174 protein-coding genes, 2 tRNA genes, 1 other RNA gene and 1 pseudogene (3 of these 178 only partly in view) are annotated in these 186,917 nt (G+C 67.0%); 99 read left to right on the top strand and 79 right to left on the bottom strand.

The features are described from left to right. On the top strand, window positions 1-490 hold the 3' portion of the coding sequence (gene dps, locus ACOEQ2_RS14365) for a DNA starvation/stationary phase protection protein Dps (protein ID WP_419728651.1). The gene continues 47 nt to the left of window position 1, outside the view; the window shows 490 of its 537 coding nt (coding positions 48-537); the start codon falls outside the window, past its left edge; its stop codon occupies window positions 488-490. An 82-nt stretch (window positions 491-572) separates the two neighbouring features. On the opposite strand, the gene ACOEQ2_RS14360 is transcribed toward dps, so the two are convergent. Genes ACOEQ2_RS14360 through ACOEQ2_RS14350 form a run of 3 tightly spaced genes read right to left on the bottom strand, consistent with a single transcriptional unit; the run spans window position 573 to window position 2,935 of the window. Next, the gene (locus ACOEQ2_RS14360; RefSeq protein WP_419728650.1) at window positions 573-1,085 is read right to left on the bottom strand and encodes a DUF192 domain-containing protein; all 513 of its coding nucleotides are present in this window, start codon (window positions 1,083-1,085) and stop codon (window positions 573-575) included. Between the two features lie 5 nt (window positions 1,086-1,090). Continuing rightward, entirely contained in the window at window positions 1,091-2,227 is a 1,137-nt protein-coding gene (locus tag ACOEQ2_RS14355) for an acetoin utilization protein AcuC (RefSeq protein ID WP_419728649.1), read from the bottom strand. A 45-nt stretch (window positions 2,228-2,272) separates the two neighbouring features. Continuing rightward, complete coding sequence (locus tag ACOEQ2_RS14350; protein ID WP_419728648.1) at window positions 2,273-2,935, bottom strand: MBL fold metallo-hydrolase; 663 nt, start codon at window positions 2,933-2,935, stop codon at window positions 2,273-2,275. Between the two features lie 97 nt (window positions 2,936-3,032). Here ACOEQ2_RS14350 and ACOEQ2_RS14345 point away from each other — a divergent pair, with 97 nt between their 5' ends. The 6 genes from ACOEQ2_RS14345 to ACOEQ2_RS14320 all read left to right on the top strand — a co-directional run bounded on the left by ACOEQ2_RS14345 (window position 3,033) and on the right by ACOEQ2_RS14320 (window position 7,180). Beyond that, window positions 3,033-3,413, top strand: coding sequence for an XdhC family protein (locus tag ACOEQ2_RS14345; protein WP_419728647.1), 381 nt, complete (start codon window positions 3,033-3,035; stop codon window positions 3,411-3,413). After that, window positions 3,410-4,150, top strand: coding sequence for an XdhC family protein (locus ACOEQ2_RS14340; RefSeq protein ID WP_419728646.1), 741 nt, complete (start codon window positions 3,410-3,412; stop codon window positions 4,148-4,150). The genes ACOEQ2_RS14345 and ACOEQ2_RS14340 overlap by 4 nt, the downstream gene beginning before the upstream one ends. A gap of 48 nt (window positions 4,151-4,198) precedes the next feature. Beyond that, window positions 4,199-4,822 (top strand): nucleotidyltransferase family protein, encoded by a 624-nt coding sequence (locus ACOEQ2_RS14335; protein ID WP_419728645.1) that lies wholly within the window; start codon window positions 4,199-4,201, stop codon window positions 4,820-4,822. Window positions 4,823-4,868: 46 nt separating this feature from the next. After that, window positions 4,869-5,219, top strand: a complete 351-nt coding sequence (locus tag ACOEQ2_RS14330; RefSeq protein ID WP_419728644.1) for a RidA family protein — start codon at window positions 4,869-4,871, stop codon at window positions 5,217-5,219. 282 nt (window positions 5,220-5,501) lie between these two features. Further along, window positions 5,502-6,203, top strand: coding sequence for a CHAP domain-containing protein (locus ACOEQ2_RS14325; RefSeq protein ID WP_419728643.1), 702 nt, complete (start codon window positions 5,502-5,504; stop codon window positions 6,201-6,203). 92 nt (window positions 6,204-6,295) lie between these two features. Continuing rightward, a complete protein-coding gene (locus ACOEQ2_RS14320) occupies window positions 6,296-7,180 on the top strand; it encodes an SH3 domain-containing protein (RefSeq protein WP_419728642.1) in 885 nt (294 codons plus the stop codon). 104 nt (window positions 7,181-7,284) lie between these two features. Here the strand turns inward: ACOEQ2_RS14320 and ACOEQ2_RS14315 are convergent, their stop codons facing one another. Both ACOEQ2_RS14315 and ACOEQ2_RS14310 read right to left on the bottom strand, forming a co-directional pair. Further along, window positions 7,285-10,254 (bottom strand): hypothetical protein, encoded by a 2,970-nt coding sequence (locus ACOEQ2_RS14315; RefSeq protein WP_419728641.1) that lies wholly within the window; start codon window positions 10,252-10,254, stop codon window positions 7,285-7,287. Window positions 10,255-10,362: 108 nt separating this feature from the next. Beyond that, the gene (locus tag ACOEQ2_RS14310) at window positions 10,363-11,352 is read right to left on the bottom strand and encodes a 3TM-type holin (protein ID WP_419728640.1); all 990 of its coding nucleotides are present in this window, start codon (window positions 11,350-11,352) and stop codon (window positions 10,363-10,365) included. Window positions 11,353-11,605: 253 nt separating this feature from the next. Here ACOEQ2_RS14310 and ACOEQ2_RS14305 point away from each other — a divergent pair, with 253 nt between their 5' ends. Together ACOEQ2_RS14305 and ACOEQ2_RS14300 are read left to right on the top strand one after the other, a co-directional pair. Further along, window positions 11,606-13,999 (top strand): hypothetical protein, encoded by a 2,394-nt coding sequence (locus ACOEQ2_RS14305; protein WP_419728639.1) that lies wholly within the window; start codon window positions 11,606-11,608, stop codon window positions 13,997-13,999. Between the two features lie 97 nt (window positions 14,000-14,096). Further along, window positions 14,097-14,669: a hypothetical protein gene (locus ACOEQ2_RS14300; protein WP_419728638.1), complete on the top strand. Its 573-nt coding sequence runs from the start codon at window positions 14,097-14,099 to the stop codon at window positions 14,667-14,669. Window positions 14,670-14,726: 57 nt separating this feature from the next. Here the strand turns inward: ACOEQ2_RS14300 and ACOEQ2_RS14295 are convergent, their stop codons facing one another. Further along, entirely contained in the window at window positions 14,727-15,089 is a 363-nt protein-coding gene (locus ACOEQ2_RS14295; protein ID WP_419728637.1) for a DUF4440 domain-containing protein, read from the bottom strand. Between the two features lie 90 nt (window positions 15,090-15,179). Between ACOEQ2_RS14295 and ACOEQ2_RS14290 the strand changes: the two genes are divergently transcribed. After that, entirely contained in the window at window positions 15,180-15,509 is a 330-nt protein-coding gene (locus ACOEQ2_RS14290; RefSeq protein ID WP_419728636.1) for a hypothetical protein, read from the top strand. A 15-nt stretch (window positions 15,510-15,524) separates the two neighbouring features. Here ACOEQ2_RS14290 and ACOEQ2_RS14285 read toward each other — a convergent pair whose 3' ends face one another. The 6 genes from ACOEQ2_RS14285 to ACOEQ2_RS14260 form a co-directional block, all read right to left on the bottom strand. Beyond that, entirely contained in the window at window positions 15,525-15,980 is a 456-nt protein-coding gene (locus tag ACOEQ2_RS14285) for a 23S rRNA (pseudouridine(1915)-N(3))-methyltransferase RlmH (protein ID WP_419728635.1), read from the bottom strand. Window positions 15,981-15,992: 12 nt separating this feature from the next. Next, window positions 15,993-16,451: a ribosome silencing factor gene (rsfS, locus tag ACOEQ2_RS14280; RefSeq protein ID WP_419731234.1), complete on the bottom strand. Its 459-nt coding sequence runs from the start codon at window positions 16,449-16,451 to the stop codon at window positions 15,993-15,995. A 134-nt stretch (window positions 16,452-16,585) separates the two neighbouring features. Continuing rightward, window positions 16,586-17,197, bottom strand: a complete 612-nt coding sequence (locus ACOEQ2_RS14275; RefSeq protein WP_419731233.1) for a nicotinate-nucleotide adenylyltransferase — start codon at window positions 17,195-17,197, stop codon at window positions 16,586-16,588. A gap of 47 nt (window positions 17,198-17,244) precedes the next feature. Next, on the bottom strand, window positions 17,245-18,489 hold the full coding sequence (locus ACOEQ2_RS14270; RefSeq protein WP_419728634.1) for a glutamate-5-semialdehyde dehydrogenase: 1,245 nt from the start codon (window positions 18,487-18,489) through the stop codon (window positions 17,245-17,247). 53 nt (window positions 18,490-18,542) lie between these two features. Beyond that, window positions 18,543-18,788, bottom strand: coding sequence for an acyl carrier protein (locus ACOEQ2_RS14265; RefSeq protein ID WP_419728633.1), 246 nt, complete (start codon window positions 18,786-18,788; stop codon window positions 18,543-18,545). A gap of 40 nt (window positions 18,789-18,828) precedes the next feature. Next, window positions 18,829-20,730, bottom strand: a complete 1,902-nt coding sequence (locus ACOEQ2_RS14260) for an HAD-IIIC family phosphatase (RefSeq protein ID WP_419728632.1) — start codon at window positions 20,728-20,730, stop codon at window positions 18,829-18,831. A 95-nt stretch (window positions 20,731-20,825) separates the two neighbouring features. Here ACOEQ2_RS14260 and ACOEQ2_RS14255 point away from each other — a divergent pair, with 95 nt between their 5' ends. Continuing rightward, window positions 20,826-21,893 carry a potassium channel family protein gene (locus ACOEQ2_RS14255; protein WP_419728631.1) on the top strand — a complete coding sequence of 356 codons (1,068 nt, stop codon included), beginning with the start codon at window positions 20,826-20,828 and terminating at the stop codon, window positions 21,891-21,893. 18 nt (window positions 21,894-21,911) lie between these two features. On the opposite strand, the gene ychF is transcribed toward ACOEQ2_RS14255, so the two are convergent. From ychF to ACOEQ2_RS14235, 4 genes are all read right to left on the bottom strand, one after another. Continuing rightward, window positions 21,912-23,006 (bottom strand): redox-regulated ATPase YchF, encoded by a 1,095-nt coding sequence (ychF, locus tag ACOEQ2_RS14250; RefSeq protein ID WP_419728630.1) that lies wholly within the window; start codon window positions 23,004-23,006, stop codon window positions 21,912-21,914. Beyond that, a complete protein-coding gene (gene pth / locus ACOEQ2_RS14245; RefSeq protein ID WP_419728629.1) occupies window positions 23,006-23,611 on the bottom strand; it encodes an aminoacyl-tRNA hydrolase in 606 nt (201 codons plus the stop codon). The genes ychF and pth overlap by 1 nt, the downstream gene beginning before the upstream one ends. Before the next feature lie 21 nt (window positions 23,612-23,632). Beyond that, complete coding sequence (locus ACOEQ2_RS14240; RefSeq protein WP_419728628.1) at window positions 23,633-24,310, bottom strand: 50S ribosomal protein L25/general stress protein Ctc; 678 nt, start codon at window positions 24,308-24,310, stop codon at window positions 23,633-23,635. Window positions 24,311-24,551: 241 nt separating this feature from the next. Continuing rightward, window positions 24,552-24,998 (bottom strand): hypothetical protein, encoded by a 447-nt coding sequence (locus ACOEQ2_RS14235; RefSeq protein WP_419728627.1) that lies wholly within the window; start codon window positions 24,996-24,998, stop codon window positions 24,552-24,554. 242 nt (window positions 24,999-25,240) lie between these two features. Here ACOEQ2_RS14235 and ACOEQ2_RS14230 point away from each other — a divergent pair, with 242 nt between their 5' ends. From ACOEQ2_RS14230 to ACOEQ2_RS14215, 4 genes are all read left to right on the top strand, one after another. Next, complete coding sequence (locus ACOEQ2_RS14230; protein ID WP_419728626.1) at window positions 25,241-25,810, top strand: TetR/AcrR family transcriptional regulator; 570 nt, start codon at window positions 25,241-25,243, stop codon at window positions 25,808-25,810. After that, window positions 25,807-26,787, top strand: a complete 981-nt coding sequence (locus ACOEQ2_RS14225) for an NAD-dependent epimerase/dehydratase family protein (RefSeq protein WP_419728625.1) — start codon at window positions 25,807-25,809, stop codon at window positions 26,785-26,787. Before ACOEQ2_RS14230 ends, ACOEQ2_RS14225 begins: the two co-directional genes overlap by 4 nt. Before the next feature lie 405 nt (window positions 26,788-27,192). After that, complete coding sequence (locus ACOEQ2_RS14220) at window positions 27,193-28,152, top strand: class I SAM-dependent methyltransferase (protein WP_419728624.1); 960 nt, start codon at window positions 27,193-27,195, stop codon at window positions 28,150-28,152. A 5-nt stretch (window positions 28,153-28,157) separates the two neighbouring features. Then, window positions 28,158-29,216: an ROK family protein gene (locus tag ACOEQ2_RS14215; protein WP_419728623.1), complete on the top strand. Its 1,059-nt coding sequence runs from the start codon at window positions 28,158-28,160 to the stop codon at window positions 29,214-29,216. A 332-nt stretch (window positions 29,217-29,548) separates the two neighbouring features. On the opposite strand, the gene ACOEQ2_RS14210 is transcribed toward ACOEQ2_RS14215, so the two are convergent. The 8 genes from ACOEQ2_RS14210 to rfaD form a co-directional block, all read right to left on the bottom strand. Continuing rightward, the gene (locus ACOEQ2_RS14210; RefSeq protein WP_419728622.1) at window positions 29,549-31,093 is read right to left on the bottom strand and encodes an alpha/beta hydrolase domain-containing protein; all 1,545 of its coding nucleotides are present in this window, start codon (window positions 31,091-31,093) and stop codon (window positions 29,549-29,551) included. A 226-nt stretch (window positions 31,094-31,319) separates the two neighbouring features. Then, window positions 31,320-31,928, bottom strand: coding sequence for a histidine phosphatase family protein (locus tag ACOEQ2_RS14205; protein WP_419728621.1), 609 nt, complete (start codon window positions 31,926-31,928; stop codon window positions 31,320-31,322). A gap of 20 nt (window positions 31,929-31,948) precedes the next feature. Further along, a complete protein-coding gene (locus tag ACOEQ2_RS14200; RefSeq protein ID WP_419728620.1) occupies window positions 31,949-32,881 on the bottom strand; it encodes a ribose-phosphate pyrophosphokinase in 933 nt (310 codons plus the stop codon). 213 nt (window positions 32,882-33,094) lie between these two features. Continuing rightward, entirely contained in the window at window positions 33,095-34,009 is a 915-nt protein-coding gene (locus ACOEQ2_RS14195; protein WP_419728619.1) for a hypothetical protein, read from the bottom strand. After that, complete coding sequence (pgeF, locus tag ACOEQ2_RS14190; protein ID WP_419728618.1) at window positions 34,006-34,818, bottom strand: peptidoglycan editing factor PgeF; 813 nt, start codon at window positions 34,816-34,818, stop codon at window positions 34,006-34,008. The genes ACOEQ2_RS14195 and pgeF overlap by 4 nt, the downstream gene beginning before the upstream one ends. Continuing rightward, window positions 34,815-35,834, bottom strand: coding sequence for a class I SAM-dependent methyltransferase (locus ACOEQ2_RS14185; protein WP_419731232.1), 1,020 nt, complete (start codon window positions 35,832-35,834; stop codon window positions 34,815-34,817). The genes pgeF and ACOEQ2_RS14185 overlap by 4 nt, the downstream gene beginning before the upstream one ends. 38 nt (window positions 35,835-35,872) lie before the next feature. Then, window positions 35,873-36,712, bottom strand: a complete 840-nt coding sequence (lgt, locus tag ACOEQ2_RS14180) for a prolipoprotein diacylglyceryl transferase (RefSeq protein ID WP_419728617.1) — start codon at window positions 36,710-36,712, stop codon at window positions 35,873-35,875. Between the two features lie 90 nt (window positions 36,713-36,802). After that, window positions 36,803-37,783 carry an ADP-glyceromanno-heptose 6-epimerase gene (rfaD, locus tag ACOEQ2_RS14175; protein ID WP_419728616.1) on the bottom strand — a complete coding sequence of 327 codons (981 nt, stop codon included), beginning with the start codon at window positions 37,781-37,783 and terminating at the stop codon, window positions 36,803-36,805. Window positions 37,784-37,915: 132 nt separating this feature from the next. Between rfaD and ACOEQ2_RS14170 the strand changes: the two genes are divergently transcribed. The 11 genes from ACOEQ2_RS14170 (at window position 37,916) to ACOEQ2_RS14120 (ending at window position 48,335) form a co-directional block, all read left to right on the top strand. Further along, window positions 37,916-38,305: an accessory factor UbiK family protein gene (locus tag ACOEQ2_RS14170; RefSeq protein WP_419728615.1), complete on the top strand. Its 390-nt coding sequence runs from the start codon at window positions 37,916-37,918 to the stop codon at window positions 38,303-38,305. Window positions 38,306-38,520: 215 nt separating this feature from the next. After that, on the top strand, window positions 38,521-39,024 hold the full coding sequence (locus ACOEQ2_RS14165) for a YbjN domain-containing protein (RefSeq protein WP_419728614.1): 504 nt from the start codon (window positions 38,521-38,523) through the stop codon (window positions 39,022-39,024). A gap of 6 nt (window positions 39,025-39,030) precedes the next feature. Continuing rightward, on the top strand, window positions 39,031-39,879 hold the full coding sequence (gene proC / locus ACOEQ2_RS14160; protein WP_419728613.1) for a pyrroline-5-carboxylate reductase: 849 nt from the start codon (window positions 39,031-39,033) through the stop codon (window positions 39,877-39,879). Window positions 39,880-39,906: 27 nt separating this feature from the next. Next, a complete protein-coding gene (locus ACOEQ2_RS14155) occupies window positions 39,907-40,662 on the top strand; it encodes a TetR family transcriptional regulator (protein WP_419728612.1) in 756 nt (251 codons plus the stop codon). A gap of 63 nt (window positions 40,663-40,725) precedes the next feature. Further along, window positions 40,726-40,800, top strand: a tRNA-Gln gene (locus tag ACOEQ2_RS14150). 459 nt (window positions 40,801-41,259) lie between these two features. Beyond that, a complete protein-coding gene (locus ACOEQ2_RS14145; protein WP_419728611.1) occupies window positions 41,260-42,795 on the top strand; it encodes a sensor histidine kinase in 1,536 nt (511 codons plus the stop codon). Further along, a complete protein-coding gene (locus ACOEQ2_RS14140) occupies window positions 42,744-43,310 on the top strand; it encodes a sigma-54-dependent transcriptional regulator (protein ID WP_419728610.1) in 567 nt (188 codons plus the stop codon). Before ACOEQ2_RS14145 ends, ACOEQ2_RS14140 begins: the two co-directional genes overlap by 52 nt. Further along, window positions 43,307-45,544 carry an efflux RND transporter permease subunit gene (locus ACOEQ2_RS14135; protein ID WP_419728609.1) on the top strand — a complete coding sequence of 746 codons (2,238 nt, stop codon included), beginning with the start codon at window positions 43,307-43,309 and terminating at the stop codon, window positions 45,542-45,544. Before ACOEQ2_RS14140 ends, ACOEQ2_RS14135 begins: the two co-directional genes overlap by 4 nt. 438 nt (window positions 45,545-45,982) lie before the next feature. Further along, a complete protein-coding gene (locus ACOEQ2_RS14130; RefSeq protein WP_419728608.1) occupies window positions 45,983-46,201 on the top strand; it encodes a hypothetical protein in 219 nt (72 codons plus the stop codon). Between the two features lie 434 nt (window positions 46,202-46,635). Next, entirely contained in the window at window positions 46,636-47,142 is a 507-nt protein-coding gene (locus tag ACOEQ2_RS14125; protein WP_419728607.1) for a DUF4864 domain-containing protein, read from the top strand. Between the two features lie 320 nt (window positions 47,143-47,462). Beyond that, window positions 47,463-48,335: a hypothetical protein gene (locus ACOEQ2_RS14120; protein ID WP_419728606.1), complete on the top strand. Its 873-nt coding sequence runs from the start codon at window positions 47,463-47,465 to the stop codon at window positions 48,333-48,335. Between the two features lie 193 nt (window positions 48,336-48,528). Here ACOEQ2_RS14120 and ACOEQ2_RS14115 read toward each other — a convergent pair whose 3' ends face one another. Beyond that, window positions 48,529-48,798, bottom strand: a complete 270-nt coding sequence (locus tag ACOEQ2_RS14115; RefSeq protein WP_419728605.1) for an HU family DNA-binding protein — start codon at window positions 48,796-48,798, stop codon at window positions 48,529-48,531. Window positions 48,799-49,144: 346 nt separating this feature from the next. Here ACOEQ2_RS14115 and ACOEQ2_RS14110 point away from each other — a divergent pair, with 346 nt between their 5' ends. Continuing rightward, a complete protein-coding gene (locus ACOEQ2_RS14110; RefSeq protein ID WP_419728604.1) occupies window positions 49,145-49,972 on the top strand; it encodes a rhamnan synthesis F family protein in 828 nt (275 codons plus the stop codon). Here the strand turns inward: ACOEQ2_RS14110 and ACOEQ2_RS14105 are convergent. Next, window positions 49,905-52,772 carry a glycosyltransferase gene (locus ACOEQ2_RS14105; RefSeq protein ID WP_419728603.1) on the bottom strand — a complete coding sequence of 956 codons (2,868 nt, stop codon included), beginning with the start codon at window positions 52,770-52,772 and terminating at the stop codon, window positions 49,905-49,907. The two genes, ACOEQ2_RS14110 and ACOEQ2_RS14105, sit on opposite strands and share 68 nt — an antisense overlap. A 199-nt stretch (window positions 52,773-52,971) precedes the next feature. Beyond that, complete coding sequence (locus tag ACOEQ2_RS14100; protein ID WP_419728602.1) at window positions 52,972-54,342, bottom strand: beta strand repeat-containing protein; 1,371 nt, start codon at window positions 54,340-54,342, stop codon at window positions 52,972-52,974. A 412-nt stretch (window positions 54,343-54,754) separates the two neighbouring features. Here ACOEQ2_RS14100 and ACOEQ2_RS14095 point away from each other — a divergent pair, with 412 nt between their 5' ends. The 4 genes from ACOEQ2_RS14095 (at window position 54,755) to ACOEQ2_RS14080 (ending at window position 60,491) form a co-directional block, all read left to right on the top strand. After that, window positions 54,755-58,240: a glycosyltransferase gene (locus ACOEQ2_RS14095; RefSeq protein ID WP_419728601.1), complete on the top strand. Its 3,486-nt coding sequence runs from the start codon at window positions 54,755-54,757 to the stop codon at window positions 58,238-58,240. An 8-nt stretch (window positions 58,241-58,248) separates the two neighbouring features. Continuing rightward, a complete protein-coding gene (locus ACOEQ2_RS14090) occupies window positions 58,249-59,196 on the top strand; it encodes an NAD-dependent epimerase/dehydratase family protein (RefSeq protein ID WP_419728600.1) in 948 nt (315 codons plus the stop codon). A gap of 79 nt (window positions 59,197-59,275) precedes the next feature. Continuing rightward, window positions 59,276-59,611, top strand: a complete 336-nt coding sequence (locus tag ACOEQ2_RS14085; RefSeq protein ID WP_419728599.1) for a SemiSWEET family sugar transporter — start codon at window positions 59,276-59,278, stop codon at window positions 59,609-59,611. 70 nt (window positions 59,612-59,681) lie between these two features. After that, a complete protein-coding gene (locus tag ACOEQ2_RS14080) occupies window positions 59,682-60,491 on the top strand; it encodes an AraC family transcriptional regulator (protein ID WP_419728598.1) in 810 nt (269 codons plus the stop codon). On the opposite strand, the gene ACOEQ2_RS14075 is transcribed toward ACOEQ2_RS14080, so the two are convergent. Together ACOEQ2_RS14075 and ACOEQ2_RS14070 are read right to left on the bottom strand one after the other, a co-directional pair. Then, window positions 60,460-61,119 (bottom strand): FMN-binding negative transcriptional regulator, encoded by a 660-nt coding sequence (locus ACOEQ2_RS14075; RefSeq protein ID WP_419728597.1) that lies wholly within the window; start codon window positions 61,117-61,119, stop codon window positions 60,460-60,462. The genes ACOEQ2_RS14080 and ACOEQ2_RS14075 overlap by 32 nt on opposite strands. A gap of 9 nt (window positions 61,120-61,128) precedes the next feature. Further along, window positions 61,129-62,139, bottom strand: a complete 1,011-nt coding sequence (locus ACOEQ2_RS14070) for an alpha/beta hydrolase fold domain-containing protein (protein WP_419728596.1) — start codon at window positions 62,137-62,139, stop codon at window positions 61,129-61,131. Between the two features lie 242 nt (window positions 62,140-62,381). On the opposite strand from ACOEQ2_RS14070, the gene ACOEQ2_RS14065 reads away from it, so the two are divergent. The 6 genes from ACOEQ2_RS14065 (at window position 62,382) to ACOEQ2_RS14040 (ending at window position 73,704) form a co-directional block, all read left to right on the top strand. Then, window positions 62,382-63,941, top strand: coding sequence for an amino acid permease (locus ACOEQ2_RS14065; protein ID WP_419728595.1), 1,560 nt, complete (start codon window positions 62,382-62,384; stop codon window positions 63,939-63,941). A gap of 108 nt (window positions 63,942-64,049) precedes the next feature. After that, on the top strand, window positions 64,050-66,362 hold the full coding sequence (locus tag ACOEQ2_RS14060) for a TonB-dependent receptor (protein WP_419728594.1): 2,313 nt from the start codon (window positions 64,050-64,052) through the stop codon (window positions 66,360-66,362). Window positions 66,363-66,376: 14 nt separating this feature from the next. Further along, complete coding sequence (locus tag ACOEQ2_RS14055) at window positions 66,377-67,969, top strand: M20/M25/M40 family metallo-hydrolase (protein ID WP_419728593.1); 1,593 nt, start codon at window positions 66,377-66,379, stop codon at window positions 67,967-67,969. Between the two features lie 11 nt (window positions 67,970-67,980). Next, window positions 67,981-70,182, top strand: a complete 2,202-nt coding sequence (locus ACOEQ2_RS14050) for a S9 family peptidase (RefSeq protein WP_419728592.1) — start codon at window positions 67,981-67,983, stop codon at window positions 70,180-70,182. 15 nt (window positions 70,183-70,197) lie between these two features. After that, the gene (locus tag ACOEQ2_RS14045) at window positions 70,198-71,367 is read left to right on the top strand and encodes a PepSY-associated TM helix domain-containing protein (RefSeq protein ID WP_419728591.1); all 1,170 of its coding nucleotides are present in this window, start codon (window positions 70,198-70,200) and stop codon (window positions 71,365-71,367) included. A gap of 36 nt (window positions 71,368-71,403) precedes the next feature. Further along, window positions 71,404-73,704, top strand: a complete 2,301-nt coding sequence (locus ACOEQ2_RS14040) for a TonB-dependent siderophore receptor (protein WP_419728590.1) — start codon at window positions 71,404-71,406, stop codon at window positions 73,702-73,704. A 214-nt stretch (window positions 73,705-73,918) separates the two neighbouring features. On the opposite strand, the gene ACOEQ2_RS14035 is transcribed toward ACOEQ2_RS14040, so the two are convergent. Beyond that, entirely contained in the window at window positions 73,919-75,331 is a 1,413-nt protein-coding gene (locus ACOEQ2_RS14035) for a DUF2252 domain-containing protein (protein ID WP_419731231.1), read from the bottom strand. Window positions 75,332-75,619: 288 nt separating this feature from the next. Between ACOEQ2_RS14035 and ACOEQ2_RS14030 the strand changes: the two genes are divergently transcribed. The 6 genes from ACOEQ2_RS14030 to ACOEQ2_RS14005 are packed head-to-tail and all read left to right on the top strand — an operon-like array spanning window position 75,620 to window position 82,791. Continuing rightward, on the top strand, window positions 75,620-76,552 hold the full coding sequence (locus ACOEQ2_RS14030) for an AraC family transcriptional regulator (RefSeq protein ID WP_419728589.1): 933 nt from the start codon (window positions 75,620-75,622) through the stop codon (window positions 76,550-76,552). Window positions 76,553-76,575: 23 nt separating this feature from the next. Next, a complete protein-coding gene (locus ACOEQ2_RS14025) occupies window positions 76,576-77,490 on the top strand; it encodes a substrate-binding domain-containing protein (protein ID WP_419728588.1) in 915 nt (304 codons plus the stop codon). A 29-nt stretch (window positions 77,491-77,519) separates the two neighbouring features. Next, entirely contained in the window at window positions 77,520-79,028 is a 1,509-nt protein-coding gene (locus ACOEQ2_RS14020; protein ID WP_419728587.1) for a sugar ABC transporter ATP-binding protein, read from the top strand. Further along, complete coding sequence (locus ACOEQ2_RS14015; RefSeq protein ID WP_419728586.1) at window positions 79,015-80,004, top strand: ABC transporter permease; 990 nt, start codon at window positions 79,015-79,017, stop codon at window positions 80,002-80,004. The genes ACOEQ2_RS14020 and ACOEQ2_RS14015 overlap by 14 nt, the downstream gene beginning before the upstream one ends. Before the next feature lie 55 nt (window positions 80,005-80,059). After that, a complete protein-coding gene (locus ACOEQ2_RS14010) occupies window positions 80,060-81,127 on the top strand; it encodes a zinc-binding dehydrogenase (protein ID WP_419728585.1) in 1,068 nt (355 codons plus the stop codon). 11 nt (window positions 81,128-81,138) lie between these two features. Then, window positions 81,139-82,791, top strand: coding sequence for an FGGY-family carbohydrate kinase (locus tag ACOEQ2_RS14005; protein ID WP_419728584.1), 1,653 nt, complete (start codon window positions 81,139-81,141; stop codon window positions 82,789-82,791). 11 nt (window positions 82,792-82,802) lie between these two features. Here the strand turns inward: ACOEQ2_RS14005 and ACOEQ2_RS14000 are convergent, their stop codons facing one another. Both ACOEQ2_RS14000 and ACOEQ2_RS13995 read right to left on the bottom strand, forming a co-directional pair. Continuing rightward, window positions 82,803-83,534, bottom strand: coding sequence for an SDR family oxidoreductase (locus tag ACOEQ2_RS14000; protein ID WP_419728583.1), 732 nt, complete (start codon window positions 83,532-83,534; stop codon window positions 82,803-82,805). A gap of 65 nt (window positions 83,535-83,599) precedes the next feature. Continuing rightward, window positions 83,600-84,115, bottom strand: coding sequence for a YybH family protein (locus ACOEQ2_RS13995; protein WP_419728582.1), 516 nt, complete (start codon window positions 84,113-84,115; stop codon window positions 83,600-83,602). Window positions 84,116-84,370: 255 nt separating this feature from the next. Between ACOEQ2_RS13995 and ACOEQ2_RS13990 the strand changes: the two genes are divergently transcribed. Further along, complete coding sequence (locus ACOEQ2_RS13990; protein WP_419728581.1) at window positions 84,371-84,832, top strand: nuclear transport factor 2 family protein; 462 nt, start codon at window positions 84,371-84,373, stop codon at window positions 84,830-84,832. Between the two features lie 24 nt (window positions 84,833-84,856). Here the strand turns inward: ACOEQ2_RS13990 and ACOEQ2_RS13985 are convergent, their stop codons facing one another. Further along, window positions 84,857-86,638 (bottom strand): Hint domain-containing protein, encoded by a 1,782-nt coding sequence (locus ACOEQ2_RS13985; protein WP_419728580.1) that lies wholly within the window; start codon window positions 86,636-86,638, stop codon window positions 84,857-84,859. A gap of 643 nt (window positions 86,639-87,281) precedes the next feature. On the opposite strand from ACOEQ2_RS13985, the pseudogene ACOEQ2_RS13980 reads away from it, so the two are divergent. After that, window positions 87,282-87,353 (top strand): annotated as a pseudogene (locus tag ACOEQ2_RS13980) (hypothetical protein); the annotation flags it as partial. Between the two features lie 473 nt (window positions 87,354-87,826). Here ACOEQ2_RS13980 and ACOEQ2_RS13975 read toward each other — a convergent pair. Beyond that, window positions 87,827-88,252: a DoxX family protein gene (locus ACOEQ2_RS13975; RefSeq protein ID WP_419728579.1), complete on the bottom strand. Its 426-nt coding sequence runs from the start codon at window positions 88,250-88,252 to the stop codon at window positions 87,827-87,829. Between the two features lie 817 nt (window positions 88,253-89,069). On the opposite strand from ACOEQ2_RS13975, the gene ACOEQ2_RS13970 reads away from it, so the two are divergent. After that, window positions 89,070-89,573 carry a sigma factor gene (locus tag ACOEQ2_RS13970; RefSeq protein WP_419728578.1) on the top strand — a complete coding sequence of 168 codons (504 nt, stop codon included), beginning with the start codon at window positions 89,070-89,072 and terminating at the stop codon, window positions 89,571-89,573. After that, entirely contained in the window at window positions 89,563-90,204 is a 642-nt protein-coding gene (locus tag ACOEQ2_RS13965; protein ID WP_419728577.1) for an NrsF family protein, read from the top strand. The genes ACOEQ2_RS13970 and ACOEQ2_RS13965 overlap by 11 nt, the downstream gene beginning before the upstream one ends. On the opposite strand, the gene ACOEQ2_RS13960 is transcribed toward ACOEQ2_RS13965, so the two are convergent. From ACOEQ2_RS13960 to ACOEQ2_RS13930, 7 genes are all read right to left on the bottom strand, one after another. Then, a complete protein-coding gene (locus ACOEQ2_RS13960; protein WP_419731230.1) occupies window positions 90,120-90,518 on the bottom strand; it encodes an NAD(P)H-dependent oxidoreductase in 399 nt (132 codons plus the stop codon). The two genes, ACOEQ2_RS13965 and ACOEQ2_RS13960, sit on opposite strands and share 85 nt — an antisense overlap. A gap of 33 nt (window positions 90,519-90,551) precedes the next feature. Beyond that, entirely contained in the window at window positions 90,552-90,728 is a 177-nt protein-coding gene (locus tag ACOEQ2_RS13955) for a hypothetical protein (RefSeq protein ID WP_419728576.1), read from the bottom strand. Between the two features lie 45 nt (window positions 90,729-90,773). Then, window positions 90,774-91,436, bottom strand: coding sequence for a hypothetical protein (locus ACOEQ2_RS13950; RefSeq protein ID WP_419728575.1), 663 nt, complete (start codon window positions 91,434-91,436; stop codon window positions 90,774-90,776). A gap of 84 nt (window positions 91,437-91,520) precedes the next feature. Further along, window positions 91,521-91,976: a hypothetical protein gene (locus ACOEQ2_RS13945; RefSeq protein ID WP_419728574.1), complete on the bottom strand. Its 456-nt coding sequence runs from the start codon at window positions 91,974-91,976 to the stop codon at window positions 91,521-91,523. 12 nt (window positions 91,977-91,988) lie between these two features. After that, window positions 91,989-92,762 (bottom strand): molybdopterin-dependent oxidoreductase, encoded by a 774-nt coding sequence (locus ACOEQ2_RS13940; protein ID WP_419728573.1) that lies wholly within the window; start codon window positions 92,760-92,762, stop codon window positions 91,989-91,991. Continuing rightward, window positions 92,759-93,358: a cytochrome b/b6 domain-containing protein gene (locus ACOEQ2_RS13935; RefSeq protein WP_419728572.1), complete on the bottom strand. Its 600-nt coding sequence runs from the start codon at window positions 93,356-93,358 to the stop codon at window positions 92,759-92,761. Before ACOEQ2_RS13935 ends, ACOEQ2_RS13940 begins: the two co-directional genes overlap by 4 nt. A 654-nt stretch (window positions 93,359-94,012) precedes the next feature. Continuing rightward, window positions 94,013-94,684 carry a LysR substrate-binding domain-containing protein gene (locus tag ACOEQ2_RS13930; RefSeq protein ID WP_419728571.1) on the bottom strand — a complete coding sequence of 224 codons (672 nt, stop codon included), beginning with the start codon at window positions 94,682-94,684 and terminating at the stop codon, window positions 94,013-94,015. Between the two features lie 611 nt (window positions 94,685-95,295). On the opposite strand from ACOEQ2_RS13930, the gene ACOEQ2_RS13925 reads away from it, so the two are divergent. The 19 genes from ACOEQ2_RS13925 (at window position 95,296) to ACOEQ2_RS13835 (ending at window position 116,056) form a co-directional block, all read left to right on the top strand. Further along, entirely contained in the window at window positions 95,296-96,216 is a 921-nt protein-coding gene (locus tag ACOEQ2_RS13925; RefSeq protein ID WP_419728570.1) for a helix-turn-helix domain-containing protein, read from the top strand. Between the two features lie 145 nt (window positions 96,217-96,361). Further along, a complete protein-coding gene (locus ACOEQ2_RS13920; RefSeq protein WP_419728569.1) occupies window positions 96,362-97,135 on the top strand; it encodes a TIGR04282 family arsenosugar biosynthesis glycosyltransferase in 774 nt (257 codons plus the stop codon). After that, window positions 97,132-98,523, top strand: a complete 1,392-nt coding sequence (locus ACOEQ2_RS13915) for a glycosyltransferase 87 family protein (RefSeq protein WP_419728568.1) — start codon at window positions 97,132-97,134, stop codon at window positions 98,521-98,523. The genes ACOEQ2_RS13920 and ACOEQ2_RS13915 overlap by 4 nt, the downstream gene beginning before the upstream one ends. Next, window positions 98,523-99,578, top strand: coding sequence for a radical SAM/SPASM domain-containing protein (locus tag ACOEQ2_RS13910; protein ID WP_419728567.1), 1,056 nt, complete (start codon window positions 98,523-98,525; stop codon window positions 99,576-99,578). The genes ACOEQ2_RS13915 and ACOEQ2_RS13910 overlap by 1 nt, the downstream gene beginning before the upstream one ends. After that, a complete protein-coding gene (locus ACOEQ2_RS13905) occupies window positions 99,566-100,264 on the top strand; it encodes a glycosyltransferase family 2 protein (RefSeq protein ID WP_419728566.1) in 699 nt (232 codons plus the stop codon). The genes ACOEQ2_RS13910 and ACOEQ2_RS13905 overlap by 13 nt, the downstream gene beginning before the upstream one ends. Further along, entirely contained in the window at window positions 100,261-101,427 is a 1,167-nt protein-coding gene (locus tag ACOEQ2_RS13900; protein ID WP_419728565.1) for a pyridoxal phosphate-dependent aminotransferase, read from the top strand. The genes ACOEQ2_RS13905 and ACOEQ2_RS13900 overlap by 4 nt, the downstream gene beginning before the upstream one ends. A 116-nt stretch (window positions 101,428-101,543) precedes the next feature. Further along, window positions 101,544-101,711, top strand: a complete 168-nt coding sequence (locus ACOEQ2_RS13895) for a hypothetical protein (RefSeq protein WP_419728564.1) — start codon at window positions 101,544-101,546, stop codon at window positions 101,709-101,711. 718 nt (window positions 101,712-102,429) lie between these two features. After that, a complete protein-coding gene (locus ACOEQ2_RS13890) occupies window positions 102,430-103,734 on the top strand; it encodes a hypothetical protein (RefSeq protein ID WP_419728563.1) in 1,305 nt (434 codons plus the stop codon). Window positions 103,735-104,040: 306 nt separating this feature from the next. Beyond that, window positions 104,041-105,267, top strand: a complete 1,227-nt coding sequence (locus ACOEQ2_RS13885; RefSeq protein ID WP_419728562.1) for a methyl-accepting chemotaxis protein — start codon at window positions 104,041-104,043, stop codon at window positions 105,265-105,267. A gap of 113 nt (window positions 105,268-105,380) precedes the next feature. Then, on the top strand, window positions 105,381-105,716 hold the full coding sequence (locus tag ACOEQ2_RS13880) for an STAS domain-containing protein (protein ID WP_419728561.1): 336 nt from the start codon (window positions 105,381-105,383) through the stop codon (window positions 105,714-105,716). Then, window positions 105,713-106,081, top strand: coding sequence for a response regulator (locus ACOEQ2_RS13875; protein WP_419728560.1), 369 nt, complete (start codon window positions 105,713-105,715; stop codon window positions 106,079-106,081). The genes ACOEQ2_RS13880 and ACOEQ2_RS13875 overlap by 4 nt, the downstream gene beginning before the upstream one ends. Continuing rightward, the gene (locus tag ACOEQ2_RS13870) at window positions 106,078-108,093 is read left to right on the top strand and encodes a chemotaxis protein CheA (RefSeq protein WP_419728559.1); all 2,016 of its coding nucleotides are present in this window, start codon (window positions 106,078-106,080) and stop codon (window positions 108,091-108,093) included. The genes ACOEQ2_RS13875 and ACOEQ2_RS13870 overlap by 4 nt, the downstream gene beginning before the upstream one ends. A gap of 10 nt (window positions 108,094-108,103) precedes the next feature. Further along, window positions 108,104-108,565 carry a chemotaxis protein CheW gene (locus tag ACOEQ2_RS13865; RefSeq protein ID WP_419728558.1) on the top strand — a complete coding sequence of 154 codons (462 nt, stop codon included), beginning with the start codon at window positions 108,104-108,106 and terminating at the stop codon, window positions 108,563-108,565. A 132-nt stretch (window positions 108,566-108,697) separates the two neighbouring features. Beyond that, window positions 108,698-110,890 (top strand): HAMP domain-containing methyl-accepting chemotaxis protein, encoded by a 2,193-nt coding sequence (locus ACOEQ2_RS13860; protein WP_419728557.1) that lies wholly within the window; start codon window positions 108,698-108,700, stop codon window positions 110,888-110,890. A 2-nt stretch (window positions 110,891-110,892) separates the two neighbouring features. Beyond that, window positions 110,893-111,375 (top strand): chemotaxis protein CheW, encoded by a 483-nt coding sequence (locus tag ACOEQ2_RS13855; RefSeq protein ID WP_419728556.1) that lies wholly within the window; start codon window positions 110,893-110,895, stop codon window positions 111,373-111,375. A 102-nt stretch (window positions 111,376-111,477) separates the two neighbouring features. Continuing rightward, window positions 111,478-113,595, top strand: a complete 2,118-nt coding sequence (locus ACOEQ2_RS13850) for a HAMP domain-containing methyl-accepting chemotaxis protein (protein ID WP_419728555.1) — start codon at window positions 111,478-111,480, stop codon at window positions 113,593-113,595. 55 nt (window positions 113,596-113,650) lie between these two features. Continuing rightward, entirely contained in the window at window positions 113,651-114,505 is an 855-nt protein-coding gene (locus tag ACOEQ2_RS13845) for a CheR family methyltransferase (RefSeq protein ID WP_419728554.1), read from the top strand. 1 nt (window position 114,506) lies between these two features. Beyond that, window positions 114,507-115,598 carry a protein-glutamate methylesterase/protein-glutamine glutaminase gene (locus tag ACOEQ2_RS13840; protein ID WP_419728553.1) on the top strand — a complete coding sequence of 364 codons (1,092 nt, stop codon included), beginning with the start codon at window positions 114,507-114,509 and terminating at the stop codon, window positions 115,596-115,598. Continuing rightward, on the top strand, window positions 115,595-116,056 hold the full coding sequence (locus tag ACOEQ2_RS13835; protein ID WP_419728552.1) for a chemotaxis protein CheD: 462 nt from the start codon (window positions 115,595-115,597) through the stop codon (window positions 116,054-116,056). The genes ACOEQ2_RS13840 and ACOEQ2_RS13835 overlap by 4 nt, the downstream gene beginning before the upstream one ends. 702 nt (window positions 116,057-116,758) lie before the next feature. Here ACOEQ2_RS13835 and ACOEQ2_RS13830 read toward each other — a convergent pair. From ACOEQ2_RS13830 to ACOEQ2_RS13820, 3 genes are read right to left on the bottom strand one after another with little or no spacing between them, the layout of a single operon-like run. Then, on the bottom strand, window positions 116,759-117,166 hold the full coding sequence (locus ACOEQ2_RS13830) for a cupin domain-containing protein (protein ID WP_419728551.1): 408 nt from the start codon (window positions 117,164-117,166) through the stop codon (window positions 116,759-116,761). 11 nt (window positions 117,167-117,177) lie between these two features. Beyond that, complete coding sequence (locus ACOEQ2_RS13825) at window positions 117,178-118,023, bottom strand: phosphoenolpyruvate hydrolase family protein (protein ID WP_419731229.1); 846 nt, start codon at window positions 118,021-118,023, stop codon at window positions 117,178-117,180. Between the two features lie 7 nt (window positions 118,024-118,030). Continuing rightward, window positions 118,031-119,227, bottom strand: a complete 1,197-nt coding sequence (locus ACOEQ2_RS13820) for a Tm-1-like ATP-binding domain-containing protein (RefSeq protein ID WP_419728550.1) — start codon at window positions 119,225-119,227, stop codon at window positions 118,031-118,033. Between the two features lie 161 nt (window positions 119,228-119,388). Here ACOEQ2_RS13820 and ACOEQ2_RS13815 point away from each other — a divergent pair, with 161 nt between their 5' ends. From ACOEQ2_RS13815 to ACOEQ2_RS13800, 4 genes are all read left to right on the top strand, one after another. Continuing rightward, window positions 119,389-119,967, top strand: coding sequence for a TetR/AcrR family transcriptional regulator (locus tag ACOEQ2_RS13815; protein ID WP_419728549.1), 579 nt, complete (start codon window positions 119,389-119,391; stop codon window positions 119,965-119,967). A gap of 199 nt (window positions 119,968-120,166) precedes the next feature. Continuing rightward, window positions 120,167-121,741, top strand: coding sequence for a sugar ABC transporter ATP-binding protein (locus ACOEQ2_RS13810; RefSeq protein WP_419728548.1), 1,575 nt, complete (start codon window positions 120,167-120,169; stop codon window positions 121,739-121,741). Continuing rightward, complete coding sequence (locus tag ACOEQ2_RS13805) at window positions 121,738-122,754, top strand: ABC transporter permease (RefSeq protein WP_419728547.1); 1,017 nt, start codon at window positions 121,738-121,740, stop codon at window positions 122,752-122,754. The genes ACOEQ2_RS13810 and ACOEQ2_RS13805 overlap by 4 nt, the downstream gene beginning before the upstream one ends. Before the next feature lie 155 nt (window positions 122,755-122,909). Beyond that, window positions 122,910-123,770, top strand: coding sequence for a substrate-binding domain-containing protein (locus tag ACOEQ2_RS13800; RefSeq protein ID WP_419728546.1), 861 nt, complete (start codon window positions 122,910-122,912; stop codon window positions 123,768-123,770). 714 nt (window positions 123,771-124,484) lie between these two features. On the opposite strand, the gene ACOEQ2_RS13795 is transcribed toward ACOEQ2_RS13800, so the two are convergent. Next, a tRNA-Ser gene (locus ACOEQ2_RS13795) sits at window positions 124,485-124,574 on the bottom strand. A 229-nt stretch (window positions 124,575-124,803) separates the two neighbouring features. Between ACOEQ2_RS13795 and rplU the strand changes: the two genes are divergently transcribed. From rplU to proB, 4 genes are all read left to right on the top strand, one after another. Continuing rightward, window positions 124,804-125,121, top strand: coding sequence for a 50S ribosomal protein L21 (gene rplU / locus ACOEQ2_RS13790; protein ID WP_419728545.1), 318 nt, complete (start codon window positions 124,804-124,806; stop codon window positions 125,119-125,121). A gap of 75 nt (window positions 125,122-125,196) precedes the next feature. Beyond that, on the top strand, window positions 125,197-125,466 hold the full coding sequence (rpmA, locus tag ACOEQ2_RS13785; RefSeq protein ID WP_419728544.1) for a 50S ribosomal protein L27: 270 nt from the start codon (window positions 125,197-125,199) through the stop codon (window positions 125,464-125,466). A gap of 111 nt (window positions 125,467-125,577) precedes the next feature. Continuing rightward, window positions 125,578-126,666, top strand: coding sequence for a GTPase ObgE (gene obgE, locus ACOEQ2_RS13780; protein ID WP_419728543.1), 1,089 nt, complete (start codon window positions 125,578-125,580; stop codon window positions 126,664-126,666). Between the two features lie 13 nt (window positions 126,667-126,679). Then, on the top strand, window positions 126,680-127,837 hold the full coding sequence (gene proB / locus ACOEQ2_RS13775; RefSeq protein WP_419728542.1) for a glutamate 5-kinase: 1,158 nt from the start codon (window positions 126,680-126,682) through the stop codon (window positions 127,835-127,837). Window positions 127,838-127,846: 9 nt separating this feature from the next. Here proB and ACOEQ2_RS13770 read toward each other — a convergent pair whose 3' ends face one another. Together ACOEQ2_RS13770 and ACOEQ2_RS13765 are read right to left on the bottom strand one after the other, a co-directional pair. Continuing rightward, complete coding sequence (locus ACOEQ2_RS13770) at window positions 127,847-128,377, bottom strand: hypothetical protein (RefSeq protein WP_419728541.1); 531 nt, start codon at window positions 128,375-128,377, stop codon at window positions 127,847-127,849. Window positions 128,378-128,437: 60 nt separating this feature from the next. Next, window positions 128,438-128,737, bottom strand: a complete 300-nt coding sequence (locus tag ACOEQ2_RS13765) for a DUF2312 domain-containing protein (RefSeq protein WP_419731228.1) — start codon at window positions 128,735-128,737, stop codon at window positions 128,438-128,440. 161 nt (window positions 128,738-128,898) lie between these two features. Here ACOEQ2_RS13765 and zwf point away from each other — a divergent pair, with 161 nt between their 5' ends. Together zwf and ACOEQ2_RS13755 are read left to right on the top strand one after the other, a co-directional pair. Beyond that, on the top strand, window positions 128,899-130,374 hold the full coding sequence (gene zwf, locus ACOEQ2_RS13760) for a glucose-6-phosphate dehydrogenase (RefSeq protein ID WP_419728540.1): 1,476 nt from the start codon (window positions 128,899-128,901) through the stop codon (window positions 130,372-130,374). Between the two features lie 58 nt (window positions 130,375-130,432). Beyond that, window positions 130,433-131,152 (top strand): NUDIX hydrolase, encoded by a 720-nt coding sequence (locus ACOEQ2_RS13755; RefSeq protein ID WP_419728539.1) that lies wholly within the window; start codon window positions 130,433-130,435, stop codon window positions 131,150-131,152. Between the two features lie 7 nt (window positions 131,153-131,159). On the opposite strand, the gene ACOEQ2_RS13750 is transcribed toward ACOEQ2_RS13755, so the two are convergent. Both ACOEQ2_RS13750 and ACOEQ2_RS13745 read right to left on the bottom strand, forming a co-directional pair. Continuing rightward, on the bottom strand, window positions 131,160-131,705 hold the full coding sequence (locus ACOEQ2_RS13750; protein WP_419728538.1) for a type 1 glutamine amidotransferase domain-containing protein: 546 nt from the start codon (window positions 131,703-131,705) through the stop codon (window positions 131,160-131,162). A gap of 102 nt (window positions 131,706-131,807) precedes the next feature. Beyond that, window positions 131,808-133,691, bottom strand: a complete 1,884-nt coding sequence (locus tag ACOEQ2_RS13745) for a beta strand repeat-containing protein (RefSeq protein ID WP_419728537.1) — start codon at window positions 133,689-133,691, stop codon at window positions 131,808-131,810. A 308-nt stretch (window positions 133,692-133,999) separates the two neighbouring features. Here ACOEQ2_RS13745 and ACOEQ2_RS13740 point away from each other — a divergent pair, with 308 nt between their 5' ends. Next, window positions 134,000-134,656 (top strand): DUF1796 family putative cysteine peptidase, encoded by a 657-nt coding sequence (locus ACOEQ2_RS13740; protein ID WP_419728536.1) that lies wholly within the window; start codon window positions 134,000-134,002, stop codon window positions 134,654-134,656. A gap of 32 nt (window positions 134,657-134,688) precedes the next feature. Here the strand turns inward: ACOEQ2_RS13740 and ACOEQ2_RS13735 are convergent, their stop codons facing one another. From ACOEQ2_RS13735 to alkB, 13 genes are all read right to left on the bottom strand, one after another. Then, a complete protein-coding gene (locus tag ACOEQ2_RS13735) occupies window positions 134,689-136,227 on the bottom strand; it encodes a peptide chain release factor 3 (protein ID WP_419731227.1) in 1,539 nt (512 codons plus the stop codon). A gap of 126 nt (window positions 136,228-136,353) precedes the next feature. Further along, window positions 136,354-136,971 carry a 30S ribosomal protein S4 gene (gene rpsD / locus ACOEQ2_RS13730; RefSeq protein ID WP_419728535.1) on the bottom strand — a complete coding sequence of 206 codons (618 nt, stop codon included), beginning with the start codon at window positions 136,969-136,971 and terminating at the stop codon, window positions 136,354-136,356. 231 nt (window positions 136,972-137,202) lie between these two features. Next, entirely contained in the window at window positions 137,203-138,009 is an 807-nt protein-coding gene (locus ACOEQ2_RS13725; RefSeq protein WP_419728534.1) for an RNA methyltransferase, read from the bottom strand. Further along, window positions 138,006-139,379, bottom strand: coding sequence for a cysteine--tRNA ligase (gene cysS / locus ACOEQ2_RS13720; RefSeq protein WP_419728533.1), 1,374 nt, complete (start codon window positions 139,377-139,379; stop codon window positions 138,006-138,008). Before cysS ends, ACOEQ2_RS13725 begins: the two co-directional genes overlap by 4 nt. Before the next feature lie 122 nt (window positions 139,380-139,501). Then, window positions 139,502-139,933: a cytochrome o ubiquinol oxidase subunit IV gene (gene cyoD / locus ACOEQ2_RS13715; protein ID WP_419728532.1), complete on the bottom strand. Its 432-nt coding sequence runs from the start codon at window positions 139,931-139,933 to the stop codon at window positions 139,502-139,504. Further along, window positions 139,933-140,547 carry a cytochrome o ubiquinol oxidase subunit III gene (gene cyoC / locus ACOEQ2_RS13710; protein ID WP_419728531.1) on the bottom strand — a complete coding sequence of 205 codons (615 nt, stop codon included), beginning with the start codon at window positions 140,545-140,547 and terminating at the stop codon, window positions 139,933-139,935. The genes cyoD and cyoC overlap by 1 nt, the downstream gene beginning before the upstream one ends. Then, window positions 140,537-142,528, bottom strand: a complete 1,992-nt coding sequence (gene cyoB, locus ACOEQ2_RS13705) for a cytochrome o ubiquinol oxidase subunit I (RefSeq protein WP_419728530.1) — start codon at window positions 142,526-142,528, stop codon at window positions 140,537-140,539. The genes cyoC and cyoB overlap by 11 nt, the downstream gene beginning before the upstream one ends. A 3-nt stretch (window positions 142,529-142,531) precedes the next feature. Further along, a complete protein-coding gene (cyoA, locus tag ACOEQ2_RS13700) occupies window positions 142,532-143,404 on the bottom strand; it encodes a ubiquinol oxidase subunit II (protein ID WP_419728529.1) in 873 nt (290 codons plus the stop codon). Window positions 143,405-143,573: 169 nt separating this feature from the next. Then, the gene (gene gltX, locus ACOEQ2_RS13695) at window positions 143,574-144,917 is read right to left on the bottom strand and encodes a glutamate--tRNA ligase (protein ID WP_419728528.1); all 1,344 of its coding nucleotides are present in this window, start codon (window positions 144,915-144,917) and stop codon (window positions 143,574-143,576) included. Next, the gene (locus ACOEQ2_RS13690) at window positions 144,914-145,450 is read right to left on the bottom strand and encodes a hypothetical protein (protein ID WP_419728527.1); all 537 of its coding nucleotides are present in this window, start codon (window positions 145,448-145,450) and stop codon (window positions 144,914-144,916) included. The genes gltX and ACOEQ2_RS13690 overlap by 4 nt, the downstream gene beginning before the upstream one ends. After that, window positions 145,447-146,601 carry a nicotinate phosphoribosyltransferase gene (locus tag ACOEQ2_RS13685; protein WP_419728526.1) on the bottom strand — a complete coding sequence of 385 codons (1,155 nt, stop codon included), beginning with the start codon at window positions 146,599-146,601 and terminating at the stop codon, window positions 145,447-145,449. Before ACOEQ2_RS13685 ends, ACOEQ2_RS13690 begins: the two co-directional genes overlap by 4 nt. After that, entirely contained in the window at window positions 146,598-147,989 is a 1,392-nt protein-coding gene (locus tag ACOEQ2_RS13680; RefSeq protein WP_419728525.1) for a class II 3-deoxy-7-phosphoheptulonate synthase, read from the bottom strand. Before ACOEQ2_RS13680 ends, ACOEQ2_RS13685 begins: the two co-directional genes overlap by 4 nt. A 114-nt stretch (window positions 147,990-148,103) precedes the next feature. Further along, on the bottom strand, window positions 148,104-148,757 hold the full coding sequence (gene alkB, locus ACOEQ2_RS13675; RefSeq protein WP_419728524.1) for a DNA oxidative demethylase AlkB: 654 nt from the start codon (window positions 148,755-148,757) through the stop codon (window positions 148,104-148,106). A gap of 113 nt (window positions 148,758-148,870) precedes the next feature. On the opposite strand from alkB, the gene ACOEQ2_RS13670 reads away from it, so the two are divergent. Genes ACOEQ2_RS13670 through ACOEQ2_RS13655 form a run of 4 tightly spaced genes read left to right on the top strand, consistent with a single transcriptional unit; the run spans window position 148,871 to window position 152,469 of the window. Further along, window positions 148,871-150,118 (top strand): MlaE family ABC transporter permease, encoded by a 1,248-nt coding sequence (locus tag ACOEQ2_RS13670; RefSeq protein ID WP_419728523.1) that lies wholly within the window; start codon window positions 148,871-148,873, stop codon window positions 150,116-150,118. Between the two features lie 8 nt (window positions 150,119-150,126). Continuing rightward, window positions 150,127-150,930 (top strand): ABC transporter ATP-binding protein, encoded by an 804-nt coding sequence (locus ACOEQ2_RS13665; protein WP_419728522.1) that lies wholly within the window; start codon window positions 150,127-150,129, stop codon window positions 150,928-150,930. Next, entirely contained in the window at window positions 150,920-151,909 is a 990-nt protein-coding gene (locus tag ACOEQ2_RS13660) for an MlaD family protein (protein WP_419728521.1), read from the top strand. Before ACOEQ2_RS13665 ends, ACOEQ2_RS13660 begins: the two co-directional genes overlap by 11 nt. Then, complete coding sequence (locus ACOEQ2_RS13655; protein ID WP_419728520.1) at window positions 151,906-152,469, top strand: PqiC family protein; 564 nt, start codon at window positions 151,906-151,908, stop codon at window positions 152,467-152,469. The genes ACOEQ2_RS13660 and ACOEQ2_RS13655 overlap by 4 nt, the downstream gene beginning before the upstream one ends. Before the next feature lie 4 nt (window positions 152,470-152,473). On the opposite strand, the gene ACOEQ2_RS13650 is transcribed toward ACOEQ2_RS13655, so the two are convergent. From ACOEQ2_RS13650 to ACOEQ2_RS13620, 7 genes are all read right to left on the bottom strand, one after another. After that, on the bottom strand, window positions 152,474-153,352 hold the full coding sequence (locus ACOEQ2_RS13650) for an alpha/beta fold hydrolase (RefSeq protein ID WP_419728519.1): 879 nt from the start codon (window positions 153,350-153,352) through the stop codon (window positions 152,474-152,476). 275 nt (window positions 153,353-153,627) lie between these two features. Beyond that, complete coding sequence (locus ACOEQ2_RS13645) at window positions 153,628-155,850, bottom strand: DPP IV N-terminal domain-containing protein (RefSeq protein ID WP_419728518.1); 2,223 nt, start codon at window positions 155,848-155,850, stop codon at window positions 153,628-153,630. Between the two features lie 111 nt (window positions 155,851-155,961). Further along, on the bottom strand, window positions 155,962-157,554 hold the full coding sequence (gene groL, locus ACOEQ2_RS13640; RefSeq protein WP_419728517.1) for a chaperonin GroEL: 1,593 nt from the start codon (window positions 157,552-157,554) through the stop codon (window positions 155,962-155,964). Window positions 157,555-157,736: 182 nt separating this feature from the next. Next, window positions 157,737-157,874, bottom strand: coding sequence for a hypothetical protein (locus tag ACOEQ2_RS13635; protein ID WP_419728516.1), 138 nt, complete (start codon window positions 157,872-157,874; stop codon window positions 157,737-157,739). Window positions 157,875-157,921: 47 nt separating this feature from the next. Further along, window positions 157,922-158,236 (bottom strand): DUF1488 family protein, encoded by a 315-nt coding sequence (locus ACOEQ2_RS13630; RefSeq protein ID WP_419728515.1) that lies wholly within the window; start codon window positions 158,234-158,236, stop codon window positions 157,922-157,924. 166 nt (window positions 158,237-158,402) lie between these two features. Further along, on the bottom strand, window positions 158,403-159,809 hold the full coding sequence (gorA, locus tag ACOEQ2_RS13625) for a glutathione-disulfide reductase (protein WP_419728514.1): 1,407 nt from the start codon (window positions 159,807-159,809) through the stop codon (window positions 158,403-158,405). Window positions 159,810-159,841: 32 nt separating this feature from the next. After that, window positions 159,842-160,672: a ferredoxin--NADP reductase gene (locus ACOEQ2_RS13620; RefSeq protein ID WP_419728513.1), complete on the bottom strand. Its 831-nt coding sequence runs from the start codon at window positions 160,670-160,672 to the stop codon at window positions 159,842-159,844. A 137-nt stretch (window positions 160,673-160,809) separates the two neighbouring features. Between ACOEQ2_RS13620 and cobA the strand changes: the two genes are divergently transcribed. Beyond that, on the top strand, window positions 160,810-161,676 hold the full coding sequence (gene cobA, locus ACOEQ2_RS13615; RefSeq protein ID WP_419728512.1) for a uroporphyrinogen-III C-methyltransferase: 867 nt from the start codon (window positions 160,810-160,812) through the stop codon (window positions 161,674-161,676). A gap of 260 nt (window positions 161,677-161,936) precedes the next feature. Here the strand turns inward: cobA and ACOEQ2_RS13610 are convergent, their stop codons facing one another. Then, the gene (locus ACOEQ2_RS13610; protein WP_419728511.1) at window positions 161,937-163,682 is read right to left on the bottom strand and encodes a Hint domain-containing protein; all 1,746 of its coding nucleotides are present in this window, start codon (window positions 163,680-163,682) and stop codon (window positions 161,937-161,939) included. A gap of 375 nt (window positions 163,683-164,057) precedes the next feature. Between ACOEQ2_RS13610 and ACOEQ2_RS13605 the strand changes: the two genes are divergently transcribed. Continuing rightward, window positions 164,058-164,366 carry a hypothetical protein gene (locus tag ACOEQ2_RS13605; protein WP_419728510.1) on the top strand — a complete coding sequence of 103 codons (309 nt, stop codon included), beginning with the start codon at window positions 164,058-164,060 and terminating at the stop codon, window positions 164,364-164,366. A 297-nt stretch (window positions 164,367-164,663) separates the two neighbouring features. Here ACOEQ2_RS13605 and ACOEQ2_RS13600 read toward each other — a convergent pair whose 3' ends face one another. The 4 genes from ACOEQ2_RS13600 to pip form a co-directional block, all read right to left on the bottom strand. After that, entirely contained in the window at window positions 164,664-165,221 is a 558-nt protein-coding gene (locus ACOEQ2_RS13600; protein WP_419728509.1) for a cob(I)yrinic acid a,c-diamide adenosyltransferase, read from the bottom strand. A gap of 32 nt (window positions 165,222-165,253) precedes the next feature. After that, window positions 165,254-165,592 carry an antibiotic biosynthesis monooxygenase family protein gene (locus tag ACOEQ2_RS13595; RefSeq protein WP_419728508.1) on the bottom strand — a complete coding sequence of 113 codons (339 nt, stop codon included), beginning with the start codon at window positions 165,590-165,592 and terminating at the stop codon, window positions 165,254-165,256. An 89-nt stretch (window positions 165,593-165,681) separates the two neighbouring features. Beyond that, a complete protein-coding gene (locus tag ACOEQ2_RS13590) occupies window positions 165,682-166,254 on the bottom strand; it encodes a DUF4142 domain-containing protein (protein WP_419728507.1) in 573 nt (190 codons plus the stop codon). 137 nt (window positions 166,255-166,391) lie between these two features. After that, window positions 166,392-167,411: a prolyl aminopeptidase gene (pip, locus tag ACOEQ2_RS13585; RefSeq protein WP_419728506.1), complete on the bottom strand. Its 1,020-nt coding sequence runs from the start codon at window positions 167,409-167,411 to the stop codon at window positions 166,392-166,394. A 45-nt stretch (window positions 167,412-167,456) separates the two neighbouring features. Here pip and ACOEQ2_RS13580 point away from each other — a divergent pair, with 45 nt between their 5' ends. From ACOEQ2_RS13580 to ACOEQ2_RS13555, 6 genes are all read left to right on the top strand, one after another. Next, complete coding sequence (locus ACOEQ2_RS13580; protein ID WP_419728505.1) at window positions 167,457-167,900, top strand: DUF423 domain-containing protein; 444 nt, start codon at window positions 167,457-167,459, stop codon at window positions 167,898-167,900. An 11-nt stretch (window positions 167,901-167,911) separates the two neighbouring features. Continuing rightward, window positions 167,912-168,859 carry an SAM-dependent methyltransferase gene (locus ACOEQ2_RS13575; protein WP_419728504.1) on the top strand — a complete coding sequence of 316 codons (948 nt, stop codon included), beginning with the start codon at window positions 167,912-167,914 and terminating at the stop codon, window positions 168,857-168,859. Between the two features lie 87 nt (window positions 168,860-168,946). Further along, complete coding sequence (locus tag ACOEQ2_RS13570; protein WP_419728503.1) at window positions 168,947-170,629, top strand: M3 family oligoendopeptidase; 1,683 nt, start codon at window positions 168,947-168,949, stop codon at window positions 170,627-170,629. Then, a complete protein-coding gene (locus ACOEQ2_RS13565) occupies window positions 170,626-170,976 on the top strand; it encodes a winged helix-turn-helix domain-containing protein (protein ID WP_419728502.1) in 351 nt (116 codons plus the stop codon). The genes ACOEQ2_RS13570 and ACOEQ2_RS13565 overlap by 4 nt, the downstream gene beginning before the upstream one ends. Window positions 170,977-171,033: 57 nt before the next feature. Next, window positions 171,034-173,274, top strand: coding sequence for a TonB-dependent receptor (locus ACOEQ2_RS13560; protein ID WP_419728501.1), 2,241 nt, complete (start codon window positions 171,034-171,036; stop codon window positions 173,272-173,274). A gap of 104 nt (window positions 173,275-173,378) precedes the next feature. Further along, on the top strand, window positions 173,379-173,894 hold the full coding sequence (locus tag ACOEQ2_RS13555; protein ID WP_419728500.1) for a DUF3455 domain-containing protein: 516 nt from the start codon (window positions 173,379-173,381) through the stop codon (window positions 173,892-173,894). 31 nt (window positions 173,895-173,925) lie between these two features. Here ACOEQ2_RS13555 and ACOEQ2_RS13550 read toward each other — a convergent pair whose 3' ends face one another. After that, window positions 173,926-174,957, bottom strand: coding sequence for an AraC family transcriptional regulator (locus ACOEQ2_RS13550; RefSeq protein WP_419728499.1), 1,032 nt, complete (start codon window positions 174,955-174,957; stop codon window positions 173,926-173,928). Window positions 174,958-175,002: 45 nt separating this feature from the next. Here ACOEQ2_RS13550 and ACOEQ2_RS13545 point away from each other — a divergent pair, with 45 nt between their 5' ends. After that, window positions 175,003-176,241: an MFS transporter gene (locus tag ACOEQ2_RS13545; protein ID WP_419728498.1), complete on the top strand. Its 1,239-nt coding sequence runs from the start codon at window positions 175,003-175,005 to the stop codon at window positions 176,239-176,241. A 188-nt stretch (window positions 176,242-176,429) separates the two neighbouring features. On the opposite strand, the gene ACOEQ2_RS13540 is transcribed toward ACOEQ2_RS13545, so the two are convergent. The 4 genes from ACOEQ2_RS13540 to ACOEQ2_RS13525 all read right to left on the bottom strand — a co-directional run bounded on the left by ACOEQ2_RS13540 (window position 176,430) and on the right by ACOEQ2_RS13525 (window position 181,265). Then, window positions 176,430-178,772, bottom strand: coding sequence for a methyl-accepting chemotaxis protein (locus ACOEQ2_RS13540; RefSeq protein ID WP_419728497.1), 2,343 nt, complete (start codon window positions 178,770-178,772; stop codon window positions 176,430-176,432). A gap of 293 nt (window positions 178,773-179,065) precedes the next feature. Continuing rightward, window positions 179,066-179,581: a thioredoxin family protein gene (locus ACOEQ2_RS13535; protein WP_419728496.1), complete on the bottom strand. Its 516-nt coding sequence runs from the start codon at window positions 179,579-179,581 to the stop codon at window positions 179,066-179,068. A gap of 2 nt (window positions 179,582-179,583) precedes the next feature. Next, window positions 179,584-180,912, bottom strand: coding sequence for an LLM class flavin-dependent oxidoreductase (locus ACOEQ2_RS13530; protein WP_419728495.1), 1,329 nt, complete (start codon window positions 180,910-180,912; stop codon window positions 179,584-179,586). After that, complete coding sequence (locus ACOEQ2_RS13525) at window positions 180,909-181,265, bottom strand: ArsR/SmtB family transcription factor (protein ID WP_419728494.1); 357 nt, start codon at window positions 181,263-181,265, stop codon at window positions 180,909-180,911. The genes ACOEQ2_RS13530 and ACOEQ2_RS13525 overlap by 4 nt, the downstream gene beginning before the upstream one ends. A gap of 79 nt (window positions 181,266-181,344) precedes the next feature. Here ACOEQ2_RS13525 and ACOEQ2_RS13520 point away from each other — a divergent pair, with 79 nt between their 5' ends. Then, the gene (locus ACOEQ2_RS13520; RefSeq protein WP_419728493.1) at window positions 181,345-182,034 is read left to right on the top strand and encodes a glutathione S-transferase N-terminal domain-containing protein; all 690 of its coding nucleotides are present in this window, start codon (window positions 181,345-181,347) and stop codon (window positions 182,032-182,034) included. 2 nt (window positions 182,035-182,036) lie between these two features. After that, window positions 182,037-182,741, top strand: coding sequence for an SDR family NAD(P)-dependent oxidoreductase (locus ACOEQ2_RS13515; protein ID WP_419728492.1), 705 nt, complete (start codon window positions 182,037-182,039; stop codon window positions 182,739-182,741). Between the two features lie 115 nt (window positions 182,742-182,856). Next, complete coding sequence (locus tag ACOEQ2_RS13510; RefSeq protein ID WP_419728491.1) at window positions 182,857-183,246, top strand: tautomerase family protein; 390 nt, start codon at window positions 182,857-182,859, stop codon at window positions 183,244-183,246. An 80-nt stretch (window positions 183,247-183,326) separates the two neighbouring features. Then, window positions 183,327-183,791, top strand: coding sequence for a hypothetical protein (locus tag ACOEQ2_RS13505; RefSeq protein ID WP_419728490.1), 465 nt, complete (start codon window positions 183,327-183,329; stop codon window positions 183,789-183,791). A gap of 26 nt (window positions 183,792-183,817) precedes the next feature. Beyond that, a complete protein-coding gene (gene petA / locus ACOEQ2_RS13500) occupies window positions 183,818-184,486 on the top strand; it encodes a ubiquinol-cytochrome c reductase iron-sulfur subunit (RefSeq protein ID WP_419728489.1) in 669 nt (222 codons plus the stop codon). A gap of 71 nt (window positions 184,487-184,557) precedes the next feature. Beyond that, window positions 184,558-184,982: RNase P RNA component class A (rnpB, locus tag ACOEQ2_RS13495), an RNA gene on the top strand. Window positions 184,983-185,394: 412 nt separating this feature from the next. After that, window positions 185,395-185,904 carry a division/cell wall cluster transcriptional repressor MraZ gene (mraZ, locus tag ACOEQ2_RS13490; RefSeq protein ID WP_419728488.1) on the top strand — a complete coding sequence of 170 codons (510 nt, stop codon included), beginning with the start codon at window positions 185,395-185,397 and terminating at the stop codon, window positions 185,902-185,904. Window positions 185,905-185,951: 47 nt separating this feature from the next. Continuing rightward, window positions 185,952-186,917, top strand: partial view of a 16S rRNA (cytosine(1402)-N(4))-methyltransferase RsmH gene (rsmH, locus tag ACOEQ2_RS13485; RefSeq protein ID WP_419731226.1) — the 5' portion only. Its footprint extends 3 nt past the window's final position; 966 of the gene's 969 nt are visible here — the first part of the coding sequence; it begins with the start codon at window positions 185,952-185,954; its stop codon lies beyond the right edge, outside the window. Continuing rightward, a protein-coding gene (gene ftsL, locus ACOEQ2_RS13480) for a cell division protein FtsL (RefSeq protein WP_419728487.1) crosses the window boundary here: on the top strand, window position 186,917 shows a 1-nt sliver of it. Its footprint extends 896 nt past the window's final position; just 1 of its 897 coding nucleotides falls inside the window; its start codon straddles the right edge of the window (only 1 of its three bases is visible, at window position 186,917); its stop codon lies beyond the right edge, outside the window. Before rsmH ends, ftsL begins: the two co-directional genes overlap by 4 nt.

The following is a 186,917-nucleotide window of genomic DNA, read 5'->3' as shown; positions in this document are numbered from 1 at the left end:
CAACGCCCGCAGCGTCGCCATCGACGTGCTCAACAAGCGCCTTGCCGACGGCCTGGACCTGGCGCTGATCACCAAGCAGGCGCACTGGAACCTCAAGGGTCCGCAGTTCATCGGCGTCCACATGATGCTGGACGGCTTCCGCGACGAGCAGGACGACCTCACCGACAAGATGGCCGAGCGCATCACGGCCCTCGGCGGCACGGCGTTCGGCACCACCCAGGACATCACCCGCGACAGCCAGCTCGAGCCCTATCCGACCGACATCTACAAGATCGCCGACCACCTGGCGGCGCTGATCGACCGCTTCTCGGTGTATGGCAACGCCGTGCGCCAGAACATCGACGAGACCGACGAGGCGGGCGATCCCGACACGGCGGACCTGCTCACCGAGGTCAGCCGCGCGATCGACAAGCAGCTCTGGTTCCTCGAGGCGCACGTCCAGGAGCCGACCGGCGAGATCCGTGACGGCGACGGCAAGGGCGCCCGCTGACGACCTGACCGCCGCACCACGACACCGACCGGACGACAAGGCCGGGGCAGCACGCGCTGCCCCGGCCTTCCTTTTGCGCGCGTCAGGACTTCGAGCTGAGCGCCGGGCTCGTCACGGTGTCGCCGACACTGATCCCGAGCTTGGCGGTGAGACCACCCTGCAGTTCGAGCGTCGCAGCCACGGTGCCGTGGCTCTCGATGTTGGCCAGGCTGTACGGCACGGTGTTCTCGGCAATATGGCCGATCTTCCCGTCCACGCCGATGAACACCATGTCCTCAGGTACCGGGCAGTTCTTCATCCACATGGCACTCGGCTGCGGCTCCGGCCACGGGAACAGCATGCCACTATCGGCCGGGATCGAGGTGCGGAACATCAGCCCGACCTCCTGCTGGCGCGGCGTCTTTGCCACCTCGACGTTGAATTCATGCCGCTTGCCGTCCTGTCCAGTGATCACGAGCTGCTGCCGGGGCAGGGCTGGCTGGGCGGCTGTCGGCTCGGCATCCTGCGCCAGCGCCTGGCCGATCCCGCCCGCCGGCAGCAGCATCGCCAGCGCCAGTGCCGCCGGCCGCAGCCACCGTCCAATCCGTGTATCCATCACCCTCATTCCTCCAGAACGATCTCGACCAGCCGCCTGATCTCCGGCCGCACAGGACCCTCTCGCGGCGCATCTGCCAAGGAGGTGAACCAGTGCGCCGGAGGATTGCGGCCATTCCCCCGTCGGAAGGTCAGTGCCCGCAGCACCGCCTCCGCCTCCGATGTCACCCCGGGCGGCACCGGGATCCGGTTCAGCGCCGCCCAGAGCAGCGCCCAGCAGCGCCCGGTCGAGAAAGGGTTGTAGCCGCCGCCACCGGTGACGATCAGCGGCACCCCCAGCTCGGCCGCCAGGTCGCGCAGACCCGCCACGGCATCGACGAGCGCGTTGTTCGACAGCGCCAGCCGGGACAGCGGATCCTCCTCCAGCGCATCGGCGCCCGCCTGCACGAACACCGCCTGCGGCCGATGCGCGCGCACCAGCGGCAGCATGGCGTCCTGCACCAGCACCCGCATCTCGCTGTCGTTGAGGCCGCGCGGCACCGGCATGTTGCGCGCCGCCCCGCCGGCGCGGTCGCTCGCCAGGCCGGTGAATGGCCAGCGACGCTCCTCGTGCACGCTCAGCGTGAGCACCCGGTCATCCTCGGCGAAGGCATCCTGCACCGCGTCGCCGTGATGCGCGTCGAGATCGACATAGGCGATGCGCTCGAGACCGAGCTCCTGCCAGACCAGCAGCGCCAGCACGACGTCGTTCAGGTAGCAGAAGCCGGAGGGTCGATCCGGCCTGCCGTGATGGGTGCCGCCGCCGAGGCAATGCACGATGCCCCGACCGCCGGCCGTCAGCCGTGCCGCCAGCATCAGACCGCCGGCGCCGATCATCGGTCGCCGATACATCTCGGGGTAGATCGGGTTGGAGCCGACGCCGATGCCGTAGCGCTCGCGGACGTCCTCGCTGACCTGCTGCGTCGCCTCCGCGTCCTGCAGCGCCGCGACGTAGCCGGCATCGTGGAACCGCCACACCTCCGCCGGCTCGGCCATCGGCGCATCGAGATAGCGCTCCGGGTCGATCCAGCCCATCGCCCGGATCAGGTCAAGCGCCACGGTCACGCGCGGTATCGACAAGGGGTGCCAGGCGCCGAACGAGGAGTGTCGGGTGATCTCGCTGCCGATCAGCACCGGCAACCCGGCTGGATCAGGCAGCTGCATCCCGGCCACCGCCGTCCGACCCGCTCCGAACCGGACCGCCAGCCGCTACTGCAGCATGAACGGGTTGGTCCGGCGCTCGCTGCCGATGCTGGAACCGGGCCCGTGGCCACTCACGATCACCAGGTCGTCGCCCAGTGTCAGCAGCTTCGACTTCACGTTGGCGATCAGCTCCGGCCCATTGCCATACGGGAAATCTGTCCGCCCGACCGAGCCGCGGAACAGCGTGTCGCCGACCAGCCCGAAGCGCTGCGCCTCCTCGATGAACACGATATGGCCCGGCGTGTGGCCCGGCACGTGCAGCACCTTCAGCCGGCAGCCGGCGAAGTCCAGCACCTCGCCCTCCGTCAGGTAGCGATCCGGCTCGACATCGTGCATCCCGCTGATGCCCATCCCGGCCGACTGCTTGTCGATGCCGGCGAGCAGGAAGGCATCGCGCACATCCGGGCCGATCACCGGCACGCGGGTGCCGTCGGCAAGGGGCGGCAGCGCGTCGCGGAGTTCGGCCGCACCGCCGGCGTGGTCGAGATGCCCGTGCGTCAGCAGGATCGCGTCGATGGTGACGTCGTTGGCGCGCACCCGGTCCAGGATCGCCGGCACGTCGCCGCCCGGATCGACCACCACGCCGCGCCGGCTCTCCGCGTCCCACAGGATCTGGCAGTTCTGCTGGAACGGCGTGACGACAACGATCTCGATCTTTGGCGATGGCACGTTCGCGTGCTCCTCTTCGGCTCGACCGACGTTATGGCCTCTGCAGGGCCGCCAATCCAGATCGGCTCGCCCGACTCCAGCGACAAACCGGATCACCATGAACGACACCCTCTCCGCGGAGCCGAGCCCGCTGCCGGCATTCCCTCCCGAGGATCCGCTGATCCTGGCCGGTCGCTGGCATGCCGAGGGCGAGCGGGTGGCCCTGGCCACCGTCACCGAGACCTGGGGCAGTTCGCCCAGGCCCGCCGGCAGCCGTATGGCGATCACCGGATCCGGCCGCATCGCCGGCTCGGTCAGCGGCGGGTGCGTCGAATCCTCGGTGGTGGAGGCCGCCCTGGAGACGATCGCCGACCGGCAGCCACGACTGCTCTCCTTCGGGGTGAGCGACAGCAGCGCCTGGTCGGTGGGGCTCGCATGCGGCGGCACGATCCGGGTGTTCGTCGAGATGCTGGCGGCCGCGGCACCCGGCGCGGCATGACCCCCGACACCATCCAGCGCCTGTCCGATGCCAGGCGCGACCGGCAGCTGGCCGTGCTCGCCACCCGGCTTCCGGATGGCGCACAGCTGCTGTTGCTCGATGAGGATGGTCGCTACCGACCGACCACACAGCCGCCGGACCTGCCGACGGACCTGCTGATCGAAGCCGCGGCCCGGATCGCCACGTCCGATCGCAGCCGCGTCGTCGGGATCGACGGCCAGGACTGGTTCCTGCACGTGCATGCGCCGCCGCCGCGACTGCTGCTGGTGGGTGCCGTGCATATCGCCCAGGTGCTGGCGCCGCTGGCGGTCGCGGCCGGGATCGCCGTCAGCGTGATCGATCCACGCACCAGCTTTGCCACCGCCGAGCGCTTCCCCGGCATCGATCTGGTGACCGAGTGGCCGGACGACGCCCTGCGCGGGCTGCGGGTGGACCGCCACAGCGCCATCGTGACCCTGACCCACGACCCCAAGCTCGACGATCCGGCGCTCGACGTCGCCCTGGGTGGCCCCTCCTTCTATATAGGTGCGCTCGGCTCGCGGAAGACGCAGCAGGCGAGGCGGCAGCGGCTGCGCGAGGCCGGTTTCGACGATGCGGCGATCGGGCGGATCCGCGGGCCGGTCGGGCTGGCGATCGGGGCGATCGGCGCACCCGAGATCGCGCTCTCGATCCTGGCCGAGATCGTCGCGGTCCGCCGCGGCGGCGCGCTCGCCGACCGGAGCGGCTGGCAATCGTGAGCAGCCGGCAATCCTGGAGCAGGTGGCAATCGTGAGCAGGCGGCCCTCGTGAGCGCGCCGCTCCTGATCGGCGGCATCGTGCTGGCCGCGGGCGCCGGCCGGCGTGCAGCCCCATTCGACAAGCTGCTCGCCACCGACCCGGGAGGCCGGACCATGCTCGCGCGCACGCTGGCAGAGGTGTGCGGCAGCACTCTCGACGACGTGGTGCTGGTGGTCGGCCATGACCAGGACAGGATCCGCCGCGCCATCGGACCGGCGGCGGGGCCGACCCTGCTCGAGGCACCGGATCATGCGGAGGGCATCGCCGGCAGTCTGAGGGCCGGGATCGCCCATGCGACCAGGCTCGGTTGGGACGCCGCCCTCGTGTGCCTTGCCGACATGCCGCTGGTCGGCTCGGTGCTGATCAACCGTCTGCTCGAAGCCTGCCGCGATGCCACCGTCCAAGCCGATGCGCTGGTCCCGCTGGCCAGTGGGCGCCGCGGCAATCCGGTCTTGTGGAACCGGTCGATGTTCGCCGAGCTTCTGGCGCTGCGGGGCGACACCGGTGCGCGCGCGCTGCTGGAACTGTCCTCGACGCATGTGCTGTCGATCGAGACCGGCGATGCCGCGGTGCTCGAGGATTTCGACACTCCGGAGCGACTGGCCCTATTCTCCCGCGGCGCTAGACGCTGACCGGGCGGTCAGCACGCAGGACACAACCCCCTTCGAGGAGCCGAGCATGGCCAAGATCATCCGCACCGAACCGAACGCCATCATGTCAAAGGTGGTCGAGTATCACGGCTTCGTCTTCACCCAGGGCATGGTGGCCCGCGACCTGGAGCGCGATCTCAAGGGCCAGACCCGCGACATCCTGGAGCAGCTCGACAGCGTGCTGGAGGAGCATGGCACCGACAGCTCGCGCCTGCTGCAGGCGCAGATCTGGCTGAAGGACATGAACGACCGGGCCGAGTTCAACACGCTTTGGCAGGAGTGGCTGCCGGAAGGCGAGGCGCCGGCGCGTGCCTGTGTCCAGGCCGTCCTCGCCGATCCCCGCATGCTCGTCGAGGTGATGCTGATCACGACGAAATGACCCGAAGCCGGGCCGGCTGGATGCGTGATTCATGTCACGGTGATGCACGAACTGTGACAATCGTGCAACGTGATCATATCATTTCGCATCCGTGCCGGCACGGAATCGACGACGCCCCCGGACTGAGCCGCCTGATAGGACCCCTGTCCTAGAACTCGGGATGCAAGGTGTGGTTTTTCGTCGAATGACATCGTTACCGGCCGAGAGGCGACACTAGCGATTGCCAGGGTTGCATTTTCGTTGTTACCAGCTGTTCACGAGATGGTGAGGCTGGAGGACCGGATGCAGTTGACCTCGATCAAGAAGCTGGTTCAGGGAGTGGTCCTGGCGGCGTCCTGCGTGGTCCTGCTTCCCACGATTCAAGCCGATGCCCGCAGCCACCACCATGCGGGCATCCGCCACGCGGGCTACCAGCATGCGCGCCGGGCCGGCCTTCCGGTCCTCCAGTGCGTCGCGTTCGCCCGCGCCGACACCGACATCGCCCTGTCCGGCAATGCCGCCAACTGGTGGCAGAACGCCGAAGGCGTGTATGCCCGCGGCGCCGCCCCCGAGATCGGCAGCGTTCTCAACTTCCGCGCCAATGCCCGCATGCGCCTGGGCCACGTCGCGGTGGTGACCAGCGTCGTCGACAGCCGCACCATCCAGATCGACCAGTCGCACTGGAACTCGCGCGGCATCACCCGCAACGTGTCGGTGGTGGATGTGTCGGAGAACAACGATTGGACCGCGGTGCGCGTCGGCATGGGCCGCGACGACAATTACGGCAGCATCTACCCGACCTACGGCTTCATCTACGCGCGCCCGGACACCACCGGCCGGATCATCACCGCCCGCAGCGACGTCATCGTGCCGCGCCTCGGCAACCGGGCGCCGTCGGACCTGCGCGCCGGCACCGAGGTCGCCGAGATGCCGGTGATGGCGGACGGCACCAGCCTGTCCTCGTCCAGCCTGTCCGACGATGCCCCGAACCGCGACCTGCGCTGAGCGCCGGATCGTCGATAACACCACGCGCCGGTCGTATTGCCGCCGCAATGGCCGCCGATCCTGCCTATCCTGACGAGCCTCGGGAGATCGGCATGACCATCAGCACATTCACCAGGAGCGCCGCTGCCGCCCTGGTTGCCGTTTCGGTGGTGGCAGGCTCCGCCGCAGCCGCCCCCGGATATATCAGCCAACCGATCAACCTGCGCGCCGGACCGGGCGTCGATTACCCGTGGATCGCCTCGCTGCCGCAAGGCACGCCGGCCGAGGTCTTCGGCTGCCTCGACGGCTGGAGCTGGTGCGATGTCGCCGTGGCAGGTGCGACCGGCGGTCTGCGCGGCTGGGTGGCCGGCCCCGGCGTCGAGATCGCGTACCAGAACCGGGAGGTGCCGCTCGAGGGCTACGGCCAGGAGATCGGCGTCCCCTTCATCGGGTTCGATTTCAACACCTACTGGGGCCGCTACTATCGCGGTCGGTCCTGGTACTCCCCCGTCGATCGCTGGCACGGCGGTGGCGGGCCTGGCTTCGACCACGGTCATGGCTTCGATGGTGGCCGCGGCGGTGGCGGCCCGGGAGATCGCGGACCAGGCGATCGGGGACCAGGCGATCGGGGTCCGGGCGATCGGGGTCCGGGCGGCGGTGGTCCGGACTTCAACCGCGGCGGCCACGGCGGCGGCGAACCCGGTCGTCCGCAGGGAGGCCAGGCTGCAGGGTTCCAGGGCCGACCCGAGGGCCGGCCCGCGGAGGGACCTGCGGGGGGACAACGTGGCCCGCAGCCGGCGCAGGGTGAGCGGCCGCAACAATTCCGACCGGGGGCCGGTCCGGAGCGCGGACCCGGGGGGCCAGGCGGCGGTCCGGAGCGTGGACCCGGTGGGCCGGGTGCCGGGCCAGGCGGCGGACACGGTCCGGCCGGTCCCGGACCCGAAGCCCATGGTCCGCCGGATCGTGGCCAGGGCAGACCGGACCAGCCGCCGCGCTAGAGCTTTTTCCGGTCGAACGGGATCGGAAAAACACTCCAGGTCGTTGTCGTGACGAGCATCCTTGTCCGATCGGTTAGCAAGGCCCGTCGGATGATGGTCCAGCCCTATCGGGCGAGCACCCGCAGCCGATCGAACAGCTCTTCCAGCGTGCCGCCCGCATCCGGCAGGACGCCCTTCAGGATCTGGTCGACCAGGTAGTCGCCGAGCCGGCGGTAGCTCTCGAAATCGCTCTCGGTGAAGAACTGGTCGGCGGTGCTGGCGTGCGGGAAGCTCTGCTTCAGGGCGGCGAATGCGTGCAGCTCCGCCGGTGCCTCCGGCGGCAGCCACGGCTTGATATAGACCAGCTGGCCGGACGCCGGATCCCGGCCATCCCGCGCCGGATAGGTGATCTCGGCAAAGGCGCCATGATTATGCAGCGTCGGCTCGCCGGTCCGGATCGGGCTGATGAAGTCGACCGTCACGCCGAGATCGAGGAGTGCGTGCTGCAGGGTGCGGCCGAGGTCGGTATAGACATACTTGCCGTCCTGGCCGGCATCGATCACCAGGATCCGACGGCATCGCCGATGCAGCATCTCGTAGAGACCGAGATTGTCGAAATGGCCGCCATCCGACAGATAGACGTAGCGGCTGTCCATGCGCGTCGTGCCGAGCAGTTCCTGCAGCATCGGCCAGAGCGCGTCGTGCGGGCTGGCCTGCTGCATCCAGTGCTGTCGCTGCCTCGGGCCGTCCAGATCCGGTGGGATGCCGGTCGCGATGCCGGCGACACGCTTCAGCGAGCCGGAATTGATCCATGTCGCGAACCGGCTGATCCAGGGCTGCCGCGTCGGCAGGCTCATCCCCGGGTTGGGCATCCAGGCGCCGAGCCGTACGTTGAACAGCGTCATGACGAACGCGGTCAGCGCCGAGGAGTGATATCCCATGTTGGGACTGACCGCCGCACCCGACAGCGTCATCGCGGTGCCGAGCGAGAGTCCGCGGCTCTTATCCTCGGGTCCGGTTTCGCGCCCTTCCCCGCCGGCATAGCAGGCCGTCGGGACATAGGCGCCGGTTCCGCCACGCAGGAACCGCGATCCGCAATGCAGCGGCGTGATGGTGAACGGCACCGCCTTGCGCTCCGCCCGCGCAGTATCGGTGGTCTGGGTGACGTTCAGGGTCGCGTTGATGACCGGAAACAGCCGTGCCGGCCGGCCGCGTTCGCGGTCCTCGAACATGTCCGCGACGCGCGTGTTGTCGGCAGGATCGAAATCCGTGAACGGGTCCGGCGCCCGCGTGTGCAGCCGGCGCGCTGAGCCCAGGAACGCGCGGATCAGCCGGTTGGCATAGACCGCATGCAGCGAGAAGCGGTTGATCTTCACGATCCGGCCCATCGACAGCGACGCCGCCAGGCAGGCGAGCAGAAGCAGGAGTGCCGCGACGAACGCCTCGCCGATGTCGGGCGCCGATCCCCACACATCCTCCGCGATGCGGAAGGTGAGCAGCGCCGCAAGCCGACCGAACAGCATCAGCAGTGACGTGATGAACAGCAGGGCGGCGAGCGGCAGCCACACCGTGGAGCGCAGCAGCAGCGGCCGCTTGGTCTCGGTGCTGTCTCCGGGCTGGAACGCCGCCTTCGCGCTGCTGCCGATCCAGGCCGCGGTAGGCCCGCTCAGGAAGCCCGCCACCGCCACGATGGTCTTCCAGAGCTGGGCACGGCCATCCAGGATCAGCGGCGGCAGCAGCAGTGTCGCCGCGGCCAGGACATCGTATCCGAGCACCAGGCGCAGCTTGTCGGCGTTCAGCCGTGCCAGCCACTCCCGGTCGAGCGCGGTGCGCAATCCCTCGCGTCGCAGCGCCACATAGACGGTCGAGCGCAGCACGTCGGACCCCATCACCCAGGGCGGCCCGGCGACGGCGATCCAGACCGCCGCCACGTCCTGCGCCAGGATCACGCCCACCCCCAGCATGAAGGCGGAGCAGGCACAGGAGCACAGCCAGGCGAGCCGGTTCCTGCGGAAGGCCTCGTCGTGCCGCACCCAGTACAGCGGCCACCGGCGCCGTTTCGGCTGCCCGTCGTGGTAGCTGCGGGCGACATGGATCCAGCCGAGCAGGTAGGCCAGCAGACCCGCGAGCAGACTCCCGAACGGCAGGATCCAGATCGGCCACTGCCAGGGCCGGCAGGGTGGATCCGCGCGAACCAGCAGGTCCGGCACCAACTCGGGCGGGATCTGGCTGGCACAGAGCCCGGCCGTGTGCGGGTCGGCGATCCAGAACAGTCGCCACACCGGCTCGACACCATGGCCGGCGGCCAGCAGCGGGAACACCGCGATCGGGGCGAGAAACGCCCATGCGAGGCCGGGCCAGACGATCGCGCGCATGACCGTCGCGGCATCCGGGCCGGCGGGCCTGGTGGGATCGGCGACGTCGGGTTGCTCATGGCTCGGCAGCAGGATGATCGCCTGCCGGATCGACACGCACAGCCCGCACAGCCCGGCCACACCCGCCGCCCGCGACAGCCAGATGCCGAACACGCCGGTCTCCAGGGTCCCCAACAGGAGCAGATAGAGCATCATCGCGGCGGCCAGGCCGAGCAGCACCGGCAGCAGGATCGCCCAGTTGATCAGCGTGTTGCGGATCCAGAGCAGGATGCCCGCCCAGGTGTCGAGGGACGCGAGCCCTGGCACCGGTGTCAGGTAGTTGGTGTAGCGGCGCAGCGCCTGCAGGGTGGCGGGGTCATCGAGCAGGGTGTCCGGCGGCATCGCGTGGTCGGCGATCCAGCGCGTCAGCCAGCTGCCCGTGAAGCCGCCGCCGGACACCGTCGACAGGTAGTGGAACTGGTCGAGCAGCCCGTCGCGGAGCAGCGGGCGGATGGCGCCGAGACAGAAGGCGGCACTGCGGATCCCACCACCGGACAGGCAGATCGCGGCAAGCTCGTCATCGGCGGAAGGCGCCAGCCTGGAGGCCTCCCGCCGCAGCGCAGGGCCGCTCTCCAGGATCTCGAACGTGTCCGGTGGGGCGGTCTGGCTCCGCTCCCAACGCGCCTCGACCCAGCGCCGGAACGCCCGCCCACCGCCGGACAGCGAACTGCGCCGCCACACCCTGCGGGCCCGGATCCGCAAACGCGCGATCGATCCGAGCGGCAAACCCTGAAGACGTTGCCGGAAGCCCTGCACTGCGGCTGCTCCCGCTGAAGTTGCCTGGACGCCCTATGTCTCGAGGCGAAAGAAGGTGTGACGCCCGATCATCGCGGTCTGCCTGGCCACGTTCGCCCAGATCGGGTGCGCCGAGCTCAGGTCCGCATAGCTGTCCGCCGAGTTGGTCCGATCGACCAGCGTCTGCGCGATCGCTCTCTCGGCGATGTCGAGTGCCGTCGCGAACGCGGCATCGGTGGCGTCGACCGCCTGCAGCTTCGGCCGGTTCGGGTCGCCCGGCAGCCAGCACGAGAACTGCGACGGCGCCAGGCAGACCGACCGGATATCGTTGCCCCACCAGCGCGGGAACGCCGCCCGGCGGCAGATCACGTTGGCGACGGCCTCCATTCCAGCCTGGCCCTCGCCGCGCGCCTCCCCCCATAGGGTCCGGGCGAAGGTGTCGCGGGTTGCCGCATGGGTGTCGGCGGCGGGTGCGGGTGTGGCTGCGACGGACGGTGCCGGCCGGGTTGCCACCGCCGGCCGCGACAACAGGGTCGTCAGCGCCGCCTGCTTCATGCCGACGCTGAGGCCGGCCTGTGGAGCCGGGGCCACGGCAGCGGGCTTTGTCGTCCCCATCAGAGGTCCGGCGACACGCTGGATCTTTTCCACGCTGCGCATCGCGCCGAGGCCGAGGAGCGGCACCAGGATCGCCGTCATCCAGTCCGGGTTCAGTTCGGGCAGCGCCGGATGGTAGCCGAACACGGCGCAGTTGAACGCGACGAACGGAGCCAGCAGGATCTGCCAGAGCAGGGCGGCGCCGCAGCACCAGCCGATGAAAGGTCGCCAGCCGGAAACGAAGAGGTTCTCGCTCTTCGCCTCCTCGAGATTGATGTCGTTCTGCTGCTTGAGCAGAGACTCGTCGGCTGCGAGAAGCGCCGTCGCTGCCGAGGCGGCCTCCTCCGCGCGTTTTTCCGGATCGGGAATGAAGTCGAGCAGCCGACCGACCACCGGTGTCGCCAAACTCGCGACAGCCTCGCTCGCGAGCAGCCCCGTAAACCCAGACATCATGGACTCCCACGATTGCGGCGTGTCGCCCGTGACCGGCACGATCCGCATGGGCACATCTGATTTCATGATGTTATTGAAACGATGTCTCCTGGGTCAAGCAAAATACCAGGAAAGAGACGGGTTCGGCGCAGTCTGGGACGTTCGCTACGCAGCCGATGCTGCACACGCTGCGGCGACGATCGGGCATGGACAGCAGGTGCCGGATCGCGTCCCATCGCGGCCACGAAGCTGAATATGAGGCCGACCGAGGATGCCGTTCGATCCGCTGCACCAGCCTGACGCCACCATGCAGGTCGACGGCGTCGTGATGGTCAGGGACCAGGATCGACTGCGCACCCTCCGGCTCGGCGGCCAGGCAGTGCGTCATTTCGCTCCCGGCTGGCGGGCCGGCGCCTTGTCTCGCCTGCTGCAGCCGCTGCTGCTGCTCGAGTTCCACGCAGCCACCGGTGAGAGCGGCCTGTGGATGCTCGACGAGGCGTTCGAGCATCTGCGTCCGAACCTGGACAGCCTGCCTCCGGAGCAGCTGCACATCGTGTTGGACACCATCCGCCCGGTGCTGGATTGGCTGCGGGACGGGCGGCTCGGCGATGGCCAGCCCGAGCCGGTCAGTGCCTTCCTGTCGCTGCAGCCGAGCCTGCGTCGGACGCTCGAGCAGATGTGCCTGGCCGCGCCCGACGCCCCGGATCCCGCCCGGTTGCCGCTCGAGCAGCGCCTGGCCGACACCGCGCCCGCGCCGCCTCCGGACGACCACACACTGCCGGTGCACGCCCGGGACGGCCGCTTCATGATCGGCGCCACCGGCCTCATCGTGCTGCAGGGCGGTGCGCCGGCGGTGCTGCATCCGGGCTGGCAGCCGCTCCGCATCTGCACCCTCGCCTTCCCGGTGCTGATCCTGGAGCTGAGCCACGAGAGCGGCGCGGCTGCGGTCTGGTATCTCGACCATCGCGGCGAGTTCATCGGCCACCAGGCGACGACCCTGCATCCGGCAGCGCGCACCCAGCTTGCACGGGTGATCAGGCCGCTCTTCGCCCAGCTCTGGCGATCGCTGCTGCTGCATCCGGACGAGCCTGTCGATGCCCGGCTGATCCGCTTCCTGGCGCTGCACGAGGTCATCAAGCTCGACCTGATGGCGCTGATGCTGGAGAGCCGCACCGAGGCCGGCATCCCGCACCCGACCCAGGTCTGGACGCTGACCGAGCCGCTGCCCCGCAACCTCGGCTACGTGATCCCGACCGGCACCGGGCAAGTCGCGATCGATCCGGAACATGCCCGCGCCGCCTGCCTGCAGCCGCTGCAGGAGAACTTCATCGAGATGCTGCTGCAGGGTGAAACGAGCTGGCCCTCACCGGTCGACGGACAGAAGGTGCGGACGATCCTGCGGCCGTTGTACTACGACAATCTCTGTTTTGCGTACCAGCTGCACGATGCCCGGCACGACCTGACATTCCACATCGTGGCGCTGGAATGGCATTTCCGCACCTTCGGGATCTATTTCCCGTCGATCGACCTGCTGGTCGCCGCCGACGCGGCAAGCGCCACCCGCACCCGGCATTACTGCCTGGATTTCGTCGCCATGATGCAACGCCACCTGCTGGTGTACGGGCAGAGCATCGCCATCGGCAACGCGCGCATCAAGGCCCACGCGCCCTCCCCCGCCGGTCCGCTGGTGCAGGCCTTCCGCGGCGAGCCGACACTGCATATCGGGCATTATCTCTGGCAGGACCTGACCGGCCTGGACGCGCTGGTCGCCAGGGTGCCGGCCGGGAAGCTGCCGCCCTGCCTGGTGTTCGACAGCCATCTGGCGGCCGAGATGTACGGCCCGATCGACCGCATCCATCCCGAGCTCGAAGGCCGGGTGATCCGCCGGCCGAGCCCGTTCGAGCACAGCATCCGCACCTTCTACGAGACCGGCACGCGGGTCATGAAGATCACCGGCATGGTGGTGACCCGCAGCGTCGGCGCGCACGTGATGGCGGCGATCGACACCGACCCGCGCTGGGACGGCGAGCGTGCCGAGATGGCCGCGATCGCCCCAGGGACGCCGGTGATCCTGCTGGGCTTGCGGGTCGGCAACCGCACGCTCGAGGACCAGGCCGGGGTATTCGGCCGGCTGGTCGAGGATCTGGTGACGGCATTCGCGCCGAAGCTGCCGGTGATCGTGCTGGACGGGCACAACTCCTCCGCAGAAGGCGCCACCTACCGCAGCGTTGCCGACGACCGTCCCGGCGCCACCCCGTTCATTGATGCCGAGCGCGCCATTGCGGCGGCACTGGCAGAGACCTGTGCGGCACGCGGCGTGCGGCTGGTCGACACGATCGGCCGGCCGGTGCCGGTCAGCCTGATCTGGTGCCGCCGGGCGGGCTTCTTCGTCGCACCCTGGGGCGCGGCGCTCGCGAAATACCGCTGGATCTGCAACACGCCCGGCCTGGTGATGACCGGGCACTGGAACCTGGTGCAGCGCGGCGATCTCGACCTGTACCACAACCCGGCCGTGCTCGAGGCGCCGTCCGAGCTGGTGTTCCTGCCCGCCGACCATGTGCAGGACATCATGGTCCCCGGCGAGGCTCCCGACCGTGCCAATTTCCGCGTGGACGAGGCAGCCCTGTTCGGTCTGGTGCGCCGGTTTGCCCTCAATCACGCGTAGCCGTTCACCATCGCATCAGGAGCTGGTGGCGTTTACCTCCTGGTAAGGAATATGGCCGACAAGGTGCGCCTGGTCCTCCGGATCGAGGAGATCAGGTGTGAGCGTTTCTCCGGCATCCCTTTCGACGACTGCGGCGACAGCATCCGCCGGGTCTGACGGACTGTACTCCCTGAGCGCCGTCGTTCCGGCGTCGGTGCTGGACGTTCCGCCTGTCACCCAGGCCGGCAAGGATCCCCTTGTCGCCGCGGTGCTCGAAGACATCACGGTCTATAACAAGCTGGCCTGGATGCAGCAGAACACCGACTGGACGGGATACGAGTCCCAATTCGGTGCGGCCATGACGGCGAAGGCCAAAGCCGAACAGATCGCCGGGCTGGCCCGGTTTGCCAACCTCATCAGCTTTGAGTCGTCCGCGTCCGGCGTACCCGTCGCAGCAGGCTCCGCTACCAAGTCGGGCCTCACCGTGGCCCGCACGCCGATCCCCGGCAGTACGGCACCCATTACCGTCAGGACCGAGCAAGATGGGAGCCTGAGCGCGTTCAGGAACGGCCAGTTCTGGAAAACCTTCACCGGCCGATCGCTGGTCGGGCTGGACCCGAAGCTCGGAGCCGGAGACATCGCGCTGCAGCTTCTGGATACGAAGCAGGACAGGACGGTGCGGTTCGCCTGAACGTCCCCCACCCGCCGGACGGGAGGTGACGCACGGGCGCCCCCGGCTGCGGCCGACCTACGGGCTCGAGATCAGCGGCGGGGTCTGCTGGTGCTGCACGACCCGCCATTCGCCCTGGGTCAGCCGGCGATACGTGGTGGTGCAGTGCGCCTCGTATGGGCTTACGCCTTCTCGCTCCGCCACTGCCTTGTAGGCGATCACGATCAGGCCTTCCTGGGGTCGCGACACCTGGCGCTCGGACAGCTCGACCGTGCTCCAGCGCGGCGTGCTCGCGACCGCTTCGACCGCCTGCGCGCCGCTCATCACGAATGGCGGCGCCGGCAGCACCATCAGGCATTCCTCGTCGATCGTGGCGCGGTAGTTCTCCGCATCACCTGTCCAGAGACCTTCCTCGGAACCCCAGATCCGTGCGTCATCCATCGTGCTATCCCTCATCGTGCGACGAGGCTGTATCGCCGGACAGGCCGGATCGTTCGCCAGGAGAGGGCCTTCAACGCCCTGCGCAAAACGATGCGGACATTCTTTGCGGGCACGCTGCTCTGCTGTCTCGCCGGATGCGGCTTCGACAGCGCCGTCGTGGCAGTCGGCCCCGACACCTATACGCTGTCGGTGGAGCGTGCACCCGCACTCGGAGGCGGCCGCGAGGCGAACCGTCTGGTCCTGGCCGAGGCCAGCCGCTTCTGCCTGCAACAGGCGAGGGTCAGCACGATCCTGGACCTGCGTCCGGATGGCGACCCATTCACCCCATACTACCCGACCGCCTTCGACATCATCTTCCGGTGCGCGACGCCCGCTGCCGGCAATGCTCGAACCTCTGGACCTGCGGCCACGCCCGGCTGAGCAGGTGCGATGCCATCAGGGTCGTCCGGCACGGTGATACGGATGTCCGGTGCTGATCGCTCGTGCACGATAGAGCTGTTCCGCCAGCAGCCCGCGCACCAGCATGTGCGGCCAGGTCATCGCCCCCAGCGACAGGCTGGCATCGGCACGCGCCATGACGCTGGCATCGAGCCCCTCGGCGCCGCCGATCACGAAGCAGAGCGGCCGGCCGGCAACGAGCCACGCCTCGAGCCGGGCTGCAAAGCCGAGACTGTCGGGCCGCTCGCCGCCCTCGTCCAACGCCACGACCAGCGCCGCCGGCGGCAGAACAGCGAGCAGCGCCTGGGCCTCACGGCGCTTGATCTCGATCGGGGCGCCGCGGCCCTCGGGCACCTCGACCAGCTCGAGCCTCGGCGCCAGGCGCTGCTGGTAGCGCTCCAGCAGATCGCGCTCCGGCCCGTCCTTCATCCGCCCCACGGCGATCAGCCGCACGGCGGGCGAGGCTCAGGTCGGACCCTCGTCCGCGGGCTCGTCGAGATCCGCGCCCCACATCCGCTCCAGCGCATACAGCGCACGCGCGTCCGGCTTGAACAGATGCACGACGATGTCGCCGGCATCGATCAGCACCCAGTCCGACCCGCCGGCGCCCTCGATCAGCACCCGCTTGAGCCCGACCTCCTTGAGTTTGGTCTCCAGGTGCGTGGCCATCGCACTGATCTGGCGGTCGGCGAGGCCGGTGGCGATCACCATGCGATCGGCGAACGAGGCGCGGCCGGTCAGGTCCAGGGTGACGATGTCCTCGCCCTTGTCGTCGGCCAGGCTCTCGGTGATCACGCCGAGATACTTCTCCAGCACCGACGGCTCCAGCGTCGCCCGGGGTGCGGCCTTGCCACGCGGGCCCTGCGGTCCGGCGGCGGCGGCCTTCTTGCGTGGGGTGCCGGGCGCGCGCACCGCCTCGGCCAGTGCCGCTGAGGGCCTGGACGCACCGGCTCGGGTGGATTTGCCGGGTTCGGCGATGGGCTTCCTGGCGATGATCGGTCTCCTGCCGGAACGTGTCTGACGGATGGCACTCCGTCTCTCTGGTGTCGAGAGGCGCTTTATCGGCCTGTCGCGCGTCCCGGCCAAGGCTTGCGTTTGCCACGCCCGGTTTCGCGCTCGCGCCGGAGGGCGGTGGCCGAGATGTCGGTTTGCGGCGCGGTCAGGAAGATCCAGGCAGGTGCTGCCTGGTTCGCAAGGATCGTCGCCTCCCGCGCCGGGTGCCGCGCGTGCCGCAGCCGCAGCGCCGCCCGGCCGGCGAGAGCCCGATGATTGTAGGACGGCCGTGGCAGCACGGCGACCGGCACCGTCCGCACCAGTTCGCGCCAGCGACGCCAGCGTGGCAGCTCGGCCAGCCCGTCGGCGCCCATCAGCCAGACGAAGCGCACCTCGGGGAACCGCCGCCGCAGGTGGCGGACGGTGTCGATCGTGTAGCGGGTGTTCAGGCTCCGCTCGATGTCGGTCGCCACGATCCGGCGCCCATCGGCGATCGCCCCCGCTCCTGCCAGGCGCACATCGAGCGGGGCCATGCCGGCACGCGGCTTGAGCGGGTTGCCGGGGGAGACCAGCAGCCACACCTGGTCGAGCTGCAACTGCACCAGCGCCTGCCGGGCGACCTGCAGGTGCCCGTCATGCGCCGGATTGAACGAGCCGCCGAGCAGCCCGATGCGCATCCGCCGCCGATCGCCGCGGTGCGGCACGCCAGCTCGTGAGCCGTGGGTCACGGCCGCGTCTGGCCGGTCCCGATCACCTCGTAGCGGAACGTCGTGAGCTGCTCGAGCCCGACCGGACCGCGCGCATGCACCCGCCCGGTGGCGATCCCGATCTCCGCGCCGAAGCCGAACTCGCCGCCATCGCAGAACTGCGTCGACGCGTTCCACAGCACCACCGCGCTATCGGTGCCGGCCAGGAACCGGCGCGCGGCCGCCTCGTCCTCCGCCACGATCGCCTCGGTATGGCCGCTGCCATGGGCTGCGATATGCGCCAGCGCCGCGTCGAGATCGGCCACCACGGCGACCGACAGCGTTGCATCCAGCCACTCGGTGTCGAAATCATCCGCGGCCGCCGGTGTCAGCCCCGGCACGATGGCGCGGGCGGCTGCGTCGGCCCGGAAGTCGCAACCGAGTGCGCCCAAGTCGGCAATGATCGGCGGCAGCAGCGCACCGGCGACCGCCGCGTCGATCAGCAGCGTCTCGGTGGCGCCGCAGATGCCGGTGCGGCGCATCTTGGCGTTGGCGACCAGGCGCCGCGCCATGTCGGCATCGGCCGAACGATGGACGTAGGTGTGGCAGAGGCCTTCCGCGTGGGCCAGCACCGGCATCCGCGCCTCGCGCTGCACCCGCTCGACCAGCGACCGGCCGCCGCGCGGGATGATCAGGTCGACCAGCCCCGCCGCTCCCAGCATCGCCCCGACATGCGCGCGATCGGCGTCCGGCGGTATCTGCACGCACGCCTCGGGCAGCCCGGCCGCGATCAGCCCCTCGACCATCGCAGCGTGGATCGCGCGCGCGCTGTGCAGGCTCTCGGAGCCACCACGCAGGATCACCACGTTGCCGGACTTGAGACACAGCCCTGCCGCGTCGGCACCGACATTCGGTCGGCTCTCATAGATCATGCCGATCACGCCGATCGGCGTCGCCACGCGCCGGAACTGCAGCCCGTTGGGCCGGGTCCAGGCCGCAAGTTCACGCCCGAGCGGATCCGGCAACGCGGCGATCTCATCCAGCCCGTGCGCCATCGCGTCGATGCGAGCCGGCGTCAGGGTGAGCCGGTCGCGGAACGCATCCGTGGCGGTCGAGACGTCGAGATCCCGCGCGTTCGCGGCCAGGATCTGCACGCAGCGATCGCGGATCGCCGTCGCCGCGGCCTGCAGCGCCCGGTTGCGCGTGGCCTCGACCGATCCGGCCAGGATGCGCGTCGAATTCCGCGCCGCCGCCGCCGCGTCGGCGATCCACGATCCGGGCACCGCTCCCGGCGCGTTGCCGCCCTGGCCCAAAGAACCCAGCCCAGGTCAGGAGATCAGGCGGCTTTCGCCTGGATCAGCGTCGCCAGGTCGCCGACATTCTTCAGCTGGTCGACCTCGCGCGAGCGCAGCTTGATGCCGAAATGCTGCTCGACGCTGATGATGATGGTCACCATCTTGATCGAGTCCCAGCCGGGCACCTGGTCCGCCGAGGTGGTGGGCGTGATCTTCAGGGTGTCGTCGCCGAACACCTCGTGGAACACCTCGGTGAGGCCCGCATAGACTTCCGCTTCCGTCGCCACGTCGTGTGTCTCCTCAGTTATTGGACGATGAGGCGCCGGTTCAGGCGCCTTCGCTGATCGCCATGTAGCTCTCTGCCGGCACGAAGTCATGCAGCGACAGCCGGGCCACGTGGCCGCCATGCGCCTGCTCGACGTGATCGGAGAAGCCGAGCTTGCCGTAATGGCCGGACACCATGCCGTTCTTGGCGGTCGGGATGTACTCGCCGACCAGCGTCTCGGCGCCGAGCTCGCCTGCCGCCTGTGCGATCAGCGCCAATGTCGCCTCCTCGACGCCACGGCCGAGCACCCGGCACGACATCAGCCAGGTGTCGATGTGGCAGACCTTCGCCTCGTCGACATGCCCGATCACGATGGCGATGATGCCGTTATCGCCGAACCGGTCGAGCAGCCGCAGCTGCAGCCCGAAGGAGTTCGGATCCGCCATCAGCGCGCTCACCTGCTCCTCGGTCTTGCGACGCGTGGTCAGGTTGAACTGGTTGGTCTTGTTGATCAGCTGGACGATACGGCTCAGCCCGATGCGGTCGAACCGACGCCAGACCAGCTGCATCTCCAGGCTGCGCAGATACGCCGGCAGGTCGGTCGCCGAGCTTTCCAGGGCGGCGCGCTCGCGGTTCGCCTGATACTGCACGGTGCGCGCGCGGTCCTCGTCGGTGATCGACAGGCCCTCGAAATAACCCGCATCGGCCAGCACCTTGGCCATCAGCGCCGGATCGTCGTCGGGGATCTCGGGCACCGCCACCTCGGGCAACTCGCCGCGGACCAGGTTGCGCTCGAACGGGTTGTCATCGAGGAACACCAGGCTGTCGAGGCCGATATTCAGGTCCTTGGCGATGCGCCGCAGGTTGGTCGCCTTGTCGTCCCAGTTGGCGAAGAACGACGAGATGTCGGAGCGCTTCAGCAGCATGTCGGGGTGCTTCTCGAACGCCGACAAGGCGTTGACCTCGTCGTTCTTCGAACACACCGCCAGGATCACGCCGCGCTTGGCCAGCGACTTCGCGTACTCCTGCACCGACAGGAACGCCTCGCCGAGTGCGGATCCCTGGCCGATGGCGATGCCTTCCAGCCCGTCATCGCCGATCACCCCGCCCCACAGCGTGTTGTCGAGATCGAGCACCAGGCATTTCGAGCTGCGGCCCTGCAACGCCGCGACCAGCCGCCCCACCAGGTCGCCATACACGGGAGCTGCGACGGGGGTGACCTCCTGCTTGGCGCGATGCCACAGCACCGGGTCGTGCCACTCGTTGATGCCGTCCTGCGCCGCCGCATCGTCGAGTGCGAGCAGCTGCACGCCGGCCGCATCGGCCTCGCTGCGCAGCGCCTGGTTGATCCGCGCGATCAGCCGCACCGGCGACCCGGGCAGGCGCTGTTCGTTGCTGCCCATCAGCGTCGGCAGGGTCGGCATCACCGTCTGCTGGATCACCGCCGCACCCAGCTTCTCGCGGGCAAGCGACCAGCACTGGCGCATCCGGCCGAGCTGCTCATCCAGCGCGGCGTCGGCGGCGGCGGCATCGGAGGCAGCGTCGAAGCCTGCGGTCACATGCCGGCTGTCGAACGCCAGCAACACCACGTCGGGCCGGAAACGGTGCAGCTCCGCATCGACGTCGGCGAGTTCCTGCTGATACTGGCCATACTCGCCCTCATGCAGGGTGAGCCAGATGTTGCGCCTGAGGGCCGCGACGCGAATGGGGGCGAGCAGATGCACCGTGGTCGAGGAGCCGAGGATCGCCAGCCGCACCGGCTTGGTCGGCAGTCCCGGCGGCGGGGCTTCCCCGAAATGGCGACGCACCAGCTTGTCGAGCCGCTCGACCTTGAGGAAATCCAGGCGCTGGTTGGCAAGTGCCACCAGGTCCGCCCACGCAACGGTCCCGGCCGCCTCGAGCGCCTTGATGCGCGTGACGAAATCGGTCGGCTCGGGCAACCAAGCCAGGCTGGGTTTCGGCATCAGGACCTCGGTTCGGGTGCAGCGCATCATTCCTGCGGCCCCCGGCAGTGTCAATCGAACCGGCCGCCGACCGCCCCGCCAACCGGTTCCCCGGCATGAACTCCGCCCTCGGCAAGCCGCTGCGCAACCTGCTGGGCGGCGTCGCCTTCGTGCTGGCCGTCATGGCGCTGGCAATCGCCGGCTACATGCAGGCCGGCTGGCCGCTCGCCGACGCGCTGTACATGACGGTGCTGACGGTGTTCACCGTCGGCTACGGCGAGGTCCACCCGATCGTCGGGGTCGAGCTGCGCACCATCACCATCGGGCTGATCGTGCTCGGCTGCTCCGGGACGATCTTCCTCACCGGTGCGCTGGTGCAGTTCATCACCTTCAGCCAGATCAACGACATCCTGGGAACGCGCCGCATGAAGAGCCAGATCGAGAGCCTGTCCGGCCACGTGATCATCTGCGGCTTCGGCCGCATCGGCCAGATGCTGGCCCGCGAGCTGATCGCCGGCGGGGTGCCGTGCCTGGTGCTGGAACGCAACGAGGAGCGACTGGCCGGCGCGCAGGCGGAAGGCTTCCTGTGCCTGCGGGCCGACGCCACCGAGGAGGACGCGCTGCGGAGTGCCGGCATCCTCAACGCCCGGGCGCTCGCCACCGTGTTGCCGGACGATGCCGCCAACGTGTTCATCACCCTGAGTGCGCGCAGCCTGAACGGCCAGCTCACCATCATCGCCCGCGGCGAGGCGCCCTCGACCGAACGCAAGCTGTTGCAGGCCGGCGCCGACCGGGTGGTGCTGCCGACCCATATCGGCGCCGAGCGGATCGCCGAGATCATCCTGTACCCGGAACTGTCGGAGGCGCTGCGGCGGCCATCGGAAAGCGACGCCGCCGCCACCGGCCTGAGGCGCCTCGGGCTCGAGTTGCATGTCGTGACCGTCGAGGTCGGCAGCGCATTCGATGGACGCCGGATCGCCGAGATCGAGCGCCGGGCGGAAAACGGCTTCCTGATCCTGTCGGTGCAGGCCGGCCGGCACGAGGAGCCGAAGCGGGCGGAACCCGACATGCGGGTCAGTGCCGGCGCCGGCCTGACCCTGGTCGCCCGCACCGGTCGGGCAGTGGCCCTCGACGGCTTCCGCGCACCGGTGCGCACCGGGCGGAATGGTCCGATCCGCGGGTGATGCGTCGGCGTGGCGCGGTCAGACGTTGAAGCGGAACAGCAGCACGTCGCCGTCCTTCACCACGTACTCGCGACCCTCGATGCGCATTTTCCCGACATCCTTGGCGCCGGCCTCGCCCTTGTAGGCGATGTAGTCGTCGTAGCCGATCGTTTCGCAGGCGATGAAGCCGCGCTCGAAGTCGTTGTGGATGACCGCCGCCGCCTGCGGGGCCTTGGTGCCGACGGTGATCGTCCAGGCACGGGTCTCCTTCGGGCCCACGGTGAAATAGGTGGTCAGCCCGAGCAGCCGGTAGCCGGCCGCGATCACCCGGTCGAGCCCACTATCCGACAGGCCCAGCCCCTCCAGGAATTCGGTGCGATCGGCCTCGGGAAGCTGGCTCACCTCGGCCTCGATCGCCGCCGAGACCACCACCGAGGCCGCTCCCTCGGCACGCGCCTTTGCCGCCACGCGCTCGGACTGCGCGTTACCGGTCGCAGCCGCTGCCTCCTCGACATTGCATACGTACAACACGGGCTTCGCGGTCATCAGCTGCAGTCGGCGTACCGCCTCGGCCTCGCCCGCGGGGATCGCGGTGCGCGCCGGACGGCCGGCCTGCAATGCGGCCAGCAGCGGCTCCATGATCGCCACCTGCGCCGCGGCGTCGCGATCGTTGTTGCGCGCCTTTTTTTGCAACGGCAGCAGGCGCTTCTCCAGGCTGTCCATGTCGGCCAGCATCAGCTCGGTCTCGACCGTGTCGGCGTCGCGGATCGGATCGACCGAGCCCTCGACATGGGTGACGTCGTCGTCCTCGAAGCAGCGCAGCACGTGGATGATGGCGTCGACCTCGCGGATGTTGGCGAGGAACTGGTTGCCGAGCCCCTCCCCGCGCGAGGCGCCCCGCACCAGCCCGGCGATATCGACGAACTCCAGGCTGGTCGGCACGATCTTCTGGCTCTTGCCGATGGTGGCCAGAGCCTGCAGCCGGGGATCGGGCACCGCGACGCGACCGACATTCGGCTCGATGGTGCAGAACGGGTAGTTCGCCGCCTGTGCCGCCGCGGTCGCGGTCAGGGCGTTGAACAGGGTCGACTTGCCGACATTGGGCAGCCCGACGATGCCGCAGTTGAAACCCATCAGTTCTGATCCTTCGAGACGGGGCCACCGACAAGCAGTGCCACGCGTGTCATGAACGGCTCCGGGCGGGTCTCCGGCAAACCTTGCGCCAGCAGCGGTGCCGCGTCCGCCACCGCGTCGAGCAGCGGCACCAGCCAGTCCTGATCGACCTTGGCGAAATCACCCAGCACATGCCCGGTGACCCGCTCCTTGATCCCGGGATGGCCGATGCCGAGCCGCACACGCCAATAGTCCGGCGTGCCCAGCATGCGGTCCATGCTGCGCAGCCCGTTATGCCCGGCCGCACCACCGGCGAACTTCACCCGGATCCGCCCAGGCGCCAGGTCGAGCTCGTCATGGAACGCGGTGATTGCGGTCGTCGGCAGCTTGTAGAAGGCGGCCGCCTGCTGGACGCTCTCACCGGACGCATTCATGTAGGTAAGCGGCTTCAGCGCCAGCACCTTCACGCCGCCGACCACGCCCTCCGCGAACTCGCCGCGGAAGCGCTTGCGCCAGGGCGTGAAGCCATGTCGGCGGGCGATCGCGTCGATCGCCATGAAGCCGATATTATGTCGTTGCCGCGCCATCCCGGGCTCGGGATTGCCGAGCCCGGTCCAGAGCAACATCGATCCGCCCGACCCCGAAGACTACTTCTTCGCGGCGGGCTTGGCAGCGGCCGGCTTCGACGGGGCCTTGGTGCCCTTGGCCGGAGCGGCCGCAGGTGCTGCAGCAGCCGCGGCGGGCTCGGGCTCGGCGACGATCGTCGGCGCCGCAACCGTGGCGATGACGAAGTCGCGGTCGAGGATCACCGGAACGGCGTTGCTGGTGTCCTTGATGTCGGACCAGCGGACGTTGTCGTTGATGTCGAGCTCGGACAGGTCGATGCTGAAGTTGGCCGGGATGTGGTCCGGGTCGACCGACACCTCGATGGTGTGGCGAACCACGTTCAGCACGCCACCGCGCTTGATGCCGACCGAGGTCTCCTCGCCGGTGAACACCACCTGCACGGCCACCTTGATGTGCTCGCCCGGCGCCAGGCGCTGGAAGTCGACATGGATCGGACGATCGCTCACGGGATGCAGCTGCACCTCGCGCATCAGCGCGCGCACCGGCGCGCCGCCGTCATTGATCTCGTACAGCCGCGAGCGCCAGCCGCTCTTGACCAGCTCGCGCATCACCACCCGCGGGTCGAGCGCGATCAGGCTCGCTTCCTGCTTGGCGCCGTAGATGACGGCTGGTACCAGCCCGTCCCGCCTCGTTGCGCGCGCTGCCCCCTTACCAGCCTTCGCACGCACCGACGCCTCGATCGTCGTGAAATTGGTCACTCTCTGCTCCTGAATACAAAGCGCGCCGGCCTCCAGGGGTGCCAGCGCGACAGCACGCATCAGCCGACGCCGAGCGCGAAGGCGCGCGTCTAGCGAAAAAACGCCACCGAGGCAAGGTGGCCGCAACCCGACAGGACGCTACCGAGGTTGGTGCATAATCCCAAGAGTTGCGGATCTGCCTTCAGAGCACGCGGCGCCATTCGTACCGGTGAACCCGGAGCGTCCTGATCTTGCAGGCATTCTACAACTTGGCCGGCTTCTTGCGGAGCGCCTCGTCGACATCGCAACGGATTTCGCACGTGCCGCTGATCTCGAGCCTTTCACCCGGTCGTCGGAGGCTGCTGCACGCCATCGTGCTCGGCGCCTGCTGTGCCGCCATCACGCTCATCCTGGCCGCCGCCGCGACGGGCGCCTGCACGCCGACGCCGGCGCTGTTGCGGTTCCCCAACAGCCACACCGACCGGATCGTGTTCGAGGCCCGGGGTAGCCTTTGGACCGTGCCGATGGTCGGCGGCACCGCGGCCGCCTTATCCACGAGGCCGGTTGTGACACGGCGCCGCATCATTCGTCGGACGGCACATGGATCGCCCTCACCGCCAGCATCGGCGATGCTCGGGAGGTCGATGCAACCCCGGCAGATGGCGGCATGACGCGCCGGCTCACCGTCTCCGAAGCGAACGGCGCGCATCCGGCGACCGGCGTCGCGGAAATCTGGTCGGCACCTGGACGCCGGACGGCAAGGCCATCGCGTTCCTGACGGCGCAGGCCAGCTGGAACCGCGAGACCACCCGGCTGCATCGGTTGCTGCCCGCGGGCGGCCTGACCTGCATCTCCGGGATGTGAGCAGGCCAGGCGGAGGCATGTCGGAGGAGGCCTATAGCGATGATATAGACATGCCTTCTATAGCGGTGCTACAATGCCCTGATGAGCATGCGCGAAACCCTGCTGAAGGCGGCATTGAAGGTTCTGGGGGAAGGCGGCGAGGCGCAGTTCTCGACGCGCGCGGTCTGCGCTGAGGCAAAGGTCACCGCGCCCACGCTCTACCACCACTACGGTAGCGCCGACGGTCTCCTCAGCGCCGCCATGACGGAAGCCTTCGCGCAGTTCCTGCAACGCAAGCAGGTGGCCGTCCAATCCGACGATCCCGAGATCGCGCTCCGGCACGGCTGGGACGATTACGTGTGCTTCGCGGCATCGCACCCCCGGCTCTACGCGGCCATGATCGGCCGTTTCCTCCAGGGCGCCCGCATACCCGCCGCTGAGCAGGCCTTCGCGCTTCTGATCGAACGTCTTCGAGCCCTGGCCGTCGAGGGACGGCTTGCCGTCCCGGCGGGAGCGGCCGCCGACCTCATGTGGTCGTCCGTCAACGCCGCATCCCTGCTCCATGTGACGGCCCGCCTGCGCGATGCGGCGCCGCCCACCCCCGCCGTCGTCGCGAGCATCCGCGAGCAGGCCCTGCAGGCGGTCTTCCGCCCCAAACCGAAAGAGCCGCCGCCATGAAAATCCTCGTCACCGGAGGCACCGGCTTCCTCGGCAGGCACCTGATCCCGAAGCTTGTGGAGGGCGGTCATCAGGTGCTGGCGCTGACGCGCTCTGCATCGTCCAACGAGGCGATCCGGGCGCTGGGCGCCTCCCCCCTCGCGGGCGACCTGCAAAGGTCGCTGTCTCCCCTGCCTGCAATCGACGCCGTCGTTCATGCAGCCGCCCGGTTCCGCTTCGCAGGGCCACGCGCACCCTACTTCCGGACAAACGTCGATGGCACCGCCGTGCTGCTCCGCGCAGCCGAGAAGGCCGGCGCGCGAACCTTCGTCCACATCAGTGCTGCGGGTATCACAATGGATAACCGGGGCACGCCGCTCCGCGACATCGACGAGAGCGCGCCGATCTACCCCGACAGCTTTTCCGGCTATCTTGCGAGCAAGGCCCGCGGCGAGACGCTCGTCCTGGCTGCCGACAAACCCGGCTTCCGGACGATCGCCCTTCGTCCGTCGGCGATCTGGGGGGTGGGCGACGGGTTCAGCCGTGAACTGCCGCGTGCCATCGGTTCCGGGCGCTTCGCCTTCTTCGATCGGGGCGATTACGCCTTCTCGATCTGTCACGTGGATAATGTCGTCGAGGCGGTGCAATGCGCGCTCGAGCGTGGCACGAACGGCCAAGCCTACTTCGTCAACGATCGGGAACGGCAAAGCTTCCGTGAGTTCATCGCGATGCTTGCGGGCGTGCAGGGCTTGTCCATCGATAAAGTGCAGTCGATGCCGTATCGCCTGGCCTTCACCCTGGGGGGGCTGCTGGAGGCCGCCTGGACCGTGACGCTTCGCAAGGACGACCCGCCACTCTCACGCTCGATGGTGCGCATGATCGGGCGGGAGTTCAGCACCAACGATGCCGCCGCGCGCCGCGAGCTGGGCTATGCCGGAAGGACATCGCGCGCGGATGGCCTGCGGAGCTACGAGAGGGTTTCTCCGCCCAGGGCCTGACGTCTCAGCCCGTGTCGCGGTGCCGGCGCGACGGGTGGCGCAAGGACTCGCCAGGGGCGTAGGCCGCGCGGGAAGCAGTGGTCGCCGTTCCTGAAGGGTGAGCGAGAAAGGCCTCTCACCACGCGTGACGCGCGACCGCCACCCCAGGCCGATCGCGCCACCGCCGCCCCTGCTGCCGACCGATCCGGACGAGGGCCAGGTCCCCGCCGCCACCATCGAAGCAGCGGGATAAACGGCGCCTTTACGCCGCCATCGCGGATCCCGCATCGCTTCTTTACGCCAACCTCCGGCAGCCTGCGTCGCGATGAGCGTCCTCCCGACACGGCCCTTGACCGACCCGCGACCGACACGCGGCGTCGCCCGGATATCTGCCTGTCGCGGCAGTCCGCCGTCCGGAGACCGACCATGAAACTGCAGAAGATCCCCCGCCATTCCGCAGATGTCGGCGGGCGGCTGTCGGCGGGTGCCGCCACCGCCTACGACGCTGCCGGCGCGGACTATCTTTCCTACGCGGACGGCGATCCGACACGGCCGTTCGAGTTCGAGGGCTGCCTCGGATTTGCCGACCGCGAGATCTGGCGCCGCATCGACGCACGTCTGGCGCAGCTTGCCGCCGCCGGCCAACGCCACATCCGGATCCTGGACGCCGGCTGCGGACCCGGCACCTGGCTCGGCCGCATCGTGCTTGGCGCTCACACCCACGGCTTCACCACGATCGAGGCGCATGGGCTGGACATCTCGCCCGCCATGGTGGCTCTCGCGCGCACCACGCTGCATCTCGCCTGTTCCGTGCATGACATCACCGGGGCCAGGCTCGACGTCTCGCTCGCCGACCTGAACCAGCGCCTGCCGTTCCCGGACCGGCATTTCGATATCGGCCTGTGCCTCTACGGCGTGCTCAACCATCTCCCCCGCGCCAGCCACGCGGCGGTGGCGTCCGAGCTTGCGCGCGTCACCGGCGACGCGCTGTTCGTGACCGTGCGCGCCGTCGGCAGCCTGCCCACCATCTATGTCGACCGGCTCGACCGCGCGCGCTCGTATCGCCAGGACAACGACGCCGACTGGCTGGATGTCGACCTGGCGGATGGCCGGCATCTCGGCTTCCCGTCGCATCTGTTCCGCGCCGACGAACTGCGCGGGCTGTTCCGGCCACTGCTCGGCACCGTCGCCACCATCGGGCTCGACGTCTTCCATGGCCGCTTCGCCACCGACCCGAACTGGAACCCGCGCGCGATCCGTGGCCAGGACAGCTTCGACGAAAGCCTAGACCGGCTCGAGCGGGAATACGGATCCGACCCGAATTTCATCGACCGCGCGGCCCACATCCTGCTGGTCGGCGAACAGAGCCCGGGGGCCCATTCATGAACGCGGTGAGCAAGGCAGAGGCCCGGCACTCGAAGCTGGCGCACGGCGAGCTCGGCCTCTCGGCGGTGGAAGTGCTCGCCTACAACTCGGAACTTCGCGACAAGGACGGTCTGATCGGCGACCGCGCCAGCAAGCGCGCCTTCCAGGCGATGCTGGAGCAGGCGCGCCAGGCGCTGAAGGCTAACGGCCGCGACCCGCTCGGCGAACGGCCGACCGCGGATCTCGGCAAGCGGACGCTCGATCGCATCCTGACCAAGGGCGAGCCGGAAGCGGCGGCTCTGGTCATGGGCACCGTCGAGCAGTTCGGCGGCGAGCTCGCCACGCTGGTGCGGCGCCTGTTGCGCAGTTCGGGCTGGCGCGGCGTGGAGCGGATCGCGATCGGCGGCGGCATGCGCGCGAGCTGGGTCGGTCTGCTGGCGATCGCCCGCGCCGGTCTGCTGCTGCGCGCGTCCGGCCAGACGGTGGAGTTGCGGCCGATCAGGCACCACCCGGACGAGGCCGGCCTGGTCGGTGCCGCCCAGCTGGTGCCGCGCTGGATGCTGTCGGGCCATGACTGCATGCTGGCGGTGGATATCGGCGGCACCAACATCCGTGCCGGCCTGGTCGAGCTCAATCTCGGCCGACGCGGGAGCCTGTGCGACGCCCGTGTCATGGGGCTGGAGCTGTGGCGGCATCGCGACGACGAGCCGACCCGCGAGCAGGCGATCGAGCATCTGTGCCGCATGCTCACCGACCTCACCCGCCGGGCTGCGCGCGACAAGCGGCGGCTGGTTCCGCTGATCGGCATCGGTTGTCCCGGGCTGCTCGAGGCGGACGGCACCATCACGCGTGGTGCCCAGAACCTGCCGGGCAACTGGGAGGGCAGCCGCTTCAGCCTGACCGAACGCGTCACCGCCGCCTTGCCGCAGATCGACGGTCACGCCACCACCGTGGTGCTGCATAACGACGCGGTGGTGCAGGGCCTCAGCGAGGTGCCGTGGATGCAGGACGTCAGCCGCTGGGGCGTGCTGACGATCGGAACCGGCCTCGGAAACGCCAGCTTCCAGAACCGGGAGGCCGCCTGAGGCAGCTTGGATGGTCGACATCCGTCAACAGGGCACCACCTGCCGTTCGAAATAAAACCCACGGGTGCGGCCGCATCGATCCAGCCGCGGCCGCCTGCTCGACCGTTGCGGTGTGTACCGATCGGCGGCGTCGACCCTGATGCCAAGCGCCGAAAGCTCCTTGGCGAGGCACGCCGTCACCGCGTCCAGAGCCGATTTCGAGCCGTCGTATCCTAAGTGCCTCGGCGTTTTTTCCGGACCGGTTCATGCCGGCTCCGTCGAGGGCTTTCATCGACCTGATTGCGAGCCCCCGAACGTCCCTGTTCTGAACGCACCGTGTTTCCTTGCCTGGATTACGGCACGTGCCTCTGCAGCGCCTGGCCGATCGCTTCCACGGCGTCGTCAGGGGTAAGGAAGCCCTGCCGCGTGACCGCAAGGGTGCTGCCGACGAAGCGGCCGAGATAGCTGAGATCGGTCGGATACAGCCCGTGCAGCTTCGCCGCGTCGAACGGCAGGACCTGGCCGGACAGCGAGCAGTTCAGGCTGGCCGCTCCGGTACTCGCGGTATAGGTCGCGACTGCCGCATCCAGTTCGGGCGCACGCACGCCACCGACGCCGTTGCCGTTCGCGTCCAGCGTCGTGACCAGGTTCGGCGGGGTGCCGCTGGTCTGCAGCAGCGGGGCATGGGGTGGGGTGCGGCCGTTGCGGACCCAGCCTTCGAGCTGGGAGAATGCGGCGTCGAGCAGGTAGCGGCCGGGGAAGGTGCTGAGCTGCGCGCCGGGCAGGCAGGTGGCGTAATCCTCGACCAGGGTGGTCCCGCCGGCAGCATGGGTATCGGTCGTGTTGGCTGCGGATGTCGTTTGTTCCACCACGACATGGGCCGGGCCGGCCGCCTCGTAATAGCGGTAGCGGTCGTTCGCGGCATCGCTGTCGGCCCGATAGGCCTGCCGTCCGCTCACGTAATCGGTCTGCGACTGGGTCGCGATGATCGCCGCGTTCGGCGAGCGCAGCACGTTGCGCGGATCGCCGCTGGCCGGAGCCGGACTGCACTGGTCGAGCGGCGCCTGGATGCCGAAGCCGGAACCGACCAGGTAGCCGTCGAAGATCGGCGCGCCGTGGGTAAGCGGGGCGATGGCGTTGATGTATGGCACCAGGTCGATGGCGCTCTGCGAATAGCCGGCGCCGTAGATCGCGCGCACGCCGTATCCATGCAGCGGGCTGCGTGGGTCGCCGCTGCGCACGAGTGCCGCGGTCTGGCTCAGCACGTCCCAGAGCAGCCCGTCCTCGGTGGCGTGCGTCGCACCGCCGACGATGGTCTGCAGCACCGGGCAGCTGGCGTCGGTCTCGTTCGGGTTGGGGTTGGCCCAGGAGAGGGCGGCATAGCGGACCGGGTTGAACGTCTTGAGCCCGGCGATGGTGACGGGCTTGCTGGTGATGCCGATCCAGACGTCGCCACGGCTCAGGAAATAGTCGTGGGCGTACGACCACAGCACGGGCAGGTCATAGTCGTTGGTGGCGTTCAGCAGCTCGATGACGACATTGCCGCTGAAGCGTCGCGGATCGGTCGGGCGCCGCACCAGGATGCGATTCGTATAGGGCCCCTCGCGCAGCACCTTGACCGCGGTATCGGCAGGGTCCGCCGGGTTGTCGTACTGATAGACGTTGGCGGTGCCGCTCAGGAAATACTCGTCCTCGCGGTAGCCCCTCCTGGCAAGGTCGATCGGGACCGCCTGGTAGGCGGCGGCATCGAAGGGGTGGTTGCCGACGCTTGTGCCGGGTATCGGGCCGGTGACTGTCGGGATGTCGCGCCCGCCGGTGGCGTGCGCCGTGCCGGCCAGGGCTACGGAAACGATGACGGCCGTGCCCATGCGGCGCAGCGCCGATCGGTTGTTCTTCATGGTGTCCTCCCTCTGCCCCCGGTTTTCCGGGTGGCCCGTTATCGAACGCCGGCGCCGCGGGTAGGGCCCCGTTCGTCTCGATTCCGTAAAGGGTTAGCTTCGCAAACGATGTTTCGCAACGGCCCGAACGACGCGGAATTCGCAAGTCAGCCGTGCGCGGACCTTTGGTGGGATCCGCGGGCAGGGCGTGCTGCGTGCCCGAACGCGCCGTGGATCCGTTGCAGGTTCAACCGTGCTGGCTGACGTCCGTCAGGACCCACGGCAGCGGATCCGGGCTGCCGGGGGTGAGCCAGAGCGGGATGGCGTTCTGCAGGCGCACGTTGGCGGGCAGGCCCATCGCCATGCGCAGGGCGCGGAACATCGCCCCGTGGCACACGATCAACGCCACGCCCTCACCCGCCGTCGCCCGGTCCACCGCAGCGACCGCGCGCGACACCAGTTCCTGGAACGGCTCGGCACCCGCGGGGGTGTACTCGCCGGCGATCCAGCTGTCGTACCAGGTGCCCATCGGCTCGCCCTCCTGGACGCCGAAACACACCTCCTGCAGCTCGGGATCGGTGGTGATCGGCAGCCTCACGCCGTCCTGTTCGGCCAGCGCGTCGGCAACGATCTCGGCGGTGCGGAAGGCACGCTTCAGCGGTGACGACACGATCCGGGTGACCGGCGCGAAATCGCCCCAATGCTTCGCCATGATCTCCGCGGCATTGCCACCCTGGGCGATGCCGGTGGCGTTAAGCTCGATGTCGGACCGGCCCTGGCTCAGCCCCTGCGCGTTCCAGTCGGTCTCGCCATGGCGCAGGTACCAGAACGGTCGCAGTGCAAGCCTTGCCGTCATGCGGGGAATGTCTCCGGGTTTCAGTCGAACAGCGAGCTGACCGAGCTCTCGTCGGACACCGCCCGCATCGCGTTGGCGAGCAGCTGGGCGATGGTGATCTGGCGCACGTTGGCCGCAAGCCGCACGGCCTCGGTGCCGAGGATGCTGTCGGTCAGCGTCAGCATCTCGATCGGCGACGAGGCAACGCGCGACACCGCACCGCCGGTCAGCACGCCGTGCGTCACGTATGCGCCAACCGACGTCGCACCCTCGGCGATCAGCGCGTCGGCGGCGTTCACCAGCGATCCGCCGCTATCGATGATGTCGTCGACCAGCAGGCAGTGCCGCCCCGACACGTCGCCGATCACGTTCATCACTTCGGACACCCCCGCCCGCTCACGGCGCTTGTCGATGATGGCGAGGTCGACGTTCAGCCGTTTGGCGAGTTGGCGCGCCCGCACCACGCCGCCGACATCGGGGGAGACGATCATCAGGTCGCGGCTCCCGTAGCGCTCCTTGATGTCGCGGGCGAACAGCGGGGCGGCGAACAGGTTATCGACCGGGATGTCGAAGAAGCCCTGGATCTGGCCGGCATGCAGATCCATCGTCAGCACCCGGTTGGCGCCGGCCTCGGTGATCAGGTTGGCCACCAGCTTGGCGCTGATCGGGGTGCGCGGGCCGGACTTCCGGTCCTGCCGGGCATAGCCGAAATACGGCATGACCGCGGTGATGCGCCGCGCCGAACCCCGGCGCAGCGTGTCGATCATGATGAGCAGTTCCATGAGGTTGTCGTTCGTCGGATAGCAGGTGCTCTGCACCACGAAGACGTCCTCGCCGCGGACGTTCTCCTGGATCTCGACGAAGATCTCCATGTCGGCGAAGCGTCGCACCACCGCCTTGCACAGCGGCAGGTTGAGCGTCGTCGCCACCGCCTCGGCGAGCGGGCGGTTGCTGTTGCAGGCGACGATCTTCATGGCCTGGGCTTCATGGCGGAAGGTTCATGGCGGGGAGCTTCATGCGAGTGGCGTCATGGCGTGAGGCTCCGCGATCGACCGGTCCCGCCGGCCTCGACCGGGCCCGCGAACTGGCCGCCGCCTTCTAGCAACGGCACCCGCCGCTGTCACGCCATCGTCAGGAATGCCGGCACGTTTCACCCGGAACGTGACATTTCGGAGCGAGCCGTCGCGTCACGATCCGGAGGCTGGCGGGTGCGGCCGGCCCTCGTTGTTGGCGATCACCTCGTGGATGCCGGACGCAGCTTCCTGTGCGGCATCGGCGGCGACATCGCCCCAATAGCCGTCCAGCGAATGCGCCGGAACGTCGTGCAGCTGGGTCGCCTTGCCGGCCTCGTGGCCCTTCGCGTTCTGCACCGTCCAGACGATCTCGATATGCTGCACGCCGTCCGACGCGCGGTCCGGCTTGGAGATCGTTACGTGGCCGCTGACCGTGTAGTCGGCATTCCTGGCTGTCGTCTGCAGCGTGTTGTGGCCGTCCGGCAGCAGCACCGCCATCTGCCGGGCCAGCTCGAGATTGCCGTTGCCCGGCGCCCCGGTGACCCCGGTGAACCAGATCCGCGTGGGCCGGTTGAGCAGGCTGTTCGGATCCGCCTGCGCCACCGCCGCCTGGATGCCGGTCAGCATGGTGCTGACCTGGGCAGCGGCGAGCTGGGCGTTCGCCTTCAGCAGCGCAGGGTCGGCGCTGGCCCAGGCATCGGCCGGCACCGGAGTCCCGTTGGCACTCGCCCGCACCTTGCCGGCCGGGCTGACGATCCGGTAGCGCGGCACCACCTGGTCGCCCTCCAGGCTGGCATCGACCACCAGGTGCCAGTCGCCCTTCCGGGCCGGCTGGGCGACCGCAGGGACCTCCTTCAGCAGCAGCGAGTCGGCGAGCGCCTGCGACCACTGCTGCGCCTGGGCGTCGGCCAGCAGCGCATGCGCCGGCGGGGGAATGTCGAGGCGCGCAGGCGGTGGGGTCGCCAGGCGCAGCGCCTCGGCGCCGGGGTTCTCCGCGAACGGCTGCGGCAGGTCACCGCAGCCGGCCAGGAGACCGGCGAGGGACAGCGCCAGCGCAACGGCCGATGCGCGGGGAAGCATCACGCTCATGCCTGCGCGCCGCCCTCGATCGGCCGCGCGATCACCGAGATCTGGTGACCGATCGGGCCACCACCGGCCAGCACGCGGCGGCGATGACTGAAGAAGCGGGCCGCGTCGGCACAGGTATCGCAGCCGAGCACGTCGATGGTGCCGACACCTGATGCGCGCAGCCGGGCGACGCAGTAGCCGGCCAGGTCGAACTGCAGCCGGTCGCCGCGGCCCGCAAGGAAGAAGCCCTCGGACGCCACGCCGCCCTGCAGCACCTGGTCTCGCACTTCGGGCCCGACCTCGTAGCTCGCCTGACCGATGCAGGGTCCGACTGCCGCGAGGATCCGGTCCGCCTGCGCGCCGAGCCGCAGCATCGCCGCCACGGTCTCGTCGAGCACCCCGGCGACGGCGCCGCGCCAGCCTGCGTGCGCAGCGCCGATCACGCCCCGGATCGGATCCGCCAGCAGCACCGGCCCGCAATCGGCGGTGATGATGCCGAGCGCCAGGCCGGGCCGGTCGGTGACCATCGCATCCGCACGGGGTCCTTCGCCGGTGCGCCAGGGCACGTCCACCGTCGCGACCTCGATGCCGTGCACCTGCGTGATGCCCAGCAGATGGGCCGGCGCCACGCCCATGACGGTCGCGATGCGCCGACGGTTTTCCTGCAGGGCATCAGGCGAATCACCGCTGGTGACGCTGCAGTTCAGGCTCGCGTACGGCCCTTCCGATACGCCGCCGACCCGCGTGAAGAACCCATGCCGGATGCCGGCAAGCACGGCGCTCTCGAGGAAGACCGGCGTGTCGGTCGCGATGTCGCCGCCTGCGTTCATGCCGTCCTCTCGGTTGCCGGGCCGTCATCGGGCACCGCGAATCCCGGCGGCACACCAATCGACGGGTGGCACAGCGCCATCGCCTTGAACAGGCGTCCCATGCGCTCGGGTGCCGCCAGCCGGTGCGCGGCGTCGAGCAGGGCCCGCGCCTCCGCCGGCGGACGGCCGCGTGCCAGTCGCTCGGTGCGCGCAAACAGCCCGAGCCTGCTGAGGAACGCGCCCTGCCCCTCCGGACCGTGCACGGCGGCGCCCTGCTCGAGCGCCACATCGGCCAGGGCCGGGAAATCCACATGCGCGGTCAGGTCCGCTTCGCCCGGGCGAAGCAGCGGATCCGCGGGCTGGCCGCCCAGCAGCGCCTGCAGCGTCTCGCCGGATCCCGGCTGGTCCGGACCGTAATCCAGCAGCAGCACCGCGCCGGGTGTCTGCGCCACGCGACGCGCCAGCAGCGCCACGATCGCCAGCGCCGGCTCGCATAGCTCCAGCACATCGCCGAGGGCCACGTCCCGGCGGTCCAGCGGCGGCGGTGGCGGCAGGCCGGGGTGCAGCACGAAGCCGCCATCCCGGACGTGGCGCTCCATCCAGCCGCCCGCACCGGGGCCATGCACCAGTTGGCGGATCGGCAGCGCGTCGAGGAACTCGTTGGCGAGCAGGATCAGCGGCCCGTCCGGCAGGTCCTGGGTGCGATCGTGCCAGGTGATCGGCGTGGCGAGCCGTCCGGCCAGCGCCTCCGCCTGCACCGCCCGCAGCCGGGGCGAGGTCTCCACCAGGTGCAGCCGGAGCGCGGCGCCGAACGCCGGCGCCACACGGTTGATCAGCCGCAGCGCGTCGGCCATCAGGGTGCCGCGTCCGGGGCCGGCCTCGACCAGCAGCACCGGGTCGGGTGCGCCCATCGCCTGCCACGTCACCGCGGCCCAGGCGCCGAGGAGCTCGCCGAACGCCTGGGCGATCTCGGGTGCGGTGATGAAGTCGGCGAACGGGTCGCGGGTCGCGTAGTACGCCGCATTCGCCCGCGCCATGAAGCGGTCGAGCCGCTCCTCCGTGGGCAGGAATTCGCTCAAGCCGGGTCCTGCACGGGCAGCGCGATCGGCTCCAGCTTAGGGCCGCGGCGCGAGTACAGGATCAGCCCGATGCCGGCGACCGCCATCGGGATGCACAGCAGCTGGCCCATGGTGGTGCCGAACGCCAGGTAGTTCAGGAACGCGTCCGGCTGGCGGAAATGCTCGGCGGTGGCGCGCAGGATCGCGTAGCCGAGCAGGAATATGCCGGTGAGCAGTCCCGCCCGCTCGCGGATGCGCTCGTGCCGCGCCAGCAGCAGCATGACGGCGAGCAGCAATACGCCCTCCAGCAGCGCCTCGTAGAGCTCGCTCGGATGGCGCGGGATCATGTCGACGCGCGGGAAGATCATCGCCCACGGCAGCGACGGATCCGCCGGACGGCCCCACAGCTCGCCGTTGATGAAGTTGGCGACCCGTCCCAGCCCGAGACCGATCGGCACCACGATGGCCAGGCGGTCGGCGAACCCGAGCAGGCTGATGCGGCACCTGCGGGTGTAGATCACCAGCGCCACCACGACGCCGAGCATGCCGCCATGGAAGCTCATGCCGCCATGCCAGAGCTCCAGGATCGCGGCCGGGTGCGCGAGATACAGGCTCGGCTGGTAGAACAGGATGTAGCCGAGGCGGCCGCCGAGCACGACGCCGAGGGTGGCCCAGGTGAGGAAATCGTCGACCTGCAGCGGCGTGGCGACCACCGGCGATCGGGCCGCCATTCGACGCATCACCCGCCAGCCGAGCACCAGGGCGACGATGTAGGCCAGCGCATACCAGCGGATCGCCAGCGGCCCGAGCTGCACCAGCACGGGGTCGAACTCGGGAAACACCAGCACTGGGAACATGGGCGGGAACGATCCTGGGGCAGCAACCCGCCCCTTCTCGCGGGCCCGGCCGCACCCTGCAAGCCTGGATCACATCCAGGCCGCGACCGCTCAGAGGTACGGGTTGCCCGATGCCAGGCGCTGCACGTACTGGCGCACCCCCTCCTCGAGCGTGGTGAACCGCCCGGGATAGCCGCTCGAACGCAGCCGGCCGATGTCGGCGCAGGTGTAGGACTGATACTGGCCGCGCAGCGCTTCCGGCATGTCGATGAAGGTCACCCGGCGCGGCACGCCGGCGGCGTCACACACCGCGTGCGCCAGGTCGAGATAAGTGCGCGCGACGCCGGTGCCGAGGTTGAACAGGCCGCTGACCGCGGGCGTGTCCAGCAGCCAGAGCAGCACGTCGACCACGTCGCCGACCCAGACGAAGTCGCGCGCCTGCGCCCCGTCCGCGAGTTCCGGCCGGTCTGAGCGGAACAATCGCGCCGGACGACCGGTCTCGACCTCGTGGTGCTTGACCTTCACCACCGAGATCATGCCGCCCTTGTGGTACTCGTTCGGGCCATAGACGTTGAAGAACTTGAGCCCGGACCATTGTGGCGGCGCCGGCGCACCGCGCTCGACCTGGCGGCGCACCCACAGATCGAAGGCGTGCTTGGACCAGCCGTACAGGTTGAGCGGGCGCAGCGTGTCGAGCAGCGCCGGATCGTCGGAGAAGCCGCCCTCGCCGTCGGCGGCACCGTAGGTCGCGGCGGACGAGGCATAGAGGAACGGCACGCCGTGCGCGACGCACCACAGCCATAGCCGTTGCGACAACGCCACGTTGGTCCGCCACACCATGTCGCCGTCCCGCGCGGTGGTTTCGCTGATCGCACCGAGGTGGATGACGGCGTCGAGCTGGAGGCCGGGTTCCTGCAGGAGCGCGTCCAGCTCTTCCGGGGGCACCAGACGCTGCGGCGGATGGGCGGCCAGGTTGCGCCATTTCTGGTCATCGCCGAGCCGGTCGACGATCACCGTGTCGAGGCCGCGCGAATGCAGGGCGGCATGTAGGCACGAGCCGATGAAGCCGGCGCCGCCGGTCAGGAGGATCATGGACGCGGTTATAGGCGAAGCGGCCGGGGTTGCGACAGCAGGCGATGAAACCGGTTCCATGCGACGCCATATCGCCTAAGCTGGACATGCTGGTCGGCACGCCGCCGCGGCGCCTTCGAAGAGGACAGGACAATGGCCGAGAGATCCCGCATCTTCGACGACTTCGCCGGTGTTGCCGGTGGGGCGTTTTCCGCCATCGCCGGGATCGGCGAGGAGCTCAGCGCGCTCGTGCGCGCCCGGGTGGACGAAGCGCTCACCGCGCTGCAGCTGGTGCGACGCGAGGAGTTCGAAGCGGTCAGCGAAATGGCCGCGACCGCCCGCGACGGCCAGGAAGCGGCACTGGCGCGTCTCGCGAGCCTGGAAGCCCGTCTCGACGGACTGGAAACCTCGGCCGCCGCTTCGGCCGGTTCCGGCGCCGACCTGGTCCACGACCACCATGCGCTCGAGGGCGCGCCCGGCGGACCGCCACCCCGTTCCGGCGAGCCGACGGCCGGGTCGGAAACACCTCCCGCCGCCAGCTGAGCCTGGTCGGCCAGCCGCGAGCGGCCGGTGCGTCCATGACGCAACAGGTACTTGCAGCCCTCGCGCCACACCCATAGGCTTTCAGGAGGGTCGAGATCGACCGGGCCGGCGCCGGATTCGTGCAGGATCCGAAGGCCGCCGGGCGGGCGACCATCCGCAGACACAGGGACCTGGGCCGAGGCCCGGGCCGCCCTCCAACAGATGGGGAGCCCCGCATGCCTGCCCTCAACCTGCCCTCCAACCGCGCAGCCACCAATCCGCTCGACCTGATGGAGCAGATCGTCGGCGGCTACGAGTGGGCCTTCGATCGCCGGACGGACAACGAGATGGCCGCGGAGGCGCCCGGCAAGTGGTGCGATTACGGCCTGTATTTCTCCTGGTCGCGCGAGATCAGCGCCATGCACTTCACCTGCGCGTTCGACCTGAAGGTGCCCTCGACGCAGCGCCGCGCCCTGTTCGAGCTGCTGGCGCTCGCCAACGAGCGGCTCTGGATCGGCCATTTCGGCATGGACCCGGATGACGGCATGCCGCTATTTCGCCACTCGGTGCTGCTGCGTGGCACCCCCAGCGCCTCGGTCGAGAGCCTCGAGGACATGGTCGACATCGCCATGACCGAGTGCGAGCGCTTCTATCCGGCGTTCCAGTTCGTGCTCTGGGGCGGCAAGACGCCGACCGATGCGCTCGAGTGCGCCATGCTCGAATGCGCCGGCGAGGCCTGAGAGGACATGCCGCCCGACGCATCCGGCCGTCCCGACCATGGCGTGGCCGGCCCGGCGACGGTGATCCCGGCACTCCTGCTGGTCGGGTGCGGCCGGATGGGCAGCGCCCTGCTTTCGGGCTGGGAGGCGGAAGGGCTCGCGGCTTCGGTCATCATCGAACCCTCGGCGTCCGGAACACCGATCGGGCCTCATCTGCGGGTCACCGATGCGCGCGACGTCCCGGCCGACATCCGACCCGCCGCGGTGATCCTGGCGATCAAGCCGCAGATGGCCGACCAGGCGATGGCGGCGATCGCACCGCTGATCGGCGATGCGGTGGTGCTCTCGATCATGGCCGGCCGCACCCTGGACGGGCTTCGTTCCGCGCTCCCGGGTGCTGCGGGGATTGTCCGGGCGATGCCGAATATGCCCGCCGCAATCGGCCGCGGTATTTCCGTCGCGGTTGCCGAACCTGGTGTCTCGCAGGCCCGGCGCGATCTGTGTGACCGGCTGTTGCGCGCGGCCGGCAGCGTCGCCTGGGTCGAGGACGAGGCGCTGCTCGATCCGGTCACCGCGGTCTCCGGCAGCGGACCGGCCTATGTGTTCCTGCTCGCCGAACTGCTGGAGGCGGCCGGTCGCGCGCAGGGGCTGCCCGAAGCGCTGGCCCGGCAGCTCGCGCGCGAGACCGTCAGCGGGGCCGGCGCCCTGCTTGCCGCCTCGCCGGAGGACGCGGCCGACCTCCGGCGCGCGGTGACCAGCCCGGGCGGCACCACCCAGGCGGCGCTGGCCGTGCTGATGGCCGACGCTGCCTGGCCACGGGCGATGACCGAGGCGGTGCGCGCCGCCACCGAACGATCGCGGGCGTTGGCCAGCTGAGGCCAACCGGGCGGCCACCCGCGCGTCATGACCAGGACGGTTGGCGTCGCGGGCAACGAGGACGAGACACTGAGCATGGACGATCAATTCGATTCCGCCCTCATCCAGGCCGCCATGGCTCGTGCCGAGGTCGTCGGCTGGCGACGGGTGAATGTGGCGGAAGCGGCGCGGGCGGCCGGACTGCCGCTCGACGAGGCGCGCGTGCGGTTCCCGTTCCGCTCCAGCGTGCTGCTCAGGCTGTGCGTGCTGGCCGATCGTGCCGCCCTGGTCGATGACGGCTCGGGCGGCTCGGTCAGGGAGCGGCTGTTCGACCTGCTGATGCGCCGGATCGACGTGCTGCAGCAATATCGCGGTGGCGTGCAGGCGGTGCTGCGGGCGATCCCGTTCGATCCCGGCCTGGCGCTGCTGCTGGGTGCGGCCACCGCAGACAGCATGGACTGGATGGCGCAGGCCGCCGGCCTCGATGTCGCGGGCCTGGCCGGCACCGTCCGCAAGCGCGGGCTGATCGCGGTGTGGCTGCAGGTCGTGCGGGCCTGGGACCGCGACGACAGCGCCGACCTGTCGGGCACCATGGTGGCGCTGGACAAGGCGCTCGATCGTGCGGAATGGCTCGGCCGCATGCTGGACCGGCCGCTGTTCGATCGCGGTGTCGACGATGTCGAGCTCGATGTCGCCGACGCCGTCGACGTGGATGGTGTGCTGCCGCCGATGACACCGCCACCGGACGTTGAGCCGCTGGGCGGCGCAGGGCTCGATGCCGGCCCGGAGCCACGGCCGACCTAGACCGGGCGGCCCTTTACGGCGGAGACCGCTGATCCTATCTAGGACCGCCGTCCGGGGCGGTGCTGGGGCGTAGCCAAGTGGTAAGGCAGCGGATTTTGATTCCGCCATTCGGAGGTTCGAACCCTCCCGCCCCAACCAGGCTCGCATGCAGCAGGCCCGTCACAGCGCGGAGCGTGCGACGCATCGATCCGGAACGTGCAGGTGCAATCCTGGTCTCCTGCGATGTCATTACGTCCCCCTCACGACATGTCGTTGCGATGGGCGCGGTATGGACGTGCGATGGCGGCTACCGCTATCCGCTCAACCGCATTGCACGACGCAGGCAAAACCTCATCGAGCGCAGGTTCTGCAGGATGACCTGAGTGCATCGAAGCACCTCCGGTCTTGCTGAAGCTGGAACCTGTTTCCCGGGCGTGCGAGGCGGGCTACGGCACGCGACCGTGTCATTCGCAAAGCATGGGCGCCACACCGACAGCACGACACCAGGCAGGCCCCGACCCGCGGTCGATCTGTCCGCGGCAAGCGTCTATCCTTGACAGGCCGTGGATGCGCTGGAGCCGTGGAGCGGTACGTGCCAACGACCGGGTCAGGGGAAACATGCGTTCGCTGCGAGCCCGCCTGGCGGTCGTCTGGGTGCTGTCGGCGCTGGCATCGATCGCCCTCGCGGTGCTGATGTCGCAACTCTACGCGCAATCCGCCTCGGCCAACGTGGCCAACGCCGAGGACCGGGTTGCAGGCGCATGCGACCAGATCCGCGACGCCTGGCGGTATTACGACAACGGCTGGAACGGGCCGGCGCCGCGAGCCGACGATCCGGGTTTCCGGGCGGATCTGCGTGCGGTGCTGGCCCGCGCCCTCGATGCCGACGATCCCATCGCGGGCGGCGTCTGGCTGCCCGGGCATGGCCTGCTCGCCAGCCAGCCCCTCAGCCTGTCGGCGCTGCCCTCGATGAGCATCCTGCAGGCCGCCGCGTCGTCGGCACTCCAGCAGGATCACGACGTGGTCGAGCAGGGCCTCGATCACGGCGATACGGTCGTCGTCGCCGCCTGCATCCTGTCCGGACCGGTGCCGAACCTGGTGGCCTGGAGCGCGCGCCGCCTCTACGCCGCCCGTGGCCTCTCGCAGCTGCGGCTGGGCTTTGCCGTCCTGCTCGGGCTCGTGCTGGCGATCACCGGCTGGCTCACCTGGCTGGTCATGACCTGGTCGCGCCACGTCCGGCAGATCGAGGCGGCACTCGTGGGCCATTCCGCGAGCGGAACCGGCGGCCTGCCCCGCGTCGCCGCCACCGGCGAGCGCGAGCTCGACCGCATCATCGACGCGCTCAACACCGCCAGCACCCGCCTCGACGCCGCCCGACGCGAGGCCACGACCATGGCCGCCCGGGTCGCGGACGGCGCACGACTGGCCGCCCTCGGGCGGGTCGCGGCCGGCGTCGCCCACGAGATCCGCAACCCGATCGCCTCGATGCGGCTGCGGGCGGAAAACGCGCTGGCTGGCGACGATCAGCGGCGGCGCAAGGCACTCGGCAGCATCCTGGGCCAGATCACCCGGCTCGATCGGCTGCTGGGCGAGCTGCTGGCGATGACCCAGAGTCGGGTGCCGGCGCCCGAGCCCGTCGATCTCGGCGACTTCCTGCGTGCCACCCTGCGCGACCACGAGGATGCGGCGCAGGCCGCCGGGGTGGCGCTGCACCTCGAGGCGCCTGAGGGGATCACCGTGCCGTTCGACCCCGCACTCGTGGGCCGGGTGCTGGCCAACCTGCTGGAGAACGCAATCCGGGCGACACCCACCGGCGGACAGGTGTTCGTGGCCGGGCAACGGGATGTCCTGGCCCGCCAGGTGCGGATCAGCGTCGCCGACGATGGTCCGGGCGTGGCGCCGGGCGTGCGCGGCCAGCTGTTCGAGCCGTTCGTGACCGGGCGGGCCGACGGCACCGGGCTCGGCCTGGCGATCGCGCGCGAGCTGGTCACGGCGCATGGCGGCACCCTGGCGCTGACGGACCGCCCGGCCGGCAGCGGCGCCTGCTTCACCATGACGCTGCCGGCCGAGGCTGCCGGCGCATCCACCGAGCGAGGCGCGGCATGTCCGTCATCCCGATTGTCGATGATGACGCGGAGCTGCGCGACAGCATGAGCGAGACGCTGGTCGATCTCGGCCATGCGCCAGAGCAGGCGGCCGATGGAGAAGCCGCCCTCGACCGGCTTGCGCAGGGTGGCGTCGATGCGGTGCTGCTGGATCTCCGGATGCCGGGCCTGGATGGGCTGGAGGTACTGCGACGGATCCGGGCGCAGCACGCGCCGTCGCGTGGCCCGCTGCCGATCGCCGTGCTGACCGCAGCGCCGACCGCCGGGAACACGATCGAGGCGATGCGCCTGGGTGCCGTCGATCATCTGAGCAAACCGGTCGGACGCGAGGCTCTCGGCGCCCTCGTCAGGCGCATGCTGCCGGATACCGCCACGCAGCCGACTTCAACCGCGCGTCCGAGCGACGACGAGCTCATCGGCATGTCGCCGGCGATGCGTGAGGTGCAGAAGGCGGTCGGTATGCTCGCGGACAGCGATGCGACGGTTCTGGTCAGTGGCGAGACCATGGCAGCGACCCGGACAACACGCAGGACATCAATAACGGCTTCCCCAGCATCCATATGAGTGTCCGGCCGATGCCGTCGGCCGACGCGCTGACCGTCGCCCGCGGCATCGAGGCGCAGATCGGGTCGCTGCGCCGACAATTGCCGCCCAGCCTGCACATCATCGCGGTCGAGGACATGGGCGACTTCATCCGCGCCTCGATCCACGAGGTGGTGGTGACGCTGGTGGAGTCATTGGCGATCGTGGCGCTGGTGGTGTTCGCGTTCCTGGGCTCATGGCGCTCGGTTCTGGTCCCGCTGGTGACGATCCCGCTGTCCCTGACCGGCACGTTCGCGATGATGTCGTTGATGGGGTTCTCCATCAACCTGTTGACGCTGCTCGCCCTGGTGCTGGCGATCGGGCTGGTCGTGGACGATGCGATCATCGTGGTCGAGAACGTGAACCGGCATCTGGCGCGCGGGCTGGCTCCGATCGCCGCTGCCACCGAGGCGGCGGCTGAGCTGGTGCAGCCGATCCTGGCAATGACGCTGGTGCTGGTTGCGGTCTATGTGCCGCTCGGCCTGCAAGGCGGACTGACCGGTGCGCTGTTCATCGAGTTCGCATTCACGCTGGCGGGCGCCGTAACCATTTCCGCGCTGCTGGCCTTGACGCTGTCGCCGATGATGAGCTCGCGCCTGTTGCGCGCACGTGCCGCACCCGGTCGGCGTACACCGTTGTCGAACCGCATGCAGCGGCGCAGCGAACGGGCGCTCGACGGCCTGCAACGCGGCTACATCGCCGGGCTGCGTGCGACCCTGAAGCTGCAGCCGCTGGTGCTGCTGGCCGGTCTCGCGGTGTTGGGCAGCAGCTGGTTTTTCTACACCCACGCCAGGCACGAGCTTTCGCCGGCGGAAGATACCGGCGAAATCGACCTGTCGGGAAACGGCGCGCCCGACGCGACCTCGGACGCGCTGGAGCGGTACAACCCGTCGATTATCGCCATCTACAAATCGGTGCCGGAGATGATCCATTTCTATGTGGTCGACGAGGCGCCATCGGTCGAGGGCGGCCTCGATCTGTCGGACTGGAGCCACCGTCGCCGCAGCATCTTCACCATCGGCGACGAGGTGCAGGCGAAGTTGTCACGGATCGCCGGCCTCGACATGGCGAGCTACGTTCCACCCTATCTTCCCGGTTCCGACGGATTGCCGATCGGCTTCGTGCTGCAGAGCACCGGCGACTTCGAGCAGCTGGATCAAGAGTCGACGGCCTTTCTCGACAAGGTTCGCGCCAGCGGGCTGTTCAGCTACGCCGACAAGGACCTCAAGATCGACCAGCCGCAGGCGACGATCGTGGTCGACCGCGCCAAGCTCGCCGCCCTGAAGCTCACGATGAACGACCTGGGCATCTCGCTGAACGCAATGCTGGGCGAAAGCTACACCGGCTTTTTTTCAGCCAATCGACGGTCATACAAGGTCGAGCCGATGGCGATGCGTCGGTTCCGCCTGAACCCCGACCAGATCCTGGATTATCCGATCCGGTCGGCGAACGGGATCGCGGTGCCGCTGCGCTCGGTGGCGCATATCGAGAACAGCGTGGTGCCGGAATCGATCAGCCATTTTCAGCAGCTGCAATCGGCGACGATCAGCGCGCTGCCGGCTCCCGGCATCACCCAGGGGCAGGCCTACGACGATCTGCAGCATCTCGCAGGCGGGATGCTGCCCGCAGGCTACAGCACCGATACCGTGGGGCCATTGCGCCAGTTCGTGCAGGAAACCGGTGGGTTCACTGCCACTTTTACATTAGCCCTGGTGATCACGTACCTGGCCCTTGCAGCCCTGTTCGAGAGCTTTCGTGATTCGCTGATCATCCTGGTTTCGGTGCCGATGTCGATGGCCGGGGCCTTGCTGTTCGTCTGGCTCGGCATCGGCGGCGCGAGCATCAACCTGTTCACCCAGGTCGGGCTGGTGACGCTGATGGGGCTGATCAGCAAGCACGGCATCCTGATCGTCGAGGTCGCCAAGGAGAGCCAGGCGATGGGGCTCGACAAGCAGGAGGCGATCCTGCGCGCCTGCACGCTTCGACTGCGACCGATCCTGATGACCACCGCCGCAATGGTGCTGGGCGTGATGCCTCTGGTGCTGGCGACCGGTGCCGGTGCGGCGTCCCGCTTCGTGATGGGGCTGGTGATCGCGTCGGGCCTGTCGATCGGCACGCTGTTCACGCTGTTCGTACTGCCGGCGGTTTACGTGCTGCTGGCGTCGCGACGGCAGGCCACTCCCGTTTCGTCCCTGTCTGCCCTCGCAGCACGATGATCGCATTTCAAGCAACTCGACACGTGAGGATGATCGACCGTGCTGCTTCGTCGAATTCATGCATACCTGGCCATATTCACGGCACCGAGCCTCCTGTTTTTCGCGCTGACCGGTGCGTTGCAGCTGTTCAGCCTGCACGAGGCCCATGACGGATATGAGCCGCCTGCGGTCATTCGGGGGACTCGCCAGGCTACACAAGGACCAGATACTCGGTGAGGCCACGGAACAGCCCAGGGTGATTCCTGCAGCAGCGGCCCACATCGTTCGTCCCATGGGCAAGAAGATCACGTCCACGGATCGGCCCGACCCGGCGGCCGTGCAGGTGCTGAAATGGTTCTTTCTGTTCGTGACACTCGCGTTTTGCGTCTCGACTGGCTTGGGTCTCTGGCTCGGCTTCCGCGCTGTCCGGCGTCAGCAGCTGAGCTGGATCCTCCTATCATGTGGAACAGCCATCCCGACCGTCCTGGCACTCCTTACCGGATGATCCTGACCTCTTCTTCAGATCGGTCCAGGCTTCGTGAAGACATGGGACTGCGACGGAAAGCTGGTTTCGATATTTTGCAGGATCTGCAGCAAATTGCTCGCGCCGGCAGAGCGTTAGGTCTCGACGCCGTTCGCCGACTGGCCGATCTCTCGCTCATGCCCTGCCTGCAATAGTCACTCGTCCCGGCCACTGGATCGACGAGTTGGATCGCGCGGGGCTGGGGCGGGCGTCCGACGTCCGACGTCCGACGTCCGGCGCTTGGTTATCGACCAGTCGCCTGTCACGCTCCGGGTGATCTTGGATGCGCTCGTGTCGAGTGCTTTTGAGCGGGCCGTGGGCGCATCTGATCAGTCACGACGTCCACGCGGTTCTGGATGTTGTCCTGAGCGAGACTGACGCGGCTGTCGAAGTGGTCCTCCGACGCAGCCACTCCCGACCTGTGAACGACGATCATCGAGCCGCGCGCGGTCGCGCATCAGGCCGGCAAGCACGACCCCCGGGCCGGCCAATTCCATGTTAGCAGCGGCGATCTGGCTGATCCGTCTCCGGCGCTTTGCCGTGCACGTTCGCATCGTCGGGCAGCACGCGCTCATCTCGCACGCGATGCATGATCCGGATCGATTTCCGTGCCATGGTGACCTCGGCCGAAGCGGCCGGACGATCAGTTAAGTTGGGGATGGTGCGGATGCGCTGGATCTCGAGCCTGCTCGTGATGACGACACTCATCGGCGCCGCGCGCGCCGATCCCGTGGCCTCCGCGGACCCCACGGCGATCCGCGGCGCCATCGATGGGCAGATCCAGGCCTTCCGGAGCAATGACGCACCGGCCGCCTTCAGCTACGCGTCCCCGGGGATCAAGGCGCATTTTCCCGATGCGACGCAATTCCTGGCCATGGTGCGGGCGGCCTACCCGGCGGTGTTCCGGCCGCGCTCATATCGCTTTGCCGGCCTCGAGGCGGATCCGGATCATCCCCGCATCTTGGTGCAGAAGGTCGAGTTTTTCGGGCCGGATGGGGACGCCTCACAGGCGCTTTACGCCATGGAGCACGAGCCGGACGGGCGATGGCTGATCGACGGCTGCGTCCTGATCACCAATCCGCATATCGAGACCTGAACCGGACCGGGGACATCCGCACAGCGATTTCGACAGTCGGAGCAGGCGTGCCGCCCGGGGCGTGACGGGGGCACTCTTGCTACGAAGCCTTAACGATTATCGGGCAGTCTGGCGGAATGCTGAAGACCTTATCCGCCTTGGCACGAAGCTTCCTGGGACGGCGCTGCGCGATGACCGCGCCAGCCATCGGCCTGACATACTCGCCCCTGGCCCGCTTCCGCGACCGCCACCGGATTACCGACCCGCTCTTGGCCTGGCGACGGGCTTCGGAGGACTGTCGGCCGGCGAGAGCATTCACGTTGGTTGTCCTGGACCCCGCCTTGCTTGACCACGTCGATACCATGACCGCCCATGCGATCGCGCGTGGCGCCGCTGCCTATGCAGCCGTCCTTTCCGCGATCGACCCCGACGCGGGAATAACGCCGACTGGCGCAGCGGCAGTCTTTGTCGAGGAAACGGTTTGCGAGTGGCGATCGAAGACGCGGCTGTTCAAGCCGAAGCTCGAATTCATCGTCGGCAGAGCGCCTGTCGCGTCCGGCGATGTTCTGCAGGCCGCGTGGGCATCGGCGCGCAAGACGTTCCCGCAATTCGACGAAGGCACGGCGGCCATCTGCTTCCTGGCGGTATTGGAACTGGCGGTCGATGGTCTCGCACAGATCGACTCCCCGGAGATCCTGCTTGTGGGTGCCGCACGGTTTGCAGCCTGGAGCCTCGGCGGCCGCCTGAAGAAGGCCGATCCCGCCCAGGACCCGGACTCTGCCGCAGCGCTGTCGACCGTCCAGGCCTGGGCGCTTGGGCGTGCGGAGCCCGTGCTGCACGTGTCCTATACCGGCAAATCCGGCAGCCACGGGCAGCAGGCGCTCAGCCTCTCGCAGGATGCTGCAGCCTGTGCGCGGCTTGTGGAGTCACGACCGGACCTCGTCCCTCGATCCGGCGCCGAACTCTGGCAGCAGGCCGCCGAACGCCACGCCTATGCCGGCCTGGCCCTCGATCAGGCCGCACTGCTCGACGTCGAGAGCGACCTCGCCATCCAGCATGGCATGAACGCGATGCGTTTCATCGACCGTCTCGCGCGAAAGGATCCGCCGATGATGCCGCTGTTTCCGAGGTCCGGAGTCATTGCCGAGCGAGCTGCCGTCGCCGGGTCGCTCAGGTGGCTGCGGCGCCCTTGCGAGACGCTGCAACCGGGCTGATGATCCGAAGCTTGCTGCATATGGCTCGCGGCGGCCGGCCATGGGCGCTGATGCAGATGCGGGAGCGCAAGGTGGGTCCGCCATGTTCCGGCCGGTTTACGCGATGCGCCGGACGCCACATCGACGTCGATCCGATGGGTTCAGGATGTCGACGGGGGAGCCGATCTGGCGCCCCCCGCCCGAACATCCAGTCTCAGACGGCCTTTTTGAGATTCGGGCTGGCCTTGAAGCGGACCGTCTTGCCAGCCTTGACCTTCACCGGCTCACCCGTGCGCGGGTTCAGTGCCTTGCGCGCCTTCGTCTTGCGGACGGTGAATGTGCCGAACGACGGGAGCGTGAAGCCGCCTTCCTTCTTCAGTTCCCGCACGATCGCCGAGATCAGGTCCGCAGCAGCCTGGTTGGCAGCGACGCCTGTGCAATCAATGGAGTCCTGGATGACACCGGCAATGAAGGCCTTGCTCATGGAATTGGGTAGCTCCTTTAAATCGACGGCACGACACCGGTCGCTGCACGCACGCCGCACGACAAGCCCGCCCTCCTCCCGGGCTTCTACTCCCGCTTCGTATCAGCCGCCAAGTGCTAATCCATTGACCAACTGATGGTATTGCGAGACTGGAACTGCAAGTGCGGTGCTTTCAGCTTACGATCGCCGCCTGCGCTACGAACTCTCGATGCCTGAAGGAAGCCTTGCACGAATGCCCGGCCGGATCTGTCTGTTCGCACAATTCGATCGTAGCGGGACAATTCCGCCACATACCATGCACTACCTGCGCCAGTTGAGCACATGCGGTTTCACGATACATGTCGCATTGTCCGGCGCGATCCGTGTGTCGGAACATGATCGCGTCGCGCTCGACGAGATTGGCGCCACCGCGTATCCACGGCCGAATTCGGGTCTTGATTTCGGTGCCTGGCAACATCTCGTGGAACGTGGTTGTGCGGACGGTGCCGATACCGTCCTGCTCGCCAACGACAGCGTGTTCGGACCGCTGCAGCCGCTCGCACCGATCGTCGCCGGCATGATGTCGAGGAATGCCGATGTGTGGGGGATGGTGGAGTCGCGAGAGTCCAGCTGGCATCTGCAGTCCTGGTTTCTCTGCTTCAAGGCGGCGGCGTTTGCGCGACCGGAGATCGGCCGCGTGTTGGCGCTACCCTATCGCGACATGAGCAAGCCGGAGATCGTGCTGCACGGCGAGCTCGGGCTCGGCGCCGCGATACGGGCGGCGGCACTCGATTGGGATGCATGCTGGCATCAGCCGGCTAGGCGGATGCGGCGACTGCTTCCAGGCAATCCGATGCATGTCGATTTCCTGTCGGTGATGCGCGCCGGTGCGGTCCCGTTCATCAAGGTCGAGCTGCTTCGCGACAACCCGGCGGCGATCCCCTGGATCGGTCGGTGGCGCAAGGCTCTCGACCGGAACCCGATCTTTCCGATCGGCTGGATCGATCAGCATCTGGCGGCAGTCGGGCAGCACCAGGCGCCGGTGCCGTCGCAGAGCCTCAAAATGCGGCTGCTCTACGCGGCGATGAGCAGCGACCAGCCGGAAGCCGCGATGTCGCTGTTCGGTCTCACCGCAGCGTCGGGCCGGCTTGCGAAACCGGCGGAGCCGGCAACGCCGCCGGACCGCGGGCGCTGACCTCGCGCAAGGCGTCCAGCAGCTCGGCCGCCTGCATGTCATACGTGGCAATCGAAGCGGCGAGCGGATTGCTGTAAGTATCGAAACGTTGCGGTACGACAAGCAATTCGCTGATCGCCTCGACGAGACTGTCAGCGCGCCCGTCCAGCGGGATGAGCCGGCCGTTGATCCCGTCCTCGATCGCTTCCGCCTGACCGCCGCCACTGGTCGCGATCACCCAGACGTCGCGTGCCAAGGCCTCGCGCACGCTGAGCCCGAAGCTCTCCTTCCACTGCGACGGAAACAGCAGCACGTCGATCCCCTGGAAGAACCCGTCGAGCCCGTCCTGCGTGTAGGCCGGGATCACCGTGATCCGGCCCTCGACCTTCCAGGCCGACACGTCGATCGAGCGGAAACCGAGATTGAGCGTGTTGTCGACCAGCACCAGTTCCCAGTCGGACCGCTCCAACGACTCGAAGGCGCGGCGGATCAGGTGAAAGCCCTTGATCGGCTCGGCGCCACCGACGAAACCGAAGCGCAACGGCATCCCGGCCTTCCGCGGCTGGCGTGGCGTCCGCGGCATCCGGATGCCGTTGCGGTTCACCCGGAGGCGGTCCGGATCGATGCCGTTCGCGAGGTAGAGCTGGCGGTGCGATTCGCTCGGTGACAGCAGCAGGCTGGCCCCTCTCAGCACGCTCATCATGATGCGCATCCGCTCATGCAGATGCCTCGAGGCCGGCAGGCAGTCCTGGCAGACTCGCAGGTCGATGCGTGTCTGGAAGCAGTACCGGTTGTCGCCGCGGACCATGAACTGGCGGTCGCAGAGCCACCACGCATCATGCAGCGTCACGACATAGGGAATGCCGCGCTCCCGGCACAGGCGCAGGATCGGCGCGCCGAAGCCCTGGATCGAATGGGCGTGCACCACGTCCGGCCGGATCGCGTCGAGCAGGTGGCCGAAGGTGGTGACCATGGAGGGGTTGTCCAGCTGCACGACCTGGTCGCCGGCCGAGGACAGGCTGGTCGCAAAGACCGGAATGCCGCCCTGGTCGTAGCGGAGCACCGAGTTCGGCCGGCCGGGGATCGCCGGCCTGGAGGTGAACACGCAGAGCTCGACATCGTCGGTGCGGGCCAGTCGGGCCGCCATCTGCTCGGCCACGATCGTCGCACCGCCGAAGCTCTGCGGCGCAAAGAAGATGTTCGCGGCCAGGATTCGCAGTGGCTTGCGCGGCATGGTCGGCGGCCGGCCGAACAGCGCCGAGACCTGCTCCTCGGCGATCCGGTCGGGCGCGTAGCGAGTGGTGACGTCGATCAGGGCGCGCGCACCCAGGCGTTGACGCAGCTGCGGATCCAGGACCAGCCGCTCCAGCGCGGTTTCCCAATCCTCGCGCGTGTCGGCCAGGAGCCCGTTGCTGTCCTGGACGACCACGTCCCGGAACGCCTGGCGCGGCGAAACCACCGACGGCAGGCCGAGGATCGACGCCTCCTGGAACTTGATGTTGCTCTTGGCATCGTTGAAGAGCGTCGCCTCAAGCGGGGCGATGGCGATGTCGGCCTGGGCGAGCAGGCCGAGATAGGCGCGGTAGTCGGTGCCGGCGAGCTCCTCGACGCGATCGGACACGCGCTCGAAGCCTGGCGGCAGGGTCAGGTCGCCGACGATTCGCAAGCGGACTTGGCTGTGGCGCTGCATCAGAGAGAGGATCGCCGGTCCGGCAACCAGGAAGTCTGCGTCATGCGTTTTGGTGCCCGACCCATAGACGATCGTGACCGGCGCCGGTCCCGCCGCGGCGTCGGCGGGATGGCGAGGGGCGGAATGGGAGCGGGCGGCGTGTTCCCGTCGGAGGCGGAGTGACGCCGCGACCTCGAGGGTCCCCGCATCGAGCGCGTTCTCCACCACCTGCGTGGTCTCGATCCCGGCCTCGGCCATGCACTGCGCCAGGCGGGACGTCGATGCGATGGTTCTGCGACAGCTGAGCATCGCGCGGCGATAGAGACGGATGCCGGCAAGAACCTGACGCCGCAGGTCGGGCGCGAGCGTCGCGAGATTGCTGTTCTTGCGGTAGAGCGGCTCGTCGAAGATGAGGTCGTCGACCTCCCACCACGGATCGAGCCCGAGCCGCTTCGCCTCGGCGAGGATGTCCAGCACGGCCGGCTCGCCAGGGACCCGGTAGAGGATGACCTCGGTGCAGAACTGCAGCGCCGTCATCACCTGGTCGAGTTCGCGCCACCCGATGACGCGGCAGGTCCAGCCGAGGCTCTGCAGCAGCTCCTGCTTCTGCCAGACGCGATACTTCGCGCATTGCGGGATGCTGAGCTCGGCAATGATCAGCACCGACGGTGCTAGGACGGCCCTGTGCGCGTCAGGTGTCGGGGTCTCATACGGTCCGGGCGTCGCGTCGGCATCCAGATCGGACCGGGCCGGAGAAGCGGGTGCTTCCCGCCGCGCGGATCGAGGCGCGGGCAGTGGCAGCCTTCGAACGACACGCCGGCGAAGCCCGGGCAGACCCTCCTTGTCATAGATGTCGGCAAGATGGGTTGCCGCCTGGCTGAAGCTGCGCCCTGACGGCAATCGTCCGGCGGCAAACGCCCGCACGTAGCGGATCGGCGTCGTCAGTCGCCAGGAGACCGAGCGTTCGAGCTGGCCCAGCCGATGGCGGGCGCCGTCGAGTGATGCCTGGAGGCCGTCGCCACGCAGGCCCTGCAGTTCGAGGCTTGCCCGGGTGCTTTGAAACAGTGCCCTCGCCTCTGCAAGCTCCCGGCTGAGCTGCTGAAGCTGGTCGGATTGCTGCAACGATTGGGCGGCGACCTGATCTGTCGACATGGGTAGGTCTGCGCCCGCCGGGAGGTCGATGCTGGCGACGCTCGCGGCGTCCCCGGGGTCAGTGGGGCAGAGTGGTTTACCGTCCATGAAAGTCCGTAAGAGACTGTAGACCGAACGCCAAAAAAACCGGGTCACGAGGACCCGGTTTCTTGCACGTTGGTCAGCTAGGCCAGGAGGCCCCAGAGGAAGACGCCTATGATCAGGCGTCAGCCTTGAAGCTGCTGGAGTTGAGGCTGGTCACACCGGCGAAGGTGACGGTCGACTTGTCAGCCAGGGTGATCGTGGTCGAGCCGCCCGCGGTGACCGCAGTCGACAGGGCATTCTGGACCTCGTTGGCGCCGTAGCCATACAGATAGACCATGTTGCCGGCCGCGCTGCCGAAGTCGCTGATGGTGATCGTCGCCTGGCTCATCGTGCCGTTCGCGGCAATGATGAACTGGTTTGCAGCGCCCGAACCGCCGCTGAGGGTCTGGTTGCCCAGGCCCGCGACCAGCGTGTCCGCACCGGTTCCGCCACCGATGCTGTCGTTTCCGGCGACGACCTGGTTCGAGATGAACCCGGCGAAGCCCTGGGTGCTGCCGGAGCCGTTCAGCGTCTCGTTGCCCGAACCGGCCACGAGGGTGCCAGCACCGGTGTAGGTGATGTTGGAGCCGTCGGCGCCGAACACCGTCGCGGTGCCGATGCCGGAGTTCACGGTGGCCGAACCCGGGCCGCCGATGAAGGTCAGGGCCGAGCCGCTGCCGATACCGGTGAACGTCGTGCCGGACGTGCCGTAGATGGTCGACGCAGCAGACGCCGTGATGGTGTCCGAAAGACCGGCGAAGACAGTGGACGGACCGTTGAGCGTGTAAAAGCCGTCGGTGCCGCCCGTGATCGAGGACGCGCCCGTGCCGCCGGCGATGCTGGTGCTGGTCCCAGCCGAGTCGTCAACGAGCGAGGTGCCGCTGCCACCGTAGATCGTGCTGGCCGTCCCGGACAGGGCGATCGTGTCGTTGCCGGTGCCGGCGATGATGCGATCGGTGCCGTCGGACTGGACGGTATCCGCGCCCGCTCCGAGGGTGATCAGGTTGTCGCCGGTGCCGCCGTAGATGTAGGTGTTGCCGGTGCCAGCGAAGATGCTGTCATTGCCGTCGCTGGTGGCGACCTGGTAGGTGCCCGCGCCCGACCCGATGAACAGGTTGTTGCCGCCGCCGGCGACGAACGTGCCGGACTCGTTGCCGGAGATGAAGGTCGCGCCGCCAGTCCCGACCAGCGTGCTGAGCGTCGTGCCCGCGCTGGCGCCGGATGCGTCGATGAACACCTTGCTGCCGGTGTCGGTGACGAAGTGGTCGTAGCCCGACGGGAAGGTGTAGAAGCCACCCGAGCTCGCGACATACTCATTGACCATCGAGCCACCGGTCGGTGCCGGAACGCCGACGCCGTTGCCTTCGGCTGCGAACAGGTTGCCACTCGCAGACGCGCCATTGACCGCAGCCTGGTAAGCTTGCGCCAGCGAGTAAGCCTGGCTCCCGTTGACGGTAACGGGGATGATATGCCCCGCCGCGCCTAAAACTGTTACAACATTCACCATCGCTTATTCCCCTGTCGCTCTCGCGATTGCCCTGCGGCAACCAAGCTCACCAACACGTGCACCATTAACCTATCCAGGATTATGCCGCAGTGCAACCAAAAAGCCCTACCACGCCCAAACTTAAAATTGACTGAAGTCGACAAGTTTTGAGAGATTTGCCCGAATTCAGACCTGGAGTGATAGTCGTCCGAGCATAAGCAGCGGCGGCGTGCCGGGTTCCTAGGTATATTCGAGCAGCTACGGTGGATTGTCCAGGTAGTTCGGTGGTCCTCGCGAAACTTCCCGCCACGGGCACTTCTATATTGACGATATGTTACAGTTACGGCACGCAATCCGAAGCATGTCATTGAAACCGCATTCACCCCCGATTGACAAAGCACCCGGGGCGCCAGCGGTGGGACCGCTCGAAATCGTGACGCAGGATGCCATCCCGCTTCTGCTCGATCCCGCTCTCGACCAGGTCTTTACCCGTCCCTCCCGCCTTGGCGTGGACAGCGCCTGGTACGGCCACCTGGCATTTGCCGGCTGGCTCGTCAGGGCGCTGGAGCCTCGGCTGCTGGTCGAGCTCGGCACCCATTGCGGGGTTTCCTATGCCGGCTTCTGCGATGCCGTGGTGGCAGGCGACCTGGCCACGCGTTGCTTCGCGGTGGATGGCTGGGCCGGCGACGAGCATGCCGGCTTCTATGACGAGACGGTACTGGCCAACCTCAGGGCGTTCCACGACACCCGCTACGGCACCTTCTCGCGGCTGCTGCAGATGCGCTTCGACGACGCCGTGTCCCGCTTCGCCGACGGCAGCATCGACCTGCTGCACATCGACGGACGCCACCGCTTCGAGGATGTGGCGCATGACTACCGGACCTGGCTGCCGAAGCTGTCGCCCCGGGCGATCGTGCTGCTGCACGATACCAACGTCCGCGAGCACGATTTCGGGGTATGGCGATTCTGGGCCGAGCTGGCGGGGCGCCATCCGAGCTTCGAGTTCCTGCATGGCCATGGGCTCGGGGTGATCGCGCCGGGCTCGGCACCGCCGGAGTCGTTGGCGTCACTCTGGGCGCTCGCTGCCGACCCGGCCGGGACCGCACGGCTGCGCGACCGCTTCGCCCTGCTCGGCGAGCGCTGGGAGGTCGAGTTCCAGCGGGTCGTCGATGCCCGCGATCGCCAGGCGCTGGCCGTACAGGCCGCCACGGCGGAGCCTCTCGCCGCGGAACTGGAGCAGGCCACCGCCGAGCTCGTCCGGCTCAAGGCCGAGAGCGACACGCAACGCGAGGCACTGCAGGCGCTGCAGGAAGCTCACCACCGGCTTCGTGACGACCTGGCGCACAGCAAGCTGGACCGTCATCGCCTGAGCGCGCACCTGGGGGCCCTCGAGACCGCCGAGCGGGTCCGTGACCAGGCCGCCCAGGCGCAGACCCAGGCGGCCCGGGCTGCGGATGCCGCGCTCCTCGAGCTGACCGCTGCGCATCGGGCCTCTATGCAGGCCTTGGAGCAGGCTCATCTCGAGCGCGAAGCGATGCTGGCGGCCGAACACGCCCGTCAGCTTCAGGTTGCGGCACAGGGGTGGCAGGAAGAGCGTGCGCGCCTGCAGGCGGAGGCGGCAGCGGCGCGCGTCGAGCGTATTCGCCTGCAGAACGACCTCGAAGCGCTGCAGGCCTCGGCGTCCTGGCGGCTGACCCGGCCGGCCCGGATCGTGCTGTCGAGGTTGCGCGGCCCGGATGCGCTGCCGGCAGTTGCGCCGCCGAGCGATCCGGCGCCACCCGCACTGCCTGTCGAAGCGGACGCACCCGTGCCGGAACCGTTGGCTCTCCCCCCGGAGGCGGCGGACCACGCCGTCGCCCTCGCCGGACCTGAAGCCCGCGAGCCCGAGGCGGACGTCCGCGTGCCTGAGGTCACGGCACCGGCCACCGACGCAGATCCGGCACCCGCCCGGCTCGGCTGGCGTCCGATCAGGCGGATCCTGTTCGTGGCCGGCGAGCCCGGCACTCCGGGGGCGACCTATCGCACGCTGCGCAACGCCGCCGCCTGCGCACGGCTCGGCTACCAGACCGAGACGGTCGACGTCTTCGACGTCAATCCGGGCAACCTGGGCGCCGCCGATCTCGTGGTGCTGTGGCGGGCGGCCTATAGCGGGCACATCCAGACGCTGATCCGGCTGGCGCACGAGGCCGGAACCCGGGTCGTGTTCGACCTCGACGACCTGATCGTCAAGCCGTCGCTGGCGGTGATCGAAATCATCGACGGTATCCGCACCAACTTCCTGACCGAAGCCGAGAGCCGCTCCTACTTCCTGGGGATGCTGCGCACCCTCATCTCGTGCGATCTCTGCACCACCACCACCCTGGAGCTGGCCGGGCCGATGGGCGAGCAGCACCCCATCGTGCATGTGCTGCCGAACACCTTCGATGCCGCCACCGAACGGGCGTCGCGGCGCGCCGTGCGCCTGCGTGGCGAGCAGGCCGCGGATGGCCGTATCAGGCTCGGCTACGCCGGCGGGACCCGCACCCACCAGAAGGACTTTGCCGAGATCGCCGACGCGCTCGCGCGCGTTCTCTCGCTTCGTCCCGAGACGCTGCTGGTGCTGTTCCGCGACCCCAGCGCCGGCGGCGCCGGCAGCGAGGGCGGGCTGGTGCTGATCGAGGAGTTCCCGGCCCTGCTGCCGTTCGCCGACCGGATCGAGTGGCGCGACATGGTGCCGTTGGCCGAGCTGCCCGGGGAATTGGCTCGCTTCGACGTGTCGCTGTGCCCGCTGCAGCCGGACAACCCGTTCTGCGAAGCCAAGAGCGAGCTGAAATACTTCGAGTCGGCGCTGGCCGGCGTGTGTGTCGTCGCCTCCCCCACCGGCCCGTTCCGCCGCGCCGTGCAGGATGGCGTCACCGGCTTCCTGGCCGACGATGCCGACAGCTGGGAACGCCTGCTGCTGCAGCTGGTCGAGCAGCCGGAATTGCGCCGGCGGATTGCCCGCAACGCCTATCACGACGTGCTCTGGCAGTTCGGGCCACGCCGGCAGTCCGAGCTGTGGTCGCAGCTGCTGACCGGCCTCGATGGCGGTGCCGAGGGTGCCCGGGCTGCGGAACTGGCGCTGCATCGGGGGACCTACCGGGCGTCCGGGCTACCGGAGATCCCCGACAGCGAGCTGCTCTATTGCCACGACTCGCTCGGCGAGGCGTCCGTCACCGTCGGCATGACCTCGTATAACTACGAGATGCATATCGGCGAGGCGCTCGAGTCCGTGCTGGCGCAGACGCTCGATGCGCTCGACCTGGTGGTGGTCGATGACGGCTCGCGGGACGGGTCGGTGCCGCTGCTGCTGGACTGGGCGGAACGCAACCGGCTGCGCTTCAACCGGGTGCGGATCCTGCGGACGCGCCGCAATGCCGGCCTCGGGGGGGCGCGCAACGTGGTGTTCGACCAGGCCGAGACACCGTGGATCATGGTGCTCGACTCCGATAATCGCCTGGCACCCGAGGCCTGCGAGCGGCTGCTGCGGGCGCTCGATCAGGAGCCGCTGGCCGGCTTCGCCTATCCGCACATCCGCCAGTTCGAGGCCAAGCAGGAGCTGATGGGCGCGGGAGACTTCGATCCGTTCCACCTGGCGTCGGGCAACTACATCGATGCGATGGCAATGATCGCGAAATGGGCGTGGGCCAGCGCCGGCGGCTATTACGTGCGCCGCGACGCCATGGGGTGGGAGGATTTCTCGCTGTGGTGCCGCCTGGTGGAGCTCGGCCAGTTCGGCATCGCGGTGCCCGAGGAGCTCGCCGAGTATCGCGTCCATCCCGGGTCGATGGTGAACGCGATCACCGAGCAGGACGCCAACAAGCGGCTGATGGTCGAGTTCGTTGAAACCCGCCACCCCTGGCTGCGGCTCAAGGTGCGCGGGGCGAGGCAGCGGCTCTGACACTCGTCGTGAAGGGTGCGCGCTGCCTCGTGCTGGGCGCTGGCGGCTTCATCGGCACAAATCTCTGCCTGGCGCTGCGGGCGGCGGGAATCGACACCACAGGTTTCGGGCGAAAGTCGCGCCCACCGCCCGCACTCGCCGGGTTGGACCGGATGCTGTGGCTGGCCGGCAGCATCGAGTCGCTCTCCGACCCGGACGCCTTGGTCGCCGGCCACACCCACGTGTTCGACCTGATCGGCGCCGGGCTGCCGAACAGCTCCAACGACAACCCGGCGCAGATCGTCGCCGACGGCCTGCCACCGAAGGTCCGGCTGCTCGAGGCCTGCCGGCGCCAGGGTGTGCAGCGGACCGTGTTCGCCTCGTCCGGCGGCACCGTGTATGGGCCGGCCGGAGACGCGCCGATCCCCGAGACCGCCGCCACCGAGCCGATCTCCGCCTACGGCATCGGCAAGCTGACGGTCGAGAAATACCTGGCGCTGTACCGGCATCTGTACGGGCTCGAGTACCGCGTGCTGCGGATCGCCAATGCCTACGGCCAGCACCAGGACCCAAATCGCGAGCAGGGCCTGGTGGCGGCTGTGCTGCACCGGCTGCTCGGGGCCGGGGCGATCCCGCTCTGGGGCGACGGGGCGGTGATCCGCGACTACCTGCACATCGATGACGTCGTCGCGGCGTTCCTAGCCGTGGCGTTCCTGGAGGCAGAACCGGGGGCGGATGCGTCGCGGCTGTTCAATGTCGGCAGCGGGATCGGCCGAAGCGTGCTTTCAGTGATCGAGGATGCGGCCCGCGTCACCGGCTGCCGGCCGATCCTGGACCGGCACCCAGGGCGCTCGGGCGATGTGGCGGTGAACATCCTCGACAGCACGCGACTGCAGCGGGAGACCGGATGGGGACCGCGGGTCGGCTGGGAGGATGGCCTCGCACGCACTGCCGCCTGGCTGCGAACGCCACGCTAGAACCCGCCGATTGGGAGGCATCCGAGCCACGCCCTGCTGCGTTGTCCGGGCGTTGGCTGGGTGGCGAGGCGGGACGGCGATGCATCTGAGTGCTGTCACCATCGTCAGCCTGTTTGCGGCGACCCTGTCGATGATCAGCTACGTGCCGCAGGCCTGGAGCATCATCCGAACCCGCAACACCGACGGCATCTCGCTCAAGATGTACCTGATCACCGTGGCGGGGTTCTGCACCTGGCTGCTGTACGGGATCCTGCAGCGACAATGGGCGATCATCGTGCAGAACATCATCTGCCTGGTGCTGTCCGCCTTCATCCTGATGATGAAGATGCTGCCGCAGGAGCAGAAGGAGGCGGTCGCCGAGACGCTGGCGCCGGTGGTCGGCGCTACCGACGACGAGCGCTCGCCGGAGACGTAATCTCACACGCGTGATGCGTGGCACACGGCTTGCTCGGGGCACGTGACGCCTTTGCCGCGAGTTGCCGATCATGCGCTGCAGCCTCACCGCCCAAGCGACCCGCCGTCCGGTGGCGGCACTCTCCGATGAGTACCCGGCCGGGTTCCTGGATCCGCGACATCGGCACGGTCGCGCACAGCTGCTGTTCGCCGCTGCCGGGGTGATGATCATCACCACCGATGACGGGTCGTGGATCGTGCCGCCGCAACGTGCACTCTGGCTGCCTGCGGGCACCGAGCACGAGGTGCTGTGTCGTTCCGCGGTGTCGCTCCGCACCCTCTATGTCGATGATCACGCCGTGCACGGCCTGCCGCCGGCGCCGCGGGTAATCGAGGTGTCGAGCCTGCTGCGGGCGCTGATCCTCGAGGCGATGACGGTCGATCCGGATTATGCGGTGGATGGCCGCGACGGGAGGATCATGCGGCTGATCCTCGACGAGATCTGCCAGGAGCCGATGACGCGGCTGTTCCTGCCGATGCCGGACAATCCGCGGCTGTTGCGGGTGTGCCGGTTCGTGCTCTCCAACCTGGCCGAGAGCGGCGACCTGGATGCCTGGGCGGATCTTGCCGGGATGAGCCGGCGGACGATGACGCGACTGTTCCGCGACGAGACCGGGCTCAGTCTCGGCGCCTGGCGGCAGCAGGCGCGGCTGGTGACGGCCTGCGCGAGGCTGTCGGAGGGTTGTTCGGTGGCACAGGCCGCCTGCGAGGTCGGTTACGACAGCCCGAGCGCGTTCACCGCACTGTTCCAGCGCGTGTTCGGCACCACCCCAAGCCTGTACATGCGTCATGCAGCCGTTGCGGAACCCGCTAGTCGGGAGGCAACGGCACCAGCCGCCTGATCAGGGCGGCAATCGCGCGGGCACCGAAGTTGGTGTCGCCGGCGGCGGTGAGCGCTGCCAGGACGCGGCGGCGATCGTCGGGGGTATTGCCCTGGCCCAGCCGGATCTGTGTGTCGATGCGCTCGATGTCGATGCCGAAGCCCACGATGTAGGGCATCAGCCGCTCGGTGTACGGCACGACCTGGCTGCTGTTCCAGTCGCTGCCCGGGGGTTCCAGTTCGTCCGAAAGCCGCTCCACCATTGCCCGAAGCGCCGACTGGTCGGTGATCAGCACGGCCCTGCCCCGCACCTGCACCGCTACGTACAGCCAGGTCGGCGCCCGCGGACGGGTGCCGTACCAGGACGGCGAGACATGCGCCTGCGGGCCAAGGAAGGCGACGCTGCATTCCGGTCGCGCCTCCAGAGCCTGCCATTGCGGGTTGCGCCGATCGACATGGCCGATCAGCCGGCCACCCCGGCCGGTTTGCGGGTCCGCACCCTCGGCATCCACCATGAATGGCAGGTGGCTGGCATCCGGTGCGCCGACGCCGTCCGGTGCCGCCGTCATCAGCGTGCCGGTGCGGATCTCGCGGATCAACGCGAACGCGGTCGCGGCATCGTCGAGGCGGTACTCGTCGGGGATGAACATCGGCCGGCCTCAGGGTGCCGGCATGGGGCGCAGGTCCAGGGTCGCGCGCAGCCAGGCGGCGGCGTCCCGGAATGCCGCTTGCGCGGTCTCCGAGATCGACACGGCTTCGAGGAAGCTGTGCAGCATGCCGTCATACACCCGCGTCTCGACCGGCACGCCGGCCGCCTCGAGTGCCCGGGCCAGGGCCAGGTTCTCGTCGCGCAACACGTCGCATTCGGCGATCGCCAGCAGGGTCGGCGGCAACCGGTCGAGCCGGCCACGCAACAGCGCCACGCGTGGGTCCTGCCGGACCGCCGGGTCCGGCGCATAGCCCTGCCAGAAGCCGCGCATCTCGTCCCGGGTCAGGTTGTATTCGGGGCCGCCATAGATCCGGTAGGACGGCCAGTGGTCCTCCGGGTCGATTGCCGCGTAGTTCAGGACGATCGCCTGCACCCGGCCGGTGTCGCCGGCGTCGCGCAGGGTCAGGCATGCCGCCATCGCGAGATTGCCGCCCGCGGAGTCGCCGCCGATCGCCAGCGGGAGCGCGGCCGGGTCGAAGCCGAGCCAGCGTGCCGTCGAAGGGTCGCGCATCAGTCCCAGCAGCGCCGTCACCTCGTCGACCTGGCGCGGAAAGACGGCCTCCGGGGCCAGCGTGTAGTCGATGCCGATCACCGCCATTCCGGAGAGCGCCGCGTATTCGCGCATCACTCGGTCATGCGTGTCGATCGAGAACAGCGTCCAGCCGCCGCCATGCACATACACCAGCACGCCGTCCGGACGCTCGGTCGGCACATGGACGCGGAGCCGCAGCGCCATGCCTCCCGCCTCGACGACGTGATTGCGCGTCTCGTGCATGAACGGGCCGCCGACCACCCACGGCACGCGCACCTGCTCGGCGATCGCCCGCGCCTCGGCAGTCGGCAGGGCGTGCAGCGGCGGGTGCCGGCCGTATGCGTCCGCAAGCGCGTCGCGGAAACGGATCATGTCGGGAGCGGGTGGCCGGGGCGTGGGCGACCCGGACTTGGGCAAATCGGCGGACATGGCTTCCTGCGGTTCGGCTCGCGGCAGCTGCACGATGTGCCGGAGCACCCTGGTAGCTGGCCGCCACCATGCGCGCCATGCGCGGCCGGGCCGTTGATCGTCGGTCCCGGGCCGAAACGATGCCGTGGCCCGCAGGTTGGCCCGGGCACAACGAGGATCGGCCTGTTCGAGAGCGCGCGGGTGGCGCTGCGGTGCCTATGCTGCGGACATCATTCTCGCGTCGCCGCCCGAAGGGAGACCGCATGCCGACCGTGTCCAGCAGGTTGTTCCGACGCAAGACACCCGATGCGATCGCCCGCGAGACTGGCGAGACCGGCATGCGCCGCACCCTGGGCCCGGTCCAGCTGACCCTGCTCGGCGTCGGCTCGATCATCGGCGCCGGCATCTACGTCATGACCGGCAATGCCGCCGCCAATTTCGCCGGGCCGGCGATCCTGCTGTCGTTCGTGCTGGCCGGGCTTGCCTGCGTGTTCGCCGCCCTCTCCTACGCCGAGCTCGCCTCGACGATGCCGGTGGCGGGCTCGGCCTACACCTATGCCTACGTCACCACCGGCGAGCTGAGTGCGTGGGTGATCGGCTGGCTGATGCTGCTGGAATACGGCATCGCCGGGGCCGCGGTGGCGTCGGGATTGTCCGGCTATCTGGCGTCGCTGCTGTCCGATCTCGGCGTGCATGTGCCGGCCGCACTGCATGTCTCGCTGGTCTCGACCGTCTCGACGCCGGACGGGCAGCACCTGGTGTGGGGCGGCGGCGTCAACGTGCTGGCGGTGGCGGCGATCGTCGCCGTGGTGGCGCTGCTGGTGCGTGGTGTTGCGGAGTCCGCCGCGGTCAACAGCGTCATCGTGCTGGTGAAGCTCGGGGTGCTGCTGCTGTTCGTGCTGTTCGGCATCGGCGCCATCCACCGCGCCAACTGGGTGCCGTTCATTCCGCCGAACCAGGGTGGTTTCCGCTTCGGCGTGCCGGGCATCTTCCGCGCCGCCTCGGTGATCTTCTTCGCCTATATGGGCTTCGAGACGGTCTCGACCGCCGGCGCCGAGGCCCGCAACCCGCAGCGCGACATGCCGCGCGGCATCCTGTCCGCCCTCGTGCTGTGCACCGTGGCCTACCTGTGCGTCGCCGCGGTGCTGACCGGGGTGGTGCCGTATCAGCGCCTCGGGGTGCCCGACCCGCTGGCGATCGCGGTGGATGCGATGCATCAGCCGCTGCTCGGGCTGGTGGTGAAGTTCGGCGCTGTCGCCGGACTGTCCTCGGTGCTGCTCTCGCTCACCTACGGCCAGTCGCGGATCTTCTACACGATGGCGCGCGACGGCCTGCTGCCGGCGTTGTTCGGCCGGCTGCATCCGGTCCGGCGCACGCCCTGGCTCGGCACCATCGTGCTCGGCGTGTGCATGGCGGCGGCGGCGGCGATCCTGCCGATCGGCATCATCGGCGACCTGGTCAGCCTCGGCACCACGTGCTCGTTCGGCATCGTCTGCGTCACCGTCATCTGGCATCGCAACCGCTTCCCCGATGCGGTCCGGCCGTTCCGGGTGCCGCTCGGCGGCGTCCGCGTGGGTGGTGTCTGGATCGGCACGGTGCCGTCGCTCGGCGTAGCGTTCTGCCTGTTGATGGCGTCGCCGCTGCTGATCGACCTGGTCGCCGAGGCGTCACGCGGCAACATGCTGCCGCTGTCGCTGCTGGTCGGCTACGTGCTGCTGGGTGCGTGCGCCTATGTCGGTTACGGCTATCGGCATTCGCGGCTGGGCCACGATCTGCCGCCGATCGAGGCCCTGGGCGCGGTCTCCGTTACGCCGCCCGGTTGATTGGCCCATCCGGTGCGATGTTCGGCCCGCCTGCGCGAGACGATGGTGTGCGGATCGAAACATAATTCGCGGAGACGGAACGAAGTCACTGCACAGGATCCGACCGCGATGAACACAGGCATGAACATCCGGGTCCTGCACATGCGGATTCGCAGCACGACCCGGTTCGCACTCATGCTGGCCGGAGGCACCGCACTCGCCGGAGTATCCCAGGCGCCTGCGCACGCGCAGAGTTCAAAGCCGGTGCAGGCCGCCACCACGGGCCCGGCTGCCGCGGGTCCGCGCGCCACCACCCCGAACCGCACCGGCGCCAACGCTGCCACCGTGCCCGATCAGCCGGAAAGCATCACCGTGTCGGCGGGCAAGCGGCGCCAGCGCACACGGGATCTCGCCGGCTCGGTCACCGTGCTGACCGGCCGCCAGCTGCAGCAGCTCGGCGCCACCAGCTACGCCGATTACCTGCGCTTGGCGCCGGGCGTGGTGTTCAGCGAAGGCACGCCCGGACTGTCGACCGCCGCCTTCCGCGGCATCACCGACACCAACCTGCTCGACCAGGGTCAGGGCACCACCGGCTATTTCCTCAACGACATCCCGCTGGCAGAGCCCGGTTTCGCCATCGCGATCCCGGATATCGATACGTTCGACGTCAACCGTGTCGAGGTCCTGCGCGGCCCGCAGAGCACGTTGTTCGGCTCCTCGACACTCGGCGGCGCGATCGACTACGTGGCCAATACCGCCGATGCGAGCAAGATCGACGCCGCCGCGCAGAGCGTGTTCGAGGGCACCGAGGGCGGCGGCACCGGATACTCCGAGAAGGTGATGGTCAACGTGCCGATCGTCACCGACACGCTCGCGGTACGCGCGGTGCTCGATTACCGGCAGGACCCCGGCTACGTCAGCAACAGCGGCACCGGCGAGAAGGACGGCAACGAGGACCTGGTGCGCAACGCCCGTGTGAGTGTGGTGTACACCCCGTTCGAGGGCACCAAGCTGACGTACCTCTATCTGGCGCAGAACAACAAGATCTCCGACCAGGGCTACACCTCTCCGGACGGTGTCGGGCTGTACTACAAGGATACGGCGATCGCCGAGCCGTACTACACCTCGACCCAGATGCATTCGCTGCGTCTCGACCAGGAGCTCGGCTTCGGCACGCTGACCGCGCAGGCCGCCTTCCTGCGCAAGGGCGAGTTTCTCGGCGCCGACGCGACGCCGTTCTATGCCGGCACGCTCGGCACGCTCGGTCCGTATTCATCGCCGCAGACCGGCGACAGCAAGTCGATGTACTACGAGCTGCGGCTCACCTCGCGCAGCGACCAGAAGCTGACCTGGATCGTCGGCGCCGCGTATTACCGGGTCTGGAAACGCATCGACGACCTGCTCGGCGCGGACGGCGCGCGCAACTACCTGACCAACCTGTATGGTCCTGCCGTGGCCGGCATCGACACCATCGACCAGAGCAACTTCTACGAAGGCATCGCCAACTACGACGGCGCCGAGGAAGCGGTGTTCGGCGAGGCGTCGTATCATTTGCCGTTCAACATCACCGCCACGTTCGGCGGACGGCTGTACTGGACCAACCAGACCGCCTCGGTGTCATCCGCCGGCTATTTCTATGACGGCACCATCTCGTCGAGCAGCTCGATCTCCGACAAGGGTTTCCTGCCCAAGGGCGCGCTGCGCTGGGAGCCGAACCGCAACTTCATGGCATACGGCCTGGTGTCGGAAGGCTACCGCTTCGGCCAGCCGAACCTGAACGCGCCCGAGCCCGGCTTCACCTATCCGTCCGGCACCACGTCCGACACGCTGGTCAATTACGAGGTCGGCGTTCGCGCGGGGTTCTTCAACAACACGCTGGTGTTCGAGCCGACCCTGTACTGGATCGACTGGAGCAACATCCAGGTCCGCCTGACCAGCCCGGACGGCACCACCTACGGCGCCAATGCCGGCGACGCGGTCAGCCGCGGCGGCGAGTTCGCCACCACGTGGACACCGGTGCGCGGCCTGCGCCTGCAATCCAACATCACCTACAGCGACGCGCACCTGACCAAGACCGTCGACACCGCCAGCGGGATCATCGCCGCCGGGACGCAGCTGCCGACCGCGGCCAAGTGGCAGTTCAGCGAAATCGCCAGTTACATGTTCGACAACCGCTACCATCCGACGATCAGCCTGGTGCATCACTATGTCGGCCACTCCAACGGGGCACTCGATAGCGACTTCGTCGAGGGCGGCTACAACACCGTCGACCTGCGACTCGCGGCGACGCTCGCCAAGACGCAGCTGACCTTCTTCATCACCAACCTGGGCAACTCGCACGGCGTCACCTCAGGCGCCAGCTACGGCGCGCTGCCCGCGGACCAGAACATCTACCTGCTGCGTCCGCGCACGTTCGGCGCCCAGCTCGATTGGCACTTGTGACATCAGCGACCGCATTGCGCTGCGAACGGTGGGCGGACCGGCTGGTCCGTCGGCCGAGCGTCACCGGCACCGCCGACGAGGCGTCGTTCGCGGCGTTCCTGGCCGCACTGCTTCGCGAGAGCCCGGCGTTCGAGGGTTGGCCGGACGATGTCTGGCTGCTCGACGTGCCGGGCGGCCAGCACCCTCGCGCATGCGTGCTGGGACTGGTGCGGGGTAGCGGAACGCAGACCGTGGTGCTGACCGGGCACTTCGATACGGTCGGCACGACGAACTACGGCGACTTGCAGCCGCTGGCCTGCGATCCCGATGGGCTGCTTCCCGCGCTGCTGCAGTCGCTGGATGCGCTGCCCGGCGATGCGGCGGCGCTGGCGCGGGACGATCTGGCGTCCGGGGAGTTCGTGCCGGGACGTGGCCTGCTCGACATGAAGGCCGGGCTCGCCGCCGCCCTGACCGCGATCGAGGGTTTCGCCGCCGACCCGGCCCGTCGCGGCAACCTGCTGTTCCTCGCCGTTCCGGACGAGGAGGCCAACTCCGCGGGTGCCCGAGCCGCCGCTGCCGCATTGCCCGACATCGCCGCCGCGCATTGCCTGGCGCTGTCGGCGGCGATCAATCTCGACGCGGTGGCCGATCCCGACGACGGCAGCGACGGCCGCACCGTGGCGCTCGGCACCGTCGGCAAGCTGTGCCCGAGTGCCCTGGTGATCGGCCGTCCGGTTCATGCCGGTTACGCCTATTCGGGAATTGGTGCCGCATCGCTTGGCGGTGCCCTGGCGGCGGAGATGGAGTGGTCGCCCGAGCTTGGTGAACGCATGGGGGCCACCCTGCTCGGCATGAAGGACGACCGCACGGCGTACGACGTGACCATGCCCGGATCGGTCTGGCTGTACTGGAACGTCCTCACCGAGACGCGCCAGGCCGCGGACCTGCTGGCGCGTTTCGAACGGGTCGCCCGTTGCACCGGCGACACGCTGCTCGCCGAACTCCGCCGACGCCGCGCCGCGGTGACCGGGCGCGACGACGCCCTGGCCCCGGTCACCATCGTGACGTACGCCACCCTGCTGCAGAAACTGCTGCAGGCGCAACCGGACGCGGCCGCGACGATCGACGCCGCGGCCGCCGACCTTGCGCAGGCCGGACTCGACGTCCCGGAGCAATGCCGGCGCCTGACCCTGATGGTGGCGGGTCTGGCTCAGCTGGAGGGACCGGCGATCGTGCTCGGCTTCGCATCGATGCCGTATCTGCCGACGATGCTCGAGGCGCCGCATCTGGAGCCGGCGATCCGGGCGGCGGTGGCCCAGGTGGCGGCCCGGCACGACACCACGATCGGCGTCACCGCCCGGTTCCCGGCGATCTGCGACATGAGCGTGCTCGGGCAGGCGAACCGCTCGGACATTCCGCCGATCGCCGCCAACACCCCGCTTTGGGGCCACGGCCTGGACCTGTCGATCGCAGGGATTCCCATCATCAATGCGGGGCCTTGGGGGCGCGACTACCACACCAGGCTCGAGCGCATGCACCGCGACTACGGCTACGAGGTGCTGCCCGACCTGGTATCGACGCTGGCACGCGCGCTGCTGGATGCCGCACGCGACGTCGACGGACCCTGAGGGACATGCCCATGAAGATCGACCGCCGCGCGCTGCTGGTCGGCAGCGCCTCGCTGCTGGCGTGGTCCGGGACCGGGATCGCTGCCGCGGCTGCAACCATGGACGCGCTGGCCCGCGCAACCGCGCCGGTGAAGCTGCCGCCGGCACCGATCACGGCGCGGCATCCGGTGCGGATCGAGCGCTGGGGCATGGTGCGCACCGACGACTACCAGTGGCTGCGGGATCCCGACTGGTTCACGAAACTCCTGCACCCGGACAGCCTGGATCGGGCGATCCGCGCCCATCTCGACGCCGAGAATGCCTATTGCGCGGCGGTGATGCTGCCGACCGACGCATTGCAGGCCGAGCTGGTCGCCGAGATGCAGGCTCGCAGCAGCAGCACCGAGGCACCGCCACCGGAACCCGACGGCGCCTGGCTGTACTGGTCGGAGCTGCGGCCCGGTGCGCAGCAGCCGGTGTATCTGCGGCGGCCACGCGCCGGCGGTCCGGCGGAGGTGCTGTTCGATTTCGATACGGCGGCGGGGGGCAGGAAATACTACCGGCTGTCGTCGCTGAAGGGCCCGGCGCATAGTCCGGACGGCCGGTATTTCGCCTGGACGGTGGATGAACGCGGCGACGAGCATTTCACCCTGCACGTGCTCGACCTGGCAACCCGGCAGCCGGCATTCCCGCCGATCGAGGACTGCTTCGGCGAGTTCGTGTTCTCGCCCGACAGTCACTGGATCTTCTGGTTGTTGCGCGACGAACATAGCCGGCCGACCAAGGTCTTCCGCCGCCCGGTCACCGGCGGCGCCGACGTGCTGGTGCATGACGAGCACGACCCTGCCTTCTTCATCGCGTTGTCGCGCACCGCGGCCAACGGCTACGTGCTGATCAGCATCGAGAACGAGACCAGCTCGGAAATCCGGCTGATCAGGGCCGGCGACATCACCGCGATGCCGGTCGTGATGGAGCCGCGGACGCCCGGCCTGCGCTACGCCATCGACGAATGGGGCGACCGCTTCGTGGTCCGCACCAATGCGGACGGCGCGCTCGACAACAAGCTGATGCTGGCGCCCACGGCCACACCCGGGCGCGCATGCTGGCGGGCGTGGATCCCGTACCGGCCGGGCCGCTACATCGACGAGATGCGTGCCTTCCGCGACCACTTCGCGCGCATCGAATGGATCGACGCCAACCCGGTGCTGGTGACGGTGGATGCGAAAGGCTCGGGCGAGCGCCAGGTTCGTGGCGATGATGCCGCCTATGTGCTGACGCTGGACCAGGATGCCGACTATGACAGCAGCCTGGCGCGGTTCTCCTCCCAGTCGCCAAGGCGGCCGTTGACCTGGGAAACGGTCGACATGGCGACCGGCGTCCGGCGGGTGCTGTGGCAGCAGCCGGTCGCGTACTTCGATATGGCCGACTATGTGGTCGAACAGCTCGAGGCGCCGACTGCGGACGGCGTGCGGGTGCCGATCTCGCTGCTGCGCCACCGCGGCACCGCAGCGAACGGCAAGGCGCCGTTGTTCCTGTATGGCTATGGCTCGTACGGCTACTCGCTGCCGCCGGAGTTTTCCGCCCCCGATCTTTCGTTGGCAGATCGCGGCTGGATGGTGGCGATCGCGCATGTACGCGGCGGATCCGAACGCGGCCAGGGCTGGTTCACGCAGACGCTGACCACGCACAAGCGCCTGACCATCACCGATTTCGTCGATTGCGCCGCACACCTTGTCGAGACCGGATACACCGCGAAGGGCCGTATCGTCGGCCACAGCTTCTCGGCTGGCGGCATCCTGATCGGCGGCGCGATCAATCTGCGGCCGGACCTGTTTGCGGGCGCGATCGGCCAGGTGCCGTTCGTCGATGTGTTGAACACCATGCAAGACGACAGCAACCCGCTGGTGAAGTCCGCGCTGCCGCTCTGGGGCGATCCGGCCGACCCCGCGATGTTCCGCGCGATCGCCGGATACGCGCCCTACGAAACCATCCGGCGCCAGCCCTATCCCGCGGTGCTCGCGACCGCCGGGCTGCTCGATGATCGTGTCGGATACTGGGAGGCCGCGAAGTGGGTGGCGCGGCTGCGCGAGAACAGCACCAGCGGGCGGCCGGTCATGCTGCTGACCAACATGCATGCCGGACACCAGGGCGACGCCGGCGAGGACGACCTGCTGCGTCAGCACGCGCTGTTCCATGCCTTTGCCATCCGCGCCGTGTCGCATGCCTGGGGCTGACCCGATGGGCCGGGCATGACCGGCCGGCGCCTGCTGTTCGTCACCCACCGCTATGTCGGGCTGACGGCGGCCTTGTTCCTGCTCATCGCCGCGGTGACCGGCTGTCTGCTGGTGTTCCGCGCCGACCTCGACGCACTGCTGAACCCCGGCCTGTTCAGTGTCCCCAGCCGGTCCGTGCTGCCGGCGCCGGAGCTCGTGCAGCGCGTGCAGCAGGCGCATCCGGACTGGCAGGTGCTGGGCTTCGACCTGCGCACCCAGCCGGGCCATAGCCTGCGCATCGACGTCACCCCGCTGCACGCGAAAAATGCTGCCGGGATCATCGACGGTGCCGACCAGCTGTTCGTCGATCCGGCGGATGCGCGCGTCGTCGGCATGCGCACCAGCGTTGCCGGGATCCACGCCCCGAACCTGCTGCAGGCGATCTACACGCTGCATTACACGCTGCTCGCCGGAACCGCCGGGCGCTGGCTGATGGGCCTCGTAGCACTTGCCTGGCTGGTGCTGAACGCCCTCGGCGTCTGCGTCACCTGGCCGCGCCGGCGCCCCTGGCTCGGCAACTGGCGGCCGGCCTGGACCAGCAACCGGCGAGCGCTGGCGAACCGGCCGATGCCCGAGCTGCACCGGATCGGCGGCCTGTGGCTGCTGCTGCCGCTGACCGTGCTGGCGTATACCTCGGTGGCGATGAACTTCTACGACGAGCTGTTCCGGCCGCTGGTCGAGACGCTCTCGCCGCCACGCCCCTCGCCGTTCGACCGGCCTTCCGCCCCGTCGCCTGCGGGGGGATTGATCGGGTTCGAGGCTGCCGAACAGGCCGCGATCAACGCCGCATCGCGACAGACGCCGGACCTTTCGCCGGTCGCGATCTCGAACGATGCGGCGCACGGCTTCTACGAGGTCGCCTTCGCGCCAGGCGGCACCCGACTTTATGAGGGTTTCGGCCGCGTCACCTACTCGGTCGACCGGCATAGCGGGCGCGTCGTGTGGGTCGACCAGCCGCGCCTGGACGGACCCGGCCGGCTGGTGCTGCGCTCGCTCTACCCGCTGCATAGCGGCCAGGTGTTCGGCCTGCCGAGCCGGCTGCTGGTGCTGCTGCTCGGCCTGGTGACCGCGGGCCTTGCCGTCACCGGGGTGCTGCCCTGGTGGCGCCGGCGCCAACGCCGCACCAGGCAACCGCAAAACGGCTAATTGCAATTGATAGCTATTCGCATTAGGGACCTGTCCATGCACACGCCTCCCCGCCGGCCCCGCCCGATCGTCCGCTCGACCCTCCTGGTGTCGACCGCCCTGCTGCCGCTCGCCGGCCACGCCGCCCGCGCCCAAGCTGCCCGCACCCAGACCGCCTCGATGCCGGCGGCCCAGGCTGGTGTGTCCCAGGCCGGTGTGCCCCAGGCCGGTGTGCCCCAGGCGGGTGTGTCCCAGGTTGGCGCGCCACAGGCGGCCGCGTCCGGCACCAGCGGCAGCGCGCCGGAGCTTGTCTCTGTGGTCGGCCACCGCGCACGGAACAACGGGCTGGTGGCCAAGGGCTCCAACGCAGCAACGAAGACCGACACGCCGCTGATCGACACGCCGCAAGCGGTGTCGGTGGTGACCCGCGCGCAGCTCGACCAGCAGGATGCGCGGACGCTCGGCGAGGCATTGCGCTACACGTCGGGCATCGCCAGCGAGAATCGCGGCTTCTCCACGCGCTACGACCAGATCAGCATCCGCGGCTTCAACGCGGTCGACGGCATCGACGAGTTCCTCGACGGGCTCAAGCTGTTCAACGGCGCGTTCTACGCCACCCAGCAGATCGATCCGTTCCTGCTCGAGCGCATCGACGTGCTGAAAGGGCCACCCTCGGTGCTGTATGGCCAGGCCAGCCCGGGCGGTGTCGTGGCGCTGACCTCGAAGCTGCCGGTGGCCGATCCGCTGCACATGCTGTCGATCGAGGGCGGCACCTTCGGCTACGTGCGCGGGACCGCGGATTTCGGCGGCGCGATCGATCCGTCCGGCAAATTCCTCTACCGGCTGGCCGCCACCGGCTTCACCTCCGGCAGCCAGGACCAGCATACCCGCTCCGAACGCTACGCGGTCGCCCCGTCGGTATCGTGGCTCGCCGACGACCAGACCACGCTCACCATCAACGGCTTCTACCAGCACGACCCGCAGGGCGGCGGCTACGGCACGGTGCCTCTCGATGGCAGCATCCTGGGCAACGTGCATGGCGACATCCCGAACGATGTCTATGTCGGAGACACCAGTTTCGAGAAGTTCGATCGCTCGCAGGCCTCGATCGGCTATCAACTCGAGCATCATTTCAACGACCAGTGGACGGTGCGCTCGGTCGCCCGCTACGCCAATATCGGCACCGACTACAAGCAGGTCTATGGCGGCGGCGCACTCGAGGCCGACGACAGCACTTATGACCGCTCCACCGCCGCGTCGAAGGAGCATTACGACACCATCTCGCTCGAGGAGCAGATCCTCGGCCATTTCGATACCGGGCCGTTGCATCACAGCGTGCTGGCCGGCGTGAACTGGCAGAACCTGCGCGACGACTACAATTTCTCCTACGGCACGGCGCCGTCGATCGATATCTACGCCCCGAACAACAACCAGGTAATCCCGCAACCGGCACTTTCCACCGAGCGCGGCGTGACGACCAACCAGGAGGCGATCTTCTCCGAGGACCAGATCAGCTGGGGCCGACTGCACCTGCAGATCGGCGGCCGTGAGGACTGGTCGGAGATCGACACCCGCGACCATCTCTATCCCACCAGCAGCTTCGACCAGTCGGATCGCGCCTTCACCTGGCGCGCCGGCATCCTGTATGCGTTCCCGGTCGGGCTGTCGCCGTACTTCAATTACGCGCAGTCGTTCCAGCCGGCGAATTCAGTCGATTTCTTCGGCCGCCCGTTCCAGCCGACGCACGGCGAACAATACGAGGTCGGGCTCAAATACCAGCCGCGCCGTCTCGATGCCTTCTTCACGGCGGCGTTGTTCCACCTGACGGAAAGCAACGTGCTGGTGGCCGATCCAGATCCCGCGCACATCTTCGCCAGCGTGCAGACCGGTGGCATTCGCAGCCAGGGCGTCGAGCTCGAGGCGCACGCCAACATCACCCGCCGCTTCAACATCATCGCCTCGTACACCTACCAGGATGTGTCGTACCAGAGCGGCAGCGGCGCGCTGGTGGGCAAGCGTCCGACGCAGATCCCGGCGCAGTACGGCTCGCTCTGGGGACATTACGATATCGGCGACGGCAGGCTGACCGGCCTCGGTGCCGGGGTCGGCGTGCGCTACAACGGCAACACCCTGGCCGACCAGACGATCGAGAGCATCACGCCGAACTACGTGCTGGTGGACGCGCAGCTGCAATATGCATTGGGCAACCTGCAGCCTTCGCTCAAGGGAGCGACGCTCCAGCTCAACGCGCAGAACCTGCTCGATACGCGTTACGTCTCAAGCTGCTACTCGGCGGCGTTCGGCTGCTTCTTCGGCGCCGGCCGCAACGTCATCGGCCGCCTGACGTACAAGTGGTGATGGGGCGTTGGCGGTCTCGACGTCACCTCCACGACCAGGTCACCGGCAGCACTCTCCGGGCGGCCTGAAGCGCTTGCATACGACCTGCGCGTTGCCATCCGGTTGGCTATGGATCTCGCGCATCTGCGTCCGCCAGTGGGATGATCGGGCGACGGTTCAGCCCGGTCGGCGTGCCAGGCATGGCGGCGGCCTTCCGACCGCCGGAAGCGCGCACTCAGCCTGGCGCGGTCGGCAGCCTGCCGCTGGAGACGGCGTGGCCGAACAGGGCGAAATCGCGCTCGGTCTGGTCGGCATAGGACACGCCGAAGTCGGCGATGGCGCGGGCGAAGGCACGTCCGCGGCCGATATAGGCCGACAGGCCCACGATCTCGCCGGAACGCGCATGCGCGCGACCGAGCGTCTGACCGCACAGGGCCGCGTAATCCTGCAGGCCGTGCTGTTCGATTGCGGAGCCGAGTGCCGCAAGGCGTGAGTCCTTCAGGCGCCGGACATAGAAATGCCGGCCGCCGGCGTCCGCCTCGCCCGCGTGATCGTGGGCGTCATCCTCGGCATTATCCTGACGCCCGGTGCTGTGAGTCCATCCGAGGAACAGGTCGGACGCCGCCTGCATCACCCGCTGCCCGACCACCACCCGCTCGCCGGAATTGCCATAGGCCGACGGCCCGGCGAACGGTTCCAGCACCGATGCCTGCGCCTCCTTGATCTGCAGCAGCAGCGGCTCGCCGTCGGCCGTGCTGAACAACCCGATGGCGCAGAAGGTGCCGACGCTGCCGATCCCCACCACCTTGAAGATCACGTCCTCGAGCCGGTAGCGCTCCAGCAGCAGGCGCCGCTCCGGCGACAGGGTGCCGGCATAGCGCGCAAAGGCTTTCCGGACCTCGGTCTCGCGGCCGGGCAGGCGCATCACCAGCGGCGGTTTCTCGATCAGACGTGGCGTCGTCCCGGTGGTGTCAAGCAGGCCATATTGCACCGCGGCGCTCTGCAACTGCTGCTCCAGAGACAACCGGGCATGCCGCCTCGCCTGCCGGTCGCCGATGGAGTCGATCGCGTCCAGGAGATCGATGCGGGTGCTCCAGGCCTCGAGCGGCGTGAGGCCGGCAAGGCGGCCGATCTCGCTCGCATAGGCCAACACGGCATCGGCCGCGAGCCGGCGGCAGGCGCGCGCCGCGAGACCATGGCCGCGGCCGGCGAGCACCAGGCTTGCAGACAGTCGCTTCAGGTCCCACTCGAATGGCGCCGGCAACGTCTCGTCGAAATCGTTGATGTCGAACACCGGCAACCCTTCCGGAGTCGCATAGCTGCCGAAATTCAGCAGGTGGCAGTCACCGCAGCTCTGCACGACGAGGCCGGTCGCCGGCGTGGTCGCGAGATCGGCCGCCATGATCGCCGCCGCACCGCGCAGGAAGGCCAGGGGCGATGCCCGCATGCGGCCGTAGCGGATCGGCAGCAACTCGGCGATCCGTCGACGGCCCTGCGCCTCCAGGATGGCGATCGGATCCGCACGCCCAGCCGTGGCCTGCCAGTCGGCGTGGCTGTGCCGGCTGACCACGCGCCGCATCGCCCGGCCCGCTGCATACCGGTCGGCGCGCGGGACGAGCGGGTTGGACTGGCTGGGGTGGCGTTCCATGCGGGCTAGTAGCCGGCACCGGCCGCGCATGTCCAATGACGGGTGGGTGGCCCGGCTGTAGTGGCGGCAAAGAAAGTATCGGTCGACGGGCCGGAATGCAGTAGAGGCGCCGAACGGTCAGGCCTAGAGTGGGCGTAATGAATGACCGGTTTCCCGAAGCTGCAACAGCTCGGAGGCCGGCACCCGGGAGACGACACCATGATCGATGACCCCAGCGGTCTGGGCCCACGCGGCCGGTACGCGACGCAAACCGGCATCATGCAAGTGACCGCTCGTCCGGCGTAGCCGATGTCGACGCAGCCCGCACTCGAAGTGGTGAATGTCGGCGCCGACGCATGCCTCAAGATCTGGTCGCACGGATTGCCGTTTCCGACCGTGCGCTGGCACTTTCATCCCGAGATCGAAATCCACCTGATCACTGCGACGAGCGGACGATCGTTCGTCGGCGACTATATCGGCCGGTTCGAGCCCGACAACCTGGTGATCGTCGGGCCGAACGTTCCGCACAACTGGCTCAGCGACGTGCCGCCCGGCACCGTCATCGATGAACGCTGTATCGTCCTGCAATTCACCAGCGCGTTCGCATCGGGCTGCGTCTCGCTGTTTCCCGAGCTCGGGTTCCTGCGCACGCTGCTCGACAGCGCCGGTCGGGGACTGGAATTCACCCCGGCCACCGGTGCTGCGGCGCGGCCGATCATGCGCCGGATGCTGGGCAGCTCGGGCGCTCGCCGCATCGAGTTGTTCTTCTCCCTGGTAGCGCTGCTCGGCGAAAGCACCCCGCCGCAGCCGCTCGCCGGGGCCCGGCATCAGCCGAATCCCGACCTGTACCTGAAGCAGCCGTTGAACCACGTGCTGGCCCAGATCGCCGCCAACCCGAGTTCCGACCTGCGCGAAAGCGATCTCGCGGCCCTCAGCGGCTACAGTCCGAGCACCTTCTCACGCGCCTTCCGTCGCAAGACCGGAACGAGCTTCGTGCGCTATCTGCACGCCATCCGGCTGAACCGGGCCTGCGAGTTGCTGATCAACGAGGACATGCTCGTGGCCGACATCTGCTACGATGTCGGCTTCAACAATCTCGCTAATTTCAATCGACAATTCCGTTCGCATAAGGGCATGTCGCCCTCGGAATTCCGACGCCGCCACCGGGAGAACACCACCCGGGCGGCCCGGCCTGATGGCGCCGCCACAACCCGGCTCCATCCGGTCCAACCAGTACGGTAACAAGAGCAAAACGGGAGACACCAATGTCCAGACTCAAGACGGCGCTTTTCGGTACCCTCGCCATCGCTGCCCTTTCCGCAAGTGCCCAGGCTGCACCGATCAAGATCGGCATGACATTCCAGGAACTGAACAACCCGTATTTCGTGACCATGCAGAAGGCGTTGCGCGACGCCGCGGCAACCATCGGCGCCACCGTCGTGGTGACCGACGCGCATCACGACGTGTCCAAGCAGATCAGCGACGTCGAGGACATGCTCCAGCAGCACATCAACATCCTGCTGGTGAACCCGACCGACACTGCCGGCATCCAGTCCGCGGTTACGGCCGCGCATAATGCCGGCGTTGTCGTGGTGGCGGTCGATGCGAATGCGAGCGGTCCGGTCGATGCGTTTGTCGGCTCGAAGAACTACGATGCGGGTGTGATGTCGTGCACCTATCTGGCCAAGGCGATCGGCGGCTCCGGCAGCGTCGCCGTTCTCGACGGCATTGCCGTGGTGCCGATCCTGGAGCGTGTGCGCGGCTGCAAGGACGGCCTGTCCAAGTTCCCGAACATCAAGATCGTCGACACGCAGAACGGCAAGCAGGAGCGCGACGTCGCCCTCACCGTGACCGAAAACATGATCCAGGCGCATCCCGACCTGAAGGGCATCTTCAGCGTCAATGACGGCGGCTCGATGGGCGTGCTGTCGGCGATCGAGAGCAGCGGCAAGGACATCAAGCTGACCTCGGTCGACGGTGCGCCGGAAGCGGTCGCGGCGATCGCCAAGCCGGGCTCGAAATTCATCGAGACGTCGGCACAGTTCCCGGGCGACATGGTCCGCATCGGTCTCGGCCTGGCGCTCGCGGACTATTGGGGCGCCGGCAACACCGTCCCGAAGAACGTGCCGATCGACGTCAAGCTGGTCGATGCCGAGGCGGCCAAGACGTTCCATTGGTAAGGATCGTCCACCCCGAGGAGTAAAGCGTCATGGATCCGATCCTGGAACTTCGCGGCATCAGCAAGAGCTTTCCCGGCGTAAAGGCGCTCGCCGGGATCGATCTGTCGGTGAACCCGGGCGAGATCCATGCGCTGCTCGGTGAGAACGGTGCCGGCAAGTCGACGCTGATGAAGGTGCTGTCCGGCATCATCCCGCCCGACGAGGGCCACATCGTCATTGCCGGCGAGGAGAAGCATTTCGGCAACTACCACGATGCCGTTGCCGCCGGCATCGGCATCGTGTTCCAGGAATTCTCGCTGATCCCGTATCTGAATGCGGTCGAGAACATCTTCCTGGGGCGCGAGCGCCGGCGGTTCGGGCTGCTGCAGATGGCGGCAATGCGCGCCGAAGCGGTCCGGCTGTTCGAACGGCTCGGAGTGTCCATCGACCTGTCGGTCGAGGTGCGCATGCTCAGTGTCGCCCAGCAGCAATTCATCGAGATCGCCAAGGCGCTGGCGCTGGATGCGCGCATCCTCATCCTGGACGAGCCGACGGCGACACTCACGCCAACCGATGCCGAGCATCTCTTCATCATCATGCGGGCGCTGAAGCAGCAAGGCGTGGCGATGATCTTCATCTCGCACCACATGGAGGAGATCTTCGAGATCTGCGACCGGATCACGGTGCTTCGTGACGGCCAGTTCATCGGCGTCACTCCGGTGGTTGATACCGACATGGACAGCCTGGTGCAGATGATGGTCGGCCGCAGGCTGGAACGCAGCTTCCCGCCGAAGCCGCCGCGGCCTGCGGATGCGAAGATCGTGCTCGAGGTCGAGGACCTGGAAATCGAGCGCGGCGGACCGGTGAATTCGTTCCGGCTGCATGAGGGCGAGATCCTGGGCTTCTCCGGGCTGGTCGGCTCGGGTCGCACCGAGACGGTGATGGCGGTGCTCGGAGCGGATCCGGCCTACCGCAAGACCGTACGGATCAACGGCGAGCCGGTAAGGCTGAACGATCCGGCGGCGGCCCTGAGCAGCGGGCTCGGCATCCTGCCGGAAAGCCGCAAGGTCGAGGGACTGATCACCAGCTTCAGCATTCGCGACAACATCTCGATCAACAATCTCGGCAAATACAAGTCGATGGGCGCGTTCGTGGATTTCGCGCTCGAGCGCACCACCACCGCCGACATGATGAAGCGCGTCGGCGTCAAGGCGCCCGACATGGCCACGACGGTGGAAACGCTGTCGGGCGGCAACCAGCAGAAGGTCGTGCTGGCACGCTGGCTCAACCACCACTGCAAGATCCTGTTCTTCGACGAGCCGACCCGCGGCATCGATGTCGGCGCCAAGGCCGAAATCTACACGCTGATGCGGCAACTGACCGAACGCGGCTACGCCATCATCATGGTGTCGTCGGAGTTGCCCGAAATCGTCGGCATGAGCGACCGGGTCGCGGTGTTCCGCGAGGGCAGGATCGTTCGCACCCTCGAGGCCGCCGACATTGCGCCGGCCGAAATCATGCGCCACGCGACCGCGGGAGATCTCCATGAGCTCGTCTGAGACACTGACGCCGGCGCGGGGGCCGAACCAGGTCACGACGGCCCTGCGCCGGGCGTCGCGCTACTCCTCGTTCTATCCGCTGGTCGGGCTGGTCGTCGTCTCGATCGTGATGATCTTCGCGTCCGACAGCTTCCTCTCGTACAGCAACATCACCAACATCCTGCGCCAGGTCTCGATCAACGCTCTGATTGCGGTCGGCATGACGTTCGTGATCCTGACCGGTGGCATCGATCTTTCGGTGGGTGCGGTCATGGCGCTGTCCGGCACCCTCGCCGCCGGGCTGATGGCGGCCGGGATGAACGGCGTGCTCGCACTGGTGCTGTGCCTGGTGGTCGGGTGCGGGTTCGGCCTGGCCAACGGCGCCTTTGTCGCGTTCGCCGGAATGCCGCCGATCATCGTGACGCTCGCGACCATGGGCATCGCCCGCGGGCTTGGACTGATCTACACCGGCGGGTATCCGATCAGCGGCTTGCCGTCATGGGTGAACTGGTTCGGCGAAGGTCGGATCCTCGGGATCCAGACGCCGATCGTCATCATGATCCTGGTCTATATCGTCGGCTGGGTGCTGCTCGAGCGGACGCCGTTCGGGCGTTACGTCTATGCGATCGGCGGCAACGAAACGGCAACGCGACTCTCCGGTGTTCGGGTCGCACGCTCGAAGCTTCTCATCTACGGGTTGAGCGGCCTGACGGCGGCAATCGCGGCGGTCGTGCTGACCGGGCGCCTGATGAGCGGCCAGCCGAACGCCGGCCAGGGTTTCGAGCTGGACGCGATCGCTGCCGTCGTTCTCGGCGGCACCTCGATCGCCGGCGGCCGCGGCTCGCTGATCGGCACGCTGCTCGGCGCACTTCTCCTGGGTGTCTTGAATAACGGCCTCAACATGGTGGGCGTGAACCCCTATGTGCAGACCGTGGTGAAGGGCGTGATCATCCTGCTGGCGATCTATATCGGCCGCGAGCGTCGCCGTCGCGCGTGACGCGTTGCAAACTCGGAATTGAAAGGCACAAGCCATGGACCGCCAGAATAACAGGATGACCGCCGTCGTCTGCCACGGCCCGGAAGATTACCGGGTCGAGCAGGTCGATCGTCCGACGCCGGGCACGAGCGAGATGGTGATCCGGATCACCGCCTGCGGCATCTGCGCCAGCGATTGCAAGTGCTGGTCGGGCGCCAAGATGTTCTGGGGCGAGAACCCCTGGGTGAAGGCGCCGGTGATCCCCGGCCACGAGTTCTTCGGCGTGGTCGACGATCTCGGGCCGGATGCGGCCGAGCATTTCGGCGTTGCCGCGGGCGACACCGTGATCGCCGAGCAGATCGTGCCCTGCGACAAATGCCGCTACTGCCGCGCCGGGCAATACTGGATGTGCGAGGTGCACAACATCTTCGGCTTCCAGCGCAAGGTCGCCGATGGCGGCATGTCGGAATACATGCTGATCCCCCGTACCGCCCGCGTTCACACCATCCCGAAAACAATGAAGCTCGCCGATGCCGCGATCATCGAGCCGTTGTCCTGCGCGATCCATGTCGTCAACCGCGCCGAGATGCAGCTGGACGACGTGGTGGTGATCGCCGGCGCCGGACCGATCGGGCTGATGATGGTGCAGGTGGCGCATCTGCGCACGCCGAAAAAGCTCGTCGTCATCGACATGGTGCAGGAGCGTCGTGACCTGGCCTTGAAGTTCGGCGCCGACGTGGTGATCGATCCGGCGAACGAGAACGCCGACGCGATCGTGAAGTCGCTGACCGGCGGCTATGGCTGCGATGTCTATATCGAGGCCACCGGCTCGCCGGGTGGCGTGACCCAGGGGCTGGAGCTGATCCGCAAGCTCGGTCGTTTCGTCGAGTTCTCGGTGTTCGGCAAGGAGACGAGCGTCGACTGGTCGATCATCGGCGACCGCAAGGAGCTCGATATCCGTGGCGCGCATCTGGGGCCGTACTGCTACCCGATCGCCATCGACCTGCTCGATCGCGGGCTGGTCACCTCGGACGGTATCGTCACCCACGACTACGCCTTTGAGGACTGGGACGAGGCCATCAAGGTTGCGAACTCGCTGGACAGCATCAAGGTGTTGTTGAAGTCTGCCGCAAGCATGGCCTGAGGAAACCTGGCATGGCGTCGGACACCCCAGTGCAGGCCGTTATCGGCGTCGATGTCGGAACCGGCAGCGCCCGTGCCGGCGTGTTCTCGCTCGACGGCACCATGCTGGCGCAGGCGAGCCGGCCGATCCGGATCTGGCGTCCGCAGCCCGAGTTCGTGCAGCAATCCACCGCCGACATCTGGGCAGCGGTGTGCATGTCGGTGCAGCAGGCGATCGCCGGCGCCGGGCCGATCACCGTGCGCGGCATCGGCTTCGACGCAACTTGCTCGCTCGTGGTGGTGGATGAAGCCGGCGGCCCGGTCTCGATCGGTCCGGATGAGGCTCCGGACCAGGACGTGATCGTCTGGATGGACCACCGCGCGGGTGCGGAGGCCGACCGGATCAACCAGGGCAACCACAAGGTCCTGCGCTATGTCGGTGGCCGCATCTCGCTCGAGATGGAAACCCCCAAGCTCGCCTGGCTCCGCGAGCACCGGCCGGCTGCGTTCGCCGGTGCCGCGCATTTCTTCGACCTGCCCGACTATCTGACCTGGCGCGCGACCGGCAGCCTGACCCGCTCGCTGTGCTCGACCGTCTGCAAATGGACCTATCTCGGCCACGAGGCGCGCTGGGACGAGGAGTATTTCCGCAAGATCGGGCTTGGCGAATTGGCCGACGAGGGGTTTCGCCGCATCGGCACGACGATCCGTCCGATGGGCGAGGCGATCGGCACGCTTTCCGCGGACGCTGCCTCGGCGCTTGGCCTGCCCGCGGGAATTCCCGTCGGTGCCTCGGCGATCGACGCGCATGCCGGCGGCATCGGCACCATCGGCGCGGAACTGGATGGCCAGGCGCCTGACAACGACGACCTGTTGCGCCGCCTGGCATTGGTCGGGGGCACCTCGAGCTGCCACATGACGGTGTCGCACGAGCCGCATTTCGTGCCCGGTGTATGGGGGCCGTATTTCGGTGCGATGATCCCCGGCCTGTGGCTGAACGAGGGCGGCCAGTCGGCGACCGGTAGCCTGGTCGACCACGTCATCACCACCCACGCGGCCTATCCGGCGCTTGCCGCGGAAGCCGGCAGCACCGGCCAGAGCATCTACCAGCTGCTGAACCTGCGGCTCGAGCATTTGGGCGAGAACGTCCCGTTCCCGGCGGCGCTGACACGCGACCTGCATGTGATGCCGGATTTCCACGGCAATCGCTCGCCGCGGGCCGATGCAAGCCTGCGCGGCATGGTGTCGGGGTTGCGTCTCGGCGCCGATGCCGACGATCTCGCTGTGCTGTATCTCGCGACCGTGCAGGCGATCGCCTACGGCACGCGCCACATCATCGAGACGCTGAACGCGCAGGGTTACGCGATTGACACCATCCTCGCCTCCGGCGGCGGTACGAAGAACCCGGTCTTCCTGCGCGAACATGCCGACGCCACCGGCTGCGCGCTGGTGCTGCCGCGTGAGCCGGAAGCGGTGCTGCTGGGTGCGGCCATTCTTGGCGCCGTTGCCGGTGGTGCGTATCCGGGCATCCGCGAGGCTATGGCATCGATGAGCCGCGCGGGCACGATCATCGATCCGGACCTGGACGTGGCGCGCGAATATCACAACCGGAAATACGCCGTGTTCCAGCGGATGTACAATGACCAGCTCGCCTACCGCGCCCTGATGACGAGCGCGATCGTGTAGGCGCGGCCTGTTCAGTTCACCAGCAGGCCACCATCGACGTTGATCGACACGCCGTTCAGCATCGCTGCATCGTCGCTCAGCAGGAAGCTGATCACGCCGGCGACGTCGCCCGGGTCGCAGAACCGTCCGAGCGGGATCCGCCCCAGCATCGGGCCCGACTTCGCCGGGTCGGACCACGCCAGCTGCCCCATCGGCGTGAGGGTCACTGTCGGGTTGACGCTGACGCTGCGGATGCCGTGCGGGCCGAGTTCCACGGCAAGCACGCGGGTTATCGCGTCGAGGGCGGCCTTCGACGCGCAGTAGGCGGCGTGATCGGGCAGGCCCACCGACGCCGCCGTCGAGGACACGTTGACGATCACGCCCCCCTTGCCGCGACGCACCAGGTCGCCCGCAACCACCTGCGCAAGCCGCAATGGGGCTGCTGCGTTGATCGCCATCACTGCGTTGAAGTTCGCCATCGAGGCGGTCAGCACCGGCTCGAGCGAGGTGATGCCGGCATTGTTGACCAGCGCGTCGAACGGCAAGGCGGCCGTCACCGCGGCAACCGCGTCATCCAGGCGTGCCAGATCGACCGCGATGATGTCGCAGCCGGTCTCCTCGGCAAGGCTCGCGAGGTCGTCCGGCTGTCGGCTCAGCGCGGTCACCCTAGCCCCATCCGCGACCAGCCGGCGCACCGTCTCGCGGCCGATCCCCTTGCCGGCACCGGTGACCAGCACGCGATGTCCCGAAAGCCTGCCTGTCATGTCCACGTACCTGCCCCTCGCACCGGCGAAAACCCGCGCGATCAGGCAGGCCGATCACCCCCGCGTCAAGTGGCGGGCGGGTTTGTCGGCGAGAAGCTGTAGCGCGCGATCCGCCATGTCCCGTCGTGCCCCTTCTCCAGGATGAACAGTTCCTGGTTGGCCTCGGATGTCGTCCTGCCGGTCGAATGGTGCAGCGTGGTCCCGGCCGAGTTCGTTCGCACGAACGCCCAGTTCGGCGCCATCTGCATGATCTCGGCGATATTGAACTTCACGTTGAATTTCAGCTCGGCGAACACTGCGTCGTAAGCGGTCCTGACCGCATCACGACCGATCGAGGACTGGCTGAACGGCGCCATGAACACGCCGGTCTCGGTGTACAGCGGCAGCACCGCTGCGGTGTCGCCGCCGTTCAGTGCCGCGTTGTAGGCCGCCATCGTGCGTTCGATGCCGGCGTGCGCCTGGTCCGTCATGCCGTGCGTCGCTGCACGAGCCGCGTCACTCGCGGCGCCCGGGACGGGTGCGACCACCGCGAGCATGAGGAGCGCTCCCGTCGTCGGATAGAGCAGCCACCTGGATTGCATGAGATCATCCTTCCGAACCTTCCGGATATCGAAAACGGAGTCCTAGGCGATCAGTCCCGATGCCGGTAGCCGAAGTTCGCGGAAAACAGCTTCCCGGAATCGTGCGGTAACGGCCAGGCACGGCAGCGGTGCTGCGCAATCGTGGAAAGCTCATTCCCGGGTGCCGCGACTACCGGACGGGAGCAGGTTCACCCAGGCTGGCGCGAGACACCGTCCAGCGGGGCGGGTGCATTGCCGTCGAAGGACAGCCAGTCGATGACCATGACCGCTCTCGGAGTGATGACCGCCATACTCGCAGATCCGGAAAACCTCGATCATGTCCGGTCGCTGGTGACGCCCGACGTGACCTACGTTTCGCTCAATTACGACAACCCCGACCTCAAGCGTGTCATGCCCTGGTGCGGAACCTCGTACGGCCCGGAGGCCATCGTGCAAACCTTCGTCGATGTCGGCCGATACTGGAGGATCGACGACTTCCAGGTCGAGGCCGAGCTCGATGATGGCGAGAAGGCCGCGATCTTCGGCCGTTTCACCTACACCTCGATGGTGCTGTCGCAGACGGTCACGTCACCATTCGTGGTGCTGGGTCGGGTCAAGGACGGCATCTGCCATCATATGCAATTCATGGAGGACACCTTCGCGACCACCGCGTCGTTCCGGAGCGGTGGTCACTGGATGATCCGCAGCAATCCGGGCGGCGACCAGATCGAGGTCTGATCGCGCCCGGCATCGGACCAGGCTCTACGCCGCCTGCAGCAGCTGCTCCGCATAGAGCATCGTGGCGGCCAGGTGCACGTCGAGATAGGTGGTCTCGGACGCGGCCGGCAGGTCCAGCGCTGCCTGGCCGTTGGTCCAGCGCACACCGCCCTCGGCGCCATACCAGCCATCAAGCGCCAGGTCCGCTACCGGAAGAACGGTCTCGTCCAGGCCGCTCCACAGCACCAGCTTCTCGACCGCGACACCGAGGCTGCGACGGTCATCGACGAACGGTCCGATCAGTTGCGCCGGCACTGCCGAGCGGGAGAGCAGCCCAACGACCCGCGCGTGACGGGGGATCTGGAACATGTAGTGGCGGTCGGCCATCCAGGCGCACCCGATCTCGGCGCCATCCTCGAGCAGCAGGCGCAGGTCGGGCTGGCTGGTGCACACCGGCGCGTCCCGGAGGCCCTCGAAACCGAGGCCGGCGGCGCGGTCGGCAAGCTCGCGCCAGATCGGCTCGACGACCGCACGCGCGACCGCCAGCGGTGCCGCCATGGTGGGCCCGCGCAGCACGTTGCCGGACGCCTGGCCGGCTTCATGCAAGCCGTCCTCGAACAGGCCACGATTGCCAGTATCGAGATAGCTCTCGGTCGCCAGCCCCTCGGACAGCAGGATGCCGTGGGTCTCGAGCTCGACATGGAAGAACTCGTACTCGGGAAGGCTGCGGTCGATCAGGATCGAAGCGCCGTTCACCAGCATGCGCGCCGGGGTGAGGCCGGCTGCGGTAAGTATGCAATGCTCGGGCGTCACCAGCAGATCGCGGGCCGGCACGTTGGGGGCGAAGGCGTGCCGGCGGATACGGACCGGAAACGCATCGTCCGCGTAACCGGCGACAGCGGCGTCCATCCGGCCCCGGCCTGCCCAGACGAGCGGCCGGCCGACCCGGTTGCCGTCCTCGAGCACGCTCACCACGTCGCCCACGCCGAGCGCCTCGACCGCAACGTCACCCGAGGGCGTGGCGATCAGGGTGCCGCGCAGGAAGCAGCATACCGGCTCGACCGGCGCAGTGGTGCTGCCGTCCTTGACCAGGCGGATCGGGTCCGAGCAATTCTCCTTCACCGAGGTGTAGAGCGACTGCGTGCCCTGGAAAAACGCGGTCGGGGTCTCGGTCTTCCAGTCGACATACAGGGAATTGAAATCACCCCTGCCTGTGACGGAATCGAAATGGATCTCGTATGAGCTACCGCTGGCCGTGTCGGCATAGGGCAGCGTGCCGGCGCTGGTGAAGGTGTTCGACAGGCCGTTGGTGCCGGTCACGGTGAACGTCGCGTTCTCGACAGCCTCGAGCACGCCTGCCGCGTTGTAGATCGCGGTCCAGGTGCCGGTCAGCGTCGCGCCGTTCGCAAAGACCGCGTCCTTGATCGTCGTGGTGACAGCCTTGTCCGCCGAGCTGGTGATGGTGCCGGTTTTCTGCAGGGTATCCGTATTGCCGGTGGCAGCGTTGAAGACCGACGTCGTCGAGGCAGCCAGCGTGGTCGGCGTCTCGCCGGAATAGCCGATGTTGAGCTTCGAGTAGGCGGTGCTGCTGCTTCCGGTGGCCTGGATCTGATGCGCCGACCTGGTTCCCGACGGGGTGGCACAATCCCAGGTCGTTGCAGTCCCGCAATCCGGCGTGATGGTGAAGCTCGGATTATAGATCGAGATGAGATTGCCGCTGGAATCGTATTCGGCAAGCCAGGTGCCGCTGAATGCTGTCGTGGTGTGTGTCGTCTTATCGTAGAATGTGGCGCCGGTGAGAGTCTCGGTCACGTAAGTATTGGCCATGATATCCCCAGACTAGGCGCCACATGCGCTGTAATAACGATAATCGTTGCTTCAAAAGCATCGCATCGGTCGAATAGCGAAAGCCCCAGTTCAAGTCACCTCAAATAGTCGCTGAAATCGTTCAAAGAGGTTTTTTGTTGATTTATAAACGGTCCGTGATGTAATATCATGCACTCCGCACGGTATGGGATTTCGGTCTTTTATTAGACAATTCACGGCTGTATTACGTTGATGAGTTGATTGCCTGGGCCGGATCAATACTTTGATATGGTTTTAACGATTGCCTCTATACTGCGGTCCCTGCCCTTTGACTGCGAGATCGTCGATGGCCGTTCCGCCCTTGAGGCGCCCTGGCCGACTGTCGGGACGGAAATCATCCAGACGACGGGATCAGGCAGTCGCGCCGCCTGGCCGCTGGTGTCCAACACCTCCGGGTGCTCGCTGATCGACCGGCGCGGAGCCGCGGCCCGGAGGGCACGATCCCGGGCCCCAGACTCTGCTGGTCAAGGTGATCCAGCCGTCCCGATCGATACGGACCCGGACCCGGCGACGTGGTCCCCTCCCCGTCCGGCCCGGAGGCGCGGCAATTTGGAGCATCGAGACCCACGCCGCATCAGTCCGGTCCGTGGCAGGGAGGACGTGGATGCCTGACCTGAACGCCCTGATCGTGTTTGCCAAGGTGATCGAGGCGCGCAGGTTCTCGGAAGCAGCTCGTCGCCTCAAGATGCCGGTCTCGACGGTGAGCCGGCAGGTTGCCGACCTTGAACGGACAGGACCAGGAGGCGATCTCGTTCCTGCCGCATGTCGGCATCGGTGATTTCTTCGGCGTCACCAGCGGCGTGCTGGTTGGCTAGCGGGGCCGGAGACCTGCCGCCGATCGTGCAGCCGGAGTTGATGCGTGACGGGCGCCTCATAGAGATCATGCCGAATCGGCGTTTCTCGGTATTCGGTATGTCGCTGGCCGATCCGTGCAAACCGCCGCCTGCCGCAACCGGTTCCGGTGTTCCAGGACTTCACCTAGCGGATGGCGCCGACGGTCTTTCCCGATGTGCCATCATGGCCGGGAAGCGGACGAACGCCGCCACCGTGAGCCGGCCGAACAGCAATCCGGCGACAAAAAATCCCGGGCGAGTGCCGTGATCTGCCGCGACCACGGCGATCGAGCCGCGTCACGTCCACCACCGGGGTTTACGCTGCCGGGTTGGTCATGCGTCCCAGCCGCCAGGCATCGAGGCTCAGTGCGATCGGGTGGGTCCGGGCGATCAGCAGAAAACCGCCAGCCATCGTCATGTTCTTGAAGAAATTGACCATCTGGTTCTGGTCGGAGAACGCCGTATGGAAGATGGCGGCAGTGAGCAGGCACCAGCCCGCCAGCAGGATCGAGACCGGCCGGATCCACAGCCCCACCAGCAGCAACAGCCCGGCACTGATCTCCCACGCCGCCGCCGGCCAGGACAGGATGCCGGGCACCCCGTAGGCTTTCATGTAGCCCTGGATGGCAGTATTCCCGGCCAGCTTGCTGAAGCCCGATACCAGGAACAGCAGCGACATCAGGAAACGCGCCGGCAGGTCGATGAAGCGGATCGCGTTCATGCAGCGCAACCAGGGACGCACCGGCATTTCCTGTGGATGCAGCCCATGACGCGCAGTGGCGTGCCGCCGCGCCGAACGCTTCGAACTGTCATCTTGTCACCATCCTGTCGAACGGGACCGAGCCTAGAGTGCCGCCTGGCAGCCGATTACTGGGTAGCCTCGCAAACGACTTTCCCACTCACGCAAGGACCGCAGGCCGGCTGGGGCTTTTTCCGATCGAAAGGGACCGGAAGCGGCTCCGGTTCGTTGTCTTGGCGAGCATCTCCATCCGACCGATAATCAAGGTCGATCGGGTGATGCTCCGACCGGGTTTCCCGCACGGACATGACTCACGTCGAACCGGATAGTCCCGGCCTCGGCGCGCCATCCGGTATGCGGCGGACACGGACCGGTGCCGGTAGCCTCCATGCCAGTCGGCAGTGTCCGCGCTCGATGGGCGATGGCCTGCCCGTACGGAACCAGGACCGTCGCCGGATCGGCACGCATGGTCAGCACGTGACCTGCGTCACCACACGATGACCGGTGCCGCGGGCCGGAGGATGCCTGCCAGCCTTGCGGCGCCAAGGTAAGCGCCAACCCGCCCCGAACGGCAAGTCTCGTGCGCCGGCGGTTGGGTCCGGCGCGGGGACGCAGCCTCGCGGTGGATGCCCGCGGGCGCACGGTCCGGCGGATCGCAGTGCTGGCGGCCGGGACGTCGGTCGCGGTCGCAGCACCCACCCGGTCGCCGTACTCGCGTCAGGCCGCTGGACGATCTAGGGTTTCGGGGCAATGCGGCTTGCGATCAGGCAGGAGCAGCGTCGACGGTGACCGTTTGGCCGAGTCTGAGTGGGACACGATGATGGCGGCAGCCCAGGCGGGTGATGCTGCGAGCTACCGCGTGCTGCTCGGCGAGATCTGCGCCTGGCTTCGCTGCTACTACCACCGCCGGCTGCCACCGGCGATGGTTGATGATGCTGTCCAGGACGCGCTCCTTGCGGTGCACGAGAAGCGACACACCTATGACGCCGAGCGGCCGTTCGTCGCCTGGCTCGATGCCATCGCACGCTACAAGTGGATCGACCGCCTGCGCGCCATGACGTCGCACCCGGCGGGAGCACCCCGCAAGCACCGCCCGATTGCCGATCATGGGAATGCCGTGTCCAGCGCCTCAGCCCTCGAAATCCTGCTCAAGGACCGCAAGCCCGCGAAGGCCGACGTGGTCCGGCCGGTGGAGCTGCAAAGGCTCGGCAGCAAGCAGGCATCCGGCCGGACCGGGCAAACCATTTCCCGTGTGAAGGTGACGATCCATCGCGGCCTTGAACGGCTGAGCGAGATGATACAGGGGCGTGCCGATGCTGAATGACTCCCTGATCGACCAGCTAACCCTTGACCTCAAGCCTGTACGGCGACGCAGCGCTGCCGGCGACGGCCTTGTCATCGGGGGGATATGCCTCGTCGAGCTGGCGCTGTTCCTGCTCATGGGCGCCATGCGTCCGGACATGCAGGCGGCCATGCACCATCCAAGCCTCTGGTGGAAGCTCGTCAGCCTCGGGCTGATTGCCGCGGTCAGTGGAATGACCGCGGTGGTCTCGTTCCACCCTGCCGGATCGCCGCGTCGGGGAGTGCAGTTGACCCTGGCAATCGTCTCGATCTGCCTTGCGGTCGGATGGGGACTGAATTCCGCACGGGCCGGATGGTCGTCGGTCGATGCCCGGCTCGACTGGAGGCACGGCGTGGAGTGTCTCTACAAGATGGTGCTGCTGGCTCTGCCGGTATTCATGGGCCTCGCAATCCTGATGCAGAGGGCCGCGCCGACCGACCGGCAGGGCACCGCATGGAGCATCGGGATCGCTTCGGCGGCCTGGGGCGCCTTCGTCTTCGTGTTCACCTGCCCCTTCGACGACCCGCTCTACATCGCCTTCTGGTACACCGCGACCTGCTCACTCATCGCTGTCTGTGGCCGCCTGCTGCTGCCAATACTCAGCCGCTGGTAAGATGATGGGCCGACACCCGGCGGCGCCCCGGGGTCTGTCTGCGCAGCCGGCGGCAGGATCGACGACTGTCTGCGTGCGCCGAACACTCCGAAGCCGTCATGGCCGCGGATCCAGCGCATCAGCTTCTTGCGGCATTGACGACGGACTCCTCGAACTTCGCGACATGGTCGACGAGCGCCACGGCGCCCCGGCTCACGCCCAGGCGAGAAGGTGAACCCCGGGCGCACGATGTAGTCGATCCACGACTTGAGAACGGCGGGGACGCTGAAGTTGTACATGGGCGTGCCGATCAGGATGCGATCCGTCGGGCACACCTCGTCGATCAACTCCTCCGACGAAGCCGGCGCCTACCGCATGGGTTCTGTCCGCTCGATATCCGGCGGAGCGTAGATGCCGGCACTCCAGTCCAGGTCCATGTAGGGAATGCCGGAGCTCATCAAATCGCGGCGCACGACCCGGCCGCCTTCGTTCAAGCGGAGCCATTCCTTCTCGAAGATACCGCTCAGACCTCGCGAGATCGACATCGGGCCACGCCCGGGCATCCTGCGACCAGATGCTTGACGCCGTCATCAGGAGGATAACGCATAGACGCGCGCGAGAAGCGGCTGCGAGCGTGCGGGAACAAGCTCGGCGCGTCCGCGGAGCAGGTGATCGAGACCAAGACTGCGCCCGGCACAGGCTGCGGCGAACATCCCATGCGCACATATGATGGCCATGTAGGTCCAGGGCCATTCCGTCGGATCGTTGTAGAGGCCCAGCCAGAGCTGGATGGTGAAGAGGACTGCGACAATTCCCGACAGTCGTACTGCTATCCCCAGCGTCAGCGAAATGGTGAAGAAGATCTCTACCAGATAAACCACGGGCTGCAGCAACGCGATGTAGGGAATGAACAGGCTGTGCATGAGGGTGGTAAGAAGCGGGACCGAGCTGAATTTCGCCTCCTGATCCAGCCAGTATTTGAAGCCGGCCGCAACCGGAAGAGGAAGTTTCCATATCGTGCCCTGGATCCACATCCCGGCGGCGGTCATACGCATCGCGGCGACCCAGAAATGATAACCGGTCCGCTGCTCGGGGTCGCGCGACCAGTTCAGGACTGCGACGTATAGGCCTCCGGCGAGCAGGCATAGATAGAACACAACTGAAATATACTTGGAATATCCGAAGCGATTATAGTCACCGGTGTTGCCGATCAGGAAATTGAATAAGTCGATCACAGGGTTGTCATGGCTCATGATGTCAATGTCCTTCGTCCGTGATCCGGCTGAACGGGTCCGGAGCCAGTCGATCTGGAATGTGCAGCATCCGATCGACGCCAATCAGTGGGATGGTTTGGCAAGCCCGATCCGGAGCACGGTATCTGGCGGCAACGGTGTCGTGCCGTCACCGGTGAAGGTCGGCAGGCGCTGCAATTGTTCGGGCGTGAAGGCGACGATTTCCATGACGGTACCGAGCAGCACCGTGGCATCGATCGGAACCGCGATCGGCCGACTGCCGATCCCGAGGAAGCCGCCATACGCGACGACGATTTCGATCGTGCCGGTTCCATCGCGGACCACCTGCACCACGTGACCGAGCACGGTCTGGCTCTCCACCGGTCGCAGAACCAACCGGTGCAGCAGACTCCCCGCCCGTATCGGCTGCGGGAACCGCATGGCGGTGGACTGGGCCAGGCTCATGCCCGAGGGCGGTGGCATGCCGCCGGGAGTGTGGCTTTGCGCCAGCGCCGGAGCGCTCAGCACAAGCCCGATCAGGAAGATGAGGAAGCTTATCATGTGCGACCCGCTCTAGAGCCCGGCAAACCATGAGTAGCCAGGCTTGTCCCACATGTCGTCTGGTCGGACATTACTCACTTCGATCGCGGTGATCCATTTCGGGTTCTTGTAGCCGAGCTTGGTCGACATGCGCAGGCGCAGCGGGTAGCCGAACGGGTCGGCCAGGACGTCGTCGCCATACCGGGTCGCGAGCAAGGTCTGAGGATGCAGCGCGCTCGCCATGTCGATGCTGCTGGTATAATCGTCGGCGCAGCGGAAACCGACATACCGCGCGCTCAGGTCGGCCCCGACATGTTCCAGGAAGGCGCGGAACGGCACGCCGGACCATTGCCCGATATAGTCCCAACCCTCGACGCAGACGTGCTTGATGATCTCGGTGCGCTGCGGCAGCGCGTTGACCTGCTCCACCGTCCAGGGCCGCTTGTCGGCGATCAGTCCGGACAGCTCGAGGCGCCATCGAGCGCCGTCCACCGGCTTGACCTTCATCACGTCGTAGAAGGCGTTGAACCTGGGCGGATTCATGACCATCGAGGCCGGGTAGGTCGGCGCCAGTTTATTCGGATCGAACAGCAGCGCCTGCACGCGGTCGTTCAGGTCGCGGATGGCCAGAAGTGCAGCCTGCACGGACGCGGGGCGTCGTACGTCGCAGCCGGTCAGCATGGTCAGCGCACCCAGTGACAGACCACCGCGGATCAACCGCCGCCGTTCCAGCGATCGGATCAGCGGCCGGTGATCGTCGAGGATCGCCGGGTCGGGAAGCGTCTCGGGCCGGAACGGAGACCTCATGGCAGCGGCGCCGGCTCGCCATGTCCGGATGGCCCGACCCGCGGCCCGCCTGCCAGCATGGCCCACAGCGTCTGCGGCACCAGCAACGACAGCAGGATGTGCACGAGGAGGAAACCGACGATCACGCTCATGCCCAGGAAGTGGATGAGGCGCGCGCCCTGGAAACCGCCGAGCAGAGAAACCAATCCGGAGAACTGGACCGGCTTCCAGATCGCCAGTCCGGTCACGACCTGTGACGCGGCCGCAAGGATCACGACCACGTAGAGGACTTTCTGCACCGCGTTGTAGGTGGTCAGGTCCTCGTGCGAGATCCTGAGATGGAGCGTGTCGCGCACTGTCGCGACCAGGTCGGAGAAGCGGATCGGCAGCAATCGCTCCCGAAGGCGGCCGGTGACGAGGCCGTAACCGAGATAGGCCAAGCCGTTCAGGACGAGTAGCCACATGCCGGCAAAATGCCAGTTCAGCGACGGCGCCGCCCAATCCCCGAGCCGCAGTGCGTGCGGAATGTGCAGGCCCCGTATGACGACGTCGTCATCGTAGATGCCCCAGCCGGAGGTGATCATGATCAGCATGGCGGCCGCGTTCGTCCAGTGCATGATCCTGATCGGGACGGGATGCAGTCGCCGGCCTCGACGTCTTGAGGCGGTCGATACGGTTCTACCCATCTGAGCTTCCTCGCGTGATGAATAGTCTTCGCCGGATGCGGCAGGAAAGTTACCGGTCAATGCGGTGCTGCATGTCGCCTCGAGACGTACTGCCGCGGGCCGAGGCGAAGGTCACACCGTAGCTCGCGAGCCTGGCCGGTCTTGTCGCGGGTGGGGCGCAGCGCCATGTCGCCCGTCTTCGGGCCGTGGTGACGATTTTTTTTCAGGTTTCATGGAGAACGGGACCGGCTGGGCGTCGCGCCCGGAGTGCCTCGTGAGCAACGCTCGCTATGAGCTCAAGCATGGGTGGACCTGCCGATACCGATTTTTCTGGACGCCGATCGGATATCAGTCAGCTCGATCCGAGTGCCGCTGCTGATTAGACACTCGGGTGGCAGATAGATCTCGCCGTATAATCCCTTATGACTGCATAAGTCTTACAAAGACCCTGATAACCTGCTTCCCGCATCAGGTCGCCGCAAGTCGGCGGGATCTCCACCATCGAACTCGGGAACCATCCGGGTCTCGATCGGGATCAGTGGCTTGTCCTGAAATATTCATGGACGTTCATGGTGAAGCAGGCACTTTTTTGGTTGGACCGAAGCGCTATTCGTTGGTAGTGTCCAATCTCTCCAACGCGATGATGTCGTGTGCCGTGAATTCGTTCGGCGCTTCCGGAATGTTCCGGCGCTCCAGATGATCAGGATCTGCAAACAGGCCTCTGCTGACCGACCCCAAGCGGATCGCCATCATGCTGCTGTCGACGAGATCACCGACGCGCACTGCGACGTCAATGGCTCCCTCCGCCCGGTGGGCGTTCCGATCCGGGAGCGTCAAACGAATCGCCAGGCCCGAGTGCATGATCGAGAGCCGGGTCATGATCGGGAGCACATGCCGCCGCCCGAACATGATGGGTGCCGCGACCTGCAGCGCTCCAGGAGGCTTGGTATCCTCAAGGACCTGCCGGTAACTCTCGAGATAGAGCTCGCTCTGCTCAGTAAACGAACCGAAGTCCGATTCAAAAGCGTCAGCTCCGCAATGGACCGGGTGATCACGGACGGCAATATGCGCAGCCTGGGCAGAGCTGCCCAGAGTGGCGGCGGCGATGAACGCTCGCATGCTATCGGAACGGTCCATCGATCCTTGCGCACTTTGCAATAAATAGTCGTCGACAGGCGTGATTACCGCAATTTGCCGGCGGCCGTCCCAAAATTGCTGTTCCCGCCGTTGAAGCTGCCCCCGCCGCCCCCACCTCTCCTGAACGTAATGGAAAAGCAATCGGGAGCCGTTCCGGATTTTTTCTGACTGGTGGCGCTGAGCCCTGCAGTCCTGTCCGGGCCTCAGTGGCGCTCTGGGCAGTGCCCTGGACGTCAAGACGCGTGAGCAGAGCGCCACCTATTTCGGCCTGAAGCTCGCCACGATCGACAGCGCCGAGATCGCGCTGGACCGCCGCGGCGCATCGTCGGACCCGAAAGCCTGCGCGGCCGTCGCATTCGGGTGCGAGATCGCCGAGACCTACGGCCGTGCGACCGATACCGATCTGCAGGCGGTACGGGCGGCTAGCTATACCGACGCCCAGATCATCGAGATCATCGCCGTCCTGGCCGGGAACGTGTTCACCAACATGGTCAACATCGCCGCCGAAATGGAAATCGACTGCCCGATCCGGCGGGCCGCGGAAACCGACTGAGTCCGGCTGCTCCTGTAACCTCCATCGCTCGCGCCACGAAGGACGGAGCATGAGACCATGTCACCGAGGCGACCACCGGCCGGCCAGGCAGGAGATCGTCACGAAGGTCAGACTTTAAGCACATAATCAGACTCCTCCGATGGTTGAACCTCAGATTTGAACGTAGGCTTGCGAAACAATGGTAAATACGAGCGCATCTGTGGTCTCCGCGAAGCAGTGGCACGACTCTCTGGCTGTTCCCGCCCTGAGCGGCGACACGTCGGCAGCCAGTGGCACGCGCCTCGTCCGGTTTCGGGGAATCGACGGTCGAATCAGCCAGCCGGCATTGCTCGAGAACCTGCTATCGATTCACCTCGGGGGCCCAAAGCGCGTGACCCGCTTCCAGGCTCGGCACAAGCTGGTGCGCGACGTGGAGGCGGGCTCCATCACCATCATGCCTTCGGCCCAGCCTGCACGATGGAGCACTGTCGGTCCGATCGATTTCGCGCATGTCACGTTGGCGCAGAACGTCCTGGAGCAGACGGCTCTTGAGGATTTCGATCGCGATCCGGTCCTGCTCCGGCTGCAGGATCGGGTGGGCGTCGAAAGTCCCTTCATCCGCGACCTTTTCGAAGCACTGCTCGCGGACGTGACCCGGCCCCGTGCCGGCAGCCTCTATCGCGAAAGTCTGATCGTCGTTCTCGCCCACGAGCTGGTCAAATCCCACTCGAATTTCGAGAGCCACGCCGAATCCCTGAACGCCTCGGTGGACCGGCCGAGCGTGAAGGGCGGCCTTGCAGGATGGCAGCTGCAACGGGTGATCGAGCTCATGCGCCAGCGCCTCTCGGACGACGTGATGCTCGGGGATCTGATCGCGGTCACGGGCCTCAGCCGGTCGCACTTCTTTCGCGCCTTCCGCTGCTCCACCAGGCGTACCCCCCACGCCTTCCTGACCGATCTGCGCGTGCAGCAGGCGGCGGAGGAACTGGCGACGACACGACGCTCGGTGACCGAGATCGCGACCGCCGTCGGCATGGATCCGACACAGCTCGCCCATGCGTTCCGCAGGCGCCACGGCCTGTCGCCGGTTTCCTATCGCCGGCAGCGCGGATGTTCGGTCGGCATCACCGGGGCAATGTGATGCTGGTGGACGACCCAATTCGCATGACCTTTCCATGCCGGAGCGATGGATCCGATCTTCCGGGACCGGGCGCAAAAGGATTTCGTGCGGCAGACAGACTGCCGATGCCGCAACGAGCGCGACTGCGACCGAGCCTGCCTTGGTGTTGAGCAAGATCGGCAGCCGGAGCTGCGCGATCGGCGTCATGGCCAAAGCGCCGCAGCCCGGCCGGTCCAAGACGCGCCTGTGCCCGCCATTGAACCCCGACCAGGCCGCAATGCTGAGCGCGGCGTTTCTTCGCGACACCACCGACAACCTGTTGGCAGCTGCACGCCTGGCAGGCCCAGAGTTGTCGATCATACCTTATGCCGCCTTCGCCCCGGCGGGATCCGAGGCCCTGGTGGCTTCGGCCGTGGCGCCCGGTATTCGGCTCACGCTGGCGGACGGCGCGTCGCCCATGCCCGCCGGGGTCGAGGGCTTCGGCCGATGCCTGCTGCACGCCGTACAGGCGATGCTGGCGGATGGGCACGAGTCCGCCTGCGTGCTGAGCTCGGACAGCCCCACCGTGCCGACAGAGTTGCTGCTCATGGCGGCGCGGCACCTGGCACAGCCTGGCGACCGTGCGGTGCTCGGCGCGTGCGACGATGGTGGCTACTACCTGCTCGGGCTGAAGGCTGCGTACGCCGCACCGTTCAGCGACATCGCCTGGAGCACCGAAACGGTCGCGGCGACGACCCGCACCCGGATTGCCGGCATCGGTCTGGAACTGGTCGAATTGCCGTCCTGGTATGATGTCGACGACGCGGCCTCCCTGCGCACACTCCTCGACGCGCAGCACGGCTACCCGGCCCCGCACACCCAATCGACCATCGATCGCCTGGGCCTGCGGGCGCTGCTCCAGGAGTCCGGCCCGCTCACCGCGGTGAGGAATTCGGCGTGAGTGCCATCCGGCCAGCCGGCATGACGCGTCTCGCAAGCCTTGGGATGCTGCTGTTGGCGCTCACGGTTGCAGCCCTCCTCGTGGAGGAGCCGGGCATCACATCACTACGCCCACATGCCGCAACGAAGCTCGTCGTCGCGCTGCTGGCGTTATCCGTGGTGGTGTATCTGCTCGCGGTTCGCCTGGTGATGAGCCGCGCCCTGCCCTCCCGCGCGCTGTGGATCGTGCTCGCCGTCGGTTTGCTGGCGCGTGCGATATTGCTTCCCGCACCCGCCTATTTGTCCAGCGACATCTACCGCTACGTCTGGGATGGGCGCGTGCAGCAACACGGCATCAACCCGTACCGATACCTTCCGGCCGACCCGTCGCTGTCTGGATTGCGCGACACGAGCATCTTTCCGCTGGTGAACCGCGCCAGCTACGCGCGCACGATCTATCCTCCGGTCGCACAGATGCTGTTCGCCCTGGTCGTCCGGATCTCCGGCACGGTGCAGGCCATGAAGCTCGCCATGGTGGGGCTGGAGCTCACCGGGCTTTATTGCATGATGCGGCTGCTGGTGATGGCAGGGCTACCACGGGAGCGCATCCTGATCCAGGCGTGGAATCCGCTGGTGATCTGGTCGTTCGCCTGCGACGGGCATGTCGACGGGGCCGCCATCGGGCTGATCGGCCTGGCGCTGCTGGCCCGCAGCCATCGACGCGACGGCCTGGCGGGCGGCGTGCTGGCGGCGGCGGCACTGGTCAAGTTCCTGCCCCTGGCGCTGGCGCCGGCGTTCGCCCGAGGCGTGCCGCTATGGCGTCCGGCCCTCGCCGGTCTCGTCGTCGTGGTGGTCGGCTATGCGTGCTACGCCTCGGCCGGCCGCTACATTCTGGGCTTCCTGCCTGGCTACAGCAGCGAGGAAGGGCTTTCCGGCGGCAACGGCTTCTGGCTGCTTGCCGGGCTGGCCCATCTTGGCCGTCTGCCCGCATGGTCGGGAACCGCCTACATCGTCGCCGCCGGCGCCGGCCTGGCTCTGCTGGGGCTCTGGATCACCTGGGGCGGCCAGCGTCTGCCGGAAGAGCGTCTGCGGTCAATGCACCGACCTGCAGACGATGTCGTGCTGCTGTGCCGGAACGCGGCGATCCTGGCAGCCGCGGTGACGGTCGCCATCAGCCCGCACTATTCCTGGTATTTCGCCTGGCTGGCACTGCCGTGCGTGGTGGCCCCGATCCCGGCGGTGATCTGGCTCTCGAGCGCGCCGGTGCTGCTGACGCTCGATCCGTTCAACGAACGCTTCGTCTGGCCGAGCCTCGTCTATGCGCCGGCGATCGTTCTCGCCGTCATCGCACTCCGTCGCCGTCGGTCGGCGCGATGTATGATGGCCGCGACCTCAGAAGGAACATGCTGATGTCAGTCTCGACGGCTTTGCGGGATCCCCGCCGCTACTTCGAGGAAATCGCCGGCGATCGGTCGGCGGAAGCCGTGGGGCCGCCGGTCTGCCTGTACCTTGAGGTCACCAACCGCTGCAACCTGCTGTGCGAGACCTGTCCTCGCACGTTCGAGACCCTCGAGCCGCCGGCCGACATGGACTGGGAGCTGTTCACCCGCATCGTCGACCAGGTGCCGAACGTTTCCAGGGCGGTGCTGCACGGGGTCGGCGAGCCGATGCTGGTCGAGGCCCTGCCCCGCATGGTCCGCTACCTGAAGGATCGCGGGACCTACGTGCTGTTCAACACCAATGGCACGCTGATGCAGCCGAAGCGCTTCCAGGAGCTGATCGATACCGGCCTGGACGAGCTCCGCGTCTCGCTCGATGCTGCCGATCGCGCCTCGTACCTCAAGGTCCGCGGCAAGGATTTCTTCGACCGGATCGTGCGCGACGTCGGCAAGTTCATCGCCTACCAGAAGGCGGTCGGCGCCACGACGCCGCGGGTCTCGCTCTGGCTGACCGGCATGAAGGAGACCGTCGAGCAGCTGCCGGCCTTCGTGCAGCTCGCCGCCGCGATGGGCGTGCAGGAGGTGCATCTGCAGCGCCTGGTGTTCGACGAGGGCGGCTACGGCATGGCGCGTGCCGACCTCTCGCTGTTCGAGAGCACGCAGGCCGACGAGGTGGCGGCGATCGAGGCGGCACAGGCGCTCGGCCGGTCGCTCGGCGTCACATTGGATGCGTCCGGCGCCACCGAGCCCGGCCTCAGCCTGAAACGGCAGAGCGACGACCAGCCCTGGGCGACCTGCAGACGCCCCTGGTCGCTGATGTATTTCACCGCTCATGGCCGCGCGCTGCCCTGTTGCATCGCGCCGTTCTCGCTGCGTGGCTATGGCAACTATACGCTGGGCGACGCGACCCAGAGCACGCTGCGCGAAATCTGGAACGGTGACGCATATCGGGAATTCCGGGAGTCGCTGCTGTCCGACGTGCCTCCCGCACCCTGCCGCAGCTGCGGGCTCCGATGGAGCCTGTAGCCGTCGTCATCCCGACCCTGAACGAGGCCGAGACGATCGGTGCGGTCATCCGGGAAATCCCCCGGCAGTTCGCTGCCGACATCATCGTCGCCGATAGCGGCAGCGTCGACGGAACCCAGGCAGCGGCTCGCGCGGCCGGAGCACGTGTGCTCGATACCGGCCGAGGCTACGGGCGCGCCTGCGCGTTGGGCGCGGAAGCCGCCGATCCCGCCTGCAAGGTTATCGTGTTCCTCGATGGCGACGGCGCCGATCGTGGCGACCTGATCGAGCGGATTGCCGGTCCGGTGCTCGGCGGCACCTACGATTTCGTGCTGGCGTCCCGCACCCGAGGCGAACGCGACCCGGGTTCCATGCTCTGGCATCAGGTTCTGGCCGGCCGCCTTGCCGGCCTGGGGATCGGCGCGCGCTACGGAGTCCGATACAGCGACATGTGCGCCTTCCGCGCGATCAGCCGGTCGGCGTTGCAGCGGCTTGCGCTGCAGGAAATGACCTATGGCTGGAACATCGAGATGCAGATGCAGGCGGCCCGCGCGCGCTTGCGCATCCTCGAGGTGCCGATGCCGTATCGCAGGCGCGGCGGTGGTAGCTCGAAGGTCGCCGGATCATTGCGCGGCACCCTGCATGCAAGCAGCCGTATCGTCGGCACCTACCTGCGGATAGCAGCAACCAGCCGGCCGGCGGCATGATCGGCGCTGCAACGGACCGGTTCCTGCTCGGCGAGTTTCTCGCTCAATGGGGGCCGTTCGCCCGCCACGATCTGTCGAGCTCCGACTCGGAAACGCTCAGCCTCGCGGGTCTGCTGCAGGTGGCGTCAGCCGAGAACGCTGCGCGGTGGAACGCCCACGGGTTTGCCTATACCGATCCGCGCGGTCATTTGCGACTTCGCACCGCGATCGCGGCACGGCACGATCACCTCGCTGCAGACCAGATCCTCTGCTGCTGCGGTGCGCAGGAGGCAATATACTGCGTTCTGCAGGCAATTCTCGGCCCGCACGATTTTGCCCGTGACCAGCACGCACTGCTGTTGTTGCCGATCTACCAGCCTTCCGAGCTGGCGCTGCAACGGCTCTGCGAGGTGACCGGTATCGAGCTGCAGGAAGCCGACGGCTGGCAGCCGGATATCGATCGGATCGAGGCGGCCATTCGTCCCGAGACGCGGCTGATCCTGATGAACTATCCAAACAGCCCGACCGGCGCGTCGCTCGATCCGGATCGTCTGGACGCGCTGGTCAGTCTCTGCCGCAGACACGGGTTGTGGCTGATCAACGACGAGATCTACCGGCAGACCGAAATTGTGCAACCAGGCGGCCGCGCGCCGATGCTCGCCGATTGCTACGAACGCGGCGTGTCCATAAACGGGCTCTCCAAAGGTTTCGGCCTGCCCGGACTCCGCGTCGGCTGGATCGCCTGTCACGACCGCGCGCTTCTGCACCATGCGCTCATCGTCAAGAGCTCGCTCTCGAGTTGCCTGGCTGCCTCGAGCGAGATCCTGGCAGAGATCGCGCTGCACGCGGAGCCTCGAATCATCGCCACGCAGCGCGCGATCGGCCTCGCCAACCTGCATTATCTTCGCGAGTGCTCGATGGGTTTTACCGACCTGCTCGAGCTGGATCAGCCGCGCAACCTGGCGTTCATCTCCTGTCGTTATCTCGGCGACGATAGCGCCGCGTCATTTGCGACCCGCCTCGTCCGTGACGCGGGCGTGCTCGTCCTGCCCACCATCTTGTGGCGATCCTCCCTTGCACCGGTCATACAGGACTGCGTCAGGCTCGGGCTCGGCCACACGCGTTGCCGAACGGCGATAGAGGCACTGGCCGAGGCCTGGAACGCGATCAGGATTGCGGCCTGATACGGAAGGTCGGATTAGGCAGACTTTCACGGAAGTCTGCGACTTCTTGCGGCGCAGCAGGATCCTCATCCGGCTAGATGGTAGCCTGCATTCCCAACAACTCGAGGACACTGTCGATGCCGATGGCAACATCCAAGTGGCGCCACGCCCGCCCGAGCGTCCTTGGCGTCCTGACGACGTCGTTCCTGGTCGCATTTGTTCTGCTGATCGCGGCCGTCGCCATTTTCGGTATGGATGAGATGACGGGCGTCGTGCACAAAATGATGATCCGGGCCGGGATGTAGCCGATGCTCATCCGTGCCTGTCGCGCCCTTCGGGCCTCCAGAATGAATCACGGCCACGCGTAGTTTGTCAGCTTGAAGTCGAGACGAGTCCTGCCGTGGACACAGCAATCCGGCCCGCTTGTATACCGACAGTGGTGAGGCACCGCGGGAACTGATCAAGAGCCAGGACCGGTCTCCAGTCCCACGAGGGAGAGAGTCTTTATCGCTCACCAGGTTTATCGACCGTCTGTCCGACGACGAGACGACACATACACCGGACCACACGACCAGGGTCGCCTGAGTCAATCGCGGCAGCCATCGCCGTCGGACCCGTTCAGGTACATGGTGTTGCAGATCATGAGCGGAGACATGCATACGGTCACCGGGTATGATCTCCATCATCCTCTATTGCGACGATCAAGGAGATGACAGAAATTGTCGTTGCGGACGTGGCCAGGCTTGACTCAAGCCTCTGGTGGTCGGCCGCTGGTGGTTGAGCATCTGCTCGCTCGGCAGCCGCCCGACCCGACCGTAATGGCCTGAAGGCGCCCCCCTGACATTTCGACCGGGCCTTGGCTCTTGAGGGTGCGCCTACGTCCGCTTGCGTAAAAAGCTGTGCCGCTTCACTGGGATCAAGCATGTCTGGTCGTCATCATCTGGCTGTTATGGACGGTGCGGGAGACCGGCCGAGGGTTGCCCACCAGATGTGGCTCCGGGCGTGAGCGGGGACGCAAAGGCTATGTCCAGTAGCCGGGCGGTCGCGCCGCTGCTTGTCGCTGTGATGCTGCTGGTATTCGGCACCAACCTGCAGGGTGTGCTGTTGCCGATCCTCGGGCATACGCGCGGCGCCGGGATGACGGCGATCGGGCTTTATTCCGCAGGTTGGTCGGCAGGGTTCGTGCTGGCATGCCTGTCGAACGGTTGGATCCTGGCGTTTTTCGGGCCCGTATGGGCCTTCGCGATGCTGGCCCTGGTATCGGCGACGGCGGCGATGCTGCTGCTTCTGGTGCCGGGCGACCCGTCCTGGATCGTGCTGCGCGTGGTGATCGGGTTCTGCTACGGCGGCCTGTCGGCGATCGTCGAGGGGTGGCTGGTCGCGCAGGCAGGTGTCGGCATCGGGTTCGCGAGCTACGTCGCGGTGGGCCTGATCGCGTCGTTGTGCGGAACACTCAGCCTGAACGTGATCAATCCGCACGGTGCCGCGCCGTTCGTGCTGATGACCGGTGCGGTGCTTGGTTCGATCCTGCCGGTGCTGCTGTGCAGGCGCACCCGACCGGCCCGGATGAAGCCGTTCCGAACCGACATCATCGGGCTGGTGCGGCAGTCGCCGGTGGGCGGACTAGGCTGCGTGGCAGCGGGGTTGATCACCGGGGCAGTCGGCGGGCTGGGCCCGATCCTGGGAATGATGGGCGGGCTTGGCATGCGGGAGGACACGCTGATGCTGGCCGCCAACACGGTCGGCGGGACACTCGCATCCATCCCTGTGGCGCTGCTGGGACGGGCGTTCGGGCGGCGGCTGATGCTGGGTGGGATCGCTTTGCTGGGGGTGGCCGCATGCGTGCCGCTGGTGTTGCCGCTTCCGGGCGTGTCGCTGGTGGTGCTGCTGGGTGTGTTCGGCTGCGCACAATATCCGCTGTATGGGCTGTGCGTGGGGATCGCCAACGCGCAGGCGCCGGAGCGGCCGGCGGCCCGGATTTCCACCGAGCTGCTGCTGTTGTTCGGGCTCGGAACGATCGTCGGACCGCTGATCGCGGCGCCGCTGCTTGCGCGCGGTATCGACTGGATGTTCGGCTTTCTTGGGGCGATATTCGGCGCGATCGCGGTGGCGGCCACACTGACGCAGTCAGGGACCCTGATCCAGGTGACAGGCTCCGCGGACGCCAAGCCTCAACCGCATGGCGCCGATATGCAAGACGATGCGCCTCAACTCAACGCAATATCCCTGGACCACCAGTCCCCCCAGTCCGAGCCGCGCGGCTTACAGGGAAACATGGAGGGACCTGGTCGACAGGAACCAGGTCGGGGACATGGACTGCCGCCGTGACGGTAGGCCGATCGGTGCCTGGTTCCAGCACGGTCAGCCCTTCAGGCTTCTGGGAGTGGCGCTTCCCGCACCCGCTCGCGGACGCGGTATCCGCCAGCATCTTCTCCAGCGCGTCCTGACGAGGTCGACCTAGGTCAGCCTGGATAACCGGCAAGGCACCTTCGGCAGCTGCATCCACCGGCCCACCGCGTGCAGGTCCCGCTTCCGTCACGGCCCGCGTTCACGATTCATTAGTAAATCCCGGCGATACTGCCGGAGAGAGAGTATATCGCAGCGAATTTACTGAACGTGGACATGGATATAGTCGTGACTGTCGAGTTCCATGCCCCAGCGATTGCTCCGAACGGTTTCGCTCGAGGCAGCCATTCAAGCTCGGCTCCGGAGCGCCTTCTTGCCAGGGCGTTCCGCATCTTCGGCTGGAGGCGGGCCACCAGGCAGCTCGACGCTCCCTGCCTCCCGACCCAGCCCCTCACCGACGGCGGTTGCACGAACGCCGAAACACCACGTGCCGACGACGACCTCCTGCGCTGGCGCAAGGCCGGCCGGACGCAGCAGATCACCCTGGGTGCCGCCACGAGCGAGATCGAGCAGACGGCGATGTTCATCGAGCAAGTCGTTGTCGGGTTGGCGGACCGATTTACCGCCCTGGCGCGGCAGGCCACAGCGCAATCGACGCAAGTCAAAGCCATGCTGCTGCAGAGCGACCGGATCGTGACCGCGACCGAGAGCGTGACCATGTCGGACTTCACCGATCTGCTGCAGAACACCCTGCGGGAGGTAGTCGGACGGATCATCGATATGTCCGGAAACGCCAGATCCATGGGACGCGCCCTGGCTGACGTCTCTGACAGCGTCGGCCGTGTCGACAAGTACATGAACGATCTGAAGACCATCAACGAGCAGACCAAGATCCTGTCCCTCAACGCGACCATCGAGGCAGCACGCGCCGGCGAGGCGGGCCGGGGTTTTGCAATCGTCGCCAATGAAGTGAGGCAGCTCTCGACACAGACCGAACGGTTGTCACAAGCCATGCACCGCGAGATCAGCGGCATCGGCACGTCCGTCGCGCAGGGCCGCGGTATTATCGACAAGGTCGCAATGGTCGACGTGAGCGACAACCTGGCAACCGGTCAGCGATTGGAACTGCTGCTGGCGGGACTCCTGCAACGGCGCAACGACATCAACGATGTCATCGGCGACTCCGCGCACGGATCGTCCGAGATCGCCGATCAGATCTCGGTAATCGTGGAGGCCTTCCAATTTCAGGACCGCAGCAAGCAGCGACTCCTGCACGTCGCCGATATGCTCAGGGCGCTCGACGGACTGCTCGATCAGACGCGGATCGCCGCATCGCCCTCTCCTGACACGGACGATCCACCGCCGGACCAAGAATGGATGGACCGTTTGATCGCAAGTATCACCATGGGTGAAGTACGCGAGCGTTTCCGTGCGTGTTTGAGCGGAACGCCGATAGCGTCGGGAACCGTTCCCTTGGACGCGTCGGCCCAGAAGGGTGAGCTCGAGCTGTTCTGACCCAGAACCGTCATGACGGCGACCAGTGTCTGCGGTGGCTGCCGCCCGTAACCGTTTCTTCATTATTTGCGCCCAAGTTCCAGCGCGACCGCGATCCAATCAGGCAGCAATGGATGAACATCGAAGTGGCTCTTCATTCCATCACCATATCGGGCCCGCAAACCATCCGGGAAGCCGGCGAGACCCATGCGGCCCTGCTCACCGCGTTGAGTGATCATGACGACGTGGTGCTCGATTGCGCTGCCGTGACCGAGGTGGATGTCAGCTTCATCCAGATGATCCTGGCCACCCGGCGAAGTGCCGTAGAGGCGGGGCGCGGATGCTCGCTGCGCCACCATCCAGGGGGAGTGCTGCACCAGGCGCTGGTCCGTGGTGGCGTCCTGCCCGCCGACGACGCTGACGCGGCTCTTTATTCCGACCGCTGGCTAGCGACCGGAGAGATGGCATGAGCCGGACGATCCTTACCGTCGATGACAGTGCCAGCATCCGCCAGATGGTGAAGCTGACATTGACCAGCGGCGGCTACACCGTCTTGCAGGCTGTCGACGGCCTTGATGGCCTGGCGCAGGCCCGCGGTGTGCGCGCCGACCTTGTAATCACCGACCTCAACATGCCGGGCCTGAACGGCCTGGGACTGATCCGCGAGCTGCGCAAGCTCTCCAGCTACGTCGGTGTGCCGATCATCTTCCTGACCACGGAGTCCGACGCCGAACTCAAAAAGCAAGCCAAGGCCGCCGGCGCCACCGGTTGGATCGCCAAGCCGTTCCAGCAGGATCAGTTGCTGGCTGCTGTACGCAGGGTTCTCGGATCATGATCGGGCTCAACCCGACCGAAATATTCGAGCAGGAGGCGCAGGAACTGCTGGATCAGCTCGAGCAGGTCCTGCTCGACATGGAAGGCAACCCGGACAACGGCGAGCTGATCGATGGCGCTTTCCGGGCACTGCACACGATCAAGGGATCGGGCGCAATGTTCGGCTTCGAGGCGGTCGCGTCGTTCACGCACCACGTCGAGACAGCGTTTGATTGCGTGCGCCAGGGGAAACTCGGGGCCACTCCCGAGCTGATCGCGCTGACGCTTGCTGCGAAAGATCACATCCGCCGCCTGATCGACCATCCCGGCGACGACGATGCCGAGGTCGCAACTCCGATCCTGCACGGCCTTCAGGCACTTGTTGACGGTATTGGACGTCCAGCCATTGGCGACAAAGCCGCTGTCGCGTCGTGGCGGATCCAGATGCGCCTGCCCAAGGACACGATGTCGATGGGCACCAACCCACTCATCCTGCTCGATGACCTGCGCCTTCTCGGGCCGACCACCGTGATTGCGGAGATCCAGGACGTCCCGCCGATAGCCCGGCTTGACCCGTCCGACTGCCATCTGTCCTGGACCATTCTCCTATCGACGTCTGCGCCACGGACCGCGATCGAGGACGTATTCCTGTTCGTCATCGACGACATGGAGCTGGGCATTGAGCGGATCGACACGGGAGCCGGCCTAGCATCGCAGTCCGACCGCCCGATCCCGGCTGGAAATGCCGTCAACGAGCCGCCGCCGAAACCGGCATTCCCCAGATCTGAGGCTGACCCCGGCGTCCACAAGGGAGCCAAGCCGCCGAGATCGACAGCCTCCGAGACCAGGCACGCAAAAACAGCCGACAGCGTGCGAGTTCCGGCTGAACGGCTTGATGACCTTATGGACCGGGTCGGCGAATTGGTCATAGCACAGTCTCGTCTGAGCCAGGTCGCCAGCGCCGGCAACGATCCTCAAATCAAATCGATCGCCGAAGACATTGAGCGCCTCACCCTTGAACTCCGCGACACCACGATGGGCGTGCGCACGGTGGCAATCGTCGCCCTATTCGGGAGGTTCCGCCGCCTGATCCACGATCTCGGCAAGGAACTCGGCAAGGAAATAGAACTGACGACCGTCGGTGAAGAGACCGAACTCGACAAGACCCTCATCGAGCAGCTCAGCGATCCGCTGATCCATCTGCTGCGGAACGCAGTCGATCATGGCCTCGAACAACCGGAGCAGCGACTGGCGTCGGGAAAGCCGCGCTGCGGCCGCATCACCCTGACCGCGCGACACTCCGGCGCCGAGATCCTGATCTCGATCGCCGATGACGGACGCGGTCTCGACCGTGACCGTATTCGCGCCCGTGCCGAAGAGAATGGGCTATTGGTCCCAGGTCAGGCCATCACAGACAACGAATTGTTCCAGGTCATCTTCGAGCCGGGCTTTTCGACCGCGCGCGAGGTTACCAGCCTCTCCGGCCGCGGCGTCGGCATGGACGTCGTGAAACGGGCGCTCGAAGGACTTCGTGGCAAGATCGACATCACAAGCGTCACCGGCTCCGGCACCGAGCTGACCCTAAGACTGCCACTGACGCTCGCGATCATCGACGGGCTGCTGGTTCGCATCGGTCTCAGCCGCTACGTGCTGCCGCTCTCCACAGTCGAGGAGTGCGTCGAGCTTTCGACTGAACAAGACACGCGATCGCACGGCTGCAGCTTCCTGAATATTCGTGGTGACCTCGTACCGTTCCTGCGCCTGCGGGAACTCTTCGCCACCTCGACGCCCCCCGACACTTATCAGAAGGTGGTCGTGGTATCATCGGGGAAGTCACGCGTCGGCTTGGTTGTTGATCAGGTTATCGGCAACCATCAGACCGTCATCAAGTCGCTCTCCAGGCTGCACGCACAGGTGCAGACATTTTCAGGCGCAACGATCCTGGGCGACGGCACCGTAGCCCTGATCCTCGACGTCGGCCATTTGGTCGATTTCGGCCAGGCGCAGGATGAGCATCTGAGGGCAACAGGATGAGGCGCAGGTCATGAAAACCGCAACAGCCGGGAGACCTATCGAAATCCTGACGCTTGCATTGCAGAACGAGATTTTTGCGATCGAGGCGCGAAGCGTCCGGGAGATCCTCGATCTCGTGCCGATCACCGAGGTACCGAACGCCGACCCATTTCTCAATGGCCTCATCAACGTGCGTGGCAAGGTGGTTCCACTGGCCGACCTTCGCCTCAAGCTTGGAATGCAGCCACGGCCACCGACCTTGGATACCCGCATCATCGTGGTCGAGATCGATGTCGACGGCATGCCGACGACCGTGGGACTAAGAGCCGACAAGGTCTATGAGATCACTCAGGTTGCGGCGTCATCTGTGGAAGACGCGCCACGCATTGGCATGCGCTGGCGCTCCGACTTCATCCGGTGCATCGCCAAGCGAGGGGACGACTTCCTGATCATCCTCGCCTTGGAGAAAATTTTCGCCGACTGCTTGGCATAAGACGTCATCCGGTCGGAAGCGTGCCCGATCCATCCCGTTGCGGGCTCCTGATCCCGCATCACTTCCATAGCCCTCGAAGGGTCTAATCTGATGCGGTTTACAATCAAACTTAAGTTGGCAACGGCATTTGGGGTGACCATCGCCCTGTCGATGGTATCCGGCGCAGTTTCATACGAAAAGCTGTCTGCGTTGAACGAGACCATCGAGCAGATCCTGAGCGGTCCCGTGGCACAACTTTCGGCGGGGCGGGATCTGAAGATCCGCGTACTGGAGAACACACGCGCCGAGAAAAACATGATCCTGGCATCCTCCCCGGAGGACATTGCGGCGGCGTCCGTGGATATGCTTCAGCAGCGTGCGGCGGCCCGCGACATCGTCGAGACGGCAACCAGCACAGCATCGGAGGAGGGCAAGCAAAAGCTGCTCCAGATCGCCTCAACGATGGCACGACAGGACAGCCTGCAGGACCTGACGGCGCGAGACGCGATGCTCAATTCCAATACTGTAGCGCATGGGATCCTACAGAAGGATGGCGCGTCTGCCTTTGCCCAGGCGACCTCCGCGCTCGACGCCCTGGTGCATCAGGTCGAGCAGGGTAGTGCCGTCGACAAACCCGCAATGCTGTCGAGCCTCGGCCAGGTCGGCATGGGGATGCAGACGCTCTGGAGCGATACGAAGGGTCTGATCCTGATTGACAACATAGCCGAGTTGGGCCCGCAATCCGATGCGATGGCCCCGATGGCGACCGCCCTGCGTCATCAGGCCGGTGAGGCACGCGCGTTGCTGACGCAGCCGGAGATCACTGCCGCCGCGAACCTGTTCGCGACCCAGCTGGACCGGTGGCTCGGGGTTCAGGACCGGATCGTCACCACGAACCGGGGCGGCGGCAACCTGCTCGCCGCAGACAGAACAACCGGTGAAGGCAGGGTGGCCTTACGCGCCACTCTGGCCGCAACGGATGCCTATCTTACCTATGTCCAGCAGGCCATGCGCACCACGCAGTCCGCGGCCATCACCTCCTATCAGCAAGCGCGCACGGTCCTGACCACGATCATCCTGCTGTCGATCCTGGTCGCCATCGCGGCGGCGTCCTGGATCGCCATCAGCATCAGCCGCGGCCTGCGACGAGCAGTCAACCTGGCCGATGCGGTAGCCGCAGGAGATCTGTCCCAGACCGTGATCGTGACCACCCGCGACGAGGTCCGCGACATGGTCGATGCACTCAACAAGATGGTGACGAACCTCCGATTGACTGCCCAGCTTGCAGATACGATCGCTGACGGTGACCTGACCGTCAAAGCGCAACCTCTATCCGAAAGGGACATGCTGGGGATTTCGTTGCAGCGCATGTTGCAGAAGCTGCGTGAGGTTGTGTCGGAGGCGACGTCTGCGTCGAACAACGTGTCGGCTGGCAGTTCGGAACTGTCGGCGACGGCAGACGAGTTGTCGCAGGGCGCCACCGAGCAGGCGGCGTCGGCCGAGGAGGCGTCAGCGTCGATGGAGCAGATGGCGGCCAATATCAAGCAGAACGCCGACAATGCGAGCCAGACGGAGAAAATCGCCCGTCAGTCCTCCATCGATGCGCAGGCCAGCGGCGAGGCCGTCAGTCTGGCCGTCACCGCAATGCAGACCATCGCCGAGAAAATCACCATCGTTCAGGAGATCGCCCGCCAGACCGACCTGCTGGCGCTCAATGCCGCTGTCGAGGCGGCGCGTGCCGGAGAGCATGGCAGGGGGTTTGCCGTGGTCGCGTCCGAGGTACGCAAGCTCGCCGAACGCAGCCAGACCGCAGCGGCCGAGATCAGCACCATGTCGTCGCAGACCGTCAAGGCGGCGCAGGCGGCGGGCGAGATGCTGGCCCGGCTGGTGCCCGACATCAAGAAGACCGCGGGCCTGGTCACCGAGATCAGTGCCTCGTGCCGCGAGCAGGATGTTGGCGGTGACCAGATCAACCAGGCAATCCAGCAGCTCGACAAGGTGACGCAGCGCAACGCCAGCGCGTCGGAGCAGATGTCGGCCACTGCCGAACAGCTCGCCGCACAGTCCGAGCAGCTGCAATCCAACATCGCCTATTTCCGCCTCGGCGCCGGCGACCGCACCCCGGCTCTGCCCGCAGAACTCGTCTCGCATCAGACAAAATCACTCCGTCCGGTCACGCGAACCGCGCCGAAAGCACCGCCTGCCTTTGCCGGCCGCAGCGGTGCATCGGTCGTATCTCATAAAGGCGTGGCAGCGAAGTCGAATGGCCGCGCCGCGGCAGGATTTTCACTGAACCTCGCCGAGGGCGGACCCGACGAGCGCGACGGCACCTTCGAGCGGTATTGACGATGAACAAGAACCTACACCTCGTCACCCTCGGGCTCGGCCACGAGATTTTTGCGGTGCCAGTCTCCTGCGTGACCGAAATCGTCGCGATGCGCGCGCTCTTCCGGCTGCCGGACGCACCAGGCTACCTCGCCGGCCTGGCAGACGTCCGCGGACAGGCCGTGCCGATCATCGACCTGCGCTGCCGGCTTGGATTGCCGCCGACCGAAATCACCTATCACACCAGGATCATCGTCCTCGAGATCCCGGCCGGCGATCATCAGCTTATCGTCGGGCTCATCGCCGACCGCGTGATCGAGGTGATCACCCTTGATGCTGGACAAATCGGGCCGCCACCCGATATCGGCGCCCCATGGGGATCGGGCTGCATCAGCGGCATTGGTCGACACGCCGAGGGCTTCGTCATCATCTTCAACATGGAAAGCCTCTTCTCCGGCGACGTCATCACGCACCTGAGCCCCGTAGCGTCGGAACGCGCCGCATAAATTTGAGATCACGAGGACAACGTTCAGCAGCCACCTTCTCCAGAAGCCGTGCCGCAGCATGCACCGCTCCGTAATTCGATTATTTGCAAGGACGATCCCGTGATGCGGTTTACAATCAAGCTCAAGTTGGCAATGGCGTTTGGGGTGACCATCGCCCTGTCGATGGTATCCGGCGCAGTTTCATACGAAAAGCTGTCTGCGTTGAACGAGACCATCGAGCAGATCCTGAGCGGTCCCGTGGCACAACTTTCGGCGGGGCGGGATCTGAAGATCCGCGTACTGGAGAACACACGCGCCGAGAAAAACATGATCCTGGCATCCTCCCCGGAGGACATTGCGGCGGCGTCCGTGGATATGCTTCAGCAGCGTGCGGCGGCCCGCGACATCGTCGAGACGGCAACCAGCACAGCATCGGAGGAGGGCAAGCAAAAGCTGCTCCAGATCGCCTCAACGATGGCACGACAGGACAGCCTGCAGGACCTGACGGCGCGAGACGCGATGCTCAATTCCAATACTGTAGCGCATGGGATCCTACAGAAGGATGGCGCGTCTGCCTTTGCCCAGGCGACCTCCGCGCTCGACGCCCTGGTGCATCAGGTCGAGCAGGGTAGTGCCGTCGACAAACCCGCAATGCTGTCGAGCCTCGGCCAGGTCGGCATGGGGATGCAGACGCTCTGGAGCGATACGAAGGGTCTGATCCTGATTGACAACATAGCCGAGTTGGGCCCGCAATCCGATGCGATGGCCCCGATGGCGACCGCCCTGCGTCATCAGGCCGGTGAGGCACGCGCGTTGCTGACGCAGCCGGAGATCACTGCCGCCGCGAACCTGTTCGCGACCCAGCTGGACCGGTGGCTCGGGGTTCAGGACCGGATCGTCACCACGAACCGGGGCGGCGGCAACCTGCTCGCCGCAGACAGAACAACCGGTGAAGGCAGGGTGGCCTTACGCGCCACTCTGGCCGCAACGGATGCCTATCTTACCTATGTCCAGCAGGCCATGCGCACCACGCAGTCCGCGGCCATCACCTCCTATCAGCAAGCGCGCACGGTCCTGACCACGATCATCCTGCTGTCGATCCTGGTCGCCATCGCGGCGGCGTCCTGGATCGCCATCAGCATCAGCCGCGGCCTGCGACGAGCAGTCAACCTGGCCGATGCGGTAGCCGCAGGAGATCTGTCCCAGACCGTGATCGTGACCACCCGCGACGAGGTCCGCGACATGGTCGATGCACTCAACAAGATGACAAGCAAGCTGCGCGAGGTTGTGTCGGAGGCGACGTCTGCGTCGAACAACGTGTCGGCTGGCAGTTCGGAACTGTCGGCGACGGCGGACGAGCTGTCGCAGGGTGCCACCGAGCAGGCGGCGTCGGCCGAGGAGGCGTCAGCGTCGATGGAGCAGATGGCGGCCAATATCAAGCAGAACGCCGACAATGCGAGCCAGACGGAGAAAATCGCCCGTCAATCCTCCATCGATGCGCAAGCCAGCGGCGAGGCCGTCAGTCTGGCCGTCACCGCAATGCAGACCATCGCCGAGAAAATCACCATCGTTCAGGAGATCGCCCGCCAGACCGACCTGCTGGCGCTCAACGCCGCTGTCGAGGCGGCGCGTGCCGGAGAGCATGGCAGAGGGTTCGCCGTGGTCGCGTCCGAGGTGCGCAAGCTCGCCGAACGCAGCCAGACCGCAGCGGCCGAGATCAGCACCATGTCGTCGCAGACCGTCAAGGCGGCGCAGGCGGCTGGCGAGATGCTGGCCCGGCTGGTGCCCGACATCAAGAAGACTGCGGGCCTGGTCACCGAGATCAGCGCCTCGTGCCGCGAGCAGGATGTCGGCGGTGACCAGATCAACCAGGCGATCCAGCAGCTCGACAAGGTGACGCAGCGCAACGCCAGCGCGTCGGAGCAGATGTCGGCCACGGCCGAACAGCTCGCCGCACAGTCCGAGCAGCTGCAGTCCAACATCGCCTATTTCCGCCTCGGCGCCGGCGACCGCACCCCGGCTCTGCCCGCAGAACTCGTCTCGCACCAGACAAAATCACTCCGTCCGGTCACACGAACCGCGCCGAAGGCACCGCCTCCATTTGCCGGCCGCAGCGGTGCGTCGGTCGTGTCCCGCAAGGGCGGGGCGGCGAAGTCGAACGGTCGCGGCGCGGCAGGATTTTCGCTGAACCTCGCCGAGGGCGGGCCTGACGAGCGCGACGGCACCTTCGAGCGGTATTGACGATGAACAAGAACCTACACCTCGTCACCCTCGGGCTCGGCCGTGAGAGCGCTGTATGACAAGTGACCTCACACTCACCGACGAAGGTGCACCGGGGACGATGGACGCGGCAGACTTCGACGAGCTGGCGACCTTCATTCATCGGATGACCGGCATCAAGATGCCGCGAAGCAAGAAGTCTATGGTCGAGGGAAGATTGCGTCGACGCATCATCGCCACCGGCGCGGATGACTTCTCCTCCTACTGCTCGAAACTTCATCAAGACGGTGACGACGGCCCGGAAGTCGTGCATCTAATCGACGCCATAACAACAAACAAGACGGATTTCTTTCGGGAGCCCGAGCATTTTCGTATTCTCACAGAGACTGTTCTACCATCTCTACCAATGAGCTCCCGTAGGCTCAAAATGTGGAGTGCCGCATGTTCCACAGGAGCTGAGCCATACACGATGGCGATGGTCGTAAACGATTTTCTGCACGGGAAGGCGGGCTTGCCGCCAGCGATTGTAGCAACTGACATCTGCACAAAAGTGCTTCAGGTAGCGTTCGCCGGCATCTATCCTGCCGAAATTATAGCCCCTGTTCCCGCGCTGCTACGTCAGCGTTATATCATGCGTTCAAGAGACAGGGATGCAGGTCTAGTCCGCATCATACCATCGCTGCGGGCCGCAGTTCGGTTTGGCCGGTTGAACCTGATGGATTCGAGTTACGATGTTGACCGTGACTTTGACGTGATCTTTTGCCGTAACGTGCTGATCTATTTCGACCGGAATGACCAGGCAGCCGTACTTGGACGGCTCTGCTCACATCTACGGCCTGGCGGGATCTTGGTGCTTGGTCATTCTGAGACAGTGCACGGTCTAGACCTACCGGTAGCGGCGATCGGCCACACCATGTTCCGACGGCTGTGACATGACCATCAAGCCAATTCGCGTCCTGGTAATCGACGACTCCGCGTCGGTTCGCCAAGTCATGACCGGACTGCTCGAGGAGGATCCACAGATCGAAGTGATGGGCGCCGCGGCCGATCCTTTCGCAGCTGCCCGCCTGATGCAGGCGGAAGTTCCTGATGTGATCACTCTAGACGTGGAAATGCCGCGCATGGACGGGATCACTTTCTTGCGAAAGCTGATGGCGCAACGTCCGATCCCCGTCGTGATGTGCTCGTCTCTGACCGAGCAGGGATCACAGACCCTGATGCAGGCACTTGAGGCGGGGGCCGTCGATATTATCCTCAAGCCACGTTTGGACTCAGCTCAACATCTGCTTGAGACCAAGATACATATTTGCGACGTTGTAAAGGCGGCAGCGCGGGCGCGATTGCCCGCGCTCAACCGTAGTCATCCCGACAAACGCTCTTCCGTGCCACAAAAAAAGTTGACGGCTGACGTGATGTTGGCCGCACCGACCGGTTGCCGGGCAATGGCTCGGACCACAGAGACTGTCGTCTGCATAGGCGCCTCCACCGGAGGCACTGAATCGCTTCGCGTCATACTGGAGGAATTACCTGCAAATAGTCCGGGAATCGTTGTCGTCCAGCACATGCCCGAGAAGTTCACCGCGGCTTTAGCTGCACGCCTTAATGGACTATCAGAAGTTGAAGTCAAGGAAGCGGCTGATGGCGACGCTGTGCTCCGCGGGCGCGTGCTGATCGCCGCCGGAAATTACCATATGCTTTTGCAGCGGAGCGGCGCGCGCTATTATGTCTCGGTAAAGGAAGGCCCTCTAGTGGCTCGACATCGTCCCTCTGTCGATGTGTTGTTTCGCTCAGCTGCCCAGACTGCTGGATCAAATGCTCTTGGGATCATCATGACTGGCATGGGTGATGATGGAGCACGTGGATTATTGGAGATGCGCCAAGCAGGAGCGTCAACCATTGTACAGGACGAAGCGACCTGCGTCGTATTTGGCATGCCGAAAGAGGCGATAGCACTCGGGGGTGCCCAGCGGATCATGCCACTCGATGCGCTGGCCCGTGAAATTGTGAGAGCCGGAAGCCGGTGAACCAACGCCGGCAGGTCTATGTGCAGCCGGGCGAGGTTCACTGGTCAGAGGAACCTTGCATCTTCAAGACTGTCCTGGGGTCCTGCGTGTCGGTCTGCCTCTGGGATCCGGCTCGCCAGATCGGCGGGCTCAACCACTTCATGCTGCCTTGGGCAAAGCCTGGGGATGAGAGCGCGCGGTTTGGCAACGTTGCGATCCCCCGCTTGATTGCGGTTCTTCAGGAGCTTGGTTGCACCGACATGGTCGCGAAGGTTTTTGGAGGAGCGGCGGTGTTGCCCATTGGGGGTTATGGCGCCGTTGGTGAGCGGAACACTCACACGGCGATGATGCTCATGCAGGAGCATTGCATCCCCGTCATTGCGCAACGGACGGGCGGGACGCTCGGAGTTGTAATCAGATATTTTTCATGGACGGGTGAAGTCGAACTTCGCCAAATACCCGGCGGCACGTTGCCATAGCTGTCAGAAACCATCCAGCTGTCGAGGCATTATCAAGACTGGTCTCCACACCCACCTCGCGCGACGGGGAGGATCCACGATCGAACGATCACTTAGTAGAAGCAACTTCGGCAGTGGCGGCTGCTGAACCAGTTCCGGATGTCCGGCTTTAAGACGAGCCCGACTTGCTAAGCGAGACAGAAACGCCGACAAAAGTCTGCTGATCAATGGTCAAGTGTAGCCTTAACCTGAAGCCATGCCAGACGCTCCACGGACGCCTTCAGTCCCGACCTCCCCGCTTAACCGGCACAGGCGTGGTCGGACCACACGTGCCAGCTCACAGCAGAACGCGCGCGCAAATTCTGGGTCGGAGGAGAGGGCGACGGCGTCGAGCTCAAAGCCCTTGTCGAGCAAGGCGACGATCCTGAGGACCCCGCCGATTACCGAACTGGCGCCTCCTCGACCATGCCGAGCTCGCGGCGCCGGCCGGCCACGCTCACAGCCCGAACATCCGGCGACCCGGCACCGCGTCGGTCCCGCCGGACGCGAAGTCGTCGAATCTGCGTCCGGCGAAGGCGATGATGTGGCTTGGATGACCGAAAGCAGCCGGCGCGCTCGAGCCAGGCCAGGCAGCCGTCAGCCACGCCGGGGCGTCGCAGAAGTTGTCGTCGTCAGCGGCACGGCGCAGCGTCGTGCCAGTCCAACCGGCTGCCGCGGCCACGCTCAGAGCAGCTTGAAGTCCGGCAACTCACGCAGCGCGAGCTCCGGCCCTGCTGGCGAATAGACGACGAAGAGCTGCAGGAGCGCGTTGCCGGTGTTCAGCGTGGAATGAAAGCGACCTTGCGGCACGTAGATCGTGCACCCGGGGCCGACCGGCCGGCGGACGGGCTCGCCGGACACATCCTCGATCATCTGCTCGCCAGCGCCCGCGACCACGAAGATGATCTCTTCCGCATCCGGATGATTGTGCCTTGCATGTCCCTCACCCGGCGGCAGGCTGACGACACCGCCGGAGAAGTTCTTCGCACCATTCACCTCCGGACCGACCGTCAGCGCCAATTGCCCCCAATCGAAACCGAAAGCCTGCACGTCGTCTGGGTGCACGAAATAATTCACCTCTTGATCGGCCATGGACCCAGCTCCTATGCGCGTGTCGCGTCGAAGGTCAACGCCTTGAAGGCGGCAGTCTGTTCCCTGATCGCCGTCTCGGCCGGCAGCCGCTCCATCGAGCTTGCTCCGTAGAATCCGTGGCAGCGATCCGCGCGCCGGAGGATGTATTGCGCATCCTCCGGGGCGGAGATCGGCCCACCGTGGCACAGGACGATGATGTCATTGCGCACCGAGCGAGCCGCTGCCGCAATCGCATCGATCTCGCCGATGCAGGTATCGAGAGACTTGCCGGACCTGGCGCCGATCGCCCCACCGGTGGTGACACCCATATGGGCGACGACGATGTCGGCACCGGCCCGCGCCATGTCGCGCGCTTCGTCCGCGTTGAAGACATAGGGTGTCGTCAGCAGGTCGATCGCGTGTGCCGCGGCGATCATGTCGACCTCGAGGCCGAAGCCCATGCCGGTTTCTTCGAAACTCACCCGCATCGAGCCGTCGAACAGACCGATCGTCGGGAAGTTCTGCACGCCCGAGAACCCCATCTGCTTCAGCTCGGAGAGAAATTGCGGCAGCAGCATGAACGGATCGGTTCCGTTCACACCGGCCAGGACGGGCGTGTGTCGCACGACGGGAAGCACCTCGACCGCCATTTCTTTCACGATCTGGTTGGCGTTGCCGTAGGCCAGCAACCCCGCCGCCGAGCCGCGCCCAGCCATCCGGTAGCGTCCGGAATTGTAGATGACGATGAGATCGATGCCGCCCGCCTCCTCGCACTTGGCAGACAGTCCGGTCCCGGCACCTCCGCCCACGATCGGGATCCGCTGTTCGACCATGGCGCGGAACTTCTCGAGAATCTTTTCGCGAGCGATTGCAGGCATAACGACTCTATCCTTTTGCGATCTGGTGCCAATGCGCCGCGACGGCGTCGGCGAATTCCGGATCGTTGATGTGGCATGGAACACGAACCAGGCGCCGGTCGTCCGACCAGTCGACCGCTTCCTCGATCGCCTCGAACAATGCGGCATCCGCATCCGGATCGAAGAACGGGCCGCCGGCGATGTCGAGCGCCGAAACACCCTTCTCCGGGATCAGGAAGCGCACCTGGCCCTTGCATCTATTGAGCTTCGTGCCGATCCACCGGCCCAGCGCCCGGCACTCGTCGATCGTGGTGCGGACCAGCGTGACGTTGGCATTGTGGTGATAGGACAGGCGGTCGCGGTACGCCGCAGGCATGGTCTCCGGCGCCCAGAAATTGATCATGTCCAAGGCGCCGACGGAGCCGACATACGGCAATCGGGTCGTCGCCACGACGTCGAGGCGATCCTCCCCCGCAGGCAGCACGCCGCCGAACAGGAGATCGCAGATCTCGGTGGTGGTGATATCGACAAGTCCGGACAGCATGCCGCTGCCGGCAAGCTTCTCCATGGTTCGTCCGCCGGTGCCTGTAGCGTGGAACACAAGGCATTCGGTGTCGCGCTCGAGCCGTTCCACGATCTGCGTCACGGCCTGCGTGGTGACGCCGAACATCGTCAGGCCGATTGCCGGTTTGCCGGATCCGGCCTGGCGCGGCGTGCACGCCATGGCGACCACGGCCGCGCCGGCCTGTGCCAGGATGACGCGGCTGATATCGTTCAGGCCGGCGAGATCGGTGATCGACGGCACCATCATGATGTCGGACACGCCGACATACGGAGACACGTCGCCGGACGCGAGCGTCGAGACCATGATCTTGGGAATGCCGATGCGGAGTTCGCGCATGCCCGCGGTCACGATCGCCGTGCCCCCGCTGCCGCCAAGGCCGATGATGCCGTCGAGATCAGTTCCCGACCGCACGAAGTTCCGGAATGCCTCCGTCATGGCCGATACGGCGTCACCGCGGTCATCGCGTCCGAGCACGGCGCCGGCCCCGGCTGGATGCGCCCGCGCTACCGTCTCGGCCGTAATATCGACGTCGATCGGGCATGCGCGGGTTCCCACATCGACCAGAACCGGCCATGCACCCGCCGCCGCAACGACCGACTTGAGGAACAGCATTTCCGGACCCTTGGTGTCCGCTGTCCCGGCGATGTAGATCCGTTTCATCCCTCAACCCCTTGGCATGACGAGACTGCGGGAAACTCCGATCGAGAGGCATTGCTTCACTCACGAGACGCGCGTATCAAAATGGCATGAGCGTCTTATGTGGACAAGACACCGCGTTCGACTCACCGGAGCGCGGTGTGCGCGCCCGGACGCGACGCCTGATGCTCGAGACCGCGATAACGCTGATGCAAGAGGGCCAGTCGCCCTCCGTGAGTGACGTCGCCGAAGCGGCTGGCGTTTCGCGTGCGACGTCCTATCGTTACTTCCCGAACCAGGCCGACCTGGTCAACGCCGTGGTCGATGCGGCGCTTGGTCCGATCCTCGACTGGTTGCCTCGATCGCCGCATGTCGAGGAGCGCGTGGCGGACCTCATGGAAGTGTCGCTGCGCCGCATTGGCGAGTTCGAGGCGACGTTCCGCGCGGCCCTCAAGCTGTCACTGGATCAATGGGCGAAAACCCGGGCCGGCACGCTCGGCCTGGAAGCGCCGCTGTCCCGCGGACATCGGATCGAGCTGTTGCGAAATGCCGTTGCCCCGCTGCACGGAGCAGTCGGCGAGCAAGACCTCGACCGGCTGGCAAAGGGGTTGTCGCTGGTTTTCGGGATCGAGGCGTTCGTCGTTCTCAAGGACATCTGGAAGATGGAGCAGGATGAGGTCGAGCGGACCATTATCTGGGTAGCGCAAGCCCTGCTGTCATCGGTCAGCGGCGTTGAGCGGGGGGGTGCGAAGACCGGGCGGTAACGACGCGGCGCCGCCAGCCGACGACAAACACAACGAGAAGCCGCACGCGCCAAGCGCGAAAATGACGGCTCGTCAGACCAGGGGGGTTCAGGAGAATGCGCAGCAAGCGTGTTGGAGTGTCGTGGGGTGCGTCTTGCGGCGGCGCTGGTCGCTGGGCGGACGAGTGCGCCGGTGACGACGATCCTGTGGGCAGGCTCACATGAACGGGTTGCTCCCATCGTATGGCGCCGAAACCGCTGTTCTCGACGACAAGCCCCTGCTCGCGGCCGTCGCAGTCTCGAAGGCCTTCGGCCCGGTGACCGTTCTGCACGACCTCTCCCTCGACGTGCGGAGCGGCGAAGTCCATTCGGTCATCGGCGAAAACGGGGCTGGCAAGTCGACCCTGATGAAGCTTTTCGCGGGCCATCTTCAGCCCTCCTCCGGCGAAATCAGGATGAATGGCGAACGGGTCGGTCTGGCAAACCCCGTCATCGCGGAGTCGCTCGGGATCGCGCTCGTTCACCAGGAGATCCTGCTGGCTCCGGATCTGACGGTCGCGCAGAACCTGTTTCTCGGTCGCGAGATGCGTCGCGGCCTGGTCATGAACGATCGCGTCATGCGGTCGCGCGCGCGCGCGGCGATGGCGGATCTCGGCGCCGACATCGATCCGGACGCGCTCGTCGGGCACCTGTCGATCGCCCAGCGCCAGCTGGTGCAGATCGGGCGCGTGCTGCTGGTGCCGCATCGTGTCGTGATCTTCGACGAACCGACCGCCTCGCTCACGCCGCATGAAACCGATGCACTTCTGCGGATCGTCCACGGCATCCGGCAAAAGGGAGTGGGCGTCCTGTATATCTCGCACCGACTGCCCGAGGTGAAGACGATCTCCGACCGCATCAGCGTCCTTCGCGATGGCCGGCTTGTGGCGACGCAGGCAGCCGTCGAGATGGAATCGGTCGACATGGCACGGCGCATGGTCGGCCGGGATGTAGCAAAGCTCTACCCGGACCGTATTCATAACACCGGGGAAAAAAGCGTCCTGGCCGTGCAGGGATTTTCGGTGCCGGGTCATGCGCGCGACGCGAGTTTCGAGCTCAGGCGTGGCGAGATCCTCGGTTTCGCCGGTCTCGTCGGTGCCGGACGAACCGAGCTGATGGAGGGCATCGTCGGATTGCGCTCCGGCAAGGGTGTCGTGCACCTGAACGGTGCGCTCGTGCATTTCGCCTCGGCGACCGCAAGCCTGGACGCAGGCATCGTCTATCTGAGCGAGGACCGGAAAGGCAAAGGCCTGCTTCTGGACCGCAATCTCAAGGTCAACCTGACGCTGGCATCGTTGCCGCGTTTCATGCGTCGGTTCCGGATCGACGACACGGCGGAGGCGGCCGCACTCGACAAGGCCATCGGCGACTTCGAGATCAGGACCGGTCGCAAGGACGTTCTCGCCGGTGAGCTCTCGGGGGGCAACCAGCAGAAGCTGCTGCTGGCGAAGATGATGCTGCTCGATCCGAAGATCGTGATCATCGATGAGCCGACGCGCGGGATCGATATCGGTGCCAAGCAGCAGATCTACAGCTTCATCGCCCGGCTGGCCGAGGAAGGTCGGTCGATCATCGTGGTCTCCTCCGAGATGCCTGAGCTGATCGGGATCTGTGACCGCATCCTGGTGATGCGCGGCGGCCAGATTGTCGGCGAAGTTTCCGGAGACCGCATGACCGAGACGGAGATCGTCATGCACGCGACCGGCGCGACCGCCGCGGCGGCCATCAGGATGACCACCCGGGGAGAGGTCGGATGAGTGCAGCACACACCGTGGCCGGCGTGGCTACGTTCTGGCGGCGGCGTCAGTGGTCCAGGATCGATCTCAGGGCCGTCGCCCCGTTCGTCGCCCTGGCGTTCCTGCTGGTGCTCGGAGCGCTCTCGAGCGACCGGTTCCTGACCGTCGGCAATCTGCAGAATGTCGCAACCCAGAGCGCGTTCATCGCGATCATCGCCGTGGGTGCGACCTTCGTGATTACCGCCGGCGGGCTCGATCTGTCGGTCGGCGCGATGGTGGCGTTCGTCGCCAGCCTGCTGATCCTGTTCCTGAATACCGGCGACGTCGCGAGCCCATACCTGTTCCTCGCGATCGCGGTCTCCATGTCGCTCGTCGTGGGCGGGCTGTGCGGCTTGGGAAACGGCCTGATCGTGACGAAGGGCGGGATCGAGCCCTTCATCGCGACACTCGGAACCATGGGCATTTTCCGTGGACTGACGACCTGGCTGTCGCAAGGCGGTGCGATATCGCTGCACTCGAGCGACCTGCAGGACCTGTGTCGACCCGTGTATTTCGGCACCGTGCTCGGGATCCCGGTTCCGATCATCATCGTTTTCGTGGTTGCCGGTCTCGGCGCATTCCTGCTCAACCGCACCGGCTACGGGCGTCACGTTGCTGCCGTCGGATCGAACGAGGACGTCGCCCGCTACTCCGGCATCAGGGTCGGTCGCGTCCGGATCATGACCTATATCCTGCAGGGCCTGTGCGTTTCCATCGCGGTGATCCTCTATGTGCCGCGGCTCGGCTCGACCACGGCCACAACCGGGATCATGTGGGAGCTGCAGGCGATCACCGCCGTCATCATCGGTGGAACCGCGCTGACCGGCGGCGTCGGGCGGATCTGGGGCTCGATCTGCGGCGCATTCCTGCTCGAGACGGTCGGCAACATCATGATACTCTCAAATTATGCGAGCGAGTATCTCATCGGCGCGATACAGGGGACGATCATCATCGTGGCGATGCTCATCCAGCGTTCGCTGATCAGGAAGCGGTAAAAGTAAAGCCCGGCTGAGCAGGTCTTTCGGGCGCAATAAACAAGACTGCACGAACGGAGGAAAAGATGAAAAAGACAGTTCTGGCGACTGCAATTGCTGGGCTCGCCGCCCTCGGCATCACGGATCACGCGCACGCCAAGGATTACACGATCGGCGTGTCGGTGCCGACGGCCGATCACGGTTGGGCCGGAGGGATTATTTTCCAGGCCGAACGGGTAGCCAAGGCGCTGATGGCGGAAAACCCGGGTTTGAAAGTCATCGTGAAGACCTCCTCGGATCCGGTGAGCCAGGCCAATGCGCTCGAGGACCTGACGACGGAGGGCATGGATGCGCTCGTCATTCTTCCGATCGACCCGAATCCGCTCGTGAACGCGATCAAGGAGGTCAAGTCGCACGGGACGTTTGTGGCACTCGTCGATCGATCGCCGACCGTCAATGACAGCTCGGTCCGGAACTTCTACATCGCCGGCAACAATCTCGGGCTTGGCGCCACCGCCGGAGACTACATCAAGCAGCACAACCCGGACGCCAAGGTGGTGGTGATCCGCGGGCTTCCGATACCGATCGACCAGGAGAGGCAGAACGGCTTCGATGCCGCGATCAAGGGCAGCAACGTCCAGGTGCTCGCGAAGCAGTACGGCAACTGGAGCCGTGACGATGCCTTCAAGGTGATGCAGGACTTCCTGACGAAATACAGCAACATCGATGTCGTGTGGTGCCAGGATGACGACATGGGCGTCGGCGTCCTCGAGGCCATCAAGCAGGCCAAGCGGACGGACATCAAATACATCATCGGCGGGGCCGGATCGAAGCAGTTCATCAAGAAGGTCCTTGACGGCGACAAGATGGTTCCGGTCGACGTGCTCTACCCGGATACCATGGTTGCCACGGCCATGGAGATCACCGCAGCGCATCTCATCAACAAGGTGACCGTTGCCGGAACCTACACCTTGGATGCCACGCTCGTGACTCCAGCCAACGCGAAGGACTTCTACTTTCCCGATTCTCCATTTTAATCCTCGGAGAGGCGGTTCAGCCTCCCCGTCTGGTCTGGAGGTGTAGTGCCGCGGCACGATGCATCACGACCTCAGGGCGGGGCACCGCAATCGCCCAAACCGGACGCTCGTTTCGATGCGTTGGAACGAGAGAGCTGCGGCAGGCCGAATGGACTCGAAGGGTTGGTCGATGGTGCGTGGCGTTGCTCCGTCCAGCGGCGGGCGCCTCGATAGAGCATGGGGCCATCGCCTGAACGGTGATCACCTTGACGGCTACCGTCTGCGTGTTCGCCTCCGGCAACGGCTTCCGCAGCCTCGCAAGCGGCCGGCGGGGCCCGTCTTGCCCTGATCAGCTACTGAAGCCTGTTGGTGGCGTCGCTGGCGGCCTTCAAGGTGAAGAAGTTCCTGTCGCCCCGCGCCCGGCTAGGGCCCATTCCCCACATCCGCCCCAGCCCGGGTGTGGGGCAAGATCCAGAACGCAACCGAGGTGGTCCAAACGACCAGATGCAGACCGTCACCATTGCCGCAGCGGCCGGGTGAGGCATGCTCGGGGCTCTCTGCTGCCAGACCCGCCCCTTCACAGCATGGAAATGTTCCTGCTTCTGTCCCCTCTTAATCTCGCCGGACAGGGGCCAAGCCAGGCGAACCACTGCAACGGAGCAAATGGAGGAAGTCCGAGCCCGTAGGCTCTACTGGGGGTTAGCGAACCATGCCGACCCCTTGCGAATGGGGTTCTGGCGGAGAGGGTGGGATTCGAACCCACGGTACGCTTGCACGCACAACGGTTTTCGAGACCGCCCCGATCGACCGCTCCGGCACCTCTCCAGACGCTTGCGGCGCCGGGCTTATAGGGCGGGACGCAGGCTCTGGCAACCGGCTTGACAGCGGAAAGCGCCATCGGATACACGACGCAAACGTCACTCGGGGTCCGACAGGATCGTGAGCGGCTCTGCTGTGCGCGCAGGCGCATGGCCCATCATAAGAAGCGACTGGGTTCGACGGCAACTGCGTCAGGCAGGCACCGGATGGGCCGAGAGATCGGAAAGCAGAGACAATGTTCGCAGTCATCCGCACTGGCGGAAAGCAGTATCGCGTCACCCCGCAGGACGTGCTCAAGGTCGAGAAGCTCGATGTCGAGCCCGGCGCGACCGTGACCTTCACCGACGTGCTGGCAGTCGGCGGCGGCGAGGACGGCATCGTCGTCGGCGCTCCGCTCGTGGCAGGCGCCACCGTGACGGCCACCGTCATCGCCCAGGACCGGCTCGATACGGTCATCATCTTCAAGAAGCGCCGCCGGCAGAACAGCCGTCGCCGCAACGGCCATCGCCAGCCCGTCACCGTGCTGCGCATCGGCGAAATCAGCGCCGCCTGAACCCGCAAGCGATCATCCCCCGGCGGGTGGTCCTGGCGAATATCGGCAGCTCATTAAGGCACAGGAGTTCAGGCTATGGCACATAAGAAGGCAGGCGGTTCATCCCGCAACGGTCGCGATACCGCAGGGCGCCGCCTCGGCGTAAAGAAGTTCGGCGGCGAGAGCGTCATCGCCGGCAACATCATCATCCGCCAGCGCGGCACCAAGGTGAAGCCGGGCCGCAATGTCGGGCTCGGCAAGGACCACACGATCTTCGCGCTGATCGACGGTCACGTGAAGTTCGAAACTCGCGCCGAGGGCCGGGTGCAGGTATCGGTCGAGGGTATGGCGATCGCCGCCGAATAATCGCTCCCGACGGGCCGAGTAGCGTATCAAGGGTCGGCCCTCGGGTCGGCCCTTTTTCGTCTCCGCCCGCGCCTGCCGTCCAGCCGGCAGCGGGACATTGGACCAAGCATCATGAAGTTTCTCGACCAGGCCAAGATCTACGTGAAGTCCGGCGATGGCGGCGATGGCGCCATCGCGTTCCGGCGCGAGAAATACATCGAGTTCGGCGGTCCTGACGGCGGCACCGGTGGGCGTGGCGGCGACGTGATTTTCGAGGCGGTCGCGAACCTCAACACGCTGATCGACTTCCGCTACACGCAGCATTTCCGGGCGCGCAAGGGCGGCAACGGCTCCGGCTCGGATCGCACCGGCGCCGGCTCGGACGACGTCGTGATCAAGGTCCCGATCGGCACGCAGATCTTCGACGACAGCAAGGACGTGCTGCTCGCCGACCTCGACGAGCCAGGCAAGCGCGTCACGCTGTGCAAGGGCGGCGATGGCGGTTTCGGCAACGCCAGCTTCAAGACCAGCACCAACCGCGCGCCTCGCCGTGCCGACAAGGGCTGGCCCGGCGAGGAGCGCTGGATCTGGCTGCGGCTGAAGCTGATCGCCGATGCCGGCCTGGTCGGGCTGCCGAATGCCGGCAAATCCACCTTCCTGTCCGTCGCGTCCGCGGCCCGGCCGAAGATCGCCGACTACCCCTTCACCACCCTGCACCCGCAACTCGGCGTCGTGCGGCTCTCCGACTCAGAGGAGTTCGTGCTGGCCGACATCCCGGGCCTCATCGAGGGCGCGCATGAGGGTGCCGGGCTCGGCGACCGCTTTCTGGGCCATGTCGAGCGCTGCGCGGTGCTGCTGCACCTGATCGATGGTGCAGCCGGCAACGTCGTCGATGCCTGGCGTACCATCCGCGAGGAGCTCGTGGCCTACGGCAACGGTCTTGCCGACAAGCCGGAGATCGTCGCGATCAACAAGACCGACGCCATGACGCCGCAGCAGATCGGCACCCGCCGGCGGGCGCTGGAAAAGGCGACCGGCGGCCCGGTTCTGATGCTGTCCGCCGCCACCCACGGCAACGTCGCGGAGACGTTGCGCATCCTGCAGAACCGGGTGACCGAGATCCGCAAGGAGGCCGCCGCTCCCCCGCCCCTGCGGCGCCCTGCCGATCCGATGCCGACCCGGCAGCATGTGTCGGCGAGCGGGTCGATCGTCACTGAATGACCCGCCTCGCCGGATGAGCGATCCCGCCGCGGCCGTCGGTATGGACCACCCGGGCCCGAACCTCGGCCAGGCACGCCGTCTCGTGGTCAAGATCGGCAGCGCCCTCGTGGTCGATGGCCAGGCCGCCTGCCCCCGCGTCGCCTGGCTGGATGCGATCGCGGCGGATATCGCCGCCTTGCGGGCGCGCGGTGTGGAGGTGATCGTCGTCTCGTCGGGCGCAATCGCGCTGGCACGCCAGACTCTCGGCCTGAAGCGCCCCTCACTCCGGCTCGAGGAGAAACAGGCCGCCGCGGCGGTCGGGCAGATCCGTCTGGCGCAGGCCTGGAGCGTTGCCCTATCGACACATGGGCTTGTCGCGGCCCAGCTGCTGCTGACACCCGACGATACCGAGGATCGGCGCCGCTACCTGAACGCCCGCGCCACGCTCACCACCCTGCTCGGACTCGGCTGCGTGCCCGTCATCAACGAGAACGACACCATCGCCACCGCCGAAATCCGGTTCGGCGACAACGACCGGCTGGCCGCCCGCGTTGCCGAGATGATCCAGGCGGACCAGCTCGTGCTGCTCTCCGACATCGACGGCCTCTACACCGCCGACCCGAGACTTGACCCCGACGCCAGGCACATCCCGGTCGTCGCGACGCTGACACCCGAGATCGAGGCGATGGGGGGCGCGCCGCCGCCGGGTTATTCGTCCGGCGGCATGCGAACGAAGCTGTTGGCCGCCGGGATCGCCACCAGAGCCGGATGTGCCATGGCAATCGCGCTGGGCAGCACCACGCATCCCCTGCAGGCTCTGGCGAGCGGCGCCGCATGCACCTGGTTCCTGCCCCTGCCCGAGGGTCGGTCTGCCCGGAAGCGCTGGATTGCCGGCAGTCTGCAGCCAGCGGGGAGACTGCTCGTCGATGCCGGAGCTGCCCGGGCGCTTGCCGGAGGGAGCTCCCTGCTGCCGGCAGGCGTGCGTGCCGTCGAAGGCAGTTTCGAGCGCGGCGACCTGGTTCTGGTGCTGTCCGATCAGGGCCGGACGTTGGGCCGCGGGCTGTCCGCGTATGGCAGCGGTGACGCGGCACGCATTATCGGCCGACGGTCGGATGCGATCGAGGCCGTGCTCGGCTGGCGGGGCCGCGACGAGATGATCCACCGCGACGACCTGGTGCTCGACGCCGGCTGATCGCTCGGCTCAGCGCGGTGGGGGCCATCTCAGCTTGGGCTCGGTGCGATCCCGCTCGACCGGCTTCGGCTCGACGAATTTCGGGGTGCGGAAGCGATCATCGAGGTCGCGGAGATCACGACCCGGCGCAGCCGCAGCCGTCCGTACCGGACGCGGCTCCTCGTCCTCGATCAGCGGCGGCCGCGACGACCAGTCCCCGGTGCCGCGCGGTCGACGGGGCGGCGTGGCATCCTCGACCTGCCTGGGCGGCGCCGGCGGCCTTGCCGGACGCACCGGCTCGGGGACGATCTCCTGCACCTGCGGCACGGGCTCGGCAGATCGCGCCGGCCGTCGATCCGGATCGGGCAGCCGCATCGCAAGCATGCGGAGTTCGGCGTGGATGTCGTCGAGCTGGGCCTCCAGGAAATCCAGCCGACCCTTCAGGCCAAACACTGCAAAGGGCATCATCATGAAGGCTAGCCCGAACAGGATCGCCACCACGAGGATCGCAAGCTGGCCCCACCAGGGCACCCACGTCGGCAGAGGCAGGGTCAACGGCATCGCTCAATCATAGGCAACGGGCGTCAATCCCACCAGACCGGTGCCTGCACCGGCCGGTCCCTACATTCCCAGCGCGCGGCGATAGATATCGAGCAGGGTCTCCTGCTCCTCGACGTCGGCGGGCTCCTGCTTGCGGATCCGGATGATCTGGCGGATCACCTTGACGTCGAAGCCTGCGGATTTCGCTTCCGCGAAGATGTCCTTGATGTCGGAGCCGAGAGCCTTGCGCTCTTCCTCGAGCCGCTCCACGCGCTCGATGATGCTCCGCAACCGGTCTGCTGCGATCCCGCCGACGGCGCTGGCGGTGGAGTCCGCTGGCGTGTCGTCATGCCCGGCTCCGCGGTCGGCAGCTTCCAGCATCATGATCTTCACGCCTCCAAACGTCAGCTAGACACCCGTCCCCATCGACCGGCAAGGCCGGGGGGCTTACCCTGGCCCGATGCGGGCGGTCAATGCGTTGCCGTCCGCGCAGGCTCCCCGGTTGCGGGCGTCGCCGACCGTACGAGCAGAAGCTTAAGAGGATGCCCGCGATGAGCGAGATCGAGACCTTCGACTACGTGGTGTTTGGAGCCACCGGCGACCTTACCATGCGCAAGCTGCTGCCGGCGTTCTATCACCGGTTCCGTGACAAGCAGATCCCCGACACCGCCCGGATCATCGGTGCTGCGCGATCGCAGCTGTCCGACGAAGATTTCCGCGAGCGGGCCGCCAAGGCGCTGCGCCGCTTCGTCAAGCCGGACGCCCTCGATGAGGCGCTGGTGCAGCGCTTCCTGGGGATGGTCTTCTATTCCAGCGTGAACGGCGCGGAGGCGGAAAGCAGCTGGGACAACCTGACCCGGCTGTTCGGCGACGACAGCCGCGACAAGATCCGGGTGTTCTATCTCGCAACCTCGCCGGAGCTGTACGGCCGTATCTGCGAAAACCTGGCAACCAAGCAGCTGATCACGCCGAGCACGCGGGTCGTGCTGGAGAAGCCGATCGGGCACGATCTGGAAACGGCACGCCACATCAACGATCAGGTCGGCAAGTTCTTTGCCGAATCGAGCATTTTCCGGATCGACCACTATCTCGGCAAGGAGACGGTGCAGAACCTGATCGCGCTGCGCTTCGCCAATCCGGTGTTCGAACGGCTCTGGAACGCCGACGCCATCGACCACGTGCAGATCACCGCCGCGGAGACGGTCGGGGTCGAGGGGCGCGGCGATTATTACGACAATTCCGGCGCCCTGCGCGACATGATCCAGAACCACCTGCTGCAGGTGCTGTGCCTGGTCGCGATGGAGCCGCCCGGCTCGCTCGACGCCGACAACCTGCGCAACGAGAAGCTCAAGGTCCTGCGGGCGCTGAAGCCGATCACGGCAGCGGACGTGCCGCACGTCGCGGTGCGTGGTCAGTACGGCCGTGGGTCGGTCGGCGGCGACATCGTACCGGCCTATCTCGAGGAACTCGGCGAGGGCCGCCAGAGCGACACCGAGACGTTCGTCGCGATCAAGGCGGAGGTGCATAGCTGGCGCTGGGGATCGGTGCCGTTCTACCTGCGATCGGGCAAGCGGCTGCCGTCGAAGGTCAGCGAGATCGTGGTGCAGTTCCGCGAGACGCCCTGGTCGATCTTCGGCTCCAAGCTCGAGCCCAATCGGCTGATCATCCGGCTGCAACCCGAGGAGGGCATCCAGCTCTCGATCATGAGCAAGGATCCCGGCCCGGATGGCATGGTGCTGCGCCCGGCAAACATCGACGTCTCGTTCGAGAAGGCGTTCTCGACGCGCTATCCGGACGCCTATGAACGGCTGCTGATGGACACCGTCCGCGGCGACCCGGTGCTGTTCATGCGTCGTGACGAGGTCGAGGCAGCCTGGACCTGGGTCGAGCCGATCCTGAAGGCGTGGGAGTCGAAGTCGGGCACCCCGCACCACTACAGTGCCGGCACCTGGGGACCGGATGCTGCACGCGCCCTGATCCAGTCGAGCGGGCATGCCTGGCGCGAGGACATGAAGTAGGCGGCGACGAACCCGGCTTGTGACGGGACTGGCGGGTACCCCCGATGACTGGTCCAGCATGACGCTGGATCCGGGGGTGACCGTGCGGGTCGCACCATCCACACAGGCCGGAGTGGCCGGAACCGTTCCGAGCCTGCCGGCCGATCTGGAGGCGGACGTCGAGTCCATATGGTCGGCGGAGCGTGCACGTCGTCCGGTGCTGTTCAACGGCCGCGTCTTCAGCGCCGACACGATCACGCCCTCGCTCATCACCGGGCACTGGACCGAGTATCGTTGTGTCCTGGCGCAGATCCGAAAGCCGAGCCTCTACGCACGACTGAAGGTCCGGCCACTGGCCGTGAACGGACTTGTCGAATGCGCCGATGGCCTTGTTCTCGGGCGACGACACGCAGACGCCGTCTATCTCCCCGGCCGGTGGCAGGCCGCACCGGCCGGTAACGTCGAGGCTCGTGCCGGAGACGACGTGAACCTGATCGAGCAGGTTCATGTCGAGCTCCGGGAGGAACTCGGGCTTTTGCCGAACATGATCGACCTGACAAGGCCGGTTGCAGCCATCGAACATACCGACACGCACGTCGTTGACGTCGGTCTCCTGCTACGAACGCCACTGTCGTTTGCCGAGATTGCGAGACACCGTCAGCAGGCCGGCAACGACGAGTACGACCTGCTGCAGGTCGTGCCGACCGATGCGCTCGGTCGGTTCATGCGGGAAAACGCAAGCACCCTGCTCCCGTCGGCCCACATCCTGATCGAATGCTGGCAGCGAGACCGACGCTAGCCAAACCTCACGCAGCTTCCGAAAACAGCGTAACAATGGCCGTGCAGAAAGCAGGCAGATCCTTCGGATTGCGGGAGGTCACCAGCTTGCCGTCTCGCACCATGGTTTCGTCCACCCAGGTGGCACCGGCGTTGCGCAGGTCGGTCTGCAGCGACGGCCAGGAGGTGAGCGTGCGCCCCCTCACCCCGCCGGCTTCGATCAACGTCCAGGGTCCGTGACAGATGGCCGCGATCGGCTTGTCGCTCTCGACGAAACCCTTGACGAAGGCGACGGCGTTCGCATCCATTCGCAACTTGTCCGGATTGGTCGTCCCGCCGGGTAGCACCAGGCCATCGAATGCATCCGATCGAGCCTCAGACACCACCACGTCGACTGCAAACGTGTCGGCCGCGTGGACATCCTCCTTCATCGCCTGGATCTGACCCGCCGCGAGCGACACCAGTGTCACGACCGCGCCTGCATCCGTCAGCGCCCGCATTGGCTCGGTGAGTTCGACCTGCTCCACGCCGTCGGTCGCGAGTATGGCAATCCTGCGCCCCTTGATGTCTGACATGCGGTTCGCTCCTGTTCCGTGGTTGCCGATCAGAACAGGGCAGAACTTGCCCTGTTCCTTTGTCATCGGGTCACAGCCGCGGGAGCGGTATTCGAAGATCGGTCAGCCGAACAGGCTTCCGAGGCTGCCCGCATGCACGCCGCTCAGAGTGATGCTGGCGCCGTTCGACAAGGCGATCACCGTGCCGCCGCCGCTGAACGACGTGCTCACGGTGACACCGGTTCCGGCCGAGATATGATCGGTGCCGATCCGGAAACCATTGACCGTCAGGTGTTCCCGCGCCGCTGACCAGAAGTTGGTCGCGCCGCTATTCGACGCGATGTTCAGCACGTCGGTAGCGCCTCCGCCCTGCACGGTGGCGGTGCCGGACCCTGTCGTGACGACGCTGCCACCCGATCCGAGGGTGACATGGTCGGCACCGGAACCGAGCTGCATGCTGGCCCCGCCGGAACCGCCAAGCAGGGTCTCGTTGCCGCTGCCTGCCTGCATCCAGACACTGCCGGAGCCGCCAGCAAGCGTGTCGCCGCTGCTTGAGCCCTTGAGGAAGGCGGTGCCCGACCCTGCCTGAAGGTTGCTGTTGCCGCTGCTTCCGGCGCTGAACCAGCCACCGCCGGCACCGGCATGGACCGTATCCGAACCGCTACCGGCCACCACGACGGAGCTGCCGGCACCACCCTGGTAGGTGAGTGCTCCGGAGCCGCCATGGACGACGTTGTTGGTGCCGATCCCGCCGCCGCTGACGGTCGCGGCACCGCTTCCCTGCGTCAACACGACATTGCCGCCATCGACCACCACGCGGCCGCTGCCGCCCTGGATCGAGGTGGCGCCGAGACCTCCGTGTATGGACGCGGATTCCGCGCCCATCTGGTAGGCAAGGCTGCCGCTGCCGACGGATATGACGTTGCTCGCCGATCCGGCACCGCCGGTAACGGTCGCAGCGCCGCTCCCGAGTGCCAGGCTGCTCGCACCACCACTCGCATAGACCAGGCTGCCCGCACCGCCCCAGACCACATTGCCGCCGGTGCTGTCGACCACAACACTGCCGGTCATCCCGCCGCCGTTCAGGACGAGCGTGGCGTTGCCGCCGGTGAATGCGACCGAAGACGGACCGCCGAACAGGACCGTGTGCGACGGCCCGGTTTCGGAGACCGCGAGGTGACCTGCCTGCGACGCGCTGAGCACGATCATGTTGGTGTCGGACCCAGCTCCGCCTTCAAGAACCAGATTGCCACCGGCCGCCTGGAAGGTGCTGTCGCCGCCGCTGACGTAGGTGACGGACGCAGCACCCAGCTGAACCGTGTTGCCGCCAAGGCTGTGGATCAGCGAGCTGCCGGTTCCGGTCAGGGCGAGCGTGGAGTTGCCTCCGGTAAAGAAGAGTGACGTCGCGCCGCCGGTAACGGTGGCGGCGACATGACCCACGTCGATAACAGCTGTTTGGGTCGCGTCGGCACCAACCACGTAGGTGGTGCCGGTCTGGACGAACGTCGGCACGACAACGACGGGAGGGATCACGACGACGGGCGGGGTCACGACGACCGGAGGCGTCACGACGACGGGCGGTGTCACGACAACGGGAGGCGTCACGACCACGGCCGCCGGCACGATCGCCAGGCTGCCATTCACGAATGTGCGCCCGACATCGTTGCTGAGGACCAGCTGATAGTTCTCCACGAGATTGCCTGAGACACCGGTCGGCGCGGTGACCGTCACCTTGGACAGGGCATCCTGGACCTGCGCTGCCGTACCGCTCAGCTCGATGACCGTCTGGCTCACGTCAGGGCGCTGGATCAGCGTCGCAGCGACACCAGCAGGCAAGGCTGCCACCGAGACCAGGCCGGCATTGCGGTCGATCAGCACCAACGCGTTGATTTTGGAACCATCCGGGCTCGCCACCAGGATCTGCGAAAACAAATCGACCGTCTGCCCGCTCGCCACGGTCACGCCGACCAGGCCGCTGACGGTGACGTCGTTCAATGGATTGCTCATAATTATGTCTCGCTCTTTCCCACGGATCGTTCGGCGTTCGCAAAATTGAGGCGCCGATGCACCCTGCTTTTCACGAGCCTTAACCAGGAGCGATTGCTAGGCGGCGTCGCTTAACAGCAGATTAAGGACCGGCTCTCGACGCCGCTTGAACGCATCACAGTTTCTCGATCGAAACATGCACTTCCGGCTCCAAGCGGAGCCTGGCCTGGCTGCAATACCGGTGGAGAGTGGGGGTGGAAGTGTGTAACTTGTCGCCACTCTCCGGTATTTTTCTGGGTCGGAGCCGTTCTGCAAAAGGTTTGCATTACATGTTCCAGTTCGTCTCGCTTGGTGGCGACTGCCAGCCTGCAGCGCAGATCCGGAAACGGCGTCCCTCCTCCGTCGCCCACTTCTTTGACTGGATCGGCATTCCGATCCGCCAAACGATCGAATTGATCCGTAACGACTTCGAGGGGTTTTTCGACCGCGAGAACCTGCACCCACACTACGCCGGCGACGGCTTCTACGGCATCGTCGAGATGCGGTACCGCGCAGACGTCCAGCATGGTGTTCCGTCATTCGACATCGCGACCACCGAGGCCATCCGGGAATTGTTCGTCATGCGCGCGAGATGGCTGCGGGAGATGCTCGAGGAAGACAATGACCCGGTCTATTTCATCCGCAGCTGGACAGTGCGCGATGGACCGGAAAACGAGGCCGACGCGATCGAGCTGTTCGAACTGTTGCGGAGCAAGCGCCGGGATATCCGGCTGCTTTATTTGCACAATGATCCAGGCCGCGAGGACCGTATCAGTGGTGGATACAGAAGCGCGTATTTGCGCCAGGCCAGCAGCCCTTACGTCTGGTCAGGCGATGACCGCGCATGGCTGTCGCTCCTGGAGGATTTCGCGGTGCGGCCTGGTGGCGACGACAAGGGTGCCTCCCCGTTGCCCGCGCCACGGCGACCGCGATTCATGAGTGCCTGAACAACCAGGACAGGGACGTCGGATCGGCGGCCTCAGCTGAAATTGCTGCCGATCTGCTTGATATCGACGAACCGCAATTCCGCGTTCATCTCGGCCGTGCGACGCATCATGAAGGCCGAGCTCGCGAGGAACACCGGATCACCATCCAGATCGTCGGCCATGGCGGTCCGGTTGGTTGCAACGAAGCCCGCAAGGCGAACCTTGTCACCGTCGACCCATCGCGCCAGCGAGAACGGCGTCGATTCGAAGCCGATGGCAACGCCATACTCCCCCGCCAGCCGCGCCTGCAGCACGTCGAGCTGCAGCGTGCCGACGACACCGACGATCGGCGGGCTGCCATCTTGCGGGCGGAACAGCTGCACGACCCCCTCCTCCGCCAGCTCCTGCAACGCCTGACGCAGCTTCTTCGCTTTCATCGCGTCGTCCAGCCGGACCCGACGCAGGATTTCCGGCGCGAAGTGCGGCACACCGGTAAATCGGAGATCCTCGCCCTCGGTCAGCGTGTCGCCGATGCGCAGCGTGCCGTGGTTGGGGATGCCGACCACGTCGCCGGCGAAGGCCTCCTCGGCAAGCTGACGGTCACGGGCAAAGAAGAACTGCGGCGTGTGCAGCGCGAACTGCTTGGCCGAGCGCACATGCTTCACCCGCATGCCGCGCGACAGCCGCCCGGAGCACACCCGCGCAAAGGCCATGCGGTCGCGGTGGTTGGGGTCCATGTTGGCTTGGATCTTGAAGATCAGCGCGGTCATGCCGGGCTCGTCCGCCTGAACGACGCGGCCATCGGTCGCCTGCGCACGCGGCGGCGGGCCGAAGCTCACCAGCGCGTCCAAAAGGTCGGTGACGCCGATCTCGCGCATCGCGCTGCCGAAATAGACCGGCGTCAGGTGGCCGGCATTGAAGCTCTCCCGGTCCCACTCGGGCAACGCGGCCTGCACCAGCTCGAGCTCCTCGCCGAGCGCCACCATGCGAGGGTCGGATTGCGGCAAGGGCGGGTTCACGTGCACCTCGCGGGCGAGCAGATCGTAGGTGCCGACGAAATTGGACGCGCGGCCGATCGGCCAGGTCGCGGGAGCGGTATCGAGCGCCAGCGCCGACGACACCTCGTCCAGCAGGGCGAACGGATCCTGCGCCTCGCGGTCCATCTTGTTGACGAAGGTGATGATCGGGATGTCGCGCAAGCGGCAGATCTCGAACAGCTTGAGCGTGCGCGCCTCGATACCCTTCGCGGCGTCGATCACCATCACGGCGGAGTCCACCGCGGTCAAAGTGCGGTAGGTGTCCTCGGAAAAGTCCTCGTGGCCGGGCGTGTCGAGCAGGTTGAAGATGCAGCCGCCATACTCGAACGTCATCACCGAGGTGACGACTGAGATGCCGCGGTCGCGCTCGATACCCATCCAGTCGGAACGGGTGCGCCTACGCTCGCCTTTGGCGCGCACGTTGCCGGCGAGCTGGATCGCGCCGCCGGCACGCAGCAGGCGTTCGGTGAGCGTGGTCTTGCCGGCGTCGGGGTGCGAGATGATCGCGAAGGTGCGACGGCGGGAGATTTCGGATGCTAGGTCGGACAAGGCCAGAGGCTCCGCCCCTGGACCCCGCCAAGGGCAGTCGCCCTTGGAACCCAGGGTTTGAGTAATTGGGTGTCCAGAGGGCGACTGCCCTCTGGCGGGGGTGCAGGGGGTAAAACCCCCTGCGGAAGCCAACTAACGCGAGTAGAACTCGACGACCAGGTTCGGCTCCATCGACACCGGATACGGCACGTCCGAGAGCTTCGGGCTGCGCTGGAACCGGCCCTTCATGGCGCGGTGATCGACCTCGAGATACTCCGGCACGTCCCGCTCGGCGCTCTGCGCGGCATCCAGCACCACGGCCAGCTGCTTGGACTTCTCGCGAACCTCGATGGCATCGCCGTCGCGCACCAGGAAGGACGGGATGTTGACCTTCTTGCCGTTGACGGTGACGTGGCCATGATTGACGAACTGGCGGGCAGCGAACGGCGTCATCGCGAACTTGAGGCGATAGATCACCGCGTCCAGCCGGCGCTCGAGCAGGTCGATCAGGTTCTCCGAGGTGTCGCCCTTGCGACGAACGGCCTCGTCATAATACTTGCGGAACTGCTTCTCGCTGATGTTGCCGTAATAGCCCTTGAGCTTCTGCTTCGCCATCAGCTGCACGTTGAAGTCCGAGGGCTTCTGCTTGCGGCGCTGGCCGTGCTGGCCGGGACCATATTCGCGCTTGTTGATCGGCGACTTCGCCCGACCCCAGAGATTGACGCCGAGGCGGCGGTTGATCTTGTACTTGCTCTCGAGGCGCTTGGTCACGAGCGCGCTCCTTTCTCTTCTTCGGTGCGGCGCGCGTTCGAACCCGAGGGTCGTCGCCCGTTTCCGCTTGTTGCACCGGTAGGTCACGACCTGGCTGGTCGTGACGGGCGCGCTCCGTATCATCGATCCCGATGCCGGCGCTGGCATTGGCGAGATCGACCGGATCGTCCACGTTCCCGGCAGTAGCCGGCGCGTATAGGTCGCGGGGACCCTCGAGTCAATGTTCGGGCGTCAGCTCGCCTCGTCACGCCCGCGCAGGCGGCGGCCGAGGGCCAGTTCGGTCACCACCCCGTGCAGCGTGCGCAGTTCCTGCTGGGTCACCTCGCCGCGCTCGAAGAAATGCCACAGGTTGCGCACCATCCCGGGCCGCTTCGGCACGTTGCGCAGGAAGCCGCACGCATCGAGCTCCCGGACCAGATGCTCCATGAAGTTGCCGAGCTCGCCCTTGGTCGCGACCTGGGTCTCGTTGGTCATCAGCACGCGCGGCGGGATCTCGTCCTGGCCCTCCTCGCCACCGGCGCTCAGCCACCACTCGTAGGCCATGATCATGACCGCCTGGGCGAGGTTGAGCGACGAGAAACCGGGGTTGAGCGGGTACCGGATCAGCGCGTCGGCGCGCGCCATGTCGTCGTTGTCGAGACCGGCGCGCTCGGGGCCGAACAGCAGGCCGACGCCGAGGCCGCGACGGCTGATCTCGCGTATTTCGGCAGCACCACCGCGCGCGGTCAGGATCGGCTTCACGATATGCCGCGGGCGCGGGCAGGTCGCGAACACGCGGTGCAGGTCGGATACCGCGTCATCCACGTCGGGATGGACGGTGAGAGCGTCGAGGATGCGATCGGCGCCCGATGCAGAACGCCAGGCGCGCTCCTGCGGCCAGCCGTCGCGCGGGTCGACGAGACGCAGATGGAACAGGCCGCCATTTGCCATCGCACGGGCCACGGCGCCGATATTCTCCGCCAGCTGCGGACGCACCAGCACCACCACCGGGCTGTTGCCGATCGGTGCCAGATCGGCGCCACCATCGCGCCCGGTCAAGACAGACGCCGCCAGGTCGTGCCGGAGGGTCCGTCCTCGAGCATCACCCCGCGCTCCAGCAGGTCGGCACGGATCGCGTCGGCGCGGGCGAAATCGCGGGCCTTGCGCGCCGCCAGTCGTTCAGTGATGGCCTGCTGCACGGCGGCGCCATCAACTCCGGCCTGGAACCACAACTCCGGATCCGCTTCCAACAGTCCGAGCAGCTGTCCCGCGGCGCGCAGACCGGCCCCGGCCTCCGTATCTCCCGCAAGTGCGGCGTCGGCCAGGCGGTGCAGCACGGCAATCGCGCCTGGGGTGTTCAGGTCCTGGCAAAGGGCATCCAGGAACGCATCCGGAATGGCCGCATCCACGGTGGCCGGGGAGATCCCCGAGGCACGGATCGCACGATAGAAACGGTCGAGCGTGCGTCCGGCGTCAGCGAGGCCACGTGCCGTGTAGTTCAGCACCGACCGGTAATGCGTGCCGAGCAACACCAGGCGGAGCGCCTCGGCAGGTGCCCCTGCCACGACATCGCGGATGGTCAGGAAATTGCCCAGGCTCTTGGACATCTTCTCGCCGTCGACGAGAAGCATCGCGTTATGCAACCAGATGTTGGCGAACCGGCCGCCCGGATATCCGCACAGGCTCTGCGCACGCTCGTTCTCGTGGTGCGGGAACAGCAGGTCGTCGCCACCGCCATGGATATCGAAGCTCTCGCCGAGATAGCGACGCGCCATCGCGCTGCACTCGATGTGCCAGCCTGGCCGCCCGCGGCCCCAGGGACTGTCCCAGCCGGGCAGGTCCGGCGTCGACGGCTTCCACAACACGAAATCGCCGGGGTCGCGCTTGTAGGGTGCTACCTCGACGCGGGCTCCGGCCAGCAACTCGTCGGGATCACGTCCGGACAATCGGCCGTAATCGGCAAAGTGCGAGACCTGGAACAGCACATGCCCATCGGCGGCATAGGCGTGCCCGGAGGCGAGGAGGCGCTCGATCAGTGCGACCATCTCGGCAACATGATGGGTCGCTCGCGGCTCGATGTCGGGTGGCAGGATGTTGACGGCCGCGAGATCGGCATGGAAATCGGCAATGGTCGCAGCTGTCAGGACGCCGATGCCGATGCCGCGTTCGGCCGCGCGGGCGTTTATCTTGTCGTCGATGTCGGTGATGTTGCGGACGTAGGTGACCCGCGGATACAGCGCGCGCAGGAGCCGGACCAGCACATCGGCCGCGAGCATCGCCCGGAGATTGCCGATATGGGCGAGATCGTAAACGGTCGGGCCGCAGTAATAGAGGCGAACATGGCCGGGATCGAGCGGCACGAAAGGTGCCGTTTTCCGTGTCAGGCTGTCATGAAGCAGAAGCTCGGGCATTGGCCGGTTTTGCTTCATCGGGAGGGCATCGGCAAGCTGGCCCGGCCGTTCCGGCTACCGATCATCCATCCGGCAACGGAAAACGCCTGTCGCGGGCGCGACAGGCGTCTCTCGAGGACGTCCCCGGTGTGGGCGGACTGCTACATCCCGGACTTCGGTCCCGGGTTGGCATCCTGTGCGCCAGTCGCCGTTGGGACCGCAGGTACTTCCGGGGTCATCATGTTCTCGGAGACGTTGTGCATGATCCACAACGATCCGATGATCAGGATGAAGACCACGAGGATCGCGAAGCCGAAGGCCACCACGTTCCAACGCTGCTCGGAGGCAGCGCTCATGTGCAGGAAGCATACGAGGTGGACGAAGATCTGGACCACCGCAAGGACCGCGATCGTCGAAAACACCCAAGACGCTGGTATCGTACCGGGCACCATCACTGGGTAGAACGCGGCGACGGTCAGGATTACTGATAGCGCGAAGCCTATCCCGTATGCGCCGTAGCTGGCGTGACCGGCTCCACCCGAACCCTCGATGTGGGTCTCATGCGAATGACCGTGCAGGGCGGGACTGGCCATCACTGGACCCCCATCAGATAGACCAGGGAGAACACGCAGATCCAGACGATGTCCAGGAAGTGCCAGAACAGGCTGAGGCACATCAGGCGGTTCACGTAGACGGTCGAGAGACCCTTCCTCAGCACCGTCATCTGCAGGACGAGAACCGTCATCCAGATCAGGCCGCAGGTCACATGCAGGCCGTGTGTCGCCACCAGCGTGAAGAAGGCGGACAGGAACGCGCTCTTGTCGGGCCCGTGACCTTCCGCCACCAGGTGGTGGAACTCGTTGATCTCCATGCCGACGAAGCCGGCGCCGAGCAGGAACGTGACCACAAGCCAACCCACCACCTGCGGCAGGTTGCGCTTGTAGGCGTTGATCATGGCAAAGCCGTACGTAGAGGAGCTGATCAGCAGCAGCGCGGTCTCCACCCCGACATAGCGCAGGTTGAAGATGTCGCGCCCGCTGACGTCACCGGCATATTGGTGCCGGGCGACTGCAAAGCCCGCGAACAGCGTCGCGAACAGGATGCAGTCGGTCATCAGATAGAGCCAGAAGCCGAACACGTTGTTCGGCTCGTGGGAATGATCCTCAGCGAACTCGCCGTGATGTGCGACGAGGGAGTCAGGCGACATGGGTCAGCTCCAGGGCGGCGACGCGGCTGTTATGCAGCGCCTCTATCCGCGCGACCTCGGCTGCCGGCACGTAGTAGTCGATGTCATCGTTGCAGGAGCGGACGATGAAGGTGCCGACCATGGCGATCATGCCGACGATTGCCATCCACCAGATGTGCCAGATCAGCGCGAACCCGACGACACCGGCAGCGACGGAGATGATGAAGCCGGCTCCGGTGTTCCGCGGCATGTGGATGTCAGAATAGACCGGCGTCTCACGAGCCTCGAGGCCACGCTTCTTGACCTCGTTGAAGGCATCCAGCGCGTCGATGTGCGGCAGGATAGCGAAGTTGTAGAAGGGGGGCGGCGAGGAGGTCGACCACTCCATGGTGCGGCCGTTCCAGGGATCGCCGGTGACGTCCATGTTCTCGTGGCGATCGCGGATGCTGACATAGAGCTGGATGATCTGGCAGGTGATACCGGCCAGCACCACCAGGGCGCCCACTGCGGCAACGTCCAGGTACGGCGTCCAGGCCGGGTTGTCGTAGTGGTTCATGCGGCGGGTCATGCCCATGAAGCCGAGCGCGTAGAGCGGCATGAAGGCCAGGTAAAAGCCGCCGAGCCAGCACCAGAACGAGGCCTTGCCCCATCCATCATGCAGCTTGAAGCCCATCGCCTTCGGGAACCAGTACGCGTAGCCGGCGAGGTAACCGAACAGCACGCCGCCGATGATGACGTTATGGAAGTGGGCGATCAGGAACAGGCTGTTATGCAGCACCCAGTCATTGCCCGGGAGCGCCAGCATAACGCCGGTCATGCCGCCGATGGTGAAGGTCACCATGAAGCCGACGGTCCATAGCATCGGGGCGGTGTAGATGATCCGGCCGCGATACATCGTGAACAGCCAGTTGAAGATCTTCACGCCCGTCGGGATCGAGATGATCATCGTCGTGATGCCGAAGAAGGCATTGACGTTGGCGCCCGAGCCCATCGTGAAGAAGTGGTGCAGCCACACGACGAACGACAGGAAGGTGATGCACACGGTCGCATAAACCATTGCGCCATAACCGAAGAGGCGCTTCTGGGCGAAGGTCGGAACCACCTCGGAGAAGATACCGAAGGCCGGCAGGATCAGGATGTAAACCTCCGGATGCCCCCAGCACCAGATGAGGTTCATGTACATCATCTGGTTGCCGCCACCGTCATTGGTGAAGAAGTGCATGCCCAGATAGCGGTCGAGCGACAGCATCCCGAAGGTCACGGTCAGGATCGGGAACGCGGCCATGATCAGGATGGCGGTGCAGAGGATCGTCCAAGTGAAGATCGGCATCCGCATCCAGGTCATGCCCGGTGCACGCAGCTTCACGATGGTGACGAAGAAGTTCACCCCGGTCAGCAGGGTCCCGATGCCGGTGAGCTGCAGGCTCCAGATGTAGTAGTCGACACCGACGCCGGGGCTGAACTTCAGCTCCGAGAGCGGCGGATAGGCAAGCCAGCCAACCTGGCCGAACTCACCGATCACCAGCGACACGTTCACCAGGATGGCGCCCACCGCGGTGAGCCAGAAGCTGACCGAATTCAGGAACGGGAACGCCACGTCGCGCGCGCCGATCTGCAGCGGCACGGCGATGTTCATCAACCCGATCATGAACGGCATCGCCATGAAGAAGATCATGATGGTGCCGTGTGCGGTGAAGATCTGGTCGTAATGGTGCGGCGGCAGGAAGCCGGGCCGGCCGCCGGAAGCCATCATCTGCTGCGAACGCATGAGGATCGCGTCGGAGAAGCCGCGGAGCAGCATCACCAACGCGACGATGATGTACATCACGCCGATCTTCTTGTGGTCGACGGAGGTGATCCAGTCGGTCCATAGATAAGCCCACTTGCGGTAGTAGGTTATCGCCCCCAGGACCACCAGGACCACCAGGCCCATGAACCCTGCGGCGCCCATGATGATGGGCTGGTCATACGGAATGTCAGCAAGCGTAAGCTTCCCTAACATGATCTATTCCTTCATGCCGGAGTTGAAGCTCGCGGCCTTGCCCAGATATTTCGCAATGATCTCGTTGAAAAGATTAGGCTCGACGGTCGAAAAGTAGCGCACCGGAGCTTTCTCCTCGGGGGCTGCGACCTTCGAGTAGTCGGACGCGTCGATGACATCGGGTGACTTCTTTGCATTCGCAACCCAGTCGGCGAACTTAGCGTCGGTGGTCGAGATGGCATTGAAGTGCATGTCGGAGAAACCGCGGCCGCTATAGAACGACGACAGTCCGGGAAACGTCCCCTGCTGGTCGGCGATCAGGTGCAGCTGCGTCCGCATCCCGGCCATCGCGTAGATCTGGCTGCCGAGCTCGGGGATGAAGAACGAGTTCATCACCGAATCCGATGTGATGTGGAACGTGACCGGAGTGTCGACCGGGAAGGCAATCTCGTTGATCGTGGCAATCCCCTGGGCCGGGTAGATGAACAGCCACTTCCAGTTCAGGGCCACCACGTCGATGACGATCGGCTGCTTCTGGCTGGCCAGCGGCTTATACGGATCGAGCGCGTGCGTGCTGGTCCAGGTGATGGTTCCCAGGAACAGGATGATGGCGATCGGCACGCCCCAGCAGACCACTTCGATGCTGCGGGAATGGCCCCAGTCGGGCTCATACCGCGCGCCGGATCCGGCACGATAGCGCCAGGCGAACCATAGCGTCAGCATGATCACCGGTATCACGATGACCAGCATTGCGATCGTCGAGGTCAGGATGAGCTGTTTCTGGGCTTCGCCGACCGCACCCTTGGGGTCGAGAATCGAGTATTTGCAACCCGTCAGCGTCGTCAATGCCGCCAGGGCAAGAGCCCCAGGAAAGGACGGCAGTATCTTGGTTCTCATCCGCTCCTCGTACCTCTCATCGCCCAACTGGTCATCGACCGCGCGGCGACTTTGGACTTCCATCATCAACGGCAGGTTAAGACCGCCCGTTCATCTCTGCCGCGCCGCAACAATAAACCTTCCCTTCCGCTGTTGCTATCTTGCATCTGGGATATCTGCGGCCCGTGGGTCAGCTGGCTGCCATACGCAGGCGCCCCGACACGCGTTCGTGTCCCATTAAAGGCAGCAGATCGCGCAGCTCCGGGCCTTTTTCCTCTGCGGTCAAAGCCAGTCTCAGCGGATGGAACAATGCCCGCCCGCTGCGACCGGTGGCCGCTCGCAAGCTCGATGTCCAGGCCTGCCAGGTCTGCGAATCCCAGGGCTGCTCCGGCAGATCCGGCGGCAAGGCCTCCAGGGCCTGCAGCAGGAAGCCCGCCTCCTCCTCCTGCACCGGCGGAATGATGCTGCCACCGACCACATCCCACCAGTGGCGCATCTCCGACAGCATGTCGACGTTGCCGCGGACTGTGTTCCAGAACGCCTCGGTGGCGCCCTCCGGCAGCCGGTCCCGCACCTGCTCGAACGACATGTGGTGGGTGGTCCGCCGGTTCAGCGCCAGCAGCTGGCGCATGTCGAACCGCGCCGGCGACTTCGAGACCCGGCTCACGTCGTAGGTCGTGGCCATCTCCGCGAACGACAGCGGCTGCGGATCCTCCGACGTGCCGAGCCGGGCCAGGTAGGACACCAGCGCCGTCGGCTCGATGCCATCGTGACGCAGCGCCCGCAGCGACAGCCCGTCGAACCGCTTCGACAGCTTGCCGCCGGCCTCGTCCAGCAGCAGCGGCAGGTGCGCGAAGGTGAAGCGGTCCGGCCGGCCGCCCAGCGCCTGCAGGATGTCGAGCTGCACACCGGTGTTGGTGACGTGGTCCTCGCCGCGCAGCACATGGGTGATGCCGAGCTCGAGATCGTCGACCACCGATGCAAACGTATAGAGTACGGTACCATCGGCACGGATCACCACCGGGTCGGAGATCGACGGCAGCTTCACCTGGGTCGGCCCCTGCACCAGGTCGTTCCAGCCGATCACGCCGTCGGACAGCCGGAAGCGCCAGTACGGCACCTTGCCATTCGCCTCCGCCTGGGCGCGCTGCTCGGGCGTCATCCGCAGCATGGCGCGGTCATAGACCGGCGGCCGGCGCTGGCGCAGCCGCATCTCCCGCTTGGCGCGCAGCTCCTCCTCGCTCTCGAAGCACGGATACAGCCGGCCGGAATGCCGCAGCCGTTCCGCTGCCAGGTCATAGCGCGCGCGGCGATCGGACTGCCGCACCAGCTCGTCCCACTCGAGCCCGAGCCACGCGAGGTCCTGCTGGATCCCCTGCACGTGCTCCTCACGCGACCGCTCGACGTCGGTGTCGTCGATGCGCAGCAGGAAGCCGGCCTTGTGGCGGCGTGCATGCAGGGCGTTGGCCACCGCCTGGCGCGCGTTGCCGACATGCAGCAGCCCGGTCGGGCTGGGCGCGAACCGGAGCTTCATGCGCGATGCCGGGGGATCGGCCACTCGTCCGCGTCGCCGGGCTTCTCCCCGCCTTCGTCCGGACCGTCCTCGTCCGCGTCGTCGTCGTCTTCCTCATCGAGCTCGTCCCCGAGCGCGAGTTCCGGATCCAGCGCCTCGAGCCGCGGGTCCAGCGATCGCCAGTCCCGCTCGATCTCGCTGCTCGACAACGCCGCAAAATCCTCCAGCTCACCCGCCGAGCGCCAGCCGAGCTCGCCGGCATCGACCACCTCGGCATCCTCGCCATAGGCAAACCAGGCCGCCAGCACTTCGCGGGCACTCGCTCCTGGCACCCGGCAGCGCTCGACGCTGTCGCGCACGTAGGCCTGGCAGAACGCGTTCGCCAGCATCAGCGTCGGGAAGCCCTTGATCTCCTCGACGATGTCATCCTCGGACGCACCCGACTGGTCGAGGATCCTGACCCGCCAGCCACCCTCCGGCGCGAACAGGCCGCCCTCGTCGGACACCTGCGGCGCAGACCCTGGGAGGCCCTCATCCTCGTCGTCATCGATCATGCGTGCCGCCCCTCGATCTTGCGCAGCAGGAACTCGCGGCCGAGCTTCACCTGCGGGACGCCGTCATAGGCGACGATGTCGGCCGTCGCATAGGTCTCCGACCAGGTATCCGGTATGAAGCTGCCGGTGCCGACCACGTCGATCGGCGCCTTCGCGTCCGCCATGACCCGGCATTTATCGACGCCGAACCCCGATGAGGCGATGATCCGCACCTTGGGGAAGCCGGCCTCGTCGAGGGCCTCGCGCATGCGCCAGATCGCCGCCGCCGACACGCCGGTTCCGACCAGGTGGCGCAGCTCGCTCTCGCTGCGATAGCGCCGGATCGCCCCAGGCACATGCCGCTCGATCACCGCATAGCTTGCCTGCGGGTCCAGCCCCTCCAGGAACCGCCCGCCATGGGTGTCCAGGCGAACCCCCATCCGGCCAGCCGCAGCAAGCTCCGGAAACCGTCGGCAGACCTCCAGCCCGTCGGTGATCTCGCGGCCGAAATAGTCGGTCAGCACGGTGAGGTCGGCGTCGGGAAAGCACTCACGGAACATCTCGGCGGCACGCAGCGTCGAGCCGGCATAGCCGATCAGGGCGTGCGGCATGGTGCCCGAGCCGGCAGCGGCGCCATAGAAATGCGCAGTCGCGTCATTGGCGCAGCCGACGAAGCCGAGGGCGCCTTCCCGCTGCGCCGCCCGACCACCGACGGCCGCCGCATAGGCCATCATTTCCTGCATGTCGTAGCCGGCGCAGTGCCTGGCTTCCATCGCCAGGAACCGCACCTTCGGCAGGCCGAGGCACATCTGGTAGGCGTTGTGCGCGGCCACGCAGGCCGGCCCCAGCTTCTGCAGCAGCAACGTCTCGAGATCGACCAGGCCGTGGAAGCTGCCGGTCACATAGACCAGCGGCTCGCCGGCGCCGACCCAGTCACCCTCGGCGAAGTTCTGCTCGATCTCGATCGCGAGGCGACGGGCCTGCGCCACGCCCGACAGCCAGTCCGTCATCAACCCGCAGGCGGCGATCACCGGCCGGCGCAGGAACAGCGCGTAGGTGACGCGGCGGTCGCCATAGCGGCCGATGATCGCCCGGGTGCGATTGAAATACGCGTCCGTGCGGGCGGTTATGTCCGCGTCGGGCGTAACCCCGGCCCCCTCGCCCGCGCTCAACGGCTCGAAGCCCGACGTCGCGCGGTCAGCTCCTCGGCCACCAGGAACGCCATCTCCAGCGACTGCTCGGCGTTCAGGCGCGGGTCGCAGAAGGTCTCGTAGCGGTTGCCCAGATCCGCCTCGGTCAGCCGGTGCGCGCCGCCGACGCACTCGGTGACGTCCTGGCCGGTCATCTCGACATGCACGCCGCCGGGCGAGGCGCCCTCGGCCGCAAACACGTCGAAGAAGCCGCGCAGCTCGGACAGGATCGCATCGAACGAGCGGGTCTTGACCTTGGACGCGGTGCTGACGGTGTTGCCGTGCATCGGATCGCACAGCCAGACCACCTTGCGCCCGGCCGCGTGCACCGCGCGCAGCAACGGCGGCAGGTGGCGGCGCACGCCCTCGGCGCCCATGCGGCTGATCAGCGTCAGCCGGCCGGGCTCATCCGCCGGGTTCAGCAGGTCGAGCAGTTGCAGCAGGTCGTCGGCGGTGGTGGTCGGCCCGACCTTGAGGCCGATCGGGTTGCGCACGCCGCGCAGGTACTCGACATGCGCGCCGTCCGGCTGGCGGGTGCGGTCGCCGATCCACAGGAAGTGCGCCGAGCAGCCGTACCAGTCGCCGGTGGTGGAATCGACCCGGGTCAGCGCCTGCTCGTACGGCAGCAGCAGCGCCTCGTGGCTGGTATAGAAGTCGGTCTCGTTCACCTGCGGCGCGTTCGCCGACAGCCCGCAGGCGCCCATGAACTCGAGCGTCTCGTCGATGCGCTGCGCCAGGTCCTGGTAACGCGCGGCCAGCGGACTGCGCTCGACGAAGCCGAGGTTCCACCGGTGCACCTGGTGCAGATTGGCATAGCCGCCGCCGGCAAAGGCGCGCAGCAGGTTCAGCGTGCCGGCGGACTGGAAGTAGCCGGTCTCCATGCGCGCCGGATCCGGCACCCGGGATGCCCGCGTGAAGTCCGAGCCGTTGATGATGTCGCCGCGATAGACCGGCAGCGTCTCGCCGGCCACCGTCTCCATGTCGGACGAGCGCGGCTTGGCATACTGGCCGGCCATCCGCCCGAGTTTCACCACCGGCACCTTGGCGCCGAAGGTCAGCACCACCGCCATCTGCAGCAGCACGCGGAAGGTGTCGCGGATGATGTCGGCCTTGAACTCGCCGAAGCTCTCGGCACAGGCGCCGCCCTGCAGCACGAAAGCGCGACCCTCTGCAGCGAGCGCAAGCTGCTGTTTCAGGCGACGCGCCTCGCCAGCAAACACCAACGGCGGGTAGCCACGCAGCCGATCCTCGACGGCGCCGAGCGCTGCCTGGTCCGGATAGGTGGGCTGCTGCCGGATCGGGAACGCGCGCCAACTCGCAGGAGTCCAGGCCGGTCGGGTCGGGCTGCTCGCGGACAGGACGGCGCTCATCGGCGGACTTTCGGATCCTCTGGACATCCGGGACCGCGTGGCAGCCCTCGTTCAGGAACGGCGACCTTATCCTCCCATTCCTGCAGGAACGAAAGTGGTGCCGTCCGACCCGGTTTACAGGCCGACGGTGCGGAAGGTGAGGTTGTAGCGCACGCGACCGGTCAGGCGATGGTGGCCATCCATGAGCGGCGCGATGCCGTGATAGACCAGCCGCGAGGCGCCGCCCCAGATCACCACGTCGCCGCTCGCCAATCGGATGCGGCGCGGCCGGTCGCCCCGCGCGGGGCCGCCGAAGAGGAACACCGCCGGGAGACCCAGGGAGATCGACACGATCGGAGCAGCCAGGTCGAGCTCGTCGCGATCCTGATGCAGCGACAGCTTCGAGCCGGGCACGTAGCGGTTGACCAGGCAGGCGTCGGGCGAGAAGCGCTCGTACCCGACCGAGGCGGCGGCCCGACGCGCCACATCGAGCAATCGTGCCGGCAGCACCGGCCACGCCGCGCCGGTCAGCGGGTCCAGGCCCTCGTAACGATAACCGCGCGCGTCGCTGACCCAGCCGAGGCGGCCGCAATTGGTCATCGCCACCGACATCGTCGCCCCGCCGGGGGTCAGCAGATGCCGGAACGGTGCCGCGTCGGCGACGGCCAGGAGATCATCGAGCAGGTCGTCCGCCTGCAACCTGGCAAACGACGGCAGCAGCCAGGCTCCCGGAGCCAGCAGCAGCGGTTCCAGGGTTTCCGATGGCAGGCTGTCCAGCAGGTCGCTCATGGTCCCTCCGGACGGCAATGTGTCAAAACATATCGTGGCCCTTCTTCGGAGGGCTCGTAAAGACGCCCCGGATCAGTTGGTCGTGTGCTGCCGACACGCTAGGATCGTGCTGCATGACAGCAATACGGCCAGGGCCAGACGGGACGGCCCGGATCGCTGCCGAAAGGCCTGAGGATGCGCGGCTGACCCTGTCTCCTCCCCGAGCTCCCGACGACAGCCAGCACCGGCTCTGGCTGGTGCGGCATGAAGGCGATGTGGCTGTCGTGGTGCTGCACGGCAACTGGCGCTACGGCGATGGCCTGGTGCCGGACTTCGAGGCAAGAGCGATCCGATCGGATATCGCCGGAGCCGGGCATGTGCGCTTCGACACCGATGGCCTCCTCGACTGGGACAGCCTGCTGGTCGCGACGGTGTGGCGGCTGCGCGACATGGCGCAGGCCGCCAGTCTGGCGCTGGACGAGGGCGGACTGCCGCCATCGGCGCAGCGACTGCTGGCCCTGGCAGGACCGGCCATCGCGGCTCCGGGGCCCGGCACGCGCCGGACCAACCCGCTGCAGGCAATCGGGACTGCGACCCTGGGTGCTCTCGCCGCGGTCGGAGCCGGCGCGGAACTGGCAGCCGGAGCGGTGGCGGCACTGGCCGACACCCTGGTGCCGCGCACGCTTTGGCCAAGCAACCGGCGCACCCGCATGCAGGGCGGCGACCTGCTCGACGCAGTGTATCGCGCCGGGCCTTCGGCGCTGCCGATCGTCGGCGTCGTCACGTTACTGCTGGGTGCGATCCTGGCCTTCATCGGCGCGGTGCAGCTCCGCAAGCTCGGTGCCGAGATCTTCGTCAGCCAGCTGGTGGGCTTGAGCCTGGTGCGCGAGCTGGCGGTGGTGATGACCGCGATCATCCTGGCCGGCCGCACCGGTGGCGCCAATGCGGCCCGCCTCGCCACCATGCAGGCCAACGAGGAGATCGACGCGCTGCGGGTGCTCGGCATTAGCGAGCAGACCTACCTCGTGCTGCCGATGACGCTGTCGCTCGTGCTGACCATGCCGCTGCTCTATCTCTATGCGTGCGTGATCGGCATGGCCGGCGGCGCGCTGGTCGCCACCACGATGCTCGACCTGTCGCCGCTGGCGTTCGCCACCGCCCTCGCCCACGCGGTTCCGTTGAGCCAGTTCGTGTTCGGGCTGATCAAGAGCGTGGCCTTCGCCGCCCTGATCGGGCTGGTGTCGTGCCGCATCGGGCTGGATGCCGGACGCAGCGCCGCCGCGGTCGGACAGGCGGCGACCAAGGCGGTGGTGGCCAGCATCGTCGGCGTGATCGTGCTGGACTCGGCCTTCGCGGTCGGCGCCAACGCGTTCGGGTTCTGAGCCGCCGAATGGATGCACCCCTGAAGATCGAAACACATGGCCTCACGCTGGCGTTCGGCGACCGGGTGATCCAGCGCGACGTGGCGCTTCGGGTGCGCCAGGGCTCGATCTTCGCGCTGATGGGCGCCAGCGGCTGCGGCAAGAGCACCGTGCTGAAGGGGCTCGTCGGGCTGCTGCGGCCGATTGCCGGGACGGTGCTGGTCGATGGCGAGAGCTACTGGGAGGTGCCCGAGGCACGCCGGACCCTGATCAACCGGCGCTACGGCGTGCTGTTCCAGAGTGCCGCACTGTGGAGCTCGCTGACGGTCGCCGAGAACGTCGCCCTGCCGCTGCGGCTGTTCACCCGGCAGAAGCCGGCTGCCATCGCAGACCTGGTGCGGCTGAAGCTCGCCCTGGTCGGCATGGAGGCGGCGGCCAACCTCATGCCGGCGGAACTCAGCGGCGGCATGCGCAAGCGGGCCGGCCTTGCGCGGGCACTGGCGCTCGATCCGGAGGTGCTGTTCTTCGACGAACCCTCCGCCGGCCTCGACCCGATCACCTCGAAGCGCCTCGACGACCTGATCCTGGAGCTGCGCGAGGGCCTCGGCACCACCATCGTGCTGGTAAGCCACGAGCTGCCCAGCCTGTTCTCGATCGCCGATGACGGCGCCTTCCTCGATGCCGAGGCGCACACCGTGATCGCCACCGGCGCCCCCACCTGGCTGCGCGACCATTGCATGCACCCCACGGTGCAGGCCTTCATGCATCGTGAGCGCGTGCCGGATGAGCGAGCGGCGGATGAGCGGGGCACGGGAGATGCGGATGGCCGCTAGACAGACGCTGGTCGGGCTCTTCGTGCTGGTCGGGCTCGGCCTGGCGATGGGCGCGGTACTGGTGTTCGGCAGCCTGCATCTGCTGAGCCCGGTGCAGCAGGCGGTGATCTACTTCCATGGCGGCGTCGGCGGCCTGGCGCCTGGCGCGCCGGTCACCTTCCGCGGTGTCCGGGTGGGGTCCGTCGAGACCATCTCGCTCTATGTGAACCCGGTCGATCTGCAGGCCCGGATCCCGGTGACGCTGCAGCTCGATACCGGCCGGGTGCTGCTGGAACGACCCGCACGCGCCTCGGAGCAGGTCGATCTGCCGCAGCTGGTGGCGGCCGGATTGCGCGGTCAGCTGGTGATGCAGAGCTTCGTCACCGGCCAGATGGCGGTCGATCTCGACATCCAGCCGAACTCCGGCGCGGTGTTCTCCGGCCAGAAGAGCAGCCTGGTCGAGATCCCGACCATCCAGTCCGAGTTCGAGCAGCTGCGCGAGCAGATCCCCAAGCTGCCGCTGCGCGACCTGGCCGAGAGCTCGCAACGCACGCTGCACTCGATCGAGCATCTGGCCGACACGCTGGACACCAACCTGCCGCCGCTGATCGCCAGCCTGCCCCCGCTGATCGCCAGCCTGAAAGTCACGGCGGACGGGCTGCACGACACCGGACCGCTCATCAACAGCTCGGTGCAGGAAGTCCGCGATCAGGCGCTACAGACGATCGCGCATTACGACGCGCTGTCGGCCTCGCTGCGTGGGCAGGTGGCGGTCCGCGGTCCGGAGCTTGCCCGGCTGCTCGCCACCGCCAACCAGACCGCGGACCATGCCCGGCATCTCACCGCGACGATCGACGCGCTGGCCGGTGACCGATCGGAGGCGCGGCTCAACCTGGAGACCAGCCTGCGCGACCTCGCCGCCGCGGCCGACAGCCTTCGTGGCATCGCCCGTGATGTGGAGAGCGATCCCTCGCTGGTGCTGCGCGGACGCGCCCGATGAGGCGGCACCTGCTGGTCGGGCTGCTGGCGGTCGGCCTCGCGAGCTGTGCGGCGCCCCGGCTGCACGTCTATGTCCTGTCCAGCAGCGGGCTCGCCGGCAGCCCGCTGCTCGAGCCCCTGCCCTCGGACGTGATCGAGGTCCGCCCCGTGCTGCTGCCGGACCATCTCGACGGCAGCGGCCTGCTGCGCCGGGTCGCGCCGGATGAACTCGTCGCCAGCCCCAACGGGCGCTGGGGGGATCGGCTGTCGGTCGGCATCCGCCAGGCGCTGGCCGCCGACCTGCAGGCGCTGCTGCCACAGGCGGACCTGGTCACCACCTCGCCACTGCAGCCGGATTTCCGTCGCCTCGACCTGACCGTCAGCCGCTTCGAACCCGCCCCCGACGGCACCCTGACGCTGGACGCCAGCTGGACGATCGACGCGACGCGCGGGCCTGCCCAAGCGATCCGCAGGCGCGCGCATCTGGTCGGACCGGTCGGCGCCGGCGATCAGGCGCAGGTGGCCGCGATGAGTGCGCTCCTGCAGCAGCTGGCCGGCCTGATCGCACCCGACCTGCGTTAGCCGATCATGGCGAGGCGGCCGCATCCCCGGTTACGAACCGGGCGATCGTCTCGATCAGCCGGTCGGGCTCGTCCTGGCGGATGGCATGGCCGCTCTGCTCGAAGATGCGCAGCTCGGACCCCGGGATCAGCCGGTGGATCTCCTCCGAGAACGCCGGCGCGCAGATCCAGTCGTGCCGCCCGGCGATGATGAGCGTGCGCGCCGTGATCCGCGGCAGCTCGGGGCGCAGGTCGAGCCGACGCAGGAAGCCGTCCGGCCTGAAGGCCCGGTTCAGCGGCTCGGCCTCGTAGATGGTGTGATCGGGGCCGCCACGCCGGGACCCGGAGCCGTGCGAGTGGGCGTAGAGCGGCGCCATGATCCGGACGTAGCGGATGAAATCCTCTTCCTCATCGATCCCGCCGGCGCAGAGCTTGTCGTATTGGGCCTGTTGAAGGGTCGTCCCGCGGCTCGCGAGGATGCTTCGGGCGGTCTCGATGAAGCCGGCTTCGGCCGCGGTGACGACGAGCACGAGATGCGACACCGCGTCGGGATAGCGGGCGGCGTGTGCCTGCGCGACCATGCCGCCGTAGCTTGTGCCGATGCTGACGATCTGCCCGAGGCCGAGATGGCGACGCAGCGCCTCCATGTCCTCGACGTTCTCGTCCAGCGTGTAGCGATCCGGATCGCCGCGCCCCGACCGCCCGTGCCCGCGATGGTCGAAATAGACCAGCTGCATCCGGTCGGAGAGCGCGTCCATCTCCCCCTTGAGGCCGGTATGGTCCAGCCCCGGACCGCCATGCACCAACATCGCCACCGGCTTCTCGCGCATCTGCGGCCCGGATGCGTCGAGCCCACTGCCGACGATATCGACATAGATCGTGGTCCCGCGCAGATCGATCAGCATGTGCCGCTACCCCAGTTCACCAACGGTGCAGAGCCGTCAGCGCGGCCGCAATAGAGGACCGGAAAAATGTTGTCAGTTCATTACGCGGAATGGTGCCAGACGGATCGACAGGGATGCCATCGAGGCGCCCACAGCCCTGCCGGACAGCGTCATCGCGACAAGAAGAAATGCTTCGAGTAACCGCGGGCGCGTGCTGCGTGTCATCCGTCGAGGCCGGCAACGCGGGAGTCTGAACCAGAGACACGGCCGATATTGCACGGCCGTGATCCGGGCTTTCATTTCGTCGAGGTCGGGTTCCCTTGAAGCTTCGACTGCAGGAACGCCATGCGCGCCTCACCCACGCGGGCGCGGATCACCGGGTCCGGCAGCTGGTGCGTGCCCGGCAGCAGCAGCAGCTGGTACGGCTTGCCGGCCGTGGTCAGCGACTGGGTGAGTTTCACGGTGTTCTCGAAATAGACGTTGTCGTCGGTCAGGCCATGCATGATGAACAGCGGCCGCGACAGTGACGGCGCATAGGTCAGCACGTTGCTGGTCCGGTAGCCGGCCGCATCGTCCTGCGGGGTGCCGAGATAGCGTTCGGTATAGGCTGTGTCGTAGTCGGCGAAGTCGACCACCGGCGCACCGGCGACACCCGCCTTGAACACGTCCGGCCGGCGGATCGTCGCCATCGCCGTGAAGTAGCCGCCGAACGACCAGCCATTCACCCCGACACGCGACATGTCCATCTCGTGATAGCGCCGGCCCAGCGCCTGCAACCCGTCGACCTGGTCGCCCAGCGGCACGTCGATCAGGTCGTTCTTGATCGCCCGCTCCCAGTCATGCCCGCGCCCCGGTGTGCCGCGTCCGTCGACGCTCACCACGACGAAGCCGAAATTGGCCATGCACTGGTTTTCGAGGAACTCGCGCGGCGCCCGGACCACGGTCTTGAAGTCGGGGCCGGCATAGACCTCCAGGATCACCGGATAATGCCGGCCGGCGACGTAGTCCCGGGGCCGGATCACCATCGCATCCATGTCGCGCACGCCCGCCCGGGTGAACTCGACGTGCGGCACCACCGACGGCGTCTCGGCGTGGCTCGGCAGGGTCGCCAGCGCATGGCCGTCGGAGCCGCGCACCGTGGTGGCGAAGCTGCCATCGGCGCCGTTGAGCGCATCGGTGAAGATCGTCGGGCCCGATGCATCGGATGCAGGCTCGGTGAACTTGAAGCTGTGCACGCCGGGCTCCGCGGCAACCGGAGTGGCGTCCCCGCCCTTCAGGGACACGCGATACAGCGCCGTGCCAAGCCGGTCCGGATTTGCCTCGAACAGCACCGAGCCCGACGCGGGATCGACGCTTTCGAGCGCCAGGAACGGCTGCTTCGGGCCGGTCACGGCATGGTCGAGCGAGCCGTCGGCGTGGTGCAGTTCGAGTTGCCAGGCGCCGTTGCGCTCGGCCGCCCACAGGAAGCCCGACCCATCCGGCAGCCAGTGCGGCAGCGGCGCCGGATCGCGATCCAGCTCGGGCGTCGCGTTGACCCATGCCGGGTCGGTGTCGGTCAGGATGGTGTCCGCGTGGCCGGTGGCCGGATCGACCGCCAGCACCCGCTCCTCGGTCTCGGCGCGGTTCATCACCACCAGCGACAGCCGGCCATGCTCGGGCCAGACCACCCGCACCAGGTACGGAAACGCGGTGCTGTCCCAGTCTACCCAGCGCGTGGCGCCACCATCGCGCGACACCAGGCCGAGCCTGACCCGCGCATTGGCGGTGCCGGCGCGCGGATAGCGGAACGAGACCGGGGCGACCGAGGGATGCCCCGGATCCGCGATGTAGTGCGTCTCGACCGCCGACGTGTCGGCCTCCTCATACAGCAGGGTGGCGCCATCGGGTGACCACCAGGTGCCGTCGGCGCGATCGAGCTCCTCGGACGCGGCGAATTCCGGCAGCCCGTGGGTGAGCGTGTCGGTGCCGCCGGTGGTGAGCTGGCGGTCCTGGCCGCTGGCGAGATCCACCACATGCAGGTCGTTGTCACGCACGGCCGCGACATGGGTGCCGTCCGGGGACAGGCGCGGCGCGATCCAGTTGGTGCCCGGAACCGGGCTGACCTGGCCGGATGGCAAGGCGATTCGCACCAGGTGGTCGGCCTCGGTTGCCAGCACGACGCTGCCATCCTTCGACAGCGCGAAGTCGGTGATGCCGGTGAGCGTCATGCGGGCGCGCTCGCGGCGGGCCTTCTCCTCGACGGAGAGGTGCTCCGGTGCGTCGGCCGGATGGGCGAGCTCGGTCTCGGCGTGGCTGGCCAGGTCGTAGCGGAACAGCTGCAGCCTGGTGTCGCGCGGCCCGCTGCGCAGGAACAACACCGAGCGACCGTCGGGCGTCGGCGTGGCGTGGATCGGCTGGCCGAGGGAGCCGTCGCGGGTGGCAGCGAGCTGCTGGAAGCAGCCTTCGGCGGCGAACGCGGCCGGGATGAGGCACGAGCCGCCGAGCAGGAGGGCGAGCGTGGCGGAAAGGGAGCGGGACATGGGCCTCCGAGAGCAAATCGGCGGCACTGTGGCCGCCGGCGCACTCCCGAGGCAACCCGGGAACGCCCTGAATCGGTGGATCCAGGGCGTCCGGTTACAGGTTTCGGGTGATCAGGCTTCCGGCTCGGGGGCCACCGCGACCATCGCCTCGGTGGTGATCAGCAGGCCGGCAACCGAGGCCGCATGCTGCAGGGCGGCGCGCACCACCTTGGTCGGGTCGATGATGCCGGCCGCGACGAGATCCTTGTACTCGCACAGGTTCGCGTCGAAGCCCCAGTCGGCGCCATCGTTGTCGAGCACGTGCCCGGACACGACCGCACCGTCCTCGCCGGCGTTCTCGGCGATCTGGCGCAGCGGCGTCAGGGCCGCGCGACGAACGATCTCGATGCCGAAGCGCTGGTCCTTGTTGTCGGTCACGAGCGAGGCCAGCACCTTCGACGCGCGCGCCAATGCGACGCCGCCACCCGGCACGATGCCCTCCTCGACGGCGGCGCGAGTCGCATGCAGCGCATCGTCGACGCGGTCCTTGCGCTCCTTGACCTCGACCTCGCTGGAGCCGCCGACGCGGATCACCGCGACACCGCCTGCAAGTTTCGCAAGGCGCTCCTGCAGCTTCTCGCGATCGTAGTCCGAGGTGACCTCCTCGATCTGCGCGCGCAGCTGGGCGCAGCGGGCCTGGATCGCCTCGCTCTCGCCGGAGCCGCCGATGATCGTCGTGGTCTCCTTCTCGATCACCACGCGGGTCGCCTTGCCGAGCATCTCGAGCCCGACCGTCTCCAGCTTGATGCCGAGATCCTCGCTGATCACGGTGCCGCCGGTGAGCAGCGCGATATCCTCGAGCATCGCCTTGCGACGATCGCCGAAGCCGGGCGCCTTGACGGCCGCGACCTGCAGGCCGCCACGCAGCTTGTTCACCACGAGCGTTGCCAACGCCTCGCCATCGACGTCCTCGGCGATGATCAGCAGCGGACGGCCGGACTGCACGACGGCTTCCAGCAGCGGCAGCAGTGGCTGCAGGCCGGACAGCTTCTTCTCGTGCAGCAGGATGTAGGGCTGCTCGAGCGACACGATCATGCGCTCGGTGTTGGTGATGAAGTACGGCGACAGGTAGCCGCGGTCGAACTGCATGCCCTCGACGACATCGAGCTCGGTGTCGCGGCCCTTGGCCTCCTCGACGGTGATGACGCCTTCCTTGCCGACCTTCTGCATCGCCTCGGACAGCATGCGGCCGATCTCCTCCTCGCCGTTCGCCGACACGGTGCCGACCTGGGCGATCTCGGACTGGCTGGTGATCGGACGCGAGATCCGTGCGAGCTCGGCCACCAGGGCCACGACCGCCTTGTCGACGCCGCGCTTCAGGTCCATCGGATCGACGCCGGCAGCGACCGCCTTGCCGCCTTCGCGCACGATCGCCTGCGCCAGCACGACGGCGGTGGTGGTGCCGTCACCGGCGAGATCGTTGGTCTTGGAGGCGACCTCGCGCACCATCTGCGCGCCCATGTTCTCGAACTTGTCGGAGAGCTCGATCTCCTTGGCGACGGTGACGCCGTCCTTGGTGATACGCGGCGCGCCGTAGCTCTTGTCGATCACCACGTTGCGGCCCTTGGGCCCCAAGGTGACCTTCACCGCGTCTGCGAGCAGGTCGACGCCGCGCAACATGCGCAAGCGGGCTTCGCTGCCGAACCGGACGTCTTTGGCTGCCATGAGCGTGTTCCTCTGGATGGGTTATTGCAGCCGGCCAGCCGGCAGTGACTGCTGGCTGGCCGGCCGGGATACGGTGGGTTGAGCAGGCGGCGCCATGACCCTGCGGGTGCGGCGGTCGGCCAGCCAGGGCCCCGACCGGGCGAAGCCGGTGCGGGGCGATTCGTCGGTCTGCGTTGGTGGTCTCAGCTCGGCTTGCGGGCGCCCTTGTGCGGCAGGGCGGCCTGCGGAGCGGTGAAAGGCGACGCGGCCGCGGTGGCCGGCTTCTTGTTCGCCTTCGGCTTTTTTGCCTCGCGATTACCGCGATTCTGTTCCTTGGACATGTCTGCTCCCGTTCTGGTTGTTGGATCGCAGACCCGCTCGGAGCCTGCTACGCGGCGGCGGTGCCGGCCGGCGTCGGCCGAACATCCTCGATATCGTCAGCCCAGATGCTCACGAAGCCGGTAACGCTTTCAGGCCTGATGCGGAACTTGTTGGCGGCGATCTCCTCGATCCGCGCACGAACTTCACCGAAGCCGCGCAACAGGTCGACCGGCGCGAAACGCCTGACGCCGCTGATGTCCTGCAACGCCGACCGCGAGATCGCGCACGGAACCGCCTCGCCATCGACGTCGATTTCGAAGACGACGCGACTCCCGTCCCAGCGTGGCTTCGCCACTACGATCTTCGGCTTGGAATTGGTCACGGGAAGTATCCTTCCAAAGGAAGCGATATACAGCAAAATAATCGACTTGGACGAGGAAAATAGCATATGGGGACCAACTGCGACCATTTCTAGGCCGCAACCGCCCCGGTTGGCTCCGGGACCGGGCGCTACGTGCCTGGAAACGCCGAGCTTTGGTCTCTGCGAGCTATTCCGCCACCGCGGCCATGCGTGTCCGGGCTCGCATCGTCACGAACTCCTCGGCGGAGGTCGGATGGATGCCGATGGTGCGATCGAAGTCCGCCTTGGTGAGCCCCGCCGACACCGCGATCGCCATGCCCTGCATCATCTCGGGCGCGTCCTCGCCCAGCATGTGCACCCCGACCACCCGGCTGCTGGCCTGATCCACTACCAGCTTCATCACGCTGTGCCGCTTGCGCCCACTCAGCGTGTGGCGCATCGGCGTGAAGCGGGCCAGGTAGATGTCGGCCGGCCCCTGCTCCGCCGCCTCGTGCTCGGTCAGCCCGACGCTGGCCAGCGGCGGCGAAAAGAACACCGCCTTCGGAATGGTATCGAACGACCACTCGCGGGTCACGCCGCCGAACAGCCGGTCAGCCAGGATGTGACCCTCGGCGATCGCCACCGGCGTCAGATTGACCCGGTTGGTGACGTCGCCGATCGCGAAGATGCCCGGCTCGTGCGTCTCGCTCCCCGCATCCACCAGGATACGCCCCTCCGCGGTGGTGCGCACGCCGGTTGCGTCGAGACCGAGCCCGGCCACGTTCGGCATCCGGCCAACCGCGAAAAACACGCAGTCGGTGGCCCATTCGCGACCGTCGGTCAGTCTCACCTGAAGCGCACCATGCTGATCGCCATCCAGGCGGCGAATGCCGTGCAGCAGGCTGTTCGGATGCGCCGTTATGCCGCGCGCCTCGATCGCCTCGGCCAGGGCGTGCCGCAGATCCTCGTCGAAGCCGCGCAAGGGCAGCTTCTGGCGAAAGATCATCTGCACCTCGGAGCCGAGGCCCGCGAAGATGCCGGCGAACTCGACGCCGATATAGCCGCCGCCGACGATGGTCACGCGCTCCGGGCGCTCAGGCAGATGGAACGCCTGGTCCGAGTTGATGCCGAACTCGTAGCCTTCGATATGCGGCTGCACCACCGGCGTGCTGCCGGTGGCAATGACGATGCGCCTGGCGGTGATGCGACGCGGCTCGAACTCCGGGTCGAGCGGTCCCGGCTCCAGCACCAGCGTGTGCGCGTCCTCGAAGCGCGCGCGGCCCTCGAACAGCGTCACCCCGGCATTGCCCAGCAGCCGGACATAGATGGCGTTGAGGCGGCCGATCTCGTGGTCCTTGGCTGCGATCAACCTGGCCCAGTCATGCGTGCCGGGCTCGCTGCTCCAGCCGAAGCCACGGCCATCCAGCGCGTGCTCGCCATACTCGCTGGCCTGCACCATCATCTTCTTCGGCACGCAGCCGAGATTGACGCAGGTGCCACCCCAGTGCCGGCTCTCCGCCACCGCGACGCGGGCCCCATGCGTCGCCGCGATGCGTGCGCAACGCACGCCGCCGGAGCCGCCACCGATGACGAACAGGTCGAAGTCAAACGCCATCGATGATCCTAGCTGAATGCGGCGTGCCCCAATTATTTCTGGGCGAACGCCTTCTCGACCACGTAGGAGCCGGGCTTCGCGTTGTTGCCTTCGTCGAAGCCGCGCGCCAGCAACAGCGCCTCCAGATCCGCCAGCATCGCCTCGCTGCCGCAGATCATCACGCGGTCGTGCTCCGGATCGAGCGGCGGAAGGTCGAGGTCGGTGAAGATCTTGCCGCTCTCGATCAGGTCGGTGATGCGCCCGGTGGTCTGGTATTCCTCGCGCGTCACGGTCGGATAGTATCGCAGCTTGGCGGCCACCTCCTCGCCCAGGAACTCGTGCTTCGGCAGCTCGTGGCGGATGTGGTTGGCATAGGCGAGCTCACCTGAAATGCGCACGCCATGCGCCAGGATGACCTGATCGAAGCGGTCATACACGGCCGGGTCCTTGATCAGCGCCATGAACGGCGCGAGACCGGTGCCGGTGGCGAGCAGATAGAGGTGGCGGCCGGGGCGCAGGTTGTCGACCAGCAGGGTGCCGACCGGCTTGCGTCCGACCAGCACGGTGTCGCCGGGCTGCACCTTCACGAGCTTCGAGGTCAGCGGGCCTTCCGGCACCGCGATGCTGAGGAACTCGAGCTGCTCCTCGTAATTGGCGCTGGCGATGCTGTAGGCGCGCAGCAGCGGCTTGCCGTCGAGCTCGAGGCCGATCATCGCGAACTGGCCGTTCTCGAACCGCAGGCTCTGGTCGCGCGTGGTGGTGAAGGAGAACAGCCGGTCGGTCCAGTGATGCACCGTCAGCACCGTCTCCGGGCTCAGATGGCCGTAGGTGCGCGTCGGCGGTGCCAGCACCGATGGTTCAGAACTGATGGCCGTGTCGGACATTCCTACAAGCTCCAGGTTACGGGACCGGGCGTTGATCTATGGTGGGGGCGGCCAGGTTGCCAGCACTAAACGCTCATGGCAGAGGCCGGTATGGCAATCAGGTTGCAGTGCAGCATCCGGCACCAGGGTGCAAGCCCGTGGTGAAGGCCGATGATCGAGCCGGCAGCGGGATCAGCGTCGAGGCCGCGGTCGGCCGGCTGCTCGGCGGGCGCTGCCCGGTGCTGGAGCCGGGGCATGTGTGGCTTGCCGGCGCCGGGCCAGGCGATCGCGGCCACCTGACCCTCAACGCGCTGTGCGGCCTGATCCAGGCGGACATCATCGTCTATGACGCGCTGGTCGATCGCGGCGTGCTCGACCTGGCGCGGCCCGGCGCGGTGCTGGAGTTCGCCGGCAAACGCGGCGGCCGCCCGTCGATCCACCAGAGCGACATCACCGCGCGGCTGGTGATGCTGGCGCGCGAAGGCCAGCGGGTGCTGCGCTTCAAGGGTGGTGATCCATACGTCTTCGGGCGCGGCGCCGAGGAGGCCCTGGTGCTGGCGCGGGAGGGCATCCCGTTCCGCATCATCCCTGGCCTCACCGCCGGGCTGGCCGGACTGGCCGCGGCCGGCATCCCGGCGACGGTGCGCGGCATCAACCAGGCGATCGTGCTGGCGACCGGTCACAGTGCCGAGGGCGAGACCGATCCGGTGGCGTCGCTCGACTGGTCGGCACTGGCGCGGCTCGGGCAGCCGATCGTGCTCTACATGTCGGTGCGCAACCTGGGCGCCATCGCGGACCGTCTGCAGGCGGGGGGCATGTCGCCCGACACCCCGGCTGCCGCGATCTCGCGTGCCGCGACCGCGGAGCAGACGCTGCTGGTCGGCACGCTCGCCACCCTCGCAGGTCAGCTGGAGCGCCATCCACTGCCGACCCCCGCCCTGATCGTGATCGGTGGCATCGTCGCGATGCGGGATGCGCTCGGCGGCCTGGCAGCCGACGCACAAGCGGTGCTCGACACGTTCTGAGAGCAGGCGTCATCGACCGCACGTGCCGCTTACTCGCGGGCTTCCTCGGTCGCACCGAACCGCGAGGTCGCGGAAGCTGGCCACTCGGGCGATGTTCCCAAGTCGGCCCCTCCGGCCTCGGGGCTGGATACCGATGCGTCCGTGGCCGGGACTTGTCCGGAAATGCTGCCGGGGACGGCATCAGCGAGCTGTGCCATCACCGACCGCGCGCCTGCCTCCCGGCGATGCAGAGCGCGATCGGGACGGGTCTCCGAGGCTCGTCAGGCGGCTACGAGTTCCAGGTATTGCGCCGTGCTGGCGATGTGCACGTCGAGATAGCTGGCCTTCTCCATCGTTGGCATGTCGAGTGCCGCGGCGCCGTTTGTCCATCGCCGGCCGTCTTCCGCCGCATGCCAGCCATCCAGTGCCAGGTCCGCAGCCTTCAGGGTCGTCTCGACGAGACCGGTCCAGAACACCAGCTTCTCGACCGAGACGCCGAGGGTCCGGCGGTCGTCGACGAACGGGCCGATGATCCGCGCCGGGATCGCCGAGCGGGAGAGCAGCCGTACCGCCCTTCCGCTGGCCGGGATCCGGAACATGTGCGCGTGGCCATCGGTCCAATGGCAGCCGAGCTCGGAGCCGTCTTCCAGGAGCAGGCGCAGGTCCGGCTGACTGGTCAGTGCGGTGGCGATCCCGGGACCTTCGAAGCCGAGGTCACAGGCGCGATCGACCAGCATCTGCCAGATCGGCTCGACCAGCGCGCGAGACACTGCCAGCGGCGCGGCCATTGTCGGACCGCGCAGGACGTTGGCGTGCGCGCGTCCGCCCTCGAACAGGCCACGATTGCCGGTATCGAGATAGCTCTCGGTGGCCAGGTCCTCGGCGAGCAGGATGGCGTGAGTATCCAGTTCGACATGGAAGAACTCGTAATCCGGAATGCTGCGATCGATCAGGATCGAGGCGCCGTTCACCAGCATGCGCGCGGGGACGAGGCCGGCAGCGGTGAGGATGCAATGCTCGGGCGTCACCAGCAGGTCGCGCGCCGGGAGGCCAGAGGCGAACGCGTCCTTGCGGATGCGAACCGGAAAGGCTTCGTCCGCATGAGCCAGGCGGCTGGCGTCCATGCGGCCACAACCGGTCCAGGCGATCGGGCGACCGACACGCTCGCCGTCCTCGAGCACGCTGACCATGTCGCCAACGCAGAGATCCTCGACCGCCACATCGCCGGCGGGGGTCGCGATCAGCGTGCCGCGGAGGAAGCACGTCATGAGCTCGGTACCCTTGGCGCCGTCGCTTTTCAGAACCAGCGCGCCAGGATTGTTGATATCGGTCAGAACGAATACGGTCGAATTACCATCATTGATGACTATCGAAGACCCGGTGTAGGAAAACGTATAGCTGCTCTTGTACGCCAGAGACTCCAGATCGATGACGTTCGATCCCGTACCGAATCCGGTGATCGCACCGCTATAGATGCTCGTCGCGAAGACCAGATCCATGGTGTTGGCCGACGCGTCGCCGAAGTTTATGGTGCCGGTGCTCGACACGTCGTTGGTCAAGGTTATGACGCCGCCATTGGTCAGCGTGTAAAGATTGTTGCCGCCGACCGTATCCGTGAACAATTCGCCGCCGTCGATTGCGATCGTGCCGTTTCCGGTAATGGCTCCGCCGATGTTCAACGCGCCGTGGTCAATGATCGTGGATGCGCTGCCGAGGTCAAGACTGCCGAAGTTTGCAGTTCCGCTTTGAGTAACGAGGAAGCTGCTGCTTCCGGCCATCGTGAGACTGGTGCTGACGGTCAAGCTGGACCCGTCGATCAGGTTGGCGCTTCCGCTCGAGCTTCCGAGCGTGAGACTCCGCAGTGTGTAAGTCGGGTCGGTGGCCTGGATGATGACGTCGACAGTACCCTCCAGGGTTATCGAAATATCCCCTGAACCACTGGTCGGGACTCCCGCGGACCAGTTTCCGGCGTCATCCCACAATGAGTCTCCAGCATTGCCATTCCAATAGTTTGGCGTGTTAACCATGGGGTTTTCCTATTTTACTTGCACGAGATGGCCACTCGTCAAGGCACACCACCCACGTGCGTTTACCGCATGGCGCGCACTTCCAATGGACAGTCGGACCGTAAAGTTGGGTTTACCGAAAAGCCATAGGTATTAGACGATTCTATAATAATAATCGGTGCGGTTGCGTCATTAAGTAGTAAAAGAGCCCTCGATTGAGCATCTGGTTGTGCCACCGGTTCAACCACTGATGCTTTAGCGTAACATTATGGACTGGCGTGACGATCGAAATGAGCCACCGGCTCAGCCACTGTCGCAGATCGAGCGGCACGCACGGTTCGAACTCGTAATGACAGCAGGGTTGACATCGCCTGGCGAAGATGTTGCTTCACCAGCGTGACCAAAAAGATCATGCCATCCGAGCGCAAGATTGCGGAGCTAGCTGATCGTGTCCGGGATCTCTGGACGCCGGGAGAGAGTGTTCGCCCGTGGTTGCGCAAGCAGAGTACGATGATGCTCGATCTGGTCCATGACGAGTGGTCCTGGCAGGCGATGGCGGTCGTGCTGACCAGGGCCGGCATCACCTACCGTACGGGCAGACCCTGGACGACGAACTCGCTGCGCCAGGAAGCCGTGCGTGCGAACCGGCCGTTGAAGGGCTATGCGCGCCGCCCGAAGGTGGACCTCAAGCTCCACATTGTATGAGCCGGTGTCCTTGACCACCCGATAGCTGCCACCAGAGTACTTCGGTGCGGGGCTGCTCCGCGCCGGCCTGAACAGCACGACGGATTACTCTGCAAATACTGGCAGTCTCTCGAACAACTTCAACGACGAAGATCGCGTGCGGCCGCAACTGACCCGTGCCCGCATCCGGCGGACGGGTGGCACAGTCTCAGCGCCAGGCCATCCAGGTGGCGGGCAGCCGATCCGGCGCGGACCGACGCATGACCCCCTAACCGCGGATCAGTCAGCCAGGTGCGACCGACCGTTCCCCACGCCTCGTCAGCTTGAGGCACGCGTCCAGAGCACGTCGCTGCGGCCGTCGTCATTCAGGTGGCGGGAGAGCACGAAGGCGTAGTCCGACAGCCGGTTGAGCGTGCGCAGCACGAACGGATTGACCGGCTCCGCGGCAGCCAGCGCGACCACCCGTCGCTCGGCCCGCCGCACCACCGTTCGCACCACATGCGCCTGCGCCGCGCCGGCACTGCCGCCCGGCAGCACGAAGCTGTCGAGTGGTGGCTGGTTCGCCGACATCTCGGCGACCGCGTCGTCGAGCGACGCGAGCAGGCGGCCATCGATCCTGAACCTGTCGCCAGCCTCGCCAGGCAGGCAGAGATCGCCGCCGATATCGAACAGGCCGTTCTGGATCCGGCCCAGGAACGCGCTCACGGAATCGTCCGCATGCAACAGGGTGCGCAGCACACCGACCTCCGCGTTGGCCTCGTCGACCGCTCCCAGCGCCTCGATACGCAGGCCATCCTTGGAGGTCCGGGAGCCGTCGCCGAGGCTGGTGGTGCCGTCGTCGCCGGTGCGGGTGGCGACGCGGTCGATCCGGATCATGACGTGTTCCTCCAGCTACCCAGGCCCAAGGCTCAGCCGGTGGCGGCGTCGGCCTTGTCGATCACCTGTAGCACGTCGAAGCCCTCGAACTGCGGCGGCCCGAGATACATCGATCGGCTGCCGGTCTGGCCGGCGGACTTGTGGGCCTCGCGGAAGGCGTCCGAGCGGGTCCAATCCTCGAACTGCTCCCTGCTCGCCCAGATCGTGTGCGACGCATAGAGCACATGGTCCTCGTGCTCCGGCCCACGCAGCAGATGGAAGCTCTCGAAACCGGGCACCGTGCGCAGGAGCACGTCACGGCTGAGCCAGACCTTCTCGAACTCGGCCTCGGATCCGAGCGCCACACGGAAGCGGTTCATCGCGATGAACATCGGCAGGTTCCTTGTTCCAGGCCGGGCATGCATCGACCCCCGGCACCCTGTCCGGGTGCCGGGGGTCGTTGTTCAGCAACCCTCAGGGATCAGCTGGCGGCCTTGTGGTGGTGCATGCCCTTGTGCATGTGGCCCGAAGCGATCCCGTTCGCCATGTCCAGGTGCGACTGGATCACCGGGATGGTGTCGGACGCGAACTTCTTCAGGTCGGCATCGGTGCCGGACGCCGCCTCGGTCTGGAACGCCTGCAGCATCGCGGTGTGGCCGGCTATCTGGTCGGCGATGTAGTCATGGTCGAACTTGCGACCCTTCTCGGCCTGCAGGGTCGAGAGCTCCTGCGTCTGCATGTCGTTCGGGCCTGTCGGCACGGAAGCGCCCTTGGCGACGGCGATCTGCTTCAGCTGGTCGTTGTTCGCGGTATGGTCGCTGACCATCTTCGTGGCGAACGACTTCACGCGCGGATTGCGGGCGTTGGTCTGGGCCAGCTGGCCTTCCTGGACCTCGGCCATGCCGCCCTGGGCCGCGGTCACGATGAAGGCGGAGTCGGCAGCGGCGAGCGGCGGCGGGCCGGACGGGACGATCGGGGCCGGCGCGGGCTTGTCCGCACAGGCGGCGATCGGGAGAAGAACCAGGGCAAAGCCCCAGCGCGCGTAACGGTTCATGGTGTGTCCTTGGCGTTTGGAAGCATCGGTGACTTGAGAGCGTCGCGGATCATCACACGGCCTGCCGGGGCAAAGCTTCAGCCGGGACGACGGAGCGGGCGGCGATCGCCGGTCTAACGCAATGACCCCGCCAGTGTTCATCCGAGCGCCAAAGTTTTCGCATCCGGGCGGAACCGGTCCAGGGCGAGGATCAGCGCCCGCCTGGTGCCGGTCTCCAGAGCCGAATGTCCGGCATCGGGCACCACGGTCAGGCGCGCGGCTGGCCAGGCGCTCGCGAGATCGAAGGCACTGACCGGCGGGCACACCATGTCGTAGCGGCCCTGCACGATCTCGCCCGGCAGGTGGGCGATCCGGTGCATGCGGCCGAGCAGCCCTTCCGGCGGCAGGAACAGCCCGTTGCGGAAGTAGTGCGCCTCGATCCGGGCCAGGCCGAGGGCTGCGCGATGGCGGGCGAAGCCGGCGACGGAGGTGGGCGTCGGCAGCAGCGTCGAGCAGGTGCCCTCATAGACCGACCAGGCCCGAGCGGCCGCCAGGTGGATCGCCGGGTCCGGATCGGTCAACCGGCTCAGATAGGCCCCGAGCAGGTCGCCGCGCTCGGCCTCCGGAATGTGGCCGGCGAAATCCGCATGGGCGTCGGGAAACACCGCCTGCAGGCCATGCAGGAACCAGTCGAGCTCGCGGCGCCGGCCGAGAAAGATGCCGCGCAACACGAGCGCCAGCACACGGTCCGGATGCGCCTGCGCGTAGGACAGCGCCAGCGTCGAGCCCCAGGAACCGCCGAACAGCAGCCAGCTGTCGATCCCCAGATGCCGCCGCAGCGTCTCGATGTCCTCGATCAGCGTCGGCGTGTCGTTGCGGGCGAGCGACCCCTGCGGCCTCGACCGGCCGGCGCCGCGCTGGTCGTAGATCACCACCCGCCACACCGCCGGATCGAAGAAGCGCCGGTGCACGATGCCTGCCCCCGCCCCCGGCCCGCCATGCAGGAACAGCACCGGCCGGCCGTCCGGACGACCGACCTGCTCCCAGTACATGACGTGCCCGGTATCGGGCTGCGCATGGCCGCCAGCCTTGACCTGGCTGGGCACATGGCCAGGTTCCAGCGGCAGGTAGCCGGCGGCAAAAGGCTCGATCTCGGGAAACAGGTCGCCACGTGACATGGCGCACTATACGCAAGGCCGCGCCGACAGCTAGAAGCCCGACCGATGGACACCCCGCATGTTGTCGCCAGACGCTCGACGGTCACGCCACCCGGGACCGCCTGGCCGCGGCTGCTGCTGATCGCGGGCGCGCTGCTCGGGCTGGCCACCGTGGCGATGGGCGCCGTCGCCGCACACCTGCCGGACCGGCTGCTGGCGCCAGGCGGCCGGCCCATGCTGGCCAGTGCCGTGCAGATGCAGGGCTGGCACGCGATGGCGCTGATCGCGACCGGGCTGCTGCTCGACCGTCCGGTCCGGAGCGCCTGGGTGCTGCGATTGGCGGGGATCGCGTTCCTGCTCGGCATCGTGTGCTTCTGCGCCGGCGTGTACGCGCTGGCCTTCGCCGGCGGCGAGAGCTGGGCCCGGACCGTCGGTCACGCCGCACCGTTCGGCGGCAGCGTGCTGATGTTGGGCTGGCTCCTGCTGGCCTGGGGCTGCCTGCGCCGGTGACGGACGATGCGATGCCGCCGGACGACCTCCCGCCCGCCGCCGATCTCGACCGGTGCGGCGCCGCCTACCTGGCCTCGGAGGGCAACGAGGCGGTGCTGGCGGAAGAGCTCGCCCGCCGCGGAGCGCGCATCGCCGCCTGGCACGGCAGGTTGGCGTTGTCCCCGGACCCGCCGGTGCAGGCATTGTGGGCGCTCGATTGCTGGACCGCGCCGGAACTGGTCGAGGTCCCGTCGATCGGCACCGCAGTGGCCGCGCTGCGCGACCGGCAGCGCAACTGGAGCCTCGAGCCGGTGGGGTTCCACCGCCGGTCCGCGCTGATCGCCGAGCGGCTGCCACCGGTGAAGGCCGCACCCCTGAAGTTCCCGATGGCGGCGCCCGCTGCCCCGCTCGGCGCCTGGACCCTGCTCGCGCCCGACCGGCTGCTGCTGAGCACCACCAAGACCAGCCCGTTCCCGAACGGGATCGCCCGCTTCATCGAGGACCGCGTCGGTCCGCCGAGCCGGGCCTATCTCAAATTGTGGGAGGCCTGTGCCCGGCTGGGTGTCTGGCCCCAGCCGGGCGAGACCTGCCTCGATCTCGGCGCCACCCCGGGCGGCTGGACCTGGGCGATCGCCAGCCTCGGCGCCGGCGTCACCGCGGTCGACCGCGCGCCGCTCGATCCGACGGTGGCCGCCATGCCGGGGGTGACGTTCCGCCGCGAGAGCGCCTTCGGGCTCGATCCGGCGAACGAGCCCGCGGTCGACTGGCTGTTCAGCGACGTCATCGCCTATCCGGAGCGGCTGCTGGTCCTGGTGCAGCGCTGGATCCTCGCCGGCAAGGCTGCGCGCATCGTCTGCACGATCAAGTTCCAGGACCCCACCGACCACGACGCCGCGGACGCCTTCGCCGCGATCCCCGGCGGCCGCGTCCTGCATCTGTCGCACAACAAGCACGAGCTGACGTTCCTGTGGTGCCGCTGAGGCGGGTCCATCCGTGCTGGCCTTCCGCCGTCGGGTCGTGTGACATGGCTCGAGAGTACTGCCTCACGCCGGCCGGGATATGACCCAATGACCACCACGCTGACCTTCTCCGACATCCAGGCCGAGCGGCCGACGCGCGACGGGCTCGCCCAGGTCTATGCCGCCATCAACGCCATGCTCGACAGCCCGCCGGACCCGCTGGCGCATGCGCTCGATCGCTGGGACCTGGAGCGGCGGCGCTACGATACCTGGGCAGCCCTGGTGCATCTGCGCTTCGCCCAGGACACCACCAGCGAGACGGCGCGGGCCGATCGCGACTACGCCGACGCGCTCGGTCCGGTCGCCACCGACCATGAGACGCAGCTGAAGCGCCGCCTGCTGGCGCATGATCGCGGGGCGGTCGAGGCGGTGGTCGGCGCGCATGTCGTGCGACTCTGGGAGAGCGACGTCACCACGTTCGATCCGGCGATCGCCGCGGACCTGGAGGAGGAGGCGAAACTCTGCGCCCGCTATACCGAGCTGCTGGCCTCGGCAAAACTCACCGTCGACGGCCACGTCACCAACCTGTCCGGGCTGGCGCCGTACGGGGAGTCGCTCGATCGCGACCTGCGTCATGCGGCGGAACAGGCGCGCTGGGAGTTCTTTGCCCAGAACGCGGACACGCTCGACGGGATCTTCGACGAGCTGGTCCGGCTGCGCACCGGGATGGCGGCGAAACTCGGCTTCGACAGCTACATTCCGCTCGGCTACCGCCGCATGCGCCGGGTCGATTACGGCCCGGACCAGGTGGCGGCATTCCGCGACCAGGTGGCGACCCACGTAGTGCCGCTGGTCGGCCGGCTGCTCGAGCAGCGTCGCGCGGCACAGGGCTGGGATCGGCTGCAGTCCTGGGACGAGAACCTGATCGATGCGGCCGGCAACCCGAAGCCCGCCGGCGACCATGACTTCATGATCGCGCAGGCGCGCACCATGTTTGACCGGCTCGACCCGGACATGGGCGAGTTCTTTGCGATGATGGCGGACGGCGGCTTCATGGATCTGAAGAACCGTGAGGGAAAGGCCGGTGGCGGCTTCTGCACCTCGTTCCCGACCGAAGGCGTGCCGTTCATCTTCGCCAACTTCAACGGCACGCACGGCGACATCAACGTGTTCACGCACGAGATGGGACACGCCTACCAGAACTGGAAAAGCCGTGACCTGCCCGGCATCGACGTGCTGTGGCCGACCATGGAGGCGGCCGAGATCAACTCGATGGCGCTCGAGTTCCTGACCTATCCGCAGATGGCGCTGATGGTCGGCGAGGATGCCGCCGACCGTTTCCGACGCATGCACCTGATCGGCAGCCTGGCGTTTCTTCCCTATGGCGTCTGCGTCGATCATTTCCAGCACGAGGTGTACGCGAACCCTGGCCTCACCCCCGCCGAGCGCAATGCGCTGTGGAAACGCCTGGAGGCGCGCTACATGCCGTGGCGTGATTATGGTGACCTGGCCCATCCCGCGAAGGGCGGTCGTTGGCAGGCGCAGCTCCACATCTATCGCTTGCCGTTCTACTATATCGACTACACGCTGGCGCTGTGCTGCGCGATGCAGTTCTGGCTGTCCTCGCGCCGCGATCCCGCCGACGCGATGCGCCGCTACAGCGACCTGTGCGGGGAAGGCGGTTCGGCGCCGTTCACCGAGCTGGTGGCAACAGCCGGGCTGATCTCGCCCTTCGCCGACGGCGCACTCGAGGATGTGGTGCGCGAGGCGGAGGCCGTGCTCGCAGCGTGAGCCCGCCGGTCCTGCGCCTCACCCTCCGGGTCGACACCGACGAGGGCCGATGGCTCGGGCCGGGCAAGGTGCGGCTGCTCGAACTGATCGCCGTTCATGGATCGATCGCCGCTGCCGGCCGTGAGATGGGCATGTCGTACAGGCGCGCCTGGCTGCTGGTCGAGGCGATGAGCAAGAGCCTGGGCCAGCCGGTGGTGACGGCGCGTCCGGGCGGTGCCGGCGGCGGCGGTGCGGCCTTGACCACGGTGGGTGACGCGCTGGTCGAGGGCTATCGTCAGCTGGAGCGCGACGCCCAGGCCGCCACGAATGTCACGCTGGCCAGGCTCGCCGCCCTGATCACGCAATAGCATTTCGCCCGCTATATTTCATCGGATATAACCCTAGCCGAAGGCTTGGGGTGGGACATGGCATCACGATCGACGCGGCTGCTGGCAGTGGCACTGGCGGCTGCGCTTCCGACGACTGCCTGGGCTGGAACCGGCGCCGACCCCGACCAGACGCCGGCGGTCAAGACATCCGCACCGGAAAATGCGGCGCCCGCCCCGGCGAGACCGCCATCCACCAGCCCGGACGAGACGATCGACGTGCGCGGCCAGGCGCCGTACGCGTCGACCGCACAGTTCCACACCAGCACCGCGCAGCTCGGCCCGCTCGGCCAGGCATCGATGCTGACCGCGCCGGTCTCGGTGACCGTGCTGAGCCAGGATTTCCTCGCAAACCAGCAGCTGCGCACGCTGAACGACGCGCTGCGCTCGCTGCCATCGGTCGAGGTGCGCGACCAGCAGGGGCTCGAAGTATCGCGGCCGCAATCGCTCGGTTTCCAGGGCTCGATCACCGAGAACACGCGGCTCGACGGCCTCAACATCATCGGCACCACCGCGATTCCGGTCGAGAATCTCGACAGCATCCAGGTGCTGAACGGGCTCGGCGGCGCCTTGTTTGGACCGGAAACTCCGGCCGGCGTGTTCGACTACATCCTGAAGCGCCCGACCGACGCGCCGCTCGCGCGCCTGGTCGGCAGCTATGCCAGCGACGGGCTGTTCACCAGCGAGGCGGATGTCGGCGGTCGCGTCGGAAACGATGGCTGGCTCGGCTACCGGGTCGATCTCGTGCATGGCGAGGGCGAGAGCTTTACGGATGGCAGCTTCGCAGACCGCACGCTCGGCAGCGCCGATCTCGATATCCATGTCGACGCAGACACGGTGATCCAGGTCGATGGCAGCCATTACGAGGATAGCGGCACCGGCCTGCCCGGCAGCATCGTGTATGACGGCGCCAGCACGAGCTCGTCGAACAGGAGCACGATCCTGCCACCCGCACCCGATCCGACCGAGCGCGGCCTCGGCCAGCCTGGCGCCGGCACCGATCTCATCACCGACACCGGGCTCGTGAAGATCCTGCACGATTTCGGCAATGACTGGCATCTCGAGCTTGGTGGGCTGTACCAGGACGCGCAGCGCAACCTGTTCGGCATCACCAACACGCTCAGCAACAATCTCGGCGCCTACACCACGACGAAGAACTTCACCGCCGTCCCGCATTTCACCGACGGCAGCAACGAGGCCTCGCTGAACGGCCACGTGACCATCGCCGGCATGCGCAACGACGTGACGCTCGGCACCAACGGCTTCGTCAACGACCAGTACAATGACCGTAACTCGATCGTGACGACCCTCGGCAAATCGAACCTGGCCGATCCGGCGATCTTCCGCTACGTGCCGATCCCGTTGCACGGCACCCAATATCTCGCGGGCGACCTGTTCCAGCAATCGATCATCGAGGGCGACACGCTGCATGTCGACCAGCACTGGGCGGTGCAGGCGGTGTTCAGCGAATCCTTCCTCCGCTCAGCCAGCTACAGCAGCAAGGATGCCGTCACCAGCACGGGCGATGCGAACGGCGCCTTCAGCCCGACGGTGAGCGGGATCTGGACACCCACATCAAAGATCACCGCCTATTTCACGTATGCGAGCAGCGTCGAGGAAAGCGACCAGGCGCCCACCACCGCGGTCAACGCCAACGCCTTCCTGGCGCCCTATCACGACGAGATGTTCCAGGCCGGCGTCAAATACGCACCGGTCGAGAACCTGCTGCTGACGGCCGATGCCTTCCGCATGACACGGCCGTACGCGACCACGCCGACCGACAACGTCTTCCAGGTGATCGGCGAGCAGCGTGACCAGGGCTTCGAGACCTTCGCGCAGGGCAACCTGCTGCCGTCGCTGAGCGTGCTCGGCGGCTTCACCTATATCGATGCGCGACTGCTCGACTCCGGCAATCCGGCGACCGCCGGTGGGATGATCGTCGGCGTGCCGCAGTGGAAGAGCGACGTCACGCTCGACTGGCACCCGCTGTTCCTGCACGGCCTGGCCTTCACCGGTGCCGTGCATTACGAGAGCGACCGCGCCGCGACCGACACCAACAACTCGTTCGCGCCGCAGTATGCGACGCTCGACCTGGGCGTCCGCTATGCGACCCGCCTGCTGCGCCATGCCATGATCGCGAAACTCGGGGCGATCAACGTCACCGACACGCATTATTATTCGTCGATCGCCGACGGCAACATCGTCGGCAGCCCCGGCGCCGACACGGCCTATCTCGGTGCACCACGGACGATACTGGCCAGCCTCGAATTCGATCTCTGATTGCGACCATCGGGGAGCTGGCACGACCCCACCCGATATGGTGACGTCAGGCTACCCGCCGCATCCGGATCGGGTCCTCGCCATCATCAACCGCGGTGCAGATCATGAAGCCAAGTCGCGCGATCAGGACGGTCCTGGGGTCGGTCTTCCCGGTGGCACTCGCTTCGATCACGATGTGTCAGGGCGCGCTCGCAGCCAACGCAGGCGTGCTGGAACTGCAGGGTCGCGGCGTGCAGATCTATCGGTGCACGTCCTCGGCGACCGGCACGGCCTGGGTTCTGGTTGGACCGGACGCCACCCTGACCGACACCACCGGCAGACCGGTCGGTCGTCATTTCATCGGCCCGAGTTGGCAGGCAACCGACGGCAGCATCGTGGTCGGCGAACTGCTCGCCTCGGGCAGTCCGGCAATACCGGGCACACCGGCCACCGCGGCGCCGTGGCTGGTCCTGCGCGCGAAGTCACATGCGGGTGCCGGCCGGTTCGACGCCGTGACCTACGTCACGCGCACCCGGACCGCAGGCGGTACGGCGCCGGCGACCGGATGCGACGCGGCTCACGTCGCTGCCGAAGTCCGGGTTTCCTACAGCGCGACCTACACACTGTTCGGGGCGCGGTAGTCCGGGCCGCAATTGGCCAGCGCAGGACGGATCAGTTGCTCGATGCACGCACTTCGCCGGAACTTCGGAAGTGGCTGGGCGCCACGCCGATGATCCGCTTGAAGGCACGGCTGAAGGCCGCATCGGACTCGTAGCCCAGCCGTTTCGAGACGTCGGAGATTCGCGCGCGGTCGCGCAGCAGCCATTGCCGGGCCTGATGCATCCGCACCTGTGCGACGTAATGCGCCGGGGTCTCGCCGACGATCGCGGCGAACTTGCCGGCAAAGCTCGAGCGTGACGCACCCATGATCCGGGCAAGCTCGAACACCGGCCAGTCTCGGTGCGGGGCCGCGTGGATTGCCGCCAGCACCTGGCCGATTTCCGGGTCCCGCACCGCCGCCATCCAACCGGTCGCGGCATCCCCGCCATGCTCGACCCATGAGCGGATGATCTGGGCGGCGAGCACGTCGGCCAGGCGTGCCACGATACCGCAGGCCCCGACCCGGTTCATCGCCACCTCGCGACCCATCGCCTCGATCAGATGCGGGATGGTGGGGTCGCTGCGCATCAGTTCGTTGGCGTGCATCACGTCCGGCATCATCCGCAGCAGGGGATGCAGGCTATCGAGGTTGAACCGCATCGAACCCGAGAACAGCAGCTGGGCCTCACCCTCCCCGCCGGTCTGCAGGTCGTAGATGTTGTCGCAGATCGAGGTGCACTCGGTTCGCGGGAACGGCTGGAAGGTGGCCGCCATGCGGGTTGCCCCAGGCTCACTCGCCAACACATGCGGGCCGCCGCGCGGCAGCAGCACGGCATCACCCGCCTTCAGCTGCATCCATGCACCCGCCGGGGTCTGCAGCCAGCAGCCCGCTTCGGCCACGAAATGAAAATGCGCGTCCGGCTGCGCGGGAAACAGGAACGCCCACGGCGCCACATGCCGGCAGCGGCCATACTCGATGCCTTCGAGCCGCAGCCCGTTCAGCATCCCGGTGAGAGGATCGCCGCCAAGCGAGGGGCTTGGTTTGGAGGAACGATCAAGCATGCCGGGGTTTCTAGCATGGAAACGCCAGGCGATCGACGCCACCTTCCGGTCAACGTGCCACCTTCCAGTCAACCTAAAAGAGTTTGCATGTCCGAGACGACCAGCCTGATCGATATGCGCCCGACCCGCCTGACGCCTGCCGAACCGGCCGGACCGGCGAAGGCGGCGTGGGCAGCCGTGTTCGCGCTGGCGCTCGGCGTGTTCGCGCTGGTCACCGCGGAGTTCCTGCCGGCCAGCCTGCTGACCCCGATGGCGCACGGCCTCGGCGTGTCCAACGGCACCGCCGGGCAGGCCGTCACCGCGACCGCACTGGTCGGCGCCTTCGCCGGACCGATCGTCGTGGTGGGACTGGCCCGCTTCGACCGGCGGATGATCGTCCGCGCGCTGGTGCTGCTGCTCGTGCTGTCGAACCTGCTGGCAGCGACGGCCTCGAGCGTCTGGATTCTGCTCGGCGCGCGCGTGGTGCTGGGGTTTGCGTTGGGTGGCTTCTGGTCGCTGGCGCCGGCCTTGTGCCTGCGCCTGGTGCCACAGCGCATGGTCGCGCGTGCGATCTCCATCATCTTCACCGGGGTGTCTGCCGCCACGGTCTGCGCCGCACCGCTCGGCGCCTATCTCGGCGACGTGATCGGATGGCGCCTGACGTTCCTGTCGGCCGGGGGCCTCTCAGTGGTGGCCCTGCTCGCATTGCTGGTGACCCTCCCGCGCCTGCCGGCGACGGACGCACCCGGTCTCGGCACGTTCCTGGTGCTGCTGCGCCGGCCGCGCATCCAGGTCGGCATGCTCACCCTGCTCCTGGTGATCTCGGGACACTTCGCCGGCTTCACCTACGTCCGGCCATTCCTCGAGCAGGTGTCGCATCTGCATGCCGCGAGGATTTCGCTGGTGCTGCTGGCGTTCGGTGTCGGCGGCTTCTTCGGCAACCTGGCAGGCGGCGCCATCGCCGGACGCAACGCCAAGCTGGGTGTCGGGCTGGCGTCGTTGCTGCTCGCCGCCGCGTCGCTGCTGCTGCTCGGCTATGGAGCAGCCGCGACCGTCACCTTCGTCGCGTTGACCGCGTGGGGCTTCGCCTTCGGCGCACTACCCGTGGCGCTGCAGACGCTGACCACACAGTCCGCCCCGGACCACGCGGAAAGTGCCGGTGCCCTGCTGGTGACGATGTTCCAGATCGCGATCGCCACCGGTGCGATCCTGGGCGGCTTGCTCGTCGACGGGTTCGGGGCGCGCGGTGCCATCGGCTATTGCGGCCTCGGTGCGGTCGCCGGCACCCTGGTCATGCTCACTCTCGGACGGCGCGGCGCTGCCAGTGGAAGCGGTGTCGCCGCGTAATCACCGGCCCGGACCGCGAGCGCGGGCGACGTCACGACGGATCGCCGCGCGACGAATGCCTGGGTGGCGTCCATGAAACGTGCCGGCGGGGGGCCGGTCACCGACCAAGACGCAGAGCTGCCCCTGTCGGCACACGCATGGTCGATGTCAGGCGGGCGATGCAGACCCGGCGCATCGCATGGATCAACTCACGCGGCGACCTGCTCTCTGCTCAAGGTCGCAAGGGCACGGTCGACGCGACCACGCATGGCCGGGTCTTCCCGGAAGGCTATCGCGACAACGCCGCCTTCCGCCCGCACCACCAGGCCTGTCACCGAGCCGCCTGCATACGGGAGATCGATCTCGACTTCGCCACCGACCGCCAGAACGCCAGGATAGTGTAGAGCAGCTCCGCTGGCGGAGAGATCCTTGATGATCACCCGCATCGAGGCCTGGCCAGGAATACGGAGCGTTGCGCCGACATCGCGGCCATCGAGACGCTCGGAGCGGCGACGGTCACCGGCATCGTTCTCGACGACGTGGAGGAACTCCTCCACCTGGCCGCGTAGCCGCTCTGCCTCGGTGGTCATTGTTCCGGTACCACCCAGGACCTGTCGGCTCGCCTCGTTTGCCTCTTCGGCGACATGCACGACGTTCTCCATCGAGCGCGCTGCCTGCAAGGTCGAGGTGGCGACAATCTGGATGCTGGACGCGATCTCGCGAACGGTAATCCTCTGCTCCTCCACCGCCGCCGAAATGGCCCCCGAGACCTCGCCCATCTTGCCGATGATGCCGGCGATGTCGTTCATGACCACGATGGTCTCGCCGGTCGCTGTGCGAACGCTGTCGATCTGTGCGCTGATCTCGGCCGTGGCCTTGGCTGTCTGCGCTGCGAGTGCCTTGACCTCACCGGCAACGACGGCAAAACCCTTGCCGGCGTCACCCGCTCGCGCCGCCTCGATCGTTGCATTGAGCGCGAGGAGGTTCGTCTGGCCGGCGATGTTCTCGATCAGGCGCACGACGTCGCCGATCCGGCCCGTCGATTCAGTCAGCCCGCGGATGGTGATCTGGCTCGCTTCGGCACGCTGTACCGCCTGGCTCGTCACGTCGGCGGCCATGGTCACCTGACGCGCGATCTCGCCGACGCTGGCGGAGAATTCCTCGATGGCTGCGGAAACGCCGACCAGATCCACGGAGGACTTGCTCGCGCCGCCCGCCGTCTCCGATGCCTGAAGCTGCACGGCGGTTGCGGATTCGACCATGACGTCGGCGGACTGGCGCATGTTCTGAGACGCCGTGCGAAGCGTGTCCATGACATGGGACACCGAGCTTCCGAAGGCCTGGGTGTGCTTGTCCATCGAATCCTGCCGACGCGACCTCGCCTGACGGCCAACCTCCTGTTCCGCAGTCTGCTGCTCCATGGCGATCATGTTTTCCTTGAACACCAGCAGTGCACGGGCCATCGCGCCGACCTCGTCGGTGTTGTCGCGTGCCGGGATTTCAACGGACTTGTCTCCTGCAGCAAGCCGGCTCATCGCCTCGGTCATGCCCGTGAGGGGACGAACGATGCCGCGACCGATCAGGATCGCCAGCGCGGCGCCAAGCACCAGAACCACACCGCCCAGAACCTCCTGGACGAGTGCGCTGCTGGCCATGAGTTTCGTCGTTGTCGACGTGCCCTTGTCGAAGTCCGCTCGGAGCGAGTCTTTCGCCGTTGCGAGATTGGCCTGCATGGCAAGAATTTGCGGCCGCATCGTCTTGGTGTAGAGCACGAAGGCTTGGGCCTTGGCATCGGATACGGCATCGAAGGCTGCGGCATAGGCGCCGAGGGCCGTGTTGATCGTCTCCAGGATCGACTTCGTGTCTGGAGACGCGATCTTCGCAAGCTGTATCAACTGGTCTTTGGCGGCTGCGACCCTGGCGTTGAAGGACGCCCGACCTGCAGGCTCATCGGTCGCGAGGAAACGCCAGTTCGCGATTCGTACCATCAGGACGGCGGTGTTGACCGTCACCGCTTCGTCTGCTTCGCCCGGGCTTGCGCTGCTGATCAGGTGGTTGGTTGCGGCAGTGAGCTGATCGCCCACGGTGAAAAGCTTGGCTTTCGATGAGGCGCCGATCGCAACGAGCCGGGTGTACTTCTCGAACGCCTGATCATGTATCGGAAGTGCATCGCCGACACCTTTATAGATCGCCTGACGAACCGGAGAGAGGCTCGCCGACCCGGCGCCGGCATCGTTCATCAGGCTGGCCGTCCGGGCTTCGTGGTCCCTGATCTCGACAATGGTGTCCTTGTTGCCATAGAGCCTGAAGTTGGTTTCCGCGCGACGCATCGCCTCCAGCTGTTCCGACGCCGCCAGGATCCGCACGAGGTTGGCGCTCATCCTGGACAGGTGGGTCACCTGGGTCGCAACCTGCGAATTCTCGAAGATGCCGAATGCGGAAAGGCCGGCGCTGATCGCCACCACGGCAGCGAAACCTGCATAGATACGGGTCCGGACTTTCAAACGAGTCACCACCTTGTTGGGTCGGCATGCGAACGCCGGCAACGACACCGGGGGCCCCCGTTATGCGTTTCCGGGATTAACAAACCGTCAACAGGCCAGTGCCGGGCGCGCGATCCGAAAGCCTGGGGCTCCCGACGACGGGCGAGAGATCAGCCGCGCCACCAAAATGGGCGCGCATGTTCGTGTCGCCGCGCCGGTCGGCCAATCGCCTGCGTCCTTGCAGATCGGGCGTCCGGCCGGTCGGCACAGGCGGCAGTGAGACAGTGTCCCGGGTCTCACCACTCCACCTGCGTCCGGATCATGCGCGAGACGTTGTCAGGTCAGGCCCCGGCGAGGCGGCCCTAGCCCTTGCGCTGTTCCCACGATGCGATGAGGTCCACGGCCGCCGCGGGCGACATGGTGCGCGCGTTGCCGAGAGCCAGCGTGCCGTCCGCGTTGAGCAGCTTGCCGTCCGGCGTCAGGATCAGCACGGTCGGGATCGACTTCACCTTCACGCCGTACCGCGCCGGAATATCCATGTTCACGTTGAAGCGGTCGACATTCACCGACACGCTGGCGAAGTTGCTGTCCTTCCAGGCCTTCACCTGCGGCATGTCGAACACGCCGGCGAGCATCCGGCAATCCGGGCACCAGTTTGCGCCGAAATCGATCAGCACATCGCGACCGGTGCGCTTCGCGTCGGCGAATGCGGCATCCACCTGGGCATGCGCGTCTGCGGTGGTGTCGTAGGGGTGTGCCACCGGCGCCGGCTGCTGCGCCGGCAGGTCGGTTGGTGCCGCGATGCCCACGGCAAAGGCGGCGCCGGTGCCGGCCACGCACAAGGAGGCCACGAGAACGACGGAAGACAGTCTGCGCATGATCAATGCTCCTCAAATTGGTTTCGCGGCCGGGGCAGCCCGAGATTTTCCCGAAGCGTACGACCTTCATACTCGCGGCGGAATAGGCCGCGTCGCTGCAGCTCGGGAATGACCCGATCGACGAATTCATCCAGCCCGGCCGGCAGGAACGGGAACATGACGTTGAAGCCGTCGGAGCCGGCGGTCAGCAGCCACTCCTCCATCTGGTCGGCGATGGTTTTCGGCGTCCCGACAAAGGCCAGCCCCGCATAGCTGCCGGCCCGCTGGGCAAGCTGGCGGATCGTGAGCTGCTGCGACCGCGCAAGCTCGATCATGCGCGCCCGGGCGCTCTTGCTGGCATTCGTATCGGGGATGTCCGGCAGCGGGCCGTCGGGGTCATATCCGGATACATCGTGACCCAGCATGCCGGACAGCGAGGAGATGCCGCTGTCGTAATGCACCAGGCTGTCGAGATGGGCGCGTTTCGCCTGCGCCTCCTCGATGCTGTCGCCGACGACGACGAACGCGGCCGGCAGGATCTTCAGGTGATCGGGATCACGGCCGATCCGCTGCATGCGCCCCTTCACGTCGGCGTAGAAACTGCGTGCGGATTCGATATTTCCCTCCGCCGCAAAGACGACCTCGGCGGTTTCCGCGGCGAGCTGGCGCCCCGGTTCCGACGACCCCGCCTGCACGATCACCGGCCACCCCTGCACCGGCCGCGCGATATTGAGCGGACCACGCACGTCGAGATGCGTGCCGTGATGATCGAGCACATGCAGTTTCGCCGGATCGAAGAACAGCCCCGCTTCCACGTCGCGGATGATCGCACCGTCCTCGAAGCTGTCCCAGAGTCCGGTGACGACGTCGTAGAACTCGCGGGCCCGGACGTAGCGCTCGGCATGGTCCATCTGCGTATCGGCGCCGAAATTCAGTGCCGCATCCGGGTTGGCCGTGGTGACGATATTCCAGCCGGCGCGGCCATTGCTCAGGTGATCCAGCGACGCGAAGCGGCGCGCGACATGATACGGCGCATCGAATGTCGTCGAAGCCGTCGCGACCAGTCCGATATGCTCGGTGACGGCGGCGAGATACGACAGCAGCGTGAACGGCTCGAACGACGTGACGGTGTGGCTGCGCTTGAGCGCGCGCGCGGGCATGTCCAGCACCGCCAGGTGGTCGGCCATGAAGAACGCATCGAAGCGTCCGCGCTCGAGCGTTTGCGCCAGCCGCTTGATGTGCCCGACGTTGAAGTTGGCGTCCGGCCAGGCTCCAGGATAGCGCCAGGCGCCGGTATGGATGCTGACCGGACGCATGAAGGCGCCGAGACGAAGCTGCCGGGTGGGGCTCATCGCAAAGGTCCTGTCGGAATGGCGGGCCCGGCTGCGGCGAGGATGCAGCCGAGCAGGCCGGGGAAACGCGTCTCAACCTCGCCGGCCCGCGACAGATTGACGACCGCACTGCCACGCCGCTCGGAGCGCACCAGCCCGGCTTCGCGCAGGATCTGCATGTGCCGCGACAGGCTCGATTTCGGCATGTCGCCAGGCGCACACCGGATGCAGCTGACGGGTGCTGCGTCATGACCAGCGATCCGGCCGAACAGCGCCAGGCGTTCGGGGTCGGTCAGAGCGTGCAGTACAGCTTGCAGGGTGATCTCCTCCGGCCGAGGATGCAGGAACGGTCGCATGAACCGGATATAGTGCATGCTGCCGTGTGGTTCAATAGTTCCACACTCTTGAACCGGGGAATAAGCTCGCCGCTCGGCGAACGGTTGGAGACACCAGATGATCGACCTGCACTACTGGACCACGCCGAACGCCCACAAGGTGACGATCTTCCTCGAGGAGACCGGCCTGCCCTACCGGATCATCCCGGTGAATATCGGCAAGGGCGAGCAGTTCACCCCGGAGTTCCTGGCGATTGCGCCGAACAACCGCATCCCGGCGATCGTCGACCACGATCCTGCGGAGGGCGAGGCCCCGATCTCGATCTTCGAGTCCGGCGCGATCCTCCTCTACCTCGCCGACAAGACCGGTCGTTTCCTGGCCCAGGACCTGCGCGGACGCACCGAGACCGTGCAGTGGCTGTTCTGGCAGATGGGCGGGCTCGGGCCGATGGCCGGGCAGAACCACCATTTCCGCAACTACGCGCCGGAAAAAATCCCCTACGCGATCGACCGCTACGTCAACGAGACCAACCGGCTGTACGGCGTGCTGAACAAGCGCCTAGCCGATCGGCCGTTCGTTGCCGGCGCCGAATACTCGATCGCCGACATGGCCTGCTATCCCTGGATCCTTCCCGACGCGCAGGGTCAGGATATCGGGCAGTTCCCGCACCTGCAGCGCTGGCACGCCAGCATCAAGGAGCGCCCCGCCACCACGCGCGCCTACGACATCGTGGCGCAGGTGAACCCAAACCCCGGCATCCGCACCGACGAGGAACGCCGGATGCTGTTCGGCCAAAAGGCGCGGTGACCATGTCGCAGCCCCTCCCCTACCGGACCGCGCTGATCGTCGGCGCGGGTTCCGGCATCAGCGCCTCGGTGGCACGTGCGCTGTCCGGACTCGGCGTCCGCGTCGGGCTGGCGGCGCGCAACATCGACAAACTGGCGCCGCTGGCTTCCGAAACCGGCGCCGAGTGCTTTGCCGTCGATGCGGCCGATCCGGATGCGGTGGCACGCCTGTTCACCGATTTCGACCGGCGCATCGGCGAGCCCGACCTGGTGATCTACAATGCGAGCGGCCGCACCCGCGGGCCGATCGCCGAGCTCGACCCGGACGCCGTGCGCCGGGCGATCGAGGTCAGCGCCTTCGGTGCATTCCTGGTGGTGCAGCAGGCCGCGCGTCGGATGCTGCCGCTCGGCCACGGCGCCATCCTGCTCACCGGCGCCACCGCCGGGATCAAGGGCTTTGCGTTGTCGGCGTCGTTCGCGATGGGCAAGTTCGCATTGCGCGGCCTGGCCCAGAGTGCCGCCCGCGAGCTCGCACCGAAAGGCATCCATGTGGCGCATTTCGTGATCGATGGCGGCGTCCGAAGCGAAGCCTACCCGGATCCGGTGGCAAGACCCGACAGCACGCTCGACCCGGACGCCATCGCGCAGAGCTATATCGACATCCTGCGCCAGCCTCGCAGCGCCTGGAGCTGGGAGCTCGAGCTACGCCCCTGGACCGAGACGTTCTGACCGCCGACAGTGTCTCCACGCGCCGGAATGTCCAGGCCGGCGTTGCACGCGGCCAGCGGGAAACCATCGGCAGCGGTAGATCTCAGGAACTGGGCCAGGTGCCAAGGATCAGCTCATGCCGCTGCTACGCTTTGACCTCATCGAGGGCCGGACCGATGACGAGGTGAGTCGCCTTCTCGACACGGTCCACCGTGTCGTCGTGGAGGCGTTCAAGGTTCCGGAGCGCGATCGCTACCAGATCGTTCACCAGCACAAACCGGCGCACTTCATCGTGCAGGATACCGGCCTGGGCATCGAAAGGAGCGACCGCCTGGTGGTCATCAGCATAACCAGCCGTCCACGCGAGCAGGAGGCGAAGCTGACTTTCTACAGGCGCGTCACCGAGGACCTGGAGCAGTTCTGCGGCATAACGCCCAATGACGTGATGATCTCGATCACCACCAACGGCGACGCCGACTGGAGCTTCGGCAACGGGCGCGCCCAGTTCATCTCGGGTGATCTCTAGGAAGCAGCGGCCGCCGCCGAGTGCGATCCCCCGCCCGGTTCCCAATGGCGGCCGATCTGCTCTAGACAGCGCGGATGCCCATGCCTCGCAAGCCACGCGCGACCGTGCTCCCGCCGCCAGGTCGTCCCGCACCGCTCGGGCCCCGCCCGCCGATGCGCGGGCGGTTCCTCAGGCGGATGCTGATGGCGGGCCTCGCCGGCGTGAGCATCCTGCTGCTCGAGCGGACCGGCGTGGTCGAGCGCACGCTCGGCCAGATGCAGCCGGCACGCTTCGACTGGTCCAGCGACTACCCGCTGGTCGAGCATCTGCGCGGCGTGGTGACGGATGACGGCCTGACCCACGACCGCAAGGACTGCCTGCTCTTCATCATCAACGGCAACGACCCGCCCGATGCGAGCCGCCTCGACGTGATGGAGAAGCATTCCGGCACCTGCCCCGGCGCCCGCGGGCAGCTGCCGAAGCTGTTCACGCTGAAGGTCGACCGGTTGGCACACACCGTGCAGACGGATGCCGGAACCCCGGGCGCGTTCCATCCGCTGCCCTGACACCCGCCGGCCATCAGGACACGAGCTTGACCGACCCCGACCCGCCGATCCCGCATGATGCCCCCGCCGCCAGCCAGGACGCGGAACCGGTCCGGCGCGACTTCCTGACGCTGCTGACGGTCGCCACCGCCTCGGTCGGGGCTTGCGCGTTCGCCTGGCCGTTCCTCGACAGCCTGGGTCCGGCCAACCCGGGCGATCCACCGGATGCGGTGGTCGAGGTGGACCTCACGAAGCTCGCCCCCGGCCAGCAGATGGTGGTGGTGTGGCGCGGCCATCCGGTCTTCGTCGTGCGCCGCACCGCGGACGAACTGCGGGCCCTGCAGGACGCGGCGCTGTTGCACGAGCTGCGCGATCCGGCCTCCGCCCAGCTCCAGCAGCCCGATTACGCGGTCAACTGGCACCGCTCGATCGTCCCGGAAATCGGCGTGCTGGTCGGCGTCTGCACCCATCTCGGCTGCGTGCCGCGCTTCCGACCAGGCGCCGAGGGGAATGCCTCCCCGGTTGCCGAGGCCGGCGGCTATGCGTGCCCCTGCCACGGCTCGCGCTTCGATCTCGCCGGCCGGGTGTTCACCGGTGCACCGGCTCCCTTCAATCTGCCGGTGCCGCCCTACAGCCTGCCGCAGCCGACAGTGTTGCGCATCGGCGTCGATCCGGACGGCAGCAGCTTCGATTTCGAGAGCATCCGGCAGATCTGACTGTCTCCGCACCGCCGCTCGACGGCCCGTGTGCTTGACGCCGGGGTCCTGCGCGCTCAGGGTCCGGTCCGCCAGACGGCTGGACGGTCGCTGTTGCGGAGGGGTTCGCGCCCCGATGCGATGGAGGAAAGTCCGGGCTCCACGGAAGAACGGTGCCGGTTAACGACCGGCGGGGGCGACCCCAGGGAAAGTGCCACAGAAAACAAACCGCCCGCACGGCGTGACGGCCGCAAGGTGGTCATGTTGCGGGCAAGGGCGAAACGGTGCGGCAAGAGCGCACCGCGCTTCCGGCAACGGCGGCGGCAGGGTAAACCCCACCGGGAGCAAGACCGAATAGGGACGGCCGGGGCCGGCGTTCGCGCCAGGGCCCCAGAGGTGCTTTCGCCTCGTCGTCCGGGTTGGTCGCGCGAGGCACGCAGCGATGCGTGTCCCAGAGGAATGATCGTCCCGTGGGTCCGCCCACGGACAGAACCCGGCTTACAGGCCGTCTGGCACCTCTGCGCACCCTGAGCGCGTCTCACCCATGCCCTCCCGGTCCCACGCCGTGGCTCCCGGATTCATTTTGCCGACGCAATCACCGAAATCGTGGTTCCAAACGAGAACAAAGAAGGAACAAGTAACTGCGGGATTCTGTTCCGCAGGTGGATCGGGCTGTTCTACCGCTTGACTTCGAACCAGCCAGGAATCGCAGTTTCCTGCGGTTTCCACCGCCACTTTAGTTTGACCCCCCATGTTTTCCCATGATATCCCATGGTCACCCAAGAGGACCCTGTCCAGGGTGCTGCACGCCACGCAGCAACCGATGGAAACAGGGTCACCCGAGGGTCGGCGCAATCGAAATGCGTCGGACAATCATGCCGCGGGGGCGGTTTCAGCCGGGTAACCGGCGGCGCGGGGAGGGGGCATCGGTGAGTGTGTTCCTTGGCACGCACCAGAACCGTTTGGACGCCAAGGGTCGGGTCTCGATCCCGGCCGGCTTCCGTGCGGTTCTGCGCGCCCAGGCGGAACAGGCCACTCCCGGCGAGGCGCTGATCGTGCTGCGCCAGTCCCCCAAGCACCAGTGCATCGAGGCCTGGCCGATGCCGGCATTCCTCGCCCTCGGCCCGACACTGAATCGTCTCGACATGTTCAGCGACGACCAGGAAGACCTCGCCCTTTCGCTTTATGGCGACGCCTACCCGGTCGATGCGGACAAGGAGGGTCGAATCGTGCTTCCAGAGGCGCTGACGGCACACGCCGGCCTCACCGATTCGGTCGCCTTCATGGGTCTCGGCCATCATTTCCAGATCTGGGAGCCTGCAGCCGCGGAACGTCGTCGTGCCGAGGCGCGCAGCAACGCGCGCAGCGTGACGCTCCCGGGCAACACCTCACAGGCACGTCCGACCGCTGGCGACGCAGGCCGCGGGGCGTCCTCGTGACCCCGCGCACCGACATCGCCGAGGCGACCCCCGGTCACCTGCCCGTCATGCTGGCCGAGGTGCTCGAGGCGCTGCGACCGATCGACGGCGCCACCTATCTCGACGCGACCTTCGGCGGCGGCGGCTATGCGCAGGCGATCCTCGCGCACGCGCGCTGCACGCTGTGGGCGATCGACCGCGACCCCGACGCGATCGCCCGCGGCCTCGCCCTCGCCGCCCGGCTCGAGCAGGCAGATGGCACCAGGCGGCTGCATCTGGTGCAGGGCGGTTTCGGCGACATGATCTCCCTGCTCGCCGAACACGGCGTGTCCGGCCTCGACGGCGTGGTGATGGATCTCGGCGTCTCCTCGTTCCAGATCGACGAGGCCGAGCGCGGCTTCAGCTTCCGCAACGACGGCCCGCTCGACATGCGCATGAGCCTCGACGGGCCCAGTGCCGCCGACCTCGTGAACACCCTCCCGGAAGCCGAGCTGGCCGACGTGCTCTACGAGTTCGGCGAGGAGCGGCTGTCGCGCCGGATTGCCCGCGCGATCGTCGCCACCCGCGCCGACGCGCCGATCACCACCACGCTGCAGCTGGCGCACATCATCCGCCGCGTCGTGCCGCAGGAGAAGTCGGGCATCGATCCGGCGACGCGTTCGTTCCAGGCCCTGCGCATCCGGGTGAATGACGAGCTCGGCCAGATCGAGGACGGCCTGGCGCAGGCGGCACGGCTGCTCCGCCCCGGGGGCCGGCTGGTGGTGGTGTCGTTCCATTCGCTCGAGGACCGCATCGTCAAGCGCTTCATGACCACGAGCGCCGGCCGCCTGCCCGCCCCCTCGCGCCACGATCCGCGCGGCCTGGCGATGCCCACCTCGCCCGCCGAGTTCCGCCTGGTCGCCAACCGGGCGCTGCGTCCGGGAGCGGCCGAGACACGCGCCAATCCCCGCGCGCGGAGTGCCAAGCTGCGCGCGCTGGAGCGGGTTTCCACCATTCCGCACGACGACATCACCCTTCCGGCCGGAGCCGCACGA

Origin of the sequence: Lichenicola sp. (genome assembly GCF_965198575.1) — a bacterium.
In the GTDB taxonomy this organism is placed as follows: Bacteria; Pseudomonadota; Alphaproteobacteria; order Acetobacterales; family Acetobacteraceae; genus Lichenicola.
This window is presented reverse-complemented; position numbering and strand designations above follow the sequence as displayed.

Excerpts from the sequence above, each read along its gene's own strand:
- ACOEQ2_RS14360 (WP_419728650.1), bottom strand. The coding sequence starts at position 1,085 with ATGGATACACGGATTGGACGGTGGCTGCGGCCGGCGGCACTGGCGCTG.
- ACOEQ2_RS14355 (WP_419728649.1), bottom strand. The coding sequence starts at position 2,227 with ATGCAGCTGCCTGATCCAGCCGGGTTGCCGGTGCTGATCGGCAGCGAG.
- ACOEQ2_RS14345 (WP_419728647.1), top strand. The coding sequence starts at position 3,033 with ATGAACGACACCCTCTCCGCGGAGCCGAGCCCGCTGCCGGCATTCCCT.
- ACOEQ2_RS14340 (WP_419728646.1), top strand. The coding sequence starts at position 3,410 with ATGACCCCCGACACCATCCAGCGCCTGTCCGATGCCAGGCGCGACCGG.
- ACOEQ2_RS14330 (WP_419728644.1), top strand. The coding sequence starts at position 4,869 with ATGGCCAAGATCATCCGCACCGAACCGAACGCCATCATGTCAAAGGTG.
- ACOEQ2_RS14325 (WP_419728643.1), top strand. The coding sequence starts at position 5,502 with ATGCAGTTGACCTCGATCAAGAAGCTGGTTCAGGGAGTGGTCCTGGCG.
- ACOEQ2_RS14320 (WP_419728642.1), top strand. The coding sequence starts at position 6,296 with ATGACCATCAGCACATTCACCAGGAGCGCCGCTGCCGCCCTGGTTGCC.
- ACOEQ2_RS14310 (WP_419728640.1), bottom strand. The coding sequence starts at position 11,352 with ATGTCTGGGTTTACGGGGCTGCTCGCGAGCGAGGCTGTCGCGAGTTTG.
- ACOEQ2_RS14305 (WP_419728639.1), top strand. The coding sequence starts at position 11,606 with ATGCCGTTCGATCCGCTGCACCAGCCTGACGCCACCATGCAGGTCGAC.
- ACOEQ2_RS14295 (WP_419728637.1), bottom strand. The coding sequence starts at position 15,089 with ATGGATGACGCACGGATCTGGGGTTCCGAGGAAGGTCTCTGGACAGGT.
- ACOEQ2_RS14290 (WP_419728636.1), top strand. The coding sequence starts at position 15,180 with ATGCGGACATTCTTTGCGGGCACGCTGCTCTGCTGTCTCGCCGGATGC.
- ACOEQ2_RS14275 (WP_419731233.1), bottom strand. The coding sequence starts at position 17,197 with ATGCGCATCGGGCTGCTCGGCGGCTCGTTCAATCCGGCGCATGACGGG.
- ACOEQ2_RS14260 (WP_419728632.1), bottom strand. The coding sequence starts at position 20,730 with ATGCCGAAACCCAGCCTGGCTTGGTTGCCCGAGCCGACCGATTTCGTC.
- ACOEQ2_RS14255 (WP_419728631.1), top strand. The coding sequence starts at position 20,826 with ATGAACTCCGCCCTCGGCAAGCCGCTGCGCAACCTGCTGGGCGGCGTC.
- ychF (WP_419728630.1), bottom strand. The coding sequence starts at position 23,006 with ATGGGTTTCAACTGCGGCATCGTCGGGCTGCCCAATGTCGGCAAGTCG.
- pth (WP_419728629.1), bottom strand. The coding sequence starts at position 23,611 with ATGTTGCTCTGGACCGGGCTCGGCAATCCCGAGCCCGGGATGGCGCGG.
- ACOEQ2_RS14235 (WP_419728627.1), bottom strand. The coding sequence starts at position 24,998 with ATGCGCGCCGTTCGCTTCGGAGACGGTGAGCCGGCGCGTCATGCCGCC.
- ACOEQ2_RS14230 (WP_419728626.1), top strand. The coding sequence starts at position 25,241 with ATGCGCGAAACCCTGCTGAAGGCGGCATTGAAGGTTCTGGGGGAAGGC.
- ACOEQ2_RS14225 (WP_419728625.1), top strand. The coding sequence starts at position 25,807 with ATGAAAATCCTCGTCACCGGAGGCACCGGCTTCCTCGGCAGGCACCTG.
- ACOEQ2_RS14220 (WP_419728624.1), top strand. The coding sequence starts at position 27,193 with ATGAAACTGCAGAAGATCCCCCGCCATTCCGCAGATGTCGGCGGGCGG.
- ACOEQ2_RS14210 (WP_419728622.1), bottom strand. The coding sequence starts at position 31,093 with ATGAAGAACAACCGATCGGCGCTGCGCCGCATGGGCACGGCCGTCATC.
- ACOEQ2_RS14205 (WP_419728621.1), bottom strand. The coding sequence starts at position 31,928 with ATGACGGCAAGGCTTGCACTGCGACCGTTCTGGTACCTGCGCCATGGC.
- ACOEQ2_RS14200 (WP_419728620.1), bottom strand. The coding sequence starts at position 32,881 with ATGAAGATCGTCGCCTGCAACAGCAACCGCCCGCTCGCCGAGGCGGTG.
- ACOEQ2_RS14195 (WP_419728619.1), bottom strand. The coding sequence starts at position 34,009 with ATGAGCGTGATGCTTCCCCGCGCATCGGCCGTTGCGCTGGCGCTGTCC.
- pgeF (WP_419728618.1), bottom strand. The coding sequence starts at position 34,818 with ATGAACGCAGGCGGCGACATCGCGACCGACACGCCGGTCTTCCTCGAG.
- ACOEQ2_RS14185 (WP_419731232.1), bottom strand. The coding sequence starts at position 35,834 with ATGGCGCGGGCGAATGCGGCGTACTACGCGACCCGCGACCCGTTCGCC.
- lgt (WP_419728617.1), bottom strand. The coding sequence starts at position 36,712 with ATGTTCCCAGTGCTGGTGTTTCCCGAGTTCGACCCCGTGCTGGTGCAG.
- rfaD (WP_419728616.1), bottom strand. The coding sequence starts at position 37,783 with ATGATCCTCCTGACCGGCGGCGCCGGCTTCATCGGCTCGTGCCTACAT.
- ACOEQ2_RS14170 (WP_419728615.1), top strand. The coding sequence starts at position 37,916 with ATGGCCGAGAGATCCCGCATCTTCGACGACTTCGCCGGTGTTGCCGGT.
- ACOEQ2_RS14165 (WP_419728614.1), top strand. The coding sequence starts at position 38,521 with ATGCCTGCCCTCAACCTGCCCTCCAACCGCGCAGCCACCAATCCGCTC.
- proC (WP_419728613.1), top strand. The coding sequence starts at position 39,031 with ATGCCGCCCGACGCATCCGGCCGTCCCGACCATGGCGTGGCCGGCCCG.
- ACOEQ2_RS14155 (WP_419728612.1), top strand. The coding sequence starts at position 39,907 with ATGACCAGGACGGTTGGCGTCGCGGGCAACGAGGACGAGACACTGAGC.
- ACOEQ2_RS14145 (WP_419728611.1), top strand. The coding sequence starts at position 41,260 with ATGCGTTCGCTGCGAGCCCGCCTGGCGGTCGTCTGGGTGCTGTCGGCG.
- ACOEQ2_RS14140 (WP_419728610.1), top strand. The coding sequence starts at position 42,744 with ATGTCCGTCATCCCGATTGTCGATGATGACGCGGAGCTGCGCGACAGC.
- ACOEQ2_RS14135 (WP_419728609.1), top strand. The coding sequence starts at position 43,307 with ATGAGTGTCCGGCCGATGCCGTCGGCCGACGCGCTGACCGTCGCCCGC.
- ACOEQ2_RS14130 (WP_419728608.1), top strand. The coding sequence starts at position 45,983 with ATGTGGAACAGCCATCCCGACCGTCCTGGCACTCCTTACCGGATGATC.
- ACOEQ2_RS14125 (WP_419728607.1), top strand. The coding sequence starts at position 46,636 with ATGATCCGGATCGATTTCCGTGCCATGGTGACCTCGGCCGAAGCGGCC.
- ACOEQ2_RS14115 (WP_419728605.1), bottom strand. The coding sequence starts at position 48,798 with ATGAGCAAGGCCTTCATTGCCGGTGTCATCCAGGACTCCATTGATTGC.
- ACOEQ2_RS14105 (WP_419728603.1), bottom strand. The coding sequence starts at position 52,772 with ATGTCGACAGATCAGGTCGCCGCCCAATCGTTGCAGCAATCCGACCAG.
- ACOEQ2_RS14100 (WP_419728602.1), bottom strand. The coding sequence starts at position 54,342 with ATGGTGAATGTTGTAACAGTTTTAGGCGCGGCGGGGCATATCATCCCC.
- ACOEQ2_RS14085 (WP_419728599.1), top strand. The coding sequence starts at position 59,276 with ATGCATCTGAGTGCTGTCACCATCGTCAGCCTGTTTGCGGCGACCCTG.
- ACOEQ2_RS14080 (WP_419728598.1), top strand. The coding sequence starts at position 59,682 with ATGCGCTGCAGCCTCACCGCCCAAGCGACCCGCCGTCCGGTGGCGGCA.
- ACOEQ2_RS14075 (WP_419728597.1), bottom strand. The coding sequence starts at position 61,119 with ATGTTCATCCCCGACGAGTACCGCCTCGACGATGCCGCGACCGCGTTC.
- ACOEQ2_RS14070 (WP_419728596.1), bottom strand. The coding sequence starts at position 62,139 with ATGTCCGCCGATTTGCCCAAGTCCGGGTCGCCCACGCCCCGGCCACCC.
- ACOEQ2_RS14065 (WP_419728595.1), top strand. The coding sequence starts at position 62,382 with ATGCCGACCGTGTCCAGCAGGTTGTTCCGACGCAAGACACCCGATGCG.
- ACOEQ2_RS14060 (WP_419728594.1), top strand. The coding sequence starts at position 64,050 with ATGAACACAGGCATGAACATCCGGGTCCTGCACATGCGGATTCGCAGC.
- ACOEQ2_RS14050 (WP_419728592.1), top strand. The coding sequence starts at position 67,981 with ATGAAGATCGACCGCCGCGCGCTGCTGGTCGGCAGCGCCTCGCTGCTG.
- ACOEQ2_RS14045 (WP_419728591.1), top strand. The coding sequence starts at position 70,198 with ATGACCGGCCGGCGCCTGCTGTTCGTCACCCACCGCTATGTCGGGCTG.
- ACOEQ2_RS14040 (WP_419728590.1), top strand. The coding sequence starts at position 71,404 with ATGCACACGCCTCCCCGCCGGCCCCGCCCGATCGTCCGCTCGACCCTC.
- ACOEQ2_RS14035 (WP_419731231.1), bottom strand. The coding sequence starts at position 75,331 with ATGGAACGCCACCCCAGCCAGTCCAACCCGCTCGTCCCGCGCGCCGAC.
- ACOEQ2_RS14030 (WP_419728589.1), top strand. The coding sequence starts at position 75,620 with ATGTCGACGCAGCCCGCACTCGAAGTGGTGAATGTCGGCGCCGACGCA.
- ACOEQ2_RS14025 (WP_419728588.1), top strand. The coding sequence starts at position 76,576 with ATGTCCAGACTCAAGACGGCGCTTTTCGGTACCCTCGCCATCGCTGCC.
- ACOEQ2_RS14020 (WP_419728587.1), top strand. The coding sequence starts at position 77,520 with ATGGATCCGATCCTGGAACTTCGCGGCATCAGCAAGAGCTTTCCCGGC.
- ACOEQ2_RS14015 (WP_419728586.1), top strand. The coding sequence starts at position 79,015 with ATGAGCTCGTCTGAGACACTGACGCCGGCGCGGGGGCCGAACCAGGTC.
- ACOEQ2_RS14010 (WP_419728585.1), top strand. The coding sequence starts at position 80,060 with ATGACCGCCGTCGTCTGCCACGGCCCGGAAGATTACCGGGTCGAGCAG.
- ACOEQ2_RS14005 (WP_419728584.1), top strand. The coding sequence starts at position 81,139 with ATGGCGTCGGACACCCCAGTGCAGGCCGTTATCGGCGTCGATGTCGGA.
- ACOEQ2_RS14000 (WP_419728583.1), bottom strand. The coding sequence starts at position 83,534 with ATGACAGGCAGGCTTTCGGGACATCGCGTGCTGGTCACCGGTGCCGGC.
- ACOEQ2_RS13995 (WP_419728582.1), bottom strand. The coding sequence starts at position 84,115 with ATGCAATCCAGGTGGCTGCTCTATCCGACGACGGGAGCGCTCCTCATG.
- ACOEQ2_RS13990 (WP_419728581.1), top strand. The coding sequence starts at position 84,371 with ATGACCATGACCGCTCTCGGAGTGATGACCGCCATACTCGCAGATCCG.
- ACOEQ2_RS13985 (WP_419728580.1), bottom strand. The coding sequence starts at position 86,638 with ATGGCCAATACTTACGTGACCGAGACTCTCACCGGCGCCACATTCTAC.
- ACOEQ2_RS13970 (WP_419728578.1), top strand. The coding sequence starts at position 89,070 with ATGGCGGCAGCCCAGGCGGGTGATGCTGCGAGCTACCGCGTGCTGCTC.
- ACOEQ2_RS13965 (WP_419728577.1), top strand. The coding sequence starts at position 89,563 with ATGCTGAATGACTCCCTGATCGACCAGCTAACCCTTGACCTCAAGCCT.
- ACOEQ2_RS13955 (WP_419728576.1), bottom strand. The coding sequence starts at position 90,728 with ATGTCGATCTCGCGAGGTCTGAGCGGTATCTTCGAGAAGGAATGGCTC.
- ACOEQ2_RS13950 (WP_419728575.1), bottom strand. The coding sequence starts at position 91,436 with ATGAGCCATGACAACCCTGTGATCGACTTATTCAATTTCCTGATCGGC.
- ACOEQ2_RS13945 (WP_419728574.1), bottom strand. The coding sequence starts at position 91,976 with ATGATAAGCTTCCTCATCTTCCTGATCGGGCTTGTGCTGAGCGCTCCG.
- ACOEQ2_RS13940 (WP_419728573.1), bottom strand. The coding sequence starts at position 92,762 with ATGAGGTCTCCGTTCCGGCCCGAGACGCTTCCCGACCCGGCGATCCTC.
- ACOEQ2_RS13935 (WP_419728572.1), bottom strand. The coding sequence starts at position 93,358 with ATGCACTGGACGAACGCGGCCGCCATGCTGATCATGATCACCTCCGGC.
- ACOEQ2_RS13910 (WP_419728567.1), top strand. The coding sequence starts at position 98,523 with ATGTCAGTCTCGACGGCTTTGCGGGATCCCCGCCGCTACTTCGAGGAA.
- ACOEQ2_RS13905 (WP_419728566.1), top strand. The coding sequence starts at position 99,566 with ATGGAGCCTGTAGCCGTCGTCATCCCGACCCTGAACGAGGCCGAGACG.
- ACOEQ2_RS13900 (WP_419728565.1), top strand. The coding sequence starts at position 100,261 with ATGATCGGCGCTGCAACGGACCGGTTCCTGCTCGGCGAGTTTCTCGCT.
- ACOEQ2_RS13895 (WP_419728564.1), top strand. The coding sequence starts at position 101,544 with ATGCCGATGGCAACATCCAAGTGGCGCCACGCCCGCCCGAGCGTCCTT.
- ACOEQ2_RS13890 (WP_419728563.1), top strand. The coding sequence starts at position 102,430 with ATGTCCAGTAGCCGGGCGGTCGCGCCGCTGCTTGTCGCTGTGATGCTG.
- ACOEQ2_RS13880 (WP_419728561.1), top strand. The coding sequence starts at position 105,381 with ATGAACATCGAAGTGGCTCTTCATTCCATCACCATATCGGGCCCGCAA.
- ACOEQ2_RS13875 (WP_419728560.1), top strand. The coding sequence starts at position 105,713 with ATGAGCCGGACGATCCTTACCGTCGATGACAGTGCCAGCATCCGCCAG.
- ACOEQ2_RS13870 (WP_419728559.1), top strand. The coding sequence starts at position 106,078 with ATGATCGGGCTCAACCCGACCGAAATATTCGAGCAGGAGGCGCAGGAA.
- ACOEQ2_RS13865 (WP_419728558.1), top strand. The coding sequence starts at position 108,104 with ATGAAAACCGCAACAGCCGGGAGACCTATCGAAATCCTGACGCTTGCA.
- ACOEQ2_RS13855 (WP_419728556.1), top strand. The coding sequence starts at position 110,893 with ATGAACAAGAACCTACACCTCGTCACCCTCGGGCTCGGCCACGAGATT.
- ACOEQ2_RS13850 (WP_419728555.1), top strand. The coding sequence starts at position 111,478 with ATGCGGTTTACAATCAAGCTCAAGTTGGCAATGGCGTTTGGGGTGACC.
- ACOEQ2_RS13845 (WP_419728554.1), top strand. The coding sequence starts at position 113,651 with ATGACAAGTGACCTCACACTCACCGACGAAGGTGCACCGGGGACGATG.
- ACOEQ2_RS13840 (WP_419728553.1), top strand. The coding sequence starts at position 114,507 with ATGACCATCAAGCCAATTCGCGTCCTGGTAATCGACGACTCCGCGTCG.
- ACOEQ2_RS13830 (WP_419728551.1), bottom strand. The coding sequence starts at position 117,166 with ATGGCCGATCAAGAGGTGAATTATTTCGTGCACCCAGACGACGTGCAG.
- ACOEQ2_RS13825 (WP_419731229.1), bottom strand. The coding sequence starts at position 118,023 with ATGCCTGCAATCGCTCGCGAAAAGATTCTCGAGAAGTTCCGCGCCATG.
- ACOEQ2_RS13820 (WP_419728550.1), bottom strand. The coding sequence starts at position 119,227 with ATGAAACGGATCTACATCGCCGGGACAGCGGACACCAAGGGTCCGGAA.
- ACOEQ2_RS13815 (WP_419728549.1), top strand. The coding sequence starts at position 119,389 with ATGCTCGAGACCGCGATAACGCTGATGCAAGAGGGCCAGTCGCCCTCC.
- ACOEQ2_RS13810 (WP_419728548.1), top strand. The coding sequence starts at position 120,167 with ATGAACGGGTTGCTCCCATCGTATGGCGCCGAAACCGCTGTTCTCGAC.
- ACOEQ2_RS13805 (WP_419728547.1), top strand. The coding sequence starts at position 121,738 with ATGAGTGCAGCACACACCGTGGCCGGCGTGGCTACGTTCTGGCGGCGG.
- rplU (WP_419728545.1), top strand. The coding sequence starts at position 124,804 with ATGTTCGCAGTCATCCGCACTGGCGGAAAGCAGTATCGCGTCACCCCG.
- rpmA (WP_419728544.1), top strand. The coding sequence starts at position 125,197 with ATGGCACATAAGAAGGCAGGCGGTTCATCCCGCAACGGTCGCGATACC.
- obgE (WP_419728543.1), top strand. The coding sequence starts at position 125,578 with ATGAAGTTTCTCGACCAGGCCAAGATCTACGTGAAGTCCGGCGATGGC.
- proB (WP_419728542.1), top strand. The coding sequence starts at position 126,680 with ATGAGCGATCCCGCCGCGGCCGTCGGTATGGACCACCCGGGCCCGAAC.
- ACOEQ2_RS13770 (WP_419728541.1), bottom strand. The coding sequence starts at position 128,377 with ATGCCGTTGACCCTGCCTCTGCCGACGTGGGTGCCCTGGTGGGGCCAG.
- ACOEQ2_RS13765 (WP_419731228.1), bottom strand. The coding sequence starts at position 128,737 with ATGCTGGAAGCTGCCGACCGCGGAGCCGGGCATGACGACACGCCAGCG.
- zwf (WP_419728540.1), top strand. The coding sequence starts at position 128,899 with ATGCCCGCGATGAGCGAGATCGAGACCTTCGACTACGTGGTGTTTGGA.
- ACOEQ2_RS13755 (WP_419728539.1), top strand. The coding sequence starts at position 130,433 with ATGACGCTGGATCCGGGGGTGACCGTGCGGGTCGCACCATCCACACAG.
- ACOEQ2_RS13750 (WP_419728538.1), bottom strand. The coding sequence starts at position 131,705 with ATGTCAGACATCAAGGGGCGCAGGATTGCCATACTCGCGACCGACGGC.
- ACOEQ2_RS13745 (WP_419728537.1), bottom strand. The coding sequence starts at position 133,691 with ATGAGCAATCCATTGAACGACGTCACCGTCAGCGGCCTGGTCGGCGTG.
- ACOEQ2_RS13740 (WP_419728536.1), top strand. The coding sequence starts at position 134,000 with ATGTTCCAGTTCGTCTCGCTTGGTGGCGACTGCCAGCCTGCAGCGCAG.
- cysS (WP_419728533.1), bottom strand. The coding sequence starts at position 139,379 with ATGAAGCAAAACCGGCCAATGCCCGAGCTTCTGCTTCATGACAGCCTG.
- cyoD (WP_419728532.1), bottom strand. The coding sequence starts at position 139,933 with ATGGCCAGTCCCGCCCTGCACGGTCATTCGCATGAGACCCACATCGAG.
- cyoC (WP_419728531.1), bottom strand. The coding sequence starts at position 140,547 with ATGTCGCCTGACTCCCTCGTCGCACATCACGGCGAGTTCGCTGAGGAT.
- cyoB (WP_419728530.1), bottom strand. The coding sequence starts at position 142,528 with ATGTTAGGGAAGCTTACGCTTGCTGACATTCCGTATGACCAGCCCATC.
- cyoA (WP_419728529.1), bottom strand. The coding sequence starts at position 143,404 with ATGAGAACCAAGATACTGCCGTCCTTTCCTGGGGCTCTTGCCCTGGCG.
- gltX (WP_419728528.1), bottom strand. The coding sequence starts at position 144,917 with ATGAAGCTCCGGTTCGCGCCCAGCCCGACCGGGCTGCTGCATGTCGGC.
- ACOEQ2_RS13690 (WP_419728527.1), bottom strand. The coding sequence starts at position 145,450 with ATGATCGATGACGACGAGGATGAGGGCCTCCCAGGGTCTGCGCCGCAG.
- ACOEQ2_RS13680 (WP_419728525.1), bottom strand. The coding sequence starts at position 147,989 with ATGAGCGCCGTCCTGTCCGCGAGCAGCCCGACCCGACCGGCCTGGACT.
- alkB (WP_419728524.1), bottom strand. The coding sequence starts at position 148,757 with ATGAGCGACCTGCTGGACAGCCTGCCATCGGAAACCCTGGAACCGCTG.
- ACOEQ2_RS13670 (WP_419728523.1), top strand. The coding sequence starts at position 148,871 with ATGACAGCAATACGGCCAGGGCCAGACGGGACGGCCCGGATCGCTGCC.
- ACOEQ2_RS13665 (WP_419728522.1), top strand. The coding sequence starts at position 150,127 with ATGGATGCACCCCTGAAGATCGAAACACATGGCCTCACGCTGGCGTTC.
- ACOEQ2_RS13660 (WP_419728521.1), top strand. The coding sequence starts at position 150,920 with ATGGCCGCTAGACAGACGCTGGTCGGGCTCTTCGTGCTGGTCGGGCTC.
- ACOEQ2_RS13655 (WP_419728520.1), top strand. The coding sequence starts at position 151,906 with ATGAGGCGGCACCTGCTGGTCGGGCTGCTGGCGGTCGGCCTCGCGAGC.
- ACOEQ2_RS13650 (WP_419728519.1), bottom strand. The coding sequence starts at position 153,352 with ATGCTGATCGATCTGCGCGGGACCACGATCTATGTCGATATCGTCGGC.
- ACOEQ2_RS13645 (WP_419728518.1), bottom strand. The coding sequence starts at position 155,850 with ATGTCCCGCTCCCTTTCCGCCACGCTCGCCCTCCTGCTCGGCGGCTCG.
- groL (WP_419728517.1), bottom strand. The coding sequence starts at position 157,554 with ATGGCAGCCAAAGACGTCCGGTTCGGCAGCGAAGCCCGCTTGCGCATG.
- ACOEQ2_RS13635 (WP_419728516.1), bottom strand. The coding sequence starts at position 157,874 with ATGTCCAAGGAACAGAATCGCGGTAATCGCGAGGCAAAAAAGCCGAAG.
- gorA (WP_419728514.1), bottom strand. The coding sequence starts at position 159,809 with ATGGCGTTTGACTTCGACCTGTTCGTCATCGGTGGCGGCTCCGGCGGC.
- ACOEQ2_RS13620 (WP_419728513.1), bottom strand. The coding sequence starts at position 160,672 with ATGTCCGACACGGCCATCAGTTCTGAACCATCGGTGCTGGCACCGCCG.
- ACOEQ2_RS13610 (WP_419728511.1), bottom strand. The coding sequence starts at position 163,682 with ATGGTTAACACGCCAAACTATTGGAATGGCAATGCTGGAGACTCATTG.
- ACOEQ2_RS13600 (WP_419728509.1), bottom strand. The coding sequence starts at position 165,221 with ATGATCCGGATCGACCGCGTCGCCACCCGCACCGGCGACGACGGCACC.
- ACOEQ2_RS13595 (WP_419728508.1), bottom strand. The coding sequence starts at position 165,592 with ATGTTCATCGCGATGAACCGCTTCCGTGTGGCGCTCGGATCCGAGGCC.
- ACOEQ2_RS13590 (WP_419728507.1), bottom strand. The coding sequence starts at position 166,254 with ATGAACCGTTACGCGCGCTGGGGCTTTGCCCTGGTTCTTCTCCCGATC.
- pip (WP_419728506.1), bottom strand. The coding sequence starts at position 167,411 with ATGTCACGTGGCGACCTGTTTCCCGAGATCGAGCCTTTTGCCGCCGGC.
- ACOEQ2_RS13580 (WP_419728505.1), top strand. The coding sequence starts at position 167,457 with ATGGACACCCCGCATGTTGTCGCCAGACGCTCGACGGTCACGCCACCC.
- ACOEQ2_RS13575 (WP_419728504.1), top strand. The coding sequence starts at position 167,912 with ATGCCGCCGGACGACCTCCCGCCCGCCGCCGATCTCGACCGGTGCGGC.
- ACOEQ2_RS13570 (WP_419728503.1), top strand. The coding sequence starts at position 168,947 with ATGACCACCACGCTGACCTTCTCCGACATCCAGGCCGAGCGGCCGACG.
- ACOEQ2_RS13560 (WP_419728501.1), top strand. The coding sequence starts at position 171,034 with ATGGCATCACGATCGACGCGGCTGCTGGCAGTGGCACTGGCGGCTGCG.
- ACOEQ2_RS13555 (WP_419728500.1), top strand. The coding sequence starts at position 173,379 with ATGAAGCCAAGTCGCGCGATCAGGACGGTCCTGGGGTCGGTCTTCCCG.
- ACOEQ2_RS13545 (WP_419728498.1), top strand. The coding sequence starts at position 175,003 with ATGTCCGAGACGACCAGCCTGATCGATATGCGCCCGACCCGCCTGACG.
- ACOEQ2_RS13535 (WP_419728496.1), bottom strand. The coding sequence starts at position 179,581 with ATGCGCAGACTGTCTTCCGTCGTTCTCGTGGCCTCCTTGTGCGTGGCC.
- ACOEQ2_RS13530 (WP_419728495.1), bottom strand. The coding sequence starts at position 180,912 with ATGAGCCCCACCCGGCAGCTTCGTCTCGGCGCCTTCATGCGTCCGGTC.
- ACOEQ2_RS13525 (WP_419728494.1), bottom strand. The coding sequence starts at position 181,265 with ATGCACTATATCCGGTTCATGCGACCGTTCCTGCATCCTCGGCCGGAG.
- ACOEQ2_RS13520 (WP_419728493.1), top strand. The coding sequence starts at position 181,345 with ATGATCGACCTGCACTACTGGACCACGCCGAACGCCCACAAGGTGACG.
- ACOEQ2_RS13515 (WP_419728492.1), top strand. The coding sequence starts at position 182,037 with ATGTCGCAGCCCCTCCCCTACCGGACCGCGCTGATCGTCGGCGCGGGT.
- ACOEQ2_RS13510 (WP_419728491.1), top strand. The coding sequence starts at position 182,857 with ATGCCGCTGCTACGCTTTGACCTCATCGAGGGCCGGACCGATGACGAG.
- ACOEQ2_RS13505 (WP_419728490.1), top strand. The coding sequence starts at position 183,327 with ATGCCTCGCAAGCCACGCGCGACCGTGCTCCCGCCGCCAGGTCGTCCC.